The 227178-nt window shown below is 54.4% G+C and carries 223 protein-coding genes, 3 tRNA genes, 3 rRNA genes, 1 other RNA gene, 3 pseudogenes and 1 other annotated feature (2 of these 234 only partly in view); of the genes and pseudogenes, 140 read left to right on the top strand and 93 right to left on the bottom strand.

Going from position 1 to position 227178, the window contains the following annotated elements:
• The 5 genes from accA to GC087_RS18685 form a co-directional block, all read left to right on the top strand.
• Nucleotides 1–328, top strand: partial view of an acetyl-CoA carboxylase carboxyl transferase subunit alpha gene (gene accA / locus GC087_RS18705; RefSeq protein ID WP_033740317.1) — the end only. 629 nt of this gene lie to the left of the window's left edge; only the last 328 of its 957 coding nucleotides appear in the window; its start codon lies beyond the left edge, outside the window; its stop codon occupies nt 326–328.
• A gap of 121 nt (nt 329–449) precedes the next feature.
• Nucleotides 450–2606: a lysine decarboxylase LdcC gene (locus tag GC087_RS18700; RefSeq protein ID WP_058708986.1), complete on the top strand. Its 2157-nt coding sequence runs from the start codon at nt 450–452 to the stop codon at nt 2604–2606.
• A gap of 20 nt (nt 2607–2626) precedes the next feature.
• Nucleotides 2627–3016 carry a VOC family protein gene (locus GC087_RS18695; RefSeq protein ID WP_033740319.1) on the top strand — a complete coding sequence of 130 codons (390 nt, stop codon included), beginning with the start codon at nt 2627–2629 and terminating at the stop codon, nt 3014–3016.
• Between the two features lie 47 nt (nt 3017–3063).
• Entirely contained in the window at nt 3064–4371 is a 1308-nt protein-coding gene (tilS, locus tag GC087_RS18690) for a tRNA lysidine(34) synthetase TilS (protein ID WP_324029011.1), read from the top strand.
• On the top strand, nt 4368–4676 hold the full coding sequence (locus tag GC087_RS18685) for a c-type cytochrome (RefSeq protein ID WP_006117780.1): 309 nt from the start codon (nt 4368–4370) through the stop codon (nt 4674–4676). Before tilS ends, GC087_RS18685 begins: the two co-directional genes overlap by 4 nt.
• Nucleotides 4677–4716: 40 nt before the next feature.
• Here the strand turns inward: GC087_RS18685 and rof are convergent, their stop codons facing one another.
• Nucleotides 4717–4977 (bottom strand): Rho-binding antiterminator, encoded by a 261-nt coding sequence (gene rof / locus GC087_RS18680; RefSeq protein WP_033740322.1) that lies wholly within the window; start codon nt 4975–4977, stop codon nt 4717–4719.
• Complete coding sequence (locus GC087_RS18675; protein ID WP_033740323.1) at nt 4964–5164, bottom strand: YaeP family protein; 201 nt, start codon at nt 5162–5164, stop codon at nt 4964–4966. Before GC087_RS18675 ends, rof begins: the two co-directional genes overlap by 14 nt.
• A 217-nt stretch (nt 5165–5381) precedes the next feature.
• Here GC087_RS18675 and arfB point away from each other — a divergent pair, with 217 nt between their 5' ends.
• The gene (arfB, locus tag GC087_RS18670) at nt 5382–5792 is read left to right on the top strand and encodes an alternative ribosome rescue aminoacyl-tRNA hydrolase ArfB (RefSeq protein WP_006117783.1); all 411 of its coding nucleotides are present in this window, start codon (nt 5382–5384) and stop codon (nt 5790–5792) included.
• Nucleotides 5793–5882: 90 nt separating this feature from the next.
• On the opposite strand, the gene proS is transcribed toward arfB, so the two are convergent.
• The 6 genes from proS to metN all read right to left on the bottom strand — a co-directional run bounded on the left by proS (nt 5883) and on the right by metN (nt 11439).
• A complete protein-coding gene (proS, locus tag GC087_RS18665) occupies nt 5883–7601 on the bottom strand; it encodes a proline--tRNA ligase (RefSeq protein ID WP_033740325.1) in 1719 nt (572 codons plus the stop codon).
• Nucleotides 7602–7690: 89 nt separating this feature from the next.
• Complete coding sequence (gene tsaA, locus GC087_RS18660; protein ID WP_033740326.1) at nt 7691–8395, bottom strand: tRNA (N6-threonylcarbamoyladenosine(37)-N6)-methyltransferase TrmO; 705 nt, start codon at nt 8393–8395, stop codon at nt 7691–7693.
• On the bottom strand, nt 8392–8790 hold the full coding sequence (gene rcsF / locus GC087_RS18655; RefSeq protein WP_006117786.1) for an envelope stress sensor lipoprotein RcsF: 399 nt from the start codon (nt 8788–8790) through the stop codon (nt 8392–8394). Before rcsF ends, tsaA begins: the two co-directional genes overlap by 4 nt.
• Before the next feature lie 126 nt (nt 8791–8916).
• A complete protein-coding gene (locus GC087_RS18650; protein ID WP_033740328.1) occupies nt 8917–9732 on the bottom strand; it encodes a MetQ/NlpA family lipoprotein in 816 nt (271 codons plus the stop codon).
• A gap of 29 nt (nt 9733–9761) precedes the next feature.
• A complete protein-coding gene (locus GC087_RS18645) occupies nt 9762–10415 on the bottom strand; it encodes a methionine ABC transporter permease MetI (protein ID WP_006117788.1) in 654 nt (217 codons plus the stop codon).
• A complete protein-coding gene (metN, locus tag GC087_RS18640; RefSeq protein WP_324029009.1) occupies nt 10408–11439 on the bottom strand; it encodes a methionine ABC transporter ATP-binding protein MetN in 1032 nt (343 codons plus the stop codon). The genes GC087_RS18645 and metN overlap by 8 nt, the downstream gene beginning before the upstream one ends.
• 188 nt (nt 11440–11627) lie before the next feature.
• On the opposite strand from metN, the gene gmhB reads away from it, so the two are divergent.
• From gmhB to GC087_RS18610, 6 genes are all read left to right on the top strand, one after another.
• Entirely contained in the window at nt 11628–12188 is a 561-nt protein-coding gene (gmhB, locus tag GC087_RS18635; protein ID WP_164482980.1) for a D-glycero-beta-D-manno-heptose 1,7-bisphosphate 7-phosphatase, read from the top strand.
• A gap of 407 nt (nt 12189–12595) precedes the next feature.
• Nucleotides 12596–14137: ribosomal RNA gene (locus GC087_RS18630) — 16S ribosomal RNA — on the top strand.
• 92 nt (nt 14138–14229) lie between these two features.
• A tRNA-Glu gene (locus GC087_RS18625) sits at nt 14230–14304 on the top strand.
• Nucleotides 14305–14517: 213 nt separating this feature from the next.
• Nucleotides 14518–17423: ribosomal RNA gene (locus GC087_RS18620) — 23S ribosomal RNA — on the top strand.
• A gap of 103 nt (nt 17424–17526) precedes the next feature.
• Nucleotides 17527–17642 (top strand): 5S ribosomal RNA (rrf, locus tag GC087_RS18615).
• The 16S, 23S and 5S rRNA genes sit together here with 2 tRNA genes alongside, the layout of an rRNA operon.
• Before the next feature lie 237 nt (nt 17643–17879).
• A tRNA-Asp gene (locus GC087_RS18610) sits at nt 17880–17956 on the top strand.
• A 404-nt stretch (nt 17957–18360) separates the two neighbouring features.
• Here the strand turns inward: GC087_RS18610 and yafC are convergent.
• Nucleotides 18361–19293 (bottom strand): DNA-binding transcriptional regulator YafC, encoded by a 933-nt coding sequence (gene yafC, locus GC087_RS18605; protein WP_324029007.1) that lies wholly within the window; start codon nt 19291–19293, stop codon nt 18361–18363.
• 307 nt (nt 19294–19600) lie between these two features.
• Here yafC and GC087_RS18600 point away from each other — a divergent pair, with 307 nt between their 5' ends.
• Nucleotides 19601–20392 (top strand): endonuclease/exonuclease/phosphatase family protein, encoded by a 792-nt coding sequence (locus GC087_RS18600; RefSeq protein WP_006117999.1) that lies wholly within the window; start codon nt 19601–19603, stop codon nt 20390–20392.
• Nucleotides 20393–20492: 100 nt separating this feature from the next.
• Here the strand turns inward: GC087_RS18600 and mltD are convergent, their stop codons facing one another.
• Together mltD and gloB are read right to left on the bottom strand one after the other, a co-directional pair.
• Complete coding sequence (gene mltD, locus GC087_RS18595; RefSeq protein ID WP_058708229.1) at nt 20493–21869, bottom strand: murein transglycosylase D; 1377 nt, start codon at nt 21867–21869, stop codon at nt 20493–20495.
• A gap of 71 nt (nt 21870–21940) precedes the next feature.
• Nucleotides 21941–22696, bottom strand: coding sequence for a hydroxyacylglutathione hydrolase (gloB, locus tag GC087_RS18590; protein ID WP_205952701.1), 756 nt, complete (start codon nt 22694–22696; stop codon nt 21941–21943).
• Between the two features lie 40 nt (nt 22697–22736).
• Between gloB and GC087_RS18585 the strand changes: the two genes are divergently transcribed.
• A complete protein-coding gene (locus tag GC087_RS18585; RefSeq protein ID WP_033738493.1) occupies nt 22737–23471 on the top strand; it encodes a class I SAM-dependent methyltransferase in 735 nt (244 codons plus the stop codon).
• Here the strand turns inward: GC087_RS18585 and rnhA are convergent.
• Complete coding sequence (gene rnhA / locus GC087_RS18580; protein ID WP_006118003.1) at nt 23456–23923, bottom strand: ribonuclease HI; 468 nt, start codon at nt 23921–23923, stop codon at nt 23456–23458. The two genes, GC087_RS18585 and rnhA, sit on opposite strands and share 16 nt — an antisense overlap.
• Before the next feature lie 53 nt (nt 23924–23976).
• Here rnhA and dnaQ point away from each other — a divergent pair, with 53 nt between their 5' ends.
• The gene (gene dnaQ, locus GC087_RS18575; protein WP_006118004.1) at nt 23977–24708 is read left to right on the top strand and encodes a DNA polymerase III subunit epsilon; all 732 of its coding nucleotides are present in this window, start codon (nt 23977–23979) and stop codon (nt 24706–24708) included.
• 134 nt (nt 24709–24842) lie between these two features.
• Nucleotides 24843–24919: transfer RNA gene (locus tag GC087_RS18570), tRNA-Asp, on the top strand.
• 223 nt (nt 24920–25142) lie between these two features.
• On the opposite strand, the gene GC087_RS18565 is transcribed toward GC087_RS18570, so the two are convergent.
• Complete coding sequence (locus GC087_RS18565; RefSeq protein WP_110268560.1) at nt 25143–26642, bottom strand: NCS1 family nucleobase:cation symporter-1; 1500 nt, start codon at nt 26640–26642, stop codon at nt 25143–25145.
• 142 nt (nt 26643–26784) lie between these two features.
• Between GC087_RS18565 and GC087_RS18560 the strand changes: the two genes are divergently transcribed.
• From GC087_RS18560 to puuE, 3 genes are read left to right on the top strand one after another with little or no spacing between them, the layout of a single operon-like run.
• Nucleotides 26785–27507, top strand: coding sequence for a GntR family transcriptional regulator (locus GC087_RS18560; RefSeq protein ID WP_006118006.1), 723 nt, complete (start codon nt 26785–26787; stop codon nt 27505–27507).
• Entirely contained in the window at nt 27504–28235 is a 732-nt protein-coding gene (gene hpxA, locus GC087_RS18555; RefSeq protein ID WP_033738498.1) for an allantoin racemase, read from the top strand. Before GC087_RS18560 ends, hpxA begins: the two co-directional genes overlap by 4 nt.
• Nucleotides 28236–28269: 34 nt before the next feature.
• Nucleotides 28270–29229, top strand: a complete 960-nt coding sequence (puuE, locus tag GC087_RS18550) for an allantoinase PuuE (protein ID WP_039338609.1) — start codon at nt 28270–28272, stop codon at nt 29227–29229.
• A gap of 84 nt (nt 29230–29313) precedes the next feature.
• Here the strand turns inward: puuE and GC087_RS18545 are convergent, their stop codons facing one another.
• From GC087_RS18545 to GC087_RS18530, 4 genes are read right to left on the bottom strand one after another with little or no spacing between them, the layout of a single operon-like run.
• On the bottom strand, nt 29314–30045 hold the full coding sequence (locus GC087_RS18545) for a class II aldolase and adducin N-terminal domain-containing protein (protein WP_324029005.1): 732 nt from the start codon (nt 30043–30045) through the stop codon (nt 29314–29316).
• Between the two features lie 43 nt (nt 30046–30088).
• Nucleotides 30089–30904 carry an ABC transporter substrate-binding protein gene (locus GC087_RS18540; protein WP_033738503.1) on the bottom strand — a complete coding sequence of 272 codons (816 nt, stop codon included), beginning with the start codon at nt 30902–30904 and terminating at the stop codon, nt 30089–30091.
• Nucleotides 30905–30927: 23 nt separating this feature from the next.
• A complete protein-coding gene (locus GC087_RS18535; protein ID WP_205954892.1) occupies nt 30928–31800 on the bottom strand; it encodes a phytanoyl-CoA dioxygenase family protein in 873 nt (290 codons plus the stop codon).
• 27 nt (nt 31801–31827) lie between these two features.
• Nucleotides 31828–33351, bottom strand: coding sequence for an amino acid ABC transporter permease/ATP-binding protein (locus GC087_RS18530; protein ID WP_324029003.1), 1524 nt, complete (start codon nt 33349–33351; stop codon nt 31828–31830).
• A 419-nt stretch (nt 33352–33770) separates the two neighbouring features.
• Here GC087_RS18530 and GC087_RS18525 point away from each other — a divergent pair, with 419 nt between their 5' ends.
• From GC087_RS18525 to argE, 5 genes and pseudogenes are all read left to right on the top strand, one after another.
• On the top strand, nt 33771–34682 hold the full coding sequence (locus GC087_RS18525) for a LysR substrate-binding domain-containing protein (RefSeq protein ID WP_033738508.1): 912 nt from the start codon (nt 33771–33773) through the stop codon (nt 34680–34682).
• Between the two features lie 246 nt (nt 34683–34928).
• Nucleotides 34929–36194 carry a flavin-containing monooxygenase gene (locus tag GC087_RS18520; protein ID WP_324029001.1) on the top strand — a complete coding sequence of 422 codons (1266 nt, stop codon included), beginning with the start codon at nt 34929–34931 and terminating at the stop codon, nt 36192–36194.
• A 17-nt stretch (nt 36195–36211) separates the two neighbouring features.
• Nucleotides 36212–36646, top strand: a complete 435-nt coding sequence (locus tag GC087_RS18515) for a RidA family protein (protein WP_033738510.1) — start codon at nt 36212–36214, stop codon at nt 36644–36646.
• On the top strand, nt 36643–37317 hold the full coding sequence (locus tag GC087_RS18510; RefSeq protein ID WP_324028999.1) for a DUF1028 domain-containing protein: 675 nt from the start codon (nt 36643–36645) through the stop codon (nt 37315–37317). Before GC087_RS18515 ends, GC087_RS18510 begins: the two co-directional genes overlap by 4 nt.
• Nucleotides 37295–38505 (top strand): annotated as a pseudogene (gene argE / locus GC087_RS18505) (acetylornithine deacetylase). Before GC087_RS18510 ends, argE begins: the two are co-directional and overlap by 23 nt.
• A 26-nt stretch (nt 38506–38531) precedes the next feature.
• On the opposite strand, the gene GC087_RS18500 reads toward argE, so the two are convergent.
• Nucleotides 38532–39305 (bottom strand): HalD/BesD family halogenase, encoded by a 774-nt coding sequence (locus GC087_RS18500; protein WP_324028997.1) that lies wholly within the window; start codon nt 39303–39305, stop codon nt 38532–38534.
• A gap of 94 nt (nt 39306–39399) precedes the next feature.
• Between GC087_RS18500 and GC087_RS18495 the strand changes: the two genes are divergently transcribed.
• Nucleotides 39400–40302, top strand: a complete 903-nt coding sequence (locus tag GC087_RS18495) for a LysR substrate-binding domain-containing protein (protein ID WP_324028995.1) — start codon at nt 39400–39402, stop codon at nt 40300–40302.
• Between the two features lie 90 nt (nt 40303–40392).
• Here the strand turns inward: GC087_RS18495 and hpxZ are convergent, their stop codons facing one another.
• From hpxZ to GC087_RS18475, 4 genes are read right to left on the bottom strand one after another with little or no spacing between them, the layout of a single operon-like run.
• A complete protein-coding gene (gene hpxZ / locus GC087_RS18490; RefSeq protein ID WP_006118021.1) occupies nt 40393–40776 on the bottom strand; it encodes an oxalurate catabolism protein HpxZ in 384 nt (127 codons plus the stop codon).
• Nucleotides 40773–42173 (bottom strand): AtzE family amidohydrolase, encoded by a 1401-nt coding sequence (locus GC087_RS18485; protein ID WP_324028993.1) that lies wholly within the window; start codon nt 42171–42173, stop codon nt 40773–40775. The genes hpxZ and GC087_RS18485 overlap by 4 nt, the downstream gene beginning before the upstream one ends.
• A complete protein-coding gene (gene hpxX / locus GC087_RS18480; RefSeq protein WP_033738521.1) occupies nt 42170–42352 on the bottom strand; it encodes an oxalurate catabolism protein HpxX in 183 nt (60 codons plus the stop codon). The genes GC087_RS18485 and hpxX overlap by 4 nt, the downstream gene beginning before the upstream one ends.
• A 12-nt stretch (nt 42353–42364) precedes the next feature.
• Nucleotides 42365–43951 (bottom strand): gamma-glutamyltransferase family protein, encoded by a 1587-nt coding sequence (locus GC087_RS18475; RefSeq protein WP_205951308.1) that lies wholly within the window; start codon nt 43949–43951, stop codon nt 42365–42367.
• A 157-nt stretch (nt 43952–44108) separates the two neighbouring features.
• Between GC087_RS18475 and hpxU the strand changes: the two genes are divergently transcribed.
• From hpxU to katG, 10 genes are all read left to right on the top strand, one after another.
• The gene (hpxU, locus tag GC087_RS18470) at nt 44109–44948 is read left to right on the top strand and encodes a MurR/RpiR family transcriptional regulator HpxU (protein ID WP_033738523.1); all 840 of its coding nucleotides are present in this window, start codon (nt 44109–44111) and stop codon (nt 44946–44948) included.
• 192 nt (nt 44949–45140) lie between these two features.
• The gene (locus GC087_RS18465) at nt 45141–45926 is read left to right on the top strand and encodes a transporter substrate-binding domain-containing protein (protein ID WP_324028991.1); all 786 of its coding nucleotides are present in this window, start codon (nt 45141–45143) and stop codon (nt 45924–45926) included.
• Nucleotides 45927–45936: 10 nt separating this feature from the next.
• Nucleotides 45937–46602, top strand: coding sequence for an amino acid ABC transporter permease (locus GC087_RS18460; protein WP_006118027.1), 666 nt, complete (start codon nt 45937–45939; stop codon nt 46600–46602).
• The gene (locus GC087_RS18455) at nt 46602–47258 is read left to right on the top strand and encodes an amino acid ABC transporter permease (protein WP_033738775.1); all 657 of its coding nucleotides are present in this window, start codon (nt 46602–46604) and stop codon (nt 47256–47258) included. The genes GC087_RS18460 and GC087_RS18455 overlap by 1 nt, the downstream gene beginning before the upstream one ends.
• Nucleotides 47239–47970: an amino acid ABC transporter ATP-binding protein gene (locus GC087_RS18450; protein WP_006118029.1), complete on the top strand. Its 732-nt coding sequence runs from the start codon at nt 47239–47241 to the stop codon at nt 47968–47970. The genes GC087_RS18455 and GC087_RS18450 overlap by 20 nt, the downstream gene beginning before the upstream one ends.
• A gap of 21 nt (nt 47971–47991) precedes the next feature.
• Nucleotides 47992–49227: a (S)-ureidoglycine--glyoxylate transaminase gene (locus GC087_RS18445; RefSeq protein ID WP_006118030.1), complete on the top strand. Its 1236-nt coding sequence runs from the start codon at nt 47992–47994 to the stop codon at nt 49225–49227.
• The gene (hpxK, locus tag GC087_RS18440) at nt 49224–50477 is read left to right on the top strand and encodes an allantoate amidohydrolase (RefSeq protein WP_054632954.1); all 1254 of its coding nucleotides are present in this window, start codon (nt 49224–49226) and stop codon (nt 50475–50477) included. Before GC087_RS18445 ends, hpxK begins: the two co-directional genes overlap by 4 nt.
• A 1-nt stretch (nt 50478) precedes the next feature.
• The gene (gene uraD, locus GC087_RS18435; protein WP_324028989.1) at nt 50479–50973 is read left to right on the top strand and encodes a 2-oxo-4-hydroxy-4-carboxy-5-ureidoimidazoline decarboxylase; all 495 of its coding nucleotides are present in this window, start codon (nt 50479–50481) and stop codon (nt 50971–50973) included.
• Complete coding sequence (gene uraH, locus GC087_RS18430; RefSeq protein ID WP_054632956.1) at nt 50970–51305, top strand: hydroxyisourate hydrolase; 336 nt, start codon at nt 50970–50972, stop codon at nt 51303–51305. The genes uraD and uraH overlap by 4 nt, the downstream gene beginning before the upstream one ends.
• 137 nt (nt 51306–51442) lie before the next feature.
• Nucleotides 51443–53641, top strand: a complete 2199-nt coding sequence (gene katG, locus GC087_RS18425) for a catalase/peroxidase HPI (RefSeq protein ID WP_033738531.1) — start codon at nt 51443–51445, stop codon at nt 53639–53641.
• 34 nt (nt 53642–53675) lie between these two features.
• Here the strand turns inward: katG and GC087_RS18420 are convergent, their stop codons facing one another.
• Both GC087_RS18420 and GC087_RS18415 read right to left on the bottom strand, forming a co-directional pair.
• Nucleotides 53676–54449, bottom strand: coding sequence for an amidohydrolase (locus GC087_RS18420; protein ID WP_054632957.1), 774 nt, complete (start codon nt 54447–54449; stop codon nt 53676–53678).
• Nucleotides 54437–55597 (bottom strand): pyridoxal phosphate-dependent aminotransferase, encoded by a 1161-nt coding sequence (locus tag GC087_RS18415; protein WP_054632958.1) that lies wholly within the window; start codon nt 55595–55597, stop codon nt 54437–54439. The genes GC087_RS18420 and GC087_RS18415 overlap by 13 nt, the downstream gene beginning before the upstream one ends.
• Nucleotides 55598–55712: 115 nt before the next feature.
• On the opposite strand from GC087_RS18415, the gene GC087_RS18410 reads away from it, so the two are divergent.
• From GC087_RS18410 to GC087_RS18400, 3 genes are read left to right on the top strand one after another with little or no spacing between them, the layout of a single operon-like run.
• Nucleotides 55713–56327, top strand: coding sequence for a methylthioribulose 1-phosphate dehydratase (locus GC087_RS18410; protein ID WP_054632959.1), 615 nt, complete (start codon nt 55713–55715; stop codon nt 56325–56327).
• Complete coding sequence (gene mtnC / locus GC087_RS18405) at nt 56324–57007, top strand: acireductone synthase (protein WP_324028987.1); 684 nt, start codon at nt 56324–56326, stop codon at nt 57005–57007. The genes GC087_RS18410 and mtnC overlap by 4 nt, the downstream gene beginning before the upstream one ends.
• A gap of 1 nt (nt 57008) precedes the next feature.
• Nucleotides 57009–57551, top strand: coding sequence for a 1,2-dihydroxy-3-keto-5-methylthiopentene dioxygenase (locus GC087_RS18400; protein ID WP_039338570.1), 543 nt, complete (start codon nt 57009–57011; stop codon nt 57549–57551).
• 47 nt (nt 57552–57598) lie between these two features.
• On the opposite strand, the gene mtnA is transcribed toward GC087_RS18400, so the two are convergent.
• Nucleotides 57599–58621 (bottom strand): S-methyl-5-thioribose-1-phosphate isomerase, encoded by a 1023-nt coding sequence (mtnA, locus tag GC087_RS18395; protein WP_324028985.1) that lies wholly within the window; start codon nt 58619–58621, stop codon nt 57599–57601.
• Nucleotides 58622–58758: 137 nt separating this feature from the next.
• Between mtnA and mtnK the strand changes: the two genes are divergently transcribed.
• The gene (gene mtnK, locus GC087_RS18390; protein ID WP_039338567.1) at nt 58759–59958 is read left to right on the top strand and encodes an S-methyl-5-thioribose kinase; all 1200 of its coding nucleotides are present in this window, start codon (nt 58759–58761) and stop codon (nt 59956–59958) included.
• A 29-nt stretch (nt 59959–59987) separates the two neighbouring features.
• Here the strand turns inward: mtnK and fadE are convergent, their stop codons facing one another.
• Entirely contained in the window at nt 59988–62435 is a 2448-nt protein-coding gene (gene fadE / locus GC087_RS18385) for an acyl-CoA dehydrogenase FadE (protein ID WP_058702742.1), read from the bottom strand.
• A 252-nt stretch (nt 62436–62687) separates the two neighbouring features.
• On the opposite strand from fadE, the gene lpcA reads away from it, so the two are divergent.
• Both lpcA and GC087_RS18375 read left to right on the top strand, forming a co-directional pair.
• On the top strand, nt 62688–63266 hold the full coding sequence (gene lpcA, locus GC087_RS18380; RefSeq protein WP_039338565.1) for a D-sedoheptulose 7-phosphate isomerase: 579 nt from the start codon (nt 62688–62690) through the stop codon (nt 63264–63266).
• A gap of 53 nt (nt 63267–63319) precedes the next feature.
• A complete protein-coding gene (locus GC087_RS18375; RefSeq protein WP_006118044.1) occupies nt 63320–64093 on the top strand; it encodes a class II glutamine amidotransferase in 774 nt (257 codons plus the stop codon).
• Here GC087_RS18375 and dpaA read toward each other — a convergent pair.
• A complete protein-coding gene (gene dpaA / locus GC087_RS18370) occupies nt 64058–64798 on the bottom strand; it encodes a peptidoglycan meso-diaminopimelic acid protein amidase (RefSeq protein WP_033738547.1) in 741 nt (246 codons plus the stop codon). The two genes, GC087_RS18375 and dpaA, sit on opposite strands and share 36 nt — an antisense overlap.
• A 246-nt stretch (nt 64799–65044) precedes the next feature.
• Here dpaA and dinB point away from each other — a divergent pair, with 246 nt between their 5' ends.
• The gene (gene dinB / locus GC087_RS18365; protein WP_006118046.1) at nt 65045–66100 is read left to right on the top strand and encodes a DNA polymerase IV; all 1056 of its coding nucleotides are present in this window, start codon (nt 65045–65047) and stop codon (nt 66098–66100) included.
• 1032 nt (nt 66101–67132) lie between these two features.
• Here dinB and GC087_RS18360 read toward each other — a convergent pair.
• From GC087_RS18360 to pepD, 6 genes are all read right to left on the bottom strand, one after another.
• Nucleotides 67133–68200: a sugar ABC transporter substrate-binding protein gene (locus GC087_RS18360; RefSeq protein WP_039338561.1), complete on the bottom strand. Its 1068-nt coding sequence runs from the start codon at nt 68198–68200 to the stop codon at nt 67133–67135.
• A 29-nt stretch (nt 68201–68229) separates the two neighbouring features.
• Entirely contained in the window at nt 68230–69231 is a 1002-nt protein-coding gene (locus GC087_RS18355; RefSeq protein WP_054634454.1) for an ABC transporter permease, read from the bottom strand.
• A complete protein-coding gene (locus GC087_RS18350) occupies nt 69228–70733 on the bottom strand; it encodes a sugar ABC transporter ATP-binding protein (protein ID WP_058702743.1) in 1506 nt (501 codons plus the stop codon). Before GC087_RS18350 ends, GC087_RS18355 begins: the two co-directional genes overlap by 4 nt.
• Before the next feature lie 312 nt (nt 70734–71045).
• A complete protein-coding gene (locus GC087_RS18345; RefSeq protein WP_324028982.1) occupies nt 71046–72017 on the bottom strand; it encodes a threonine/serine dehydratase family protein in 972 nt (323 codons plus the stop codon).
• 27 nt (nt 72018–72044) lie between these two features.
• Nucleotides 72045–73037, bottom strand: coding sequence for an ornithine cyclodeaminase family protein (locus GC087_RS18340; protein WP_054688091.1), 993 nt, complete (start codon nt 73035–73037; stop codon nt 72045–72047).
• 264 nt (nt 73038–73301) lie between these two features.
• Nucleotides 73302–74759: a beta-Ala-His dipeptidase gene (gene pepD, locus GC087_RS18335; protein ID WP_324028980.1), complete on the bottom strand. Its 1458-nt coding sequence runs from the start codon at nt 74757–74759 to the stop codon at nt 73302–73304.
• 252 nt (nt 74760–75011) lie between these two features.
• Between pepD and gpt the strand changes: the two genes are divergently transcribed.
• From gpt to crl, 3 genes are all read left to right on the top strand, one after another.
• A complete protein-coding gene (gene gpt / locus GC087_RS18330; RefSeq protein ID WP_006118053.1) occupies nt 75012–75470 on the top strand; it encodes a xanthine phosphoribosyltransferase in 459 nt (152 codons plus the stop codon).
• A 115-nt stretch (nt 75471–75585) separates the two neighbouring features.
• On the top strand, nt 75586–76839 hold the full coding sequence (gene frsA, locus GC087_RS18325; protein WP_058708251.1) for an esterase FrsA: 1254 nt from the start codon (nt 75586–75588) through the stop codon (nt 76837–76839).
• A gap of 119 nt (nt 76840–76958) precedes the next feature.
• Nucleotides 76959–77360 carry a sigma factor-binding protein Crl gene (crl, locus tag GC087_RS18320; protein ID WP_006118055.1) on the top strand — a complete coding sequence of 134 codons (402 nt, stop codon included), beginning with the start codon at nt 76959–76961 and terminating at the stop codon, nt 77358–77360.
• A 190-nt stretch (nt 77361–77550) separates the two neighbouring features.
• Here crl and ompC read toward each other — a convergent pair whose 3' ends face one another.
• The gene (ompC, locus tag GC087_RS18315; protein ID WP_324028978.1) at nt 77551–78663 is read right to left on the bottom strand and encodes a porin OmpC; all 1113 of its coding nucleotides are present in this window, start codon (nt 78661–78663) and stop codon (nt 77551–77553) included.
• 350 nt (nt 78664–79013) lie between these two features.
• On the opposite strand from ompC, the gene proB reads away from it, so the two are divergent.
• The 9 genes from proB to lpxO all read left to right on the top strand — a co-directional run bounded on the left by proB (nt 79014) and on the right by lpxO (nt 87584).
• On the top strand, nt 79014–80117 hold the full coding sequence (gene proB / locus GC087_RS18310; RefSeq protein WP_033738564.1) for a glutamate 5-kinase: 1104 nt from the start codon (nt 79014–79016) through the stop codon (nt 80115–80117).
• Between the two features lie 9 nt (nt 80118–80126).
• A complete protein-coding gene (proA, locus tag GC087_RS18305) occupies nt 80127–81380 on the top strand; it encodes a glutamate-5-semialdehyde dehydrogenase (protein WP_006118058.1) in 1254 nt (417 codons plus the stop codon).
• Nucleotides 81381–81739: 359 nt separating this feature from the next.
• Nucleotides 81740–82471, top strand: coding sequence for a S24 family peptidase (locus GC087_RS18300; RefSeq protein ID WP_324028975.1), 732 nt, complete (start codon nt 81740–81742; stop codon nt 82469–82471).
• 418 nt (nt 82472–82889) lie between these two features.
• Entirely contained in the window at nt 82890–83168 is a 279-nt protein-coding gene (locus GC087_RS18295) for a transcriptional antitermination N peptide (RefSeq protein ID WP_072193621.1), read from the top strand.
• A gap of 187 nt (nt 83169–83355) precedes the next feature.
• A complete protein-coding gene (locus GC087_RS18290; RefSeq protein WP_033738569.1) occupies nt 83356–83823 on the top strand; it encodes a lysozyme family protein in 468 nt (155 codons plus the stop codon).
• Nucleotides 83820–84167 carry a DUF7940 domain-containing protein gene (locus GC087_RS18285; protein WP_006118062.1) on the top strand — a complete coding sequence of 116 codons (348 nt, stop codon included), beginning with the start codon at nt 83820–83822 and terminating at the stop codon, nt 84165–84167. The genes GC087_RS18290 and GC087_RS18285 overlap by 4 nt, the downstream gene beginning before the upstream one ends.
• A complete protein-coding gene (locus GC087_RS18280) occupies nt 84164–84457 on the top strand; it encodes a hypothetical protein (protein ID WP_033738571.1) in 294 nt (97 codons plus the stop codon). The genes GC087_RS18285 and GC087_RS18280 overlap by 4 nt, the downstream gene beginning before the upstream one ends.
• A 199-nt stretch (nt 84458–84656) precedes the next feature.
• Nucleotides 84657–86405, top strand: coding sequence for a putative phage tail protein (locus GC087_RS18275; RefSeq protein WP_058708254.1), 1749 nt, complete (start codon nt 84657–84659; stop codon nt 86403–86405).
• Between the two features lie 270 nt (nt 86406–86675).
• Nucleotides 86676–87584, top strand: a complete 909-nt coding sequence (gene lpxO / locus GC087_RS18270; RefSeq protein WP_033738574.1) for a lipid A hydroxylase LpxO — start codon at nt 86676–86678, stop codon at nt 87582–87584.
• 66 nt (nt 87585–87650) lie between these two features.
• Here the strand turns inward: lpxO and dhaR are convergent, their stop codons facing one another.
• On the bottom strand, nt 87651–89567 hold the full coding sequence (dhaR, locus tag GC087_RS18265; protein ID WP_058708255.1) for a dihydroxyacetone kinase operon transcriptional regulator DhaR: 1917 nt from the start codon (nt 89565–89567) through the stop codon (nt 87651–87653).
• Nucleotides 89568–89668: 101 nt separating this feature from the next.
• Nucleotides 89669–90766, bottom strand: coding sequence for a glycerol dehydrogenase (locus GC087_RS18260; RefSeq protein WP_033738579.1), 1098 nt, complete (start codon nt 90764–90766; stop codon nt 89669–89671).
• Nucleotides 90767–91352: 586 nt separating this feature from the next.
• Here GC087_RS18260 and dhaK point away from each other — a divergent pair.
• From dhaK to dhaM, 3 genes are read left to right on the top strand one after another with little or no spacing between them, the layout of a single operon-like run.
• Entirely contained in the window at nt 91353–92423 is a 1071-nt protein-coding gene (gene dhaK / locus GC087_RS18255; protein ID WP_058708256.1) for a dihydroxyacetone kinase subunit DhaK, read from the top strand.
• Nucleotides 92424–92433: 10 nt separating this feature from the next.
• Complete coding sequence (gene dhaL, locus GC087_RS18250) at nt 92434–93066, top strand: dihydroxyacetone kinase subunit DhaL (RefSeq protein WP_006118067.1); 633 nt, start codon at nt 92434–92436, stop codon at nt 93064–93066.
• A 10-nt stretch (nt 93067–93076) separates the two neighbouring features.
• On the top strand, nt 93077–94498 hold the full coding sequence (dhaM, locus tag GC087_RS18245; protein WP_058708257.1) for a dihydroxyacetone kinase phosphoryl donor subunit DhaM: 1422 nt from the start codon (nt 93077–93079) through the stop codon (nt 94496–94498).
• Between the two features lie 506 nt (nt 94499–95004).
• Here the strand turns inward: dhaM and GC087_RS18240 are convergent.
• Nucleotides 95005–95211 carry a hypothetical protein gene (locus GC087_RS18240; RefSeq protein WP_324028972.1) on the bottom strand — a complete coding sequence of 69 codons (207 nt, stop codon included), beginning with the start codon at nt 95209–95211 and terminating at the stop codon, nt 95005–95007.
• Between the two features lie 70 nt (nt 95212–95281).
• Nucleotides 95282–95383 (bottom strand): annotated as a pseudogene (locus GC087_RS18235) (RstR family transcriptional regulator); the annotation flags it as partial.
• A 38-nt stretch (nt 95384–95421) separates the two neighbouring features.
• Between GC087_RS18235 and GC087_RS18230 the strand changes: the two are divergent.
• The 11 genes from GC087_RS18230 (at nt 95422) to GC087_RS18180 (ending at nt 100658) form a co-directional block, all read left to right on the top strand.
• Nucleotides 95422–96027 carry a VENN motif pre-toxin domain-containing protein gene (locus tag GC087_RS18230; RefSeq protein WP_324028970.1) on the top strand — a complete coding sequence of 202 codons (606 nt, stop codon included), beginning with the start codon at nt 95422–95424 and terminating at the stop codon, nt 96025–96027.
• A gap of 12 nt (nt 96028–96039) precedes the next feature.
• Entirely contained in the window at nt 96040–96453 is a 414-nt protein-coding gene (locus GC087_RS18225; RefSeq protein WP_324028968.1) for a ParB N-terminal domain-containing protein, read from the top strand.
• Complete coding sequence (locus GC087_RS18220) at nt 96454–96582, top strand: ParB N-terminal domain-containing protein (RefSeq protein WP_269751055.1); 129 nt, start codon at nt 96454–96456, stop codon at nt 96580–96582.
• A gap of 14 nt (nt 96583–96596) precedes the next feature.
• A complete protein-coding gene (locus tag GC087_RS18215; RefSeq protein ID WP_054688081.1) occupies nt 96597–96923 on the top strand; it encodes a hypothetical protein in 327 nt (108 codons plus the stop codon).
• A 304-nt stretch (nt 96924–97227) separates the two neighbouring features.
• Entirely contained in the window at nt 97228–97548 is a 321-nt protein-coding gene (locus tag GC087_RS18210; RefSeq protein WP_324028966.1) for a DUF6862 domain-containing protein, read from the top strand.
• 9 nt (nt 97549–97557) lie between these two features.
• Nucleotides 97558–97701, top strand: a complete 144-nt coding sequence (locus GC087_RS18205; RefSeq protein WP_324028964.1) for a hypothetical protein — start codon at nt 97558–97560, stop codon at nt 97699–97701.
• A 313-nt stretch (nt 97702–98014) separates the two neighbouring features.
• Nucleotides 98015–98206 carry a hypothetical protein gene (locus tag GC087_RS18200; RefSeq protein ID WP_324028962.1) on the top strand — a complete coding sequence of 64 codons (192 nt, stop codon included), beginning with the start codon at nt 98015–98017 and terminating at the stop codon, nt 98204–98206.
• 40 nt (nt 98207–98246) lie between these two features.
• Complete coding sequence (locus GC087_RS18195) at nt 98247–98564, top strand: immunity 8 family protein (RefSeq protein WP_233255796.1); 318 nt, start codon at nt 98247–98249, stop codon at nt 98562–98564.
• Nucleotides 98565–99034: 470 nt separating this feature from the next.
• Nucleotides 99035–99664 (top strand): CdiA C-terminal domain-containing protein, encoded by a 630-nt coding sequence (locus GC087_RS18190; protein ID WP_324028960.1) that lies wholly within the window; start codon nt 99035–99037, stop codon nt 99662–99664.
• Between the two features lie 71 nt (nt 99665–99735).
• Nucleotides 99736–100098: a CDI system immunity component gene (locus tag GC087_RS18185; RefSeq protein ID WP_172913476.1), complete on the top strand. Its 363-nt coding sequence runs from the start codon at nt 99736–99738 to the stop codon at nt 100096–100098.
• A 227-nt stretch (nt 100099–100325) separates the two neighbouring features.
• Nucleotides 100326–100658, top strand: coding sequence for a DUF6572 domain-containing protein (locus GC087_RS18180; RefSeq protein WP_172913475.1), 333 nt, complete (start codon nt 100326–100328; stop codon nt 100656–100658).
• 380 nt (nt 100659–101038) lie between these two features.
• Here the strand turns inward: GC087_RS18180 and GC087_RS18175 are convergent, their stop codons facing one another.
• Entirely contained in the window at nt 101039–101953 is a 915-nt protein-coding gene (locus tag GC087_RS18175; protein WP_324028958.1) for a LysR family transcriptional regulator, read from the bottom strand.
• A 100-nt stretch (nt 101954–102053) separates the two neighbouring features.
• Here GC087_RS18175 and GC087_RS18170 point away from each other — a divergent pair, with 100 nt between their 5' ends.
• The 3 genes from GC087_RS18170 (at nt 102054) to GC087_RS18160 (ending at nt 103491) form a co-directional block, all read left to right on the top strand.
• A complete protein-coding gene (locus GC087_RS18170; RefSeq protein WP_324028957.1) occupies nt 102054–102836 on the top strand; it encodes an NAD(P)H-dependent oxidoreductase in 783 nt (260 codons plus the stop codon).
• Nucleotides 102837–103101: 265 nt separating this feature from the next.
• Nucleotides 103102–103314, top strand: coding sequence for a transcription antiterminator/RNA stability regulator CspE (gene cspA, locus GC087_RS18165; RefSeq protein ID WP_006118073.1), 213 nt, complete (start codon nt 103102–103104; stop codon nt 103312–103314).
• A gap of 3 nt (nt 103315–103317) precedes the next feature.
• On the top strand, nt 103318–103491 hold the full coding sequence (locus tag GC087_RS18160) for a cold shock small protein YmcF (protein ID WP_110268586.1): 174 nt from the start codon (nt 103318–103320) through the stop codon (nt 103489–103491).
• A 114-nt stretch (nt 103492–103605) separates the two neighbouring features.
• On the opposite strand, the gene GC087_RS18155 is transcribed toward GC087_RS18160, so the two are convergent.
• On the bottom strand, nt 103606–103740 hold the full coding sequence (locus GC087_RS18155) for a hypothetical protein (protein WP_255421330.1): 135 nt from the start codon (nt 103738–103740) through the stop codon (nt 103606–103608).
• A 58-nt stretch (nt 103741–103798) separates the two neighbouring features.
• Nucleotides 103799–104761 (bottom strand): chemotaxis protein, encoded by a 963-nt coding sequence (locus GC087_RS18150; RefSeq protein ID WP_006118075.1) that lies wholly within the window; start codon nt 104759–104761, stop codon nt 103799–103801.
• 161 nt (nt 104762–104922) lie between these two features.
• Here GC087_RS18150 and GC087_RS18145 point away from each other — a divergent pair, with 161 nt between their 5' ends.
• Nucleotides 104923–105315 carry a YgiW/YdeI family stress tolerance OB fold protein gene (locus tag GC087_RS18145; protein ID WP_006118076.1) on the top strand — a complete coding sequence of 131 codons (393 nt, stop codon included), beginning with the start codon at nt 104923–104925 and terminating at the stop codon, nt 105313–105315.
• A 33-nt stretch (nt 105316–105348) separates the two neighbouring features.
• On the opposite strand, the gene dbpA is transcribed toward GC087_RS18145, so the two are convergent.
• A complete protein-coding gene (dbpA, locus tag GC087_RS18140) occupies nt 105349–106728 on the bottom strand; it encodes an ATP-dependent RNA helicase DbpA (protein ID WP_058701180.1) in 1380 nt (459 codons plus the stop codon).
• 734 nt (nt 106729–107462) lie between these two features.
• Complete coding sequence (locus GC087_RS18135; RefSeq protein ID WP_324030662.1) at nt 107463–108323, bottom strand: LysR family transcriptional regulator; 861 nt, start codon at nt 108321–108323, stop codon at nt 107463–107465.
• 86 nt (nt 108324–108409) lie between these two features.
• On the opposite strand from GC087_RS18135, the gene GC087_RS18130 reads away from it, so the two are divergent.
• The 5 genes from GC087_RS18130 to GC087_RS18110 all read left to right on the top strand — a co-directional run bounded on the left by GC087_RS18130 (nt 108410) and on the right by GC087_RS18110 (nt 113876).
• Nucleotides 108410–109573, top strand: a complete 1164-nt coding sequence (locus GC087_RS18130; protein WP_324028955.1) for a cyanate transporter — start codon at nt 108410–108412, stop codon at nt 109571–109573.
• A gap of 219 nt (nt 109574–109792) precedes the next feature.
• Nucleotides 109793–111448, top strand: a complete 1656-nt coding sequence (lldP, locus tag GC087_RS18125) for an L-lactate permease (protein WP_324030661.1) — start codon at nt 109793–109795, stop codon at nt 111446–111448.
• On the top strand, nt 111445–112215 hold the full coding sequence (gene lldR / locus GC087_RS18120; RefSeq protein WP_033738599.1) for a transcriptional regulator LldR: 771 nt from the start codon (nt 111445–111447) through the stop codon (nt 112213–112215). The genes lldP and lldR overlap by 4 nt, the downstream gene beginning before the upstream one ends.
• Complete coding sequence (gene lldD / locus GC087_RS18115; protein ID WP_058701167.1) at nt 112215–113402, top strand: FMN-dependent L-lactate dehydrogenase LldD; 1188 nt, start codon at nt 112215–112217, stop codon at nt 113400–113402. Before lldR ends, lldD begins: the two co-directional genes overlap by 1 nt.
• Before the next feature lie 45 nt (nt 113403–113447).
• Entirely contained in the window at nt 113448–113876 is a 429-nt protein-coding gene (locus GC087_RS18110; RefSeq protein WP_006118083.1) for an OsmC family protein, read from the top strand.
• Between the two features lie 304 nt (nt 113877–114180).
• On the opposite strand, the gene GC087_RS18105 is transcribed toward GC087_RS18110, so the two are convergent.
• A complete protein-coding gene (locus GC087_RS18105) occupies nt 114181–114411 on the bottom strand; it encodes a hypothetical protein (RefSeq protein WP_006118085.1) in 231 nt (76 codons plus the stop codon).
• Between the two features lie 107 nt (nt 114412–114518).
• Nucleotides 114519–114689: a hypothetical protein gene (locus GC087_RS18100; RefSeq protein ID WP_006118086.1), complete on the bottom strand. Its 171-nt coding sequence runs from the start codon at nt 114687–114689 to the stop codon at nt 114519–114521.
• A gap of 401 nt (nt 114690–115090) precedes the next feature.
• On the opposite strand from GC087_RS18100, the gene GC087_RS18095 reads away from it, so the two are divergent.
• The 4 genes from GC087_RS18095 to GC087_RS18080 all read left to right on the top strand — a co-directional run bounded on the left by GC087_RS18095 (nt 115091) and on the right by GC087_RS18080 (nt 118556).
• Complete coding sequence (locus GC087_RS18095) at nt 115091–115399, top strand: PTS sugar transporter subunit IIB (RefSeq protein WP_006118087.1); 309 nt, start codon at nt 115091–115093, stop codon at nt 115397–115399.
• 85 nt (nt 115400–115484) lie between these two features.
• A complete protein-coding gene (locus tag GC087_RS18090) occupies nt 115485–116795 on the top strand; it encodes a PTS sugar transporter subunit IIC (protein ID WP_058701166.1) in 1311 nt (436 codons plus the stop codon).
• Nucleotides 116796–116798: 3 nt separating this feature from the next.
• The gene (locus GC087_RS18085; RefSeq protein ID WP_006118134.1) at nt 116799–117113 is read left to right on the top strand and encodes a PTS lactose/cellobiose transporter subunit IIA; all 315 of its coding nucleotides are present in this window, start codon (nt 116799–116801) and stop codon (nt 117111–117113) included.
• A 12-nt stretch (nt 117114–117125) separates the two neighbouring features.
• On the top strand, nt 117126–118556 hold the full coding sequence (locus tag GC087_RS18080; RefSeq protein ID WP_033738603.1) for a glycoside hydrolase family 1 protein: 1431 nt from the start codon (nt 117126–117128) through the stop codon (nt 118554–118556).
• Nucleotides 118557–118581: 25 nt separating this feature from the next.
• Here the strand turns inward: GC087_RS18080 and GC087_RS18075 are convergent, their stop codons facing one another.
• Complete coding sequence (locus GC087_RS18075; RefSeq protein ID WP_033738604.1) at nt 118582–119595, bottom strand: LacI family DNA-binding transcriptional regulator; 1014 nt, start codon at nt 119593–119595, stop codon at nt 118582–118584.
• 90 nt (nt 119596–119685) lie between these two features.
• A complete protein-coding gene (locus GC087_RS18070) occupies nt 119686–120333 on the bottom strand; it encodes a CPBP family intramembrane glutamic endopeptidase (protein WP_033738779.1) in 648 nt (215 codons plus the stop codon).
• A 481-nt stretch (nt 120334–120814) separates the two neighbouring features.
• Between GC087_RS18070 and GC087_RS18065 the strand changes: the two genes are divergently transcribed.
• Both GC087_RS18065 and GC087_RS18060 read left to right on the top strand, forming a co-directional pair.
• A complete protein-coding gene (locus tag GC087_RS18065) occupies nt 120815–121111 on the top strand; it encodes an I78 family peptidase inhibitor (RefSeq protein WP_058701165.1) in 297 nt (98 codons plus the stop codon).
• 208 nt (nt 121112–121319) lie between these two features.
• Nucleotides 121320–121640, top strand: coding sequence for a hypothetical protein (locus GC087_RS18060; RefSeq protein ID WP_006118139.1), 321 nt, complete (start codon nt 121320–121322; stop codon nt 121638–121640).
• Between the two features lie 12 nt (nt 121641–121652).
• Here the strand turns inward: GC087_RS18060 and GC087_RS18055 are convergent, their stop codons facing one another.
• Nucleotides 121653–121904: a biofilm development regulator YmgB/AriR family protein gene (locus tag GC087_RS18055; RefSeq protein WP_006118140.1), complete on the bottom strand. Its 252-nt coding sequence runs from the start codon at nt 121902–121904 to the stop codon at nt 121653–121655.
• A gap of 700 nt (nt 121905–122604) precedes the next feature.
• On the opposite strand from GC087_RS18055, the gene iraP reads away from it, so the two are divergent.
• From iraP to GC087_RS18040, 3 genes are all read left to right on the top strand, one after another.
• Nucleotides 122605–122859, top strand: a complete 255-nt coding sequence (iraP, locus tag GC087_RS18050) for an anti-adapter protein IraP (protein ID WP_054634421.1) — start codon at nt 122605–122607, stop codon at nt 122857–122859.
• A gap of 115 nt (nt 122860–122974) precedes the next feature.
• Nucleotides 122975–123277, top strand: coding sequence for a PsiF family protein (locus GC087_RS18045; RefSeq protein WP_006117589.1), 303 nt, complete (start codon nt 122975–122977; stop codon nt 123275–123277).
• 223 nt (nt 123278–123500) lie between these two features.
• Entirely contained in the window at nt 123501–125033 is a 1533-nt protein-coding gene (locus GC087_RS18040) for an FAD-dependent oxidoreductase (RefSeq protein ID WP_324028953.1), read from the top strand.
• Nucleotides 125034–125080: 47 nt separating this feature from the next.
• Here the strand turns inward: GC087_RS18040 and proC are convergent, their stop codons facing one another.
• On the bottom strand, nt 125081–125893 hold the full coding sequence (proC, locus tag GC087_RS18035) for a pyrroline-5-carboxylate reductase (protein WP_033738612.1): 813 nt from the start codon (nt 125891–125893) through the stop codon (nt 125081–125083).
• A 280-nt stretch (nt 125894–126173) separates the two neighbouring features.
• Here proC and GC087_RS18030 point away from each other — a divergent pair, with 280 nt between their 5' ends.
• Entirely contained in the window at nt 126174–126623 is a 450-nt protein-coding gene (locus tag GC087_RS18030; protein WP_006117586.1) for a YaiI/YqxD family protein, read from the top strand.
• 1 nt (nt 126624) lies between these two features.
• Here GC087_RS18030 and GC087_RS18025 read toward each other — a convergent pair whose 3' ends face one another.
• Nucleotides 126625–127332 carry a DUF2076 domain-containing protein gene (locus GC087_RS18025; protein ID WP_006117585.1) on the bottom strand — a complete coding sequence of 236 codons (708 nt, stop codon included), beginning with the start codon at nt 127330–127332 and terminating at the stop codon, nt 126625–126627.
• 282 nt (nt 127333–127614) lie between these two features.
• Here GC087_RS18025 and aroL point away from each other — a divergent pair, with 282 nt between their 5' ends.
• From aroL to ppnP, 3 genes are all read left to right on the top strand, one after another.
• Nucleotides 127615–128139, top strand: a complete 525-nt coding sequence (gene aroL / locus GC087_RS18020; RefSeq protein ID WP_006117584.1) for a shikimate kinase AroL — start codon at nt 127615–127617, stop codon at nt 128137–128139.
• 111 nt (nt 128140–128250) lie between these two features.
• Complete coding sequence (locus tag GC087_RS18015; protein WP_006117583.1) at nt 128251–128442, top strand: YaiA family protein; 192 nt, start codon at nt 128251–128253, stop codon at nt 128440–128442.
• 154 nt (nt 128443–128596) lie between these two features.
• Nucleotides 128597–128887, top strand: coding sequence for a pyrimidine/purine nucleoside phosphorylase (gene ppnP, locus GC087_RS18010; RefSeq protein ID WP_006117582.1), 291 nt, complete (start codon nt 128597–128599; stop codon nt 128885–128887).
• Between the two features lie 33 nt (nt 128888–128920).
• Here the strand turns inward: ppnP and rdgC are convergent, their stop codons facing one another.
• Nucleotides 128921–129832 carry a recombination-associated protein RdgC gene (gene rdgC, locus GC087_RS18005; RefSeq protein WP_058701163.1) on the bottom strand — a complete coding sequence of 304 codons (912 nt, stop codon included), beginning with the start codon at nt 129830–129832 and terminating at the stop codon, nt 128921–128923.
• 143 nt (nt 129833–129975) lie between these two features.
• Here rdgC and mak point away from each other — a divergent pair, with 143 nt between their 5' ends.
• Nucleotides 129976–130881 (top strand): fructokinase, encoded by a 906-nt coding sequence (mak, locus tag GC087_RS18000; protein ID WP_033738617.1) that lies wholly within the window; start codon nt 129976–129978, stop codon nt 130879–130881.
• A 132-nt stretch (nt 130882–131013) separates the two neighbouring features.
• Here mak and GC087_RS17995 read toward each other — a convergent pair whose 3' ends face one another.
• Genes GC087_RS17995 through sbcD form a run of 3 tightly spaced genes read right to left on the bottom strand, consistent with a single transcriptional unit; the run spans nt 131014 to nt 136257 of the window.
• Entirely contained in the window at nt 131014–131379 is a 366-nt protein-coding gene (locus GC087_RS17995) for a cell envelope integrity TolA family protein (protein ID WP_033738618.1), read from the bottom strand.
• A 10-nt stretch (nt 131380–131389) separates the two neighbouring features.
• Nucleotides 131390–135064 carry an SbcC/MukB-like Walker B domain-containing protein gene (locus tag GC087_RS17990; RefSeq protein WP_324028951.1) on the bottom strand — a complete coding sequence of 1225 codons (3675 nt, stop codon included), beginning with the start codon at nt 135062–135064 and terminating at the stop codon, nt 131390–131392.
• Complete coding sequence (gene sbcD, locus GC087_RS17985; RefSeq protein WP_324028949.1) at nt 135061–136257, bottom strand: exonuclease subunit SbcD; 1197 nt, start codon at nt 136255–136257, stop codon at nt 135061–135063. The genes GC087_RS17990 and sbcD overlap by 4 nt, the downstream gene beginning before the upstream one ends.
• 197 nt (nt 136258–136454) lie before the next feature.
• Between sbcD and phoB the strand changes: the two genes are divergently transcribed.
• From phoB to proY, 6 genes are all read left to right on the top strand, one after another.
• Nucleotides 136455–137144 carry a phosphate response regulator transcription factor PhoB gene (gene phoB, locus GC087_RS17980; RefSeq protein ID WP_014606457.1) on the top strand — a complete coding sequence of 230 codons (690 nt, stop codon included), beginning with the start codon at nt 136455–136457 and terminating at the stop codon, nt 137142–137144.
• 14 nt (nt 137145–137158) lie between these two features.
• Nucleotides 137159–138478, top strand: a complete 1320-nt coding sequence (gene phoR / locus GC087_RS17975) for a phosphate regulon sensor histidine kinase PhoR (protein WP_033738623.1) — start codon at nt 137159–137161, stop codon at nt 138476–138478.
• Nucleotides 138479–138491: 13 nt separating this feature from the next.
• Nucleotides 138492–139412, top strand: coding sequence for a PstS family phosphate ABC transporter substrate-binding protein (locus GC087_RS17970; RefSeq protein WP_324028947.1), 921 nt, complete (start codon nt 138492–138494; stop codon nt 139410–139412).
• A gap of 279 nt (nt 139413–139691) precedes the next feature.
• Nucleotides 139692–140795, top strand: a complete 1104-nt coding sequence (locus tag GC087_RS17965) for a cobalamin-independent methionine synthase II family protein (RefSeq protein WP_324028945.1) — start codon at nt 139692–139694, stop codon at nt 140793–140795.
• A 390-nt stretch (nt 140796–141185) separates the two neighbouring features.
• Nucleotides 141186–142505, top strand: coding sequence for a branched-chain amino acid transport system II carrier protein (gene brnQ / locus GC087_RS17960; protein WP_006117572.1), 1320 nt, complete (start codon nt 141186–141188; stop codon nt 142503–142505).
• A 70-nt stretch (nt 142506–142575) separates the two neighbouring features.
• Entirely contained in the window at nt 142576–143928 is a 1353-nt protein-coding gene (proY, locus tag GC087_RS17955) for a proline-specific permease ProY (RefSeq protein ID WP_324028944.1), read from the top strand.
• A gap of 167 nt (nt 143929–144095) precedes the next feature.
• Here proY and GC087_RS17950 read toward each other — a convergent pair whose 3' ends face one another.
• The 3 genes from GC087_RS17950 to GC087_RS17940 all read right to left on the bottom strand — a co-directional run bounded on the left by GC087_RS17950 (nt 144096) and on the right by GC087_RS17940 (nt 146981).
• Nucleotides 144096–145382, bottom strand: a complete 1287-nt coding sequence (locus tag GC087_RS17950; RefSeq protein ID WP_324028942.1) for a histidine-type phosphatase — start codon at nt 145380–145382, stop codon at nt 144096–144098.
• Nucleotides 145382–146197 (bottom strand): inositol monophosphatase family protein, encoded by an 816-nt coding sequence (locus tag GC087_RS17945; RefSeq protein ID WP_133745046.1) that lies wholly within the window; start codon nt 146195–146197, stop codon nt 145382–145384. Before GC087_RS17945 ends, GC087_RS17950 begins: the two co-directional genes overlap by 1 nt.
• Nucleotides 146198–146399: 202 nt before the next feature.
• Complete coding sequence (locus GC087_RS17940; protein WP_324028941.1) at nt 146400–146981, bottom strand: acyl carrier protein phosphodiesterase; 582 nt, start codon at nt 146979–146981, stop codon at nt 146400–146402.
• 101 nt (nt 146982–147082) lie between these two features.
• Here GC087_RS17940 and queA point away from each other — a divergent pair, with 101 nt between their 5' ends.
• The 5 genes from queA to secF are packed head-to-tail and all read left to right on the top strand — an operon-like array spanning nt 147083 to nt 152530.
• Nucleotides 147083–148153, top strand: coding sequence for a tRNA preQ1(34) S-adenosylmethionine ribosyltransferase-isomerase QueA (gene queA / locus GC087_RS17935; protein WP_006117567.1), 1071 nt, complete (start codon nt 147083–147085; stop codon nt 148151–148153).
• A 44-nt stretch (nt 148154–148197) separates the two neighbouring features.
• On the top strand, nt 148198–149346 hold the full coding sequence (gene tgt / locus GC087_RS17930) for a tRNA guanosine(34) transglycosylase Tgt (RefSeq protein WP_006117994.1): 1149 nt from the start codon (nt 148198–148200) through the stop codon (nt 149344–149346).
• Nucleotides 149346–149678: a preprotein translocase subunit YajC gene (gene yajC / locus GC087_RS17925; RefSeq protein ID WP_006117993.1), complete on the top strand. Its 333-nt coding sequence runs from the start codon at nt 149346–149348 to the stop codon at nt 149676–149678. The genes tgt and yajC overlap by 1 nt, the downstream gene beginning before the upstream one ends.
• Nucleotides 149679–149703: 25 nt before the next feature.
• The gene (secD, locus tag GC087_RS17920; protein WP_072021736.1) at nt 149704–151551 is read left to right on the top strand and encodes a protein translocase subunit SecD; all 1848 of its coding nucleotides are present in this window, start codon (nt 149704–149706) and stop codon (nt 151549–151551) included.
• A gap of 10 nt (nt 151552–151561) precedes the next feature.
• Complete coding sequence (gene secF / locus GC087_RS17915; RefSeq protein ID WP_006117989.1) at nt 151562–152530, top strand: protein translocase subunit SecF; 969 nt, start codon at nt 151562–151564, stop codon at nt 152528–152530.
• Between the two features lie 51 nt (nt 152531–152581).
• On the opposite strand, the gene GC087_RS17910 is transcribed toward secF, so the two are convergent.
• A complete protein-coding gene (locus tag GC087_RS17910) occupies nt 152582–153130 on the bottom strand; it encodes a SadB/YajI family lipoprotein (RefSeq protein WP_033738787.1) in 549 nt (182 codons plus the stop codon).
• Nucleotides 153131–153588: 458 nt separating this feature from the next.
• On the opposite strand from GC087_RS17910, the gene nrdR reads away from it, so the two are divergent.
• From nrdR to pgpA, 6 genes are all read left to right on the top strand, one after another.
• Nucleotides 153589–154038: a transcriptional regulator NrdR gene (nrdR, locus tag GC087_RS17905; RefSeq protein ID WP_006117986.1), complete on the top strand. Its 450-nt coding sequence runs from the start codon at nt 153589–153591 to the stop codon at nt 154036–154038.
• 3 nt (nt 154039–154041) lie between these two features.
• On the top strand, nt 154042–155145 hold the full coding sequence (ribD, locus tag GC087_RS17900; protein ID WP_058701155.1) for a bifunctional diaminohydroxyphosphoribosylaminopyrimidine deaminase/5-amino-6-(5-phosphoribosylamino)uracil reductase RibD: 1104 nt from the start codon (nt 154042–154044) through the stop codon (nt 155143–155145).
• A gap of 90 nt (nt 155146–155235) precedes the next feature.
• Nucleotides 155236–155706, top strand: a complete 471-nt coding sequence (gene ribE / locus GC087_RS17895; RefSeq protein ID WP_006117984.1) for a 6,7-dimethyl-8-ribityllumazine synthase — start codon at nt 155236–155238, stop codon at nt 155704–155706.
• 19 nt (nt 155707–155725) lie between these two features.
• Entirely contained in the window at nt 155726–156145 is a 420-nt protein-coding gene (nusB, locus tag GC087_RS17890) for a transcription antitermination factor NusB (protein ID WP_006117983.1), read from the top strand.
• Nucleotides 156146–156199: 54 nt separating this feature from the next.
• Nucleotides 156200–157177: a thiamine-phosphate kinase gene (thiL, locus tag GC087_RS17885; RefSeq protein ID WP_058701154.1), complete on the top strand. Its 978-nt coding sequence runs from the start codon at nt 156200–156202 to the stop codon at nt 157175–157177.
• A 25-nt stretch (nt 157178–157202) separates the two neighbouring features.
• Nucleotides 157203–157661 (top strand): phosphatidylglycerophosphatase A, encoded by a 459-nt coding sequence (gene pgpA / locus GC087_RS17880; protein ID WP_375093900.1) that lies wholly within the window; start codon nt 157203–157205, stop codon nt 157659–157661.
• A 134-nt stretch (nt 157662–157795) separates the two neighbouring features.
• On the opposite strand, the gene GC087_RS17875 is transcribed toward pgpA, so the two are convergent.
• The 4 genes from GC087_RS17875 to xseB all read right to left on the bottom strand — a co-directional run bounded on the left by GC087_RS17875 (nt 157796) and on the right by xseB (nt 161875).
• The gene (locus GC087_RS17875; RefSeq protein ID WP_033738643.1) at nt 157796–158770 is read right to left on the bottom strand and encodes an aldo/keto reductase; all 975 of its coding nucleotides are present in this window, start codon (nt 158768–158770) and stop codon (nt 157796–157798) included.
• 78 nt (nt 158771–158848) lie between these two features.
• Nucleotides 158849–160714 carry a 1-deoxy-D-xylulose-5-phosphate synthase gene (dxs, locus tag GC087_RS17870; RefSeq protein WP_039338477.1) on the bottom strand — a complete coding sequence of 622 codons (1866 nt, stop codon included), beginning with the start codon at nt 160712–160714 and terminating at the stop codon, nt 158849–158851.
• Nucleotides 160715–160733: 19 nt separating this feature from the next.
• Entirely contained in the window at nt 160734–161633 is a 900-nt protein-coding gene (gene ispA, locus GC087_RS17865; protein ID WP_033738647.1) for a (2E,6E)-farnesyl diphosphate synthase, read from the bottom strand.
• Nucleotides 161633–161875 carry an exodeoxyribonuclease VII small subunit gene (xseB, locus tag GC087_RS17860; protein WP_054634405.1) on the bottom strand — a complete coding sequence of 81 codons (243 nt, stop codon included), beginning with the start codon at nt 161873–161875 and terminating at the stop codon, nt 161633–161635. Before xseB ends, ispA begins: the two co-directional genes overlap by 1 nt.
• Before the next feature lie 232 nt (nt 161876–162107).
• On the opposite strand from xseB, the gene thiI reads away from it, so the two are divergent.
• The gene (gene thiI / locus GC087_RS17855; RefSeq protein ID WP_039338476.1) at nt 162108–163556 is read left to right on the top strand and encodes a tRNA uracil 4-sulfurtransferase ThiI; all 1449 of its coding nucleotides are present in this window, start codon (nt 162108–162110) and stop codon (nt 163554–163556) included.
• A gap of 96 nt (nt 163557–163652) precedes the next feature.
• Here thiI and yajL read toward each other — a convergent pair whose 3' ends face one another.
• On the bottom strand, nt 163653–164252 hold the full coding sequence (gene yajL, locus GC087_RS17850) for a protein deglycase YajL (protein WP_006117973.1): 600 nt from the start codon (nt 164250–164252) through the stop codon (nt 163653–163655).
• Nucleotides 164206–165126 carry a 2-dehydropantoate 2-reductase gene (panE, locus tag GC087_RS17845; RefSeq protein ID WP_033738652.1) on the bottom strand — a complete coding sequence of 307 codons (921 nt, stop codon included), beginning with the start codon at nt 165124–165126 and terminating at the stop codon, nt 164206–164208. Before panE ends, yajL begins: the two co-directional genes overlap by 47 nt.
• 133 nt (nt 165127–165259) lie before the next feature.
• Here panE and GC087_RS17840 point away from each other — a divergent pair, with 133 nt between their 5' ends.
• Nucleotides 165260–165751, top strand: a complete 492-nt coding sequence (locus GC087_RS17840; RefSeq protein WP_006117971.1) for a YajQ family cyclic di-GMP-binding protein — start codon at nt 165260–165262, stop codon at nt 165749–165751.
• 236 nt (nt 165752–165987) lie between these two features.
• On the opposite strand, the gene GC087_RS17835 is transcribed toward GC087_RS17840, so the two are convergent.
• From GC087_RS17835 to GC087_RS17800, 8 genes are all read right to left on the bottom strand, one after another.
• Entirely contained in the window at nt 165988–167352 is a 1365-nt protein-coding gene (locus tag GC087_RS17835; RefSeq protein ID WP_058701153.1) for an MFS transporter, read from the bottom strand.
• Nucleotides 167353–167484: 132 nt separating this feature from the next.
• Nucleotides 167485–168372, bottom strand: coding sequence for a heme o synthase (gene cyoE, locus GC087_RS17830; RefSeq protein WP_006117969.1), 888 nt, complete (start codon nt 168370–168372; stop codon nt 167485–167487).
• A 12-nt stretch (nt 168373–168384) separates the two neighbouring features.
• Nucleotides 168385–168714: a cytochrome o ubiquinol oxidase subunit IV gene (locus GC087_RS17825; protein ID WP_006117967.1), complete on the bottom strand. Its 330-nt coding sequence runs from the start codon at nt 168712–168714 to the stop codon at nt 168385–168387.
• Nucleotides 168714–169325, bottom strand: a complete 612-nt coding sequence (locus GC087_RS17820; RefSeq protein ID WP_006117966.1) for a cytochrome o ubiquinol oxidase subunit III — start codon at nt 169323–169325, stop codon at nt 168714–168716. Before GC087_RS17820 ends, GC087_RS17825 begins: the two co-directional genes overlap by 1 nt.
• Nucleotides 169325–171307: a cytochrome o ubiquinol oxidase subunit I gene (gene cyoB / locus GC087_RS17815; protein WP_033738655.1), complete on the bottom strand. Its 1983-nt coding sequence runs from the start codon at nt 171305–171307 to the stop codon at nt 169325–169327. The genes GC087_RS17820 and cyoB overlap by 1 nt, the downstream gene beginning before the upstream one ends.
• Before the next feature lie 4 nt (nt 171308–171311).
• Nucleotides 171312–172238: a cytochrome o ubiquinol oxidase subunit II gene (gene cyoA / locus GC087_RS17810; protein ID WP_033738657.1), complete on the bottom strand. Its 927-nt coding sequence runs from the start codon at nt 172236–172238 to the stop codon at nt 171312–171314.
• A gap of 446 nt (nt 172239–172684) precedes the next feature.
• The gene (gene ampG, locus GC087_RS17805) at nt 172685–174157 is read right to left on the bottom strand and encodes a muropeptide MFS transporter AmpG (RefSeq protein WP_324028939.1); all 1473 of its coding nucleotides are present in this window, start codon (nt 174155–174157) and stop codon (nt 172685–172687) included.
• A gap of 46 nt (nt 174158–174203) precedes the next feature.
• A complete protein-coding gene (locus GC087_RS17800) occupies nt 174204–174782 on the bottom strand; it encodes a lipoprotein (RefSeq protein ID WP_324028937.1) in 579 nt (192 codons plus the stop codon).
• Nucleotides 174783–175048: 266 nt separating this feature from the next.
• On the opposite strand from GC087_RS17800, the gene bolA reads away from it, so the two are divergent.
• The 9 genes from bolA to GC087_RS17755 all read left to right on the top strand — a co-directional run bounded on the left by bolA (nt 175049) and on the right by GC087_RS17755 (nt 185436).
• Nucleotides 175049–175363 (top strand): transcriptional regulator BolA, encoded by a 315-nt coding sequence (gene bolA, locus GC087_RS17795; RefSeq protein WP_006117961.1) that lies wholly within the window; start codon nt 175049–175051, stop codon nt 175361–175363.
• A gap of 294 nt (nt 175364–175657) precedes the next feature.
• On the top strand, nt 175658–176962 hold the full coding sequence (tig, locus tag GC087_RS17790) for a trigger factor (protein WP_033738663.1): 1305 nt from the start codon (nt 175658–175660) through the stop codon (nt 176960–176962).
• Between the two features lie 335 nt (nt 176963–177297).
• On the top strand, nt 177298–177921 hold the full coding sequence (gene clpP / locus GC087_RS17785) for an ATP-dependent Clp endopeptidase proteolytic subunit ClpP (RefSeq protein WP_006117959.1): 624 nt from the start codon (nt 177298–177300) through the stop codon (nt 177919–177921).
• 132 nt (nt 177922–178053) lie between these two features.
• Nucleotides 178054–179325, top strand: coding sequence for an ATP-dependent protease ATP-binding subunit ClpX (gene clpX / locus GC087_RS17780; RefSeq protein ID WP_033738665.1), 1272 nt, complete (start codon nt 178054–178056; stop codon nt 179323–179325).
• Between the two features lie 186 nt (nt 179326–179511).
• The gene (lon, locus tag GC087_RS17775; RefSeq protein WP_033738666.1) at nt 179512–181866 is read left to right on the top strand and encodes an endopeptidase La; all 2355 of its coding nucleotides are present in this window, start codon (nt 179512–179514) and stop codon (nt 181864–181866) included.
• 215 nt (nt 181867–182081) lie between these two features.
• The gene (gene hupB / locus GC087_RS17770; RefSeq protein ID WP_006117956.1) at nt 182082–182354 is read left to right on the top strand and encodes a nucleoid-associated protein HU-beta; all 273 of its coding nucleotides are present in this window, start codon (nt 182082–182084) and stop codon (nt 182352–182354) included.
• A gap of 250 nt (nt 182355–182604) precedes the next feature.
• Nucleotides 182605–184473, top strand: a complete 1869-nt coding sequence (ppiD, locus tag GC087_RS17765) for a peptidylprolyl isomerase (RefSeq protein ID WP_039338626.1) — start codon at nt 182605–182607, stop codon at nt 184471–184473.
• Between the two features lie 139 nt (nt 184474–184612).
• Nucleotides 184613–184936 (top strand): helix-hairpin-helix domain-containing protein, encoded by a 324-nt coding sequence (locus GC087_RS17760; RefSeq protein ID WP_033738667.1) that lies wholly within the window; start codon nt 184613–184615, stop codon nt 184934–184936.
• A gap of 95 nt (nt 184937–185031) precedes the next feature.
• Nucleotides 185032–185436 (top strand): YbgC/FadM family acyl-CoA thioesterase, encoded by a 405-nt coding sequence (locus GC087_RS17755; RefSeq protein WP_324028935.1) that lies wholly within the window; start codon nt 185032–185034, stop codon nt 185434–185436.
• A gap of 36 nt (nt 185437–185472) precedes the next feature.
• Here GC087_RS17755 and queC read toward each other — a convergent pair whose 3' ends face one another.
• Both queC and GC087_RS17745 read right to left on the bottom strand, forming a co-directional pair.
• A complete protein-coding gene (queC, locus tag GC087_RS17750) occupies nt 185473–186168 on the bottom strand; it encodes a 7-cyano-7-deazaguanine synthase QueC (protein ID WP_006117951.1) in 696 nt (231 codons plus the stop codon).
• Nucleotides 186169–186276: 108 nt separating this feature from the next.
• Nucleotides 186277–187311, bottom strand: coding sequence for a PLP-dependent cysteine synthase family protein (locus GC087_RS17745; RefSeq protein WP_324028933.1), 1035 nt, complete (start codon nt 187309–187311; stop codon nt 186277–186279).
• Nucleotides 187312–187427: 116 nt separating this feature from the next.
• On the opposite strand from GC087_RS17745, the gene GC087_RS17740 reads away from it, so the two are divergent.
• The 5 genes from GC087_RS17740 (at nt 187428) to amtB (ending at nt 193367) form a co-directional block, all read left to right on the top strand.
• Nucleotides 187428–187889, top strand: coding sequence for an Lrp/AsnC family transcriptional regulator (locus tag GC087_RS17740; RefSeq protein ID WP_033738670.1), 462 nt, complete (start codon nt 187428–187430; stop codon nt 187887–187889).
• Between the two features lie 24 nt (nt 187890–187913).
• On the top strand, nt 187914–189662 hold the full coding sequence (locus tag GC087_RS17735) for a SmdA family multidrug ABC transporter permease/ATP-binding protein (protein WP_324028931.1): 1749 nt from the start codon (nt 187914–187916) through the stop codon (nt 189660–189662).
• A gap of 13 nt (nt 189663–189675) precedes the next feature.
• A complete protein-coding gene (locus GC087_RS17730) occupies nt 189676–191451 on the top strand; it encodes a SmdB family multidrug efflux ABC transporter permease/ATP-binding protein (protein ID WP_324028929.1) in 1776 nt (591 codons plus the stop codon).
• 257 nt (nt 191452–191708) lie between these two features.
• The gene (glnK, locus tag GC087_RS17725) at nt 191709–192047 is read left to right on the top strand and encodes a P-II family nitrogen regulator (RefSeq protein ID WP_003850469.1); all 339 of its coding nucleotides are present in this window, start codon (nt 191709–191711) and stop codon (nt 192045–192047) included.
• A gap of 33 nt (nt 192048–192080) precedes the next feature.
• Nucleotides 192081–193367: an ammonium transporter AmtB gene (gene amtB, locus GC087_RS17720; RefSeq protein WP_033738675.1), complete on the top strand. Its 1287-nt coding sequence runs from the start codon at nt 192081–192083 to the stop codon at nt 193365–193367.
• 48 nt (nt 193368–193415) lie between these two features.
• On the opposite strand, the gene tesB is transcribed toward amtB, so the two are convergent.
• Nucleotides 193416–194279, bottom strand: a complete 864-nt coding sequence (tesB, locus tag GC087_RS17715; protein ID WP_006117944.1) for an acyl-CoA thioesterase II — start codon at nt 194277–194279, stop codon at nt 193416–193418.
• 192 nt (nt 194280–194471) lie between these two features.
• Between tesB and GC087_RS17710 the strand changes: the two genes are divergently transcribed.
• Nucleotides 194472–195029 (top strand): YbaY family lipoprotein, encoded by a 558-nt coding sequence (locus tag GC087_RS17710; protein WP_006117943.1) that lies wholly within the window; start codon nt 194472–194474, stop codon nt 195027–195029.
• Nucleotides 195030–195073: 44 nt separating this feature from the next.
• On the opposite strand, the pseudogene GC087_RS17705 reads toward GC087_RS17710, so the two are convergent.
• A pseudogene (locus tag GC087_RS17705) lies at nt 195074–195412 on the bottom strand (MGMT family protein); the annotation flags it as partial.
• Between the two features lie 134 nt (nt 195413–195546).
• On the opposite strand from GC087_RS17705, the gene ffs reads away from it, so the two are divergent.
• Nucleotides 195547–195643: signal recognition particle sRNA small type (gene ffs / locus GC087_RS17700), an RNA gene on the top strand.
• Nucleotides 195644–195810: 167 nt separating this feature from the next.
• On the opposite strand, the gene GC087_RS17695 is transcribed toward ffs, so the two are convergent.
• The 3 genes from GC087_RS17695 to GC087_RS17685 all read right to left on the bottom strand — a co-directional run bounded on the left by GC087_RS17695 (nt 195811) and on the right by GC087_RS17685 (nt 196928).
• Nucleotides 195811–196026, bottom strand: coding sequence for a hemolysin expression-modulating protein Hha (locus GC087_RS17695; protein ID WP_006117940.1), 216 nt, complete (start codon nt 196024–196026; stop codon nt 195811–195813).
• Nucleotides 196027–196050: 24 nt separating this feature from the next.
• Nucleotides 196051–196428 (bottom strand): Hha toxicity modulator TomB, encoded by a 378-nt coding sequence (gene tomB, locus GC087_RS17690; RefSeq protein WP_039338473.1) that lies wholly within the window; start codon nt 196426–196428, stop codon nt 196051–196053.
• Between the two features lie 146 nt (nt 196429–196574).
• Entirely contained in the window at nt 196575–196928 is a 354-nt protein-coding gene (locus GC087_RS17685) for a hypothetical protein (RefSeq protein WP_058701148.1), read from the bottom strand.
• A gap of 349 nt (nt 196929–197277) precedes the next feature.
• Here GC087_RS17685 and GC087_RS17680 point away from each other — a divergent pair, with 349 nt between their 5' ends.
• Genes GC087_RS17680 through GC087_RS17670 form a run of 3 tightly spaced genes read left to right on the top strand, consistent with a single transcriptional unit; the run spans nt 197278 to nt 199673 of the window.
• Nucleotides 197278–197946: a metal ABC transporter ATP-binding protein gene (locus GC087_RS17680; protein WP_033738793.1), complete on the top strand. Its 669-nt coding sequence runs from the start codon at nt 197278–197280 to the stop codon at nt 197944–197946.
• A complete protein-coding gene (locus tag GC087_RS17675) occupies nt 197943–198782 on the top strand; it encodes a metal ABC transporter permease (protein WP_058701147.1) in 840 nt (279 codons plus the stop codon). Before GC087_RS17680 ends, GC087_RS17675 begins: the two co-directional genes overlap by 4 nt.
• Before the next feature lie 12 nt (nt 198783–198794).
• Nucleotides 198795–199673 (top strand): metal ABC transporter substrate-binding protein, encoded by an 879-nt coding sequence (locus GC087_RS17670; RefSeq protein ID WP_033738684.1) that lies wholly within the window; start codon nt 198795–198797, stop codon nt 199671–199673.
• Nucleotides 199674–199730: 57 nt separating this feature from the next.
• Here GC087_RS17670 and ykgO read toward each other — a convergent pair whose 3' ends face one another.
• The 4 genes from ykgO to GC087_RS17650 form a co-directional block, all read right to left on the bottom strand.
• Complete coding sequence (gene ykgO, locus GC087_RS17665) at nt 199731–199871, bottom strand: type B 50S ribosomal protein L36 (RefSeq protein WP_006117931.1); 141 nt, start codon at nt 199869–199871, stop codon at nt 199731–199733.
• Nucleotides 199872–199882: 11 nt separating this feature from the next.
• Nucleotides 199883–200137: a type B 50S ribosomal protein L31 gene (locus tag GC087_RS17660; RefSeq protein ID WP_033738687.1), complete on the bottom strand. Its 255-nt coding sequence runs from the start codon at nt 200135–200137 to the stop codon at nt 199883–199885.
• Nucleotides 200138–200696: 559 nt separating this feature from the next.
• A complete protein-coding gene (locus GC087_RS17655; protein ID WP_033738689.1) occupies nt 200697–203855 on the bottom strand; it encodes a multidrug efflux RND transporter permease subunit AcrB in 3159 nt (1052 codons plus the stop codon).
• Between the two features lie 16 nt (nt 203856–203871).
• A complete protein-coding gene (locus GC087_RS17650; RefSeq protein WP_006117928.1) occupies nt 203872–205074 on the bottom strand; it encodes an efflux RND transporter periplasmic adaptor subunit in 1203 nt (400 codons plus the stop codon).
• Nucleotides 205075–205216: 142 nt separating this feature from the next.
• Between GC087_RS17650 and acrR the strand changes: the two genes are divergently transcribed.
• The gene (gene acrR, locus GC087_RS17645; protein WP_039338471.1) at nt 205217–205855 is read left to right on the top strand and encodes a multidrug efflux transporter transcriptional repressor AcrR; all 639 of its coding nucleotides are present in this window, start codon (nt 205217–205219) and stop codon (nt 205853–205855) included.
• Here the strand turns inward: acrR and rsmS are convergent.
• Both rsmS and priC read right to left on the bottom strand, forming a co-directional pair.
• Nucleotides 205852–206007 (bottom strand): pleiotropic regulatory protein RsmS, encoded by a 156-nt coding sequence (rsmS, locus tag GC087_RS17640; RefSeq protein WP_006117926.1) that lies wholly within the window; start codon nt 206005–206007, stop codon nt 205852–205854. The genes acrR and rsmS overlap by 4 nt on opposite strands.
• A 76-nt stretch (nt 206008–206083) precedes the next feature.
• A complete protein-coding gene (gene priC, locus GC087_RS17635) occupies nt 206084–206614 on the bottom strand; it encodes a primosomal replication protein PriC (RefSeq protein ID WP_039338470.1) in 531 nt (176 codons plus the stop codon).
• 57 nt (nt 206615–206671) lie between these two features.
• Here priC and GC087_RS17630 point away from each other — a divergent pair, with 57 nt between their 5' ends.
• From GC087_RS17630 to GC087_RS17595, 8 genes are all read left to right on the top strand, one after another.
• Nucleotides 206672–207061, top strand: coding sequence for a DUF454 family protein (locus GC087_RS17630; RefSeq protein ID WP_039338624.1), 390 nt, complete (start codon nt 206672–206674; stop codon nt 207059–207061).
• A gap of 145 nt (nt 207062–207206) precedes the next feature.
• Entirely contained in the window at nt 207207–207758 is a 552-nt protein-coding gene (gene apt, locus GC087_RS17625; RefSeq protein WP_006117923.1) for an adenine phosphoribosyltransferase, read from the top strand.
• A 158-nt stretch (nt 207759–207916) separates the two neighbouring features.
• Nucleotides 207917–209893, top strand: coding sequence for a DNA polymerase III subunit gamma/tau (dnaX, locus tag GC087_RS17620; RefSeq protein WP_324028927.1), 1977 nt, complete (start codon nt 207917–207919; stop codon nt 209891–209893).
• Nucleotides 209235–209296: a sequence feature (DnaX frameshifting element), on the top strand. Its footprint overlaps the gene before it by 62 nt.
• A gap of 56 nt (nt 209894–209949) precedes the next feature.
• Entirely contained in the window at nt 209950–210279 is a 330-nt protein-coding gene (locus tag GC087_RS17615) for a YbaB/EbfC family nucleoid-associated protein (RefSeq protein WP_033738698.1), read from the top strand.
• The gene (recR, locus tag GC087_RS17610; RefSeq protein ID WP_006117920.1) at nt 210279–210884 is read left to right on the top strand and encodes a recombination mediator RecR; all 606 of its coding nucleotides are present in this window, start codon (nt 210279–210281) and stop codon (nt 210882–210884) included. Before GC087_RS17615 ends, recR begins: the two co-directional genes overlap by 1 nt.
• Nucleotides 210885–210982: 98 nt before the next feature.
• A complete protein-coding gene (gene htpG / locus GC087_RS17605) occupies nt 210983–212857 on the top strand; it encodes a molecular chaperone HtpG (RefSeq protein WP_033738700.1) in 1875 nt (624 codons plus the stop codon).
• A 278-nt stretch (nt 212858–213135) separates the two neighbouring features.
• Nucleotides 213136–213780: an adenylate kinase gene (gene adk, locus GC087_RS17600; protein ID WP_033738701.1), complete on the top strand. Its 645-nt coding sequence runs from the start codon at nt 213136–213138 to the stop codon at nt 213778–213780.
• A gap of 354 nt (nt 213781–214134) precedes the next feature.
• The gene (locus tag GC087_RS17595; RefSeq protein ID WP_033738797.1) at nt 214135–215436 is read left to right on the top strand and encodes an inosine/guanosine kinase; all 1302 of its coding nucleotides are present in this window, start codon (nt 214135–214137) and stop codon (nt 215434–215436) included.
• Nucleotides 215437–215503: 67 nt separating this feature from the next.
• Here the strand turns inward: GC087_RS17595 and ybaL are convergent, their stop codons facing one another.
• A complete protein-coding gene (gene ybaL, locus GC087_RS17590; protein ID WP_033738703.1) occupies nt 215504–217198 on the bottom strand; it encodes a YbaL family putative K(+) efflux transporter in 1695 nt (564 codons plus the stop codon).
• Nucleotides 217199–217956: 758 nt separating this feature from the next.
• On the opposite strand from ybaL, the gene ushA reads away from it, so the two are divergent.
• Nucleotides 217957–219681, top strand: coding sequence for a bifunctional UDP-sugar hydrolase/5'-nucleotidase UshA (ushA, locus tag GC087_RS17585; protein ID WP_416383441.1), 1725 nt, complete (start codon nt 217957–217959; stop codon nt 219679–219681).
• A gap of 36 nt (nt 219682–219717) precedes the next feature.
• Here ushA and GC087_RS17580 read toward each other — a convergent pair whose 3' ends face one another.
• Entirely contained in the window at nt 219718–220149 is a 432-nt protein-coding gene (locus GC087_RS17580) for a multidrug/biocide efflux PACE transporter (protein ID WP_039338466.1), read from the bottom strand.
• Nucleotides 220150–220235: 86 nt separating this feature from the next.
• Here GC087_RS17580 and GC087_RS17575 point away from each other — a divergent pair, with 86 nt between their 5' ends.
• On the top strand, nt 220236–221105 hold the full coding sequence (locus GC087_RS17575) for a LysR family transcriptional regulator (RefSeq protein WP_033738707.1): 870 nt from the start codon (nt 220236–220238) through the stop codon (nt 221103–221105).
• On the opposite strand, the gene ybaK is transcribed toward GC087_RS17575, so the two are convergent.
• The 6 genes from ybaK to GC087_RS17545 form a co-directional block, all read right to left on the bottom strand.
• The gene (ybaK, locus tag GC087_RS17570) at nt 221102–221581 is read right to left on the bottom strand and encodes a Cys-tRNA(Pro)/Cys-tRNA(Cys) deacylase YbaK (protein WP_205952768.1); all 480 of its coding nucleotides are present in this window, start codon (nt 221579–221581) and stop codon (nt 221102–221104) included. The two genes, GC087_RS17575 and ybaK, sit on opposite strands and share 4 nt — an antisense overlap.
• 184 nt (nt 221582–221765) lie before the next feature.
• On the bottom strand, nt 221766–222569 hold the full coding sequence (locus GC087_RS17565; RefSeq protein WP_324028923.1) for a TraB/GumN family protein: 804 nt from the start codon (nt 222567–222569) through the stop codon (nt 221766–221768).
• 67 nt (nt 222570–222636) lie between these two features.
• On the bottom strand, nt 222637–225153 hold the full coding sequence (gene copA / locus GC087_RS17560) for a copper-exporting P-type ATPase CopA (RefSeq protein ID WP_324028921.1): 2517 nt from the start codon (nt 225151–225153) through the stop codon (nt 222637–222639).
• A 220-nt stretch (nt 225154–225373) separates the two neighbouring features.
• Nucleotides 225374–225670 carry a TM2 domain-containing protein gene (locus GC087_RS17555; protein ID WP_324028919.1) on the bottom strand — a complete coding sequence of 99 codons (297 nt, stop codon included), beginning with the start codon at nt 225668–225670 and terminating at the stop codon, nt 225374–225376.
• A gap of 127 nt (nt 225671–225797) precedes the next feature.
• Nucleotides 225798–226046: an ogr/Delta-like zinc finger family protein gene (locus tag GC087_RS17550; RefSeq protein WP_324030660.1), complete on the bottom strand. Its 249-nt coding sequence runs from the start codon at nt 226044–226046 to the stop codon at nt 225798–225800.
• Between the two features lie 39 nt (nt 226047–226085).
• On the bottom strand, nt 226086–227178 hold the 3' portion of the coding sequence (locus GC087_RS17545) for a phage late control D family tail protein (RefSeq protein ID WP_324028917.1). 44 nt of this gene lie beyond the right edge of the window; only the last 1093 of its 1137 coding nucleotides appear in the window; its start codon lies off the right edge, out of view; the stop codon is at nt 226086–226088.

Raw genomic sequence — 227178 nt, 5'->3', positions numbered from 1 at the left:
CGGCGTGGGCGACAAAGTGAACATGCTGCAGTACAGCACCTATTCGGTCATTTCACCAGAAGGCTGTGCCTCTATTCTGTGGAAAAGCGCCGATAAAGCGCCGCTGGCCGCAGAAGCGATGGGCATTACCGCGCCGCGTCTGAAAGAGCTTAAGCTGATTGATTCGGTCATCCCTGAGCCACTGGGCGGCGCGCATCGCCATCCGGTAGAAATGGCGCAGACGCTAAAACAGCAATTGCTGGCCGATCTGGCTGACCTGGAAGGGTTAAGCACCGAAGAATTATTAGATCGCCGTTATCAGCGTCTGATGAGTTATGGCTACGCCTGATTCAGTGCTGTGACGTAAAAGCGGACTCCGGTCCGCTTTTTTTATGCCACGAATCTGACTGCGGTTTCGTGGCGTAATTCGCTATGCTTACTTAATGCCTCAACAATCAGGGAGATGTGCATTGAATATTCTGGCGATCATGGGCGCGCATGGCGTGTTTTACAAAGATGAACCGTTACGCGAGTTGGATGTAGCACTGAGTCAGCAAGGTTTTCAGCTCATACGGCCTAAAAACACAGATGATCTTCTCAAACTGATTGAACACAATCCCCGTATCAGCGGTGTGATTTTTGACTGGGATGAGCACAACAGCCCTGAGCTGTGCGGTGAAATTAATCAGCTCAATGAATACCTGCCCCTGTATGCCTTTATTAATACCCACTCGCAAATGGATATCAGCATCAATGAGATGCGGCTACCGCTGCATTTTTTTGAGTACGCGCTGAATGCGGCCGACGATATCGCCTTACATATCCGCCAGTACACGGATGATTACCTCGACCACATTACACCACCGTTAACCAAAGCATTGTTCACCTATGTGAAAGAGGGAAAGTACACGTTCTGCACTCCGGGCCATATGGCCGGGACGGCCTTCCAGAAAAGTCCGGTGGGCTGTTTGTTCTATGACTTCTTTGGCGCGAATACGCTTAAGTCGGATATTTCGATTTCGGTGACTGAGCTGGGCTCGCTGCTGGATCATACCGGACCACATCTTGAGGCCGAAGAGTACATCGCCCGCACGTTCGGTGCGGAACAGAGCTATATGGTGACTAACGGCACCTCGACTTCGAACAAGATCGTGGGCATGTATGCCGCGCCGGCAGGCAGCACGATTCTGGTTGACCGCAACTGCCACAAGTCGCTTACCCACTTGCTGATGATGAGCGATCTGATTCCTGTCTGGCTAAAACCCACACGCAATGCCTTAGGCATTCTGGGCGGCATTCCGCAAAAAGAATTTACCCGTGCCAGCATTGAACAGAAAGTGGCTGCCACGCCGCGCGCCAGCTGGCCCGTTCATGCAGTAATTACTAACTCGACCTACGACGGTTTGCTTTATAACACGCAGTACATCAAGCAAACGCTCGACGTCCCTTCGATTCACTTTGATTCGGCCTGGGTGCCTTACACCAATTTTCACCCTATCTATGAGGGGAAAAGCGGCATGAGCGGTGAGCGGATACCAGGCAAGGTGATTTATGAAACCCAGTCCACGCATAAACTGCTGGCTGCCTTTTCGCAGGCCTCATTAATTCACATCAAAGGCGAGTACGACGAACAAACCTTTAATGAAGCCTACATGATGCACACCACCACATCGCCCAATTACGCGATTGTTTCCTCTATTGAAACAGCCGCCGCCATGCTGCGGGGGAATCCGGGGAAAAGGCTCATCAATCGGTCAGTCGAGCGCGCGTTACATTTTCGTCGTGAAATACAGCGGTTGCGCGAAGAGTCGGACAGCTGGTTCTTTGATATCTGGCAACCAGAGCATGTGGATGAAGCGCAGTGCTGGCCGATCCAGCCGGGAGACGAAGCGTGGCATGGTTTCACCCAGGCCGATCGCGATCATATGTATCTCGATCCGATCAAAGTCACCATTCTTACACCGGGCATGAGCGAGTTAGGTGAAATGGCCGAAGAGGGGATCCCCGCTGCGCTGGTGGCGAAATTCCTTGATGAGCGTGGGATTGTGGTGGAAAAGACCGGTCCGTATAACCTGTTGTTCCTGTTCAGTATTGGCATCGACAAGACCAAGGCGATGAGCGTGCTGCGTGGATTAACCGAATTTAAGCGCGCCTACGACCTGAATCTGCGCGTAAAAAACATGCTGCCGGATCTGTATGCGGAAGATCCCGACTTTTACCGCACGATGCGCATCCAGACGCTGGCGCAGGGGATTCATCGCCTGATTCAGCAACATGACCTGCCGCGTCTGATGCTGAAAGCCTTTGATGTCTTACCTGAGATGAAAATGACGCCGCATCAGGCGTTTCAGCAGCAGGTGAAAGGCAATATTGAGACCGTAAACATGAATGAGCTGGTGGGGCGTATCTCTGCCAACATGATATTGCCTTATCCTCCCGGTGTACCGCTGGTGATGCCTGGCGAAATGATCACAGAACAAAGCCGCGCCGTGCTCGACTTCCTGCTCATGCTGTGTAGCATTGGGCGCCACTATCCTGGCTTTGAGACAGATATTCACGGCGCGACGCTAACCGATGAAGGTGAATATCGGGTACGTGTACTGAAACAGAGCGGGGAACAGGAATGAAGGACCAACAGGGAGCAAACATGCTACAGCTAACGCACATTCACCATATCGCCATCATTGCGTCAGATTATCATCGCAGTAAAGCCTTTTACTGCGACATACTGGGATTTGAACTGCAAAGTGAGCACTACCGCGAAGCGCGCGATTCGTGGAAAGGCGATCTGGCGTTAAACGGTCAGTACACCATTGAGCTGTTTTCCTTTCCACACCCGCCCGCCCGGGTCAGTCAGCCGGAAGCCTGTGGCCTTCGCCATCTGGCTTTCAGCGTGCCGGACGTGGAAGCCGCGGTGCGCTATCTGGACACGCAGGGCGTGACATGTGAACCCATTCGCATTGACGCGCTTACCGGGAAACCCTGTACCTTTTTTGCTGACCCGGATGGTTTGCCGCTTGAGTTGTATCAGGCGTAAACTGGCGGCTTTATGGCTCGTCCCACAGCCTGAGTTATGGAATTATCATGTCTGATTTTGACGCACTGCTGAATGAAAACGACGCGCTGGTAGTGGCGTTTAGCGGTGGCCTGGATTCTACCGTCCTGCTGCATAAGCTGAGGGACTGGCAACAGCACCATCCGGCCTCGCGGTTGCGTGCGCTGCATGTCCATCATGGCCTCAGTGCTAATGCCGACCACTGGGCGGTGCACTGCCAGACCCTGTGCGCAACATGGCAGATCCCCTGCGAGATCCTGCGCGTGCAGGTTACCGATCAGGGCGACGGCATTGAAGCGGCGGCGCGGCAGGCGCGTTATCGGGCATTGCACCAGGCGCTCCATGCGGATGAGAAACTCCTTACCGCACAGCACCTGGACGATCAGTGTGAAACCGTCCTGCTGGCCCTGAAACGCGGCAGTGGCCCGGCCGGTCTGGCGGCCATGCCGGTGACGGGCTCTCTGGGTAAAAACCCTCTGCTTCGCCCGCTGTTAAGCTGTTCCCGGCAGTCATTAGAGCTGTATGCCCAAACGCATCAGTTGCAATGGGTTGAAGATGAGAGCAATCAGGATGTGCGTTACGACCGCAATTTTCTTCGTCAGCAACTCTTACCGGCCGTCGTGGCACGCTGGCCTCATTTCGCCAGTGCGACGGCGCGCAGTGCGGCACTCTGTGCTGAGCAGGAGCAACTGCTGGATGAGTTGCTGGCGGAACAACTCGCTGCGCTCATTCAGCCGGACGGTAGCCTGTGTTTCTCCGCGTTACTGACGATGAGTGAAGTGCGCAGCAATGCTTTGCTGCGTCGCTGGCTGGCCGGACAGGGCGCGCAAATGCCCTCGCGCGATGCGTTGCGCCGCATTCGTCAGGAAGTGATGCTGAGTCGTGAAGATGCCCAGCCACGGCTACGGTTAGGCCACAGCGAAATTCGCCGTTATCGCCAGCGGCTTTATATTTTGCCGATCAGAGAATCGTTACGCGACTGCGAAATCGTCTGGAAGAATCTCAACCAGACATTGCCCCTTCCGCAGCATATCGGCACGCTGCAGCCCGATTATACAATGCCTTCACTACGACGACCGACGCCGGAGGAACAGGTATTTGTGCGTTTTCACGCGACAGGGTACGTGCATATTGTGGATCGCGCGGGCGGGCGCGAGATGAAGAAAATCTGGCAGGGGTTGAATATCCCGTCATGGCAGCGGGAACGTATTCCGCTCATTTATTACAATCAAACGCTTATTTGCGCGCCCGGCCTGTTCGTGACCCGTGAAGGCGCAGCAGGGGAGGCACAGGGCTGGCAGATTCACTGGCACAAACCTACAGGAGTATCGTTGTGAAACAATGGATAGTGGCATTAACGTTTTTTACGTTGTTTCCGGCCTGTGCCGCAGGCGATATTCACGCGGGCGAACAGCGTTCGGCGGCCTGTACGGCGTGCCATGGTCCGAAAGGCATTGCGACGGTTCCCCTTTATCCCAGCCTGGCGGGCCAAAACGCCGCTTATCTCGCGCACGCGCTACAGGCCTATAAGAAGGGAGAGCGCAACGGTGGTCAGGCAGAGGTGATGAAAGCGTTTGTTGCGGGGCTCAGCGATGAGGAGATAACAGATTTAGCGGCGTACTACAGTTCGTTAAAGCCCTGATGAGATGGGCGGGAATTCATCCCGCCCGACGGGAAGTGAATTACTCTTCGCTGACCACGACGGTGCCGAGTTCAGGATGGCTAAAACTGGCAATATGATCGAGACGTAACTCGCGTGTTTCACCGGACAGTTCAATGGCCAGATACTCCACGTTTTTACGTGAAAGGATGTCCCTGGCCTTTGCCTTTAGCTGCTCGCCATCTTTTAACGCCAGCGACAGCATCCAGTTTTTTTGGCAGGCGAGTTCCAGATTATCGTAGTCATCGCAATTGATGGGTTTATAAGCTTCATTCATCAACATAGTCGCTCACCAATAAGTTTGCGGCGGCATAAGCCGCCTGTTCCCTGAGAGAAGAGTTTAGCGCAGCATTCGCGGCAATAGCATCAAGCGCGTTAAGCGCGCAGCCGATGGCATCGGGAATATAGCCCAGATCTCCGCTGCCAATTTCGGCATATTTTTGGCGAACTAACTCACAATATTTTTGCACGGGCACCTCCTCAGCAGAGCATAAATACTCTGGTTGATTTGCGACTATATCACAGGCATTTCAAGAAAATCAGCCAGGCGAAAGCAGGAACAGCGAGCAAATCACTGCTAAAGTAGCGGACTACGCCGTATCAGACGTTTCAGGATAAAGCACGAAAGGTTAAGTTGATGAACAGATCAGAGCGAAAAAACGGGAACCGGACAAAGGCGGGTGGATGATGATTGCGCTGTCACGGAATGTCGAGCTGCCAGACAATGAAATTGAACTGACGGCCATTCGGGCGCAGGGGGCAGGGGGCCAGCACGTCAACAAAACCAGCACCGCTATTCATCTGCGTTTTGATATCGCCGCGTCTTCCCTGCCGCCATTTTATAAAGAGCGGTTGCTCAGTGCCAGCCATCATTTAATTACGGGCGACGGGACGATTATCATCAAGGCGCAGGAATACCGCAGCCAGGAGATGAACCGCGAAGCGGCGCTGCAACGGCTGGTGAATTTGATTCAGGAGCTCACGAAGGTAGAGAAAGTACGGCGCTCAACACGACCGACACGCGCGTCGAAAGCGCGCAGGCTGGAAGGGAAATCACGGCGCAGCCAGACCAAAGCATTGCGCGGTAAAGTGCTGTAAGACGTGGCCAGAGAATTACCTGTGGTCGTCAGGAGAACGGAGTCGACCATGCGTAAAAAAAACGCCCCATGAAGGGGCGTTATGGCAGGCTTACTTGTTCAGTGCCTTGAGCAGGAAATCGACAATCTCATCCTGCTTAATCATCTGCTTTTCACCGGCACGACGGGCTTTGTATTCGATCTCCTGGTTATCAAGATTGCGATCGCCAATCACGATGGTATGCGGGACGCCAATCAGTTCCATATCGGCGAACATAACGCCTGGACGTTCTTTACGGTCATCCAGAATCACCTCGACGCCTTTCGCGCGCAGCGTGTTATACAGTTCTTCCGCTAACTCTTTTACGCGGAATGATTTCTGCATGTTCATTGGCAGAATCGCTACATCGAACGGGGCAAGTGCCGCAGGCCAGATGATACCGCGATCGTCATGGTTCTGCTCGATCGCCGCCGCCACTACACGGGTAATACCGATGCCGTAGCACCCCATCGTCATGACCTGATTACGACCATCTTCACCCTGAACGGCCGCTTTCATCGCTTCGGAGTATTTGGTGCCCAACTGGAAAATATGGCCTACTTCGATACCACGTTTGATCTGCAATGTGCCTTTGCCGTCCGGGCTCAGATCGCCTTCTACCACATTACGGATATCAGCAACCTCGGCCATGGGCAGATCGCGTTCCCAGTTAATGCCAACGTAGTGTTTACCGTCCACATTTGCACCGGCGCAGAAATCACTCATCTTCGCCACGGTACGGTCTGCGATAATCGGCATCGTCAACCCGACCGGCCCCAGCGAACCAAAGCCAGCACCCACCACGGCACGAATCTCTTCTTCGGTCGCGAAAACCAGCGGTGACGCAACCAGCGGCGATTTTTCAGCCTTAATTTCGTTCAGTTCGTGATCGCCGCGGACCAGGAAGGCAACCAGAGCATGACCGCTTCCCTCTGCACCCTTGACCATCAGCGTCTTCACGGTTTTCTCAATTGGCATCTGGAACTGATTCACCAGATCGGCGATGGTTTTGGCATTCGGTGTATCGATCTGACGCATCGTTTCCTGAGGCGCAGGGCGTTCGCCCGCCGGTGCCACGGCTTCGGCCAGTTCAATGTTCGCCGCATAGTCAGAGTCGGTTGAGAAGATCACATCATCTTCGCCGCTCTGTGCCAGCACCTGGAACTCATGTGAGGCACTGCCACCAATCGAGCCGGTGTCCGCCTGCACGGCACGGAAATCCAGACCCATACGGCTGAAGATCTGACTATAAGCGCGGTACATCGCGTCATAGGTTTCCTGCAGTGATTCCTGCGTGGTATGGAAGGAGTAGGCGTCTTTCATGATGAACTCGCGCGAACGCATCACGCCAAAACGTGGGCGCACTTCATCACGGAATTTGGTCTGAATTTGATACAGATTCAGCGGCAGCTGTTTATAAGAGCTCAGCTCATTACGAATCAGATCGGTAATCACTTCTTCATGCGTTGGGCCGAGCACAAACGGACGTTCATGACGATCGGCAACACGCAGTAATTCTGGACCGTACTGCTCCCAGCGGCCGCTCTCCTGCCACAGGTCTGCGGGTTGGACCACAGGCATTGAAATCTCAATGGCACCGGCGTTGTTCATTTCTTCGCGAACGATGTTTTCGACTTTTTTTAATACGCGCAGTCCGGTTGGCAGCCAGGTATATAACCCTGAGGCCAGTTTACGGATCATGCCAGCACGCAGCATCAGCTGATGGCTGATCACTTCCGCGTCAGACGGTGTCTCTTTCTGAGTAGAGAGCAGATATTGAGTAGTACGCATTGATTACAATTCCAGTTGATTGGAAATTCACGGACAAAAATAGGCTGGCGGCTAGTGTACCAGTGAGATCACCGGCTAAAAAGCGGGTTTTAACGCGGATCGATGGCCACGACTTCCGTGCCTGCGTGATCAACGCGCCAGCGCACAGTAAACTCAAGCAGCGAGGCGGCATAAATGCGATCCTTTTCCTCACCTTTACGGTAAGCGGGGCGCGGATCCTGCGCAAGAACCTCACGGATAAAGCGGGCAAGATAGGGATAGCGCGCATACTGCTGCAACTGCTGCCCGGCCAGCGGCGAAAACCGCACAGGCATGCTGCTTTCCGGCGCGGACTGCGCAAAACCCGCTCTCGCCTCAGGCAGGGCTTCGGCGAAAGGCAGATAGGGCTTGATATCGACCACCGGCGTGCCGTCCACCAGATCCAGACTGCCCAGCTCCAGAATCACCTGTTGCTTCGCGCAGCGGATGCCTTTGAGCTCAATCAGCGACATCCCAATCGGATTAGGGCGAAAGGTTGATCGCGTAGCAAAAACGCCCATGCGCGCGTTACCGCCCAGGCGGGGTGGGCGAACGGTCGGACGCCAGCCGCCTTCCAGGGTCTGATGAAAAACAAACAGCACCCAGAGATGGCTGAAGTCTTCCAGGCCGCGCACGGCCTCTGCCTGATTATAAGGCGGCAAAAGATGCAGTTCGCCACCGCCGTCCTGAACCAGACCAGGCTGACGCGGGACAGCGAACTTCTCTTTCCACGGCGAACGGATTACGCCGATCTGCGCAAAGGCAAAATCACTCATTGACTGGTGACTTTCAGCGCCGAACCCTGGCAGACAGCCTGACGGTAGCAGCCCGGGGTGCTGCTCACGATTTCACATTTGTGAAGCAGTACCGCATTAGCTTTCATCTGCGCGGCTTTAATCTGCATACGTTTACGCGCGGTAGCGATGTTGGGCGGTGAACTCTGATTGCTCATCTGGCAATCCTCTGCGGAGACTTCACCCAGATCGCGGAAGGGCTTGCTCACCAGATCGGCAGCATCGGTGTACACCTTAACGGGGGCGGGACGATACGTTGGCTTACGTGTCGGTTCGCTGGATTGCTGCGGATGAGAAGGTGCGCTGCTTATTGGGTGATACTCCCGAACACACCCTGTCAGCATCAATGCTAACAAGCAGAGCGGTAAAAAACGCATAGCAACATCCTCAAGTGTCAAAAAGTGGCGTTATTGAAACAAGGACACGGATAAATAACAAGTCAGCAAATGGCAATAACAGAAAGGGCGGCTAAAAGCCGCCCTGAGGGAAGAGATCAGACGACCTTACCAGCCTTTAACGGCACCACCGTTAAACACTTTATTGGCCGCGTCAGCCACTTCGTCAGACTGATAAGCCTGCACGAATTTCTTCACATTTTCCGCGTCTTTGTTGTCTTCACGCGCCACAATCAGGTTCACGTAAGGGGAGTCTTTATCTTCCACAAAGATGCCATCTTTCGCCGGCGTCAGGCCAATCTGGCTGGCGTAAGTGGTGTTGATCACGGCCAGGGCGATTTGCTGATCGTCCAGTGAACGTGGCAGCTGTGGCGCCTCCAGCTCAACAATCTTCAGGTGTTTTGGATTCTCAACGATATCCAGCGAGGTTGGCAGCAGGCCCACACCGTCTTTCAGCTTGATCAGGCCCACTTTCTGCAGCAGCAGCAGCGAACGGCCCAGGTTGGTTGGGTCGTTAGGAATGGCAACCTGTGCGCCATCCTGCAGTTGATCCAGCGATTTGATTTTTTTCGAATAGCCCGCAATCGGATAAACAAAAGAGTTACCTACAGAAACCAGCTTGTAACCGCGATCTTTGATCTGTTGATCCAGATACGGTTTGTGCTGGAACGCATTCACATCGATATCGCCTTTGCTCAGTGCTTCGTTCGGCAGCACATAGTCATTAAAGGTCACCAGCTCAACATCCAGACCGTACTTATCTTTCGCCACTTTGGCCGCCGCTTCGGCAACCTGCTGTTCAGCGCCGACGATCACGCCCACTTTGATATGGTTGGGATCTTTGGCTTTTTGATCGCATCCTGCCAGCGCAATCGCGCCAATTAATGCACCCACAGCGGCAATGTTTTTAAATTTGAAAGACATATCCTTTCCTTAATAGTGATATTGCTTGCTTATTTATGGGACACAGCACGCACGATGCGGTCGCCACAGAATTGTATGAGATACACCAAAACGACTAATAACACTAATACCGTATTCATCACCGTCGCGTTATATCCGATATAACCATACTGGTAGCCAATTTGTCCGAGGCCGCCCGCGCCGACTGCGCCGCCCATCGCCGAGTAACCTACCAGGGTAATCAACGTAATGGTGGCCGCGTTAACAAGACCGGGCAGGGCTTCAGGCAGCAGGACTTTGCGTACGATTTGCATCGGCGTGGCACCCATCGCGCGTGATGCTTCAATTAACCCGGTCGGGAGTTCCAGCAGGGCATTTTCAACCATGCGGGCAATAAACGGTGCCGCACCGACAGTCAGGGGCACGATGGCCGCCTGTAAGCCAATAGAGGTTCCAACGATGACGCGGGTAAACGGAATCATCCACACAAGGAGGATAATGAAAGGGATCGAGCGGAAAATGTTAACCAGGGCGGACAGCACACGGTACAGCCCTTTGTTTTCAAGAATCTGTCCCGGACGGGTGACATACAGCAGTACGCCGACCGGTAAACCCAGAACGAAGCCGAAAAAGCCAGAGACAAAGGTCATCATCAACGTTTCCCAGACGCCGCGCCCCAGCAGCGCAATCATCGCTTCAGACATAACCTAATACCTCGACTTTGACATGATGTTCCTGCAGCCACTGAATGGCGGCTTGTGTATCGCTTTCGCTACCGTGAATTTCCGCCAGCATGATGCCAAACTTCACACCGCCGGCGTAATCCATCTGCGCACTGATAATGTTGTTATTGATAGTGAAACGCCGCGCTGCTTCAGACAGCAATGGAGCATCGACGGACTGGCCGGTAAATTCCATACGCAGTAATGGCATGCTGTCAGGGCCCGCTTCGGGCGACAGGCGCTGCTGGTAGTCGTCTGGAATATCCAGATGCAGGGTTGACTGGATGAACTGTTGCGCCAGCGGGGTTTTGGGGTGCGAGAAGACTTCACTTACGCTGTCTTTCTCGATCAGCTCACCCTGGCTGATGACCGCAACCTGATCGCAGATGCGTTTCACCACATCCATCTCATGGGTAATTAACAGAATAGTCAGGCCCAGACGGCGGTTAATATCTTTCAGTAATTCCAGAATTGAGCGCGTGGTCGCTGGATCTAAAGCGCTGGTGGCTTCATCACACAGCAGAACTTTCGGGTTACTGGCCAGAGCGCGGGCAATGGCAACACGCTGTTTTTGCCCGCCGGAGAGATTGGCAGGCCAGGCATCGTGCTTATCCGCCAGGCCGACCAGCTCCAGGAGCTCAGAGACGCGCTTTTTAATTTCATCACGAGAAAGGCTACCCAACTCTAATGGCAGCGCAACATTGCCGGCGACGGTGCGGGAGTTCATCAGGTTGAAGTGCTGAAAAATCATACCAATCTGACGGCGGGCCTGCGTCAGCTGTCGTTCGCTCAGCGCCGTTAAATCCGCGCCATCAACCAACACGCGGCCTGAAGAAGGGCGTTCGAGCAGATTCACGCAACGAATCAGCGTACTTTTTCCGGCACCGGATGCGCCGATGACGCCATAGATCTGTCCGGCCGGGACATGCAGGCTGACGTTAGATAACGCCTTTATCGTTCGCGAACCTTGCTGGAACACTTTGGTTATATTTTCTAATTTAATCATTACGTTATTTATTGCCGTCTTGCATTATCCGTGGTCTGGTGTGCTGCCATAAAGGACAGCATGCATAAGCTGGATGGATGTTAAGGCATCCAGACGTCTAAATCAATCGAAGTCATGTAAACGGGCATTCTCCCTTTTATGACAATCGTGCGATACTGAGCGGCAATTTTTATAGCAGGAGTTTCTACGTGGCGAATAAAGTCCCGGCCATTTTTCTCGATCGCGATGGCACCCTCAATGTTGATCACGGCTATGTCCACGAAATCGATCATTTCCAGTTTATCGATGGTGTAATTGAAGCGTTGCAGCAACTCAAAAAGATGGGCTTTGCGCTGGTTATCGTGACAAACCAGTCTGGCATCGCACGTGGCATGTTTAGTGAAGATCAGTTTATGCAGCTTACCGAGTGGATGGACTGGTCGCTGGCCGATCGCGATGTCGACCTTGATGGGATCTATTTCTGTCCACATCACCCGGATGCAACGGTAGAAGCGTATCGCCAGCAGTGCGACTGCCGTAAACCGCAACCCGGCATGCTGCTGGCGGCGCAAGAAGAGCTGCATATCGATATGGCTGCGTCTTATATGGTAGGGGATAAGCTGGAAGATATGCAGGCCGCCCAGGCCGCCGGTGTCGGTAAGAAAGTGTTAGTGCGCAGTGGTAAGCCGGTTACGCCGGAAGGCGAGGCATTGGCTGACTGGGTAATAGAGAGTCTTGCGGCGCTCCCTTCCCGTATTAAAAAGGGTTAAAACAGCGCTTTTGTGCAAATTTCAGACGAACAGCAAAAAAGTTTAAATTTGCACTTGCGCTCTGCGAAAGCTTCCCTATAATGCGCCTCCACTGACACGGTACAACGGCTTACGTAACGCGGTGTTCAGCAGAGAGCTCCCCGGAGTTTTCGCCGGAGAAAAACTTCTGAAAAAGAAGTTGACTCTGAAGGAGGAAAGCGTAATATACGCCACCTCGCAACAGACGGTTAACCCGCTGGTTGCACTGCTCTTTAACAATTTATCAGACAATCTGTGTGGGCACTCGCAGGATTGATATCCGCGTCTCCGGACGTAAAAATATCAAGTCTTAAGAGTGAACACGTATTGAAATTCATTACGACGTTTTCCTTGAGCATCGCTGCACTGGTTGCAGCAAATCAAACTTTAAATTGAAGAGTTTGATCATGGCTCAGATTGAACGCTGGCGGCAGGCCTAACACATGCAAGTCGGACGGTAGCACAGAGGAGCTTGCTCCTCGGGTGACGAGTGGCGGACGGGTGAGTAATGTCTGGGAAACTGCCCGATGGAGGGGGATAACTACTGGAAACGGTAGCTAATACCGCATAACGTCGCAAGACCAAAGTGGGGGACCTCCGGGCCTCACACCATCGGATGTGCCCAGATGGGATTAGCTGGTAGGCGGGGTAACGGCCCACCTAGGCGACGATCCCTAGCTGGTCTGAGAGGATGACCAGCCACACTGGAACTGAGACACGGTCCAGACTCCTACGGGAGGCAGCAGTGGGGAATATTGCACAATGGGCGCAAGCCTGATGCAGCCATGCCGCGTGTATGAAGAAGGCCTTCGGGTTGTAAAGTACTTTCAGCGGGGAGGAAGGTGGTGAGGTTAATAACCTCATCAATTGACGTTACCCGCAGAAGAAGCACCGGCTAACTCCGTGCCAGCAGCCGCGGTAATACGGAGGGTGCAAGCGTTAATCGGAATTACTGGGCGTAAAGCGCACGCAGGCGGTCTGTTAAGTCAGATGTGAAATCCCCGGGCTTAACCTGGGAACTGCATTTGAAACTGGCAGGCTTGAGTCTCGTAGAGGGGGGTAGAATTCCAGGTGTAGCGGTGAAATGCGTAGAGATCTGGAGGAATACCGGTGGCGAAGGCGGCCCCCTGGACGAAGACTGACGCTCAGGTGCGAAAGCGTGGGGAGCAAACAGGATTAGATACCCTGGTAGTCCACGCCGTAAACGATGTCGACTTGGAGGTTGTTCCCTTGAGGAGTGGCTTCCGGAGCTAACGCGTTAAGTCGACCGCCTGGGGAGTACGGCCGCAAGGTTAAAACTCAAATGAATTGACGGGGGCCCGCACAAGCGGTGGAGCATGTGGTTTAATTCGATGCAACGCGAAGAACCTTACCTACTCTTGACATCCAGCGAACTTGGCAGAGATGCCTTGGTGCCTTCGGGAACGCTGAGACAGGTGCTGCATGGCTGTCGTCAGCTCGTGTTGTGAAATGTTGGGTTAAGTCCCGCAACGAGCGCAACCCTTATCCTTTGTTGCCAGCGATTCGGTCGGGAACTCAAAGGAGACTGCCGGTGATAAACCGGAGGAAGGTGGGGATGACGTCAAGTCATCATGGCCCTTACGAGTAGGGCTACACACGTGCTACAATGGCGCATACAAAGAGAAGCGACCTCGCGAGAGCAAGCGGACCTCATAAAGTGCGTCGTAGTCCGGATCGGAGTCTGCAACTCGACTCCGTGAAGTCGGAATCGCTAGTAATCGTGGATCAGAATGCCACGGTGAATACGTTCCCGGGCCTTGTACACACCGCCCGTCACACCATGGGAGTGGGTTGCAAAAGAAGTAGGTAGCTTAACCCTCGGGAGGGCGCTTACCACTTTGTGATTCATGACTGGGGTGAAGTCGTAACAAGGTAACCGTAGGGGAACCTGCGGTTGGATCACCTCCTTACCTGAAGATACCTTCGTGCGAAGTGCTCACACAGATTGTCTGATAGAAAGCTGAAGAAGCAAGACGGCTGCGAAGCCGAGACACACGTACGTGTCCCCTTCGTCTAGCGGTTAGGACTCCGCCCTTTCACGGCGGCAACAGGGGTTCGAATCCCCTAGGGGACGCCACTTGCTTGGTGACAGGTGAAAGGTGTCTCCACGAAGTATCTCAAAACTGGCCTCAGGGTCACGTTTGAGATATTTGCTCTTTAACAATCCGGAACAAGCTGAAAATTTGAAACGACGCACGTCGTGTTCCTCCGTAATAAGGAACACAGCACGATGCGTTCGGGTCTCTCAAAAGCTCACGACACGCAAGCGCAAAACGCCTGTGGGTTGTGAGGTTAAGCGACCAAGCGTACACGGTGGATGCCCTGGCAGTCAGAGGCGATGAAGGGCGTGCTAATCTGCGATAAGCGCCGGTAAGGTGATATGAACCGCTACAACCGGCGATACCCGAATGGGGAAACCCAGTGTGACTCGTCACACTATCATGCAGTGAATCCATAGCGGCATGAGGCGAACCGGGGGAACTGAAACATCTAAGTACCCCGAGGAAAAGAAATCAACCGAGATTCCCCCAGTAGCGGCGAGCGAACGGGGAGGAGCCCAGAACCTGCATCAGCTTGTGCATCAGTGGAAGCGTCTGGAAAGTCGCAGGGTACAGGGTGATACTCCCGTACACAAAGGTGCACAGGTTGTGAGTTCGATGAGTAAGGCGGGACACGTGGTATCCTGTCTGAATATGGGGGGACCATCCTCCAAGGCTAAATACTCCTGACTGACCGATAGTGAACCAGTACCGTGAGGGAAAGGCGAAAAGAACCCCGGCGAGGGGAGTGAAACAGAACCTGAAACCGTGTACGTACAAGCAGTGGGAGCACCTTCGTGGTGTGACTGCGTACCTTTTGTATAATGGGTCAGCGACTTATATTCTGTAGCAAGGTTAACCGTATAGGGGAGCCGCAGGGAAACCGAGTCTTAACTGGGCGTTAAGTTGCAGGGTATAGACCCGAAACCCGGTGATCTAGCCATGGGCAGGTTGAAGGTTGGGTAACACTAACTGGAGGACCGAACCGACTAATGTTGAAAAATTAGCGGATGACCTGTGGCTGGGGGTGAAAGGCCAATCAAACCGGGAGATAGCTGGTTCTCCCCGAAAGCTATTTAGGTAGCGCCTCGTGAACTCATCTCCGGGGGTAGAGCACTGTTTCGGCTAGGGGGCCATCCCGGCTTACCAACCCGATGCAAACTGCGAATACCGGAGAATGTTATCACGGGAGACACACGGCGGGTGCTAACGTCCGTCGTGAAGAGGGAAACAACCCAGACCGCCAGCTAAGGTCCCAAAGTCATGGTTAAGTGGGAAACGATGTGGGAAGGCACAGACAGCCAGGATGTTGGCTTAGAAGCAGCCATCATTTAAAGAAAGCGTAATAGCTCACTGGTCGAGTCGGCCTGCGCGGAAGATGTAACGGGGCTAAACCATGCACCGAAGCTGCGGCAGCGACGCGTAAGCGTTGTTGGGTAGGGGAGCGTTCTGTAAGCCGTTGAAGGTGTGCTGTGAGGCATGCTGGAGGTATCAGAAGTGCGAATGCTGACATAAGTAACGATAAACAAGGTGAAAAACCTTGTCGCCGGAAGACCAAGGGTTCCTGTTCAACGTTAATCGGAGCAGGGTGAGTCGACCCCTAAGGCGAGGCCGAAAGGCGTAGTCGATGGGAAACAGGTTAATATTCCTGTACTTGGTGTTACTGCGAAGGGGGGACGGAGAAGGCTATATCGGCCGGGCGACGGTTGTCCCGGTTTAAGCGTGTAGGTGTGTGCGCCAGGCAAATCCGGTGCACTTTACACTGAGGCGTGACGACGAGGCACTACGGTGCTGAAGTGATAAATGCCCTGCTTCCAGGAAAAGCCTCTAAGCATCAGGTAACACGAAATCGTACCCCAAACCGACACAGGTGGTCAGGTAGAGAATACCCAGGCGCTTGAGAGAACTCGGGTGAAGGAACTAGGCAAAATGGTGCCGTAACTTCGGGAGAAGGCACGCTGGCGCGTAGGTGAAGGGACTTGCTCCCGGAGCCGAGGCCAGTCGAAGATACCAGCTGGCTGCAACTGTTTATTAAAAACACAGCACTGTGCAAACACGAAAGTGGACGTATACGGTGTGACGCCTGCCCGGTGCCGGAAGGTTAATTGATGGGGTTATCCGTAAGGAGAAGCTCTTGATCGAAGCCCCGGTAAACGGCGGCCGTAACTATAACGGTCCTAAGGTAGCGAAATTCCTTGTCGGGTAAGTTCCGACCTGCACGAATGGCGTAATGATGGCCAGGCTGTCTCCACCCGAGACTCAGTGAAATTGAAATCGCTGTGAAGATGCAGTGTACCCGCGGCAAGACGGAAAGACCCCGTGAACCTTTACTACAGCTTGACACTGAACACTGAGCCTTGATGTGTAGGATAGGTGGGAGGCTTTGAAGCGTGGACGCCAGTCTGCGTGGAGCCGTCCTTGAAATACCACCCTTTAATGTTTGGTGTTCTAACGTGGGCCCGTGATCCGGGCTGCGGACAGTGTCTGGTGGGTAGTTTGACTGGGGCGGTCTCCTCCCAAAGCGTAACGGAGGAGCACGAAGGTTGGCTAATCCTGGTCGGACATCAGGAGGTTAGTGCAATGGCATAAGCCAGCTTGACTGCGAGAGTGACGGCTCGAGCAGGTGCGAAAGCAGGTCATAGTGATCCGGTGGTTCTGAATGGAAGGGCCATCGCTCAACGGATAAAAGGTACTCCGGGGATAACAGGCTGATACCGCCCAAGAGTTCATATCGACGGCGGTGTTTGGCACCTCGATGTCGGCTCATCACATCCTGGGGCTGAAGTAGGTCCCAAGGGTACGGCTGTTCGCCGTTTAAAGTGGTACGCGAGCTGGGTTTAGAACGTCGTGAGACAGTTCGGTCCCTATCTGCCGTGGGCGCTGGAGAATTGAGGGGGGTTGCTCCTAGTACGAGAGGACCGGAGTGAACGCACCGCTGGTGTCCGGGTTGTCACGCCAGTGGCACTGCCCGGTAGCTAAGTGCGGAAAAGATAAGTGCTGAAAGCATCTAAGCACGAAACTTGCCCCGAGATGAGTTCTCCCTGAGGCTCCGAGCCTCCTGAAGGGACGTTGAAGACGACGACGTTGATAGGCCGGGTGTGTAAGCGCAGCGATGCGTTGAGCTTACCGGTACTAATGACCCGTGAGGCTTAACCTTACAACGCCAGAGGCGTTTTGGTTGAGAGACAGAAAGAATTTTCAGCCTTGTTTACCGGATAACGCCGTGCGGCCCGAGAGGGCGGTGCGGCAGACAGAATCTGCCTGGCGGCTGTAGCGCGGTGGTCCCACCTGACCCCATGCCGAACTCAGAAGTGAAACGCCGTAGCGCCGATGGTAGTGTGGGGTCTCCCCATGCGAGAGTAGGGAACTGCCAGGCATTAAATTAAAAAACCTGCACGTAACTTCGGGCAGTTCGCTACTCGACAGAGAGTAGGACAAAAGCGAACGCTTTTGAACGCTGCAACGCAGCGGCACGAAGGGTGAATCACAGCGTGATTCATAAACTGCCAGGCATTAATTTAAGACCAGCACGCTGGTCATGACCTTACCGGTGACGCGGAAGGGCGAAACACCTGACAGCAGAACGTTTTTCTGCGATCAGTACAGAATCGGTGGAGCGGTAGTTCAGTTGGTTAGAATACCTGCCTGTCACGCAGGGGGTCGCGGGTTCGAGCCCCGTCCGTTCCGCCACTTAATTGGAAAGCCCTGACTTAACGGTCAGGGCTTTTTCCATTTCTACGGCAACCAGCCCAGGGCAATCACTTCACAGCTTATTGATCGCGCATTGGCGTGCTACTCAGTCCTTTCCTTAATATAAAAGACATTACCTCCGCGCACTCTCCCGGCTGCATAATCTTCCTGCTGACATTCCGGTCTGTCCTCGACTAACGCTCAAAACAGGCGTATTGAAGGTCCGGCTTCACCTCACCCTCTTTGCACTACACCATCAGGCGGTCATTCTCACGACGCCGTATTCGCTTACGCCCTCCTGCGCTTTCAGGGACGCAGAACGGCTGCAAACGCGGCTGGATTTGCGCTGTAAACGTCATCAGAAGATGATGTTTAAACAGTCTGGGGGAGGGAAGTTACTGCTTTCAGGTGTGGGTGTACGGCTGTAACTGAGCCTGTATATGCCAGGGTTGCTCTACTACCCATTCGCTTAAAAAATCAATAAAGGCACGCACGCGCTGGCTTACGCCAAGATCGCTGTAATAGACAGCATTGAACGGCATCTCTACCGGTAAACGTTGATCGGCCAGGATCTCAACCAGACTTCCGTCAGCGATCTCTTTATGCACCATATAATCAGAAAGGCAGGCAATCCCATTACCGTCCAGACAAAGCTGCTTGATGGTTTCTCCGCTGTTAGAATCCAGTTCCGAACGGATGGTATAAAGTTCCCCATCGTCACAGGCGATTGGCCAGCGGTTAAGACGTGGCGCATCAATAAAACCGAGACACTGATGATTATCCAGATCGGCTGTGCACACAGGAATACCATATTTCTCCAGATACCCGGGAGAGGCAATAAAGCGGCGATAGCTGGTGAACAGCAGTCGTGCCCGCAGGCCTGAATCGGTAAGGCTGCCTGCCCGAATCGCCACATCGACTTTACGCTCGATGAGATTAATGAAGTTTTCAGATGAAATCAGTGAAAGGGCAATCTCGGGATAGCGCTCCCGAAAAGCTTTTATCATGGGCATCAGGAGATGCAGTATGACCGGAGTGGCGGCATCAATACGTAACAATCCCTTGGGCGCATAACGGCTCTCTATCAACGCGTCTTCTGCGGCCGTCATCACCTGAAGAAAATGCTGAACCTGCTGGAAATAACGTTCTCCTTCCTGCGTTAACGCAAGATTGCGTGTGGTGCGCGTCAGTAAAGCCAGTCCGAGTTTATTTTCCAGTTTTTTGATCGTGCGGCTGACGGCGGAATTGGCCATCTGCAAGGCGTCCGCCGCGCGGCTGAAGCTCCCGTTTTCAACCACGCTGACAAATACTTTGAGTTCTTCAGAAGATGCCTTCATTGTTTCCTTCACGTGAAATAGCGCCTGAGGCCATATACCGCTAATTAAAGCACAGCCTGCCGTTTACCCCCTTGGCGCGGATGGCTTTTTGGTAAAGCGAGCTAAAGAAGACGAAAGCGCCTTTCCGTCAGGCCGGTTATCTTTTTAGTGGAAGAAACGGTCTGCACAGGCCGGATTACGCCATTCGTGACGACAATAAAGTGGGAGGGCGGTCTCGAACAATCGTCGGCATCGATTGAAACTGCGTACTAAAATCCCTATAACAGATAAGTGACATGAATTTCTGAATGATTAGCCAGGCGGGACAGTGCGCAAAAAAACCTATGCGATGAGATATGTAGCCGGACAGCCAGCGGAAAGGATCTTTCCTCCGGGTGCCATGTTTCATCTCGGCCAGGCACTGCCACCGGGTGAGCCACTCCCCGCCGATCCCACTTTGAAAGTATTAGTATGGAATATCTTTAAGCAGCAGCGCGCTGACTGGATGTCCGTGCTGGAAGGGTTTGGTAAGGATGCCCATCTGGTTCTGCTTCAGGAAGCGCAGACGACGCCCGAGCTAATCCGCTTTGCGACCAGTAACTATCTGGCGGCCGATCAGGTTCCGGCTTTAGTGCTGCCTCAGCACCCCTCTGGCGTCATGACGTTAGCTTCTGCTCACCCTGTTTATTGTTGCCCCCTGCGCGAGCGAGAACCCCTGTTAAGGCTCTCAAAATCCGCCTTAGTCACGGCGTATCCGCTTCCCACGGGCGAGATGCTGATGGTGGTGAACATCCACGCGGTAAATTTTAGCCTGGGCGTGGATGTTTACAGCAAGCAGCTCGGCCCCATTGGCGAACAGATTATCCATCATCGCGGGCCTGTCATTATGGCGGGCGACTTCAATGCCTGGAGCCGCCAGCGCATTAACGCCCTCTATCGCTTTGCGCATCAGATGAAACTGGAAGAGGTGATGTTTACCGCCGATCACCGGCGTAAAGCCTTTGGCAGACCTTTAGATTTCGTTTTTTATCGCGATATACACGTCAGTGAAGCCTCGGTTCTGGTGACGCAGGCATCCGACCATAACCCGCTTTTGGTTGAGTTCAGTACCAGACGATAAAGGTGACATCAGGCAGGAAAGGGCAGAGAGAACGTGGTCACGGGCAGGATGTAGAATCAAACAAGAAAAAAGGCTGACAAATGTCAGCCTTTTCAACGTATCAGGTATCTGGTGTTGCATTATTCTTAACGAACAACGTGAGCTCGTCACCAGGCTGAATATCTTTTGCGTTACTCACAACACTGTTCCAGCGCATCACGTCTTTGATGTTAACGCCGTGACGACGGGCGATACTGTCAAGAGAATCACCCTTACGAACGCGATAGGTGATGCTGTTGCTATTATCCGCCAGGCTCGTGCCATTCGAACCCACAGTCAGTAACTGACCGGGACGAATACTGGCACTGCGCAGGTTATTTTGCTGCTTCAGTGTGGCCACGCTGACGCCTAACTTATTCGCAATACCGGATAAGGTATCGCCGCTTCGCACTTTGTAGCCCCCCTCATTGCTGGCTTTCGCCAGTTGTGTGGGCTGCACGGCAGAGATATCACCGGAAGCCAGTGAATCACGCAGCTTTGCGACGTTAGACTTCGGCACCAGAATGTAATGTGGCCCATTGGGTGCTGTTGCGCCGCCTTTATAACCGGTATTGAAGCTCTTTAACTTGGTGAGCGACATCCCCGCCATTTCTGCGGCCTGCGTCAGTTTTATCTGCTGACCCACTTCAACGCGTGCCAGAGCACGGTTTTCGTCAGGCGTCGGCAGTTTGATACCGTAACGCTTGTTGTGCTTAAGCAACTCGCTCAAGGCCAACATTTTTGGTACATAAACCGTGGTTTCACGTGGAAGCGAAAGATGCCAGAAGTCGGTAGGCTTACCGCGCGCCTTGTTCTGTTTAATCGCTTTGAGTACCCGTCCTTCTCCGCTGTTGTAAGCCGCCACTGTCAAAAGCCAGTCACCACCAAACATCGTATTAAGACGCTGCATCATATCCAGTGCTACTTTCGTTGAGGCGACAACATCGCGACGACCATCGTAGTAACGGTTCTGTTTTAAACCATAGTTTCGACCCGTACTCCCAACGATCTGCCAGATGCCAGCGGCATTTGCAGATGACGTTGCGTGAGGATCAAAAGCGCTCTCCACTATGGGTAGCAGTACCAGTTCCATCGGCATATTACGTTTCTTAATCTGCTCGACTATCCAGTACATGTACGGCTCTGCCCGTAATGTTACATCGTGGAGATAGCTCTTATTTTTTAAAAACTTTAATTTCTGTTCGCGGATCCGGGCGTTTTCCGGAATCCCCATCTTCAACTCGTCACTAATGAAACGCCAGAGATCATTATCTTCTGCGAGGCCAGTTCCATCTTCCTGCCATCGCGGCGATAAAAGTCGATCACCGTATTTTCCATTTTCACTTTGACCAGCTGAAGACAGACTCTGGGCATGCTGTTCGGGGATATTGGCGTCATTCCGTGATGCCTGACATCCTACCAGCAAGACCGAGGCGAATAATATCGCTTTAGCCTTCATGTGTGTGTCAATAGTTCGCTTAAAAGACGAGCAACTATACGTGACGGTCCTTCACAACACAACCCGAAAAATCAAAAAGCGTCTTTCTTCTCGCGTAGAACAGCAAATGTTTGCCATACGGGCCCAACCCCAGTATCAACGTTTAAAGCGCGTTGTAAATCAGCATCTTGCGTTCGGAGAAATAAATTTATCACACGCTCATGGGCCAGTTTTGTAGGTAAAGTAATGCGGTTTTCGGCCCGTAAGTCCTTAATTTTATGGTATTCAGCCGTTATTTGCGGATCGTGGGGTAAAATTGCGGCAGCAAACTTCAAATTGGATAAAGTATATTCATGCGCACAGCACACCAATGTGTCTTCCGGGAGCGAGTTAAGCTTTTGAAAGGATTGGTACATTTGCTCAGGGGTGCCTTCGAAAAGCCGTCCGCAACCACCTGAGAACATCGTATCTCCACAAAAAAGATAAGGTGCACTGTAATATGAGATATGTCCTAAAGTGTGCCCCGGCGTAGCGATGACCGCGAATGACAGGCCCAAAACGTCAACGTTATCTCCTTCACGCACGCATGTTTTTGCCCCTTTATCTGCCGTTTCCTGCGGACCGTAAACGGCAATCTCGGGAAAATGTTCACAGAGCGTTTTCACGCCACCGACATGATCGTTGTGATGATGCGTCAGCAAAATGGCGACAGGCTGCCAGCCATTGGCCTGAATTTTCTCCAGAACCGGCTGGGCTTCACCCGGGTCAACAATCAGGCATTTTCCTTCGTCATCTGTTAACGTCCAGATGTAGTTATCTTGCAGTGCAGGAATGCTGGTAAGATTCATAAATACCTCTCGCTGGTCGTTAAAAGGAAAATGGTAAAGCATGAAGCCCGCCAAGACACGCCAAATCCTGAACGCCCCACGCTCATGGCACGATATGCCATGGGGCATTTACTTTCGCGATGCCCTGACGCAGCAACTTCAGCCTTACCTCGGAAAGCTTTATGGCTTTCATATGCTTAAGCTTGGCAACCTCAGCGCAGAAATCAATACGGAACAGTGCGCGATTTCCCATCAGGTCAGCGTAGGTGTCGAAGGTGAAGGCTTACAGGTCCTGGCGCATCCCACCCAGCTCCCGTTCGAAGCCAAATCTGTCGATGCCTGTTTACTGGCCCATACGTTATCCTGGAGTCAGGATCCCCACCGGGTATTGCGGGAAGTGGACCGGGTATTGATCGATGATGGCTGGATGATAATCAGCGGCTTCAATCCGTTCAGTCTGCTGGGTATCAGTAAAATACTACCCGGAATACAGCGTAAAGCGCCCTGGAGCGGGCGCATGTTCAGCCAGATGCGATTACTGGACTGGCTGGGATTGCTGAATTATGAAGTGGTCTTTCGTACGCGTTTTCAGGTGTTGCCCTGGCACCGGCAGGGCGGCAGAATGATCAGCGCTCACTTACCTGCTTTGGGGTGCCTGAATATCGTCGTTGCGCGTAAGCGCAGTTTCCCCCTCACGCCGACCAAGGCAAGAATGAGTCTGAGCAAAAGGCCCCTGCCGCAGCCTGTGAATGCGACACGGCAGTTCAGACACGTCAACGATCAGGATTCTGGTTGATAGCCGATATCATCAAAAGCCGGATGGTTTGCGGCATGGCGTGCCAGTTCATCGCAGCGTTCATTCTCCGGGTGGCCCGCATGGCCTTTAACCCACTCCCATTGAATCTGATGGGTGCTGAGCGCAGTATCAAGCCGTTGCCACAGATCGACGTTCTTAACCGGCTTCTTATCAGCTGTTTTCCAGCCGCGTTTTTTCCAGTTATGAATCCATTGCGTAATGCCCTGGCGCACATACTGACTGTCGGTACTCAATACCACGTCACAGGGTTGTTTCAGGGCTTCCAGCGAGACGATAGCCGCCATCAGTTCCATGCGATTATTGGTCGTCAGGCGGTAACCGGCGCTAAATGTTTTTTCATGTTGCCCATAACGCAAAATTGCGCCATACCCCCCCGGGCCCGGGTTGCCGAGGCAGGAACCATCGGTATAAATTTCTACCTGTTTGCGCATCTCTGGTAGACTTCCTTCTGACAAAACGCCAAGTCTGACATAAAACGAGCCCTATGAGCACTGCAAATAACCGCCAAATCGTTCTCGATACTGAAACCACCGGTATGAATATGATCGGGGTGCATTATGAAGGTCACCGCATCATTGAGATCGGTGCCGTTGAAGTGGTGAACCGTCGCCTGACAGGGAACAACTTCCACATGTATCTCAAGCCCGATCGGCTGGTCGACCCGGAAGCGTTTGGCGTTCACGGTATTGCCGATGAGTTTCTGCTGGATAAACCGACCTTCAGTGAGATTGCCGATGAGTTTCTTGACTACATCCGTGGTGCAGAACTTGTTATTCATAATGCCTCGTTTGATATCGGCTTTATGGATTATGAGTTCAGCAAGCTTGAGCGCGGCATCGAAAAAACGGAAACCTTCTGCAAGATTACTGACAGCCTGGCGATGGCGCGCCGTATGTTCCCCGGTAAGCGCAACAGCCTCGACGCGCTGTGTTCACGTTATGAGATAGACAACAGTAAGCGTACGTTGCACGGCGCACTGCTCGATGCCGAGATCCTGGCCGAAGTCTTTTTAACCATGACGGGCGGACAAACGTCCTTGTCTTTCTCGTCGGAAGAGGATCGCTCGCGTCAGCAGCAGAGCGAAGGCATTCAGCGCATCGTTCGGCCCACATCAGGATTGCGCGTGGTCACCGCCAGTGATGAGGAAATCAGTCATCACGAATCACGGCTGGATCTGATCATGAAGAAGGGGGGCAGTTGCCTCTGGCGCGCCTGAGTCGCAAAGATTTGTGTGTAAAATCAACATCGGGGCGAAAATAGCAGCAAACGGAAGCGGGCAGGGGGAAAACCGTTGACGGCGAGTAATGATGTGATTAATATGCGCCTCGTTCCCGACGGGGAACAAAGCGCGGAGCGGTAGTTCAGTTGGTTAGAATACCTGCCTGTCACGCAGGGGGTCGCGGGTTCGAGCCCCGTCCGTTCCGCCAAATTTTGACGCCATGCTGGTTATCAGCATGGCGTTTTTGCTTTCTGGCTCTGGACGTTTCTCGTCTTCCTCTCAACAGCCGGTTTGCCCGTCACGCTCAGTGCTATCCCGTATTTTCGACCTGATGCCCGTCGCACCCAATAAATGCCCCATAAAGGCAGGGTAAGAACGACGTTCCCACAGCCAGTCCTCACAGAAACGGACTGACTGACAGTAAGGGTGAATCAGTCTTTCTGCATCGCGACGGCACCCGACGGGATTGTCGTATGTTTTTCTGCAACCTGTTTTTCCCGCGCCACCAGCCAGTAGCAGCTCGCCGCCAGCGCCACGCCGATAAACCAGCTAAAGTTGGCGACCTGATGCAGAGAAGGGATAAAGCTAATCACCAGACAAATAGCGACCGAGGGCAGCAGGGCAACAATGGCTTTCGGGTTAAATCCACCGCGATACCAGTAGCGCCCCTGCGGTGTGGCATCGAACAGATCGTCCACAGAAATACGGCCGCCTTTGATCAGGTAAAAATCGGCTAACAGGATGCCAAACAAAGGCCCGATAAACGAACCCAGTACGTCCAGCGTATAGTGAATCAGTTCAGGCGACTGGAACAAATTCCACGGCGTGAGCAGGACCGAACCCACCGCTGCAATCATCCCCCCGGTACGAAAACTGATTTTCTGAGGCGAGCAGTTAGAAAAATCGAAAGCAGGAGACACGAAGTTCGCCACGATGTTGATGCCAATCGTCGCGGTGATCATGGTCAGTAAGCCAATTGCCACGGCTAAATCGCTGCCAACCATGCTCACGGTTTCGATAGGATCGGTGATCATTTTACCAAACAAGGACTGCGTACCCGATACAATCACAACGGTCACGATGGAGAACAGCAGGAAATTGAACGGCAGTCCCCAGCGGTTACCCCGGCGAACCTCACTCATGCTTTTGCCGTAGCGAGAAAAGTCACCAAAGTTCAGCAGCGGGCCTGAGAAGTAAGACACGACCAGTGCCGTTGCCGTAATCATCTGCCAGGTTTGTTCACCGACGGACAGCGATTTGCTGGCCAGCGTAAACGAAATACCGTCGAATCCGGTTTTGTATACAATCCAGCCCGCCAGTGCCAGCATGACGACGTAAACGGCGGGACCAGCGATATCAATAAAGCGCTTAATCGCACTCATGCCGTGCCAGAACACCATCGCCTGCAGAACCCACATCACGCCAAAGCAGTACCAGCCCAGTTGCGATAAGCCAAGCCAGTGGCTGTGCGTCAGGCTTTCCAGCGACGGATAAAACTTCAGCAGCACCAGCATCAGCGCATTCGCCGCCAGCCAGGTCTGAATACCGTACCAGGCAAACGCAATCAGGCCGCGGATCACCGCCGGAATATTGGCGCCAAAGACACCGAATGCCTGGCGGCAAATGACCGCATAAGGCACGCCGGCCATCTGGCTGGGTTTAGCGACCAGGTTGGCGCAGAGCTGAACAATACAGATCCCTGCCAGCAAACACAGCAGCACCTGCCAGCTGGCCAGCCCTAATGTGAAGAAGCTTGCCGCGACCACGTAGCCGCCCATGCTGTGCACATCCGACATCCAGAAGGAAAAGATGTTGTACCACGACCAGTTTTGATGGCGGGTAGGCGCCAGGTCAGCATTACATAGCTTCGGACTGTATGCTTTTCCGGCTTCAGAGGCCGATGTGTTACCCACCGTTGAATGATTTGGCATGAAACCTGCTCCTCTCAAAGACATGAATAAAATAACCTTGTGAAATCACATTGCAGGATCCAGGCCAGATTTGTTTTTTGTATACAAAATTTATTTTTCACGTATACGATAAGTGATGCAATGATGTTTACCGGAGCGGGTGATGAAGAGTGAAACAGGCCAGAGAACGGCGGCCGAGCTGCATGATAAAGATGAACCTATCTATCAGGCGTTAATGAACGCCATTGTCGAACATCAACTGCCGCCCGGCAGCAAATTGCCGGAAGAAGCGCTTTCAGAGGTCTTTGGCGTGAGCCGCACGGGCATCCGTAAGGTCTTGCAGCGCCTTGCTGCGGTGCAAATGATCACGCTCACGCCCAAACGTGGTGCACATGTCGCCACACCGGGCGTGGAGGAAGCGCGGGATATTTTCCGCACCCGAAGCCTGCTTGAGTGCGGCAATCTTTCTGCGGTGCTGGAACATCTGCAGGCACCGCACCTGGCCGGGCTCACGGCCCTGGTTGAGCAGGAAAAAGAGGCGATTGCCCGGCATGACGGTCCGGCGGCGATTCGTCTGTCCGCGGCCTTTCATATCCAGTTGCAGGCGATTTCGGGCAATCAGGTATTAACGGATTTGGTGACGCAACTGGCCCAGCGATCGTCGCTGGTGATTGCCACCTGGGGCGCGCCCTGGCAGCGCGGTTGTCGCTGTGACGATCACGGCCAGTTACTCCAGCGACTCCGGGAAAAAGACCTGGTGTCACTGACCGCCTCGCTGCAGCATCATTTTGAACACATCGTTGCCAGCCTCCATTTTGAGCGCGGAGGCGAAACACTACCGGATTTTTCCCGACTGTTTGCCGGGCATAAAGGAGCCGTATCATGAGCCTGATTCAGGTTATCAATCCCAATACCAGCCAGGCGATGACCGAAACCATCGGTCAGGCGGCCCGCGCGGTGGCCGCACCTGGAACGGACATTATTGCCGTTTGCCCTTCGCAGGGCGTGCCGTCGATTGAAGGGCATTTTGATGAGGCGATAGCGGCGATCGGCGTGCTGGAACAGGTGAAGCTCGGCAAAGCGCAGGGCGTCAGTGGCCATGTGATTGCCTGTTTTGGCGATCCTGGCTTGCTGGCGGCACGCGAACTGGCCAGCGGGCCGGTCATCGGTATCGCGGAGGCGGCCATGCATACCGCCACATTGGTGGCAACGCGTTTTTCAATTGTCACGACGTTGCCCCGCACGCTGGTCATCGCACGCCATTTACTTCAGCAGTACGGTTTTACGCACCATTGTGCCGCTTTACATGCTATTGATTTACCCGTGCTGGCGCTGGAAGACGGCAGCGGCGTGGCGCAGGAGAAAGTGCGCCAGCGCTGTATCCAGGCAAAGCGGGAAGATGGCTGTGGCGCCATTGTTTTAGGCTGTGGGGGCATGGCAACGCTGGCCGCGTCGCTGACAAAAGAGCTGGAGATGCCGGTGATTGATGGCGTCAGCGCCGCCGTCAAGATGGTGGAATCGCTGGTGGCGCTGGGTTTTGGCACCAGTAAACAAGGCGATTTAGCTTATCCGCTACATAAACCGCTCTCAGGTGTCTTTCAGCACCTAAACTAAGCAGATGTTCCCGTTCAACGACAGGATGCAAGTGATGACTGAAAGCCAGGATAAAAAAACCTACAGCTTCAATAAGAATTACCCGCGTGACCTGATCGGTTACGGTGGAAAGCCTCCACATGCGCGCTGGCCAAAGAAAGCGCGCGTCGCGGTGCAGTTTGTACTCAACTATGAGGAAGGGGCAGAAAACAACGTTTTGCACGGCGACACGGGTTCAGAACAGTTCCTGTCTGACATCATTGGGGCGGCCAGTTATCCGGATCGGCATATGTCGATGGAATCCCTGTACGAGTATGGATCCCGCGCCGGTTTCTGGCGCATTCACAATGAGTTTCAGAAGCGCGGACTGCCCCTGACCGTGTTTGGCGTCGCGATGGCGTTGGCGCGCCACCCGGACATCGTGGACGCCATCAAACAGGCGCAGTATGACGTGGTCAGCCACGGCTGGCGCTGGATTCACTATCAGGGCATTGATGCTAAAACCGAACGTCAGCACATGCAGCAGGCGGTGGATGTGTTAACGGACCTGTTTGGCAAAGCGCCCACAGGCTGGTACACCGGACGCGACAGCCCCAATACGCGGCGGCTGGTGGTGGAACAGGGCGGCTTCAGTTATGACAGCGACTATTATGGTGATGATTTGCCATTCTGGACTCAGGTCACCTGTCAGGACGGTACGGTAAAACCCCATCTGATCATTCCTTACACGCTGGAATGCAACGATATGCGCTTTGCCTCGCCCCAGGGTTTCAATACCGCAGAGCAGTTCTTTACCTATCTGCGCGATACGTTCGACGTGCTGTATGAAGAAGGCGAAGCCGCGCCCAAAATGATGTCGGTGGGGATGCACTGCCGCCTGTTAGGTCGCCCGGGAAAATTCCGCGCCTTGCAAAATTTCCTCGACCACATTCAGCAGCATAAAGATGTGTGGATTTGCACCCGGCAGCAGATTGCCGATCACTGGATAAAAACTTACCCCGCGCCAGAGGCGTAATCTCCCGGCGGCAAGCGCGTGACGGCAAAAGGATGTCGCCACGCGCTGCCCCGGTTTCCGGCATTGTCGTCCGCACGGCCCCACTCAGTCACATAACGTGGGATCGGCCTCAATCATCAACTGCTTCATCTCTTCGAAATGCCGCAGAGAGAAGTCGGGGATGCCTTCCCAGTCACGGGCCGTTTTTTCCGCGACCTCGTCGCTCAGCACCTTCAACGGTTGCCCGGTAGACCAGGCGGTGACCAGAATCTGGCAGGCCCGCTCCAGTGTCCAGATATCATCATAGGCCTCGCCCACCGTCTGGGCGGTAACCATAACGCCGTGATTACCCATCAACAGACGACGCTTATCGGTCAGCAGGCTGGCCAGTCGGGCGCCTTCCTCCTGAGTGTCTGCCATGCCCCCGTACAGGGTATCCACCGCGATACGGTTGAAGTAGCGCGCACTGTTTTGATCGCCAGGCGGAATGTGTGGCTGTGCCAGACAGGCGACGCTGGTGGTATAAACCGGATGCAGATGCATCACGACCCGGGTTTCTGGCAGCCGCTGATGAAGTTGCCCATGGATCGACCAGGCGGTGGCGTCTACATCGTCCCGCTCTCCACAGGCGGTATCGTCTGCATTGAGCAGCAGCAGGTCGCTGGCGCGAAGCCGTGAAAAGTGTTTCCACTTTGGGTTCATCAGAAACTGCTTACCATCCGGTGAAACTGCGGCACTGAAATGGTTCGCTACCGCCTCATGCATGCCCAGGTGGGCAATAATGCGAAAGGCCGCCGCCAGATCGATACGGGTCTGCTCTTCAAAAGAAAGCGCCATATTCCCTCCTGAAAATGAACGCGTGACGGGCACGCGTTTGAGATTAAGGTTTTGGCATCAGGGTGTTGAGATCGTCGGCTGTTGGCGCTTCAAAATGGTATTTTTTGAGCAGCGCGGCATATTCGGGCGTTTTACTGAAGGTAGCCAGCGCAGCGACCAGGGCTTTTTTCACCTCCGTATTGTCCTTCTTCACGCCAAAACCGTTTAACACCGGATAGATAAGTGTCGTGGAGGAAATCTGAATACGGTCGCCCAGCTTTTGCACCACGCCACGCGCCACGGCGGCATCGGTAATCTGTGCTTCGACCGCATGGGAGAGCATCGCCTGCGTTGTCTGCGGATCGGTCGAATATTCGCTAATCGCGATGGGGGGTTTACCGTTTTTCACACAGTAGTCGTCAGACAGTTTGTGTAACTGCTGCAACCACGACGTGGCGCCCATCGAACCGATTTTATGGCCGCAGAAATCTTCAGGCGTTTTGGGTTGGTAATCGCTTCCCTTCAACGACAGGATAGCTTCGCCGCTTTTCAGATAGGGAATCATGTCGATCACTTTCATGCGATCGGCGGTGATGTACATCGACGAATTAGTCATATCAAACCGGTTACTCTGCAAGCCGGTAATCAGGTTAGGGAAACGGGTATCAATGTTAACGGCCTGACGGCCCATCACTTTGGCCAGACCATCAAGAAACTCAATGTCAAAGCCGGCGGGTTTATTATCCTTCATGTACTCATACGGAAAGAAGGTCATATCCGATCCGGCGATAATTTTGCCGGGTTGTAAAAAGGCTGAGGCGTTAAAGGACGCCAGTACAGCGCCTGCGGCAAGCAGACTTAACACGTAGGTTTTCATCATTATTCTCTCTCTGAAAAATGCCATCAGACGTTGGCAAGATCTTTACCGGCCTGTTGAACAAAAAACGAAGCACCGCGCGGTTTCTGCGGCAGGCGGAAGGCGTTTGCGGTGCTGCGGATCATGCCGCTCTCCTCACCGTAAACCAGCGTGCCCGCATCCGGGCTGGGTAACGGGTTTTCACCGAACGGCAGTGCATCTTCAGCGGCGTACACGGCGATAAACAGTGTGCGCGGCCATTCGGTTTCATTGGGACTGGAGGCGTGCAGCAGTCGGGTATGCATAAAGCACACAGAACCCGAGGGACCAAAACAGGCGGTAGGTTGCTGGCACTGTTCTTTCACCACTGCGGGATCAACGGCACCGGTAAAGCGGCCACCCTGCCAGTGTGAATAAAGCGGCCCCTGATGGCTGCCCGGCACCACGTTCAGCGGACCATTTTCCGGTGTGACCTCACTGACCATCAGCAGCGCGGTCACGATATCGTCGTTGCTGTGCGGGGTGAACAGGAAATCCTGGTGCCACTCCACTTTCGTTGCGGTATGGGGCAGTTTCGAGTTGATCTTACTGTGATGATAGCGTGCACCGCTGCCCCCGATTAACTGTCCGGCAATCTGCGCCATACGTGAATGCAGTGCCGCATGGCGATAGGCGGCAGAGATATCGTTCGGTGAGCTGACGCGGCGCAAAGAAGGATGATCGGCACGGTGATCGCTCTCAATATCGAAACGCGGACGCCCATCCTGCGTATCGCCCCAGGGCGCATTCTGGCTGCGGCTTTCCTCAACCCACTGGTCAAAGTCGTGTTGTAGCGCTGCGATTTCATCGCTTGTCAGGACATTTTCAACTACCAGAAATCCCTGCTGGTGATACTGATCTACCTGCCACTGTTCAATCATGGTCGTGCCCTCGTGATTAATACATCGTTACGCCAGCGAGACATCCTTCAGAAAAGCTTCCACGCGCGGATGCTGGCCATCGCGTAGAGCCTGCGGCGCGTCGTCACAGACCACGCGTCCTTTTTCCATAAAGACAATCCGGTCAGACACCTTGAAGGCAAAGTTCATCTCATGGGTCACGATCACCATGGTGATGCCCTCGCTTGCCAGTGCTTCAATGACCTGAAGCACTTCATTCACTTTTTCGGGATCCAGTGCAGAGGTGGGTTCATCGAACAGCATGATTTGCGGACGCATCATCAAGGCACGTGCGATAGCCACGCGTTGCTGCTGACCGCCGGAGAGCTGATGAGGGTACTTCCACGCATGGTCGAGCATGCCGACTTTAAAAAGCAGCGCAGCAGCCTGCTGTTTTAATACCGCGGCAGGCGCGAGCTTGTGATAGCGAGGCGCCAGCAACAGGTTGTCCATAACGCTGAGATGACTGAACAAATTAAAGCTCTGAAAGACCATCCCGATATTGAGACGATGCTCTGAATACTCAACGAAGCGTGGCTTGCGTTGCTCTCCCTGCTGACTGAGATGAATAAAGGGCTTTCCGTTAATACGAATTTCACCGTTATCGATCTGCTCCAGACCATTAAGCAGGCGAATCAGCGTAGTTTTTCCTGAACCTGAAGGCCCGATTACGGAAACCACTTCGCCAGGATGGATCTGCAGGTTAACGGCACCCAGCACTTCAACATTGTTGTAAGCCTTGTGCAGACGCAGGGCCTGCAACGCTGGTCCGCTGGCGTGAAACGCCTGACGGACAGGATTCACCGCTGCGCGTTGTGCGAGTTCGAAAAGATGTGCATCAGGTTTGCCGGACGGTTGGCGTTGTGTCACGTCCAGATAGCGCTCCAGCTGTTTCAGCAGGAAGTCAAAGACGGTAACGATCAGCACGTAATAGAAGGCGACCGCCGCCATGGTTTCCATGACCAGAAAGTTTTGCGAGTAGAGTCGCTGGCCGACCATCAAAATTTCGGTAAGCGAGATAACAGAGACCAGTGACGTCAGCTTCACGATCGCGATGTATTCATTCGCCAGTGCCGGTAAGGCCACACGCAGTGCCTGCGGGATAATGATGCGCCACTGAATGCCTGCATAGCGTAATCCCAGTGCCCGGGCAGCCTCGCTCTGGCCTTTGGGAATCGCCAGCAGCCCGCCACGGTGAATCTCTGCGATATAGGCGCTTTCACACATGGTCAGCGCAATAAATCCTGCCCAGAATGGATCGCTCAGTACCGTCGACGTGGCGGGCAATGCCTGAGGCAGGTTATAAACAAAGATCAGCAGCACCAGCAAAGGCAGGCTACGAAAGAGCCAGATATAAAACCGGGCCGGCAGCGTCAATAAGGGATGGCGCGACTGCTTGGCCAGCGCCAGGATAAATCCCGCAATAATGCTCGTTCCCCAGGTCAGCAGGCTCAGTTTGATGACAGTCCATGTCGCCAGCCAAAAATTAGCGTCGCTAAACAGACTGAACATATAGTTCCAGTTAAATGTCATGGGCTTGCTCACATTAAACAGAAGGGGTGAATAATTCTGTAATTCACTATGGCGGCAGGACGGGAACGATAGCAATTAGTAATTTGCTGGCTTCTGATTTTAAAAAAACTATCCAACTGTTATATCCCTTTTTAAACGGTGTCTTTTTAACAGTGCAGGGCAATAATTAACGTATTCTTTCCCTTTTTGCGCTTATTTAGGGCAGCACGCTGATCATTGCGACGCAGGGTGAGAGTTATTGGTGCAATTTCTTTTTGATGATTACGTTTCTGCCAGACGTAAAAAAACAGGTGGAATGGCGTTAATACATAAACGGCGTTCAGGTGGAACGGGCAGGTAAGTGGCACAGCATTTGCAGTGCTGCTTAGGCCGGAACGAAGCAAGGTGTCTTGCTGACTATAAAAAACAGAGGTAACGCCATGAGTCGCTTTACACTTAAACAGCTCAGATATTTCGTCGCCGTGGTGGAGACGGAAAGCATTGCGGAAGCCTCGCGTCAGTTGCATATCGCCCAGCCCTCCATTTCCGTTTCCATCAAAAACCTGGAGGACGCCTTCGATCAGCAACTGCTCATCCGCCATCACGCACAGGGTGTTTCGCTGACGCCTGGCGGCCGCCGTTTTTACGAAAAGGCGCAGGAGCTGCTACGTCTGACACACGAGTTTGAGCAAAACTCACGTGCAGATAACACCCTGATTTCAGGCACGATTGCGGTGGGATGTTTTGAATCTGCGGCGCCGCTGTATATGCCCAAACTGATAGCCGGGTTTAAAAAACACTATCCGGATATTACCATTGAACTGTACGACGGCGAGCAGCATGAACTGATGCATGGACTCCATCGCGGACGTTTTGATCTGGCTTTTCTCTACGATCTCGAGCTGGATAACACCATTCAAAAAACCACGTTAAACGCCCCGCATAAACCTTACGCGCTCCTGCCGGTAAACCATCCACTGGCACAAAAATCCCTGGTCACGCTGCGTGAGCTGAGTCAGGAACCTATGATTTTGCTGGATGCGGTACCCAGCAGGAATTACTTCATCAATATTTTCAAAAGCAAAGGGTACCACCCGCAGGTAGCCTACAGTTCGCCCTCCATTGAAATGGTGCGTTGCATGGTAGGACAGGGGCTGGGGTTTTCAGTTCTGGTCACCCGCCCCTGTACTGATGTGACTTATGACGGTGAAAAGCTGGCGCAGATTGATATTGAAGATGATATGGAAGCCTCGACGTTAATCATGGCCTGGTTAAGTCATAATGAACCAACGCGACCGACAAAACTTTTTATGGACTATTGCCAGAATAGTGCGTTGGGGCCCACCGTGTAAAAAGTGCCGCGCAATTACCGTGCTGTTTGGTAAGAAAAAGAAATGTATTTGCGGTAAATCACATCGGCTAATTTCGCGCTTTATTCGCTGAGTGGCTTTAATAACCGGGCACGTATCTTCTGCTTATTAATTTCTTATTCAGATATTAGCTTTATAATATTTTACCCATTCATCTGCCTCAAATAATCTTGGCGCTGGCGCGTGTCAGGAACACGTCATTAAAACGTCGGGCTTGAGGATGATGGAATGACAATATCAGAGCAAGAAACAGATACCCTGGTGATTGGGGCAGGGCAGGCCGGCATCGCCATGAGCGAGCATCTGGGGCGGCTCGGCATTCCGCATTGCGTGCTGGAAAAAAATCGTATTGCCGAAGCGTGGCGGACCCGGCGCTGGGACTCGCTGGTCGCCAACGGCCCGGCCTGGCACGATCGGTTTCCCGGCATGACTTTTCCGGGGCAGGATCCTGACAGCTTTGTGCCTAAAGAACAGATTGCTGACTATTTTGAAGCGTATGTGCAGCAGATCGAGGCGCCTGTCAAAACGGGCGTCGAAGTCATCAGCGTGGTACCGCGTGTCGGGCGCAGCGGGTTCGACGTCTCAACCTCCGCTGGTCCGATCGTTGCCCGGCGCGTAGTCGTCGCCACAGGGCCTTTTCAGAAGCCTGTGATTCCGGCCATTGCGCCCACGGATACACGGTTCACCCAGTTACATTCGGCGGACTACCGTAACCCGCAACAACTGCCTGAAGGTGGTGTGCTGGTTATCGGCGCGGGCTCGTCAGGGGTGCAGATTGCCGATGAGCTTCAGCGTGCAGGAAAAGACGTGTGGCTCTCCGTTGGTCCCCACGATCGTCCGCCTCGCCGCTATCGCAACCGGGACTTTTGCTGGTGGTTAGGGGTCCTTGGCCTGTGGGATGCGGCAGCCAGCCAACCGGGGAAAGAACACGTCACCATCGCGGTCAGCGGCGCGCGCGGCGGGCATACCGTCGACTTTCGCAAACTGGCGGAGCAGGGCATCAACCTGGTCGGATTGACGGAGCGCTTTTCCGGCGAGGTCGTGACCTTTAAGCCCGATCTGGCGCAAAACATTGCCGCAGGCGATGAAAACTATTTATCCCTGCTGGATGCGGCCGATGCCTGGGTTGAACGCCATGGCCTGAATTTACCCGAGGATCCGGCCGCACGCGCCTTTCTGTCCGATCCGGAAAGCGTCTCGCATCCTGTGCAGTCGCTCAATCTGGTCCGCGCAGGGATCACGACGCTCATCTGGGCGACAGGCTATGCCACGGATTATACCTGGCTGAAGGTTAACGCCTTTGACGAGAAAAACAGACCTCTCCATCAACGCGGCGTCTCCCCGGAGTCCGGACTCTATTTCCTCGGGCTGCCCTGGCAGTCGCGCCGCGGCTCCTCGTTTATCTGGGGCGTGTGGCATGACGCAAAGTATGTTGCCGACCATATTGCTATCCAGCGCCAGTATCAGGATTACCGTGCCGCGTCAGAAAACTGAACCAGGAGACTGCTGTTATGCCAACCCATACTCGTATTCGGATGTTTAACACCAAAGAAACGTACCCTAATCAAACGCTGGACAACGATCTCTGCCAGGCCGTACGTGCAGGTAACACAGTGTACCTGCGCGGCCAGGTCGGCACTGACTTCGACGGTAATCTGATTGGCCTGGGCGATCCGGCCGCGCAGGCGGCGCAGGCGATGAAAAATGTGAAGCAACTGCTGGAAGAGGCGGGGAGCGATCTGTCGCATATTGTCAAAACCACCACGTATATAGTCGACCCGCGTTATCGCGAACCGGTTTACCGTGAAGTCGGAAAGTGGCTAAAAGGTGTTTTCCCCGTCTCAACAGGGCTGGTGATTTCGGCTCTGGCACAGCCGCAATGGCTGATGGAAATTGATGTCATTGCGGTGATTCCGGATGACTGGAAACGTGGAGCAGACCAATGACCTTATCAGTGACGGCACGGTGTGAAGAAACCGGTCAGCTCGGCATCGCTATCAGTTCATCCAGCATTGCGGTAGGCGCGCGCTGTCCCTGGCTCCAGGCCGGCGTGGGTGCCATATCCAGCCAGAATATTACGTTGCCCTCTCTGGGGCAGCAGATTCTGTTGCATCTGGATCAGGGCAGCGATCTGAACGTGGCGCTAAAGCGGGCGCTGGCTGGCGACAGATTCAGTGATTACCGCCAGGTCGCCGCGATTGATATTCAGGGTAACACGGCGTTTTTCAGTGGCAGCAAGACGCTGGGTATCTGGAGCATGGCCGAAGGAAAAAACTGTATCGCCGCAGGCAATATGCTGGCGAACAAGGGCGTAACGGCATCCATGTGCGCGGCCTTTGAAGCGGCCTCCGGTGAACTGGCCAGTCGGCTGCTTGCCGCCCTTCAGGCCGGCGTGGCGGCAGGCGGAGAAGCGGGGCCGTTACATTCAGCTGCGCTCAAACTTGTGGATGATTATCCCTGGCCGCTGGTGGATCTGCGCATCGACTGGACCGTGCACGACCCTGTCGGGCAGTTGACACAACTGTGGCTTGCCTATGAACCCCAGATGGAAGCCTATGTCACGCGCGCGCTGGATCCGCGTGAGGCACCGGCCTATGGTGTGCCCGGCGATGAATGAGACGTTACGGGCGCTTCTGGCCTCCCTGCTGGCCTTTGACACAACCAGTCGGGTGTCAAACCTGGCCCTGATCCAGTTTATTGACGACTACCTGACTGACAGAGGCATAACGACGCAGTGGCTGTATGACGACAGCGGTAAAAAAGCCAATCTGTATGCGCGTCTGGGGCCGGAGGGCGAAGGCGGCGTTATGCTGTCAGGGCATACGGACGTGGTGCCGGTTGAGGGGCAAAACTGGTCCGTGCCGCCTTTCGCCCTGACGGAACGTGACGGACGATATTACGGTCGGGGAAGCGCCGATATGAAAGGCTTTATTGCCTGCGTGCTGGCCATGCTGGATGCGTTTCTTCAGCAGCCTCTGCGCATGCCTTTGCATCTGGCGTTTTCCTGTGACGAAGAGGTGGGGTGCCTGGGCGTGCGCTCGCTGGTGGCGATGCTCAATGCCTCACCGGCAAAACCGGCGATGTGTATTGTGGGTGAGCCGACCGCCATGCAGCCGGTTTACGGACATAAGGGAAAACGGGCGGTGCGCTGTCGGGTGCAGGGCCACGCCTGCCACTCTGCCTATACGCATCAGGGCGTGAATGCGGTTCACTACGCCGCCCGGTTAATTGCGCATCTTTTGCAGCAGGAAGAAGCGTTAAAGCAGCAACGTGACGAAGGTTTGAACCGCCTTACAGCACGCTGCAGATTGGCACGATTCAGGGCGGGACAGCACTGAATATTGTTCCTGAGACCTGCCAGTTTGATATGGAGTGGCGAACGCTGCCTGGTACGGATGCTCAGGCGCTGTATGACAGCGTACGCCACTTCGCCGAAGCAGAACTGGTGCCTGAAATGCAGCGCACTGAACCGTTGTGCAACATTACCTTTCAACCACTGAGCGGCTACCCCGGTTTATTGACCGATCCGCAGACCGACTTTGCCCGCTGGCTGGCGCAGTGGAGCGGGCATAACGAGTTCGCCACGGTCGTCTTTGGCACCGAAGGGGGATTATTTGACGAAATTGGGGTAGCCACGTTGGTCTGCGGGCCGGGAAGCATGGAACAGGGACACAAAGCAGATGAGTTTGTCAGTCTTGAACAGCTTGAACGCTGTATGGCAATGCTACAAAACCTGCGTCAGTGGATGGCGGTAACGTCCACCAATAAAGCCACGCAGGGTGGAGCGTGCCGCGCGGCCAGATGATCGGCAAAAACGTTTGCGGGTGCGGTTTACAACCGGCCGTAAAACGTCAGGCGGGCCGTTTCCGACAGGGCGATGCCGGGCGCGGTATTGTAGGCCAGCACCGCCAGCATGCGCGTGATGTCGCCTTCTGTGGGCGTCACGCGATGCAGTGAATTTCGCCCACGAAACAGTACCAGGTCACCGGCATCCATAGCCAGTTCATCGACGGCGTGCTGTTCATCGAGCACGGCGGCCACGCCCGCGTAATTCATTTCGCCTGCATCAGCATCCCGCAGGTCTTTCACATACTGAAACCGTCCACCGCCCAGCGGTTTCTGCACCAGCAACGTGATGGCAAACGAGGAGTTGTCAAAATGCCATCCCAGCTCTTTACCCTGTGGCGCATAGTGCAGGTTAATCGAAGACAACGGGTCGGCGTAGGGATACAGCGCCTCTTCGTCCAGCACTTCGCATAAGAAAGACTGAAACAGCGCATCGTCATACAGCTGACGCAGCGGGGAATCCGCTGCAATCATATCGTCCGTAATGCACCCTTTGGTGCTGTTTACTTCGCGGTTGCGTGGATGGCTGTCGCTGAAGCCGGCATCCGTTTTCATCAGGTAAACGTTGTGCTGACTGACAGTGTAATAAGCCCGATCGCGCTGCGCATTGCCTTCTGCGACGATGGCCTGCAGGGCGGCAGGCTGCAAAAAATGCCGCAACACCAGCGCGCCGTGTTGATTAAGTTGCCTGCGACAGTCTTGACGCCAGGCGTGGTCGGTCAGAGGATGTAAGTCAGTACGTACCAGGGCTTTGGGCATCGTCGCGGTCTCATAATGAATGAATTGTCACACTAGCCTGCCCGGCATCAGCTGAATACCAATAAATCGTTAATACCCTGATAAGGAATGCTTAATGCCCAACCCGTCATCGCGCTTGCCTAAAATCAACGTGATTCAGTCATTTAAAGTGGCTGCGGAAACCGGCAGCCTGACCAGGGCCGCGGCACAGCTGGCCTTAACCCCTGCGGCGGTGAGCCAGCAAATTCGCCAGCTTGAAGATCATCTTGGCTGCGTCCTGTTTTTACGTACGCAACAGGGCGTGATGCTGACGGAGACGGGCAAGCAGTATCTTCGCTATGTCACGGAAGCCTTTGCGGTTCTCCAGCTTGGTCAGCGTAACATAGGACGCACTGAGACCGCCGCACAGCTTACGCTTTACACGCTGCCGGCGCTGGCGTCGAAATGGCTGTTGCCGCATCTGTGCCGCTGGCGTGAACGCTGTCCGGATATCAGTCTTTCCTTACATGGCACGCACGCGGAGGTGGATTTTGCTCAAACGCCGGCCGACTTTGTGATGTGCTTCGGCGAGGAAGCGTATCCCAGACTGAATAAAGCGTATCTGTTTCATGATGAGGTGCTCCCGGTCGCCAGCCCGCGGCTGATCGACGCCTTTTCCCGCGAGGATCTGTTACGGCATGCGCCGCTGATTCATCTCGACTGGGGCAAAGAAGGGCGCTTTTTGCCAGACTGGTCGGGCTGGTTTGAGGCGAAAGGAATGGCTGTGCCAGCAGCTCGTCCAGCCATGACCTTTAACCTGACCTCGCTGGCGATTGATGCCGCCGTGGCCGGCGCTGGTGTGCTGCTGGGACAGCGCCGGATGATCGCCCAGGCGCTGGACCGGGACGAACTGGTCATTGTAGATGCACTCGCGTTGCCGCTCAGCAAGCCCTATTATCTGGCCTGGCCGAATCGCACGCTGAACCAGCCTGGCGCAGAGGCAATGATCGCCTGGTTAGGCGAGCTCGCCGCCCTGTAGGGCGGCGTAGGGGTTGCAGTTGAGCGCTTTCGCGGCGTGAAGCGTTAGACTCAGGCCTCCCGGCCTTAACATATGACTGCTCCGCCGGGCTTAGCTCATCAGACTGACCTGCGCTGCTACGATGCGCCAGCCCTGCGGAAACTTCACCCAGGTCTGTTGCTGACGGCCAATTTTCTCCGTGCCCGCCCGGGTAAATTCGGTGCTGCACACCGCATACGCGTCACCAAACGTGGTGATCACCGTATTGCGCAGCGTGCGGTCCAGCCCCGCCGACGGTCTTGCCGCGCGAAACGCGCGGATTTCATCAATGCCGTACAGGTTCTCGCCAGCGCCTAAGCGCACGGTCCGCGGATCGTGCCAGAACAGCTCATCCAGGACGGCAATGTCGTTGCCCGTCAGCGCCTTTTCATAACGGTAGAACGCGGCGGTAACGGCGTTCAGCACCTCGGGAAGATTAATCGCGTCAGTATTCATTGTGCTCCTGCCCTGCGGGTGGGCGAAAATGTCAGTCCTTGTTGTTCAAGGGCACAGGCTGCGCGTAAGACAGCCTGTTCGTTAAAGGGGGCGCCAATTAACTGTACGCCAATCGGTAAACCGCTCGCCGTCGTCATCGGCACAGTACAGACGGGAAGTCCAAGGAAGGATATCGGCTGCGTCAGCATGCCCATGCTGGCCTTCGTCGGCAGATTCTGCCCGTTAATGGCAATCGTTTCCTGACCAATTAACGGCGCGCTACATGGCGTGGCAGGGGCGATAAGCACATCGTACTGCGCAAACAGCGGGACGACCTGCTGCTGAAAGTGGCGGCGGAAGCGCTGGGCCTGAACATACCATGCCGCGGGCAGCATCGCACCAGCCAGCAGGCGTTCACGCGAATGGGGCTCAAACAGGTCGGGCTGCTGACGCAGCGCAGGCAGGTAATGATTGCCGCCTTCAGAGGCGGTCATAATAAAGGCGGCCGAGCGCGCTAACTCAGCCTCCGCGATTACCACGTCGTCCTGAGCCTGTAACGCCTGCGCCACCTGTAATTGCGCCGCGCGGGCATCATCATTACACCAGGTCGAAAAGAAGCCGCACAGTACGGCGCAGCGCAAATCCTGTGCACCGTTTTTCAGCTGCGGTAAGGTGGCTGCCAGCGGGCGATCGGCCTGGAAGGCATCCGTGCTGTCGTGCCCTTGCAGCAGATCGTAAACCAGAGCCAGATCGTCCACCCGACGGGCAAAGGGACCGATATGATCCAGACTGGCGACAAACGGATGGCTGCCGCTGCGGGATAAGCGGCCAAAAGTCGGTTTCAGGCCAAAAATCCCACACAGGGAAGCCGGGACGCGGATTGAGCCGTTGGTGTCCGTCCCCAGCGAGAAAGGCACCAGTCCCGCTGCCACGGCGGCGGCCGAACCGCCGGATGAGCCGCCAGCAATGCGCGCCAGATCATGCGGGTTGTGCGTCGCCCCGTAGTGGGTATTTTCGGTGGTAAAACCGTAGGCATAGGCATCCATGTTGACCATGCCGGAAAGCAGGGCACCGGCCTGCTGAAGTTGGGTGATGGCAAAGGCATCCCGGGTTGCGGCCGGACGCTGACGAAACAGTCTGGCCCCCGCCAGGGTAGTGTACCCCTGCACGTCAAACAGGTTTTTTACCGCATAGGGAATGCCCGCCAGCGGCGGCAAGGTCTCGCCGCGCAGGCGTTGCTTGTCTATCGCATCCGCTTCCTGCACCATCCGCGTTGCGGTGATATCCGTCCAGGCATTAAGCTGCGGATTCTGTTTCTCAATCGCGGTCAGTGTCTGCTCCGCCACTTCACGGGCGCTGATATCACCGTGCTGAATCGCCTGCTGAAGTGCCTGAATGGAAACCTCGTCTGGTCTCATGCTTTGTACACTCCTGCGACTTCGAGCCGGTCGTCCAGCGGATAAGCCATCAACGGGGCCGCCATATCGGCAATGCGCGTCATCTGTTGTAGCAGGGCGACACGGCGATCCTCGTCCAGTTCCACGTTCAGGATTTGCTCCATTTGGGCAATATAGGCTGCCCAGTCACTCTGATTCATGATTTACTCCTGTCAGAAACCGGCGGCGCTGCCGTTGCTGCGCGGATCGCTTGCGCCTTCAAACATACCGTTATTGTGACGAACAATGGCACCTGCATGGCCGACGGCCTCACTGTAGGCCGGCAGCGACTCCACGTCATGTCCTAACGCACGTAGCGCCTCCAGGGTGTCGGGCGCGAAGCGACTTTCCAGTTTGAGCGAGTCCGACAGCTGGCCCCAGGTCCGCCCCAGCAGCCAGCGAGGTGCGCTAACGGCCTGCTGCAGCGGCAGGCGCTGAATAACATGGCGGGTAAAAATGGCTGCCTGAGTTTGCGGCTGGCCATCGCCGCCCATGGAGCCGTATACCATGGTGCGACCATCCTTCAGGCGTGCGGCGGCAGGATTCAGCGTATGGAAGGGTTGTTTACCGGGCGCCAGCGCCAGCATATGGTCGGGATCGAGGCTAAAAGCCGCGCCCCGGTTTTGCCAGACAAGTCCGGTGCCGGGCACCACTACACCGCTGCCAAACTCATGATAAATACTTTGGATAAAGGAAACGGAAAGCCCGCTGCTGTCCATCACGCCCATCCAGACGGTATCGCCAGGCCCGCGACCGGTTCCCCAGGGCGCGGCGCGATCATCCTGAATCTGGCTGGCGAGGGTGGCGAGGGTTTCGCCGTCAAGCAGTGCCTGCAGATCCTCAACCACATGGCGGGGATCGGTAATATGCTGATCCCGAAGGGCAAACGCTTTTTTGGTGGCTTCGACGATACGGTGGATCGTTTGCACCTCATCTGCGTTCGCCATGTCCAGATGATCCGTGATGCCCAGTATGGCCAGCGACACCATACCTTGTGTCGGTGGCGTGATATTCCAGATATCGCCTTCGCTGTGGCGAATATGGAGCGGCGTGACGCGGCGAGCCCGTTGCTGCTGTAAATCCGCCAGGGTGATGGGAATGCCCAGATTGACCATTTCTTCCGCAAGGTGCTGTGCCAGCGTGCCGCGATAAAAACTGTCCAGACCTTCTTCGCTCAGCAGGCTCAATGTACGGGCTAAATCAGGCTGGGTGAAACGGCTGCCTTCCGCTGGCACATCGCCGTCCGGTAAAAACGTGGCGGCAAAGCCAGGCAGATGCTGTAGCTCGTCGCGCTTCGTCCGCGTCGCAGCGGCTTGTGAGGCGGTGACGGGAATGCCATCGGCAGCATAGCGAACAGCATCGCGGAGTAAGCGCGGTAAAGGCAGGGTGGTTCCCCCCTGTTCTGCGGACAGGTCCAGGGCCGCCTGCCAGCCGCTCACCGTGCCCGCCACCGTCAGGGCCGCTTTAGGCCCACGATGAGGGATATGGGTTTCCCCCTTATAGAAGTCAAAATTTGCCAGCGAACCCGCTCTGCCACTGCCATCAATGCCAACCGGATCGCCTTTGCCTGGCATGATCAGCCAGAATCCGTCACCGCCCAGCCCATTCATGTGCGGATAGACCACCGCAATCGTCGCCGCGGCGGCCACCATGGCCTCAATCGCGTTCCCCCCTTCCCGCAGTACCGCCAGCGCACTTTCACTGGCCAGATGATGCGGCGTCACGGCCATGCCTAACGGGGCCAAATTGCTCTGAATCATGCTCTTCTCATTCTGTTTTTCAGGGTACAAAGCAAAAGGTTAAGCAAGAGCCGTTCCAGTTTTTAAGAAGACAACGTCTCTGGACAGGTTTATCTGGCCCAAATTATGCTAGCTTCTGTGGCAATCCCGCGATTGAAACAAAAGTTACAGGACCTGAATGAAACAGCTTGATGAGCGACTCAGAACGCATTACCCCCAGCTTTCGCCGCAGGAGCAGCGTATAGCCGACTTTATTTTTGACCACTTTGATGACCTGATTAGCTATAACAGTGCCGAGCTGGCACGCCTGAGCGGTGTCTCAAAAGCCACGGTGAGCCGACTGTTTAAGCGCCTGGGCTATGACAAATATAAAGACATGCGCGATGAGCTTCGTACCCTGCGCCAGAGCGGTATGCCGTTAACGGATAACCGGGATGCGGTACAGGGAAATACCCTGCTGTCGCGGCATTACAAGCAGGAAATGGCCAATCTGACACAATGGGTTAACAGCATTGATCCCCAGCAATTCGCCGATGTGATCGCCCAACTGGCGCAGGCAAAGCGTATCTATATTGTTGGCATGCGTAATGCCTATCCGGTGGCGCTGCATCTGCGTCAGCAACTCATTCAGACGCGTGCTCAGGTGCATATTCTGCCCCAGCCGGGCCAGACGCTGGCAGAGGATTTGGTGGACATCACGCCGGAGGACATGGTGGTCGTGATTGCGTTTCGCCGCCGCACCCGCATTATTCAGCCGTTAATGCAGCAGCTGCAAAGCGCAAGGATTCCGGTACTGGCGCTGTGTGAGCCTCAGGCGCAGAGCGTGATTTCACTGGCGCGCTGGCAGTTTTGCGCCCCGCTGGACAGCGTCTCCGCCTTCGACAGCTACGCTTCGGCCATGAGCCTGGTGAACCTGCTCGCCAACGCCCTGCTGCATGAATTACTGGCGCTGGGGCGGCCGCGTATTCATCAGATTGCCGATCTTTATCAGCACCTTGATGAGCTGGAGCACCGTTAGCAGGCACTATTTTGGTGCTTTGCCCCTTTTTGGACCGTCTCCCGGGGTGACTCGGGAATCGCATCACGCTTAGTAAAAGCCGCCATTTCAGCGTTAATCCGCATTTGTCCCCCACCCGTTGCGTTGGCACATTAGTTGCAGAATGCCAATCATAAGAATCTTTTGTTTCACATAATCTCACCGGGGTGCATAATGAAAAAAGTATTAATGGCCGTTGTCGCGGCAGCCGTACTGATGGCACAGGCAGGCAGCGTGCTGGCGGATCAACTGCAGGACATCCAGAAACGCGGCGTACTGCGGGTGGCAGTGCCGCAGGATTTCCCACCGTTTGGCTCCGTGGGGACCGATCTGCAACCGCAGGGCTATGACATCGACATGGCAAAGTATCTGGCCAAACAGATGAAAATTAAGTTGCAACTGGTGCCGGTCAGCAGTGCCAACCGTGTGCCTTATCTGCAGACGGACAAGGTGGATCTGGTGATCTCCAGCATGGGGAAAAATCCTGAGCGTGAAAAGGTAATTGATTTCAGCCGGGCTTACGCGCCGTTCTTTCTGGGCGTTTTTGGACCTAAAGGCGATCATCTGAAAGATCCCGCGGCGCTGAGCGGCAAGTCGGTGGGTGTCACCCGTGGTGCGGTGGAAGATATGGTGCTGAGCGAGGTGGCGCCGAAAGACGCGCAGGTGAAACGTTATGAAGATAACAACACCACGTTATCAGCCTACCTCTCCGGACAGGTGCAGTATGTCGCTACCGGCAACCTGGTCGTCGCAGCCATTACGCGTCAGAACCCGGCTAAAGCCCCTGTTGCGCAGTTCATGCTGAAAGACTCGCCGTGCTATATCGGACTGAAAAAAGACGAGCCGGCACTGAAAGAGAAAGTGAATGCGCTGATCGACCAGGGCATTAAAGACGGCACGCTGAACAAAATGTCCGAAGAGTGGCTGAAAGCGCCGCTGCCAGCCAACCTGGGCGCATAAGGACGGGGCAATGACCGGGCAACTTAATTTCCCTGCATTATTGCCGTACTGGCCGGAGTTGCTCTCCGGCCTGTGGGTAACGATCCAGTTAACGGTGCTGGCGACGGTCGGCGGCGTCAGTATCGGCATTATCGGCGCGGCGCTGCGCAGCGGTAAACCCAGTTGGTTAAGCCGCCTGTGGGGCATCTATGTCGAACTGATTCGTAATACGCCGTTTGTGGTGCAGCTGTTCTTTATTGTGTTCGGTTTACCCAACCTGGGGCTGAAACTCACCGCAGGGGAAGCCGCACTGCTGGCGATGCTGGTTAATCTGGGTGCCTACAGCACGGAAATTATCCGGGCGGGCATTCAGGTCACGCCAAAAGGGCAGTGGGAAGCCGGTCGGGTGCTGGGATTAACGCGCAGCCAGACCTTTCTGCGCGTGGTGTTGCCACCGTCGCTGCAACGGATTTATCCGGCGCTGGTGAGTCAGTGCATCATTGTGATGCTGGGATCGTCGGTCGTCTCGCAGGTCTCCTACGAGGAGCTGACCTTTGCCGCCAACCTGATTCAGTCACGCACGTTTTTGAGTTTCGAAGTCTACTCGGTGACCACGTTGATCTACCTGGCGTTGTCGATAGTAATGCGTCAGCTGCTGCTGGCGATTGGCCGCAAGTGGCTGGGGGTGCAGGCATGATGACAACCTTTACCGACTGGGACATCGTGCGCAACCTGCTGCTGGCCGCGCGCTGGACGATTGCCCTGTCGCTGGTGGCCTTTTTAGGCGGTACGCTCGTGACGTTACCTCTGCTGTTTTTACGTCTGTTAAAGCGTAAATGGCTGACGCGAATCATTCGCGCGTACACCGAGCTGTTCCAGGGCACACCGCTGCTGATGCAGCTGTTTCTGGCTTTCTTTGGCGTCGGGCTGTTTGGCATCGACGTTGCGCCCTGGACCGCTGCGTCGCTGGCGCTGACCTTTTATACCAGCGCCTATTTGCTGGATATCTGGCACGGCAGTATTCAGGCGCTGCCAAAAGGGCAGTGGGAAGCGTCACGCTGCCTCGGCCTGAACTTTGGTCAGACGCTCACGCGGGTGATTGCGCCTCAGGCGATCCGCATTGCGATTGCCCCGACAGTGGGGTTTGCCGTGCAGGTGATTAAAGGCACCGCGCTGGCCTCCATTATCGGATTTGTCGAGCTGACCAAAGCCGGCACCATTTTGAATAACGTGACCTACCAGCCGTTTAAAGTCTTTGGGCTGGTGGCACTGGGCTACTTCCTGATGTGTTATCCGCTGTCGCGTTACAGCCAGTATCTGGAGAAAAAATTCAATGCCGCTCATCACCATTAATCAGGTCCAGAAGTATTACGGCACCAACCATGTTTTGAAGGGCGTGGATCTGGATATCGATATGGGAGAAGTGATCTCGATTATCGGTCGCAGCGGTTCCGGCAAAAGTACACTGTTGCGCTGCATGAACGGGCTGGAAGGCTATCAGGATGGAAGCATTAAACTCGGCGGCATGACCATCACCGACCGCGACTCACAGGCGCGCGAAATCAGCCGCTCCGTAGGGATGGTATTTCAGAACTTCAACCTGTTCCCACATATGACGGCGCTGGAAAACGTCATGCTGGCACCGCGTCGGGTTCTGAAAAAAAGTCAGGCCGAGTGCCGCGAACTGGCAGCCCGTATGCTGGAAAAAGTGGGGCTGGGCGAGCGGCTGGATTATTACCCGTCCAGCCTGTCAGGCGGACAGCAACAGCGCGTAGCCATTGCCCGCGCACTGGCCATGGAACCCCGGGTATTACTGTGTGATGAGATCACCTCAGCCCTGGACCCGGAGCTGGTCGGCGAAGTGCTGAAAGTGCTGGAGCAACTTGCCGCCGAAGGCATGACGTTAATTCTCGTCACCCATGAAATGAACTTCGCCCGCGATGTGGGCGATCGTGTGGTCTTTATGCATCAGGGGCGCGTCTGGGAACAGGGGGACAGCAAAACACTGTTTGCCCATCCGCAGACGGCGGAGCTAAAGCAGTTTATTTCCTCTGTGCGTCTGTGAGTGCTTAACAAGGAATTCACTATGGATATCTCTCAATTTTCGCAAATTAATCCGCCTCAGCGCCTGTTAATGGGCCCCGGTCCGATCAATGCCGATCCGCGTGTGCTGCGCGCGATGTCGAGCCAGTTGCTCGGACAATATGATCCGGCGATGACCCATTACATGAATGAAGTGATGGCGCTCTATCGCGGCGTGTTCCGCACCGAAAACCGCTGGACGCTGCTGATCGACGGTACCTCACGCGCCGGTATTGAAGCGATCCTGCTGTCGGCGATTCGCCCTGGCGATAAGGTGCTGGTGCCAGTCTATGGCCGTTTTGGTCATCTGCTGTGTGAAATCGCCCGTCGCTGCCGGGCCGATGTGCACACCATTGCGGTGCCGTGGGGAGAGGTGTTTACGCCCGATCAGATCGAAGATGCGATTAAAAAAGTAAAACCGCGTTTGCTGTTGACCGTACAGGGCGATACCTCAACCACTATGCTGCAGCCGCTGGCGGAGCTGGGGGCGATCTGCAAAAAATATGGTGTGCTGTTTTACACCGATGCCACGGCATCGCTGGCGGGCAATGCGCTGGAAACCGATGCATGGGGCCTGGACGCGGTGTCCGCCGGCATGCAGAAATGCCTGGGTGGCCCGTCCGGAACTTCGCCGATCACGCTGAGCGATGAGATGGCAGCGGTGATCCGCCAGCGCAAATGCGTAGAGCAGGGGATCCGCACGGATGCGCACCAGGATGGCGATGACGAGATGATCTACTCCAACTATTTCGATCTCGGCATGATCATGGATTACTGGGGCCCGGAACGCCTCAATCACCACACTGAAGCGACCAGCGCCCTGTTCGGCGCGCGTGAATGCGCGCGTCTGATTCTGCAGGAAGGGCTGGATAACGGGATTGCGCGCCACAAGCTGCACGGCGAAGCGATGTTAAAAGGCATTCAGGGGATGGGGCTGGAAACCTTTGGCGATCTCAGCAACAAAATGAGTAACGTGCTGGGCGTAGTGATCCCTCAGGGCGTCAATGGCGATGAGGTCCGTAAGCTGATGCTGGAAGATTTCGGCATTGAAATCGGCACGTCGTTTGGTCCGCTGCATGGCAAAGTCTGGCGCATCGGCACGATGGGTTACAACGCGCGCAAAGACTGCGTGATGCAAACCCTGGCCGCGCTGGAAATGGTGTTGTCGCATGTCGGTTACCGCACGCCACAGGGCGCGGGCTCGCAGGCGGCATGGAACCACTACGGGAGCCATGCATGATGATGAATGCCAGCGAGGCTCAGGTTGCCGCCCGGCGCGTGATGGCGCGCTGTGATGCGCTGGCTGAGATCAGTGAAAGCGAACAAGGGCTGACACGGGTTTATCTGTCGCCGGAACACCTTCGTGCCAACGCGCGCGTCGGTGAGTGGATGCAGGCCGCCGGTATGACGGTCTGGCAGGATGAAGTCGGCAATATCTGCGGCCGCTACGACGCGGCCCAGCCTGGCGCACCTGCGCTGCTGCTGGGCTCGCATCTGGACACGGTTCGTAATGCGGGCCGCTATGACGGCATGCTGGGCGTGCTGAGCGCGATTGAAACCGTGCAGTGGCTCCACGATCGCCAGCGTCGCCTGCCCCTGGCCATTGAAATCATCGGCTTTGGTGATGAAGAAGGCACGCGTTTTGGCATTACCCTGCTGGGCAGTCGCGGCATTACCGGCACCTGGCCTGACAGCTGGCCGACCCATCCTGACGGCAATGGCATTACGGTGGCACAGGCGATGCAGGATGTCGGCCTGGACGCCAGCCAGATCTCACGCGCCGCTCGTAACGTCAGCGACATCGTGGCCTATCTTGAACTGCACATAGAGCAGGGGCCTTGCCTGGAGCAGGAAGATCTCGCGTTGGGTGTGGTTACCGCGATCAACGGTGCCCGTCGCCTCAATTGCTGTTTCACCGGTGAGGCCGGTCATGCCGGAACCGTACCGATGGCGCATCGTAAAGACGCGCTGGCCGCTGCCGCAGAGTGGATGGTATTCATCGAGCATACCACGCGCGAGCAGACTTCACCGCTTGTCGCTACGGTGGGCACGCTGAACTGCGCGCCGGGCGCGGTGAACGTCATTCCGGGGGAGGTGCATCTGTCTCTGGATGTGCGTGGACCCGAGGACGCGCCGCTTGAATCGTTGCTGTCCTCGTTGCTGACCCAGGCGGAAGCCATTGCACTGCGTCGCGGTTTAACCTTTAGCGCGCAGGAGTATTACCGTATCGCGGCAACGGCCTGCGATGCCGGATTGCAACAGGCGCTGAGCCACGCGGTAGAAACCGTTCAGGGACGCTGCCTGGCGCTGCCCAGCGGGGCGGGTCATGATGCTATTGCCATTGCAGAGCGCTGGCCGGTGGGGATGCTGTTCGTGCGTAACCACCGCGGCATCAGCCACCATCCGGCAGAATCGGTGAATGAAGCCGATGTCGCGCCAGCGGTTCAGGCCTATTTGCAGACGATTTGCCTCCTTGCGGAGCAGCATTAATATGGATCTGGATACCTTTAACCAGTTACCGGAAGCCGCTGCACAGCTTGCCCTGTCCCACTGCGTTGCGCTGCCGCACTGGCAGCTGGCGCTGGTGGCGGCCCGCCCGTTTCACAGTCTTGATGCCCTGCTGACTGAAGCACAACGGCTGACACAGGACTGGCAGGAGGACGATCTGAATCAGGCGCTCTCCGCTCATCCACGTATCGGGGAAAAGGCGCAGGGCAATGAGAAGGAAAAACAGTTGTCGCGTAGCGAACAGGTGGCCATGCAACACGCAGACGACGCGTTACATCAGGCCATGGTGCGGGGCAATCAGGCATATGAGGCGCGCTTTAACCGGGTATTTTTGATTCGGGCCAAAGGACGCAGCGCACAGACGCTGCTTGATGAACTCACGCGGCGGCTGGACAACAGCCCGGAAACCGAGCAACAGGAAGCCCTGGCGCAGTTGCGGGAAATCACCCTGCTGCGCTTAAAGGAGAGTTTTTCATGAGCACCATCAGCACTCACATTCTGGATACGGCGCTGGGAAAACCCGCGCCGGGCGTTGCCATGTTGCTGGAACAGCACACGGCACAAGGCTGGACTCCCTGTGCACAAGGCGTCACAGATAACGATGGTCGTCTGAAGGATCTGACACCTGAGCCACTTGCGTCTGGGCAGTATCGCCTCACGGCAGATATTGGCGCCTACTTTCGCGCGGACGGACGGGAAACCTTATACGTCAGCGCACAAATTGATTTTGTCCTCACGGAAAGCGGCAGCCATTACCACTTGCCCTTTTTGATATCCCCCTGGAGCTGGTCCACCTATCGCGGCAGCTGACGGGTCTATCGGGCGCAGCTTTTTTTTCGCTGCGCTTGAAAGCTAATGGCTATCAATACCTTCGGCCCATCCGACTATATTCCTGCTAACGCCAGGGTTATCTTAGCGATGACAATGTGAAGGCAACGGAGCCGATAATGAGCACGCCAAAAGATAATGATGTAGCCGCTTCAGGTAAATGTCCCTTTCATCACGGTAAATCGGAAGAAGAAAGCGTTCTGGCTCGTGGAGCCGGTAGTGGTACCAGCAATCGCGACTGGTGGCCAAATATGCTGCGCGTGGATCTGCTGAACCAGCACTCCAACCGCTCTAATCCCCTCGGCGAGAACTTCAACTACCGCGAAGAGTTCAGCAAACTGGACTATTCCGCACTGAAAGCCGATATCCGGGCGTTGCTCACCGACTCCCAGTCATGGTGGCCTGCCGACTGGGGCAGCTACATTGGTCTGTTCATCCGCATGGCGTGGCACAGTGCCGGCACATACCGCACTATCGATGGCCGTGGCGGCTCCGGTCGTGGTCAGCAGCGTTTCGCGCCGCTGAACTCCTGGCCTGACAACGTCAGCCTGGACAAAGCCCGTCGCCTGCTGTGGCCGGTCAAACAGAAATACGGCCAGAAAATTTCCTGGGCCGACCTCTATATTCTCGCGGGTAACGTTTCGCTGGAAAACTCAGGTTTCCGTACCTTTGGTTTTGGTGCCGGTCGTGAAGACGTCTGGGAACCGGATATGGACGTGGACTGGGGTAACGAAACCGAGTGGCTGGCCCACCGTCATCCCGAAAGTCTGGCTAACGCCCCACTGGGCGCAACCGAAATGGGGCTGATCTACGTGAACCCAGAGGGGCCTGAAGCCAGCGGCGATCCGGCATCTGCCGCGCCAGCGATTCGCGCCACCTTTGGCAACATGGGCATGAACGATGAAGAGATCGTCGCGTTGATCGCAGGCGGGCATACGCTGGGTAAAACCCACGGTGCGGCGGCGGCCAGCCATGTTGGCGTCGATCCGGAAGCGTCACCCATCGAAGCTCAGGGCTTTGGCTGGAACAACAGCTACGGCAGCGGTGTCGGTGCCGATGCGATTACGTCGGGTCTGGAAGTCGTCTGGACGCAGACGCCAACTCAGTGGAGTAACTACTTCTTTGAGAACCTGTTTAAATATGAGTGGGTGAAAACCCATAGCCCGGCAGGGGCCATTCAGTATGAAGCCGTTAACGCAGAAGCCATTATTCCGGACCCGTTCGATCCTGAGAAAAAGCGTAAACCCACCATGCTGGTTACGGACCTGACGCTGCGTTTTGATCCGGAGTTCGAGAAAATCTCTCGCCGTTTCCTTAACGATCCGCAGGCCTTTAACGAAGCCTTCGCCCGCGCCTGGTTTAAACTGACGCACCGCGATATGGGGCCAAAAGCACGTTACATCGGGCCAGAAGTACCGAAAGAAGATTTACTGTGGCAGGATCCGTTACCGCAGCCGACTCATCAGCCCACGCCAGCGGATATCAGTGAGCTGAAGGCGAAAATCGCGGCGTCAGGTCTGAGCGTGAGCCAGCTGGTTTCAGCGGCCTGGGCGTCGGCATCAACCTTCCGGGGTGGCGACAAACGTGGCGGAGCGAACGGTGCCCGTCTGGCCCTGGCACCGCAGAATAGCTGGGCTGTGAACGCCAGCGTGATTAACGACGTGTTACCGAAACTGCAGCAGATTCAGCAGGAATCCGGCAAGGCCTCGCTGGCTGACGTCATCGTCCTTGCGGGCAGCGTCGGTATCGAAATGGCCGCCGCCGCTGCGGGCGTGGCCGCGCAGGTCCCCTTTACGCCAGGTCGTGTGGATGCTCGTCAGGATCAAACCGATGTCGAATCCTTTAACGTGCTTCAGCCGCTGGCGGACGGGTTCCGTAACTACCGTCGCGTGAAAGGCGGCTCGTCAACCGAAACCCTGCTGCTGGACAAAGCACAGCAGCTGACGCTGAGCGCGCCGGAACTGACGGTGTTACTGGGTGGTCTGCGTGTGCTGGGGACCAACTTTGACGGCAGCCATCATGGCGTCTTTACTGACCGCGTCGGCGTCCTGAGTAACGACTTCTTCGTAAACTTGCTGGATATGCGCACCGCCTGGCGTGCGACCGACAGCAGTGAAGAGATCTTTGAAGGCCGTGACCGTCAGAGTGGCGAAGTCAGGTTCAGCGCCACGCGTGCCGATCTGGTGTTCGGTTCCAACGCCATCCTGCGCGCCCTGGCGGAAGTCTATGCCAGCAGCGATGCGAAACAGAAGTTTGTTACTGACTTCGTGGCGGCCTGGACAAAAGTAATGAATCTGGACCGTTTCGACCTGCAATAACTGACTGAAGCGCCCCGGCCTGGCCGGGGCGCTTTTATTCTGCCAGCGTAAAGCCATCCGCATCCCGCCACGCCGGAAACCGCTCGCGATAAGCCTGCAGATCGGCAAGCGACAGCGACGTCTCAACCTTACCTGCCGTAAAGGGCTCACCTGCAGCCAGCACCTCGCCTTGCGGTGAAATAATTCGGCTGTCCCCACTGTACTGATGTTGGTTGCCATCGCTGCCCACGCGATTGCAGCCCGCGACAAACGCCTGATTCTCAATCGCCCGGGCCAGCAGTAGCGCCTGCCAGTGCAGCGCGCGCGGCGCAGGCCAGTTGGCCACATACAACGCCAGATCGTAGTCATTTTGGTTGCGCGAAAAGACCGGAAAGCGCAGGTCGTAACAGATTTGCGGCAAAATGCGCCAGCCGCGCCACTGAATCACCGTGCGCGCCGTGCCCGCGACGTAATGCTGCTGTTCATCCGCCATGCGAAACAGGTGTCGCTTGTCATAGTGATGCAGCGTGCCATTCGGCTCAACCAGCAAAAAACGGTTCACGGCACCCGCTGGCGTTTGTATCGCGGCACTGCCGCCCACCAGCGCATTCGTGCGCTTCGCATGACGGTGTAGCCATGTCACGACCTGCTGTTGCGGCAGGGCCTGCTGTGCAGCCTCCATCGCAAAACCGGTGGTGAACATCTCCGGCAGAATAATCACATCCCGGTCTGTCATGTCAGCCAGCAGATTATCGAAATGGCGCAGGTTAGCCTCGCCATCCATCCACGTCAGCGGCGCTTGCAACAACGTAATGGCTAAAGACGACATAAGCGCTCCGCTGCGGCGTCGAGCGTCGCTTCCTGTTTTGCAAAGCACAGCCGGATCAGTTTGTGTGGGAAAGGCGCTTCACAGAAGACCGACAGCGGGATCGCGGCCACGCCCACTTCGCGCGTCAGCCACTGGCAAAACTGCACGTCATCCAGCGCCGATATAGCGCTGTAGTCCGCCAGCAGGAAGTAGGTGCCTTCGCACGGTAAAATGCGGAAACGGCTACGGCTCAGTGCCTGTATCAGTCGGTCACGGCGCGCGCGATAGAAGTCGGGCAGCTCACGATAATGTTCAGGATGCTGGCGCAGCATATCGGCAATCGCCAGCTGAGCGGGTGTGTTGACGGAAAAAGTGAGGTACTGATGGATCTTGCGGATTTCTGCGCTGATCGCCGCGGGGGCGACGCAGTAACCCACTTTCCAGCCGGTCATGTGAAAGGTTTTGCCAAACGAGGAAACCGCCACCGCACGTTGACGCAGTTCGGGGTGCGCCAGCACGCTGGCATGACCGTCTTGGGCAAAACAGATGTGCTCATAAACCTCATCGCTCAGCACATAGATTTCCCGGTCAGCAATCGACTGCCATAAGGCCGCATAGTCCGCCTGGTGCCAGACGCTGGCCGAGGGATTATGTGGCGTATTTAAGATAACCAGTCGGGTTTTATCGCTTAACAGCGCGGAGAACGCCGGCCAGTCAACTGCAAACGTGGGCGGCTGCAGGGTGAGGCGTTTCAGTACGCCGCCCGCCAGTTGCACCGCGGGCGCATAGCTGTCGTAACTGGGATCGAAGCAGATCACCTCGTCACCCGGGCGAACCAGGGCAGTGATCGCGGCATACAGCGCTTCGGTTGCGCCTGCGGTCACGGTGATATCGCTGTTCACATCGGGACGATAGTCGTACAACGCAGCGGTCTTTTCGGCAATGGCTTCGCGTAACGGTTGTGCGCCGGTCATGGGGGCATACTGATTGGCACCCTGACTGACATGATAAGCCAGCCTGTCCTGCAGGTAGCGCGGACCATCAAAATCCGGAAAACCCTGGGAAAGATTGATGGCGTTATGCTGCTGTGCCAGCGCGCTCATCTGCGTGAATATCGTGGTGCCGAGGGCGGGTAACTTGCTCTCAGGCGTGAGGATGGATTGCGTCATGATTAGGTTGCCTTACGCGCAAAAACGGTTACGGAGAAACGCTGAGTTGCTGCCACTATAAACAGGATGCTAGTATTTGGCAATCAAGACGCTTAGACGGCTAAAAGGAAGAGTAATGTCCGATTCTCATGCTTTAGATCAGCTGGTTGCCGCCTGTCACTGGATAGGTGCGAAGGGCTGGGCGCCCGCCACCGGCGGCAATATGTCGGTGCGCCAGGATGCGCATTTCTGCCTGCTCAGCGAGTCAGGCAAAGATAAAGGCAGCCTGACGCGGGATGACTTTATTCAGGTCGACATTGCCACCAGCCAGGCCCCCTCGGGTCGCAGGCCTTCTGCCGAGACCGCACTGCACACGCTGATCTACCGCCTGTTTCCGGAGGCGGGCGCAGTACTGCATACGCACACGGTCAATTCCACCGTTCTGTCGCGCGTAGAGCAGGGCGCGGCGCTACTGCTGTACGGCTATGAGATGCAAAAGTCGCTGAGCGGTCAGTCCACGCATGAGGATACCGTGGCGATTCCGGTGTTTGATAACCGCCAGGATGTTGCCGAGCTGGCGTCAGAAATTGAAGATTATGCAGCCCGTTTTCCGCTGCGTTACGGCTTTCTGCTGCGTGGTCATGGCCTGACCTGCTGGGGCAACGATGTGGCAGAAGCGCGCCGCCATCTGGAAGGGCTGGAGTTTTTATTTGAATGCGAACGTCAACGTCGCTTGCTGGAGAAGGCATGATTAAGGCCATTGTTACCGATATTGAAGGCACCACCAGCGATATCCGTTTTGTACATAACGTCCTGTTTCCCTATGCCCGTGCCCATCTGGCCGACTATGTGCGCCAGCATAAGGCGCAGCCCACCGTTCAGGACGCGCTCCATGCCGTGCGTGCGGAGGCCGGAAAGCCCGATGCCGACGTCGACAGCGTGATCGCCATCCTGTTTTCTTATATGGATGAGGACCGCAAATCGACCGGCCTGAAAGCGCTGCAGGGGATGATTTGGCGCGAGGGCTATCTGAGCGGGCGTTTTACAGGGCACCTTTATCCGGATGTCCTGCCTGCGCTCACGGCCTGGCACGCGCAAGGCATTAAACTTTATATATATTCCTCTGGCTCGGTCGCCGCGCAGAAATTGTTATTTGGCTACAGCGACGAAGGTGATATTACTGGTTTGTTTAGCGGTTACTTTGATACCCACGTGGGCGCCAAGCGCGAGGTAACGTCGTATCAAAACATCGCGGCGCAAACGGGCTTGCCGGCCGGACAATTGCTGTTCCTCTCTGATATTCATCAGGAGCTGGACGCCGCCAGACAGGCTGGCTGGCACACGTTGCAGCTGATTCGTGACGCGGCGGATGATGACAGCCATCATCGTCAGGTCGCTGATTTTTCTCAGATTAACCCGGAGTCGATTTGAAATGAGTGCACTGACCATTTTTAGCGATAGCGATCCGAGCCAGCCGTTGTGGCACAGCACCGATCCCGAGGCGATCCGTGAGCGTCTGAACGCCAAAGACGTTCGCTTCGAGCGCTGGCAGGCAGACCGCGATCTGGGCGAGAATCCCGATGCGGAAACGGTGATCAACGCCTATCAGCACGCCATTGACCGCCTGGTCGCCGAAAAAGGCTATCAGAGCTGGGACGTCATCAGTATGCGGGCAGACAATCCGCAAAAAGACGTGCTGCGCCAGAAATTCCTCTCAGAACATACGCACGGTGAAGACGAAGTGCGGTTCTTTGTCGAAGGCGCCGGGCTGTTCTGCCTGCATCTGGACGGTGAAATTCTGCAGATCCTGTGCGAAAAGAACGATCTGATTTCGGTGCCCGCAGGCACGCCGCACTGGTTTGATATGGGATCATCCCCGCATTTCACGGCGATTCGTATTTTTGATAATCAGGAAGGCTGGATCGCCAACTTCACAGGCGACAGGATCGCCGATGCCTACCCGCGCCTGGCGTAATTATGACGGTGCCTTCTGCGGGCGGCTGACTCAGCCGCCCGTTTTGTTTACTGTGGCTGAAAAACGCCAGCAGCCACCTGTGCCGGTGTGATCACGCCGGTATCCAGTACCCAACCACTGATGAGCGCCGCAGGCGTGACATCAAAGGCCGGATTAGAAACCTGCGCATCCGCGGGCGCCCACTGCACGCTGCCGAAGCTTCCCGACACACCGGTAACTTCACTGGCGGCACGCTGCTCAATCGGGATGGCATCCCCCGTCGGGCATTGACGATCCAGCGTGGTATGCGGCGCGGCAACATAAAACGGAATACCATGATAGTGCGCCAGTACCGCCAGGCTGTAGGTGCCGATTTTATTCGCCACGTCACCATTGGCGGCAATGCGATCCGCGCCGACCCAGACAGCATCAACCTTGCCCGCCGCCATCAGGCTGGCGGCCATCGAATCCGTGATCAACTGGTAAGGCACACCCAGCTCGCCCAGTTCCCAGGCGGTTAAGCGTCCCCCCTGCAACAGCGGGCGCGTTTCATCAACCCAGACATTGTGAACGTGGCCTTGTTGATGCGCACGCGCGATAACGCCCAGTGCCGTACCCACACCCGCAGTCGCCAGACCGCCGGTGTTGCAGTGGGTTAACAACTGACTGCCGGGTTTGACCAGCGCGCTGCCGGCATCGGCGATGCGATCGCACAGCTGTTTATCTTCATGCACCAGACGCAACGCTTCTTCCATCAGGCTCGTTGCCATTTCTGGCTGCGCCAGCGCCTGTTTCATACGATCAAGGTTATTCATCAGGTTTACGGCAGTAGGGCGGGCGGCCCGCAGGGTGTCCAGCGATTGCGCCAGTTGCTCGCGTGATTCCCCCTGTTCTGCCAGCAGGGCCAGCAGCAGTGATGCAGATAAACCAATTAACGGCGCGCCGCGCACCCGCAGGGCATGAATATGGTCAACCAACTGCGCCACAGTATGGGCGGGCAGCCAGTTCTTTTGCTGAGGCAGGGCCTGCTGATCCAGTATCCAGAGCTGGTTGTTGAGAACCTGTAAGCTTGTGGTTTGGAATGTCTGCATTGTCGGTGAAATCCATGTTGCGTTGATGACGGATATTGTGCCAACATGCGTAACGGATGTATAGACGTCTGAACGGCTTGTTACGAAAGATTAATCAGCTCCGGCGCACACCGGCGTTTGTTGATGAGGAAAGGTCAATGTCGCAATACCGTACGTTCACCGCTGCTGATGCGGTTGAATATGCCAAACAGTTTGGTGGGCTGGAAGATCCCTCGGTTTTACGCAGTGCGGAAGAGATTGGTGATGGTAACCTCAACCTGGTGTTCAAAATTTACGACGACCAGGGCAACAGCCGCATTGTGGTCAAGCAGGCGTTGCCCTATGTGCGCTGTGTGGGCGAATCCTGGCCGTTAACTCTTGATCGTGCGCGTATTGAAGCGCAGACGCTGGTCGAGCATTACAAATATTGCCCGCAGCACACGGTCAACGTCACGCATTACGATGCAGACCTGGCGGTGATGATCATGGAAGATCTGTCCAGTCACCGTATCTGGCGCAGCGAGCTGGTGAAGGGCGCTTACTATCCGGAGGCGCCGCGTCAGCTTGGCGAATATCTGGCCCAGACGTTGTTCCATACCTCAGATTTCATTCTGCATCCGCATGTGAAAAAAGCCGAAGTGGCGCGCTTTATCAATCCTGAACTGTGTGAAATCACAGAAGATCTTTTTTTCAACGATCCCTATACCGACCATGTGCGTAACAGCTATCCCGAGGCGCTGGAACCCCTGGTGGCATCGCTTCGTACCGATGAGGCGCTGCGCATTGCTGTCGCCGGGCTGAAGCACCGTTTCTTCAGTCATGCAGAAGCCTTACTGCATGGCGATATCCACAGCGGCTCCATTTTTGTGGCTGACGGTAGCTTAAAAGCGATCGACGCAGAGTTTGGCTATTTTGGACCGATGGGATTTGATGTCGGTACGGCACTGGGCAATCTGCTGATTAACTACTGTGGCTTACCAGGCCTGCTGCCGCCCCGTGAAGCCGCGGATGCGCGCGAGCAGCGCCTGAGCGACGTGCATGATGTCTGGCAGACCTTTGAAACGCGTTTTCTGGCGCTGGCGGAGAGCAAGACGCAGGATGTGGCCATGGCTTATCCCGGCTATGCGCAGGCGTTTCTGCGTAAAGTGTGGGCAGATACCATTGGCTATTGTGGCACCGAACTGATTCGCAGAACCGTTGGCATGTCGCATGTGGCGGACATGAAACTGATTCGGGATGAGGAGATGCGGACTGACTGCATTCGCAATGCGATTACCCTGGGCCGCACCCTGATTCTGGCGGCCGGGCATGTGGACGATGTGGATGCACTGATTGCCCGCATCCGCCAGGCGGGATAAAAAGGCCGACGTGATGTCGGCCTGATGGGTTATGCCGCCTCGCTGGGGCGCGCGGGCTTAGTCACATCCTGTCTGACCGGCACGGCCAGCGCATCGGCCTCAAACTCGTCCACGTTGATTGAACGCAGACGGCTCTCTTCGGCACGCTTCAGCACCTCTGCCTCTTTCTGATCGATCCAGCCCTGTTCCAGCGCCTGTTTAGCCAGCGCATCCAGGCGCGTAAACGAGAGGTGTTTTTTCTGCTGTTTGCACAGGCGATCGTGAATCACCTCAGCCGCCATCACATCCTGTAGCGCCTGTTCTAACTGGCCCGCCGGATTATGCTGGCTGGGAGCCAGATACTGACCACGACCTAAGCGCGTACGCGTCGCCGACGGCACCTGCAGCATTTTTGCCAGCTTGTGATCCAGGCGATCGGACGGTGCCGGGCAGTGCTGACCACCGGCAAAGACCACCAGGCGCATGACGCCAGCGACCAGACGGTTCGGGAAGTTGCTCAGCAGATCGTCCATAGCTTTCTCGGCTTTGTGCAAGGCATCCTGCACGCCCCAGTGCACCAGCGGCAGATCGGCTTCATGACGGCCTTCATCCTCATAACGTTTCAGCGTCGCCGAGGCCAGATACAGCTGGCTCAGCACATCGCCCAGGCGGGCTGACATACGTTCGCGACGTTTCAGGCTACCGCCTAACGCCGCCATGGACACGTCCGACAGTAACGCCAGATTGGCACTGATACGGTTCAGGTGCTGATAATAGCGACGGGTGGCATCACGCGTTGGCGCGGCGCTGGTGCGTCCGCCCAGAAGGCCCAGCCACAGGCTGCGCATCGCATTGCTGCCAACGTGGCCAATATGGCTAAACAGCGCCTTATCAAAGCCCGCCACATCATTGCTGGCGGCGGCCACCATTTCCTGCAACACATACGGATGGCAGCGGATAGCACCCTGGCCAAAGATGATCATACTGCGGGTCAGGATATTCGCGCCTTCCACGGTAATGGCGATAGGCGCGCCCTGATAAGCCCGGGCCAGGAAGTTGCTGTCGCCCAGCATGATACCTTTACCCCCGGCAATATCCATTGCATCGATAATTGACTGTTGGGCGCGGTGGGTACAGTGATATTTCACAATCGCAGACAGCACCGCAGGTTTCTCCCCCTGCATAATGCCGGTGGTAATCAGCGTCGCGGCAGCGTCCATCACGTAGGCATTACCGGCAATGCGCGCCAGAGGTTCTTCAATCCCTTCCATTTTACCGATAGACAGTTTGAACTGACGGCGGATATGCGCATAGGCGCCTGTGGCCAGCGCTACGCTTTTCAGGCTGCCGGTTGAGTTAGACGGCAGGGTGATTCCACGGCCCACCGACAGACATTCCACCAGCATCCGCCAGCCCTGTCCGGCCATTTCCGGGCCACCGATAATGAAATCGATCGGCACGAAAATATCTTTACCGCGGGTTGGGCCATTCTGGAACGGTACGTTAAGCGGGAAATGGCGATGGCCGATTTCCACGCCCGGTGTGCTGGTGGGGATCAGGGCGCAGGTAATGCCCAGTTCGTCTTTGTCGCCCAGCAGATGGTCGGGATCGGAAAGTTTAAACGCCAGGCCCAGCACAGTGGCAATCGGGGCCAGCGTAATATAGCGCTTGTTCCAGGTAAGGCGCATGCCCAGCACCTGCTGGCCCTGCCACTCGCCCATGCACACAACGCCCGTATCCGGAATCGCACCCGCATCTGAACCGGCTTCCGGGCTCGTCAGGGCGAAACAGGGGATTTCATCGCCACGCGCCAGACGCGGCAGATAGTGGTCTTTCTGTTTTTCCGTTCCGTAATGTTGCAGCAGTTCGCCAGGGCCCAGTGAGTTAGGCACGCCCACGGTAATCGCCAGAATGCCTGAGACGCCGGCCAGTTTCTGCAACACGCGCGCCTGTGCATAGGCAGAGAACTCCAGGCCGCCGTACTCTTTCTTGATGATCATGGCAAAGAAGCGATGGGCTTTCAGATGCGCCCACAGTTCTGGCGGCATATCGGCCAGTTCATGGGTAATCTGGAAATCATTTGCCAGACGACAGGCTTCTTCTACCGGCCCGTCAAGAAACGCCTGTTCTTCCGGCGTCAGTCGCGGTTGCGGGTAGTTATGCAGTTTCTGCCAGTCGGGTTTGCCCTGAAACAGGTCGCCTTCCCACCAGGTAGTGCCCGCATCGATCGCCTCTTTTTCCGTACGAGACATCGGCGGCATCACCTGCTGAAAGCGGTGCAGCATTGGTTTGGAAAACAGGCTGCGGCGCAGGCTGGTGAGATTCAGCGGTAACAGGATAATCGCCAGCGGCACAAGCAGCCACGGCGTCCAGAGATGGACCACCGCCATTGCTGCGGTCCACAGCAACAGGATGACGCTGCTGAGCAGCAGCGAGATGCGGTGATAGAACAGTGCGCCAGTCAGCAGCACTGTCGCAAGAATCGAGACAACCATCATAATGAAGTGCTCCGTAAGTAGTAAGAGGTCTGACCTGTTATGATGAAGGTGTAATTCAGATGAGGGCATTTATCAATTTGTTTACATCGCAATTACAACCTGACTCACAAAATCAGCGAAAGCGCGAGCAACGCCCAGGCTGTGGTCGCGAAAAAGCGCGGCGCGAAAAGGATCCGGCGGCGTGATGCTATGCGTGCGTCAGCCATTCCGTTAAACTTGCTGCGATTACCCTCTCCTACAAAGGACAAGTCTATGTATCAGGACATTATTCGTTCAGAGCTCAACGAAGCTGCAGAAACGTTGAATAACTTTCTGAGTGACGACGCGAACATTCATACCATCCAGCGTGCTGCGGTGATGTTGGCGGACAGCTTCAAAGCGGGCGGCAAAGTGCTCTCCTGTGGCAACGGCGGATCACACTGTGATGCGATGCATTTTGCGGAGGAACTGACGGGCCGTTACCGTGAAAATCGTCCGGGCTACCCGGCGATTGCCATTTCAGACGTCAGCCACCTTTCCTGTGTGAGTAATGATTTTGGTTATGACCATGTCTTTTCCCGTTATGTAGAAGCGGTAGGGCGCCCGGGCGACGTGTTGCTGGGGATTTCAACCTCAGGTAACTCGGCTAATATCATCAAAGCCGTTGAAGCGGCGCGCGCCCAGGGGATGAAAGTGATCACGCTGACCGGTAAAGATGGCGGTAAAATGGCCGGCAGCGCGGACATTGAAATTCGTGTGCCCCATTTCGGTTATGCTGACCGTATTCAGGAGATCCACATCAAAGTGATTCATATCCTGATGCTGCTGATTGAAAAAGAGATGGTCAGGTAACAGCGTGTGTCGCCTCCTGACCGACAGGAGGCTTTTACTCTAAGGCGGTTGCTATGTGCGAATTGCTCGGGATGAGCGCTAACGTCCCCACCGATATTTGTTTTAGTTTCACCGGACTGGTGCAGCGCGGCGGCGGAACAGGGCCGCATAAAGACGGCTGGGGCATTACGTTTTATGAAGATAAAGGGTGCCGCACCTTTAAAGATCCCTTGCCGAGTTTTAATTCCCCCATTGCGCGCCTGGTGCAGGAATATCCCATCAAATCCCATTCCGTCGTGGCGCACATTCGCCAGGCGAATCGCGGCCCGGTTTCGCTGGAAAATACGCACCCGTTTACCCGGGAGTTATGGGGACGCAACTGGACCTATGCCCACAACGGACAACTGAAAGGTTACCGGCAACTGGAAACCGGCACGTTTCGGCCAGTGGGCGAAACCGACAGCGAAAAGGCCTTTTGCTGGATTCTGCATAAGCTGGCCACGCGCTATCCGCGCACGCCGGGAAACTGGCCTGCGGTTTTCCGCTACATCGGCGAGCTGGCGAGCGAGCTGCGGCAAAAGGGCGTGTTCAACATGTTGCTGTCGGACGGGCGCTATCTGATGGCCTTCTGCTCGACCAATCTGTTCTGGATCACCCGCCGTGCCCCTTTTGGCCGGGCGCAGTTGCTCGATCAGGATGTGGAAATTGATTTCCAGAAACATACCGGGGCGAACGACGTGGTCACGGTCATTGCCACACAGCCGCTGACGGGGAATGAAACCTGGCACCGGATCGTGCCAGGCGAGTGGGCCTTATTTTACCTTGGAGAGCGCCAGGAACGACTGTGATGCCGCTTCGGGTTGGGTGATGACCGGGCTGCTGTTCATCACATATCTGCCGCTGGCAACATTGACTGTCGGCGGTTGATGATACTTCGCAAAGTAGACGTAACCCGGCTGAAGCTGCTTCCAGAAATCCGCGTAGGTCGAATAACGATGGCGCTGCATGTTGCTGTCCGTCATGCGGAACGGATAAATTGCAATGTTCACTTCCTGCTGACCATTACGCAATGCCGCGTTCACATACGTGAAAATCTGATCCATATAGGCATTGGTCATGGCGTAGCAGCCAATCGACTTACAGTCGCCGTGAATCATCAGGTAGTTGCCGCTGTAGCCCTGGTCACGGTCGTATTGATTCGGAAAGCCAATATTAATCGCGCGATAGAAACGGCTGTCCGGTTTAAGCTGATTCAGTTTTACGCTGTAGAAACCTTCCGGGCTTTTAAAATCGCCTTCACGGCGTTTTGGACCCAGACCGCCCGAAAAATTGCAGATGCGGTAAGTATCCAGCAAGCGGTATTCGTTACCAATCTTGCCGTACAGCTCAAGTGTCCGCTCTTCCTTAAAGATCTGAATATAAACCGGCGTGCCGATTAGCTGTTTCTTTAACTCTTTACTCACAGGGGCCAGTTGCTGAACCGGCTCGGGAGTCATTGCCATGCTGAGGGCTGGCAGTAAAAGCATCGCAAACAGAAGTGCGATTTTGCCCATGCTGTGTATACCTTGAAGTGAAGAAGAACAATGGCGCGTTATGTGCGCCTCTGTTTGCATTATCGGAACTTTCCGCTACCGCAGCGCAACATTAAACATTGTCTGTTTTTTTAGCAATACAGCACGGCGCAAAATGTCCATTTCTTTAGCGGAATGACGCCAAAAATTTGTAAACTTTGTTTGTTATTGCAAGAAATATTGCACAAGCCTTTCCGAACTGTATACTTATCCAGTACTGGAGGGGCGATGCGTAAGATCATTCATGTTGATATGGACTGCTTTTTTGCGGCGGTGGAAATGCGTGACGATCCCTCATTACGCGATATTCCCATGGCCATCGGCGGCAGCCGCGATCGACGTGGCGTTATCAGTACCGCTAATTATCCGGCCCGCAAATATGGCGTACGCAGCGCGATGCCGACCGGTATGGCCTTAAAGCTTTGTCCGCATCTGCGTCTACTGCCCGGACGGTATGACGTCTATAAAGAAGCCTCCAGTCAGATCCGCGCCATCTTTTCGCGTTATACCTCGCTCATTGAGCCACTCTCACTGGACGAAGCCTATCTGGATGTTACCGACAGCCAGCACTGTCAGGGATCGGCCACGCTTATCGCGCAGGACATCCGCGCCACCATTTTTCGCGAAACGCAGCTCACCGCCTCTGCGGGCATCGCGCCCATAAAATTCCTTGCCAAGATCGCCTCCGATTTAAACAAGCCTGATGGTCAGTATGTGATTACACCGGCCCAGATGTCCGATTTCTTGCTGGCCTTACCGCTGGCAAAAATTCCCGGTGTAGGAAAAGTTTCAGCAAAAAAGCTCGAAGAGCTGGGTCTGCACACCTGCGCGGACGTGCAAAAAGCCGATTTGGCGCTGCTGCTTAAGCGTTTTGGCAAGTTCGGCAGAGTGTTATGGGAGCGCAGTCACGGCATTGACGAACGGGGCGTGGTGGTTGAACGCGAACGGAAATCGCTGGGTGTGGAGCGGACGCTGGCTGACGATATCGACAGTTGGGAGCGCTGTCTGGAAATTATTGATTACCTCTATGCCGAGCTTGATCGTCGCCTGACGCAGATTCGACCCGATAAGCACATTGCGCGCCAGGGCGTGAAGCTGAAGTTTAGTGATTTCCAGCAGACCACTCAGGAACATGTCTGGCCCGTGCTCAATAAAGAGGACATGATTGCCGTGGCCCGTAAGACCTGGGACGAGCGCCGCGCCGGACGTGGCGTCCGGCTGGTGGGGTTGCATGTGACGCTGGTGGATCCGCAGCTGGAGAGACAGTTGCTGCTGGGATTATAGAGGGGGCGCTTTCGCGTTGAGTGGGGTGATTACGGTCGTACACCGGGAGTTTTCCGCCCGCCAGGCGACAGGGAGTTTCAGCCTGTCCGTGCAGGCGGCCGGGTTAAGGGGCTTGCGCCAGCCCCTTAACAATCCCGGCGGCCGGCAGCCGTCGCTGTTCCTTCGTCACTCACTGCGGCCTGACGGACCGTCCGGATGCGCCGTCCCTGGCGCAGCCGTCCTCTGCGCGGCATCCCTGCCGCTCCGTCCTGGCCTCCGTTCCCTCCTCAGCGCGCCGGATGCCGGCAGAAAACCCCCCGCCTGTCAGTCCTGTTTTTTTAAAAAAAGCGGGTGTTGTCTGTTTGAATGTGTTCAGTGAGGCTTAAAAAGATAAAACTTGATAAACAGGCATTGATTCAAAACCAGCAGACGGTAGGACTTTCCGGTCACCTACAGCGACAATGGAAGTGGCTTTAACACAGAGATAGTGAAGCGGGGGGTTAGGGGCGGCCTTCCCACCCGCTGAGCGGATGAGGGATTTCCGGATGAGCCGACAGGACGTCGGCGAGAGCCGGGCCGCGCCATGGATGGCGCGTCCTGGCGGTCCGCAGAAATCCTGAAGGAGCGAAGGCACCGCGCAGCGGCGGGTGGGCAGGACGGGAGCCCGGGGTCAAGGGGTCGCGGCGGCTGGCGGCCCCTTGTCGGTCGCCCGCACCGGGCTGGCTGAAACTCCAGGCCGCCTGGCGAGCGAAACCCTCTCAGCGTTTCATAAGCCGTCAGCGACTCAAACCTTCTCAACGCCTGCTCGCGCAAGCATCACTGCAACTCATTATCGGTATCCAAAGCAATAAAAACGCCTGAACAGACGCAAATCTCAAAGTGGGGGAGTTGGGCAGGACGGGAGCCCTTGTTGGTCGCCCGCACCGGGCAGACTGAAACTCCCGGCCGCCTGGCGGGCGAAACCCTCTCAGCGCTTCACAAGCCGTCAGCGACACAAACCAGCCACCTCGCGCAGCGAATTAACCGCCCCGCGTAATCGCCACCAACACCCCATTATTTCTTATATTTCGCTTCCAGTGTCGCAAACCACGGCTGGACAAAATCGTTATTGCTGCCCCAGCCCGGAATGATCTTGTTAAGCGACGCGACATTCACAGCGCCAGGATGACTGTCGAGCGCCTGTTGTGAAATCGACGACGCTTTAAATTCATACGTCGCAGGCGTGGTTTCCCCGGCGATCTTGTTCGCCACCAGGCGCATATTCACGGCACCGATAGTTTTCGGATCGACCGCGACGGTTTGCACCCACGGGCTGCCTTTCTGGCGCATCAGCTGCAAATCCTGATTGGAAACATCAATGCTGTACAGCTTGATCTCGGTGCGGCCATTTTCCTGCAACGCTTTATACGCGCCCTGGCTGAAGGCATCCCATGCGCCCCAGATGGCGTCAATCTTGCCTTTCGGGTATTTCGCCAGAATCGCGCCCACTTTGTTGGCCGTGTCGCCCTGGACATCCGTTGATACGGCACCAATGGACTCTAGCTGATGAATGCCTGGGTTTTCTTTTAATAATTTTTCATACACCACCTGACGGCGTTCCATCGGCGGGAAACCGGCGACCCATAACTTCACGATGTTAGCTTTGCCGTTGAAGTCTTTGATCAACTGCCCCAGGGAGAGCTGCGCCAGCGAGGCGTCATCCTGGGCGGTCACCGTCACGCCGGGAATCGGGTTGTCTACCGGTGTGTCAAATACCGACACTTTAATGCCCGCGTCAGCGATGCGTTTTACCAACGCACTGGCATAGGGCGCTTTGCCGTGTGACAGCACAATACCGTCGTATTTTTGGCTGATCGCCTGATTAACAAAATCCTGAAAACGCGCGTCATCACCGTTGCTGAGGAAGGTGCTGACTTTGAAGCCCAACTGGCGACCCTGCTGAATCGCGCCTGCCACAAACTGGGTCGTGTTGTCGTCGGAACCGAGGTTACGGATGACGGCAATACGAATCGGCCCTTCATGATTGGCGATGGCGGCAGGGACAGGTGTTATGGTGTCGGCAAACGCGGCACTGGCGTTTAACAGGCTCAGGGCCAGCAGCGAGAGTGTTATCTTTTTCATTATTCTTAACTCCAGTAGAAGAACGCGTCTTAACGACGCTGTACATAAGTGATGGCCAGCGCTAAGGCCAGCACTAATCCTTTGATAATGTCCATGGCGTAATAGGGCACGGATAACATTACCAGGCCGTTTTGCAGAACCCCTAAAATGACGGCCCCGACCAGCGTACCCAGCGCATTTGGCTTACCGGAGCCGGCCAGTGAAAAGCCGATCCAGGCGGCAGCCACGGCGTCCATCAGATAACCGCTACCGGCGTTAACCTGGGACGATCCAATGCGTGAGGCCAGCAGAATACCGCCCAGTCCGGCCAGTAGTGAGGCAATCACATAGGCCAGAACGCGATAACGCGTGGTGCGAATACCGGAAAGTCGGGCGGCTTCGGGGTTTCCGCCCAGCGCATACATGCGGCGGCCGTGTTTGGTCAGCGATAGCGCCAGCTGTGCCACCACGGTCACCACCAGCATGATAATCACGATCGTGGGTACCTGACCCAACAGGTTAAAGGCAGCAGGAATGGTGCCTTCCGCCATATCGCCGCTGGGCAGCACCATGTTTTCCGTAATCGAGCCGCCAAAGCTGTAGGTCATGGCAACGCCCTGAATCACAAACAGGGTGGCCAGCGTGGCCAGCATGTCGGGAATGCGCAGCACGACGATCAGAAAGGCGTTAAACAGTCCCACCAGCGTGCACAGCGCCAGAGTGATGGCGATCGCCGCCGTGGTGTCGAAGCCGTACCAGACAAACAGCGAAATGACCAGGGCGTTTGCCAGTGACGCGGTAGAGCCCACCGAAAGATCGAAGCCGCCAACGGTGAGGGATACTGAAACGCCCACGGCAATCACGGTTACGATGGCGATAGACCGCAAAATATTGACGATATTGTTCGGCTCCAGAAAGCTGTCGGAAGCCAGGCCAAAGGCAGCGATCAATATCACCACTGTCAGCAACATGCCCCACTTATAGAGGAAATCGAACAGCTGATGGCGCAGCGATGGCGATGCGGAATTCAGGGCTAACTCTTTACTGCTCACGCAGGGGTTCCTCCGGTGGAATAGAGCAAAAGTGTCTCTTCCGTGGCGCGTTGTCCGTCTAATTCCGCCACAATACGTCCGTCCCAGAGCACACAAATACGGTCGCATAAGCCGACCAGTTCAGAAAATTCGCCAGAGGCGTAAATAATCCCTTTGCCTTCATGGGCAAGGTTGCTGATTAGCGTGAACAGTTCCGTTTTGGCTTTTACGTCCACGCCTTTGGTCGGTTCGTCGAAAATCAGGACATCGGCGTTATTGCGTAACCATTTGCCAATCGCCACCTTTTGTTGATTGCCGCCGGAAAGCCGACGTAACGGTTGGGCGGGGCCAGTCGTACGCACGTTAAGACGACGGATCACCGCTTCCGCCCAGCGCCAGGCCTGACGATGGCCGAACAGGCTCCAGCGGGAAAAACTGTCGTCTGCGCTGATACTGAGGTTCATCGCCACCGATTCGTCAATGAAGATGCCCTCTTTGCGGCGCTCTTCCGGCACCAGTGCCATGCGCTGACTCACGGAATCGTGTGGCGATCGCGGTTTCCAGCGTTTACCGTGCAGTTCACCGCGGGCAACCCGGCTTTTACTGGCACCAAATAACGCTTTGCAGAGTTCGGTTTTGCCAGCCCCGGCCAGCCCGGCAATACCCAGAATCTCGCCCTTGTGTAAACGCAGTGAGATATCCTGAAGCAGGTGTTCATCATGTAATCCTTCCACCGCCATGAGTACGGATGAGGACTGCAATGGCCGGCGCGGAGGATAGATATCGGTCAACGGATGACCCAGCATTTTTTCAACGATTTGCTCACCGCTCAGGGAAGCCATTGGGCTACTTTCCACCAGGCGGCCATCGCGCAGTACCGTCAGGCGATCGCAGATGGCTTTCAGTTCGTGAATACGGTGAGAGATAAATATCACGCCAATACCGCTGGTCTGCAGGCGACGAACTACGGCGAACAGGCGCTCGCTTTCGTGTTGGTCGAGTGGGGCAGTGGGTTCATCAAGAATCAGAAAGCGGCAATGGTGCGACAGGGCTCTGGCCAGCAGGATTTGCTGCTTTTCCGCCAGCGAACAACGTTCGACCGGACGTTTGACATCAATCGTGGCATCCAGCTGCGCCAGCAGGTCTCGCGCCTGACGACGCATATCGCCCCAGCGAAAGCCATGGCCCGGTTCGGCCAGCTGATCCAGCAGAATGTTCTCGGCCACGCTTAACTGGGGCACCAGCGCAACATCCACTTCCTGCTGCACCAGGTGAATGCCGAGCTTTTTGGCGTCACGCGGGCTGCGAATCGACACAGGCTGGCCGTCCAGCAGAATCTCACCGTGATAGTGACTGTGGGCACCGGAGAGTACCGCCATCAGGGTGGATTTACCCGCGCCATTGGCCCCGGTCAGGGCATGAACCGAGTGACCTTCCGTCAGAAAATCCACTGAGGTTAACGCGGCAAATCCGCCGAAATCGATAGAGATGTTACGCATCTCAAGGCGATTGACTGCACGCATCACGGAGCTCTCCATTAAAGTCACTGATCGCATTTTTTCCCGAAGCTACCGGTGCGGCAACTAACGAAAGCGCATAAGTTAGCACAGAAATTTATTAGCCATCCAGACATCTGGACATAATGGCGGCTAAAGCTGACTAAGCGCAGCAAGTTGGTGATTTAACGGTAAGAAGTCGCCTTAACCCAGCGGATTATGCTGCGCCTGGGCGTCAGTCTTTTTTAAACGGATGCGCTTTTATCTCAGGATAGGAAAATGCGACGTGGTTTTGTCGCAGACTTCACCACGTGCAAGAACGTATCGCATCCGTCGCGTTTACTTCACGGCGTAGACCTCGGCGAGGTCAGCCAGATCCCAGTTACCGCCTGTTAACAGTACGCAGACTTTCTCAGCGGGCTTCAGGCTGACCGATCCCGCCAGCAACGCGCCAAGGCCGATGGAGGCCGCGGGCTCGGCAATCAATTTTGCCTCACTGGCCAGCACCCGCATGCCCTGAGTAATATGCTCGTCGTCAACCAGCACAATCTCATCTACGTACTTTTCAATAATCGGGTAGGGATTGCGGCCCGGCACGCTGAGTCTTAAGCCATCCGCAATAGTATTGAGCAGCGGCAGTGACGTTGGCTGTTTGTTGATCCGACTTTGGTAATATTTCGGGGTCAGAGCGGGTTCCGCGCCAATCACTCTGACGGCAGGGCGGCTTTCTTTGATTGCGATCGCCACACCGGAGAGAAGTCCGCCACCGCCCAGCGGCACAATCACGGTATCCACATCCGGCAAATCATGCAGGATTTCGCAGCCGATCGTTCCCTGGCCCGCCATGACCATCGGATCTTCAAAGCCATGCACCACCGCATAATTGTTGAGCTCGGCAATTTCATACACCTTCTTCCAGCGGGACGCATTGTCGCCATCGAAGAGAATCACCTCTGCGCCCAGGGCGCGCGTATTGTCGATTTTGATTTGCGGCGTTGTGACCGGCAGCACCAGAATGACCTTTACGCCCAGCATTCTGCCTGCATAAGACAGGCCCTGGGCATGATTGCCTGATGAACTGGAAATCATGCCGTTGGCAAACGCCTCAACGGGCAGAGAAAGGACCTTATTCAGTGCGCCCCGTATTTTAAACGCGCCGGTAATCTGCAACGTCTCCGGCTTGAGATAAAGCTCACAGCCGACCCGTTTTTCAATTTTTTCAGCGCGGAGTAACGGCGTATGGCGAATGTGGGCAGCGATGCGCTGCTGCGCGTCATGAATGTCCTGCAGGGTGGGGTACGAACGCGTCATATACATTACCTTCGTCTGAACGAAACGTTATTCAAAAAATGCAAATCCGGTTCCGTAGCCTTTTTCAAGGGCCTTGCGGTAAATGCGCCCGGCTGTCGTGTTGTCCTGAATGGCAAGCCCGGTGGAGTCAAAGAAGGTAATTTCCCGATCGTTTTCCCGGCCCGGTTTTGTCCCGGACAAAACTTCCCCGATTTCGGCATGAATCGCGTTTTCACTGATGATATTTCTGTCCAGCGCATGCCAGGTTTCTCCTTTCTGCGTGCACTGGGGCAGGGAATCCACGATCACTTTTGCCCGACTAAAAATCTGCGGGTCAAACTCCTGTTTACCGCGCTGATCGGTGCCAATGGCGATGATATGCGTGCCGGGCGGAATCCAGTCGGCCTCAATCAGCGGTCCTTTGCCCCGGGTGGTGGTGATAAGAATATCGGCTTGCCCGACCGCCGCCTGACAGCTGTCCGCGATAATGACCGGAATACCTGTGGTGCTTTCAATGTCCGCTTTGAAAGCCTGACGGGTGGCTGGCGTTCGGCTCCAGGCATGGATTTCCTCAATATCCATTACCCGGGCGATCGCCTGGATTTGCATTCTCGCCTGATTGCCAGTGCCAATCGCGGCGATTTTTTTGGCATTTTTACGTGCCAGTGCTCTGACGGAAACAGCGCCCGACGCACCGGTTCGCAGACCGGTAATCAGGCTACCGTCCATCACACAGCACAGGGCGCCGCTTTGGGCATCAAACAGGATGATCGTGCCCATACCGCCCGGCAGACCAGGACGGGACGGGTTTTCTGAAAAACCGCCGGAGGAGGCTTTCATCGAAATCAGTTCGTTGGTGCGGTAATAGCAGGTTTTAAAATCAATCTCGCCACGGGGGGCGGGCAGGTGCAGGCCGATATAGTCAGGCTGTTCCACCAGGCCGCCGTTAAAGGCCCTGTAGGCTTCGTCGACGGCTTCAATGACATCATCAATGCTGATGAGCTGTCGGACATCTTCTTTGGTGAGTAATAAGGTCTTCATGCGTCCTCGGGTCGTGTCAGACGAACGATTCCCGACTAGCGCAATGGTGTTAAAACGCGGTCGGGAAAAGAGGGATTCCCGACATTATTACACTGGTGTTGCAACAGAAAATGCCAATCTGCACCCCGGAGAAACGCTTTAAACTGTTTTAGCGACGGGTGACGAAAGCTAATGCTCGGGTAAGTGTGACGGCGGAAAGGCGAGCGAGGCGCAAAAAAAGGGCTTATGCAGAACATAAGCCCTTAATCTTATGGTGTACGGATTTTATTTCTCCGGCACCACATTCAGCAGTGTAGTCAGCAGCTTCCAGTACAGGCCAACGCTTTCGATATGGACCTGCTCATCGGGGGAGTGCGGACCTGTGATGGTTGGGCCGATCGAAACCATATCCATGTTGGGATAGGGCTTTTTAAACAAGCCACATTCCAGACCCGCGTGGATCACCTGAATATTGGGTGTTTTGCCAAACAGGGCGACATAGGTTTCACGCGTCAGGGCCATGATGGGCGAGTCGGCATCGGGCTGCCAGCCAGGATAGCCGCCTTTTGGTTTGGTCTGCGCGCCCGCCAACTGGCCGAGTGAGGTCAGCATCTGCACCACATAATCACGTCCCGTGTCGATCAGCGAACGAATCAGACAGTTAATTTCCGCTTTGTCGGCATCCATCGTCACAACGCCCACATTAAGTGAGGTTTCCACAACGCCTTTGGCGACATCAGAGTTGCGGATCACGCCGTTCGGAGTGCTGTTTAACAAATTCAGGAAGCGATCGCGGCTTTCACGGCTCAGCGCCTCGCCCTGATGGGCAACCGGTTCGCTGACAAAAGCAATATTCTTCTCTTTCACGCCGTGCTCATTCTGTACCGCGGCCAGGAAGCTGGCGGCGGCCGATTTGAGGTTATCCACTTTGCTGCTGTCGACAGAAACGGTTGCAAAGGCTTCGCGAGGAATCGCGTTGCGCAGTGTACCGCCGGTGAACGCAATCAGGCGAAGATCCAGCTCTGCCGCATGCGCGGTCAGGAAACGGGCCAGCAACTTATTGGCATTCCCCAGGCCCATATGAATATCCGCACCTGAGTGACCGCCACGCAGTCCTTTCAGGGTGAACTTCAGGGTTTCAAAACCGGCAGGAACCGCTTCGCGCGTCAGGGGCAGGGTTGTGATGAAATCGATGCCGCCTGCGCAACCCATGTAGATCTCACCTTCTTCTTCCGAATCGGTGTTGATCAAAATGTCAGCCTGCAGCCAGCCTGGCTGTAAACCAAAAGCACCGTCCATACCGGTTTCTTCGGTCATGGTGAGCAGGACTTCCAGCGGGCCATGGGTCAGGCTGTTGTCCGCCAGTACCGCAAGGGCCGAGGCCATACCAATCCCGTTGTCGGCGCCCAGCGTCGTCCCGCGCGCTTTCACCCATTCGCCATCGACATACGGCTGAATAGGATCTTTGGTGAAGTCGTGAACGGTATCGTTATTTTTCTGCGGCACCATATCAAGGTGTGCCTGCAGGGCCACGGGCGTGCGTTTTTCCATACCGGCGGTCGCAGGTTTACGAATCAGGATATTGCCGACCTGATCGCGCTCACACCAGAAGCCTTGTTCTTTGGCCCATTTAACAATGTAGTTAGCCAGCGCTTCTTCATGAAAAGAGGGATGAGGAATCGAGCAGATTTTGGCGAAAAAATCCCACAGCGGCTGTGGATAGAGTTGAGACAATTCAGACACGACAAGTCTCCTGTGTCAGTGCGCCGGCTTTGCCGGACAGTGCGAAGTTCCAGTGAAAGATCGCCGTCAGTGAACTGACGAGATAGGGCGAGAATATCACTGTTTTTCGTTCTGTGTGTCATTCACCGCGCTAAAAAACCGCAACCAGCCGCCAGGTGCTGGTTTTTAGCGCGTCATGTCCTTATAATCTCGCGCAACCTTTTCCCCGTTGCACATTTTTTAAGCCACACTGACTGGCTGGGATTCCTATTTATGAGCGAAAAATACGTCGTTACCTGGGACATGCTGCAGATTCATGCCCGTAAACTGGCTCAACGCCTGCTGCCTGTTGAACAGTGGAAAGGCATTATTGCAGTGAGTCGCGGCGGTCTGGTACCGGCTTCGCTGCTGGCACGTGAACTGGGTATTCGCTATGTCGATACCGTGTGTATTTCCAGCTATGACCACGATCATCAGCGTGAAATGAAAGTCCTGAAACGCGCCGAAGGCGATGGTGAAGGCTTTATCGTGATTGACGACCTGGTGGATACCGGCGGTACCGCACAAGCCATCCGTGAGATGTATCCCAAAGCGCGCTTCTGCACCATCTTTGCAAAGCCTGCCGGGCGGGCGCTGGTTGACGACTATATCGTTGATATTCCGCAGAACACCTGGATCGAACAGCCATGGGACATGGGCGTGGTTTATATTCCACCGATTGTCAAAGGCTGATTGACGCAACACAAACAACGCCCGGTTTTCCGGGCGTTGTGCTTTCTGCGCCTCGCGACTTGCCGTGCAGTACAGTAAACTTAACTGCTGCTGTCTGTGTTGTTAGAGAGGTGATATGTCTGGCAAAAACCTGAGCGTTGAGCTGTTTAAACCTCGCTTTAAACATCCCGAAACGTCGTCGCTGGTACGCCTGCGTCGGCATGCCACGCATGAAGTGCATTCTGCCCTGGATGGCGACAGTCGGCGTGGCTGGTATCGGATGCTTAATAAGCTGATGTGGACATGGCGGGGCGTGCCTGCGCAGGAGATCAGCGAGGTACTGGCGCGTATTGCAATCAGCGATGTTGAGCACACCAACCCTGCGCTACTGGATACGGTAATAGGTTATCGCAACGGTAACTGGAATTACGAGTGGAGCAGACAGGCAGGTCGCTGGCAACAACGTGCGCTGGACGCGAAAGAGGACGCCCACGACCAGGCCGGGCATGACTGGCTGCACGCGTCTCATCTCTACAGTGTGGCCGCGTACCCCTATATTAAAGGCGATGAACTGGCGGATCAGGCGCAGGCTCTGGCCAGCCGCGCTTATGAAGAAGCGACCCGCCGCTTACCCGGGGAACTCAAAACGCTGACCTTCCACATTGAAGAAGGCAGCCCCGTCAGCGGCTTTTTGCATATGCCGCCTGGCGTGGAAGCCCCTTATCCGACCGTGATGTTTTGCGGTGCGCTGGACTCGCTGCAAACTGACCACTATCGTCTCTTCCACGATTATCTTGCGCCGCGCGGCATCGCTATGCTGACGCTGGATATGCCGTCCGTCGGGAACGCCATCAAGTGGAAGCTCAGCCAGGATACCAGCTTTCTGCATCAGCAGGTGCTGCGCGATCTGGCTTCTGTTCCGTGGATCGATCACACGCGCGTAGCGGCGCTGGGTTTTCGCTTCGGTGCCAATGTCGCCGTTCGTCTGGCCTATCTGGAAGTGCCGCGTCTGCGAGCCGTAGCCTGTCTCGGGCCCATTGTACACAGCCTGCTGACACAAAATACCTTGCAAAACAAAGTACCGGATATGTATATGGACATGCTGGCCAGCCGACTTGGCATGGCAGGCAGTACAGACAGCGCCTTGCGGGCGGAACTGCTCAGCTACTCGCTGAAAAATCAGGGGCTACTGGGACGTCGAACTGCCACGCCCATGCTGTCAGCATACTGGTCCAACGATCTCTTCAGCCCTGAGGAGGAAAGCAAACTGATTGCCAGCTCTTCACCACAAGGTAAAGCGTTGTTAATTCCGGTAAAACCGGTAGCGGCCAGTTTCGATAGCGCCCTGAATGAAATCTGCGACTGGCTGGCACAACGTTTAAAAAGATAGCTGGCAAAATTGACAGTGTTTGCTACAACTACTAGCTGGAATCATTCGGATCGTTGCAAGACAATGCAGCATGGCTGCTGCGGTTCGAGATATAAAGCCTGTCCTAATGGAGAATTAGCATGACGTTACCGAGTGGTCATCCCCGCAGTCGCCTGCTTAAACGCTTCACGGAACTGGGACCTTACATACGCGATGGAAAATGTAGTGAAAATCGCTTCTTCTTCGACTGCCTGGCTGCCTGCGTAAATGTTAAACCTGCGCCTGAGCTGCGAGAGTTCTGGGGCTGGTGGATGGAGCTGGAAGCGCAAGCCGATCACGTTACCTATGTGTATCATATTGGCCTGTTTGATAAAGAGGGCGACTGGTCTGTCGCCACGATCAAGGGCAAAGATAATTCAGCCCGCGTGGAAGAAACGCTGCGTAATTTCCATGGCCGTTTAAAAGAGACGTTGAAAGAGTTTGAACTGGATCTGGTGCCCGCCAGTGACTTCGATGAAAAACCGATAAAACTCAGCGCCTGAAACTGAAGCCCCTGCGGGGGCTTTGTTGTCAGGATCGATCCCGCTCAGATTGCCCTACAGGAAAGGGCGAGTGATGGTCACTCGCCCTTTTAACAGACACATTCACATTGAGGGTAAAGCACTAAACCTCTCCATCACGCGGGCCGTCATTCCTTCGACAGCCTCTCTCGTCAGGCGAAGCTCAGATTCATCAGAACTGGTAGGTCAGGCCGACAGCAACGATGTCATCGTTGTTAAGCGCCAGCTTGTTGTCTTTATCCAGTTGGTTAATTTTGTAATCAACAAACGTCGACATGTTTTTGTTGAAGTAGTAGGTGGCGCCCACGTCGATATATTTAACCAGGTCTTCGTTGCCGATACCGTTTTCGATATCTTTGCCCTTGGTCTGCACGTAGCCAATAGAAGGACGCAGGCCGAAGTCAAACTGATACTGCGCAACCAGCTCCAGGTTTTCTGCTTTGTTGGCTGAGCCCGAAACGGAGCCGCCAGCGACACGGTTTGTTCCACTGACAGGCGTCATGTTGCGGGTTTCGGTATAAATCGCGGCCAGATAAATACTGTTGGCATCATATTTCAGGCCCGTGCCCCATGATGTCGCTTTATCGCCATGACCATAGGCACCCGCCTGTTGTGAATTGGTACGGTCAGAAGAAGTGATTGCACCCAGTACGCTCACACCAGAGTCAGCAATCGCATAACCCAGTGAGGCACCATAGCCATCACCATTCTGGCGTGTAATATCGGTACGGCTGTTTGCGGAAGTCGAGTCATTTTTACCCTGATACTGCAGGGCAAACTTCAGACCATCGACCAGACCAAAAAAGTTGGTGTTACGGTAAGTGGCGACGCCAGAAGCGCGCTGCGCCATAAAGTTATCCGTACGGGCTGTACCGTCACCACCAAATTCCGGGAAGACGTCAGTCAGCGATTCAACGTCATACAGTACGCCGTAGTTACGGCCATAGTCGAATGAACCGTACTGAGAGAATTTCAGACCGGCAAAGCCCAGACGAGTTTTATTGCCTGAATTAGCATCGCTGCCTTCAGAGTTGTTAGCATTGTACTGATATTCCCACTGGCCATAACCGGTCATCATATCGTTAATCTGCGTCTGGCCTTTGAAACCGATACGCACATAAGATTTGTCGCCATTTTGACCAGCATTATCGCTCATGTAATGCTCGGCTTTTACCTTACCGTAGAAATCCAGCTTGTTACCGTCTTTGTTATAAACTTCAGCGGCCTGAGCGGCAGAGGTCAGCGCCAGAGCAGAGACAACGATTGCCAGTGTACTTTTCTTCATTTGCTATCAATCCCAATGAGTAAAATGCTTATATCCTCACTATTTTCTTGCTGCAGGCAGGGCTGCCTTATTCTCCGGTCGCTCAGTGAACGCACCAGGGGGCATTCATTTGCCGCCTTGTTACATCAAGAAAACTTTTGAGGCATTAGTGAAAATATTTGTAAAACACCGACTTTTTACCGATGAATGATGAAGTTTTTATGACAACTTTTATGTTTTGTTGTTAAAGGGGAACTTTTGGTCTACTCCGCACTCTGCAAAATTTGCAGCTTTTCCCTTACTGGCTGTTGGCTTCCCTCACCGCACCTGTTAAAAAGTCGGTTCACAGAAATTTTTTACGGCAGGACAACATGAGTGGCAGTCAGACCCTTGTGGTCAAATTGGGTACCAGCGTGCTTACCGGCGGTTCGCGTCGGTTAAACCGGGCACATATGGTGGAATTAGTGCGTCAGTGCGCGCAGCAGCACGCCGCCGGCCATCGTATTGTGATTGTGACCTCCGGCGCGATGGCGGCCGGTCGTGAACATCTGGGTTACCCCGAACTGCCGCCTACCATCGCCTCAAAGCAGCTGTTAGCTGCGGTGGGGCAAAGTCGTCTGATCCAGTTGTGGGAACAGCTGTTTTCCATTTACGGTATTCATATCGGGCAGATGTTACTGACCCGTGCTGATATGGAAGATCGCGAACGCTTCCTCAATGCCCGCGATACCTTACGGGCCTTGCTGGACAACCACATTGTGCCGGTCATCAATGAAAATGACGCCGTTGCCACGGCGGAAATTAAAGTGGGCGATAATGACAATCTCTCTGCGCTGGCGGCAATGCTGGGCGGGGCAGACAAACTGTTGCTACTGACCGATCAGCAGGGATTGTTTACCGCCGATCCGCGCAGTAATCCGGATGCCCAGTTAATCAGCGATGTGCATATCATTGACGACGCACTGCGCGCACTGGCGGGCGGAAGCGTATCCGGGTTGGGCACGGGCGGCATGTCGACGAAGCTGCAGGCTGCCGATGTCGCCTGCCGGGCCGGTATTGATGTCATTATTGCGGCCGGAAGTCGTCATGGCGTGATCAACGATGTGATTGAGGGCAAGCCCGTCGGTACACTGTTTCATGCTCAGCAGACGCCGCTGGAAAACCGTAAACGCTGGATTTTCGGTGCGCCGCCCGCCGGAGAGATCACCGTGGATGACGGTGCGCTTGCTGCGATTGTTGCGCGCGGCAGTTCGCTGCTGCCAAAAGGGATCCGCGAGATTCAGGGGAATTTTTCCCGTGGTGAAGTGATCCGTATCCGCAGTTTGCAGGGGCGCGATATTGCGCACGGCGTCTCGCGCTATAACAGTGATGCGATGCGCATGATTGCGGGTCACCATAGTCAACAGATAAGCGAGATTCTGGGCTACGAATACGGGCCGGTTGCCGTGCATCGCGACGACATGATCGTCAGTTAAGGAGTACACATGCTTGAAGAAATGGGAAAGGCGGCGCGCGCCGCGGCCTGGAAACTGGCGGATCTGTCTGCGGCAGAAAAAAATCAGGTTTTGCTGACTATCGCCGATCGGCTTGAGGCAGAAAGCGAGGGGATCCTGGCGGCAAACGAGCAGGATCTGGCTGAGGCGAGGCAGAACGGCATGAGCGCCGCATTGCTCGATCGCCTGACGTTGACGCCCGCGCGCCTCAGTGCGATTGCCCACGATGTTCGCCAGGTTTGTCGGCTCGCCGATCCGGTAGGGCAGGTGATCGATGGTGGTTTACTGGACAGCGGCTTGCGCATTGAGCGCCGCCGGGTGCCGTTAGGGGTGATCGGCGTCATTTATGAAGCGCGTCCGAACGTCACGGTGGATGTGGCGAGCCTGTGCCTGAAAACCGGCAATGCGGCCATCCTGCGTGGAGGGAAAGAGACATGGCGGACGAACGCGGCTACCGTCCGGGTAATACAAAACGCTTTGCAGCAGCACGGCTTGCCATCAGCTGCCATTCAGGCGATTGAGAATCCGGATCGGGAACTGGTCAATCAACTGCTAAAACTGGACCGCTATGTGGATATGTTGATTCCGCGAGGGGGCGCCGGACTACACAAACTCTGTCGCGAACACTCCACTATTCCGGTGATTACTGGCGGCATTGGCGTTTGCCATATGTATATCGACGACACGATGGATATCGACGCCGCGCTGGATATCATCGTGAATGCCAAGAAGCAGCGTCCGAGTGCCTGTAACTCCCTCGAAACGCTGCTGATCGACGCGGCCATGGCGGCGCGCTTTCTGCCCGCTTTTATGGCCCGCATGGCAGAGGAGAACATTCCGCTGCATGCTGATGCCAGTATCCTGAGTGAACTGCAGCAGGGACCGGCCAGCGTTACCGCCATCCAACAGGGCGATTACGACGATGAATGGCTGTCGCTTGATCTCAACGTTAAACGGGTTGCCGATATGGATGAAGCTATCGCGCATATTCGCGAGCACGGCACGCAGCACTCAGACGCTATCCTGACACGCAGCACACAAAATGCCGCGCGCTTTGTTAAGCAGGTTGACTCGTCTGCTGTTTACGTCAACGCCAGCACGCGCTTTACCGACGGGGCACAGTTTGGTCTGGGCGCGGAAGTCGCGGTCAGTACGCAAAAACTGCATGCCCGTGGTCCAATGGGCCTGGAGGCGCTGACGACCTATAAATGGATTGGCTGGGGAGACGACAGCCTGCGTGCATAACCACATTTTAGTGAATAAAACGGGAGCCTGTGCAGGCTCCCGTTTTTTTTAGATGGCTTTTTTCGCACCACTCAATGGTAGAGTTTTTCGCCCGTTGGCCGCTTTTTAGTCAGTAAGAGGGAGGTTGTTCATCAGAAACGATGAAGGTAGGGCGCAATTTTTTACACAAGATTACTGAAAGGTGAGGTCAGACGCGGCTTAGCGCCTGATTTTATGCTTCGCTTGGCATAATAACGGTTAACAATAATCAAAAATGCCTGGCAATGCCGTTAGGTAGTCAACGGGCGGTAATATAAAATGAACTGGTAGCAATAACGAAAATAACATTCAGCACCTCTTTCATGGTTGATTATTAACTGATGGTTAAAAAAGAGAGTATCAAACAAGCGTTCACTGCCAGGCTGATCGCCGCGTGTGAAAGTGCGGGCATCACCGGTCATGGCCGAAATAAGCAGATCGCCTGTGCGCTGCAACAGCAGGGTTGTCAGATTTCCGCACCCGGCGTGTGGAAATGGTTTAACGCGCAGTCCGTGCCCGATAACGGCAATCTTCTGGCGCTCAGCCAGTTACTGGGTGTCAGAGTAGAATGGTTGCAATATGGCATGGAGCAGACACCGGAACCGTATTTACTGCAGGATATGCCGTGCCAAAAAAGCACGTTTCGCGTTAACAGTTTTGACCTGGGGCAAACGTCAGCAATGGGGGTTCCCGTCGGGGATGACTTCGTTGAAACGATTAAGGCTATCGAATACGGGCAGGAGGAAGCCCGCATCTTGTTCAGCGGCCGCCCGGCCGATCATATTCGGTTAATCGCAATGAACAGCGATGCCATGTCAGACACATTTGCCCCACGGGATCAGCTGTTTGTGGACATTAGCGTGCAGACATTCGACGGAGATGGCATCTACATCTTTACGCTGGACGACAGACTTTACCTCAAACGCCTGCAACTGCAGCATAAAAGAATTGCTGTTATCTCAGATAATAAACGTTACGAGACCTGGTATCTGGACCGGAATGATGCGGGCAGTTTAACCGTTCTTGCAAAGGTGATCATGAGCCAGGCCAGGCAGTATCATATTCTGGGTTAGGCAATTCAGTCAGACTGATGATCCTTAAGTGAAAAAATAATCGGTCTAAATTCAAAAAGTTAACTTATGGTAAAAAATAAATTAACCAGTGGTGTTTGATAAAGCATAAGAACTTGTTAATAATTTGAGCAGGGACGAAAAAAGTTGTTACCTCCAGGATGAAACGCTCTTAAACAATTGAGGCGCTGCACAAGCGCGAATCAACCCCCCAACGCTAATGAGCTTTGGGATGGGGTGGATGCGTACCGTGCAGTGTCATCAGATGCCGCCCGAACCCTTTGCTTACCCTTCCACCTGACTGATTATTCAGCCGGGAGGAGTGCCTGTGAACAGCATTCCGCGACGTTCAGGCGTGTTCAACGGAGCGAAAATGCTTGCCTGCCACCCTATCGCCAAAGACTCATTCACAGGAGGAGTTATGGCGATAATCCAGTATGGCAAAAGCGTTTTTACAGGCAATGCACGAACTCGCCGTCATCAGCGGCGTCAACCTCTTAACCGTCTCAAACACAGTATTGACGAAGCACTTAACTGTCCACCCGAAACCCGCACGCTTCGCCGCGCAGAGCAAATCTGTCAGCGGCAAGTGATATCGGCTGTTGATCGCGCGATTGCCGCACCGCGCCTGAGAAGCCAGGAGATATCAGGATTTGATAATTGCTGCCTGCCCCATGTTCATCTCTATGCGGTCCGTTGAACGAATTTTTCGTCACTGATTTTACGCCTGTCGCAGACATCTCCATCCTTTCTGACCTTTTGTAAATGCTTCAATGCTGCTGCATGTTCACCCGACATCGCCGCTGCGTTTATCCCTGCACTAATCAGTTTGTTTTATGTTTTGTCAGTCCGGTCGGTTATGTCTGCATCGTCTATGAGGAGTTTTTATGAGCCAGATTATTGCAATTCTGAATTTTGAAGAGGGTTACGCAGAAATGCCCTATCTCGATACGCTGGGGTTTCCTACCGTTGCAGGCGGCATCCGTATTGGCCCGAAAGGCGCATCGCTAAGTAACTATGTCATGCGGGTTCCCCGGCGGGTCGGGGATGTCTGGAAGCAATGCATTCTGGAAAACAAGATCACAGATATGCAAAGCCGTGCGCCCATTAAGCTGGCGCTGGAGAAATGTAATGAGGCGCGTACCGATGTTCTGATGAGTATGGCCTATCAGCTTGGCGTAGATGGCATTTTGCAGTTTAAAAACATGCTCAACGCGATTGCCCAGGAAAACTTTGTTGAGGCCGGTGAGGCCATGCTCAACAGCCTGTGGGCGCGGCAGACACCGGGCCGTGTCCGGCGTCATGCCGAAGTGATGCGCAGCGGAAACTATGACGTCTACCGGGGGTTACTATGAGATGGTTACTTTTCATTATCGCGGTGTTAAGCGTCATTATCATTTTGCTGTTAATGCAGCGCTTCACCACGCTTCAGTTTGTTTCTCACGCCAAATTGTTGTTTAAAACCTGGTCTGTATGGCTTGCCTCGCTGGGATCGATGCTCAGTGCCTGGGTTCAGTCGTTTCCGTCTTCTGCGCTCAATGCCTGGCAAACACTGCCGGAGGACGTAAAAAGCATTCTTCCCCACAACTATCTGGGTCTTATCGGTGCCTTCATGGTGGCGATGGGCGTGATTGCGCAGTTTGTTCGCCAGAAAACCCTGCTCAATGAAAAACGGCAAAGTAAGGAGATGGAGTCATGACGTTTTTTTCTCTGTTAACCAACGGTGGCTGGCACTGGTTGGCTGCGCTGGGTGCGCTGATGGCGGCTTTGGGAGCCAGTTACTTCGGTGGCAAAAAAATTGGCAAGGTGCAACAGCAGGCGCAGTCAGAAGCCGAGGGGGCCAGGCAAGAGGCAGACCGCCTGACGAAGATTACTCATCAACAGCAACACAATAGTGAGGAGGCGAAGCGTGTGGCGACTGATAACCTCAATCTTGATGATGCTGCTGCTCGCGACAAGTTGCAGCAGTCCAAATATAACCAGCCCTGAACCCATCATCTCTAACGATTCAGCCTGCATTCTCTTTTCCCCTATTTACACCCATGGCGATGACGCGCAGAAGGCAGACATTCGCACTGTGCGCGCCATCAATGCCCATAACGATCTCTGGGATGCCCTCTGTGGACATCCCTCATCGTCAAAATAGTTAACTAAATGATTTATAAACCCTTATCCTGAGGAGGATATCATGATTGAAGTCAACTCATTTGCTGAGCTGCGTACTACCGTGCCGTCAAAAGCAGGTGAAATTGCCATGTTAAAACGCTACTACGACAAAGACTCCAGTTTCCGGGGCGGCGGTGATTTTGTGGGATTCACCGGCACCACCACGTTAAAAGACGATGGCGGTACAGTCGCCGTTGGCAATAACTTTTACTGGAAGCGTTCGATTAACGATCCACGTGAAGTTAACATCCTGCATTTTGGCGCGAAAGGCGATGGCGTAACCGATGACACCGATGCGTTTAAACGTATTCTTGGCTGGTCACAAACTTACAGCCAAAATATGAAAGGTTTACCGGTCCGTTTTCCCGGCGGACGTTTCCTGATCATGCCAATGGACCTGAGTGATACAGAAATGCCGTTCTTTGGTCTGGCCGGCGATGACCTGGCGCTGGGTTCTCTGCCTGGCACAACCCTTATCTCCGACAAAAGCGCCAATACGCTGTTTAAGGTTAAAGCCCGTAGGACGACGATCCGTGGTATCACCTGGGACGGGCAAGCCAGCGCGGATATTGTTGCCAATAAAGCCACCATCACCCCCGAGATGTGCAGCAACACTCAGCCTTTCTTTGAAAATATTTGTGTGGAAGGGCAAATCGTCAATATTAGCTGTTTTCGCGGCCAGCGCAGTGGCGGCACGATTTTTAAACTGCAGGACACGCTCGACAGTAAGTTTGAGCAAATCTACACCAATACCACCTACTCACGGGTGTTTGATATTGGCTGGTCAAATTCGCCCAATGGCGTGTGGGATCACTCCACGGCGGTTGAATTGTGCAACGCGAATTTCCAGACAGGCTATGGCGATGCCACGCTTTACATGCCGCGCATGACACAGGCGATTATGCGCAACGTGTGGATTGAACATACGCGTAATCCCGGCGATCTGTCTGATGGCGGCTGGACAATTGATACGCTCAACGTCGAAGACTGTAGTGCACCTTTAATCCTCAATAATGCGCGCGTGGTAATGCGCCATATTAACCTGCAGGCGGGCGCAAAGCTCAGTCAGGATCTGGTCACGGGCAAATGGCTTTCTACTTTCGAGTATGGCTATCGCCGCGACGAGAACTACGGCACGTTTATGAGTGGATCGCTACGGGCAGGGTACTTCAGTGGCTATAAAGTCGTGAATAATACTGCGACGGATAACTGGTATCGCCTGGGCCAGGTGTTTTTCCCTTCACCCAATCAGCAATGGGTTATTGAGTTGATTGGCAAAGCGGATAACACCACGCCTTCGGGAACTGCTACGTCACCCGTTAACATGCCGGGTACAGGGAAAACGTGGATCAACCTACAACGGCTGGATACCGTCTGGGCGGATGCCTGCCACATGGGTCAACCTGCTGTTATGGATATTCGCTACAACCGGGTGGGCACCACCTATGCTGGCGTGTGGGTCAAGCTGCGCGCTAACAGCGGTGAGACCATGTTTAACCTGAAAACGACCGGGCCGACGCGCTTTGACACCGGATCCTGCTCACTTTTCCAGAGTGATATGTCTCAGGTTGATGACGTCACAAAAGTCGGGACGCTAAAACCCGCTGCGCGCTTTGGTCTTCACAATGGTGTAGCGGGGCTGGGCGCCAATGAAAAAGGGGTGGTAACCCTGGCGACCGCAGAAGGCTCGCCGACAAATAAAACAACGCCGACCGGATTTGTGCTGATGAATATAAACGGCGTCGATCGGAAGGTGGCGTATTACGATTAGCATGCATACACATTCGCGAGGCTTCGGCCTCGCGACGTTTATTTACATGCTGGCAGATGTTGAAGTGTTATTGCGATGATCTGACGCGCTGTGCGGACAGATCGCTTCCGTTTTATAAACCTTTACTAAACAACCTGCCGTTATTCGCCATGAGTGATAACGCAAAGCGCACTGCATGACAAAAATTTTTACGTTTCAATACTAAAAATTAAAGTCCCAATAACTCTTCGCAAGAAACACTCCATTCTTGCAACACAAGGAACACGTTGTATGGTGGCTGCCATTATCATTGGTATTTTTATTATTAGCGTTATCTATGCGCACTCACGCGGTGTAGAAAAGCAAAAGTTTTCACGTCAGTTATTTGATCACTCGACCTTTATGGCGCCCATCAATATGTTTATGACGGGCTTCTCCAGGTTGCCGGCAAAACAGCCTTATTTCCCGACGGATGATTTTCCTGAACTTCGTCAGCTTACCGATAACTGGGAGGTTATCCGTGAGGAGGCGATACGGCTTCAGGATCACATCAAAGCGGCACAAAGCCATAATGATGCAGGTTTTAACACCTTCTTTAAACGTGGCTGGAAACGTTTTTACCTTAAGTGGTATAGCGATGTGCACCCTTCAGCACAGCAGCTGTGTCCTGTGACCACGGCACTGGTGAGTCAGATCCCGTCCATCAAAGCAGCCATGTTTGCAGAACTGCCTGCAGGCAGTCATTTAGGTAAACACCGCGATCCCTACGCGGGATCGGTGCGTTATCACCTTGGCCTGGTGACGCCCAATGACGACCGTTGTTTCATCGAAGTGGATCGCCAGCGCCATAGCTGGCGCGATGGTCAGGCGGTGATTTTTGACGAAACGTATGTGCACTGGGCGCAGAATGAAAGCGAGCAAACGCGCATTATTCTGTTCTGCGATATTGAGCGGCCGATGAAATGGCGCTGGGCACAGGCGGTTAATCACTGGGTTGGCAATACATTAATGTCGGCAGCCGCCTCGCCCAATGATGAGAATGACAAAACGGGATTCATTAACCGGATTTTTAAATACGTTAATGCTGTTCGCGATGCCGGACAGAAGCTGAAAAAGCGTAACCGGACCCTTTATTACTGGGTAAAACATAGCTTAATTGCCCTGATCTTTTTGGCGATCATTGTCCCGGGTATGATGTAGCAAAATAACAAGGCGGTCAGGCGCAGACTGACCGCCTCATTGGCTGGCGAATATAACCGACAGCCCTTACTTTAGTTTGAACTCACTGGCATCAATCGCATAGTGTTTCATTTTTCGCCATAAGGTGGTGCGTCCAATATTCAGCATCGCCGACATAGCCTGTACCTTGCCGTGCGTCATTCGGGCTGCCTGAAGAATCGCTTCTTTTTCAATGGCGCGAAAAGACAAATCATCCGGCAACAACGCCGTGCCGGCAGTATTATCAGCCTGTTCAGAAAACAGTGATTCAGGCAGGTTGCTTAGCCGGATATGGCCATTTTCACTGCGGATCGCAATATTCTCGATTACGCTGTTGAGCTCAAAGTCATTGCCTGGCCATCCATACTGCATTAACTGCGTGATAACCTCGTCATCCACTTTAAAACGTGATGAAAACCGCTTTTCCAGCCTGCGCAACCGGGTGTTAATGAGACAGGGAATGCTGTGACGGCGCGCCCGCAGAGGCGGTATGGCAATTTCAAAGGAATGTAAGGCGTAATAAAGCTGACGGCTAAAACGATTCTGTTCCACAAGATGGGCCAGATTAGTGGTCGTTGTGGCAATCACTTTGATATCAACAGGAATAAGCCGCCGGGCATCCAGCCGGGTCAGTACGCCCTGTTTGATGACCTGAAGCAGCACAGACTGCTGAGCCGGAGTCAGATATTCAATCTTTTCCAAAAACAACGTGCCGCCGCTGGCCAGCGCCAGTCGGCTTAACCGGCCATCTTCATCCTCGCCGGGCGCACTGCCTGTAAAATCCTCTCCCAGAGAATTGTCGGCATAAAGTTGACAGTTAACCGCAATGTAGGGGCCACTCGCCCGGTCGCTTTCATTATGAATCGCCTGGCTGAGTAGCTCTTTCCCCACGCCTTCTTCCCCACACAGTAAGACCGGAAAGCGGCCTTTTGCGGCCTGACGGCCGAAACAAACCAAACGTCGTGTTTCCGCATCTTCTTCAGGCATTTGTTCAAACGTATGGCTGACTTTGCCTAACTGACTGGTCATCAACTGGCGCATCTGCTCAACCGGATGAAGCAGCAAAATAAAACTGTTGCCCTGGGGTTCAACAATCGGTTTCAACGTAATGACGGCATCCACAAACTGGTGCTGGCTTTCAAACGTGACTTCTACATGCTTCAGCGCCTGAACCTGGGTGATGGCCCGACGCAACAGGGCAGGCAGGGTCACCAAATCCGCCAGCATTTTTCCCTGACTGGTCAACGCATTCAGATGCAACATCCGTGCGGCCCGGGCGTTGAGAAACTGCAACACGCCTTGCTCGTTCCAGGCCATCACGCCGTCATCCATGCTTTCCAGCAGGCCATTGAGTTGATTCAGATGGCGGTTGGACTCGGTAAGCAAAGTGTCCGTCAGTAACGAGTTGCCCACTTCACGGGCAATGACTAACGTCAGAGAAAGATCTGACGATGCCTGCGTCTTGTCCTGGCAGGCCAGAGAAATGGAGCCAAATAAGCGACCATGATTATCAAATATTGGGGTTGAGCAGAAAAACCAGGGATGAAGGGCCCGTTTGAAGTGCTGTTCGCCGTGGGTCTTAATGGGCTGACCTTCAAGCGCCGCCAGCGATAAGGCACAGGTACCGATAATGCTTTCCGCACAATAGCTGCCATCCCGCATGCCTAATGCGTCAAGCTGCATCAGCGTTTCAGGCGCGCCGCAGCGGGTCAGAATACAGGCTGATTCGTCCAGAATGAGCAGCGCACAGGCACGGTTTTCCATGTATTCCCATGCATCCTCCAGCGTCGCCTGACCGAGGGTTATCAACGCGGCTTTACGTCGACATATGGATTCATAGGTCAGGCCCTGCGCCTGGTGTGGCGTCTGCCAGTTATCGCGTTGCATATATTTACTGCAGCGCTGCCATGACTGCGTAATCACCACTGAACCGTCATTATTGCTATGGGGAGGTAAACCCGTCATCACGTTTTCCGCCAGAAAACCATAGAAAATCCCTCTGACAGATCCGGTCAGAGGGACGCCTGGTGCCCGTGATACCCGGGCCAGCGGTTACCGGCAGTCGGCTAACGTGACAGCCACTGCTGCCCCAGCAGATCCGCAGTCACAATGGCTGCGTACACGCTGTCCGGTGTAACCGGGAACGGCATATTGTGGATGGTTTCGCCTTCCACGCAGGCCGCATGGGCAACCGCGCTTATTTTCTCTTCAATGCCGTGTTTCACTCCCATCTGTGCCAGCGTGACAGGCAGGCCCACTTTCTGGCAGAAGTTCAGCACGGTTTCGATCTCATCTGTCGGGCTGTTTTGCAGTACCAACTGCGCGAGCGTACCAAACGCCACTTTTTCGCCATGATAAAGATGATGGCACTCTTCCAGCACGGTAAATGCGTTGTGAATCGCATGAGCGGCAGCCAGACCGCTGCTCTCAAAACCAATACCACTCAGATAGGTGTTGGCTTCCACAATACGTTCCAGGGCTTCCGTGACGACGCCCGCCTGGGCGGCACAGCGCGCTTTTTCGCCCTCAGCCAGAAGCGTCTCGTAGCACAGACGCGCCAGGCTTAACGCGGCCGCGGTCGATTTCCCTCCCGCCATACTGGTTGCGCCCGAGTCATAACAGGCTTTTGCTTCAAACCAGGTCGACAGGGCATCACCCATACCGGCGACCAGTAAGCGAACCGGGGCTTTGGCAATGATTGTAGTATCCATGACCACCATGTCAGGGTTTTTGGGATAGATCAGGTACTCAGCAAACTCACCGGATTCGGTATAAATGACCGACAGCGCGCTGGTGGGCGCATCCGTCGACGCGATGGTCGGGATCACCACCACCGGCAGTTTCAGATACCAGGCGACGGCTTTAGCGGTGTCCAGCGTTTTCCCCCCACCCAGTCCGATCACGCCCCGGCAGCCATGCTGTTCGACAAGGGCCATCAGGCGTTCTATTTCCGTCCGGCAACACTCCCCGTTAAAGCGTTCGGCATGGCAGGTCACACTGTGGCTGGCAAGGCCGGACAGGACCTGATCGCCCGCCAGTTTCATCACAACGTCATCGGCAATCACAAAAAAATGATTTGCCAGGTTTTTGGCATATTCCCCAAAGGACAACAAGGCATCGGGGCCCTGAATATATTTCGCTGGAGACTGAATAATTTTTGGCATTCCTTTCACCCTCAAGTAAGAACATGTTCGCAAGATGAACGCGCGCATCTTTCTGGCTCAGTTGGCGATGTGAGCCGGATGATGACCGGCGTACGCGACTCACTTTACGATCAACGGTGAGGGGAAATATTTTTGACGCCAACGTTCTTATATGGAACGCCATACGGCCAGTTATGTTCCATCCTGAAACAATAAACGCGCTCGAAAAGCCATGTTGCGATCGCGATCGCCTCTTAGCGGTTAAGAGACTACCCGGAACCCATGTGAGAGGAAGGACGCGACTGCGCGCCAGCCTGAGGGGATAAAACGCTTATCGCTCAGACAGATTGATCACGTGCAACGATCCCGATTTCTTGCTTTGCCTCTCATTTTTCGCCGTAAGTGCGATAAAACGTTTCATAACGAAACATAATAACGCAGCAAAACGTTCCCTTATGGAACGCTGAAGAGGGGCATTTTTTTTCCTGTCGACTCCGTAAGAATCACTCCACCGACGCGCTGCTTTTCGCCGTCTCGCTCTCCTGATAATGCTGTCCCTTTTGCTAAGGCAAGAGCGGCGGCAAACCGATGCTAACGGAGCATACCCATGAAAAAGCTGATTAATCGTGTGGAAGATGTATTGAGTGAACAACTTGCAGGCTTCGCTCGTGCCCATCCTGAACTGACGCTGCATCAGGATCCAGTTTGTATGACGCGCGCCGATGCGCCTGTCGCCGGAAAGGTTGCCTTACTGTCGGGCGGCGGAAGCGGCCATGAACCGATGCACTGCGGATTTATTGGTCCGGGCATGCTTTCGGGTGCCTGCCCGGGTGAGATTTTCACCTCGCCAACGCCGGATAAAATGTATGAATGCGCCATGAAAATTGACGGTGGTGAAGGCGTACTGATGATAATCAAAAATTACACCGGTGATATTCTCAACTTCGAAACCGCCACCGAGCTGCTGCACGAAAGCGGTGTAAAAGTCACCACAGTGGTGGTTGACGATGACGTGGCCGTAAAAGACAGTCTCTACACGACAGGACGACGTGGTGTGGCGAATACGGTACTGATTGAAAAACTGCTTGGCGCCGCAGCGGAGCGGGGCGATTCACTGGAAGCCTGTGCGGCGCTGGGACGTAAACTCAATAACCTGGGCCACTCGATCGGTATTGCGTTAGGCGCCTGTACCGTGCCCGCCGCCGGCAAACGCTCGTTCGAACTTCAGGACAACGAAATGGAGTTCGGTGTAGGGATTCATGGCGAACCCGGCATCGACCGCCGTACTTTTACCTCGCTGGACAAGACGGCCGATGAGATGTTCGACACGCTGCTGGAGAATGGCAACTACAGCCGTACCCTACGTCACTGGGATCAAAACAGCGGAAGCTGGCAAGAGGTTAAACACAGTAAGCAGGCATTAACCCGCGGCGATCGTGTGATTGCGCTGGTTAATAATCTGGGCGCTACGCCACTGTCAGAACTGTATGGTGTTTATAACCGCCTGGCTCAGCGTTGCGACGAAAGCGGCATCACTATCGCGCGAAATCTGGTGGGCAGCTACTGCACATCGCTGGATATGGTGGGCTTTTCCATCACGCTGTTAAGCGTGGATGATGAGGCCCTGTCACTGTGGGATGCCCCGGTACACACACCTGCCCTGAACTGGGGCTGTTAAGGAGTTCGACATGTCACTTACCCGCGCCCAAATTGTGAACTGGCTTTACCGCTGTGGTGAAGTTTTTACCCGTGAAAGTGATTTTCTCACCGGCCTGGATCGCGAAATTGGCGATGCCGATCACGGCTTAAATATGCACCGGGGTTTCAGTAAGGTGGTCGAGAAGCTGCCCGCGATTGCCGATAAGGATATTGGCTTTATCCTCAAAAATACCGGCATGACGCTGCTTTCCAATGTGGGCGGTGCCAGCGGGCCGTTGTTTGGCACTTTCTTTATCCGGGCGGCGCAGGTCACACAGGCACATCAGAGCCTGACGCTGGAAGAGCTGTATCAAATGATACGCGAAGGGGCCGAAGGCGTGGTGAATCGAGGAAAAGCGGAACCCGGCGATAAAACGATGTGTGATGTCTGGCTTGCGGTGGTGGCGTCACTGCGGCACGCCAGTGAGCAAAATATGTCGGTCATCGCCGCGCTGGATGCCGCCTGCGAGCAGGCAGAAACGGCCGCTCACGCCACCATTACAATGCAGGCTCGCAAAGGCCGCGCCAGTTACCTGGGAGAGCGCAGTATTGGTCATCAGGATCCGGGGGCAACATCGGTGATGTTTATGATGCAGATGCTGGCTGCCGCCGCCAAAGCTTAAGGAGAAGCACATGGTAAATTTGGTGATCGTGTCACACAGTGCGTTGCTGGGTAACGGCGTGGAGATGCTGGCGCGACAAATGTTAACCGGCGATCGCTGCAAGCTGGCGGTCGCTGCCGGCATTGACGATCCTGATCATCCCATTGGCACGGATCCCGTGAAAGTGATGGCGGCGATCGAATCGGTGGCAGATGCGGATCATGTTCTGGTCATGATGGATATGGGAAGTGCGCTGTTAAGTGCAGAAACGGCGCTTGAGCTGCTTGATCCTGCCATTGCGGCCAAAGTGCGTTTGTGTGCCGCACCGCTGGTGGAAGGTACGCTGGCGGCAACCGTCAGTGCGGCGGCGGGTGCCGATATCGAAAAGGTGATGACGGTGGCCATGAAGGCGCTGGAGGCGAAGCAGGCACAACTGGGTATTGCACCTGATAGTGCCGTTGCCAGCGTCGCCACCGTTAACCCACACGAGGACGCACAATCGGTCACGGTGACCGTAAAAAATCACCATGGCCTGCACGTCCGTCCTGCTTCACGGCTTGTGGCCACGCTGGCTGGCTTTGATGCGGAGTTGGTACTGAAAAAAGATAACCAGTGTGTCACGCCAGACAGTCTCAACCAGATTGCTCTGCTGCAGGTGCGCTGTAACGATCAGATTACCTTGTCGGCACGTGGCCCCGAAGCGGGCGCTGCGCTGGAAGCGTTCACCTCTCTGGCAGCGGAAAATTTTGGCGAGCAACCTGAAACGATGTCGCTCAGGACAACGGTACCGGACACGGGACAGGTGCAGGGTAAAGCGGTGTTTTATCCCTTGCCGCTGGCGCAGCCTGACCGGCGTCCATGTGCCGATGAGCAGCAGGAATGCCGACGGCTGAAGCAGGCAATCGCTGACACTCTCTGTGATCTGGATGCGCTGCATAAACGGGCAGAAGCGAATTATGGCGAGGCGGTAGCCGCTATTTTCGCCGGGCATCACACGTTGCTGGATGATGCAGATATGTTTGATGAAGCCTGCGAGAAGATTCGTGCGGCGCGGTGCTGTGCCGAATCCGCCTGGTATGAGGTACTCATGGCGCTGAGTCAGCAATACCGGCAACTGGATGATGCTTACCTGCAGGCGAGATTTATCGATATTCAAGACATCCTGCACCGCACCCTGTGTCACCTTAGCGGTCGTGAGATTACGCTTCCAACACCGGATGTCCCCGCGATTCTGATTGCCGATGACATCTTTCCCTCTGCGGTCGCCAGTCTGGATGTGAAGCAGATAAAAGGCATTTGCCTGCGGGAGGGCAGTGCGCTCTCTCACGCTGCCATTATTGCCCGCGAAGCCGGTGTTGCCTTTCTCTGTCAGCAGGGTGATATGCTGGATATCATTCAGCCAGAGGACAGGCTGATGATAGATGTCGCCGGGCAACAGATCAGAAGTCTTTAGCGCTTTTCATTCGCCCCTGATGAGGTCTTCGGGGGCTTTATTTCCCTTAAAAGACCGCAATTGTACGTTGATTTTAATATCAATTTCTTATTAACAGGGCGGTGGTTGCGGCTCAGTAGGTCAGTCAAAGGGGCAATAGGAGTTTGGCTGCCAATCAGGTGATGAACGCCGTTTTAACTGGTGTACAGATCTGTCAGCCAGTGAGGGACAGGATGATCCAGCCAACGTCGTTGGCATCAGCATTTCATTCTCAATACAGCAACACAACTCAGAACCAACTTTGCAATCTCATTTAGTCAGCGGCTCAATTAATAACTGAGGCCGGAATCGGATTATCAACGCCACCTGAAAAAGTCATGGGCCCTGCCAACGGAGGCTTAGTTAATTACGGCAGTCAGCTGAAAGGGCGTGGCGATTTAGCATTACCTACGGTAAATAAAATCGCTCTGTCAGGCGCGACATGAAAGAGTCCAGTTATGGCTCATGCGGCAGCTTCACTTTTGTCTCTATAACAAGGTCCGGTTAAATCTCAGGCCGGGGCGGATAAAAACCGTCTGGATACGGGAACGCTGGGTTTTACCGATCTGCATAACGTGGCCGACTACAAAACGGAACATCAGGGCATCGGTATGAGCTCGGGTGCCAGCATGGCGGGCCAGTTCGCCGGGAATATGGCTAACACCATGCTGGCAGGCGCTGACGGAAAAGGGCATGCTGAAGGAACTACCCGGTCAGCGGGTTGTTGGTGTAGCTGCATCTTTAGTCTGCGCTAAATAACGTCTTCTACCCTTCTTTAACCGCCTTCCTTGCAAAGTTCCAGCGGCGGTACTGATACTTACTAATCAGGCTCTCCAGCACTTCACGTACTATCGCCTGCACAGCCTCGACGTGCAAACAGAAGAAAATATGGCACAGGCTTCATAATGCAGATTGCTGCGCAGGCAGTCAGCGGCGTATTCTCAGCGCTTGCAGGTGGAAATGCCAGCGGTGCAGTCGCTGCAGGTGCGGCACCGCTACTTGCTCAAATGTTTAAGCAGGCATCCGGTGACAATGATGCCATGCGCATCCTGCTTCGTACACTGGCCTCCGGTCTTATCGCAGGGCTCAGGGCGGTAGCGTGGCTGGCGCAGCGGCGGGGGGATTCACCGCTGCCGCTCTCTGGGCACCAAGATGTGCTAAGCAGGCTGTTTTTCGGTAAAGAAGCCGCTCTCCTTACAGCCGATGAAAAACATCTGATTGCCAATATCGCTACGCTGGCACGTGCTGAAGTGGGCGGGGCTGTGAGCGGTGGCATGGGGGCAGCAAGCGGTGGCTCGGCGGCGCGGACTGAGGTTGAGAATAACTCGCTGAGTCCTGATCAGTCACTGACGTTCGATAAAGAGCTGTCGAACTGTCGAAAATCCGGTGGTGACTGCCAGGCTGTTATCGAGAAGTGGAAACAGATTAGCGATAAACAGAGTACTGAAACTGAGCAGAAGCTGAAAGATAATCCGCTGGAAGCCCAAGTTGTTGATAAGGAAATCGCTTAGGGCGGCTATGATATGGCAGATCGTCCCGGCTGGTTGAGTGGTGTCGGTGCCGATGTCATGACCAGTGAGGAAGCCAAAGCTTACGTCCACCAGTGGAATGGTCAGGATCTGGCGAAGATAGATCAAAGTAGCCCTGCCTGGACAAAGTTTGCGGCGTTTGTATCTGATCCAGAAAATCAGGCAGCACTAGCTTCCTTCGCGAACACGGGGAAAGACGTAATTCAATTAGCAAAAGCTGCGATAACTTCTCAGTTTTATCCTGTTACGATTAAAAGTTTACAGGTAGGGTTGAGGAACCCTGATTATGTCGATAAGCGCAAAAAAGATATGTTAAATGGTGATTTTAAATTCTCTGCTCCTAAAGGGAAAATAGCTGGTTACATTGATAGTCAGGGACGTTCTTATATAACTGAAGGAAACCATTGAATGGTAGCTGCTCAAGATATATATATACAGACGGGTGATGAAAAATATATTGATCAGTTATTAAAAAATGGTGTTTGGACTCAAGTTAAAAGTGCTCCTGCCGGAACAGTATCTATGCCTAAGCGCTGATAAGGTTGATCATAATGACAAAAACAGAAATATACATCCAGATGCTTAATCTTGTCTTACCTTATGTAAGAAGTATTCAGTCAAAAAATGCTTGGGTAAAGGCAAGAGATATCTCCTGCTATTTTGAAACTGAACTTATACATAACTTACCTAAAAGTATTGCGGAGCGAGATATGATAGAGCATGATGTATGGTTCCTGAATAATCAGGCTAAAAGTTATTTTGAAAAATGTAGCGAAGATATATCACCTAATTATAATCAGCACACCGAATATATTAAGTTATTGTTTAAAATGGTGCCTGATAATTTAAAGCCTAAACTACAATGGCAAGGTCCTTGATAGGATCCCGGCCCCCTGAGTCGGGATCGTTTTACGTTTTAACAGTTCTTACGCAAAATGCCCGTTTCCGCGTCTGTACATTGGCAGATCGCCGGTATCATTAATCGCCCCCGGAAACCCTTCCAGCCAAAGTTTCATCTTAAAATAATTGAGGCAGACTGTATTGGTAGTGGATTAAAACCAGATCCAACTCATAGAGGTGCCAGTTATCTGAGCCGCGAGCAATTAATGGAAGGAAAGGTTTTTACCATTAAGGGTGGTGATGGTATAGAAAGGAAATTGCTACAAGCCGAAGGTTCATTTAATGATAAGACAGGTATATTTGAATATACATGTGATAATACAGGCCGGGAAGGTTACGGTTGAGAATAATTACCTGAGCAGCACGGAGAAGAGCCGCCAGACGGATTTGAACCACAAGCAGAGCCTGACGCCGCAGGAGCAGAAAGAGAAAGACATGCTTAACCGCAAGGATGCGGAAACCAGTAAGGCGGTGGTTGATGCTTGTATGAGTGGCAGCGCAGAGGCCTGTAGCGCCGCCCGGCAGGATATGCTGGAGAAGCAGGGCACCTATCAGAATCTGGGTCACCAGAATCAGAAGGAAGCGCAGGAAGGCTATCAGTAGATACAGCAGTTGCTGAATGGCATCAGTGCGGAGGCGAAGCAGACGCAGGCGCTATTTAACGGCATGGTGGCGGCGTACATACGCACTGGTATGAGTGAAGAGGCGGCCCGGGCTGCGGTGGGCTACCAGCTTGGAGCCATGTATATTGCCTGAGGGATAGCGGGTATTGGTGTTGGTAAAGCTGTTGATGAAGGGCTAACGCCGGGAGTGAAACCCTCGACAACGTCGGCGAAGCCCGGAGCCGGTGGTACCCAGGCAGAAAGTAAGCCATCAAGTGGAGCAGAGAACGCCGCGTCTTCCCCGAAACTAAAAGTCGACCTGGTACAACAGAATCTGACTAATATAGCGAAGCAGGATCCGAGGCTGGAAATAGCTATTAAAGGTGATGGGTCTGGTAAAAAAGATTTTTCAATGGGCTATGGTACTCGTACCGAAGCCGATAGGTTAGGGATGATCTGGGTTGGTGATGGAGCAAGGCAAACCAGTAAAGGCGGATGGATTAGTGCTGATAGTACTAGGGGGGGACAGACCTGCATCTGAAAAACCTAATAGTCCTTATGCAACGACTGGTACTCAATCTAATTTTGAAACATATCCCATTAATTCAAAAGGCGAATCTTTGAAAATCGGAAACGGTCATTTGAATATCACAGATTAGGATGGTGATGGTGAAAGCGATATTAAAAGGTATTGATTGTATGCATAAAGATCCTCGTACCTATGCAGGCGAAGATGATGGAACCATTGCAATTACACTTTCCTTATCTATCGGCTCTGAGCAAGAAAAAGGGAGTGATTATTTTGATGTGTTTATCTGCACCCCGGAATGGCTCTGTAAGCACCACTGGCTGCCAGAGCTGATGCGGCATACGCTTCTGGTACGTAAATACGATCTGGATGAGATCAAAAAGACCATCACCGATTATATCAATCAGTGCGAAGGTAAAGACTGGATGGAGATAGCGCAAAAACTCTCCCGCGTTTTTGCCTGGGAATTTGAAGACTACCAGCCATAAGCGATAAACCCCGTCTTTTATGGGGTCAGTTCAAGCTGTCGGGATCTTTACCCTGATTTCTTCACAACCAGGCAGACAAGATGTGTTTTTGGAGTACCGCCTTACGGCAGGCCTCTAAAACACCCAAGTCAGGGCGATGCCCCGACACCCCAGGGAAGGGATTAGCAGTAAACTATGATTTTTCGTGCGCACGAAAAAAATGCTCCGTAATGTGTTGCTGTAAAAGTTCCAGTCAGGGCAACCACTGACAGAAGGCCAGAAGCAAGAGCGGGCTGGATTACTTAACCAGTATGGTTATGAACTTCAGTCTCTGTACGGATACATCCTGCAACGAGCGGCTGACGCTATTCAGTCTCTGCCTGTAGGCAAGGCGTTTGTTGCCTCAACAGGAGATAGCAAAGCATAAAACGAGGCGCTGAGTTATCTGAAAGGGTATAGCGTGCAATCCGGCCCGGCTGGACTAGGAACCGATGCTTTACTCGCTTTGCCGGGTGCTCCGGGGATTAATTATTGCACCTTCAACGCTGGCAGTTGGTGGGGGCTGTCAAGCCGGTACTGGGGTCGGCCAGGTCATTGATGGTAATTATAGCAACGGGGCATTAAACATAGGTCTCGGTACTGCTGCTATATTTGGTGGTATGGTTGCGCAAAGTGCCATATCTAAGCCGGGCGGAACAATTTTTACTTCTGATGATACGAGATTATCGCGGAAAAGCACTATTGGTAATGCTGAAGCTGATGTTGATAATGTTGGAAATGCTACAACCGGTTCTTTAAGTGGTCAGCCAACTAAGCTACCGCCGAATGCATCAGCAGAAAATATACGTTCACTCCAACGAGAAAACGAGGGAGCTGTGATCCTGTCTCAAAATGGTTATCATGTTGAGCAGAATCCCGTAACTGCAGGGGTTAAAAACCCAGACTATAAAGTTAATGGTGAGGTGTTCGATAATATCGTCCCTAAAACTAACTCGGTTCGCAATATCTATGACCGGGTTTTAGAAAAAGTGAACAGTGGTCAAACAAACAATGTTGTTATCAACTTGGCCGATACAAAAGCAAGCGTTAGTGATTTGCAAAAAAAATTAGTGATTGGCTAATAAAAGGGTTGGATAAGGTTATTGTGATCGACCAGTCAGGAAATCCAATACGAATTAAGTAAGGCGGGTATATGTCAATTGATATAGCGTGTTACACATCAATAAGTATTGATGAGCTGAGGGAAAGATTAAGTGTGGTGAAGGAAAAGTACGACCATCTCTTTGATGGCCCATATCTTCTTTTTGAACCACATATAATCTTAAGTGGCCAGCAGCTTGCGTTGCTTGATGATCGTGTTAAGAAGTACAATCATGAGACTAAGTTATCAATTGCTAAAGAGTTTGGACTAAAAGAGCCAAAATCTTATTTTATGATTGCAGTGAATGACAAATCCTTTCCTGAGTTGAATACTTCTGGAATAGCAGACGTGTTCAGGCAAGAGTTAGGGCAAGGAAATATCATTGTGCTTTTAAATGGTGAAGATCTAATCTAGACCTTGTTGTAAGCACAGCCGTTTTAGCTCCAGGTGCTTTTTGAGGTTTTCGGGGAATGACCTTTCCCCAAAATCAATGCAGTGATAAATCAGAGCTCTTCGCCATTCTGACCCAAAGAAAATGGTTTTATTATAGTAGCGGTAGGCAAACCCGGCTTTGAGAGAGGCACTAAAATTCCGCCAACCCAAGTGATTATTATTAGGCCGGAAAGTAAAAGGGAGTAACTATGTCAATTGAAGAAGTAAATAAGGTCGATTTTATCAATGCATCGGATGAAGATGATGAGCTTGTACTTTTGGGTATTACAGATCATTTATCATGGGAGGATGATATTAATGGGCATTTGCTTTTGCTTCAAGATAAAGTAAATGCTTACTTAAACTTCATTCTTAGTGATCAAATGAGAGAGTTATCTCCCGCTTTATGTGGGAAAAGTAAATTCTGCATTCAGGTTTTTTTTAAATTTTTACCGCCGAAAGAAGTTGATGATTTTGTTTCTAAATTTCAAGTGGCATTAAAAGAGTACAATATTGATTTGATTAGTCACCATGTTGGTTGATTTTTAAAAAAAGATTTTTATAAAATTGCATGCTATAGTTTTTATTTGAAGCTATGGGGTATTAAACCATCTTATAATTTTTTTTGATGCTTAAGTTGAGTTTTTTGATGGAAATGATTAAGAGATTAAAGAGACTTGCTTGCTTTTTAGAATGTTTGTCTGCTTGGCGAATTGATAGCTTTCAGATGTTTTGGATGAAAATATACATAATTATATTTTTTGAATGTTGATTTTGTTATGAATATAATTGTACAGAAGATTTTATATATTTAAGTTGAAATTTTTAGCGACAGAGCAATCTGTTACGTCTTTTATATGCGCCTTTACGAAAGAATGGCAAAGCGGCTTTTTTTAAAGTTCAACACTATATAGGTTCAGCATTATTGCATAACCTCACCATTCCAACGCCCATCCTGAAACCTCCCCACCACCCGCTCCCTTAACCACCTGTGCCCCAAATCCCGGTGCGATCGCGCATGCCACAGCATCACCAGCTCAAAGCCTGGAATCGCCATCGGCGGTAGCACGGTCATTAATCCCGGCATCATCGCCGCCACTCTCTCCGGCATCAACGCCACTAAATCGCTGGTGCTCAGCACGCTGCCCATCAGCAAAAAGTGGGGTACAGAGAGTACCACTTTCCGGCTCAATCCTCTGGCTTCCAGCACCGTATCCGTCACCCCACGAAAGCCGCCGCCGTCTGGCGACACCACCACATGCTCCAGCGCGCAGAGCGCTTCGGCGGTGATAGCAGAATGCAGGGCGGGATGACCCTGACGGCCTGCTACCACATAGCGCTCCTGAAACAGTGGGCGGACATGCAGCCCGTCAGGCACGCCGTCACGCAGATGAAGCACCAGATCGACCGTGCCTTTTTCTAACTGCTGTGCAATCAACGCAGGTTTCATATCCAGAATGGCAAGCCGGGTGCCCGGTGCTTCCTGACGTAAGGTATTCATCAACGGCATCAGCGCGGTCTGCGCACCATAATCCGTGGCGGCAATACGCCAGGTGATGTCTGCCTCGGCGGGCACAAAGGGGCCCGGCTCGGCTACGACTTCATCGATCCTGGCAACCAGTTCTTCAAGCGAAAGACGTAATCCTTCGGCCCGCGCCGTGGGACGCATACCATGGGAAACCGGAATCAGTAGCGGATCGTTAAATAAAGTACGCAGGCGTTCCAGCCGGGCACTGACGGAAGGCTGGGAAAGGTTTAACCGTTCAGCGGCACGGCTGACGCTGTTTTCCTGTAGCAGGACGTTTAACGTGATCAACAAATTCAGATCGGGCTTCATGGTATCAGTCCTGTCTATAGCGACTATCCGTTCCTTTACTTTTACTGATAGCACAATCAGGCGCAGGCTACCTGTCTCTTTTATCAACACGGGATAGTTTATGAATGTGTTAATCGTTGTTGCTCACCCTGAACCCCGCTCGCTTAACGGTGCGCTGGCGCGTTTTTCCGTCAGTCATCTGGAACGGCTGGGCCATCAGGTGCGCGTTTCCGATCTCTATGCCATGAACTGGGAGGCACGCGTATCGCCTGCCGACACACAACATCGCCAACATGTCGAACGGTTTACTCCCTCACTGGAGTCCACTCAGGCTTTTGAAGGCGGTTTTCAAAGCGAAGACATCCAGCAGGAACAGGAAAAACTACGGTGGGCCGATGCGGTGATTTTGCAGTTCCCGTTATGGTGGTTTTCGATGCCCGCCATCTTGAAAGGCTGGATCGATCGTGTTTATGCCTGCGGGTTTGCCTACGGCGTAGGCGAACATTCAGATACGCACTGGGGCGATCGCTACGGTGAAGGTACGCTGGCAGGGAAGCGCGCCATGCTGGTGGTCACGATGGGCGGATGGGCGTCGCATTACGGTCCTCGCGGCATCAATGGGCATATTGATGACATTTTGTTTCCCATTCAGCATGGCATTCTGTTTTACCCCGGCTTTGACGTGCTGCCGCCGTTCACGGTTTACCGTACCGGCCGGATCGATAGCGTACGTTTTGATGCGCTGTGTCAGGAACTGAGTAAGCGGCTCGATAACCTGTTTATTACTTCACCTGTTGGCTATTATCGGCAAAACGGCGGGGATTACGCGATCCCCGAGTTAACCTTGCGTGACGATCTGGCAGCCGGTGAGCAGGGCCACAGAATCCACATTCGCCAAGGCTGAAGGCAGAACAGGGCAGAGGCACGTCGTCTGGCTTATCTGCCCTGTTTGCATCGATTTCAAAATAACCCTTGCATGCAACGCGAGGATGTGACCTAATGAATCGTCGGTTTGATTAACAGACGCTATCAAAGTAAGTATCTACAGCAGTTCTCATCTCTAAGCCTGTCGCGAGACATTCCTTCTTTTTGAGTCTTCTCTTACGTTCTGATTGAAATCTGTTCTCAGGCCATTACGCCGGAAGGCTCAATTATTTAAGGAATTAAACATGTCTAACAAAATCCGCGGTACCGTTAAATGGTTCAACGCTGAGAAAGGCTTCGGTTTCATCTCTCCTCAGGACGGCAGCAAAGATGTATTCGTACACTTCTCTGCAATCCAGGGTACTGATTTCCGTACTTTAGATGAAGGTCAACAAGTTGAATTTACAGTAGAAAATGGTGCTAAAGGCCCAGCTGCTGCAAACGTTGTTGGTCTCTAAGGACTGAAAATTACGCGTTTCAAGTGTCCTCACTGTAATGGCTCGCAGTACCGTACATCACATTTCGATGTGACAAGAGCCAACCCGCATGGAGCAAAATGCATTTTTTGCAAAACGGTCGTTGTTCAGATTAACGCGACAAGGATTGCAACTCAGAGTCAGCCACAGGCGCTCTGAAAAGGCTAAAGAGCGTTATAGCGTTGTGCATTTACCGTAATCAAAAAGGCTGCCAGTGGCAGCCTTTTTTCATTCCCTTTTCGCGAAATGTAGAAGCCGGTTTCCAGGCTGCGCTTATACCATCAGCACAAGAACGCCGGCCCAGAACGCCAGACAGGCTATCACCATTGCAATCCAGCTCAGCTGACGTAAACGCCCGCGGAACAGGGGTTTACGTACGACAGGAAGCGCTTCACTCTGCATTTTCATAGTCTCATGTATTGAACGTTAGGTGACAGCAGGGCAGGGTTGTGCTGCCCGCTACGTTTTAGCTTGCGGCTTCCAGCGCTTTGAAAATGACATCCGACAGTTCGTTTAATTCGAACTTGGCAACATAGCCATCAGCCCCGACTTTGCGAACGTGATCTTCGTTAGCACTGCCCGAAAGTGAGGAGTGGATCACGACGGGAATATGACGCAACGTGGTGTCGCGCTTGATATTGCGCGTGAGCGTAAAGCCGTCCATTTCCGGCATTTCCAGGTCGGTTAACACCAGCGCGATCTTGTCGTGAATGGATTCACCCTGCGACTGAGCCTGCTGGTGGATCGCTTTGATTTTTTCCCACGCTTCCAGGCCGGTGTTACACATGACGGCAGGAATGCCCATGCTCTTCAGGCCCTGCTCCAGCAACTGGCGGGCAACTTTGGAGTCTTCAGCCACAATCGCGACGGAACCGGGCTTCATTTTATACTGACGCTCTTTCGGCGCTTCAGGCTCCACGCCACGAACGGACGGGATGATGTCATAGAGAATCTGTTCGACATCCAGCACCATGGCCAGATTGCTTTTTTGTTCGTCGTCATCCAGGCACGCGATACTGGTGATGTTACGTCCACCGATACCAGCTTCAGCGGTATGAACCTGGCTCCAGTTAAGACGCACGATGTTTTCAACGGATTCGACGGCAAACGCCTGCGTGTTACGCGCGTATTCGGTCACCAGCAGCAGGTTCAGTCCCGTTTCAGGCACGCAACCGGCTACCGCAGGCAGGTCAATAACAGGAATGAACTGTCCGCGAATGCTCGCCATGCCCAGCAACGGCGAACGCATACCCGCAGCTTTCGTAATCGGCGGCATCGGAACAATTTCACGCAGTTTAAATACGTTTATCCCAAACAGCTCTGATTTACCTTTTAACTGGTCAGAGCCAAGGCGAAACAGCAGCAGCTCAAACTTATTCGATAAGGCGAGATTCGCTCTCTCATCGATCTCTTTCTGAAAATTATCCATCGTTGCCTCAGCGTCAGCGCAGCAGGTGAAAAAGGGTGTGATGAAGTTATCGGCAGCCTTCGGAAAAAGGTGAGAGGGGAAAACGCACGTTAAGAGATTATTGTGCCAGGCTTAACAGTGAGAACGCAGCATGGATACTTTTCCCTATAAAGGAGTAAGCGATGAAAAAATTAGTACTGGCGACCTTACTGGCGGTAGCGACCACAGGGGCTTACGCGGAAGAAGGTGGCTTCAAGGCAGGTGATACGCCGCCGCCACAGCATAAACAGGATGCAGGCTACAAAGGGTCAGAAGACACAGGACAGACGCACATCGATCAGATTCGTGACTTTCGGCAGGGCGGTTACGTCACGCTGGAAGGTTATATCGTAAAAAAAGTCGCGGACAATAATTATCAGTTTCGTGACAGCACCGGCACTTTAACCATTATTGCGCCGAAGAAAACGTTCGATGGCAAAACCTATTCCGCTGACGACAAAGTTCGCGTCAGCGGTAAAGTGCACGGGAAAGGTGACAAAACCACGCTGCACGTTATGCGGATCGATGAGCCATAATCGGCAGGGCGAGAATGACTCTCGCCCTTTCTTTTAGTCTTTCAGCAGTACAGCCCGGCAGGTTTTGCCTTTGATTTTGCCCTGCTTAAGTTTGACCAGCGCAGATTTTGCCTGAGCCGCTTCAATCGCTACATAAGCGTGCGTCGGGGTGAGATCAATCTTACCGATCTGATCGGCGCGATAGCCTGCTTCTCCTGTCAGCGCACCCAGAATATCGCCGGGCCGAATCTTGGCCTTACGCCCACCATCAATGCAAATCGTCATCATGGCTGCCGGCAACGGCTTACTACTTTTCCTGAGCGCACTGGCGGCAACCCATGGCAGCTTCTGCTGAAGGAAATCTTCTAACGCATGCGCGCGCGCCATTTCATCGGCCGCGACAAAACTCACGGCAGCGCCTTCTTCGCCCGCCCGCGCGGTACGGCCGATACGATGCAGATGCACTTCGGGATCCCACGCCAGCTGGTAGTTCACCACCAGCGACAGCGACTTGATGTCCAGGCCGCGGGCCGCGACGTCCGTCGCCACCAGCACGCGACCACTGCCGTTAGCAAACCGGATCAGCACGCGTTCGCGATCGCGTTGTTCCAGATCGCCATGCAAGGGCAGGGCGCTGATATCGCGGGCGTTAAGCGCGGCGGCAATATCATCACATTCGCGTTTGGTGTTGCAGAACACCACACAGGACGATGGCTGGCGTTCGCTGAGCAGGCTAATCAGCAGCGACAATTTTTCGCTGTGCGCCGCTTCAATAAATTGTTGTTCGATTGCCGGCAGTTCGCTGACCTCTTCCGTCACGACGCTCAGCGCATCACGTTGAAAGCGCTGGCTCAGTGTTGCAATGCCGTCTGGCCAGGTGGCAGAGAACAGCAGCGTCTGACGCGCGGCGGGCGTGGCGGCGATAATGGTTTCCATATCGTCACGAAAGCCCATTTCCAGCATCCGATCGGCTTCGTCCAGCACCAGCGTGCGCAGACTGTCGAGCTGCAGCGTTTCGCGCTTGAGATGGTCAAGAATACGGCCCGGCGTACCGACCACAATCTGCGGCGGATGCACCAGCGAATCGCGCTGCGCACTCATGGGCTGGCCGCCGCATAAGGTCAGGATTTTGATATTGCGCGTGAAGCGCGCTAACTGCCGCAGAACGTTGCTGACCTGATCGGCCAGTTCTCGCGTCGGACATAAAATCAGCGCCTGAGTCTGAAAACGCGCACTGTCGATATGATGCAACAGGCCAATACCAAATGCGGCCGTTTTGCCGCTGCCGGTTTTTGCCTGCGCACGAACGTCGCGTCCGGCTAAGATAGCGGGCAGCGAAGCGGCCTGGACCGGCGTCATGCGGGTATAGCCCATCTCGCGCAGGTTATCGAGCTGACTATCGGGAAGAGAATTAAGCGAGGAAAAAGCGGTCACGGGTGCGGCCTCTGCGGCTGTAAGTTGGGGCATCATTGCGAGCGCAAGTCTGTCAGAAAGCGTACACAACAGCAATGTTAACCTGCAAACCCTGCGCCGGGCGGCGCTTTTATCTAAGAATAAACTGAAGATGAAAAAGATTAGTTGGGAAATTTTAATCAATTAAAACGTCAGATGTGAAACCGCTTACATGGACTAAGCCATTAAGATTAAGAATGTTTTTTCTAATATTTTCTTTGTAATACACAATTTAAAGTTAATCAGATTATTCCGCATTTGCGACGGAATTAACGCATTAATAATGCAAAAGTATCGCCAGAAGAGAAGATGAAAACGACTTGTAAACGCCTTTATATTGAGGAGGATACATCGATATCACTACTGGCAGAGGATTTTTTCATTGAATAATATCCCGCAGATCTTGCATGAAGACGTACTTAAAATCGTAGGTCGTGCAGTCCTGACATTGCATCTCTATGGGGAAAGCTTATCGGCAGATAAAGTGGCCTCTATGATTGGATGTTATGCCGAAGACGATCCGGTGGCTTCTGATGGCGCCCATCTCTATACGCTTGCGATGGCGTTAATGTCACAGACGAGGGAGGCTCGGGTTTAGCGTCGCCTTCATTCGGCTGTCCGCGCCCCATGCCAGCTCTCTGACAGGGGGCGCGTCCGCATCTGCACGCGGTTTCTGGTTTTACAGAGTCCTTTACCACTGCCTGTCAGTGAAAAACTCACTGCCAGTGCAGATCGGCAAATGTCACCAGTGCCTCTGCCAGCTGGCGCTGAAGCTCCTCATCCGGCTGGCGACAAAACAGCGCCAGCTCAAAAGTGTCAATCACCGGCAAGCCCTGCTGGTCGCCCAGCACACGATGTGCAGGCAGACGACAGCTGGCAGGCAACAGCGTAACGCCCAGGCCCTGGGCACTGGCGGCAGACAGGGCCACAAGGCTGGCACTGCTGTAACCGATGCGCCAGCTGCGGCCCAGCCCATCCAGCGTCTGACAGATCTCCTCGCGATAAAGTCCCTGTTGAGGAAACAGGACCAGCGGCACCGGCGAATGCTCAAAGCAGGGATATGCGGCGCTGTCCAGCCATAACAGCGGCTCGGGTCGGGAAGCCAGCGGGCGTTCACCGTAAGGTTGCTTAATCAGCATGATATCCAGTTCCTCCCGCTGCCAGGCCCGACGTAGTTCTACCTGCATCCCGCTCATCACATCCAGCCGCATATGGGGATGTTCGCGACTGAACTGCGCCAGCAGGGCAGCCGTGGGGGCCGCAAAATCTTCCGGAACGCCAAGCCGCAGCACACCATCGCGCCACTTATCGCTCAACACATCGAGTGCTTCGCCATTCAGGGCAATGATACGGCGGGCATAACCCAGCAGCTTCTCGCCTTCCTCCGTGACGGTTACCTGATGTGATGAGCGGGCCAGCAGTGCTTTTCCCACCCTCTCTTCCAGTCGCCGCACCTGCTGGCTCACTGTTGATTGCGACAGGTGCACGCGATCGGCGGCACGGGTGAAGCTGGCGGTTTCGCAGACCGCAACAAAGCTCAGAAGCTGCTGGGGCGTGAACATAGGCTGGCGATTCATTTTTCCACTGCCTGTCATGATGATATTCCATTTCCAAATAGTAACCACAGCTGTCAGGCTGACAAGGTTTACTTCCAGGATGGCCCATGAAAAAAGAGAATATTGTGATCGTTACCGCCCTGGTGCTGGCGGGACTGAATATGCGTCCACTGATGACCTCCGTCAGTCCGTTGCTGGATCAGTTACGCGAAAGCATTGGACTCTCCGCCTTGGCAGCGTCACTGCTGCCTGCGATTCCCATGATAATGATGGGAGCGATAGCGTTAATCAGCGCACCACTTATGCAGCGTGTTCAACTGCGCGGACTGCTGTGTGGCGGACTGGCGCTGTTAGTGTTGGCGCTCCTCAGCCGCCTTTTTGTGGCGCAAGGCGAATCGCTGGTAGGGAGCACGCTACCGGGCGGCATTGGTATCGGGATAGTGCAAATGGCGATGCCGGGCTTTATCCGCCAACGCTTTCCACAACGCAGTGCGATGATGACCGGGCTGTGGTCTGCGGCCCTGGTGGGCGGGGGCGGACTGGGTGCTGCATTAACACCGTGGTTAAGTGCTCACCTGAGCTGGCAGATGGCCCTCAGCAGCTGGGCCGTGCCTGCGCTGCTGGCCATCCTGCTTTGGGCATGGATGCCCGGGGTGACGTCGCCAGCGCGCGCGTCGGTCGTGATGCCTTCACTATGGCGCAACGCGCGCGCCTGGATGCTGGCGCTCAGCTTTGGTTTAGTGAATGGCGGTTATGCCATTTGCGTGGCCTGGTTGCCTGATTTCTACCATCAGCTCGGCTGGAGCGCGCAAGCGGGTGGAAGCCTGTTGGGCGTGATGATTACCTGCCAGGTCGCCGGAGCGATGGTGTTTCCGCTGTTGACGCGCGGCCCGGATCGACGGCCGCTGTTGCTGTTAACGCTGATTTTTCAGCTAAGCGGTATGCTTGGCCTCCTGTTTGCACCGCTTTACCATCCATGGCTGTGGGTGGGAATGGCGGGCGTGGGGCTGGGTGGTGCCTTTCCCCTGGCGCTGGTGCTGGCGCTGGACCATCTGGCGCATCCGCAGGCGGGCGGACGACTGGTGGCGTTCATGCAAGGGATTGGCTTTATTATTGCCGGCAGTATGCCGTTTATCGCCGGTCAGTTGCATGCACTGACCGGGGATTTCTCCACGATCTGGTGGCTCCAGTGCGGCGTTATGATTGGGCTGGTCGGGTTAAATCTGCGTTTTCATCCGCAAAGTTACAAATATGCCTTTCCACAACCGTGATTGGTCCGACCAAAATAGCTAAACCTTTTCAGTGGTTCACATAACGTTAAAATTAAAGCCGTAACTGTTGCCTTAGGTTAACAGCGGGTTAAGTATCTGTAACGGATAAGCCCTAACTGGCAAAATTGGTAGGACCAATAAGCAGAGCGGGCGTGACAGATGCGCCCTGTGTTTATGCCCGTCGCGCATCGCTCTCATCACCTTTCTGGAGATAACGGCATGCAGGTCTGGCAGCAAAATTATGATCCGCTCAATAACATCTGGCTCTCCAGCCTGATTGCGTTACTGCCTGTTCTGTTTTTCTTTTTTGCGTTGATTAAGCTAAAGATGAAAGGCCATCAGGCTGCCACCATCACTGTCATGCTGGCGCTGGGAGTTGCGCTGCTGCTGTATCATATGCCGTGGCAGCAGGCGCTGGCCTCAGCGGCCTACGGCTTCCTGTACGGTCTGTGGCCCATTGCCTGGATTATCGTGGCCGCGGTCTTTGTCTATAAAATCTCGGTCAGGACCGGGCAGTTCGATATCATTCGCGCGTCCATCTTGTCGATCACGCCGGATCAGCGCTTACAAATGCTGATTGTCGGTTTTTCCTTTGGTGCCTTTTTAGAGGGCGCGGCAGGCTTTGGTGCGCCGGTGGCGATCACGGCTGCGTTGCTGGTAGGGCTGGGTTTTAATCCGCTTTATGCCGCAGGGTTATGCCTGATCGTGAATACTGCGCCGGTGGCGTTTGGTGCGATGGGTATTCCCATTATTGTGGCGGGGCAGGTTACCGGTCTGGACAGCTTTGCCATCGGTCAGATGGCCGGACGCCAGCTGCCTTTTTTAACCGTCATCGTGCTGTTCTGGATCATGGCGATCATGGATGGCTGGCGCGGGGTGAAAGAAACCTGGCCGGCGGTGATGGTTGCGGGTGGGTCGTTCGCGATAGCCCAATTCCTGAGTTCAAATTTCCTGGGCCCGGCGTTACCCGATATTATCTCTTCGCTGGCGTCACTCGTTTCCCTGACTCTGTTTCTGCGCGTCTGGCAGCCGGTTCGCATCTTTCGCTTCAGCGATGCCGAAAATCAGACGGCGACGCAACCCGCACGTCAGCAGACGTATACGACAAAGCAGGTCATTCGCGCCTGGATGCCCTTCCTGTTTCTCACCGCAACGGTAACGCTGTGGAGTATCCCGCCCTTTAAAGCGCTGTTTGCCAAAGGGGGTGCACTGGCCAACTGGGTGATGAGCATTCACGTCCCTGGCCTGCATGACTGGATTACCCGGATACCGCCGGTTGTGGCACAGCCCAGCGCCTGGCCCGCCATTTTTAAACTGGATCTGCTGTCTGCAACCGGCACTGCCATTCTGATTGCGGCAATTGTGGCGATTATCTTTCTGAAAATGAAACCCAGAGCGGCAGTCGGGACATTTGTCGAAACACTGAAATCCCTGATGTTGCCCATCTACTCCATTGGTATGGTGCTGGCCTTTGCCTTTATCTCGAACTACTCGGGTTTATCAGCCACGCTGGCGCTGGCCTTAGCGCACACGGGCCATGCCTTTACCTTTTTCTCCCCCTTTCTGGGCTGGCTTGGCGTGTTTCTTACCGGTTCGGATACCTCCTCCAACGCGCTGTTTGCCGCGTTGCAGGCCACCACGGCGCAGCAGATTGGCGTTTCCGATATCCTGCTGGTGGCAGCGAATACCACGGGTGGCGTCACCGGTAAAATGATCTCTCCCCAGTCGATCGCTATTGCCTGTGCAGCGGTCGGTCTGGTCGGCAAAGAGTCCGATCTGTTCCGCTTCACCGTAAAGCACAGCCTGATCTTTACCGGCCTGGTTGGGGTGATGACCACGCTGCAGGCTTACGTTTTTCCCTGGATGATCCCATGACACCAAACGATCCCTTACCGATGCGGCTTAAGCACTATATCCGCGATCATCAGCTTGAGCCGGGCATGCGTTTGCCCGCCGAGCGTCAGCTGGCGGCCGCGCTGGGCGTTTCCCGTTCGTCGCTGCGTGAAGCTATTCAGCAACTGATCAGCAGCGGCGTTTTGATGAGTCGGCGCGGTGACGGTACCTGGCTGCGTCAGCCGCAGGAGCCCTGGTCTGAGCAGCGCATCGTCGAGCCCATTCGTCAGCTTCTCGCCAACGATCCGGACTACCGTTACGACATTCTTGAAGCGCGCCATGCGATAGAGGGAAGCACGGCCTGGCATGCGGCGCTACGGGCTACCGAGTCAGATAAAGAGCGTCTGCGGTACGCCTTTGATGCCACGCTGGCGATGAAAGAGAGTGACGATCCCCATCTGGCCGGGCAGGCCGATCTGCGCTTTCATCTGGCCATCGCAGAAGCCTCACATAACATCGTGCTGCTGCAAACCATGCGGGGATTATTCGATTTACTGCATTCGTCCATGCTGCACAGTCGTAAGCTGATGTATATCAGACCCGTGATTTTTGACCGCCTGACCGATCAGCACCGGGCGATGCTCGACGCGATTTTACTGGGCGATGCCGAGGCTGCCCGGTCAGCCGCCATGGATCATCTGGGTTTTGTTCACACCACGATGAAAACACTTGATGAAGACGAAGCCAGGCAGGCGCGAATTACGCGTTTGCCGGGTCATGACCTGCACAATCACAAGGAAAACCGCTGATGATCATCTCTGCCGCCAGTGACTATCGCGCCGCCGCGCAGCGCATTTTACCGCCTTTTCTGTTTCATTATCTGGATGGCGGTGCCTATGCAGAGCATACGCTACGGCGGAATGTTGCCGATCTGTCAGACGTGGCGCTGCGCCAGCGCATTCTCCGGAATATGTCGGCGCTCAGCCTGGAAACCACGCTGTTCAGTGAAACGCTGTCCATGCCCGTCGCGCTGGCACCGGTTGGGCTGTGTGGCATGTACGCGCGTCGGGGGGAAGTGCAGGCCGCGCGCGCTGCGGCGGGCAAAGGGATTCCGTTTACCTTATCGACCGTCTCCGTTTGCCCGATTGAGGAAGTGGCACCGCAAATCAGTCGGCCCATGTGGTTTCAGCTGTATGTGCTGCGCGATCGCGGCTTTATGCGTAACGTCCTTGAGCGGGCGAAAGCGGCGGGCTGCACCACGTTAGTGTTTACCGTTGATATGCCAACGCCGGGCGCACGCTATCGCGATGCGCACTCGGGCATGAGCGGCAAGCACGCGGCCCTGCGCCGCTACTGGCAGGCTGTCACGCACCCACGCTGGGCACTGGATGTTGGGCTACAGGGCCGACCACACGATCTGGGCAATATTTCCACCTATCTGGGCAAACCGACCGGGCTGGAAGACTATATTGGCTGGCTGGCAAAGAATTTCGATCCGTCGATTTCCTGGAAAGATCTGGAATGGATCCGTGAGTTCTGGGACGGGCCAATGGTGATTAAAGGCATTCTGGATCCGGAAGATGCCCGCGATGCGGTGCGGTTTGGTGCCGATGGCATTGTGGTCTCAAACCATGGCGGACGCCAGCTGGACGGCGTGTTGTCTTCGGCTCGTGCCTTACCGGCCATCGCGGATGCGGTGAAGGGGGATATGACGATACTTGCCGACAGTGGCATCCGTAATGGGCTTGATGTGGTGCGCATGATTGCGTTGGGCGCAGATACTGTTCTGCTGGGACGGGCCTTTGTTTACGCGCTGGCCACACATGGCCAACGTGGCGTCGAACATCTGCTGACGCTGATTGAAAACGAAATGAAAGTCGCGATGACCTTAACAGGCGCGAAGTGTATAGCCGATATCAACCAGACGTCGCTGGTGCAGGCGAATGCGTTGCTGGGCGAAGTGGCACTGCATCCGGCCTCATGCCCGGCAAACTGAGCGACGTTGTCTATACTTACCTTCTTTACCAACAGGAGGAATGATATGACCATTCATAAGAAAGGTTCGGCGCATTGGGAAGGCGATATCAAAGGCAAAGGCACAGTCAGCACAGAAAGTGGTGTACTGAACCAGCAACCTTACGGCTTTAACACCCGTTTCGAAGGGCAGAAAGGCACCAATCCGGAAGAGCTTATCGGCGCAGCACATGCCGCCTGTTTTTCAATGGCACTGTCGCTCATGTTAGGTAACGCAGGCCATAAACCTGAAAGCATTGATACCAGTGCCGATGTGTCGCTGGACAAAAAAGGTGAAGGCTTCGCGATTACGAAAGTGGCGCTGACCAGCACCATCTCGCTGCCGGGCATTGATAACGACACCTTTGATGAAATCATCAATAAAGCTAAAGCCGGCTGTCCGGTTTCGCAGGTGCTTAATGCAGAAATCACACTCGATTACACGCTGAATAACTGATTGCGTACCTGAGTCGCCTTCTGGCGGCTCCCGCAGCAATCTTGCAGCATCCGGATGCGCCTCAGGGCGCATTTTCGCTTTCTTCAGAGGGACACTGAAATGGCAAAAAAGACGGAAAAGGGGTGCGGGTTTTGCTGAGCATGGGTGGCGGACTGCTGCTGATCCACAGGGCCGCAATGTTATGGGGCTGAAAACCTGGATGTCGCGCCACAAACCCGGCGTGTTGCTGATGGTGGTACTGCTGCTGGAGGTAATCTGTTTCCTTCTTACCGCCTCGTGGCTGCCATGGAATGCATGACAGCAATCAGGCGTAAATCTCTTCACTCCGCTTCACACGTACATCCGTGCGCGCAATACGGTACGCCTTGCCGGGATCGCCCGCGACAAACTCAAACGTAGGTGAGTAGTAAAACGGCAGCCAGCCACCGTATCCGCTTTCCCATTCCCAGCGAACCGGACAGGGCCACAGAATGCCTTCATACAAAATGTAATAAACCCAACGCCCGGTAGGACGGCGGGGACGACTACTTTTCATGGGATTCACGACTGTGTTGGTGTAGAACAGCTTATATTTTGAACGTTAAGCGGCAACCTTGCAATGTCATCGGCTACTTTTTGTGCCATTCGCCCTGTACCGCTTTCTTAACGATGCACTTCGCCACATATCAGCACGACGTTAGGACGCACTTTATGGATACGATTTGCCATGACTTCACAGGCGGTTTTCGTCGGATAAATGCGTTCTGACACCGGTAAAGCTTCACAGGCATCGTGTCCACACGCGCTGACCAATAACACAAAACCAATTAACATAACCGACTCCTTATCCCGGTCCGCCTACTGCGAGAAGGGTGAGTGTTCCTTTATATATCACCAGTATAGCTAATTGCCGCCGGACGCCCGTGTTACGGCAGTCGGTATCGGATTGCTCTGAGCAATTATACGCGTTACCCGCTTATCAGGCAGTGAATTCTTACCCATCACTGCGATGGACAGCGCCGACGATATGGCTGAGTGAACCGCCGTTTTATTGCCTCAGCATGACGAGAAACGGGCTTCCTGATAAGGCTTATTCAGGTGTTTATTCGCCCTCAATCTCTTTAATGCTCGCGTTTTGATACTTCTCACACTTCTGATACGCAAATCTGAAACCGGTTGCAGAAAATTTTCACCCTGTGTATTCGTTAATCATTCACCACAAAGAGGAATACACCATGACGAAGATTTTACTGTGCTGTGCTGCGGGCATGTCCACCAGTATGGTGGTGCAGAAAATGGAAAAGGCGGCGCAACAGCAAGGGCTGGACGTCGAGATAAAAGCTGTGGGGATTGAAGAGTTTAGAGACGATATCGCCGATTACGACTGCTGCCTGCTCGGGCCACAAATCAAATACAAGCTGGCCGATTTTCAACCGATCGCCCAGCAATACAGCAAGCCGGTTGCGGTCATCAACAGTATGGATTACGGCATGATGAATGGTGAAAAAATATTAAGCGACGCACTAAAGCTTATTCATACCTGACACCAGGGAGGTCCGGGATATATCACGCGAAACCCGCACTGCGTCAGGCAGGTTATTCTCTTTTGCCTCAGCAAGGAGTCAGGCAATGAGCCACTTCAGTGAATCTCTATTCGGCGTCATCGAAAACCGTATTAGCCCACTGGCGGGCCGTCTTTCCAGCCAGCGTCATGTCATCGCTATCCGGGACGGATTTATTGCCTCCATGCCGTTTCTGATCGTGGGCTCGTTTATGCTGTTGTTTGCTCATCCGCCTTTTTCGGCAGACAGCAGTTGGGCGTTCGCACAGTGGTGGCTGGGCATGGTAAAGGCGCATGAAGAACAAATCATGATGCCGTACAACATGACGATGGGCATTATGGCGCTCTATATCGCCAGTGCCATCGCCTATAACCTCGCAAACAGTTATAAGATGAATGGCTTTATGGCGGCCAGTCTGTCGCTGATGGCGTTTCTGGTGGTGGCGGCACCGCAGAGCGGCAAAACGTTGCCGGTTGGTTCGCTGGGCGGGGAGGGCATTTTTACCGCCATTCTGGTCGCGCTCTTTGCGACGGAGCTGATGCACGTTCTGCAGAAATACAACATCGGTTTCAAACTGCCCGAGCAGGTGCCGCCGAAGATCCGTCAGTCGTTCGATCTGCTCATCCCGATTATCACGATTTTTATTACGCTGTTTCCCCTGAGCCTGTGGGTACAGGCGCAGTTCGGCATGTTGCTGCCTCAGGCTATCATGGCCATTTTCTCGCCGATCATCTCTGCCTCTGATTCACTGCCTGCCGTGCTGGTGGCGGTACTGCTGTGCCATCTGCTGTGGTTTGCAGGCATTCATGGGGCGGTGATTGTCGGGGGCATATTGCAGGCTTTCTGGCTGACCAATCTCGGTCTGAATCAGCAGGCGCTGAACGCGGGAGAACCCGTCAGCCACGTGTTTATTGAACCCTTCTGGCAGTTTTTTATTGTTATCGGTGGCTCCGGTTCGACGATGGGGTTGGTGTTGCTTTACTTACGCAGTCAGTCAGCACATCTGCGATCGATTGGAAAACTGAGTGTGGTGCCCAGCATGTTCAACATCAACGAACCGGTCATTTTTGGTTCACCGGTCGTGATGAACCCCATTCTGTTTATCCCTTTTATTCTTGCCCCGTTAGTCAACGCCGTCATTGCCTGGATCGCCACCAAAACGAACCTGATTAATCACGTGATCTCACTGGCTCCGTGGACGACGCCCGCCCCCATTGGGGCCGCCTGGTCAACCGGCTGGGACTGGCGCGTCATTGTGTTGATTGCCGTGCTGGTCACTATTGCCACGCTGATCTACTACCCGTTTTTCAAAATGTACGAGCGTCAACTGCTGCAGCAAGAGCAACCCTCTGCCGCAGCGCAACCGGTTAAGGAGTAACCCATGGAAATTGATGAAAGCACGGTAATCGAACTGATTATCCAGGCAGGCGAAGCTCGCTCCTGTTCAATGGAGGCGTTGCGGGCGGCGCGGCAGCAAAACTGGGCGCAGGCGGACAGTATGCTCAGTGCCGCAACCGCGGCGGCCAAAGCAGCCCATCAAACGCAGACGCAGCTCATTGGCGCTGATGAGGGCAGCGGAAAGATTCCGGTCAGTCTGATTATGGTCCATGCTCAGGACCACCTGATGAACGCAATGCTCTGTCGCGAACTGGCTGAGGAGATCATTCAACTGCGCCGGGAGTTAGCCGCACGTTAAACAGGAGGTTATATGCAACATTCGACATTGCCCGCGTTTCCCAGGGACTTTCTCTGGGGCGCGTCCACCTCAGCTTATCAGGTTGAAGGGGCCTGGAATGAAGAGGGCAAAGGGCCTTCCGTCATTGACCAGGCAACCTTCCATCAGGACCTTACCGATTTTACCGTTTGCAGCGATCACTATCATCGTTTCAGAGAGGACATCGCGCTGCTGGCGGAGATGGGATTAAAAACCTACCGCTTTTCCATTGCCTGGAGCCGTCTTTATCCCGAGGGCGATGGTGCGTTGAACCCGGCGGGCGTGGCTTTTTATCAGCAGGTGATCGATGAACTCTGTCGGTACGGCATTACGCCGCTGGTCACCCTTTATCATTTTGATTTGCCCTGGGCGTTGCAGCAGGCGGGCGGCTGGTCTTCACGGCGTACAGTGGCGGCCTTTGAGCGTTTTGCCATCACCTGCTTTGAGCACTATGGTCGTCAGGTTAAGTACTGGCTGACCATCAACGAACAGAACATGATGATCCTCAAGGGCGATGTGATTGGTACGTTGCCACCCGGCACCGCCGATCCGCAGAAAACGCTGTATCAGCAGAATCATCATATGATGCTGGCACAGGCGAAAGCGATGATCGCCTGCCATGAACGGTTGCCGGATGCCAAAATTGGCCCGGCACCCAATATCTCCTGCGTCTATGCCGCCAGTGCGCGGCCGGAAGATGTGCTGGCAGCCGATAATTTCTCTGCAATTCGCAACTGGCTCTATCTGGATCTGGCGGTCCATGGTCGCTATAACGCCGTGGTCTGGGCTTTCCTGAAACAGCGCGGCTGGTTACCGACGATCGAAGACGATGACATGGCTATCATCGCCGCAGGCAAGCCGGATTTTATCGCCTTTAATTATTATGCGTCCGCGACGGTGGGAGCCGAAGGCGAGGGTGAGCAAAGCGAAAATAAACCTCGGCCCGATCAGCAAATGGCGGGCATTGATCGGTCGGTTTATGTGGGATGTGATAATCCGCATCTGCGGCAAAATCAGTTCGGCTGGTATATCGATCCGGTGGGTTTTCGCATTACGGCGCGCCAGATTTATGCCCGCTATGCTTTGCCGCTTATCGTGACCGAAAACGGGTTGGGTGCCTTTGATCGGCTGGAGGCCGATAATAAGGTACATGATGATTACCGTATTGCGTATCTGCGTGAACACATTGCGCAACTGCAGCTGGCACTTGCCGATGGTGTGAAACTGTTTGGCTATTGTCCCTGGTCGGCAATAGATCTGGTAAGTACGCATCAGGGCATCAACAAGCGTTACGGCTTTATTTACGTCAACCGCGATGAAAAAGATTTAAAGGATCTGGCACGTTACCGTAAGAAGAGTTTTTTCTGGTACCAGAAACTGATTCGCAGTAATGGGGCAACGCTGAACGATTCAGTCGACTACTGATGGTGCGCGGCAGGGATGCCGCGCCTTACTGTTTATAAGGCCCGTCAGTGACCGAGGCCCGTTCGATCAGGTGACCGCTAAACGGCGGCAAGGCCGTGACCGCTTCCCCTTCCAGCATCGCCACCAGCTGCGCCAGCGTGTGCTGAATCATCTCTGCGACCGGCACATGTACCGTGGTGAGCGGCGGCAGAAAAAATTCCGCCATACGAATATCATCAAAGCCCAGCAGGGAGACATCCTCCGGCAGCCTTTTGCCCGCAGCGTTTAGCGCCAGCGCGGCCCCAATAGCCATATCGTCATTACTGGCCATCAGTGCACTAAATGGCATGTCCGATTCAAGCAGCGTTTTTGCCGCCGCCATGCCGCTGGCGGGCGTCCATGCACCCTGCACGATCAGCGCACGGTCCGCTAAGCCATGCTCGTCAAGCGCCTGCTGATAACCGGCCAGGCGGGCCGCAGCGGTCGGCGAGCCTGCCAGACCCGTAATGAAAGCGATGTCGTAATGGCCGCGCGTAATCAAATAGCGGGTGGCCTGAAAGGTATTCTGCTGATGGGTGGCCCAGACGCAGTGTGCCGGATGACGCTGCAGCTGACGATTCACCACCATAACGGGAATGGCGTGCTGCTCAATAATGGCATCCAGCGCCGCGGTATCCAGAAAACGGGGATAGATAATGATGGCGTCACAGCGCAGGTCGAGCAGAAACTCAATGGCGGCACGTTCATCGTCAGCGCTGGTTTTACCATCCGCCAGAATAAGCTGCCGGCCATAGTTATTCGTCAACGTAGCAGCCTGAAACAGCAATTCGCTGAAGTAAGGCCCATTGAATAAAGAATGGGTAACGATAAGCCCGATATTCTGGGATTTCTGCGTCGCCAGGCTACGCGCCAGCAGGTTAGGGCGATAACCGGTTTCCGCCACAGCCTGAAAGACCTTCTGTTGCGTACTCTTACTGACGTAGCGATTTCCCGCCAGCACGCGCGAGACGGTGGCTTTAGAGACGCCGGCCTTGCGGGCCACATCCAGCATGGTAATCATGGGCTTTCTGACCATCCTTCCCTGTTAGTAAAAGATACACGCTGATTTTACGCAGGTTAGTGATGACCCGGTAACAAAAGGTCAGCGGGATCAGGCGAAATACCAGGCAGGCAGAATCGCAATCAGATTATTCAGCGTATGCAGAAAGACCGGCAGGGCCAGCGTATTGCTGCGCAGACGGGCGTAGCAAAGCAGCATAGAAAACAGCGTCAGCGCCACCACCGTTTCCCAGTGGACATATTGCGTATGCATGAGCGCGAACAGTAACGAGGTCAGTAATACACAGGCAAAACGGCTGTTAGGTGCCCACAACAGAAATCCCTGTAATAAAAAGCCGCGAAACAACACTTCCTCAAACACAGGAGCCAGTAAGACGGCGGTCAACAGCAGGATAAGCATCGAACTGGGCCCCTGCTGAGTTTGTGCGACCAGCCAGCCTTCCGGCTGCAAATACTGCGTTTGTGCCACCATTAAAATAAACAGCGCGCCAATAAACAGTAAAGTCTGACCGGAACGCAAAAAGCCCAGAGGAATATCGGTACGACGCTGGCAATAAAAGCGATACAGCGGATAGATAACGGCAAATTCAAACAGGCAAAGCACAGGCACCAGTAAACCGTCATTACGCAGAATACCGTAATTAGGAAACAGGGTAATCAACATGGTAACGAGGTAATAAACAACAAAGCTGCCGACATAAAACAGTGTCAACGTCACTCTGTCGGAATTGGTGTTCATAGGCGACCCAGCCAGCGAAGATAAGCGCATAGTAGCAATGCCTCAAATCGCTGTCGAGAGAGCCGATCACACAATGTTAGCTGTTTATTACCTTACGTAAATGAGTCTGGGTTAATCAATTAAAAATCAGTGCCTTGCCTACGATACACTCTGTCGCCTGTCAGGTCGCCCAGCCTGTCAGGCGTGAAACCGCACCCGCGAACGGGTCGCTTATCGCACCCGAACCGCAATCAGTGTCATCACGACGGCAAAGCAGATAAAAATAACAAGTTCCATAGTAGCCTCCTAAGATAATTCTTAGTAAGGTTAGCGCCTTGTATTTGAAATTCTGAACGGTAAGTGCCTTTACACTGGTTATCTGGCAATAAGGCAGCATTTAATGCTTAATAATGTGTGAATCGCTTGATTTTAACGATTCAACCCGGTGGTGGGGCTTGTTACGCTTCAGGTCAGGGTTTAACACGATAACAGGAGAACATACGTGAATCATTACGGAAAAGTGATGGTGGCAACCGGCTTCTTACTGCTGACGGCCTGTCAGTCCACCACGCAGCCTGATACGGCAGCCGTCCCGCCCGGCAAGGAAGCGGACAGCTGCGGTGCCTCTCATTACCAAAACTTTGTCGGCAAACCGCTGTCCGCCCTTGAGCAACAGCGTTTCAGTCAGAAGGTGCGCGCTATTCCGTGGAATTCTGCCGTCACGATGGATTTTAATTTCGCCCGCCTGAACTTTCTGGCAGACAAAAGCGGTACTATCACCCAGGTCTATTGTGGTTAAGCGTTAAATAAACCGCGCATTGTCATTGAGGTGTCATGGGAACAGGGGAAGATAAGGCCGGTATTCTGCTGTCTTCAGCCTGTGGTCGTCTGGTCGCACTGAGCCAGCAGGATCGGGATTTCCTCGTCACATCAATTTGCAATGCTCGTCTTGTTTATTCCCGCTCTGGCGGGAATTTTTTTCTGGCTCAGTCTGGAAGGAGCAACGCATGTACTCTCGTCCACGCCTCTCACTGTCATTACTGTTGCTGATCAGTCCGGTCGCACTGGCTTCCAGCCCGACGGCATGGCAGGAAAACCAGCAGGTCATGCGGCAGGCCTGTATTAATGCCAGTACGCTAAGTAAGGTAAAAATCGTGGGGCAGCCCATCGACTATGATGACAGCGTGGGTTACAGCGCCTTGTTACTTGAGGGGCATTACCCACAGAAGCAAATGAAAAACCGGCGTGGGCGTGAACTCTGCCTGTTTCAACGCAGCAGCGGCCGTGCCAGTGTAAGTGAAGCCCGTCAGCTCCGTTGGGTGAAATAGCATAAAGGCGGCCTACTCACGTGGCCGCGCTTCCATCAACTGGGCCAGTAAACCCCGGTAACGCTGTAGGCGCTGCTCATCCCCTTCAAACTCCAGTTTATTAATGACGCGTGCGATTATTGCCTTATTCGTTGTCGGCTGGCCTGCTTCCATCAGTTCACGCAGGATAACGGCCAGCAGATCGGACTCCGGCAGCACGTTCCAGTCCGGGCTGTTGAAGTAATCAGTGATAGCACGACTGGCACTATTAGATTGGACGCTCATTCCCCGTCTCCGCAAACAGACCCTTTGCCCGGTGCGCAACGGCGCAGCAGGCAGAAGCTACTGAATGATGGGCTCCCGGAAAGAACGGCAAGGGTTTTATCGGGAGCGTTTCGTTGGTCAGAACAGCCAACGTCCCGCCCGTACCTGGCGGTTTTTTAAACATAGGTGGGCCAGAGAGAATTGTCAGTAACAGCCTGAAATATTTTTCAGATGTGATGAGTGAAAATCGAATAGTGCCAATATGCAATAAGGCATTTTTTCAGATTATCTTGATGAAAGACAAGCTGTTGCACTGAATCAGGTGCGTTTTTGGCGCAGCCAAAGGGCTGAGTAGCCCGTCATTATCGGGCCGGGAGGCATCCTGTTGTCCAGGTGGAAGGTTAAGGAACAGGGGGACCGACTGCCCGCAATCGCGGGGAGATTTTTCTCACGTTAACGGGAATGAAAACGGCCGTTATCGCTTGTAAGAAAAGAATCTCTGCTAAAAAAAGCCAGCCGGGAATCTTTATTTTATTTCGACTGAGTGAGTCAGCGTGTTATTTCATTGCGATAACAACGTTTCGTTTTCCGGCAAAATAAATGCAATAAAACCGTAGCGACAAAATGGCCTGAGTCGGGCGCAAAGCGGGCTGAAAAATCACTTTGTTTTTTAATCTGACGAATGCTAATTTTTATTTGTCTTACACGAAGGGGCCCCGGCATGAAAAACCTGATTGCTGAGTTGCTAATCACCCTGGCAGAAAAAGAAGAGGCGTCAAAAGAGCAGGTTGCACAGATCGAAGCGCTGGAAATCGTGGTTACCGCGATGCTGCGTTTGCTTCCACCCGAGCAGCATCACGCTATCGTCAGCAGTATTGAAACCGCCATGATGAATGCCGGTGTAGATCATAATGATAAAAATACGGTCCTGCTAAAACGTTATGTCACGCGCTTACTTAATCGTCCGCGTATCTGAAAGTGCCACCGACAATTCAGATTTGCGATCTCTGCCTTATTCCCTGATAAACGTATTCCGTATAGCGTGTAACGTGCCAGAATTAATCTGTTTTCATCAAGAGGGAGTGAATACAATGAAACGCGGTTTAATGACGCTAGTGTTAGCAGGCTTACTGGTGGGCGGCAGCGCCAGTGCGGCTGAAAAAACGCCACAACAGCAAAAAATGGCCATGTGTAATGAACATGCCACGTCACAAGCGTTGAAAGGCGATGTGCGAAAGAAATTTATGAGCGATTGCCTGAAAAAGGACAGTAAGGTCGCCGACATGTCGCCGCAGCAGGTAAAAATGAAAACCTGTAATCTGCAGGCCGGTGATAAAAAGCTGACGGGGGAAGCACGCAAAACCTTCATGAGTCAGTGTCTGAAGAAAAGTTAACGTTCGGTCGGCCATTTCGGTGGCCGCTTTAGTTTTCTCCTGCCTGCGCTGTCACATCCTAACGTATTTTTAATTTCCGCTTAAACAAACAGTTAGCAAAAAATCCTGACGTTAAAACCGGAGTCTGGCCGATCCTTTGCCACACTTACTGTTTACAGGCATTTGCGCAGAAGCCCTGTTGATCTGCGTGTTCAGCCGTGACAGTCGGAGAAGGAGCTATGTCGTGAACTATCAATTTGTGGTCGCTCTGAAGGATTTACCGCACCGCCAGCCGGTTAAAAAAAAGCTCGGGGAAACAGAGCTGCTGTTAATTCGTGATGGCGACAACGTACACGCTTACCAGGCGAAGTGTCCCCATGCCGGCGCACCCCTTGAGCAGGGTGCCATTTGTGAAAACCGGCTGATCTGTCCCTGGCATAAAGCCACTTTTGAACTGGACAGTGGCAAAATGTGTGAGCCGCTCGCGCTGGCCGATCTCAAACAGTATCCCGTGCGCATTGAAAACGAGGCGGTTCTGGTGAATCCCAAAGCCATGTCGCCTGCGACTGCGATAGGCAGTGGAGCCGCTGCGCCGGTCTTTGTCGTGCTGGGTGGTGGCGCAGCCGGGAGTGCGGCGCTATGGCGGTTACGTCACGAGGGGTTTAAAGGGCGGCTGATCCTGATTGAGCAGGAGCCTGATGCACCCTATGATCGCACGGCGTTAACCAAATTTGTCCCCTCGGGCAAAATGGACATCGATGAGGTGCCCTCACTGCTGGGTGAGGACATCATGGCGCACGTTGAACGCCTGCAAAAGCGCGTGGAGCGGATTGATAACCATCAGCACCGGATAATATTTGCTGACGGTACGACGCTGCAATTCGATAAGCTCCTGATTGCCACAGGTGGCGCGCCCGTCAAACCTGCGCTGGCCGGGCGCGATCTTGCTGGCGTTCATATCCTGCGCAGTAAACAGCACACCGCAGACTTACTGCAGGCGGTCGATGACACTCAACAGATTGTCATTATCGGCAACAGCTTTATCGGCATGGAACTGGCCTCCTCACTGCGTAATCGCGACATTGATGTCACCGTCATTGCGCGTCATCCGCTGCCGTTTGCGAAACAGTTTGGCGAAGCCGTTGGTCGCTATTTTTATCAGCTCCATCAGGCGAACGGCGTAAAGTTTATCGAAGGCGAGATCGATGCCCTGCTGGGCGAAGACCATGTTAACGCGGTACGACTAAAAACGGGCAAGCATATTGCCGCCGATGTGGTGCTGTTTGCGACCGGCGTTAAACCCGCCACACACTTTATTCATGATTTGCCGCTGCTGGAGGATGGCAGTCTGCAAACGGACGAACAACTCCGGGTGGCCGAGAATGTCTGGGTGGCAGGCGATATCGCCACGTATCCTTCTCCCCAGGGGCCGTTGCGAATCGAGCACTTTCGTGTTGCCGAACAACAGGGACAGACAGCGGCCATCAATATGCTGGGCAATATCCGTCACTTTGATCGGGTGCCGTTTTTCTGGACCGCGCACTATGGTACGCGCTATGAATATCTTGGCCATGCGGCGGGCTGGGATGACTACCAGTCGGCGGGCTCGCTGGAAGAAAAGGAATTCATGGCGTTTTATGGCAAAGAAGGGCAACTGGCGGCGATTTTCTCCTGTGGCCTTTACACTCTGACCGCCGCGCTGGTTGACAACATGCAGCAACCCATGACGGTGAAGCAGGCGCTGGCGCTTTATCATGACTACCGTTCCGCCGGCTAGTGGGGAGGCGCCTGGCAACGCGCACTGCCGTTGCCAGACGCCGCGGGTTAACTGCGGCTCAGCTTCTCTGATTTCGCCATGCACTGCTGCATCGCCTCAATCACGGCGGAGCGAAAACCTTTTTCTTCCAGAACTTTGACCGCTTCTATCGTGGTGCCGCCCGGCGAGCAGACCATATCTTTTAACTCGCCCGGGTGTTTGCCGGTCTCCAGTACCATCTGTGCCGAACCTTTTACGGCCTGTGCCGCAAACTGGTAGGCCTGCGCCCGCGGCATGCCACCTGCCACCGCAGCATCGGCCATGGCTTCAATGAACATAAACACGTAAGCCGGTGCCGAACCACTCACGCCCACCACGGAATGAATCAGGTATTCATCCACTACCGCCGCCTGGCCAAAGCTTTTAAACATTGCAACGACCTCATCGAGTTCGCTCTGTTCAACCAGCGCATTGGGCGTGACCGAGGTCATCCCTTCTCCCACCAGAGACGGGGTATTCGGCATGGCCCGAATGATTTTTCGATCGTGTCCCAGTACGGAGGCCAGATTGTCCAGGGTAACGCCTGCTGCAATGGAGACAACCAGCGTCTCTTTTTTCATGCAGGTGGCGAGATCATTCAGAACTCTGAGGATGACATTCGGTTTTACCGCACCAAACAGGACATCAACATGCTGCGCCAGCGCTTCTGCGCTCTCAGCCGCATGGATACCGTATTGTTCGGCCATTTCCTGATTAGTGCTGGCTTTACGGTCATAAATCCAGATCGCTGACGGTGCAACTTGCCCGCTGTTTATCAGGCCGCCAATGATGGCTTTGGCCATGTTGCCTCCGCCAATAAATCCGATTTTCTTTTCCTGCATCACCGTCTCCTTCGCTGTTTACACATATCAACGATGTAGCTTACTGCAGACAGGATTAATAACAAGTTAGCCCTGTGCTGAACGGCCTGCTGTCCCCCCGCTGACCGGAGGCGTTTAACCGTGCCAGGGCATGGCGCGGTGCGCTGCGCATTAAGGCGCATGGGCGGTGCAGCCAGGTCGACTAAAGCAGGTTCTGCGTTAAAGAGGGCTGTGTTTTTCACTCAACCCGATCAGCAAAACAGGTTACCATCGTCACTCTTTTGCAGAACAAGGAATAACGATGGCTATCTGGGTTGATGCTGATGCCTGTCCTAACGTGATTAAGGACGTGCTGTACCGGGCAGCGGACAGAACGCAAACCGTGGTGACCTTTGTGGCTAACCAGTCCCTGCGGGTGCCACCTTCGCCCTGGCTGCGAACACTGCAGGTGCCTGCGGGATTTGATGTGGCGGACAATGAGATTGTTAAGCGCGTAAACGTCGGCGATCTGGTGATTACGGCCGATATTCCGTTGGCCGCGGAAGTGATTGAGAAGGGCGCGGCAGCCTTGAATCCACGCGGGGAACGCTATTCACCAGCAACCATTCGCGAACGACTGACCATGCGCGATTTTATGGACACCATGCGCGCCAGCGGTGTTCAGACAGGCGGCCCCGCCGCATTAAGCCCACGGGACCGCCAGCAGTTTGCCAATGAATTAGACAGCTGGCTCCGACAACGCCAGCGCTAAATCAGACGAAGTTGTCGTCGTCGTCGAAGTCATTGCCGCCAAAATCATTCAGGTCGCCGTTGTCGGCGTAGGAATCACTCCAGCCGTTACTTTGATCCAGGAACGACTGATTATCCGCCCCGTTCTGGTCAAGGAACGACTGATCGTTGCCACCGTTGAAGGTATTCAGACTGTCGTCCACCTGCGGCAACGGCTGCTCGTTGATGATGTTAACGATCTCCTGCGGCTGAGAATGATGGAACATGCTGGTCAGCATATCGGCCATGACCACACCACCTGCCACCCCAACGGCGGTTTGCAGGGCGCCGCCCAGGAAGCCGCTGCCACGTGGCGCCGGGGCGCTGGCATAAGGTTGCTGCGGTTGCGGTGCCTGTTGCGGCGCACTGTTCCACTGCGGCTGAGCTGGCTGCGGTTGGGCGCTGCCGCCGCCAAACAGGCTGGATAAAAATCCACCGCTGCTCTTCGGCTGCTGCTGCGCCTGTTGTTGCGCCAGCTGGTTTTCCAGTTCCTTAATACGTTCATTAAGTTTTTTAAGGGCCGCTTCCTGAATCAGAATGGCCTGCGCCATGTAGTAGGGCGCGCCTGGTTGTTCCTGCAGGTGTTGTTTGATGAGTTGTTCGGCAGCAGCATCGCGCGCCGCTGTCTGACTTTCCGCTTGTTTCAAACGGCTGAACAGATTTTCAATCAGTTGTTGTTCTTCGCGTTGCATGATTACTCTCCCGTTGCGACTGTAAACAGTATATGGGGGCGATGAGCAGCAATGTAAATTCGTGGCGGTAAGCAAATGTTGCAGAGACAAAAATACGGTGTTCATGCACAAAATGTGCATGGTTAATTCATTGTTTATAAAAAGCTTAATGCAATGGGTTGTCTGACTGTGCGTAAAATACGCTCAATGGGTAGAGGCCGCCATCATTTCCCGCTATGATGCGCGTATTATTTAAGCCAGACCTGCAGCTGTTATGGGCTGTACGGCGGAGGAAGTGCCCAGATGTCCTTGTCCATTTTTTTGATTGGTGCGCGCGGCTGCGGAAAAACCACCATCGGTGAAGCCCTGTCTCATGCGCTGGGTTATGCCTTCCGCGATACCGATCACCACCTGCAATTCACGACCCAGCGTACCGTGGCTGAAATTGTCGCGGCGGAAGGCTGGGAAAGCTTTCGTGCGCGGGAGACCGAGTCGCTGAAAGCCGTGACGGCGCCCTCAACCATCATCGCGACCGGTGGTGGCATGGTGCTGGCAGAGGTCAACCGCCGCTATATGCGCGAGCATGGTCAGGTTATCTGGTTAAGTGCGCCTTCTGAGGTGCTTGCCCGACGTCTGGAAAGCCAGCCTGAAGCTGCGCAGCGCCCGACGCTGACCGGACGGCCCATTGCAGAAGAGATGACAGAGGTCCTGCGCGCCCGTGCCCACCTTTATCGTATGGCCGCTCACCATGAAGTGGACGCGATGCAGCCGCCGGAACGCGTTGTTGAGCAAATTCTGCAGTCGTTATCGCTGGCACGCGCCAGCTAACCGTCAGATTTATCTCCTTCCCGCCGCGATTTACGCCTTTTTGACTATACTTATTCCATGACGGGCAACCGCCTGTCGTGTGGAATGTCATTCAGCCAAGAGGGACAAATGATGCCGTCAAGACCTCCTTACCCCAGAGAAGCGCGCGTTGTGACCGTGGAAAAAGGCCCCGAAGGTAAAAAAGTCACGTCCTGGCAACTGCGAGCCGATCATCCGAAGCCGGATTCACTCATCAGTGAGCACGATTCAGAGCAGGAAGCGCATGATGCGAAACAACGTTACGAAGATGTAGAAAAAGAGTAAGCCGTCGCGCTGGCAAGGATGCCGTCGATGCGCGCCCGTCTTATCCCCGCCCCTTGTCACCGCCAGCGATCACATTCGCTCATTATTTCGCGTGACAGATCAGCAAGTTCGCTTCTACACTGCCAGTCACCCTAATGTGCTGTGAGGAAGATTTATGCTCAACGTAAGTGAGTATTTTGACGGAAAAGTTAAATCCATCGGTTTTGACAGTGCGAGCACCGGTCGTGCCAGCGTTGGTGTGATGGCAGAAGGCGAATACACCTTTGGCACTGCCCAGCCGGAAGAGATGACCGTGGTCAGTGGATCAATGAAAGTGTTGCTGCCGGGGGAAACAGAGTGGAAATGGTTCGAGGCGGGATCGGTATTTAACGTGCCGGGTCACAGCGAGTTTCATCTGCAGGTAGGCGAGCCCAGCTCTTATCTTTGCCGCTATCTGAAAGACTGAAAAAAACGGCCGCATCTTTTGCGGCCGCCTGTTTTACCGCTGAGCCTCACCACCCAACGCTTCAATCAGATTACTGGTCAGGGCGGCCAGTTCGCTGGTCATCAGGATAAAGTCGGCATCGAAGCGCTGAGCAAAATCCTCCCGATCGATATCGTCGTTCTGATCACGCAGCGTATCGCTGAATTTCAGGCGCTTCACGGAACCATCATCCGACAGGACGAACTGAATCCGTTCCTGCCAGTCGAGCGCCAGTTTTGTCACCAGCTTGCCAGCCTCGATATGGTTGGCGATTTCGTCGCATACCAGATCCTGTTTTTTACAGCGAATCACGCCGCCGTCTTCCAGAATCGCTTTCAGCTCGGCTTCATCCATCAGGGCAAAGCCTGCGGGCAGATCGCCGGAACGTACCCACTCGGTCAGCGTCAGTTCAATCGGGCTTTCCAGCGTCAGAGGTACGACCGGCAGTGAACCCAGGCTTTTACGCAGCAGGGCCAGCGTATCTTCGGCTTTTTTCGCGCTGGCGCAGTCCATCATGATCAGATTATTAACGGTATCGATCCACATAAACGTCTGGCTGAAACGGCTGAAGGCACGCGGCAACAGGCTGTGCAGCACTTCATCCTTAAGCGAATCTTTCTCGGTTTTTTTCAGCTTACGGCTCTGTTCTGCCTCAAGCTTGTCAATTTTGGCTTCCAGCGCCTGCTTCACCACCGGTGAAGGCAAAATTTTCTCTTCTTTGCGCGCGCAGATGACAATCTGACCGTTATTCACATGGGTCAGCGCATCGCTGCGGTTTCCCATCGGTGACACCCAACCGGTCTTGCTCATGTCCTGGCTGCCACAAGGCGAGAAGGTGAATGCCTCAAGCTGTTTTTCCATGTCGTCTGCGGACAACGGAATGTCACGATTCAGACGATAAACCATCATATTTTTAAACCACAACATCAGGATTCCTTACCGTGGCGCGATCGGGCGCACAAATCTCACTAAGTGTGCGCATGATAGCGAAACATCGATGCGGTTTCATTGCCTTTAAAGGCATCGCCTTTTAGTGTAAGAATCCCCTAACGAATAATGAGGAATAAACCGTGCGCATCGGCATTGATTTGGGCGGCACCAAAACAGAAGTGATTGCGTTGTCCAGCGAGGGAAGCGAGCTGTTTCGCCATCGTGTTTCCACGCCCCGAAACGACTATGCCGCTACGGTACAGGCTATTGTCGATCTGGTGCGTCTGGCGGAAGAAAAGACCGGACAGACGGGCACGGTAGGCCTCGGTATTCCCGGCACGCTTTCGCCCTACACGCAGCGGGTAAAAAACGCGAACTCAACCTGGCTTAACGGACAGCCGCTGGACAAGGATCTGGCGCACGCGCTGAATCGTGACGTCCGCATTGCCAACGACGCGAACTGTCTGGCCGTATCCGAAGCCGTTGACGGCGCGGGTGCCGGTAAGCCGCTGGTCTTTGGAGTGATTATTGGCACCGGTTCGGGGGCGGGCGTGGCGATAAACGGCGAATCCCGTATCGGTGGCAATGGTAATGCGGGCGAATGGGGCCACAATCCGCTGCCGTGGATGGACGAAGATGAACTGCGCTATCGCGCTGAAGTGCCCTGTTATTGCGGGCTACAGGGCTGTATTGAAACCTTTGTCTCGGGCACCGGCTTTGCCACTGATTATCAGCGTTTGAGCGGCGTTGCACGCAAAGGTGCCGAGATTGTTCACCTGCTGGCACAGCAGGATCCGGTGGCGGAACTGGCTATGAGCCGCTACGAAATGCGCCTGGCCAAATCGCTGGCCCAGGTGGTTAACCTGATCGATCCGGATGTGATTGTTCTGGGCGGCGGCATGAGCAACGTGGATCGTCTGTACCAGACCGTCCCCACACTGATGAAAAAATGGGTATTTGGCGGCGAATGTGAAACGCCGGTACTGAAAGCCGTACACGGGGATTCGAGCGGTGTTCGCGGAGCCGCCTGGCTCTGGCCTGAGTAATCCGTTGTGGACGGTGAACCGCCAGTTTTCAGGCTTGATCACCGTCAGGCTGCACCGCCGGTTCAGGACTTTCCGAAAGGGCGCATCTGCATTTACGTTCAGGCCGCGATGGCGCGAGCTGCCGCGTTATGGTTACGGGGCAAAAGCAAATACCCATTGCCGGGGCGCGCCCTGAGGCGGAAGGGGCATATCACGCGCGCTACTCACGCTCTGCCAGGCGCTCAGGCATAACGATTCATTTCCTTCTGTGCGCATGACGTTATAGCGGCCGTCCGCGCGGCGTTGTGCCGTCACCAGGCAGCGCTGGCCTGCGTAACGTTGCGCGTGATGAAAATTGCGCATCACCACGGCATTCACCTGCGCGATATAGTGGTCGACGGCCTGGCACTGAGTCTGCGTCATGTTCGGCGCGCAGTGCCTGGCATCAGCGCCGTGCGGCTGGCTGCAGCCTGCTAAAAGCAGCAGGGCAACCGCGAAAATACCGGTCCATCTCAACATGGTTAACCTCTTACTGGCCGGGGATGTCAAGGGTGCTGTAACCCAGGCCATTCATTTTGCGTACCTTAATCTGAACGGGAATGCGCTCTTTCATGGCTTCAACATGGCTGATGACGCCAATGGTTTTGCCACTGGCGTTAAGCGCATCCAGGGCATCCAGAGCGGTGTCCAGCGTTTCGGCATCCAGCGTACCAAAGCCCTCATCCAGAAATAACGACTCAATGCGGGTTTTATGGCTGACGAGGTCAGACAGTGCCAGCGCCAGCGCCAGGCTCACCAGGAAACTTTCTCCGCCGGACAGCGTGCGCGTATCGCGGGCGCTGTCGGCCTGCCAGGTATCCACCACATCCAGTTCCAGCACATCGCTGGCACGTCGCTGTAAAAGGTAGCGACCGTGCAGGCGATCTAACTGACGGTTGGCCAGGGCCACCAGGTGATCGAGCGTAAGTCCCTGGGCAAAGCGCCGGAATTTATCGCCCGTTGCCGAGCCAATAAGATCGTTAAGCAAGGTCCATTGCGCTAACGCCGTCTCATCCTGCGCAATACGCGCCAGCAGCGTTTGCTGCTGGTTTCGCAGGCTGGCATCGCTGTCTAACTGCTGCTGTACCTGGCCCTGCTGGTTTGCATTTTCACGCAGGGACTGCTGTAAGCGCGCCAGTTCTGCCGCCAGCACGTCCGGTGAATCCGGCATCAAAGCCGGTTTTTGCTGCTGATGTGCCGCCAGCCGCTGCTGCAGTTCTGCCAGGCGTGCCTGCTGGTGCAGACGGTGCTGGTCAATCTGCTGAAGCTGCTGACGCAGTTGCTGCGCCGCCTGTTCATCCAGCAATGCCGCGCGCAGGTGCGTTTCATCAGCGAATTCGGCCGCCGCCAGCGCGGCGCTGAAGCGTTGTTCTGCTTCCGTGACGCGCCCGGACAGGCTCTGCAGTTGGCTTTCCAGCAGCGTCAACTGGCCATTAAGACGGCTGACCTCTGCCTGTGACTGATGCAGTGCGTTGCGCTGCTGCGTAAGTTGCGCCTCGTGCTGATCGACGAGCGCCTGCATCTGCTGGCGCGCCTGAGCCACATCGCGATCGCCAAACAGGGCCTGACGCTGCTGCTGTTTTTCACGCGCCTGCTGCTGTAACGCGGTGAGCTGCTGCCGCTGCTGATCCAGGCGTTGCTGCTCAAGCTGTAACTGCTGTTGCAGCGCGTCAGCCTGTGTTTCCGCCCGTGCAAGTTGCGGCTGCAGCTTAGCAAGCAACCGCTCACTCTCTTGCCAGCGCTGCCAGCGCTCTTGTTGGGTTGCCAGCCAGCTGTCGCGCGCCGTACGTTCAGGTAAAGATAACGCCACGTCGCTGAACTGCTGTGCCAGCGCGGCTTCAAGCTGCTGGCCGTTTTCTGCGGCCTGACGCTGCTGTTGCTGTAACGCCTGAAGCGCCTGGTGCTGGCTTTCCAGTTGCTGCTGAGTCAACAGTAGCGTTTGCTGATGCTGTTGTAATGTCTGGTGCTGCCGCAGGTGGTGATCTTTGGCCGCCAGCACCGCGCGCTCGGCTTGCTCCAGTGCGTCAAGCCGGGCCGTAAGCGTCTGCTCGTGGCGATTTTGCGCCTGCTGCCACGCGATTCTTGCATCCGTATCTGTCAGCGGGAAGGTGAGCGCCAGCTCACTGCTCAGTTCCTGCCATTGTTGAGAAAGGGCATCAAGTTGTTGGGTCAGACCCGTGATTTCTTCACGCAGGGATTGCTGTTGAGCCTGTAGCTGCTTTATCTGCTCCTTCTTTGCCGTCCCGGTTTCACTCAACGCGTCTACCTGTTTTTGCAGCTCGGCTTTACGTTGTTGGTTAGCACTAACTTCCAGAGCACGATAGGTTTCGACCGCAGGATGCTCGCAGGCACCGCACAACGGGCAGGGCTGCCCGGCTTCAAGCCGGGCGCGGTACTGTTCCAGGTCAGCAATCTGGCTTTCGAGCTGGCAAATTTTCTCTACGTCGCTGAGCTGCTGTTTTTCCCGTCGCCAGGCTTCTCTTAACGTCAGCAGTGCGCTTTCAGCCTGCTGCTGAGCCGTCTCAAGTTCATGCAGGCGTTTTTCGTACTGCGTGCGCTGCTGATGCAGGGGTTGCCACTGCGCGGCCACTATCGTCAGCGCATGGCGCGCCTCGCGCTGTTGCTGATGCTGGCTCAGTGCCTGACGTAAGGCTTCAGGTGGATGCGCGTTCTGAAGGGAAGTTAGTGCTTGCTCAGCCTGAGATAAGGACTGCTGCGCCTGCTGTGCGGCCTGATCCAGTGGCGTGAGTTGCTGTGCCAGCTGCTCAATATCCCCCTGGCGCTGATGAATGTGGCGCTGTTGCTGCTGTATCTGCTGATCCAGCTCAGCCTGTGCCGCTTCATAGCGGGTCAGTTGGGCAAAACGCTCTTTCCAGATCGGAAGGTGTTCACCCCATTGCGGCATGTCAGCTAACTGCTCACGTAGGGCATGCTGTTGGGCAATCGTCTCTTGCAGGTGGCGCACCTGGCGGGCTTCGCTGTGTAACGCGGCTTCGCGCTGAGCGCAGTGTTGCTGTTGCCGTTCGGCATTCTGCTGTAGCTGCTGAATGTGCTCGTATAAGGCAGAGAGAGACTGATCAAGCGGAATGACCTGCCCGGTCAACAGCGTTTCCTGCTGCTGCTGTTGCTGTCGGCACTGTTCGTGCGCCGTGTCCGTTTCCGCATAGCGTTGTTGCAACACATGATGCGCCTGTGTGGCCGTGTGCATCTGTTGGCTGAGCTGCTGCTGACGTTCCCGCATCGCGTTGCGTTCGGCCAGCAGACTGTCACGTTGCTGCAACGGACCGCGCAGTTTCTCCGCCGGTTCACTGCGCGCCAGATGTTGACGATCCGGCTCTGCAGCCTGACTGGTGTGCTCTGCCGCAGCGAGGGCCGCGGTTGCCTGCTCTGTATCCGCAATAGCCTGCTGATGCTGTTGCTGCCACTGTTGCTGCGCCTGCGCCACGGCAAGCGCGGCAGTCAGCTGTTGTTCAGCGTCGCTGAGGGCCTTTTTTTGCTGGTGCAGTGCAGTACGGGTTGCCTCATCAAGCAGCGCCATGCCGCCTGCCCGACTGCGTAACAGTTCCAGCGCCGTTTTGGCCGCTTTGTGGCGTTCGAACACGGCCATGGACAGACGACCATAAATTTCGGTTCCGGTCAGTTCTTCCAGCAGTTCTGCCCGCTCATTGGCTTTGGCGTTAAGAAACGCCGCAAACTGGCCTTGCGACAGCATCATTGAGCGGGTGAAGCGCGCAAAATCCAGCCCGCTCAGCGTTTCCGTAAGTTTGAGCTTATCGCTCACTTTATCTGCCACAATCTGATTATCGGCGCAGCGTGCCAGCTCAACGCGGGGAGCCTGCAGTTTACCGTCAGCGGTGCCGCGCGCGCGGTTCTGACTCCAGAATGCCCGCCAGGCCTCTCCTTTAATTTCAAACTCGACCTCCGCCAGGCACTCGGCACAGTCGCGTGTCATCAGGGGGTTATGCCCCTGAGAGATGCCGCCCAGGCGCGGCGTCTGGTGATACAGTGCCAGACAGATGGCGTCCAGCAGCGTGGTTTTACCGGCGCCCGTCGCGCCGGTAATCGCAAACAGCCCGTTGCTGGCAAACGGCTCGGTGCGGAAATCGATAAACCACTCACCTTTGAGCGCGTTAAGATTTTTGAAGCGCAGCGTCAGAATTTTCATGGCTGTTCCTCCAGATCCGCCAGCGTCTGTTTAAACCGCAGGGTGGTCTGGGCAATCTGATCTGCGTCCAGCGCGTCATCCAGCGCCAGTCGTCGGGCAAACACTTCTTCCACATTCAGTTCGCTCAGGGTTTCTTTATCCAGCTGTGCCAGACTGTGCTGGCGCTGTTCACGGCTGCGGCGCAGCAGCAAAACGTCTACGGGCAGGGAAGCTGTCAGCGCTTCTACCTGACGCTGCAAATCACTTAAATATTCCTGCGTGGTCACTTCAATATCCAGCCAGACAGGTTTGGTCCCGTCGGGCGCAGAAAACTGGCTGAGCTGCCGGGTGATTTGCGCCAGCGAGCCTTTCAGGACCTGCATCGGCTGGAACAGGGGAATGGTCAGGGGCGTGACCGCCAGGCCCGTCGGGCTGAAATCCAGCAGGAACACACTTTTTTCGCTACCCAGTTCATCGAAGCTGAGCGGAATCGGCGAACCGCTGTAGCGAATATGATCGCTGTCGGCCACGCGCTGCGCACGATGAATATGCCCCAGCGCGATATAATCCGCAGGCGGAAAGGCCGAGGCCGGAAAGGCATCCAGTGTACCAATATAGATATCGCGCACTGAGTCGCTTTTGCTGACGCCGAGGGCGGTGAGGTGGCCGGTCGCGACGATGGGAAGCGCCAGATTCAGCGCCTGCGCGGCAGCAAAACTGCGCTGATAATGGGCGGTAATGGCCTCCAGCAGGCTGCGCTGTTTATCGCGTCCTGACTGGCCGGCCTGGCTGCGCACAATATCGCGTGGCCGCAGATAAGGAATGGCGCACAGCAGCGCGCCCGGTTCGCCCTGACGCGTCGTTAACATCAGCACATCGTCCCCGTCCTGCGGCGTGGTAATCACGCGGGTATTCAGGCAGGCGAGCAGTTCACGCGACTCGTTCAGCGTCGCCACCGAATCGTGATTCCCGGCCAGCACCACCAGCTGACAGCCGCTGGGTTGTAACGCCACCACAAAGCGGTTGAACATTTCACGTGCATAGCTGGGCGGTGTGCCGGTATCAAATAAATCACCCGCCACAATCAGCGCATCCACCTGATGCTCTTCAATCCGGGCCAGCAGCCAGTCCAGAAAGGCCTGATGCTCAGCGGCCCGGCTTTTGTTGTAAAAGAACTGCCCCAGGTGCCAGTCCGCGGTATGGATAATGCGCATAACACTCCCTGCCATAACAAATCGCCCGGCGATTATACTGGCTCCATCACTAAAGCCACAAAACATGTCGTCATGTTGTCATAAATGGTTGTTGCAGGCCGGTTTTTATGGCTAACTTTTTCATAAAAGTGTCACAAAACTGACGCATAATGGCGCCGCAAATATCAGTGAAAGCCGTCCTACCTGCAGGAGTCATAATGGCTAAGCGCATTTTAGTTGTGGAAGATGAAGCTCCAATCCGTGAGATGTTATGTTTCGTTCTGGAACAAAATGATTATCAGCCGATTGAGGCAGAAGATTATGACAGCGCCGTCAGTAAGCTGATTGAACCCTGGCCTGATCTTATCCTGCTGGACTGGATGTTACCTGGCGGCAGCGGCATTCAGTTTATCAAACACCTTAAACGTGAAGCGATGACGCGTGATATTCCGGTCATGATGCTGACCGCACGTGGCGAAGAGGAAGATCGCGTGCGTGGACTGGAAGTCGGGGCCGACGACTACATTACCAAACCGTTTTCCCCGAAAGAGCTGATGGCCCGTATCAAAGCTGTGATGCGTCGCATTTCGCCGATGGCGGTCGAAGATGTAATTGAAATGCAGGGCCTGAGCCTGGATCCCTCCTCGCACCGGGTGATGTCGGAAACCACGCCGCTGGAGATGGGGCCGACAGAGTACAAGCTGCTCCACTTCTTTATGACCCATCCTGAACGTGTTTACAGCCGTGAACAGCTACTGAATCACGTCTGGGGCACCAACGTCTATGTTGAAGATCGTACAGTTGACGTGCATATTCGCCGTCTGCGCAAAGCGCTGGAACTGACCGGTCACGATCGCATGGTACAAACCGTCCGCGGAACAGGTTATCGTTTCTCTGCCCGCTTTTAAACGGAGCTTTAACCGTGCTGGAGCGCCTCTCCTGGAAGCGATTATTGTCCGAACTGGTGCTGGCGTGTTTGCCTGCGCTGGTACTCGGCCTGTTGTTCGGCTATCTGCCGTGGCTGTTGTTACTCAGCGTAGTCGGTATTTTACTGTGGCATTTTTATAACCTGATGCGGCTGTCGCACTGGCTGTGGCTGGATCGCACGATGACCCCGCCTTCCGGTCAGGCAAGCTGGGAACCGCTGTTTTACGGTCTGTATCAAATGCAGCTGCGCAACCGACGTCGGCGGCGTGAGCTGGGTCATCTGATCAAACGGTTTCGCAGTGGTGCAGAGTCGCTGCCGGATGCCGTTATCCTGACAACGGAAGAGGGCACCATCTTCTGGTGCAATGGCCTGGCACAGCAGCACCTCGGGCTGCGCTGGCCCGAAGATAACGGGCAAAATATCCTTAATCTGCTGCGCTATCCTGAATTTTCACGTTATCTGCGCCAGCGCGATTTCGACAAGCCGCTGACGCTGGTGCTGAATAACCAGCATCACATGGAATTTCGTGTTATGCCCTACAGCGAAGGCCAGTGGTTGATGGTGGCCCGCGACGTAACGCAAATGCACCAGCTGGAAGGTGCACGACGCAACTTCTTCGCCAACGTCAGTCACGAACTTCGCACGCCGCTGACGGTGCTTCAGGGTTATCTGGAGATGATGAATGACTCGGTCATGAATCAACGTTCGCGTGACAAAGCGTTGCACACCATGTCAGAACAAACCCGCCGAATGGACAGCCTGGTGAAGCAGCTTCTGACGCTGTCGCGTATTGAGGCGGCCCCGGTCATCAATATGAAAGAAAAAGTTGATGTGCCGGTCATGTTGAAACTGCTGCAACATGAAGCGGAAACGCTGAGCGGCGGGCGACATCAAATCCATTTTCACACCGATCCGCATCTGAAAGTGTTTGGCAATGACGAGCAATTGCGCAGTGCCATCTCCAACCTGGTCTACAACGCGGTCAACCATACGCCAGACGGCACACGAATTGATATCAGTTGGTTACGCAGCAAGCAGGGCGCGGTATTTAAGGTCTGCGATAACGGTCCCGGTATTCCCGCTGAGCATATTCCGCGCCTGACCGAACGCTTTTATCGTGTAGACAAAGCACGTTCACGTGCGACCGGCGGCAGCGGGCTGGGGCTGGCTATCGTCAAACATGCGTTGAGTCACCATAATGCCCGGCTGGAGATCACCAGCATCCCGCATCAGGAAACCTGTTTTACATTTACCCTGGCGCCAAGGTTGATTGTCAGTAACGGGATGCAGGAGAATGCCGTTCATCAATCGTGAACGGACCGGAACGATGCGCGCTTTTCTCTTGGTGTTCTTTTCGCTGTTGCCAGCCCTCGGGCAGGCGCAGCCCGTCATGCTGTCCGGAAATCTCAGTAGCGCCGGCTCCGACACGCTCGGCTACCTGATGACGTTATGGGGAGATGACTTTAGCCGTCAGGCGCCTGGCGTGAACGTTCAGGTTCAGGCTTCGGGGTCGTCTACTGCGCCCACTGCGTTGACCGCCGGGGCCGTTCAACTGGGCGCGATGAGTCGTCCGATGCAGGCTGATGAGCGCCAGGCCTTTGAGGCGCGCTATGGCTATCCGCCGCTGGCCGTGCCGGTGGCAATGGATGCGCTGGTCGTGGTGGTCAATCAACGTAACCCGCTGCGTGAAATCGATCCGCGTCAGCTCGATGCGGTTTTTTCCATCACCCGGCTTTGCGGCGCGCATCAGGTTCCACAACGCTGGGGTGACCTGGGACTGCGCCAGACAGAATGGCAGCAGCGTCCCATCCTGCGCTATGGCCGTAACTCCGCCTCGGGAACATGGGGCTTTTTCAAACAGCAGGCGCTGTGTCAGGGCGATTTCCGCAATGACGTGGCCGAGTTTCCCGGTTCTGCCGCCGTGGTACAGGCCGTAGCCGGTAATCCCCGCAGCATCGGCTATGCCAGTTTTGGTTTCCATCTGAGCGGCGTCAGGTTGCTGCCTGTGGTGACCAAAAACGGCGACGCGGTGGCACCGGATCCAGAGACTATCCGTACCGGCCGCTATCCATGGTCGCGTCCGCTTTATCTCTATGTGAATAAAGCGCCAGGTAAACCTTTACCGCCACTGGTCGATGCCTTTTTACGACAGGTGCTTTCCAGTCAGGGTCAACAGCGCGTCAGCGAGGCCGGGTATTTGCCGCTCTCTGCGGCGCAGATTGCTCAGGCTCGCGCTTCGCTCGAATAACGTCCACCTGCCCGTCAACAGACGCCGGTAGCGTCACCGTGAAACAGCCTGCCTCCGGACCCGTAAGCCCGATCAGGCTGTCTGTCCTGCGGCCGCTGACAGAAAAGCCGACGGCGAAAATGCAACATGAATTTTTTTCAGGCGACGTGAATTTTATTCGTTTGCCGCTGAGAGAACAGCATGTCACTCTGCATTTAGACGTTTAGCCATCCAGAAGGCTAAAATAACATTATGTAACTATTCCCGGCCGAAATTATCTGGCCGTGACAAGGAGTGATCATGCAAAGACAAACCGTCCCGTTTCGTGCCGACACCGTTGGCAGCTTTCTTCGTCCTGCCGCGATCAAACAGGCTCGCGAAAAATACCAGGCGGGGGAAATGAGCGCTGACGAGTTGCGTGAGGTTGAAAACGAAGCCATCCGTGATGTGGTGGCAAAACAGCGTGAAAACGGCCTCAAAGTGGTCACGGATGGGGAATTCCGTCGCGGCTGGTGGCATTTTGACTTTTTCTACGGCCTGAAAGGCGTGGAACATTTTGAAGCCGATCAGGGCATTCAGTTCAACGGCGTACAGACCAAAGCGCACGGTGTCAAAGTGACCGGCAAACTGGGGTTTGACGGGCATCCGATGCTGGATCATTTCCGCTTTTTGCAAGGCATTGCAGGGGATGCCGTGGCGAAAATGACGATTCCCAGTCCCAGCGTGCTGCATTTCCGTGGCGGACGTAAAGTGATCGACGCGGAGGTGTATCCCGATCTAGATGTGTACTTTGACGATCTGGCACAGACTTACAAAGACGCAATCGCCGCCTTTTATGCGGCAGGCTGCCGCTATCTGCAACTGGATGATACGGTGTGGGCGTACCTGTGCTCGGACGAGCAAAAGCGTGAGATCCGCGAGCGCGGTGACGATCCCGAGCAGCTGGCCCGAACCTACGCCCGCGTGCTGAATAAAGCGCTGGAGGATAAACCGGCCGATCTGACCGTCGGTCTGCATGTCTGCCGCGGCAATTTCCGTTCGACCTGGATTTCAGAAGGCGGCTATGAACCTGTGGCCGAAATCCTGTTTGGCACTGTTAATGTCGATGCGTTTTTCCTGGAATATGATAACCACCGTTCCGGCGGTTTCGAACCGCTGCGTTTTATCCGGCCGGGTCATCAGCAGGCGGTGCTTGGTTTAATTACCACCAAGGTCGGCGAACTCGAAGACGTGGATCAGGTAAAAGCACGTTTACAGGAGGCGACGCAGTACCTCAGCCTTGACCAGATCTGCCTTAGTCCACAGTGTGGCTTTGCCTCAACGGAAGAGGGGAACAGCCTGACCGAAGCGGAACAGTGGCAGAAGATTCGTCTGGTTGTGGATGTGGCGAATCAGGTCTGGTAAGCGTCAAAAGTGCGCAGTGTGGCGCAATGTATGCGCCACTTGTGCATAAAAAGACGTCAGCATGCTGGTATTTCCCATGGCCTGTTTATTATTAAGGCACATCATCTGATGTGCTTGCTGCTAATATTGATGTGATCCACTAATTTTGACTTAAATCACGAAATAAGCCTCTGGTTTTCCGATCTCGTATTGCCTTTCTTCGCTATAAACGTTTTACTTACGGCCGTTGTCGATTTATCCCTCTGTGAACAGAAAAAAAGCAGCTCAAATCACCTGCGCTAAACCGGACGCTGCGCATAATGCGCTGCTGTCGTCTGATCAGCCGTTGTCATAGCGCAGCGAGGGGGCAACGCAAACTTATCTTTCATCGCAACATCAGTGACAGGCCGTATGACACATCGTTTAACCGTTAAAGACATTCTCGCGCTGGGCTTTATGACGTTTGCCCTGTTTGTTGGTGCGGGTAACATTATCTTTCCTCCTATGGTCGGTATTCAGTCAGGCGAACATGTCTGGGTGGCCGCTTTAGGGTTTCTGCTTACCGCTGTGGGATTACCCGTCATCACCGTCATTGCGCTGGCGCGCGTCGGCGGCGGGATTGACGCGCTGAGCACACCGATTGGTAAAATTGCCGGGGTGGTTCTGGCCACTGTCTGCTATCTGGCGGTGGGGCCACTCTTTGCCACGCCGCGCACCGCCACGGTGTCGTTTGAAGTCGGGATCGCGCCGATCACCGGCGACGGTGCATTGCCGTTGTTTATCTACAGCCTGATCTACTTTGTGCTGGTGATGGGCATTTCGCTCTATCCCGGCAAACTGCTGGATACGGTCGGGCATATTCTGGCACCGCTGAAAATTGCCGCCCTGACGCTGCTCGGCGTTGCCGCCCTGCTGTGGCCCGCAGGCGGCACCATTCCGGCCACCGCCGACTACCAGCGCGCTGCGTTTTCCAGCGGTTTCGTGAACGGCTATCTCACGATGGATACGCTGGGTGCCCTGGTATTCGGGATTGTGATTGTGAATGCGGCCCGTTCACGCGGTATTGATAACGCGGCACTGTTAACCCGTTATACGGTACTGGCGGGGATTATCGCGGGTGTAGGGCTGACGCTGGTCTACCTGAGCCTGTTTAAACTGGGCGCAGGAAGCGGGGCGCTGGTCGATCAAAATGCTAACGGCGCCGCGATTCTGCATGCCTACGTACAGCACACCTTTGGCGATATGGGCAGCTTCTTCCTTGCCGCGCTGATTTTTATTGCCTGTATGGTGACAGCCGTGGGCCTGACCTGTGCCTGCGCCGAGTTTTTTGCCCAGTATCTGCCGTTGTCATACAAAACGCTGGTGTTTGTGCTGGGGCTGTTCTCCATGGTGGTTTCCAACCTGGGGCTGAGTCATCTGATCCAGATCTCGATTCCGGTGCTGACCGCCATTTATCCGCCGTGCATCGTACTGGTTGTGCTGAGTTTTACCCAGAATATCTGGAACAAAAGCAGCCGAATCATTGCTCCGACTATGCTTGTCAGCCTGCTGTTTGGTATCCTTGACGCAATCAAAACCACCGGGTTTAAAGAGGCGTTACCCGCATTCAGCCAGCATCTGCCATTAGCCGACCAGGGGCTTGCCTGGTTGCCGCCCTCACTGGTGATGTTGCTGCTTGTGGCGTTGGTTGATCGGTTAAAAGGGCCGGAACAGGTGACAGTTCACTCGTAACGGCTAAGATTGATTCTTCTTTAACCACGGGCTTGCCCGTGGTTTTTTCATTTCACAGGTACAGGTTGTTATGCAAAAAACCAACAAGCTCAAACGCGGACTGAGCACGCGCCACATCCGTTTTATGGCGCTGGGATCGGCGATTGGCACCGGGCTGTTTTATGGCTCGGCGGACGCCATCAGGATGGCAGGACCGAGCGTTCTGCTCGCCTATATTATCGGCGGCGCGGTGGCGTACATTATCATGCGCGCGCTGGGAGAAATGTCCGTTAATAATCCCCAGGCCAGCTCGTTTTCTCGTTACGCGCAGGATTATCTTGGACCAATGGCTGGGTATATCACCGGCTGGACGTACTGCTTTGAAATTCTGATTGTGGCCATCGCCGACGTCACGGCATTTGGTATTTATATGGGTGTCTGGTTCCCGGAGGTGCCGCACTGGATCTGGGTACTGAGCGTCGTGCTGATCATCGGTGCGGTCAATCTGATGAGCGTGAAGGTGTTCGGCGAAGTGGAGTTCTGGTTCTCCTTCTTCAAAGTCGCCACCATTATTGTGATGATTCTGGCCGGATTTGGCATGATCATCTGGGGCATCGGTAACGGTGGCCAGCCGACCGGCATTCACAACCTGTGGACCAACGGCGGCTTTTTTGCCCACGGGATCGTTGGCATGCTGCTGTCACTTCAGATGGTGATGTTTGCTTACGGCGGGATAGAAATTATTGGCATCACGGCCGGTGAAGCTAAGGATCCGGCGACCTCTATCCCACGCGCCATTAATTCCGTGCCGATGCGTATTCTGGTGTTTTACGTTGGTACGCTGTTTGTCATCATGTCCCTCTATCCATGGAATCAGGTGGGCACCAACGGTAGCCCGTTTGTGCTGACCTTCCAGCATCTGGGTATTGCCGCTGCCGCTTCTATCCTCAACTTTGTGGTACTGACGGCCTCCCTGTCCGCGATTAACAGCGATGTGTTCGGTGTCGGGCGTATGCTGCACGGTATGGCGCAGCAGGGCCATGCGCCTAAAGTGTTTACGAAGGTGTCAGCACGCGGGATTCCGTGGGTCACGGTGGTAGTTATGATGTTTGCCATGCTGATTGCGGTCTGGCTCAACTACCTGATGCCCGAGAAAGTGTTCCTGGTCATTGCCTCTCTGGCCACCTTTGCCACCGTCTGGGTCTGGATTATGATTCTGCTGTCCCAGATTGCGTTTCGCCGCAAAATTGGTAAAGCGGCAGCCCGTCAGCTGACATTTGCCCTCCCGGGCGGAAGCTGGACAGCCGGTTTCGGCGTAGCCTTTTTATGCTTTATCATCGGCCTGATCGGCTACTTTCCGGATACGCGCATCTCACTTTACGTGGGCATGGTGTGGATTGTGCTGTTGCTGCTGGGTTATAAGCTGGTGCGCAAGCCGTCCTGATTCCCGGCCGCGAAGGCGACTGACACGACGAAATAAAATCGGCGAAAGGATTCGCCGAAAACGTCACATAGCAAATGAAACAAACAGAGGGATGATTGACGAAACGATGCTAATGCAAAAGCGTACGTCGTTAAATAAGTTGCCGAAAAATAAGAGAAAGCCCACCGTTAACCCGACACGGGCGCTAATGCGTTCTGCGCGGGTAATATAAGGGATTCCGGAACGATCGCGCTGCGGTCCAGCTGTTGACCCAACGCGGCAATCGCATCCTGTAACGGGCACAGTGTACCCACGTCGGTGATATGGCAGCCGGCTTGCTGCCACTCCTGACGCAACAAAGGATGACGGTCATTAATGGGTTGTAACTGACGTAGCCCGTCCAGACTTTGTGCCTGAAAATAGACGCGCAGGTAGCGCTGATTGCTTTCCGTATCCCGCCAGCGCTCCATCACCAGGCTGCTTCCCGGCGGAATATTACCGCGCGTATAACCCGGCAGTTGCCATTCAAATCCCATCAGGCGGCGAACCATCGCGATATTCGTGTCATGGGCCACCAGCAGTACCCATCGTACATCGGGATCGTTCCCCTGAATGGCGTCGAGCACCCGCTGTAACAGAAGCGAGCCACGACGTTGCGCCATATAGAGCACATCATTGCTGAGATCATAACTGGCCGTCAGCAGGGGGAGCAGGGCGGTGATCTGTTGAGCGGAAGTGATGTGGCCCCACGCCAGCCTCGCGAACGGTAAGTTTTCGCTGTAGCCCAGGCGCAACGTCTCGACCATGGCGGCCAGCGTGCTTAAGCCTTCAACATAGACGCTGCCGCTTTTAGTCTGCTTTAACTGCCAGGGGCGATCAAAAAACGGGCACGCGCGGTTAGCCGGACAGACCGCCTGTTTAAGCGCCTGAATGGCGGGCTGGAGCTGCTGCTGTCGCTGTGCTAAATCGCCCGCCACACGCCGCTTTTCTTCCATCTCTCGCTGCGGATCGATGCGGGCAAAGGGCAGTTTTTCCGTCTGAAAAAGCGGATCGACGTCGCCCGTGACGGTATGCACCGCCACGCCGCAGCCGGGAAATGCGCCATCCACCAACGCTTCGGCAGTGGCGCGCGTTCGCTGAAGAGGGCTGGCGCGTACGTAGAGTGCTGTCGCGTCCGGACAACCCGCGGGAAGTAATCCCAACTGGCGATAGTGATCGCCTTCCCAGCGCGCTTTATTCACCACCGCACTGTAGCCATGGCCCGTCAGCTCGCCGTCCGCTGTACTCCACCGGGGCCAGGGCTGTCCGGTTGCTGCCTCGGTCTCCTGGCGGTTGCCCGGCGTCGGCGGGCGCACCCCGTGTCGGCTGAGTTCGACCACTTTCTCTAACTGGTATTCTGGCGCCGCGTAAAGCGACCCCGCCGCGAACCATAACGCACAGAGCGCGACTACGCGCAGGGGGCTACAGGCAGACATTATTCATCCTCCAGTTCCTGGGGCGCGAGAAGGGCTTTAATCTGTGGATAGATTACGGCATTCGCCAGCAAAACGGGATTGCCGTTTTTCAGGCCATCATTGCGCATGTAATCATTAGTGACGCCGCCCGCTTCCCGCATTAACACGATGCCCGGCAGGCTGTCCCAGGGATGCATATGGGCTTCGTAATAGCCAATCAGGCGACCGGCAGCGGCCCAGGCGCTGGTTAAGGCACCGGAGCCGATGCGAATGAACATCCCGCCTTGTTTGAGTAGCCCATCGATAAGCTGCGTAACCTTTTCTCCCGGCACCCGGCTGGAATTACTGATGCCCAACAGCCCTTCGTTGAGGTGACGGGCCTGATGAACCTCAAGCCGGGTCTCATTAAGCCAGGCGCCCTGGCCTTTGCGGGCGTGAAACAGCTCCTGATGATTGGGATCGCAAACCACGCCCACCACCGGTTCACCTTCGCAGACGATGGCCAGCGAAACGCACCAGTTATGCAGACCATTGACGAAGCAGGCGGTGCCATCAATCGGATCGATGACCCATAAAATGCGGGCCTCGCCTGTTTCTCCACCGCTCTCTTCACCTAATACCGCATCCTCGGGATAGCGTTCTGCAATCAGTGATTTAATTAATTCTTCAACGTTACGGTCAGCTTCACTGACCACGTCCTGAAGGTCCCTTTTATGTTCCACCACCAGTTTTTGACGCTGTTGATACCATGACAAGGCGCGGCTTGCGGCGGCACGGGCGATTTCGCAGGCGTAGCGATAGCGCGCGTCAATTTCAGAATGCGAAGCGGATGACATGTTTCCCTCTTATGATTTTAAAACACATCGAATACAGGAAGCGCCTGAACAGGCGGTCTGACAGTGAGAGTAGCGCAAAGCATAGTTAAGCAAGGCTTATTAAGCCGTAGTGCGCCAGTAATGGCAATATCGTCGGTGTACTGTTTGCGTGCTTTTTCAGCGTTATCAGGTAAGCCGCGTCTTACCTGATAAAGAGGGTGAATCACAGCTGCCGGCTGGCGGCCAACTGCATCAGGCGGGGATAAAACTGAAAGAAACAGGCTTCAAAGACCGGATAATGGGCGGTGAAGTCCTGGTAAGAGTCGCTGAGTGCCGCCAGCCTTGGCCGACGTCGGGCCATGCCATTCAGCACGCGTTCAAGGCGCAGGGGATCGGCGTAGTGTTCGAACCAGCGTTCTCGCCACATCACCGCGTTCAGTTCTTTAAATTCCTCGGGCGTGGCGGCCAGTTGCGGAACGATTTCACGCTCGGCACGGGCCGTAAACGCTTGCAGCGTTTGTGACGGATGAACGCGATCCCAGTGGCGCGCCAGAAAATGGTCCCAGATGACATCCAGCGTGATGGGGGCGACGCGATAGGTCTCTGCCCGGAAAAGCTGGCGTGCCGCGCGCACTTCCGGCAGGGCATCGGTCATTACGTCCAGGCGACGATGCATCAGAATGCCGTCGGCCACCGGTTCAGGCCAGTGTTGGTGCGGCGCGCCGCGAACGAAATCTGCCATCAGATTGCCCAGCAAAGAGCTGTTGGCAAGATGGGCTAAGTGAAGATGCGCAAGAAAATTCATGCGGCATTATAAGCGCAACTCCGTTTACGCAGCCAGTTGTTCAGAATTGTTCGGTTTTCCGCTAAACTGTGCCGCCTGTTTTTCTGAGTAAGAAGTCTGTCATGCGTGTCGCCGATTTTGCTTTTGATTTGCCTGAATCTCTTATCGCCCATTATCCCCAGGCGCAACGAAGTGGTTGCCGCCTGCTGTCGCTGGATGGCCCAACCGGCGCGCTCACTCACGGCGTGTTTACGGATGTGCTGGATAAGCTCCAGCCCGGAGATCTGCTGGTGTTTAACAACACGCGCGTTATCCCGGCCAGGGTGTTCGGACGTAAGGCAAGCGGCGGCAAAATTGAGATGCTGGTCGAGCGCATGCTTGATGACAAGCGCGTGCTGGCGCATGTTCGCGCATCGAAAGCGCCGAAGCCTGGCGCAGCGCTGCTGCTGGGTGACGACGAGAGCGTGAAAGCCACTATGGTGGCGCGGCACGATGCGTTGTTCGAGATCGCCTTTGATGATGACCGTGACGTACTGGACATTCTTAACCGCGTCGGCCATATGCCGCTGCCGCCGTACATTGACCGCCCGGATGAAGAGGCGGATCGTGAGCTTTATCAAACGGTTTACAGCGCCCGACCCGGTGCCGTCGCCGCGCCCACGGCGGGGCTGCATTTTGATGAGCCGCTGTTGCAGGCGCTCAAAGATAAAGGCGTGGAAATGGCCTTTGTCACGTTGCACGTTGGGGCGGGCACCTTCCAACCGGTGCGCGTCGAGACGATTGAAGATCACCACATGCACGCGGAGTACGCGGAAGTCCCGCAGGATGTGGTAGACGCGGTGCTGGCCTGTAAGGCGCGGGGGAATAAAGTGGTCGCCGTTGGCACCACCTCGGTACGTTCGCTGGAAAGCGCCGCCAAAGCCAGTCAGGATGCCCTGATTGCGCCGTTCTTCGACGATACCCAAATTTTTATCTATCCGGGCTACGAGTACCAGGTGATCGATGCATTAATCACCAACTTCCATTTGCCGGAATCAACCCTGATTATGCTGGTCTCGGCCTTCGCCGGTTACCAGCACACCATGGCTGCTTATCGCGCTGCGGTGGCAGAAGAATACCGTTTCTTCAGCTACGGCGACGCGATGTTTATCAGCAAAAACCCCCAGGCGCCGCTGGAAAAAGTGGGCGCCTGATCTGTTTACTTTGAACATCGGACTGTTTCTCCGATGGAGGTCTTGTGAAATTTGAGCTTGATACCACAGACGGTCGCGCGCGTCGCGGGCGTCTGATTTTTGATCGTGGCGTGGTCGAAACCCCGGCGTTTATGCCCGTGGGCACCTATGGCACCGTAAAAGGCATGACGCCGGAAGAAGTGCAGGATACCGGCGCGCAAATTATTCTGGGCAATACTTTCCACCTCTGGCTTCGTCCCGGTCAGGAAATCATGAAGCTGCATGGCGATCTGCATGATTTTATGCAGTGGAAAGGCCCTATCCTGACGGACTCCGGCGGTTTCCAGGTCTTCAGCCTGGGCGACATTCGTAAAATCACCGAAGCGGGCGTTCACTTCCGTAACCCGATCAATGGCGATCAGATTTTCCTCGATCCAGAAAAATCCATGGAAATTCAGTACGATCTGGGCTCCGATATCGTCATGATCTTCGATGAGTGCACGCCGTACCCGGCCGACTGGGATTATGCGAAACGCTCAATGGAGATGTCGTTACGCTGGGCGCAGCGCAGCCGTGACCGCTTTGACAGCCTGGGCAACAAGAACGCGCTGTTCGGTATTATTCAGGGCTCGGTTTACGAAGATTTACGTGATGTGTCTGTGAAAGGTCTGGTAGAGATTGGCTTTGATGGGTACGCTGTGGGCGGCCTGGCGGTCGGTGAGCCGAAAGAGGACATGCACCGCATCCTGGAGCATGTTTGTCCACAGATCCCTGAGGACAAACCGCGTTATTTAATGGGCGTGGGCAAACCAGAAGATCTGGTCGAAGGCGTGCGTCGCGGCGTGGACATGTTTGACTGTGTGATGCCAACGCGTAATGCACGTAATGGTCACTTATTTGTGACGGACGGCGTGGTAAAAATCCGCAATGCGAAGCATAAAGACGATGTGTCGCCGCTGGATGCCGAGTGTGATTGTTACACCTGTCGCAATTACAGCCGTGCTTACTTGCATCATCTTGATCGCTGTAACGAAATACTGGGCGCGCGTCTGAACACGATTCATAACCTGCGCTACTACCAGCGCCTGATGGCAGGTTTACGCCAGGCTATTGAAGAGGGTAAATTAGAGCGCTTTGTTACCGAGTTCTACCAACGGACGGGCAAAGCGGTTCCGCCTTTAACGTCTGATAATTCATCAATGAGGGAAATTTAATGAGTTTTTTCATTTCTGACGCTGTGGCTGCAGCAGGCGCACCGTCTCAGGGAAGTCCGTATTCTCTGGTGATCATGCTGGTCGTCTTTGGCCTGATTTTTTACTTCATGATCCTGCGCCCTCAGCAGAAACGCGCAAAAGAGCACAAGAAGCTGATGGATTCTATCTCCAAAGGTGATGAAGTGCTGACGAATGGTGGCCTGGTGGGGCGCGTAACCAAAGTGGCAGAAACCGGCTACATTGCGATTGCGCTAAACGACACTACCGAAGTGGTTATTAAACGTGATTTCGTGGCTGCCGTCCTGCCGAAAGGTTCTATGAAGGCGCTGTAATTTTTACTTCCCTAAGGGAACTGCCGTGTTAAATCGTTATCCTTTGTGGAAGTACATAATGCTGGTCGTGGTGCTTGTCATTGGCCTGGTATATGCACTTCCCAACCTTTATGGTGAGGATCCGGCTGTTCAAATCACTGGCGCGCGCGGAAGCGCCGCCAGTGAGCAAACGTTGGATCAAATTCAGAACGTATTAAAACAAGATAATATTCAGGCGAAGTCTGTTGCCCTGGAAAACGGGGCGATTACGGCGCGTTTTTCTAACACGGATGTGCAGTTGCGCGCCCGTGAAGCGATCATGAAAGCGCTGGGCGAAAACTATGTTGTGGCGCTGAATCTGGCTCCCGCAACGCCGCGCTGGCTTACCCTGCTGGCGGCGCAGCCAATGAAACTTGGCCTCGATCTGCGCGGTGGCGTGCACTTCCTGATGGAAGTGGATATGGACACTGCCCTGAGCAAACTGCAAGAGCAGAATGCGGACAGCCTGCGCAGCGACCTGCGCGAAAAGAATATCCCTTATACCAACGTCAGCAAGATTGCTAACTACGGCGTGGAAATCCGTTTCCGTGACGCAGCCAGCCGTGACGCTGCCGTGAAGTGGCTGTCATCCCGTCATCAGGATCTGGTGATCAGCAACAGCGGTAACGATGCTCTGCGAGCCACCATGACCGATGCTCGCCTCAGCGAAGCGCGCGAATATGCCGTTCAGCAGAACATCACTATCCTGCGTAATCGTGTGAACCAACTGGGTGTCGCGGAGCCGCTGGTGCAACGTCAGGGTTCTGACCGCATCGTGGTAGAACTGCCAGGTATTCAGGACACGGCGCGCGCCAAAGAAATTCTGGGCGCAACCGCGACGCTGGAGTTCCGTCTGGTCAATACCAGCGTTGATCCGACCGCCGCCGCCAATGGTCGCGTGCCGGGGGATTCCGAGGTCAAAGACATGCGTGACGGCCAGCCTGTCGTGCTGTACAAACGCGTGATTCTGACCGGTGACCACATTACCGATTCGACCTCCAGCATGGACGAATACAACCAGCCTCAGGTGAATATTTCACTCGATGGCGCGGGCGGTAATATCATGTCGAACTTCACCAAGGACAACATCGGTAAACCGATGGCGACCCTGTTTGTGGAGTACAAAGACAGCGGTAAGAAAGATGCGAATGGTCGCGCCATTCTGGTGAAACAGGAAGAGGTGATTAACGTCGCCAACATCCAGTCACGCCTGGGCAACAGCTTCCGCATCACCGGTATCAGCAACCCGAACGAAGCACGTCAGCTGTCACTGCTGCTGCGCGCCGGGGCCTTGATTGCGCCTATCCAGATTGTGGAAGAGCGGACAATCGGTCCGACAATGGGTCAGCAGAACATTACTCAGGGGCTGGAAGCCTGCCTGTGGGGCCTGGTCGCCTCCATCCTGTTTATGGTGCTGTACTACAAGAAAGTGGGCCTGATTGCGACCAGCGCACTGCTGGCAAACCTGGTGCTGATTGTCGGCATTATGTCGCTGTTACCGGGGGCCACGCTGACCATGCCAGGCATCGCCGGTATTGTGCTGACGCTGGCGGTGGCAGTCGATGCAAACGTCCTGATCAATGAACGTATCAAAGAAGAACTGCGCAACGGGCGTTCCGTACAGCAGGCAATTCATGAGGGCTACAAAGGTGCCTTCTCCAGTATTGTCGATGCGAACGTGACGACCCTGATTAAGGTGGTGATTCTGTATGCAATTGGTACGGGCTCCATTAAGGGCTTTGCGATTACAACGGCTATCGGTATTGCGACCTCCATGTTCACATCGATCGTCGGAACCCGCGCCATTATCAACCTGATGTACGGTGGCAAGCGCGTTAAGAAGCTGTCTATCTGAGGAGTGCGTTGTGGCACAGGAATATAACATTGAGCAGTTAAACCACGGCCGTAAAGTCGTTGACTTTATGCGCTGGGATACGCTGGCATTCATCATTTCGGGACTGTTAATCATCATCTCGATTGCCATTGTTGGCGTACGCGGTTTTAACTGGGGGCTCGATTTCACCGGCGGTACGGTCATTGAGATCAATCTGGAGAAACCGGCCGATCTCGACGCCATCCGCGGTGCGCTGGTGAAGTCCGGGTTCCAGGAACCGTTGATCCAGAATTTCGGTAGCAGCCGCGATGTGATGGTGCGCATGCCGCCGGTCACCGGGCCTGCGGGAACCGAGCTGGGTAATAAAGTGGTAACGGTTATCAACCAGACGACGCAGCAAAACGCGACGGTCAAACGTATCGAGTTTGTCGGACCGAGCGTGGGCAGCGATCTGGCGCAGGCCGGGGCGTTAGCCCTGCTGTCGGCACTGATTGCGATTCTGATTTATATCGGTATTCGCTTTGAGTGGCGTCTGGCACTGGGTACGGTTTTGGCGCTGGCGCATGACGTCATTATCACCTGTGGACTGCTGTCGCTGTTCCGGGTCGAGATTGACCTTACGATTGTGGCCTCGCTGATGTCGGTCATCGGTTACTCGCTGAACGATAAAATCGTGGTCTCGGACCGTATTCGTGAGAACTTCCGCAAGATCCGTCGCGGCTCCTCTTATGACATTACGAACGTGTCCCTGACGCAGACGTTAAGCCGTACCCTGATCACCTCGCTGACTACGCTGGCGATGATCCTGATCCTCTTCATCTTTGGTGGTGCGCTGCTGAAAGGCTTCTCACTGACCATGCTGATTGGTGTCACCATCGGTACCGTTTCGTCGATCTACGTTTCTTCAGCGCTGGCGCTGAAGCTGGGCATGAAACGCGAACATATGCTGGTACAGAAAGTGGAGAAAGAGGGCGCCGATCAGCCTTCGATCCTGCCGTAGTATTGGTACGATAAAAAAAGCCGCCAGCGTAATCTGGCGGCTTTTTTGTTTTCAGGGCCTGGACGTATCCGCGATCACCTGGTGAATTCGAACATAACCCAGTTGCTCCGGCGTCACATCCTTTAACCGTAATGGTACGGTGACCGAACTGCGTGGCGTCAGTGAAGCGGGAACGCTGAGGGTTTGCGTCAGGCTGTCGGCCTCAAGTGGCTTACCGGTTGCGGGATCGAGCTGGCCCCAGACTACTGTCACATGCAGTCCGGGCAGCGGTGAATTGTCTTGTGTGCGAAGCGTCAGGTCAGCATGCGTACCGCCGGCCTCGGCCTCAATGCGTGCGAGCGACAGGCGCAGCGTGCCAACCTGCGTTTGAAGTGCCACGGGCGTGTTTGCCTGCGGCAACAGCCATGCGCCCTGCTGTGAATGGGCGTTCAGCTGTCCCTGAATTTCAACCGCACTTGCCTGGCTGGTGAGTTGCTGCATCTGCTGATTAAGCTGACTGACTTCCCGGTGCAGTTGTTTCACCTGCGGCTGGGCTGGGGTGCTGCAACCACTTAGCAGAACCAGTGACAGGGCCGCGGGTGCCCAAACCATCCTGTTCATCATGTTTTTTTATCCTTTATTCAAATGACGTAATAATTGCCCCTTGTCGCGGGACCCATCAGCATCCGCTTATGGCGTTGAAGCCTGAACTGAAATCACGCCGATTACCTTAAGTGTGCTCTGAAATTGCCTTTCCCTGAGCGATAAAATGCCGTAGCCGCTGGCGTGCCGATTTCACCTCGCGTTACGCGTAATGATGCAAGGTGAAACAGGTTGATATCGGGCATCCGGCCAGCGCGGTGGCGCAGGTATCCGGTGATGCAGTACCCCGGATCGGCACGAACGTGGCTACGTTCTCCGCTTTTTGCCCTGAGCGCTTTAAGCGTAGCGGGTTTTACGCGGGCGGGCATTTCCCATCCGGTCTGTGAAGCGGATGGGGTAAAACACGGGAATCGATTTTGTTGACTTGCAGTTCGCGCTACACTGTACGGCCCATTTATCTCGTGTCAGGAAACGTCATGCATTGCCCATTCTGCTCCGCTGTAGACACAAAAGTGATTGATTCTCGTCTGGTCAGTGAGGGTTCGTCAGTGCGGCGCCGTCGTCAGTGTCTGGTGTGCCATGAGCGATTTACTACGTTTGAAGTCGCTGAGCTGGTCATGCCACGCGTGGTGAAAAGCAACGATGTGCGTGAACCTTTCAATGAAGACAAACTTGCCAGCGGCATGATGAAAGCGCTGGAGAAACGTCCGGTCAGTGCGGATGCCGTAGAGAGTGCGGTAAGCCATATCAAAACACAGTTGCGTGCGACGGGTGAACGTGAAATTCCCAGCAAGCTGATCGGTAACCTGGTCATGGACGAGCTAAAAAAACTCGATAAAGTGGCCTATATTCGCTTTGCATCTGTTTATCGCAGCTTTGAGGACGTGCGTGATTTTGGCGAAGAGATTGCCAGATTACAGGATTAAATCATGACCGATGAACGTTATATGGCGCGCGCGCTGGAACTGGCGCGGCGCGGACGTTTTACTACCATGCCAAACCCCAATGTCGGTTGCGTCATTGTACGCGATGGTGACATTGTTGGCGAAGGCTGGCACCAGCGCGCCGGAGAACCGCATGCGGAAGTGCATGCCCTGCGCATGGCCGGTGCGCGTGCGCGTGGGGCGACAGCCTATGTGACGCTGGAGCCATGCAGTCATCACGGGCGCACGCCGCCGTGTTGCGACGCGCTTATTGAGGCCGGTGTAAAACGCGTCGTGGCCGCGATGCAGGACCCCAATCCGCAGGTCGCCGGACGAGGATTACATCGACTGCAGCAGGCGGGCATTGAAGTCAGCCACGGACTGATGATGCAGGAAGCGGAAGCCCTGAACAGGGGATTCCTGAAACGCATGCGGACCGGCTTCCCCTGGATACAGCTTAAACTGGGGGCATCACTGGATGGCCGCACCGCCATGGCGAGTGGCGAAAGCCAGTGGATCACCTCGCCGGCTGCCCGACGCGATGTCCAGCGTTTGCGAGCGCAGAGCGCCGCCATTCTCAGCAGCAGCGCAACGGTGCTGGCCGACGATCCTTCCCTGACCGTACGCTGGGCTGAACTGGACAGCGACAGTCAGCGCCTGGTTGATGCGCAGACCTTACGCCAGCCGGTACGCGTCATCGTCGACAGCCAGAATCGCGTAACACCGCAGCACAAACTTATAGAACAATTGGGCGAAACCTGGCTGATGCGACAGCAGGCCGACACTCAGCGCTGGCCTGACTCGGTGACGCAAATTCCGGTTCCTTTACGCGACACCCAACTGGATTTAGTGGCGCTGATGATGGTGCTGGGCCAGCGCCAGATTAACAGCGTCTGGGTTGAAGCCGGTGCCACGCTGGCAGGGGCACTGCTTCAGGCCGGTCTGGTTGACGAACTCATTGTGTATGTGGCACCGAAATTACTGGGTAATGACGCGCGCGGTTTGTGTCAGCTTACGGGTCTGACGCAGTTGGCTGACGCGCCGGTTTTTGCCTTCAGCGACGTGCGTCAGGTCGGCAGCGATCTCCGTCTGACCCTGATACCGCAATAACAGAGGCGGAAAAGCGAGAGCACGCCGCCAAAGAGTATGTTAGAATTCGCCCCCCTGCGCGGGGCTAAACAAACCCCTGAAAGGATATGTATGAAAGTTATCGAAGCTGCCGTTGCAACGCCAGAGGCAAAAATTGCCATCGTTATCGCGCGTTTTAACAACTTTATCAACGAGAGCCTGTTAGACGGCGCTGTGGATGCCCTGAAGCGTATCGGCCAGGTCAACGATGACAATATCACTGTCGTCTGGGTACCGGGTGCTTACGAACTGCCGCTGGCCGCGCGTGCGCTGGCTAAAACCGGCAAGCACGATGCCGTGATTGCGCTGGGTACCGTGATTCGTGGTGGCACGGCGCACTTCGAATACGTCGCGGGTGAAGCCAGCTCGGGCATTGCCAGTGTTGCCATGGACAGCGATATTCCTGTGGCATTCGGCGTACTGACAACCGAAAATATCGAGCAGGCCATTGAGCGTGCTGGAACCAAAGCGGGTAACAAAGGTGCCGAAGCGGCCCTGACCGCACTTGAAATGATCAACGTATTGAAAGCCATTAAAGCCTGATTTTTGTAAGGGGAATTTTGTGAAACCTGCTGCTCGTCGTCGCGCCCGTGAGTGCGCTGTCCAGGCGCTTTACTCCTGGCAGTTGTCTAACAACGACATTGCCGATGTGGAATACCAGTTTCTGGCGGAACAGGACGTTAAAGACGTCGATATTACTTATTTCCGCGAACTGCTGGCCGGTGTGGCGACCAACAGCGCGTACCTGGATGGATTGATGCAACCCTATCTGTCGCGCCAGTTAGAAGAACTGGGGCAGGTGGAAAAAGCCATTCTGCGTGTGTCGCTGTATGAACTGAGCAAGCGTTCTGATGTGCCTTATAAAGTGGCCATCAACGAAGGTATCGAACTGGCGAAAGTATTTGGCGCTGAAGACAGCCATAAATTTGTCAACGGTGTGCTGGATAAAGCCGGTCCGCAAATTCGACCCCAACGCAAATAATCAATAAGGCCGGCTTGCCGGCCTTTTTCATTAATGGTTAAGCGGAACGCAATTATGTCATGTGGTGAATTTGAACTCATCGCACGCTACTTCAATCGCAGAACGCGTAGCCGCCGTGATGTCGAACTCGGCATCGGCGACGATTGCGCGCTGCTGAGCGTGCCCGAAAAGCAAACGCTGGCGGTCAGCACCGATACGCTGGTTTCCGGTATCCACTTCCTGCCCACGATCCATCCTGCAGATTTAGCCTATAAATCACTGGCGGTGAATCTGAGCGACTTGGCCGCGATGGGTGCCGATCCTGCCTGGCTAACCCTGGCGCTGACCTTGCCGGATGTGAATGAAAGCTGGTTGAGCAGCTTCAGCGAAAGCCTGTTTGACCTGCTGGAATATTACGATATGCAGCTGGTGGGGGGAGACACGACGCGGGGGCCTCTCAGCCTGACGCTGGGTATTCATGGGCTGATTCCTCACGGCAAAGCGTTAAAGCGTTCGGGCGCAAAACCCGGCGACTGGATCTATGTCACCGGTACATTGGGCGACAGCGCGGCCGGGCTGGCGTTGCTGCAGCATCACTGCCGCATTGACGATCCGGCCATTCATGAAGCCCTGATTAAACGTCACCTGCGGCCCATGCCGCGCGTGTTACAGGGGCAGTCACTGCGTTCGCTGGCCTCTTCCGCTATCGATATCTCAGACGGGCTGATTTCTGATATATGTCATGTGCTGAAAGCCAGCGGCTGCGGGGCACGTATCAACCTTGACGCGCTTCCGCTGTCCCCGGCACTGCGTGACAATTTTGATGCGTCACAGGTGCTGCGCTGGGCGCTCAGCGGCGGCGAAGACTATGAACTGTGCTTCAGTGTGCCGGAAGTGAATCGGGGTGCACTGGACGTGGCGCTGGGACATCTTGGCGTGCCTTATACCTGTATTGGGCAGATGGCGCCCGAGTCAGAAGGACTGTCACTGCTCGAAAACGGCAAACCGACAGATATGCGTTTTAAAGGATTCGACCATTTTGACATCAGATAAACATATCGCCAAAGGTCGTCTGCGGATGCGTAATCCCTGGCATTTACTGGCGACCGGTTTTGGCAGTGGGCTCAGCCCGGTTATGCCCGGTACAGTGGGATCGCTGGCCGCCATTCCTTTTTGGTGTCTGCTGACCTTGCTTCCGCACGATCTGTATTCGCTGGTCGTGCTGCTAGGCATCAGCGTGGGCGTGTACCTTTGCCATCGCACCGCCAAAGACATGGGCGTTCACGATCACGGCAGCATTGTCTGGGATGAGTTTATCGGGATGTGGATTACGCTGATGGCCATTCCGGTGAACAGCTGGCAGTGGGTGGTGGCCGGTTTTGTGCTGTTCCGCGTGCTGGATATCTGGAAGCCCTGGCCGATTCGCTGGTTCGACCGTAACGTGCATGGCGGCATGGGCATTATGGTCGATGACATTATTGCGGGCATTATTGCTGCAGCCATCCTTTATGGTGCCGGGGTTTATCTCGCCGGTTAAGCGTTCGTACTGCGGCCCTTATCATCACCGTTTTGCAACCGTAGCCGAAATACGGCGTACGGTTGTCTCATCCTTATCTCTCTCCCGGCCGGGCCGAATGAGCGCGTCACGCCTGTGAACACGCTGCGTTGGTATCACTGATAGCCGGTTGCCGGGTGAGGCTGATATTCACTTTCCAGGGCCGCAATATCCTGCGTTGTCAGGTCAACGTTCACGGCTTCCACCAGCTCAGCAAACTGCTCTGCACGGGAGGCGCCAATGATGGGCGCTGTCACCACCGGTTTGCTCAGTAACCACGCCAGTGCGACCTGCGCTCGCGTTACGCCTTTGTCAGCTGCAACCTGCGCCAGGCGCGCCGCAATCGCCGCATCGTTTTCCTCCGTTGAAGCATAGAGCGTGCTCATCACCTCATCAGAAACGGAGCGGGCGGTGGTTTCGCCCCATGGCCGGGTGAGCTTACCGCGTGCCAGTGGACTCCATGGCAGGACCGCAACATTTTCACGCTGGCACAGCGGGTGCATCTCACGTTCTTCTTCGCGCTGAATCAGGTTGTACTGATCCTGCATGCTGACGAAGCGTGCCCAGCCCTGTTCTGCCTGCATGGTTAAGGCCTGTGCAAACTGACTGGCGTGCATGGATGAGGCGCCGATATAACGTGCTTTGCCGGATTTCACCACCTCATCAAGTGCCGACAGGGTTTCTTCGAGCGGCGTGTCATAGTCCCAGCGGTGAATCTGCAGCAGATCGACATACTCCATGCCCAGCCGTTGCAGGCTGTCGTCAATGGATTGCAGAATGTTTTTACGGGACAGGCCTTGTGACAGATTACTCAGCGGGAAATAGACTTTGGTGGCGACCACGACCTCCTCGCGGCGGGCGAAATCCCTGAGCGCTCGCCCCAGAATCTCTTCACTACTGCCGTCTGAATAGCTGTTAGCGGTGTCGAAGAAATTAATCCCGGCCTCCAGCGCCTGCCTGATAAGCGGTCGGCTGCTCTCTTCGGGCAGTGTCCAGGCATGTTTACCGCGGGTGGGCTCACCAAATGTCATACAGCCCAGGCAGAGCTGGGAAACTTTTAAATCAGTATTCGCGAGTGGAACGGTTTTCATCATGACTCCTGCTATGTCCTTCCAGGGGAATTAAGCATAGCAGGAATACCGCTCTCCGCAGAGAGCGGGGGAGGGGAACTACTGCGCCAGCCAGTGACTGATTTGCTGCTGAATACCGTCTGCGTCCAGGTGGTAGTCGTGACGCATCTCTTCCTGCGTGCCCGGGGGAATGAACTCATCAGGCAGGCCAATATTGAGAACGGGAATGCCCAGACGTTTCGCCATCACGAACTCGTTGACGCCGCTGCCTGCGCCGCCCTTAATCGCGCCTTCTTCCAGCGTAATCAACGACTCATGCTGTGCGGCCAGTTCGGTAATTAACGCTTCATCCAGCGGTTTAACAAAACGCATATCCACCAGGGTGGCGTTCAGCGCTTCGGCAACGTGGCTGGCTTCAGGCAGCAGTGTACCGAAGTTAAGGATCGCCAGCTTTTCGCCCCGACGTTTAACCACACCTTTGCCCAGCGGCAGGCTTTGCAGTGGCGTCAGAGCAACGCCAGTGCCGGTTCCGCGTGGATAACGCACGGCAGCCGGACCCGCCTGATAGTGATAGCCGGTATAAAGCATCTGGCGGCATTCGTCCTCATCGCTCGGCGTCATGATGACCATATCCGGAATGCAGCGCAGATAGGCGAGATCAAAGGCCCCCTGATGCGTCTGGCCGTCGGCCCCAACGATGCCGCCACGGTCAATCGCGAACAGGACCGGAAGCTTCTGAATCGCGACATCGTGAATAACCTGATCGTAGGCGCGCTGCAGGAAGGTCGAGTAAATCGCAACAACCGGTTTATAGCCCCCAATGGCCAGGCCCGCCGCAAAGGTCACGGCGTGCTGTTCGGCAATGGCAACGTCAAAATACTGGTTGGGATACTTGCGGGAGAATCCTACCATACCCGACCCTTCGCGCATGGCGGGCGTAATCGCCATCAGCTTCGCGTCGTCAGCCGCCGTTTCGCACAGCCAGTTACCGAATATCTTCGAATAACTCGGCAATCCTTCGGCGCTCTTAGGCAGTTCGCCGCTGGCGACATCAAATTTGGGCACCGCATGCCAGGCGATCGGATCCTGCTCTGCCGGGGCATAACCTTTACCCTTTTTCGTCATAATATGCAGGAACTGCGGGCCTTTCAGGCTACGCATATTCGTCAGCGTATTCACCAGCGTCAGGACATCATGACCATCGACCGGCCCGATATAATTGAACCCCAGTTCTTCAAACAGGGTGCCCGGCACCACCATGCCTTTCAGGTGTTCTTCGGTGCGTTTTACCAACTCTTTAATCGGCGGCAGGCCGGTCAGTACGCGCTTGCCTCCTTCGCGCAGACGCGCGTAGGTCTTACCCGATAAAATCTGTGCCAGGCGGTTATTCAGCGCCCCGACGTTTTCAGAAATCGACATTTCGTTGTCGTTCAGGATAACCAGCATATCAGGTTTAATATCGCCCGCGTGGTTCATGGCCTCAAAGGCCATGCCTGCGGTGATGGCACCGTCGCCGATAATACAGGCGGTACGGCGCCCTTTACCTTCCCGTTCGGCCGCAGCAGCCATGCCCAGCCCGGCACTGATGGAGGTTGAGGAGTGACCGACGCTCAGGACGTCGTATTCACTTTCTCCCCGCCACGGAAAGGGGTGCACGCCATTCTTTTGCCGAATCGATCCAATGCGATCGCGGCGGCCGGTTAAAATTTTATGCGGATAAGCCTGATGACCGACGTCCCACACGAGGTGGTCGAACGGTGTGTTATAGACGTAATGCAGCGCCACCGTCAGCTCGACCACGCCCAGGCCCGACGCAAAATGGCCGCTTGAGCGGCTCACGCTGTCTAATAAATACTGGCGCAGCTCATTGCAGAGCGCAGGCAATTTTTCTTTAGGCAGGGCACGCAGTGCCTGTACCGTTTCTGCCTGCGCCAGTGTCGGGTATTTTGTAGTATCAAAACTCATCAGTGACTCATCATGGAAGTTATTTATCGCGTTCAATTACGAAGCTCGCCAGCGCCTTCAGGGCAGAGGTATCATAGGATTTTGCAGAGAGCATGTGCAAAGCATCCACGGCTTCCTGGTATAAATCCAGTGCCTTAATCCGGGCATTATCCAGACCCATCAATGAAGGATAGGTGCTTTTTCCAAGATCTTGATCGGCACCTTGACGTTTTCCGATAACGGCTGTGTCGCCCGTCACATCCAGGATGTCATCCTGCACCTGAAAGGCCAGGCCGATGGCATCCGCATAGCGGTCAAGATACGGCAGCGCTTCACGGCCCGCGTCGCCGGCAGCAAAGGCACCGAGTCGCACGGCTGAGCGAATCAACGCCCCCGTTTTGTGACGATGGATCTGTTCCAGTTGATGAAGATCGACAGACTGACCTTCTGCCGCCAGATCCAGCGCCTGCCCGCCGCACATACCCGCTACGCCGCTGGCCCTGGCCAGCTCTGACAGCATAGCGAGGCGGTATTCCGCACTCACGCCCGGCATGGGCTGGTCGGCCAGAATAGAAAAGGCCAGCGTTTGTAGCGCATCACCGGCAAGAATGGCGGTATCTTCACCATATTTGATGTGGCAGGTCGGTTGCCCACGACGTAACGCATCATCGTCCATTGCCGGCAAATCGTCATGAATCAGTGAATAGGCGTGAATACATTCGACAGCCGCTGCAGGCACATCGAGACTGGCTTTATTCGCATTGAGCATGGTGCCGGTTGCGTAAACCAGAAACGGGCGCATGCGTTTGCCACCTAATAGTGCCCCATACTGCATGGCATTCACCAGAGGAGAACTCTGAAAAGGGAGGGCATCCAGGTAGCCCATCAACGCGTGGTTCACCTGCTGGTGATACGCATTGAGCAGTTCAGGAAAATCCATTAGCTGTTTTCCGGCGTGAAAGAGGAGAGATCGGCATCGTTATCGTCGCTGAGGAGAATGCGCACGCGCTGCTCGGCTTGCTGCAACGTTTGCTGGCCATTGCGCGCTAACTGCACGCCGCGCTCAAATTCATTCAGGGCGTCTTCCAACGGCAGTTCACCACTTTCCAGACGATTAACAATCTGCTCCAGCTGCTGCAATGACGTTTCAAAGCTGGCTGGCTGTTCGGCTTTTTTCGGCATATTTCGTGTCGACTCACGGTTGGAACGTTATCTTGCAATCGGTCATGGTAGCTGAGAGAGAATGATTAGCAAAATAATCAATGTGCATGCTGTTGCAGAAGCAGTCACCGGGTAAAGGTGATATACTCTCGCGCCTCGGATGCGGATGCGCCTGTCACCCCGCAATTTTATGATCTTACCAGCTAAGTGCAGCCTGTTTTAGCACTTATTTGCCCAACGAAGCTGTATTGCCATGAAGTTTATCGTCAAGTTATTTCCTGAAATCACCATCAAGAGTCAGTCGGTGCGTCTGCGCTTTATTAAGATTCTTGCCAGTAATATCCGCAACGTGCTCAAAACGGTCAGCGATGAGATCGCGGTGGTGCGTTTTTGGGATCATATTGAAGTGCGCTGCAAAGATGAAGCCATGCGGCAGATTATTCCCGATGAGCTGATGCGCATCCCGGGTATTCATCATGTCCTTGCGGTTGAAGAGCGCGAATATACCGACATCCACGATATTTTCGAACAGACGCTGGCACAGTATCGCGACAGCCTGGAAAACAAAACCTTTTGCGTGCGGGTTAAGCGCCGTGGCAAACACAGCTTCAGTTCGCAGGACGTCGAGCGCTATGTTGGCGGCGGGCTAAATCAGCACATCGCCAGCGCCACCGTTCAGCTTAAGAAACCTGAGGTGACGGTTAACCTCGAAGTGGAAGAAAACCGCTTAACGCTGGTCACCGCACGCTATGAAGGGCTGGGCGGCTTCCCGATTGGTACCCAGGAAGATGTGCTGTCGCTGATCTCAGGTGGATTTGACTCCGGCGTTTCCAGCTACATGCTGATGCGTCGTGGCAGCCGCGTTCACTACTGCTTCTTTAACCTGGGCGGCGCGGCACATGAAATCGGCGTACGTCAGGTCGCCCATTATCTGTGGAACCGCTTTGGCCGTTCGCACCGTGTACGTTTTGTGGCAATCAACTTTGAGCCAGTTGTCGGCGAAATTTTAGAAAAAATCGACGACGGTCAAATGGGCGTGGTGCTGAAACGTATGATGGTCCGTGCAGCCTCAATGGTGGCGGAACGTTATGGCGTACAGGCCCTGGTCACAGGCGAAGCGGTGGGGCAGGTCTCCAGCCAGACGCTGACCAATCTGCGACTGATCGACAATGCCTCCGATACGTTGATTTTGCGTCCGCTGATTTCTCACGACAAAGAGCACATTATTAAAGTGGCGCGTGAAATCGGCACCGAAGACTTTGCCAGCACCATGCCGGAATATTGTGGCGTGATTTCGAAAAGCCCGACGGTCAAAGCGGTAAAAGGCAAAATCGAAGCCGAAGAAAGCCAGTTTGATTTCGCGATTCTGGAACGTATGGTGGCCGAGGCGACCAATGTGGATATTCGCGAAATCGCGGAGCAGACGCAGGAAGAGGTGGTTGAGGTTGAGACGGTCGGCTTGCTGAACGAAAACGACAGTGTGCTGGATATCCGCTCGGTGGATGAGCAGGAAGACAAACCGCTACAGCTGGCGGGAACGGAGGTGAAGTCGATGCCTTTCTACAAACTCAGTACGCAGTTTGGCGACCTTGATCAGAACAAAACCTGGCTGTTGTACTGCGATCGCGGTGTGATGAGTAAATTACAGGCGCTCTATCTGCATGAGCAGGGATTTAAAAACGTGAAGGTATATCGTCCGTAATCCGCATAGCGGTCACTGACCGCTTCTCCCTGTGCTCGCCTTGCATACCAGGGCAAGACGAGCACAGAGCGTCCGGCAGGCGTCTGAACCGGCGACTTAACTGGCCTGATAGTCGTAAATACCCGGCGCCAGCACCAGTTGTGCCGCGACCTCACGTGCTTTATCACTGCCTGCTAGCAAATCAATTAATTTCAGCGCAAAATCCATCGCCGTGCCCGGTCCCTGACTGGTGAGCAAATTGACTCGCGGATCCCAGACGACACGACGTTCCATCCATTTCTCTTCCGGTATGGTGGACTTTAAACCGGGGAACCCTGTCATATTGCCGACCGGAAACAGGTTATGCGGCACCAGTACCGTGCCAGCGGCTGCGCAGATGGCCGCAACAATACGTCCTGACAAATGAAACTGGCGTACGGTTTCAACCAACAGCGGACTGTCACGAAATGTCTCGGCTCCTTTTAGTCCGCCGGGCAGGACAATGGCATCGTAGGCGTTGTCCGCCACCTCGACCAGCGGGACGTCGGCCAGCAGGCGAACGCCGCGCGAACAGACGATTTCACGGCAGCCATCGCTTTCCACGCTGGCGGTCACCGTCTTTATCCCGCCACGGACCAGCAGATCGAGTGTGGTAACGGCTTCCGTCTCTTCACTGCCATGAGCCAGACAGACCAGTACCGAGGCGTTCGCGCCCATAATAAGACTCCTTGCGTTTAATCATGTCGTACAGCCGGGTGTTTTCAGGTAACACTAAGCCGTGAGTGCGTGCGCGACGCAGCAGAAAGCCGGTGATGTATTCAATTTCCGTCAGTCGCTGAGCGCGTATATCCTGCAGCATTGATGAAGTGTTGGCGGCGGTCGTCTCAATCACATTCAGCACCTGATCCTGCAGGCTCTGGCTGGCCACGGACTGGCCTTCACGCTCCATAACCCAACTGATTTCGTCACATAAGGTGATGATGTCGGCCTGATGCTGACGCAGTGCGCCATTCTGACAGTCGTAAACCACGCTGAGTGGGTTGATCACACAGTTTACCGCCAGCTTACGCCAGCAGGCCGCCCGGATATTGTCATGCCAGGCGACATCGGGCAGCGCTTCGTGCAGCACATCGGCGACCTCACTCCAGTGCTCGCTTTTACGGTTGCCGGGACCAATATGGGTGACGCCCGTGGCGACGTGCTTAATGACCGTGCCATCCCGCATTGCGGCGTGCGTGGTGATACCGCGTAACAGCGGCTGCGTCAGACCTTTTAATTCGCCAAGCGTGCCCATGCCATTGTGCAACAACAAAACCGGGCAGTTTTCTGACATCACGCTTTCCAGATTTTTTACGGCCGTTGATACCTGCGGGGCTTTCAGCGTCACCAACAGCAGCTGGCTCTGCGCCAAAAACAGCGGATCGTTGGCAATGAAGGTCCGGTTCGTCACGCGCCCCAGCGGATCGATTACATTTGCTGAGCAGTAGGGCTGAGGTACGCGTAACCAGCCCTGGACATCGTGCCCGCAATGGGCAAGAGCGGTGAGCCACACCTGGCCCAATGCGCCACATCCTAATACGGTTATTTTCATGCTGCCTCCCGCTCGCGGGCTTATTATTTATGCGCTGTGGCAATGAGTTAAGTATAGCGCTACACAGTGCGATTTTATTTAGTGCCGTAAGACGCGTATTATGCATGCCAGTTTAGCCTCAGGAGAAGAAGAGATGCCATCTTTCGATATCGTTTCAGAAGTCGACATGCAGGAAGTTCGCAACGCAGTAGAGAATGCTAACCGTGAACTGTCGACACGTTTTGATTTTCGCAACGTCACTGCCAGTTACGAACTCAATGAAAAAAATGAAACCATTAAGGTCATCAGTGAATCGGATTTTCAGGTAAAGCAGCTGGTGGATATCCTGCGCGAGAAAATGCTCAAGCGCGGTATTGAAGGCGCGGCGCTGGAAGTACCAGAAGAGATTGAACACAGCGGCAAAAGCTGGAGCGTGGATGCCAAAATGAAAAAAGGCATTGAAAGCGACGTCGCGAAAAAGCTGGTGAAGCTGATTAAAGACAGCAAGCTGAAAGTGCAGACGCAGATTCAGGGCGAATCTCTGCGCGTAACGGGTAAGTCTCGTGATGATTTACAGGGCGCAATGGCGCTGGTGCGTAATGGCAACCTGGGCCAGCCTTTCCAGTTCAAAAACTTCCGCGATTAATCCCTCCACTCAGCACGTGAGCACAGGATGCCCTCTGAGGCATCCTGTCGGGTTGGCAGCCTGACTGTGACACAGTCTGGCTGTCACTGATCCCCTTCCGCGACAGCAACGCTTTTGCCCTGCAAGGTGCTGATGTCCGTGACGTAAATTGCGTGACCAGAGGGACGCATTTTGCGCGGGGATAAACGGGAGGAACCGGGTTTGTCAAAGACAACAAACCCGGTGAGGGCAGGGGATTAGCCACCGCCGATAAGGGCTTCAAGCTCCGGTCGGCTGGTGATCTTACTGTCGATCTTAATGTAAGCGCTTTTTTCTTCCGGTACGATCAGCACCGCGTTCACTCCAGGCTGGGCCTTCAGGCGCTTCTCCAGATTCGGTACTGCCAGCGCCGCATCACTCAGCACAATGCGCAGACTGCTGACGTAGGGCGGTTCCTGCATGGTCATACTGACGAACAGCCAGATTGCCGCCACAATCGCTCCCACCATAAACACAGTTTGCGCATCAAAATGACCTAACACCCAACCGCCCAGGCTTCCGCCGATCGCAACGCCCAGAAACTGGCTGGTGGAGTAAAGCCCCATTGCTGTCCCTTTGTAACCGGCAGGCGATTCCTTACTGACCAGGGAAGGCAGGATGGCTTCCATCAGGTTAAAGGCGAGGAAGAAGAGCTGTACGCCGAGCACCAGCGTCCAGAAATGGCCCTGCGCTCCCCATAAAACAATTTCTGCGATGACCATCATGCCGACACAGCCGACAAAGACGCGCTTCATTTTGCGCTTCACTTCCGCATAAATGATAAAAGGCACGACGCCCGCAAAGGCGATCAGCATGGTCGTTAAATAGACCTTCCAGTGTTCTGATGGCGGTAAGCCCGCCTGTTCAAACTGGTCGGGCAGCGCAACAAAGCTCGACATCAACAGGATATGCAAAAAGAAGATGCCAAGATTCAGTTTTACCAGGCGCGGGTTGGCCAGCACTTTTTTAAAGCTGCCGCGCACCATGCCCGACTCACGGTTCAGGACATGCTGAGTGGAGGAGGGGACCACCCAAAGCGTAATGAGAATACCCAGCGTCGCCAGCGTTGCGATCATCCAGAACAGCGCATGCAGGCCCAGCGCGTGGGTCACAATCGGTCCCACCACCATCGCAATCGCAAAGGTAACGCCAAAACTGATGCCAATAAACGCCATCGCTTTGGTGCGGTTCTGTTCACGCGTTAAATCCGACAGCAGCGCCATCACGGCGGCCGCAATCGCGCCCGAACCCTGCAACGCCCGGCCAAGGATGATGCCCCAAATGGATTCCGTGCTGGCGGCAATCACGCTGCCAAGGACAAACAGCAGCAGGCCGCCCACAATCAGAGGCTTGCGTCCAATACGATCGGACAGCAGGCCAAAGGGGATCTGGAAAATGGCCTGAGCCAGGCCATAAATGCCAATGGCCAGACCGATTAAGGTTTCACTCGCTCCCTGGAGCGCCATGCCATAGGTGGTCAATACCGGCAGGACCATAAACATTCCCAGCATACGCAGGGAAAAGACCGTGCCAAGGCCCCATGTGGCGCGCAGCTCCACCGGAGTCATTTTGTTATCGTTCATTCCTACCTCTGTTGATGTGCTGCATTTATTTTAGGGAGGGAGAGTGGAAGGGTAAAACAATAGTTCTTAAGCAGTCGTAACAAAAAGAAAGGGCGCGAAAATCGCGCCCGTTTCATGCTGTTTTGGTACACATCAGCGCACGTAAGTCAGCAAATCTTTTGACGCAGGCGTCATGAAATCCACTGACATCATCACGCTCAGCGCGGTGATGGCGACGATGGAGAAGACAAACAGCTTACGTGCCCAAACCCGATCGTTTGAGGTTTTATAACCTGACAGCGCCATGCCCAGCCACCAGACGCTGACGGCAGCGGCAACGACCAGATACTTATAGCCTGCATAGCCACCCAGCGTCAGCATCAGCGTGGCAATCATAAACGCCAGGATATAAAGCGTAATATGATTTTTTGCTACGGAGATGCCTTTCACAACCGGTAAGACCGGGATGTTGGCAGCCTGGTAATCCTTAAAGCGGAAGATAGCAATCGCATAGGAGTGCGGCATCTGCCACAGGCTAAAAATCGCCAGCAGGATCAGGGCGCCCGCATCAAACTCATTGGTCACGGCACAGTAGCCAATCACCGGCGGCGCAGCGCCAGACAAGCTACCAATCAGCGTACCGTAAACCGAATGACGCTTCATATACAGGCTGTAAACGCCAACGTATACCACGAAGCCCATCACCGCCAGCCACATGGCCAGCGGGTTAGCACCGAAATACAGCAGTGCAAAGCCAGCAATACCCAACACAGTGGCATACACCAGGCTTACTTTCGCGGAGATAAGGCCTTTAACCAGCACCCGATTCCTGGTTCTCTCCATCTTGATGTCGATATCGCGGTCAATCACGTTGTTGAAGACACAACCTGACGCAACCACCAGCGACACGCCAACCAGTGAGGTGAGAAACAGGGCGTAATCAATGCTGCCCTTAGAGGCCAGCAAAAATCCGCCAATCACAGAAATTAAATTCCCGAAAATAATTCCTGGCTTTGTAACTTGCAGGTATTGCTTAAACATTACACAGACTCTTTAGTGGGGCATCATGTTGTAGTTGAGGTTCCACATGATCCACAGTGAGCCAACCACAACAATCAGGATAATGATTGCTGAGAAGACAATGGCCACCATGTTCCAGCCGCCCTCAGATTTGCTGTCCAGATGCAGGAAGTAAACCAGGTGAACCAGCACCTGAACGACTGCACAGACCAGCACAACGCCGAGGATGGTTCCATGAGAAGCACTACCATCCATTACCATCCAGAACGGGATTGCCGTCAGGATGATAGAGAGGATGAAGCCGATCATGTAAGACTTCACGCTACCGTGTGATGCACCATGTTCGTTAACAGAATGACTCATTACATGGCTCCCATCAGATAAACAACGGTAAACACGCAGATCCAAACCACGTCCAGGAAGTGCCAGAACAGGCTCAGACACATGATACGGGTACGGTTAGTGGCGTTCAGACCGCGTTTCGCGATCTGGAACATCAGCACGGCCATCCAGATCAGACCCGAGGTCACGTGCAGACCGTGCGTACCGACCAGTGTAAAGAAGCCGGACAGGAAGCCACTACGGTTTGGACCGAAGCCTTCAGCAATCAGGTGATGGAATTCATAGATTTCCATCCCGATAAAGCCCGCACCAAACAGGAAGGTCAACGCCAGCCAGCCGATAACGGCGCCTTTGTTTTCCTTGTTCATGGCGATAACAGCCATGCCGTAGGTGATGGAGCTTAATAACAGCAGGGCGGTTTCAACCAGCACGAACGGCAGTTCAAAGATATCTTTGCCTGCCGGGCCGCCGGCGGTGTTGTTAACCATAACTGCATAGGTCGCAAACAGGGTTGCAAAGATAATGCAGTCACTCATCAGGTAGATCCAGAAGCCAAAGACTTTATTGGCTCCTGCATCGTGATGCCCATGCTCCGCATGGGCGTCGTGGTGGTGTTTTACGGTAGTTGACATTATTTCAGACCTGCTTTGCTGATTTCGTCAAAGTGCTGCTTTTCAATCTTCTCTACTTCGGCAACAGGGACGTAGTAGTCCACGTCTTCGTCGAAGCTCTTCACGATCCAGCTTACGATCATGCCGAGGAAAGTAAGACCTGCCAGCCACCAGATATGCCAGATCATCGCAAAACCGAAGATGGTCGCAAACGCGGCAATAACAATCGCAGCACCGCTGTTTTTCGGCATATGAATTTCTTCATATTTAGCCGGCTGCTTGTACGCTTCGCCTTTCTCTTTCATTTCCCAGAAAGCGTCACGCTCATGCACATGCGGGATAACAGCAAAGTTATAGAACGGCGGTGGTGAAGAGGTTGCCCACTCCAGCGTACGGCCACCCCACGGATCGCCAGTCAGGTCACGGTTCTGGTCGCGGTCACGTACAGACACGTAGAACATGATCAGCTGACAAATAATACCGCAGGCAATCAGACCCGCACCTACCGCTGCAACAACCAGCAGAGAGTGGAACTGAGGATCGATATCCTGGCTCAGACGACGGGTCATTCCCATGAAGCCCAGTGCGTACAGCGGCATAAAGGCAACGAAGAAGCCGATGATCCAGAACCAGAAAGCACGTTTGCCCCAGGTTTCGTTCAGGGTAAAGCCGAAGGCTTTCGGGAACCAGTAGGTCACACCCGCCATACAACCGAATACCACACCACCGATAATCACGTTATGGAAGTGCGCAATCAGGAACAGACTGTTGTGCAGGACAAAGTCAGCGCCCGGAACGGCCAGCAGAACACCGGTCATACCACCCACAGAGAAGGTGACCAGGAAGCCTACGGTCCACAGCATCGCAGAGTGCATCTGAATGCGACCCTGATACATGGTGAACAGCCAGTTAAAGATTTTAACCCCGGTCGGAATCGCGATGATCATCGTCATGATACCGAAGAAGGCGTTAACGTTGGCACCGGCACCCATGGTGAAGAAGTGGTGCAGCCAGACGATGAACGACAACACGGTAATGGCGATGGTCGCCCAGACCAGTGAGGTATAACCAAACAGACGTTTTTTCGAGAAGGTGGCCGTAACTTCAGAGAAGACACCAAACACCGGCAGAACAAGAATGTACACCTCTGGGTGACCCCAGACCCAGATCAGGTTGACGTACATCATCATGTTACCGCCCATATCATTAGTAAAGAAATGGAAGTCGAGGTAACGATCAAGTGTCAACAGCGCCAGAGTCACGGTCAGAACCGGGAACGCAGCGATGATCAGGACGTTGGTGCACAGCGCAGCCCAGGTAAAGACGGGCATTTTGAACAGGTCCATGCCCGGCGCACGCATCTTCAGAATGGTCACGAAGAAGTTAATACCGGTCAGGGTTGTACCAATACCGGAAAGCTGGAGACTCCAGATCCAGTAATCCACCCCCACGCCGGGACTGTATTCTGCCCCCGACAGCGGTGGATAGGCCAGCCAGCCAGTTTGCGCGAATTCGCCGACACCCAGAGACAGGTTAACCAGAATTACACCGATTGCGGTAAACCAGAAGCTCAGGTTGTTCAGGAACGGGAAGGCAACGTCACGCGCACCGATTTGCAACGGTACGGCAATGTTCATCAGGCCCACCACGAATGGCATCGCCACGAAGAAGATCATGATTACGCCGTGAGCGGTAAAGATCTGGTCGTAGTGATGAGGGGGCAATATGCCTGCTTCCCCGGAGGAAGCCAGAACCTGTTGGGTACGCATCATCACGGCGTCAGCAAAGCCGCGCAGCAGCATGACGAACGCCATGATGATATACATGATACCCAGTTTTTTATGGTCGATTGACGTCAGCCATTCAGACCACAGATATTTCCACTTACCAAAGTAGGTGATGGCAGAGACGATCGCCAGACCTGCAATGATGATGCCGGCAACCGTAACCATGATAATCGGTTCATGGTAGGGCACTGCATCCAGAGTTAATTTTCCGAACATCGTATTATTCCTCGGCTCCCGCGGTAGCGGTGTGACTCATGTCCATGCCTTTGTGTTCAGACATGTCCATTTTCCCGTGGCTATTCATGAACTTGTTAATGACCTGCAAGAACAGTTCAGGATTAGCTGAAGAGAAATATTCCACCGGGTGATTTTCGCTTGGCACAGCCACTTTCTCGAAATCATCCATCGTCATCAGCGTGTTAGGTGCCGCTTTTACTTTGGCAACCCACTGCTGGAACTCCGCATCGTCTTTGGTTGCAATGGCTTTGAACTTCATGCCAGAGAAACCGCGACCACTGAAGTTGGCGGAAATACCGTCGAAAGTTCCTGGCTCGTTGGCAATCAGGTGCAGTTTGGTCTGCATGCCCGCCATCGCGTAGATCTGGCTACCGAGCGTAGGAATAAAGAAGGAGTTCATGACGGAGTTGGAGGTGATTTTGAAGTTAACCGGAGTGTTTGCCGGGAAGGCAATCTGGTTAACTGTCGCAATACCTTGTTCTGGATAAATGAATAACCATTTCCAGTCCAGAGCAACGACGTCAATTTCAACCGGTTTCACGTCAGAGGCCAGGGGTTTGCTTGGCTCCAGCGCATGGGTTGATTTCCAGGTCAGTACACCAAGGAAAACGATGATCAGGATCGGAATGGTCCAGACCACAGCTTCCACTTTATTGGAGTGTGACCAGTTAGGACTGTACTTAGCATTCGTGTTCGACGCCCGATATTTCCAGGCAAACACGACGGCCATTAAGACTGCAGGAATCACGACGATCATCATCAGACCAAAAGCGGTCAGTATCAGCGAACGTTGCTCCAGCGCAATCTGTCCTTTGGGATTTAACAATGCATTATCGCAGCCACTCATTAATAAAGTGCCTGCGATTAATGACAAAATCCCCAAACTTTTATTGTATTTACTGAGTCTCATTTAACGACCTCAATGACAAAGGGCTCTATTGTCGTTTAAGTGTGCGCGCATTTTACGGGAAGGTTTATGCAGTGTAAACCAGCTTAAGGATGTGTCAGAACCATGTTGACACCTTTTGCTAAGGGTGTCACAGATGTTGTTCTCGGTGACAAATTATTAACGTGGACAAGCAGTTGGCAGTAATATAACAAAAAGAGATGGATGCGGGGTTAAACAAAAGTAGGAAAGGAATAACCCTGACTTTTAATACTCAATTATTTAACAATATTGCATCATTTTTTCTCTAATTTTTAACTTAATTAATTGCGTACCGGATTTAAATATCTTGCCCGAAGCGCGCACATGATAAAAATATTTTTTGTAAATTGACACGCAAAGACAAATTAGGTGCGCTTAACCAATTGGCTGAAATGGCACCTGCGACTGGGCGATTATGAGGCAAAAGGTCAATTCCCGGCCTTTCTCAATGCGCGATAATCCAGCACCACACCGGACAGCACACCGCAAAGCGCCAGCGCCATACCGGCTTCAAACAGCGGAGCCAGCCACGCCGAAAGCGTGAGCATACCCGTTGCATTCAGCGCCAGCGACAGAAGCCATAGCGCCAGTAACCCGCATCCGCCTGCAAACAGCCGTTTCGTCCAGCGGTAGCCTGCGGAAAAATGGCGGCGCGGCAAAAACTGGCCAGTTTTTTGGGTAAAGTCCAGTATACCGCGACAAAAAGCCAGCAGGGCCAGGCCCGGCAGACCGGCGAAAACGGTAAAGGCGTAGAACGTTGGCCAGCCCCAGATCTCGACCAGATAACCGGCTGCAGGTCCCACGTAAACCCGGCCTACCGCTGAAAGCGCAGACAGCAGGGCGAACTGCGTCGCCGAGAAGGACTTATTACACAGCGTCATCAGCAGCGCGACAAACGCAGCGGTTCCCATTCCGCCACACAGGTTCTCAATAAAGACCGCGCTCGCCATGCTCCAGAGGTGTTTGTCGGTGACCGCCAGCAGCCAGTAGCCGAAATTCGACACCGCCTGGAGCAGGCCAAAAATCATTAACGCGCGAAACAGGCTCAGACGCTGCATCAGCATGCCGCCATAAAGCGCGCCAATGATGGTTGCCAGCAAGCCCAGCGTTTTGTTTACCAGCCCGACGTCGCCCGGATTAAATCCCACGCCGCGAATCAAAAAGGTGGTGGTGAGAGAGGCGGCAAATGCATCGCCGAGCTTGTAAAGAATGATGAGCGTGATCAGCAGCCAGGCGTTGTTGCGATTAAAAAAATCGTGCAGAGGATCGACAACCGCCTGACGTAGCGTACGCGGCGCGGCCTGCGCGTTGTCCGGCTCTTTGGCAAGACAGGTTGCGATAAGGCAGGGCAGCAGGAGCAGGGCCATGAGCCAGTAAGTCGCCTCCCAGCCGAGATAGCGATCGGCCAGCCACAGCGCCAGACCGCCCGATATCAACATTGCCAGGCGATAGCCTAACACCGTGATGGCAGCGCCACTTCCGCGTTCTTCCGGCGGCAACACATCCGTTTTCCAGGCATCGAAGACGATATCCTGTGACGCAGAACAGAATGCAATCAGTACCGCCAGTGCCGCCATCAGGGTTAAATCCCGGCTGGGCTGCAAAAAGCCCATTGCCACAATGCTGGCCACCAGTGCCAGTTGCGTAATGAGCAACCAGCCTCTGCGCCGACCGAGAAGCGGCGGCGTGAAGCGATCCATCATGGGGGACCAGAGAAACTTAAACACATAGGCCTGGCCCACCAGTGAAAAGAATCCGATGGTTTTCAAATCGATATTATCAACCGTCATCCACGCCTGCAGCGTCCCGCTGGTTAAGGCCAGAGGCAAACCTGATGCGAATCCCAGAAGGAGTAAAATGGCTGCATTTTTTTGGCGGAAGACACGGAAGTAGTGATTCATACTGACCTTGAAAAGTGCCCGGCCGGGTGCCGGGCAAAAGACCTGATTAACGGGCGTTTTGTTTGATGAAGTCGTTGACGCTGGTGTCCTGCGCCATATCGGCGATCACGTCGCTCAGCGTAGAATTCACCGCATTGGTGATTTTCTGATTGGTGGCGCTGAAAGCCCCTTCTACGCTGTAGGTCTGGCGGTAATTTTTAATCTGTTTATTGCCATTTTTCGCGGTCGCCACGATAGAGATATCCGCCTTGGTGGTAATGCTGTAACGCACATCACCCTGGGTGACGTCGGCATACAGATTATTGACGATGATTTGCAGATCAACCGCGCCATAAGGACCGACCATATAGCCGCGCGCTGTCATTTGTTTCTCCAGCACTTCCTGAAGTAAGAAACGCAGATCGCGCGACGGGGTCAGGCTGACCAGTTGTCCATCGCGATTAACTTTTGCCAGCGCCTGATCGCGACGCTGATCGGCGCCGTTGATACTCACCGTAATGCCCATCAGGCTCGGATCGCGCTGTGGCAGCTGAATCTTAGGTTGAATGGTCAATGTGTTGTTGCTGGAAGCGCAACCGGCCAGGATAAAAGCAGCCAGCAGCGGGAATAACAGTTTTTTCAACATACGCTTTCTCGTTAGTGTCATGGGTTGGTGTGCAAAAACTGCGGCCATCATAGCAAAGCGGTGCAGTGAATAAAGCCCTTTGCCACAAGGTAAACCACGCAAGGCGCTTTTTCTTGCTCTCTACCTTTTCATATTCCCCGCCTGACAAGGCACAAGCGAAGAGGGCGACGGAGTGATAATATTGCGTCCGCTGTCGCGTTGCGCAGCCAAAAACGGACTAATATTTAAACAGATGGGGCACAGCGCTCGCCATTGAGGGTAAAACCATGATTCGAGAACAGATAGAAGAGAAGCTGCGCCTGGCTTTTGAGCCGGCTCATCTGGAAGTGCATGATGAAAGCTACCGACACAATGTGCCTGCCGGTTCCGAAAGCCATTTCAAAGTGGTGATTGTCAGCGACGTTTTTACCGGTCAGCGTTTTCTCGCCCGTCATCGCGCAATTTATGGTGAACTCAGTGCTGAGCTGGCGGGAAGTGTTCACGCACTGGCCTTGCATACTTATACCCTGAAAGAGTGGGAAGGATTGCAGGATACGGTACTCGCTTCGCCGAACTGTCGCGGTGCGGGCACACTCGCATAACACCCTCTCTTTTTAAACGGCCTGCGGGCCGTTTTTGTGTTTTATCCTTGCTAAACGCGTTACCTGGCTCAAAAAAGCAGCAAACTCCCTGAAAAGTGGTGACTTAGCGTCCTCGACTCATCTCAGTGATGCCGCTATAATGCTGCGTCTATTTTTCCGGAATGTCTTCGGGACGCTTCTGGTAACAGGGATCAGGTTCTCTTCACGGAAGCCGTCCCGGTTGTTAGATACGGCGCATTAATTAATGTGTGGTGTCTGAAGTTGACCGAGCACGTGATTTTTTGAGGTAACAAGATGCAAGTTTCTGTAGAAACCACTCAGGGCCTGGGCCGTCGCATTACGATTACTGTCGCAGCTGACAGCATCGAAAGCGCCGTTAAAAAAGAACTGGTGGATGTGGCGAAGAAAGTCCGTATCGATGGTTTCCGTAAAGGCAAAGTGCCCATGAACATCGTCGCGCAGCGCTACGGTGCTTCTGTGCGCCAGGACGTGCTGGGCGATCTGATGACGCGTAACTTTGTTGACGCCATCATCAAAGAGAAGATCAATCCGGCTGGCGCGCCTAACTATGTGCCAGGCGAATACAAAGAAGGTCAGGACTTCACCTATGCGGTTGAGTTCGAAGTGTATCCAGAAGTTGAGCTGAAAGGCCTGGAAAACATCGAAGTTGAAAAGCCTCAGGTCGAAGTGACCGATGCCGATGTCGATACCATGCTGGAAACGCTGCGCAAGCAGCAGGCTAACTGGATTGAAACCGACGCTGCAGCGGGTGCTGAAGACCGCGCTACCCTCGATTTCACCGGTTCTGTTGACGGCGAAGAATTCGAAGGCGGTAAAGCATCTGACTTCGTTCTGGCCATGGGCCAGGGCCGTATGATCCCAGGCTTTGAAGAAGGCGTTGTGGGTCACAAAGCAGGCGAAACCTTCACTATCGACGTGAAATTCCCTGACGACTACCACGCGGAAAACCTGAAAGGGAAAGACGCGAAGTTCGAGATCGTGCTGAAGAAAGTGGAAACGCGCGAACTGCCAGAACTGACCGAAGAATTCATCAAGCGTTTCGGCGTGGAAGATGGTTCGGTTGCGGGCCTGCGTGCGGAAGTGCGTAAGAACATGGAACGTGAGCTGAAAGGCGCGATTCGTAACCGCGTGAAGACACAGGCTATCGACGGTCTGGTTGAAGCGAACCCTATTGATGTGCCTGCTGCGCTGATCGACAGCGAAATCGACGTTCTGCGTCGTCAGGCTGCACAACGCTTTGGTGGTAACGAGAAGCAAGCGCTGGAACTGCCACGCGAACTGTTCGAAGAGCAGGCGAAGCGTCGCGTTGTGGTCGGTCTGCTGCTGGGCGAAGTGATTCGCACGCACGAGCTGAAAGCCGATGAAGATCGCGTTAAAGTGCTGATCGAAGAAATGGCGTCTGCTTACGAAGATCCGCAGGAAGTGATCGAGTTCTACAGCAAAAATAACGAGCTGATGAACAACATGCGCAATGTGGCGCTGGAAGAGCAGGCGGTTGAAGCTGTGCTGGCGAAAGCCAAAGTTTCTGAAAAAGAAACTAACTTCCAGGAACTGATGAATCAGACCGCTCAGGCCTGATCGTCCGTTTAACCCCTTGTGCTAAAGCCCGCGCCTGAAAAGTCGCGGGCTTTTTTCTGTAATACGCTTTCTGACAACGGGCCTGTCGCTATTTGATTAATTTTTAGGCGAATTGTTCACGCATCGCTTTTTCCGGGTTAGCGATTGATGAAAAGGTTGTTATGCTTGAAACAACTGAGCACTATCCCAAGATAGAGGGAGTATGCAAAAAACAGTTCGGCTGACTGATTAACCGTCCTGATGTTGTCGGTAAGAGGCAGAGCATAGTTTTTGTTGCTCGTCTTACGTAAAATCGGTACAGAATGTTGCCAATGAAATTTATCCAGGAGACGGTAATGTCATACAGTGGCGATCGTGAGTTTACTGCACCGCACAATGCGTTGGTGCCAATGGTGGTCGAGCAAACCTCGCGCGGCGAGCGTTCATACGATATCTATTCCCGTCTGCTTAAAGAGCGCGTTATCTTCTTAACCGGCCAGGTAGAAGATCACATGGCTAACCTGATTGTGGCCCAGATGCTGTTTCTGGAAGCGGAGAACCCGGAAAAAGATATTTACCTTTATATCAACTCACCGGGTGGCGTCATTACGGCTGGCATGTCAATTTATGACACCATGAAGTTTATCAAGCCTGACGTCAGCACCATTTGTATGGGCCAGGCCTGCTCAATGGGGGCTTTCCTGCTGACAGCCGGGACGAAAGGCAAGCGTTTCTGCCTGCCAAACTCACGCGTGATGATTCACCAACCGCTGGGTGGCTATCAGGGACAGGCGACCGACATTGAGATTCATGCGCGTGAAATTTTGAAAGTGAAGCAGCGCATGAACGAGCTGATGGCGGAACATACCGGTAAGTCACTGGAAGAAATTGAGCGTGACACTGAGCGTGACCGTTTCCTCTCCGCCAGCGAAGCGGTAGAGTATGGATTGGTCGATTCAATCCTGACGCATCGCCAATAAGCCCTAACTTCACCTTGTCTCTGGTCTATAGTTAACAGGACAAGATAATGACGGGTTGAATGAACATCGGCCGTGTACCCACGGCCAGTGCTGTACGGCTGGTACGGCCTGAGAACAAGAAGAGGTTAACTGATGACAGATAAGCGCAAAGACGGTTCAGGAAAGTTGCTGTACTGCTCTTTTTGCGGCAAAAGCCAGCATGAAGTGCGTAAGCTGATTGCCGGGCCGTCAGTGTATATCTGCGATGAGTGCGTTGATCTGTGTAACGACATTATTCGCGAAGAGATTAAAGAGGTTGCCCCGCATCGCGAACGTAGTGCGCTGCCTACGCCGCATGAGATCCGCCATCACCTCGACGATTACGTTATTGGTCAGGAACGGGCCAAAAAAGTCCTGGCCGTGGCGGTGTACAACCACTACAAACGTTTACGCAACGGGGATACCAGCAACGGTATCGAACTGGGCAAAAGTAACATTCTGCTGATCGGTCCGACCGGTAGCGGTAAAACGTTGCTGGCTGAAACCCTGGCCCGTTTACTGGATGTGCCTTTTACCATGGCGGATGCAACCACGCTGACCGAAGCCGGTTATGTGGGGGAAGACGTCGAAAATATCATCCAGAAGCTACTGCAAAAATGTGACTACGATGTGCAGAAAGCCCAACGTGGTATCGTCTATATCGATGAAATCGATAAAATTTCACGTAAATCAGACAACCCATCGATCACCCGCGACGTATCGGGTGAGGGTGTGCAGCAGGCGTTACTGAAGTTGATTGAAGGCACCGTCGCCGCCGTGCCGCCGCAGGGTGGCCGTAAGCATCCGCAGCAGGAGTTTTTGCAGGTCGATACCTCTAAGATTCTGTTTATCTGTGGTGGCGCCTTCGCCGGTCTGGATAAGGTTATCTCGCAGCGCGTTGAAACCGGTTCAGGCATTGGCTTTGGCGCAACGGTGAAAGGTAAATCACAGAAGGCAACAGAAGGCGAGTTACTGGCGCAATGTGAGCCGGAAGATCTGATCAAATTTGGCCTGATCCCAGAATTCATTGGCCGTCTGCCTGTGGTAGCCACGCTCAATGAACTGAGTGAGGAAGCGCTGATTCAGATTCTGCGTGAGCCGAAAAACGCACTCACCAAGCAGTATCAGGCGTTGTTTAACCTGGAAGGCGTTGAGCTGGAGTTCCGTGACGAAGCCCTGACGGCGATTGCTAAAAAGGCGATGTCACGTAAAACCGGTGCGCGCGGTCTGCGTTCTATCGTGGAAGGCGCGCTGCTCGAAACCATGTACGATCTGCCGTCCATGGAAGATGTCGAGAAAGTGGTGATTGATGAGTCGGTGATTGAAGGTCAGTCTGAACCCATGCTGATTTATGGCAAGCACGAAGCTCAGGCTTCTGGCGAATAAATAAACAAATCGTCCACATTGTGCCATCTATAAAGGGGAAAATCTTTCCCCTTTTGCATTTCTCACCGTTGTGACATTGAATGTCTGACAATCATCCCCATATACTCAGACACCTGTGGGTTTGACCGCACACCTGCCTGATGCGGTACCCATCACCTTGCGGACACTAAACTAAGAGAGAGCTCTATGAATCCTGAGCGTTCTGAACGCATTGAAATCCCCGTCCTGCCGTTGCGCGACGTGGTAGTTTATCCGCACATGGTAATTCCGTTGTTTGTTGGCCGGGAAAAATCAATTCGGTGCCTCGAAGCCGCAATGGATCATGATAAAAAGATCATGCTGGTCGCACAGAAAGAGGCTTCAACGGATGAACCTGGCATAAACGATCTTTTTTCAGTGGGTACCATTGCCTCCGTACTGCAGATGTTAAAACTGCCAGACGGAACGGTAAAAGTGCTGGTTGAAGGTTTACAGCGTGCCAATATCACTACGCTGGCTGACAACGGTGACCATTTTGTCGCCCAGGCGGAATATCTGGTCTCTCCGGAGATTGAAGAGCGCGAGCAGGAAGTGCTGGTGCGCACGGCGATCAATCAGTTTGAAGGCTATATCAAACTGAATAAAAAGATCCCGCCTGAGGTCTTAACGTCACTGAACAATATTGATGATGCGGCGCGCCTGGCGGATACGGTGGCGGCGCACATGCCATTAAAACTCGCGGATAAACAGTCAGTGCTGGAGATGTCAGACGTCAATGAACGTCTGGAATATCTGATGGCCATGATGGAATCTGAAATCGATCTGCTGCAGGTTGAGAAACGCATTCGCAATCGCGTCAAAAAGCAGATGGAAAAGAGCCAGCGTGAGTACTACCTGAATGAGCAGATGAAGGCCATTCAGAAAGAGCTGGGCGAGATGGATGATACGCCTGACGAGTACGAAGCGTTAAAACGTAAAATCGATGCGGCCAAAATGCCGCAGGAAGCGCGTGAGAAAGCTGAAGCAGAACTGCAGAAGCTGAAAATGATGTCGCCGATGTCTGCCGAGGCGACCGTGGTGCGCGGCTATATCGACTGGATGGTTCAGGTTCCGTGGAATGCGCGCAGCAAAGTGAAGAAAGATCTGCGCAAAGCCCAGGAAACGCTGGATACCGACCATTATGGCCTGGAACGCGTCAAAGACCGCATCCTTGAGTACCTTGCGGTGCAAAGTCGCGTCAGCAAAATTAAAGGGCCGATTCTGTGTCTGGTGGGACCGCCGGGCGTGGGTAAAACCTCGCTGGGTCAGTCTATTGCGAAAGCAACCGGGCGTAAGTATGTACGCATGGCCCTCGGCGGCGTGCGGGATGAAGCGGAAATTCGCGGTCATCGCCGTACCTATATTGGCTCTATGCCGGGCAAGTTGATTCAGAAGATGGCGAAAGTCGGCGTGAAAAACCCGCTGTTCCTGTTGGATGAAATCGACAAAATGTCGTCGGATATGCGCGGCGATCCGGCCTCAGCGCTGCTGGAAGTGCTGGATCCTGAACAGAACATCGCCTTTAACGATCACTATCTGGAAGTCGATTACGATCTGTCTGATGTGATGTTTGTGGCGACGTCGAACTCCATGAACATTCCGGCTCCACTGCTGGATCGTATGGAAGTGATTCGTCTTTCTGGCTATACCGAGGACGAAAAACTCAATATCGCCAAGCAGCATCTCCTGCCGAAGCAGATTGAGCGTAACGCCCTGAAGTCGTCTGAGATCACCGTCGAAGACAGCGCTATCATCGGCATCATCCGTTACTACACGCGTGAAGCTGGTGTGCGTAGCCTGGAACGTGAACTGTCCAAGCTGTGCCGTAAAGCAGTGAAAACGCTGCTGATGGACAAAACCAAAAAGCACATCACCATTAATGGTGAAAACCTGAAGGATTTCCTTGGGGTGCAGCGTTTTGACTATGGCCGCGCCGACAGCGAAAACCGCGTGGGTCAGGTAACAGGTCTGGCATGGACGGAAGTGGGTGGCGATTTGCTGACCATTGAAACCGCCTGTGTACCGGGCAAAGGCAAGCTGACTTATACCGGTTCGCTGGGCGAAGTCATGCAGGAATCCATTCAGGCCGCGCTGACTGTCGTCCGCGCCCGGGCGGAAAAACTGGGTATCAATGGCGATTTCTATGAAAAACGCGATATCCATGTGCACGTACCGGAAGGCGCGACGCCGAAAGATGGTCCCAGTGCCGGTATTGCCATGTGTACTGCCCTGGTGTCCTGCCTGACCGGTAACCCGGTGCGTTCAAACGTCGCGATGACCGGCGAGATCACCCTGCGTGGTCAGGTCCTGCCTATCGGCGGGCTGAAAGAGAAGCTGCTGGCGGCACACCGCGGTGGTATTAAAGTGGTGCTGATCCCGGACGAAAACAAACGCGATCTGGAAGAAATTCCTCAGAACGTGATTGCCGATCTGGAAATTCATCCGGTCAAGCGTATTGAGGAAGTGCTGAACCTGGCACTGGAAAACGCGCCTTACGGTATGCAGGTAGCAACCGCAAAATAGTGATTAATGGCATAAAGCGTTAAAAAGCCGCGCTGGCAACACCAATTGGTGCTTGCCAGCTTTTTTTTGTCCCGCTAATTTAGGTGGCTGCTGAAGCGATGTTATAAGAGGATTACCGTTGTTTCGGCATATAAGGCTTGATATAACTTGCTGCGCGTTCGTGCCCGACAGGAAGCGTGGGTACGATGTGAAATAATAAAGAGGGGATGAATAGAGTGAATAAGTCACAACTGATCGATAAAATTGCTGCCGATGCCGACATTTCTAAAGCAGCAGCAGGACGTGTTTTAGATGCATTTATGGGCTCTGTTTCTGACGCGCTGAAAAGCGGAGATGAAGTGGCGCTGGTAGGTTTCGGCACTTTCTCAGTACGTGAGCGTGCAGCGCGCACCGGCCGTAACCCACAAACCGGTAAAGAGATTACTATCCCGGCAGGTAAAGTACCGGGTTTCCGTGCAGGTAAGGCACTGAAAGACGCTGTCAACTAATGACAACGCCACCACTCAATAACACATTTTCTTGAGTGGATTAGAGGACGGTTAACGCGTTCTCATGTAACATACGGGCACATCAATAAGATGTGCCTTTTTTACATCCGGAGAGGCGGTTTAAGGTTGCGAGACTTGTCTCAACAGGATGCATGCTGCCAGCCAGACTTGCAGCGGAGTAATGCGTCGGGAAGATGGCGTTATTGCGGCAGGGCTTTACATTCACACTACAGCGGAGTGTTGTCATACCATGATGGACAATTTACGCGCGGCGTCGAACCATGTCGTGCTCAAGATTATTTTGGGGTTGATCATTCTCTCCTTTGTGCTGACCGGCGTTGGCAACTATCTGATTGGCGGTAACAACGATTATGCGGCCAAAGTTAATGGCCAGGAGATCAGCCGTGCGCAGTTAGAGCAGGCGTTCAACAACGAGCGCAATCGTCAGCAGCAGATGCTGGGTGATCAGTTCTCGCAGCTTGCGGGCAACGAAGGTTACATGCAGCAGATGCGCCAGCAGGCGCTGTCTCAGCTGATTGACCAGGCATTACTGGATACCTACATAAAAGATCTGCATATTGCCATCAGTGACGATCAGGTCAAACAGGCTATCTTCAGCCAGTCTGCGTTTCAGACCAACGGCAAGTTCGATAATGCTAAATACAATGCGATGATCCGCAATATGGGATTCACGCCGGATCAGTATGCCGAAGCGTTGCGTAAACAACTGGCCACCCAACAGCTGATCAATGCGGTCGCGAATACCGATTTTATGCTGAAAAATGAAACCACTAAGCTGGTGGATTTGGTGGCGCAAAAGCGTGATATTCAGACGGCTACCCTCGATGTGAATGCTCTGGCTGCAAAGCAAACCGTCAATGACGACGAAATCAACCAGTATTATCAGCAGCATAAAAGCAGCTTTATGGCCCCTGAGCAGTTCCGCGTAAGCTATATCAAACTGGATGCCGCCAGCATGCAGGAAAATGCCAGCGATGCGGATATTCAGGCCTGGTACGATCAACATAAAGCGGACTACACGCAGCCCCAGCGCGATCGTTACAGCGTGATTCAGACCAAAACCGAAGCCGATGCCGACGCTATTCTGGCGCAGCTGAAAGGCGGCGCGGATTTCGCGGAACTGGCAAAAACCAAATCCATTGACCCAATCTCTTCCCGTAAAGGCGGCGATATGGGCTGGCTTGAGCCGTCAACGACGCCAGACGAGCTGAAAAATGCGGGACTGAAAGAAAAGGGTCAGCTTTCCGGTGTAATCAAGTCTTCTGTGGGTTTCCTGATTGCCCGTCTTGACGACATCAAGCCTGAGCAGGTTAAACCGCTGGCGGAAGTACGTGATGAGATCGCGGACGCGGTCAAACAGGATAAAGCACAGGCGGAATTCTACAAACTGCAGCAGAAAGTCAGTGAAGCCGCGAGCAATGATAATGAGTCGCTGGCTGGTGCAGAGCAGGCGTCAGGTATGAAGGCCACAGAAACAGGCTGGTTCAGCCGTGACGATGTGCCTAAAGATCTCGACTTTGATGCCGTTAAGCAGGCCATCTTCAATGGTGGGTTAGTGGGACAAAACGGTGCGCCCGGAAATAACTCTGACATCATCAATGTCGATGGCGATCGTGCCTTTGTGCTGCGTATCAGTGCGCATAAACCCGAAGCGGTGGAACCCCTCGACAAGGTAAAAGCGCAAATCACCGAGACGATCAAGCATGATAAAGCGACGCAACAGGCAAAAGCCCAGGCTGATAAACTGTTAGCCGAGCTGAAAGCCGGTAAACCGGATGTGCTGAAAGCCGCAGGTCTGACGTTAAGCGCCAGCAAAACGGTTGACCGTAACACGCAGGATCCCGTTGCTCAGGCTGCCTTCAACCTGCCAGAGCCAGCGGATAACAAACCGTCATGGGGCGTGGGTGAGGACATGCAAGGCAATGTGGTGCTGATCGCGGTGAATAAGGTTACGACCGGTAGCCTGCCTCAGGCGCAGATTGACGAGATGGTCAAAGGCGTCACGCAAAACAACGCGCAACTGACCTTTGAAGCCTTACTGCAAAACCTGCGTAAAGCGGCCAAAATCAAATACGGTGCCGCTGCTCAAATGCAGTAATCCTCGCAAATTTCAGGTAACAGCTGAAATGACTAAAGGCCGCTTATGCGGCCTTTTCCATTTTAGAACGTTGCCCTTTGAGTCTGTTTAGCGGACATGACACGCTGAGCCTGCTGTTTAACACAAGGAGAAACACAGCATGGCTAAAACCCACTTACATGCTTTTTATCTTTCCCTCGCCCTGTGTGGCGCCCTCGTTCAAACGCCACTGGCAGCGGCGGAAACCCCCAGTGAGACACAGGCTGCACAGGTTTCAATGCCGCATCAGGAGCAGGTCAGTATCAATGAAGCCACGGCGGAGCAACTCTCGGCGGTGATGAATGGCGTTGGTCTGAAAAAGGCGCAGTCTATCGTCAGCTATCGTGAAGAATACGGGCCGTTCACGGCGGTGGATCAACTGAAAGACGTGCCTGGCTTTGGTCACGCGCTGGTGGAGCGAAATGCCTCACGGTTAAAATTGTGAAGTGAAGCGCAACTCTGATGCTTAACCTGCTGTCAGGGCGGGACTCTGCTAGAGTGAACAGGTCCAACCAGTCAATAAGCAGCAGGAGAAGGATCATGCAGACCAAGATAAAAGTGCGCGGCTATCATCTGGATGTTTACCAGCATGTTAACAATGCGCGTTATCTGGAGTTTTTAGAGGAAGCGCGCTGGCAATGGCTGGAAGAAGCAGAGGCCTTTACCTGGCTGCTTGAGCAAAAACTGGCTTTTGTGGTGGTAAACATCAATATCAATTATCGTCGCCCGGCCGTATTGGGCGACGTACTGGAGGTCAGCAGTGATATTAAGCAACTCAATGGGAAAAGTGGCATCATCACTCAACACATTTTGTTAGCGGGCAGTGAAACGGTGGTCGCGGATGCTGCACTGACGTTTGTGTGCATTGATCTTCGCACGCAAAAAGCCGTTTTGCTCGAAGGAGAACTGCGGCAGCGACTGGAAAGATTAATGAAGCCGGCCTGATTGAGGCGGCGACACGCCATCGTCGCCGCAAAAGTATTATTCCAGACCGGTTTTGGCCTTCATGGCGGCCATAATACCAGCGCGATCCTGCTGATAGGCCTTCAGGCCATTGGCCCGCAGATGGCAGGCGGCACAGTCGCCGCAACCATCGCCTTTAATGCCGTTGTAGCAGGTGAGGGTGTCTTCGCGGATTAAGGTGAGCTGCTGCCAGTAATCGGCCAGCGCCCAGGTTTCGGCTTTATTAAGCCACATCAGCGGTGTTTCAAAACGAATGTTACGCGCCATGCCCAGGCTGACGGCATGGTTGAGCGCCTTGACAAACTCATCGCGGCAGTCGGGGTAGCCCGAGAAGTCGGTCTCGCAAACGCCTGTGATGACCGCTTCCGCTTCAACCTGATAGGCATAAACTGATGCCAGGGTCAGAAACAGGATATTGCGGCCGGGGACAAAGGTGCTGGGCAGGCCGGTTGCAGTCGGGTCATACGATGGCACCGGGATGCTGTCACGCGTCAGGCTGCTCACCGCCAGCGCATTCAGCATCGTCACATCCAGCACTTTATGAGCACGGGCACCCAGCTTCAGGGCCAGGTCGCGGGCAACGTCAATCTCTTCACGATGACGCTGACCGTAATCAAAGGTCACACAGTGCACTTCATCATAACGTTGCAAAGCCTGAACCAGACAGGTGGTGGAGTCTTGCCCACCGCTAAACACCACAACAGCGCGTTTCATGAGATATCCCAGTTTAAACATTTGCGCTTATGGTAATACCTGAGTGCGCCGCTGAACAGCTGCAGGCGGCGATCACATCAGGTTATATCTGCCTGGCGGGGTGAAATATTATTCCAGTTCGCGCTGCCAGGGCGTGATATCACCAATATGTTGTGCGACCCAGTCAGGCTGGTAGTAAGTGTCAGGATAGCGCTCGCCGCTGTCGCACAGCAGGGTAACCAGTGAACCCTGTTGATCATTGTCGCGCAGGCGTTTGGCCACCTGCATCATGCCCCAGAAGTTTGTGCCGGTAGACGGGCCCGGTTTACGCCCCAGCAGGGTTTCCAGCTTAAGCATGGCGGCAATCGAGGCTGCATCCGGGACTTTGATCATTTCATCAATAACGTCGGGCATAAACGACGGCTCCACGCGCGGACGTCCAATGCCTTCAATCATGCTGCCGCGCTGACCGGTGAGCGAGGCATCACGGTTTCGCCAGTAGTCGTAAAACACGGAATGCTCCGGATCAACAACCAGCAAACGGGTATCGCATCCCTGATAGCGAATGTAGCGGCCAAGCGTGGCGGAGGTCCCACCGGTTCCCGCACTCATAATCAGCGTATGAGGAACAGGAAAAGGCTCATTCGCCATCTGGCGGAAAATACTCTCGGCAATGTTGTTATTGCCGCGCCAGTCAGTTGCCCGCTCTGCATAGGTGAACTGATCCATGAAGTGGCCATTCAGTTCCCGCGCCAGCCGTTCTGATTCGGCATAAAGCTGACAGGGATCGCTCACAAAATGACACTGTCCACCATAGAACGTGATTTGTTCGATTTTACGTCGGGCGGTACTGGTTGGCATCACGGCGATAAAGGGCAGGCCCAGCAGGCGGGCAAAATACGCCTCTGAGACGGCGGTGCTGCCCGATGACGCTTCAATCACGGGTGTACCCTGTTTGATCCAGCCATTAGCGAGAGCATAAAGAAACAATGACCGCGCCAGACGATGTTTCAGGCTGCCGCTGGGATGCGTACTTTCGTCTTTCAGATAGAACCCGATTCCCGGGAAATCGGGCAATGCAAAGCGGATCAGATGCGTATCCGCAGAGCGTTGAAAGTCAGCATTGATTTCGTTTATCGCGTGGCGTATCCAGCATGAAGACATAAGGGTTATTTCTGACCGGGTGAAAGCCCCTATTTTAAGGCACGTGCAGGAAAAAGAGCTTGCAGCTTTTGCAGTAAGATCGGCGTAATGGAGAAAAAATTTCTACCGGAGTGCGCATGTTAGATAAAATCGACCTTAAACTGCTGGCGATGCTGCAGCAGGATTGCACAGTTTCGCTCCAGGTACTGGCGGATGCGGTTAACCTCACCACCACGCCCTGCTGGAAGCGCCTGAAAAAGCTGGAAGAAGATGGCTTCATCCGCGCACGCGTTGCCCTACTTGATAATGAAAAACTCGGCCTGTCACTTACCGCCTTTATGTTTGTGAAAACCACCCAGCACAGCAAAGACTGGTATCAGGAATTTGTGTCGGTAGTGCAAAGCATGCCTGAAGTGATGGGCTTCTATCGCATGGCCGGGGAGTATGATTATCTGCTGCGTATTCAGGTTGCCGACATGAAAAGTTATGATGCCTTCTATAAGCGTTTAGTTAATGGTGTAACAGGCCTGATCGATGTGACCTCCAGCTTTGCGATGGAAGAGATCAAATACACTACAGCCCTGCCGGTTGCCCCCTGATTACCTGAGATTGAGAGCTGCCTTGTGCGATTATTCAGCCAGTTAAGTTGGTATTTTATCCGTGAGTGGCGGCGTTATCTGGGCGCCGTCACTTTATTAATCATCATTGCCGTGCTGCAACTTCTGCCGCCGTGGGTGGTTGGCGTGGTGGTTGACGGCGTAACGCATCACAGCATGAGCGCCAGCCGCATTATGATGTGGATTGGGGTGATGCTGCTGACTGCCGTCGTGGTTTATCTGCTGCGTTATGTCTGGCGCGTGCTGTTGTTTGGCGCGTCCTATCAACTCGCCGTCGAATTACGCGAGGACTTTTACCGTCAGCTCAGCCGACAGCAGCCCGCCTTTTACCTGCGCCATCGCACCGGCGATCTCATTGCCCGTGCCACGAACGATGTGGATCGCGTGGTTTTTGCTGCCGGGGAAGGCGTGCTCACGCTGGTGGATTCGCTGGTGATGGGATGTGTTGTGCTGATTGCCATGAGTACCCAAATCAGCTGGCAGTTAACGCTGATTTCGCTTATTCCGATGCCGTTTATGGCACTGGTGATTCACCGCTATGGCGAGCAACTCCATAACCGTTTCAAACTGGCTCAGGCTGCCTTTTCCAGCCTGAACGATCAAACGCAGGAGAGCCTGACCAGTATCCGTATGATCAAAGCATTTGGACTTGAGCAGCATCAGTCCCAGCAGTTTGCCGATATTGCACGCGATACCGGCGAAAAAAATCTGCGCGTCGCCCGGGTGGATGCGCGTTTCGATCCCACCATCTATATTGCCATTGGTTTTGCCAACCTGCTGGCGATAGGCGGCGGAAGCTGGCTGGTGTGGCACGGAGACATGACGCTGGGCCAGCTCACCAGCTTTGTAATGTATCTTGGCCTGATGATTTGGCCGATGCTGGCGCTGGCATGGATGTTTAACATCGTTGAACGAGGCAGCGCAGCCTGGAGCCGCATCCGCGCATTATTATCCGAAGCGCCAGTGGTGGAAGACGGTGATCACACCTTGCCTGAGCCAGCGGGAACGCTGCAGGTGGCTATCCGCGAGTTTCATTATCCCGCCAGTGCCGGTGCGGTATTAAGCAATGTCACGTTCCAGTTAAAACCGGGCGATATGCTGGGGCTGTGTGGCCCGACCGGCAGTGGTAAAACCACGTTACTGAGTCTGATTCAGCGTCATTTCGACATTCAGCAAGGTGATATTCGCTACCATGCCATCCCGCTGCCGTCGCTGCGTCTGGACAGCTGGCGCAGTCGCCTGGCCGTGGTGAGCCAAACTCCGTTCCTGTTCTCGGACAGCGTGGCCCGTAATATTGCGTTGGGTAAGCCCAACGCCACGCAGGACGAAATTGAGCAGGCGGCGAAAATGGCCTGCGTGCACGAGGATATTCTGCGTCTGCCGCAGGGCTATGAAACCGAGGTGGGCGAGCGCGGCGTCATGCTGTCGGGTGGTCAAAAACAACGTATTTCCATCGCCCGTGCCTTGCTGATGAATGCGGAAATTTTGGTGCTTGATGATGCACTCTCGGCGGTTGATGGTCGCACTGAACACGACATCCTGCATAATCTGCGGCAGTGGGGCAGAGGGCGAACGATCATTATCAGTGCGCATCGTTTGTCGGCGCTGACAGAGGCCAGCGAAATTCTGGTGCTGCAAAAAGGCACGGTGGCACAGCGTGGCGATCATGCCGGGCTGGCGAATATGCCTGGCTGGTATCGCGATATGTACCGTTACCAACAGCTGGAAGCGGCACTGGACGACGATGAGAGGTAAGAAGAGGTGGCACATGGTTAAATCACAACGTATGTGGCCAACGCTCAAACGCCTGCTCAGTTATGGCAGCCCGTGGCGCAAGTCATTGTCTCTGGCCGTGTTGATGCTGTGGATTGCGGCCGCGGCAGAAGTGACCGGTCCGGTTCTGGTGAGCTATTTTATTGATAATCTGGTCGCGAAGCATCAGATGCCGTGGGGCACGGTAGCGGGACTGGTCGTAAGTTTTATCCTGTTGCAGCTTCTGGCTGCCGCTTTGCATTACTGGCAGGCCTTACTGTTTAACCGGGCCGCCATTGGTGTGGTACAGCGCCTGCGTACCGACGCCATGAATGCGGCACTGCGCCAGCCGCTCGGCGCCTTTGATACGCAGCCGGTCGGGCAAATTATTTCCCGGGTCACGAATGATACCGAAGTTGTTCGGGATCTGTACGTCACGGTGGTGGCAACGGTGCTGCGTAGCGCCGCGCTGGTCGGTGCCATGATGGTGGCGATGTTTAGTCTGGACTGGCGCATGGCGCTGGTGGCGATGTTAATTTTCCCGATGGTGCTCATTGTGATGCTGATTTATCAGCGCTACAGCACGCCGATAGCCCGTCGTGTACGCAGCTACCTGGCAGACATTAATAATGGCTTCAATGAAGTCATCAGCGGAATGAGCGTGATACAACAGTTTCGCCAGCAGGCGCGCTTTGGTGAACGCATGCTGGAGGCCAGCCGTTCACATTATCTGGCGCGCATGGAAACGCTCAGGCTGGATGGTTTCCTGCTACGACCGCTGCTGAGCCTGTTCTCCGCGCTGATACTCTGCGGATTACTGTTGCTGTTCAGCTTTTCGGTGCCGGGTGTGTTTGAAGTTGGGGTACTTTACGCCTTTATTACCTATCTGGGGCGCCTCAATGAACCGCTGATCGAACTGACCACCCAGCAGTCGATGCTGCAACAGGCGGTCGTGGCGGGCGAACGTATTTTTGAACTCATGGATGCGCCACAGCAGCATTACGGTCATGACGATCGGCCTCTGCAATCGGGACGCATTACGCTGGAGAACCTGAGCTTTGCCTACCGGGACGATCGTGAGGTGCTGAGTAATATTGATCTCGACGTGCCTTCGCGGGGCTTTGTCGCCCTGGTGGGACATACCGGCAGCGGCAAGAGCACCCTGGCAAATTTGCTGATGGGCTATTACCCCGCCACGCGCGGCGAGGTGCGCCTGGACGATCGTCCGCTTAACCAGTATTCCCATGAGGCACTGCGTCGCGGTATCGCGATGGTACAGCAGGATCCGGTGGTGCTGGCCGACACGCTGTTAGCGAATGTACGGCTGGGTCGGGATATCAGTGAAGAGGCGGTCTGGTCGGTACTTGAACAGGTACAGCTGGCCCCGCTGGCGCGCGCCTTGCCTGACGGTATCCATACCCGACTGGGAGAGCAGGGTAATAATCTCTCGGTAGGGCAGAAACAGTTACTGGCCCTGGCTCGGGTGCTGGTGCAACTGCCGCAGATTTTAATACTGGATGAAGCTACCGCGAATATTGACTCCGGCACGGAGCAGGCGATCCAACACACGCTGCGCACCTTACGTCAATATACGACCCTGGTAGTGATTGCTCACCGCCTTTCCACTATCACCGAGGCCGATACGATTCTGGTTTTGCACCGTGGCCGCGTTGTCGAGCAGGGGAATCATCAGCAGCTGCTGGCCTTGCAGGGCCGTTACTGGCAAATGTACCAGCTGCAGCAGGCAGGTGATCGGCTCGAATCGGATGAGGTGCTGACCAGTGCCGGATGATTTGCACCTTTTTTGCGCATTTTTTCCTTGTTGACCCGTTTGGATGCACGTCTTTGTGCTTAACAGCACCAAAAGCGTGCATCCGCTTCGCTTAGTCATCCCATCACTGCGCCCTGCTTATTTATTCTGCGTTTCCTAACCCTGATTCCATCGCAGCCTGAAAAGTGATTTTGCCCATTAATTATATCTGGCACAGGCTTTGCTTAACTCTCTCCGTGTCCATGAGACCGACCTATTTTAATCCTTAAGGAGAGGCTATGAAGCTGGTTACCGTCGTGATTAAGCCGTTCAAGCTGGAAGATGTGCGAGAAGCATTGTCTTCAATTGGTATTCAGGGACTGACCGTCTCCGAAGTTAAAGGTTTTGGGCGTCAGAAAGGACATGCTGAACTCTATCGCGGGGCGGAATACAGCGTAAATTTTCTGCCGAAAGTAAAAATTGATATCGCCATTGCCGATGACCAACTGGACGAAGTAGTGGACGTAATCAGTAAAGCGGCTTACACCGGAAAAATTGGCGACGGCAAGATTTTCGTTGCTGAACTGCAGCGCGTGATTCGCATACGTACCGGCGAAACCGACGAAGCCGCACTGTAAACAAGACTCAGTAATGTGATGGGATGGAAAAAAATGAATAAAATGCTGACCAAGTTGGGCCTGACCAGCCTGGCACTGTTACCGTCGCTGGCGATGGCGGCACCTGCCGTAGCGGACAAAGCCGACAACGCCTTTATGATGATTTGCACCGCACTGGTGCTGTTTATGTCAATTCCTGGGATTGCACTGTTTTACGGCGGCCTGATCCGCAGTAAAAACGTGCTGTCGATGCTCACACAGGTTGCGGTGACCTTCTCGCTGGTGTGCGTACTGTGGGTGGTTTATGGCTATTCACTGGCCTTCAGCGAAGGCAATGCCTTCTTTGGCAGCTTCAACTGGGCCATGCTGAAAAACATTGCACTGACCGCCGTCATGGGCACCTTTTATCAGTATATTCACGTCGCGTTCCAGGCATCCTTTGCCTGTATCACGGTCGGTCTGGTCGTCGGTGCGCTGGCGGAACGTATCCGTTTCTCCGCGGTGCTGATTTTTGTCGGTGTCTGGCTGACCCTGGCTTATCTTCCCATTGCGCATATGGTCTGGGCGGGCGGCTTACTGGCTCAGGATGGCGCCCTGGACTTCGCAGGCGGCACGGTGGTGCACATTAACGCTGCGGTAGCCGGTCTGGTTGGTGCTTACCTGGTGGGCAAACGTGCCGGTTTTGGCAAAGAAGCATTCAAACCACACAACCTGCCGATGGTATTCACCGGTACTGCGATTCTGTATGTTGGCTGGTTTGGTTTTAACGCCGGTTCAGCTTCCGCTGCGAATGAAATTGCTGCTCTGGCCTTCCTGAATACCGTGGTTGCGACGGCGGGTGCGGTGCTGGCCTGGACTTTTGGCGAGTGGGCGCTGCGTGGTAAACCGTCTTTGTTAGGTGCCTGTTCTGGATTTATTGCTGGTCTGGTTGCCATCACGCCGGCTTGTGGTTATGTCGGTGTTGGCGGCGCGCTGATCATCGGTATCGTGGGTGGTCTGGCAGGTATCTGGGGCGTGACAACGCTGAAAAAATGGCTGCGCGTTGACGATCCCTGCGATGTGTTTGGTGTCCACGGTGTCTGTGGCATCATCGGTTGTATCCTGACCGGCGTGTTTGCTTCATCTTCACTGGGCGGCGTGGGTTATGCGCCTGGCGTGACCATGGGCCATCAGGTTGCGATTCAGTTGCTGAGCGTGGGCGTTACCATTGTCTGGTCTGCCGTCGTTGCCTTTATTGGCTTTAAACTGGCCGATATGATCGTCGGTCTGCGCGTACCGGAAGAGCAGGAGCGCGAAGGTCTGGACGTCAACAGCCATGGCGAGAACGCTTACAACCAGTAACTTGTCAGTCTGAATAAATAAAAAGGGGCGATGATTCGCCCCTTTTTGCTATTCGCTGCGCTGACGCATAACGCCTTCCTGCACAGTAGACGCGACCAGCTCACCCTGTTGATTGTAAAACTCCCCGCGAACAAAGCCGCGTGCACCCGATGCTGAGGTGCTTTCAACGCTGTAAAGCAGCCAGTCATTGAAGTTCAGTGGCCGATGGAACCACATAGAGTGATCAATGGTCGCCACCTGCATATCGGCTTCAAGAAAACCTTTACCATGCGGTTGTAAGGCCACAGGCAGAAAGTTGAGATCGGACGCATAGCCAAGGAGGTACTGATGGATACGCACATCGTCGGGCAGGGTGCCATTGGCCCGAATCCACACCTGACGCTGCGGTTTATCGACATGGCCTCTTAACGGGTTGTGGATCTGTACCGGGCGGATTTCCAGCGGGCGTTCAGCGACAAATTTTTCGCGTAATTTTTCCGGCAGCATATGCGCCATTTTTTGCGCCATTTGCTGCTCATTGGCCAGGTTTTCCGGTCCTTTAACCTGCGGCATCGGTTTTTGATGTTCAAACCCGCTTTCCGGAGACTGGAAGGATGCCGTCATATAAAAGATCGGCTGACCATTTTGGATGGCACTGACGCGGCGCGCGCTGAAACTTTTGCCGTCGCGCAGACTTTCAACATCGTAAATAATCGCCTTTTGGCTGTCGCCGGGGCGAAGAAAATAGCTGTGAAAGGAGTGAACGCCCCGATCCTCGGGAACGGTCTGTTTGGCCGCAAAGAGAGCCTGTCCAACGACCTGACCACCAAATACCTGACGCAGGCCCAAATCTTCGCTCTGGCCGCGAAATAACCCCTCGTCGAGTTTTTCCAGATGAATAAGATTAAGCAGATTTTCGAGTGCCTGACTCATGGCGCTATCCTGAGAAAATGTATTTTGTTAAGTGTGAAAGATCCGACCAGTTTCCGTCAACCACACTTTTGGACTTTCATCCAACCAGGCAAACTTTTGATTTTGTGCCAACATTAAAGCTATACGGCGAGTGAAACGCTGTAATAAAGATTCACTGCTAAAAATCATTCTGATCAAAAGGAGACGACATCGATGAAATTCTGGCATGTGTTAAGTGGCGTCGCGATGGCAATGGCTCTCGCAGGTTGTGCCCATAAAGGAAAACCGGTACCGACACCGACATTGGGTTCTGCGGTCGCAGGACAAACGGCGACCATCGCTCAGCCTAATGTAAGCGGGGCGGTTTATATTCGTCAGCGTATCGCGTTACCGCCTGATGCAGCCCTGACAGTGACCCTGTCTGATGCATCGGTGGCAGATGCACCGTCCAAAGTGTTGGCACAGCGCGTGGTTCGCACCGACGGGAAACAGGCGCCGTTCCATTTCATACTGCCGTTTAACCCAGCGGATGTTCAGCCAAATGCACGCATTCTGTTGAGCGCAGCTATTACGGTTAATGGCAAGCTGGCCTTTGTCACGGAAGAAGTGAAACCGGTCGTGAATCAGGGCGGCACCAAAGCCGATCTGGTGCTAGTGCCCGTGCCTTCTGTACCGATGAAGACTCAGCCTGGCGCCGTCACCACTGTGCCACCGACATCGCCCACGCAGGTTACGCCGTCCGCCGCCGTGCCGGCACCGACAACGATGTAAGGCTCTGAGGCAGGGCGGCGCGCTGTGCCGCCCTGCAGTATTAAAAACTGCCAGCGAAACTTAGCCAGATCGATCTGACCTGCCTCCGTAACTTCCACGCCTTCCGCTTCCAGCGCTTCACGCTGACGAAAAAAACGTTCGCCCTGGAGCGAAAGCGTACCGTGACGGTTAATCACCCGATGCCAGGGAAGCGTACTGCCTTCCGGTAAGCGGCTCAGAACGCCGCCCACCTGGCGCGCCGCGCGGGGCGAGCCTGCCAGTAATGCCACATCGCCATAGGTGGTAACCTTGCCGGGCGGAATGGCGGCCACAATTTGCCAGATACGTTGTTTAAAGCCGTCAGTGGTTGAGTTCATAGGCTTACCTGCCAGTAAAAGAACCATAATGCTAACATAAAGGGGGTAATTTACAGGGATCGTACAAGAAACCAACGGTCATCCGTGCCAGGCTTGCAATTGCCATAGGCTTCCCCGATAATGCCTGCGCTCTCGATATGAGGGCTTGTCAATGGGGGCCCTGTTGGTTCTCCCGCAATGCTAGCTTGTGAACTCGGTCAGGTCCGGAAGGAAGCAGCCGCAGCAGGTGACGCGTGTGCCGGGATGTAGCTGGCAGGGCCTCCACCATTTTGTCTCCACCCGATTCCTCTCTTGTCACTCGCTTTTTTTGACACGCCTCTTTCTTCGCAGGCAGGCAAAGCTCGCCTGGGCCGATCCATTGCCGGCAGGCGAGTCGAACAGAAACGGGCGGGTTAAATCAGATTAAACGTAACGCAAAAATTAACTTAGCGTACAAATTTCCATACTGACACGGGGACTTTGTCATACAGTTTGTTCATCGTCAGTTCAGCCAGGCGGTGATCGGCTGCGGAGTAAAATACGGCTAATTCATCATCGGACAATTCATACTTATTTTTCTCAATCACTCTTTCGAGCGTGTCAATTGAGCGACAACGTCTCAGTCGCATCAAATAATCAGTTTTAGTCAGGGTTTTGTTCATAAATAAACCGTTCTCACGTCAGTACTATAATGAATGGCTTGGCTGTTGAAGATAAGCGCACTCTTCTTGAAACAGATTAAATAAACGTTTTGCTGAACGTTGCCAGCGCTGCAGATCCTGAGTGTTAACGCTATAGTTGCTAAATAGCATAAAAGTATCATCAAGATATTCATCGATTTGGGTAATCAGCGCTTCGTCTTCTGCATGCTTAATTTTGTAATTCATGGTGAAAGAGGCGATATGCTCTATCAGATCGTTCAGCTGTAAATTACCATCGGCAGTAGGGTCATTTACCCAGCCATGATGGCTGTCGGTTAATGTTGCCATACTGGCGTCAAACAAACTCTCACACACGTATTTAAGCTGGGCAATATCATGCCGTTTCGGTGAGTATTCGTCCATCTTTTTCCCCTCCGTAGCTAGCAAAGTTACCGCAATGCGGCCAGGTTCGGTGAAGCGGCCAGGAAGTGGTGGTTGGGCTTATAATTAACGGACTGCATTAAGGATAGTGTAAAATCATTAGTTCTGCTCACCTCCATTACTAAATATTACAATTCATCTCCGGGTGAGGGGCGGTGATTCTCAATGGGCTCAAACACAAGCGCGGCAGGGCCGATATGAAAACTGACTTGTTCATTTTGCGTAATGGTTTCATTTAAATCCAGACAAGGATTAAATAAATTCCACTGGAAATCGTAAAGTAACTTAAATCTATTCGGTCCGGTCATCTGAACATCAATAACTTTTAAACTGTCTGGTACTAACTGAGCGTTTGCGGAATACCATTGCAAATCGCCAAACAGAGATTCTGTTATTTTGAGAATATTCCGTTCAATGATTGTAGCTAATTTTACGCAATCCGTTTCATTCTGCGCAACATCACATTCAATGCTTACTGACATAGCGTACTCATAATAAATGTCTTCAGACCCATCATTGATGTTCTTTTGTCGCTTTGCAAGTCCCCCTCTTCAGCAATATTGCGCTGTGATGCTCTCATTTAAGCAAGTGATTGATTCACTGCTGCTTCTTATTGGGCCTTATACGGGCAATTTGTGCCCTGGTTTATTTTTTGAAACACATTGCCGTGCCAGCGGGCGGACAACATCGGGTATGATGGTTGTTATGTTATAACATTTTTGGTGTAGTGATGAATCAAAGTGGACTGTTGATGTCACTCGGTGGACGGCTGTTGGTGGCATTGATGTTAATCGCCGTACTGGCGCTGGCGATGTGGTGGGGAATGCAGCCGTGATAACGTTCAGGCATTTGCAGGCAGGTTATCAGGGACGCGCGGTCACGCCCGTTGTGACAACAGAACTGGCGCAGGGCAGTATGACCGCCTTAATCGGTGCCAACGGCAGCGGTAAATCTACCCTGATAAAGACGATCGCCGGATTATTACCCCCGGTAAGCGGGCAGTGTGATGTGCGGATCTCGCGCCGTGAAGTGGGCTGGTTGCCGCAACGTAGCGAACTGGAAACGCGTTTCCCTCTCACCGTGTTTGAGCTGGTTTCTATTGGCTGCTGGCCGCGCTGTGGCTGGTTTGGCGGCATTAACCGGGCACTGCGCAATGAGATAAACGCCGCGCTGGATGCGGTGCAGATGCGTGATTATGCGGATGCTCAGCCCGCGACATTGTCTGGCGGCCAGCTACAGCGTGTCCTGTTTGCCCGGCTCATGCTGCAACGTAGTCGCTTGTGGCTGCTGGATGAGCCTTTTAACGGCATTGACAGCAAAACGGTGGCGTTACTGATGTCAATTTTGCAGCAGCAGCAGCAGGCGGGCACGACGCTGCTGGTCGTGTTGCATGACCGTCCGTTAGTTGAACGTTATTTTACGGATGTGCTGTCAATGGATGAGGGATCGCATCAGCGCAGTGCGGTTGCTATGACGCCGTTACGGAGCATTGCCCCGTGACGCTTATTCAACCTTTTATTGAATTCAGCTTTATGCGCAGGGCGCTGGTGGCCTGTATTGCTCTGGCATTCAGTGCCACCCCGCTGGGCGTCTTTCTCTCCTTACGGCGTATGAGCCTGATCGGTGATGCGTTATCCCATGCCGTACTGCCCGGTGCCGCCATTGGCTATTTAATCTCAGGCTTATCCCTTGTTGCGATGGGCGTGGGTGGGCTGATAGCGGGGCTGGCGGTGGCGTTATTGTCCGGTGCGGTCAGCCGTTATACGCCACTGAAAGAAGATGCGAGTTTTGCCGGCTTCTATCTGGGTTCGCTGGCGCTGGGCGTGACGTTAGTGTCACTGCGTGGCTCCAGCGTGGATCTGCTTCACGTCCTGTTCGGTTCATTGCTGGCGGTGGACAACCCGGCCCTGATCGTGGTGGGCAGCATCGCCGCGTTTACCCTCTTGATGCTGGCGGTAATCTATCGCCCTCTGGTCATTGACGCTTTTGATGCGGATTTCCTGCGTGCGCAAGGTAAATGGAGCGCACCGCTGGTGCACGGTATTTTCCTGACGCTGGTGGTGCTTAACCTGGTGGCGGGTTTTCAGGTGCTGGGCACGCTGATGTCGGTCGGGCTGATGATGTTGCCTGCCGCCAGCGCGCGATTCTGGAGCCGTCATCTGGTACTGATGCTGGGCGCGGCCATGTTGATGGCTGTCCTGTCGGCATTTACGGGGTTAATCCTTTCCTGGCACTTTTCACTGCCGGCCGGACCGGCGGTGGTGTTGAGTGCCGCAATGTTGTTTTTTCTCTCCATCTTAACAGGGCCGTGCGGTGGCATTCTGCGCCGCCATTAATCAGAGGTAGCGATGAAGATATTACCCATTAGTCTGGCAATCGGTGCATTAGTCGTCAGCCCCTTCACCATGGCGAAAACGATCGATGCGGTGGCGAGTTTTACCGTGCTGGCCGATATCGTCAAACAAATTGGCGGCGATCATGTTCATGTTAAAAGCCTGGTCGGGCCCAATGGCGATCCCCATACTTTTGAACCGACGCCGCAGGACAGCGAAGCGCTGGCAAAAGCCGATGTGGTGTTTGTCAGCGGACTTGGTCTGGAGGGCTGGATGAACCGTCTGGTGACGGCCTCAGGTTATAAAGGGGAGCCGGTAGTGGCCTCGACAGGGATTGAAACCCGCACGATGGAAGAGGATGGCAAAACCATTACCGATCCCCATGCGTGGAACAGCATGTATAACGGCACCATTTATGCCAAAAACGTAATGAATGCGTTAATCAAGGCCGATCCCCAGGACGCTGAAGATATCCGTCAGCGCGGCGAAAAGTATATTCAGCAACTGCAAAAGCTGGACGCCTGGGCCAAAACCTCTTTTGCCGCCATTCCGCAGCAAAAACGTAAGGTGCTGACCAGCCATGATGCTTTCGGTTACTTTGGGCAACGCTATGGCGTCACGTTCCTTGCGCCGGTTGGTTTCTCCACCGAAGCGGAAGCCAGCGCCAGCGATGTAGCCAGTTTGATCACCCAACTTAAGCAGGAGCATATCAAAACCTACTTTATGGAAAATCAGACCGATCCCCGTCTGGTGAAACAGATTGCCAGCGCGACAGGCGCGAAGCCGGGTGGTGAGCTTTATCCGGAAGCGCTGTCCACCGCGTCCGGCCCGGCGCCGACCTATGAAGCCGCGTTTAAACACAACGTTGACGTGATGCTCAAGAGCATGCGCTAAGCATAAAAAAAGCCGGAATGGCTCGAAAGAGACAGTCCGGCTAAGGTTCACGACACATCAACGTTTTTTCTTTCTTCCCTGCACGGCTTTAAAGCGCGGATTCGTTTTGCAGATGACATAGATACGGCCTTTACGCCGAACGACTTTGCAATCCCGATGGCGACGCTTTGCGCAACGGAGTGAGCTGAGTACCTGCATGTTGCCCTCGCTTATTTCCGACCCAGAAAACGCCCAAAACGCTGATTAAAGCGCGCGGTACTGCCTTCTTTGGCAAAGTCTTTCTGCTTACCGGTGTAAAACACATGAGAGGCCGAGGAGACATCAAGCGTCACATACGGCAGGGTTTCGCCTTCAAACTCAACGGTACGGTCGGTTTTGATTGTTGAACCGATTTTGAAAAAGACATCAGCCGAGGTGTCATGGAACACCACGGCACGATAGGAGGGATGAATATTCGCTTTCATACTTCTCACCAATGTAATGTTATAATATAACAATATTATGCGCCGTGGCCGATATGAATGCAACCCTGTAAAACCCAGGGGAAACAGCGGGGCGGCGATGGCGGGCAAACCGTGCAACGGATAGCACGCTGTCGCTGACTGAGAACAGGCGCACGGCAGACCGTGCTTCAGGCAGACAGGAAAGAACAGATTTGCGCTGCCACAAAGACAAAGTGGCTTCAGACACGCTTGTCAGCCGCGTGACACGTCAGCGCAGTCTGACGAGAGGGTAAGAAGCCGGGCAGAGACAAGAGAAAGAAGCGGGTGTGAAATCAGCGTGAACCGGTTAAGACCGAAAAGAAACAAAGTGACTCGTCAGGTCATCCGGGAGCGCGCCGGGCGTGACCAACCTGAATGTAAAAGAGGGTGAGGAAGGCAGCGTTCACCCCGAGTGAACAGGAAGTTATCGCGATAATACAAGCCAGCGTCATCATGGCAGCGGTTAATCCCTGCGGCTGTCAAAAAAGAGACGGCGTGAGGCATTAAAAAAGGCCGCTGATGCGGCCTTTTAGTTTACAGATTAATGCGAGTGGTCAGGATGATCGACGGGATGACCCTTTTCGATCTCGGCTTTGTTTTTACCAAAGCGACGACGCACCACCACAAAGAATACCGGTACGAAGAAGATGGCCAGCGCGGTCGCGGTCACCATCCCGCCCATGACGCCCGTACCGACCGCATTCTGTGCACCAGAGCCGGCACCGGTACTGATGGCCAGCGGCAGTACGCCCAGAATAAACGCCAGTGAGGTCATCAGGATAGGACGCAGACGCATACGGCAGGCTTCAAGCGTGGCTTCCACCAGCCCTTTGCCTTCTTTCTCCATCAGGTCCTTCGCAAATTCCACGATCAGGATGGCGTTCTTCGCCGAGAGGCCAATAGTGGTCAGTAACCCCACGACAAAGTAAACGTCATTGCTCAGTCCGCGCAAGGTCGTAAAGATCAATGCACCGACCACGCCCAGCGGAACCACCAGCATGACCGAGAACGGAATGGACCAGCTCTCATACAGGGCCGCGAGGCACAGGAACACGACGATCAGTGAAATGGCATACAAGGCAGGTGCCTGGTTACCCGACAGACGTTCCTGATAGGACATCCCGGTCCAGTCAAAGCCAATGCCCGACGGCAGTTTCGAAGCCAGTTCTTCCATCAGGTTCATGGCATCACCGGAGCTCTTGCCAGGGGCTGCCTGCCCCAGGATTTCCATAGACGGTAAACCGTTGTAACGTTCCAGACGCGGTGAACCATACTGCCAGCGTGCTGATGAGAAGGCAGAGAAGGGCACCATCTCGCCGTTGCTGTTTCGGACATACCACTTATTGATGTCGTCAGGCAGCATACGCGCATCAGCTTTACCCATCACGTAGACTTTCTTCACACGACCGCGGTCAATGAAGTCATTAACGTAAGAGCCGCCCCAGGATGCGCCCAGCGTGGTATTGATATCACTGAGTGAGACACCCAGTGCCTGGGCTTTCTCCTGATCGATATCCAGTTTGAACTGCGGCGTATCTTCCAGACCGTTGGGACGCACACCGACCAGCGTATCCGGATGTTGTGCGATCATGCCAAACAGCTGGTTACGCGCCTGCGTCAGCTTTTCATGCCCCAGGTTACCCTGATCGATAAGTTCAAAGTCAAAGCCGGTCGCGTTACCTAACTCGATAATGGCCGGCAGGTTAAACGCAAAGACCATACCGTCTTTAATTTGCGCCAGCGCTTGCATTGCACGTCCCTGGATCGCAGGCACTTTCATGTCGCTGCTGGTACGCTCATCCCACGGCTTGAGGCTGACGAAGGCAATACCGGTATTCTGTCCACGGCCCGCAAAGCCAAAGCCCGCAACGGTAAAGACAGATTTCACCGAGTCTTTTTCTTTCGTCAGGAAGTAATCAGAAACCTGATCCAGCACTTTCTGCGTGCGCTCTTGTGTAGCACCGGCAGGGAGCTGAGCCTGAGCCAGTAACAGGCCCTGATCTTCTTCCGGCAGGAACGATGAAGGCAGACGCAGGAACAGAAACGCCATTCCCAGCACAATCAGCAGATAAAGCAGCAGATAGCGACCCGTACCGCGAACGATGTGACCTACGCTGTCAACATAGTGATGCGTACTCTTGTCAAACAGGCGGTTGAACCAGCCAAAGAAGCCTTTGGTGGCACCGTGATCGCCTTTTTTCACCGGCTTGAGCATAGTGGCGCAGAGTGCGGGCGTCAGAATCAACGCAACCAGTACTGACAGCGCCATGGCCGACACGATGGTGATGGAGAACTGACGATAAATCACGCCGGTCGATCCACCAAAGAAAGCCATGGGAATAAAGACCGCTGACAGCACCAGGGCAATACCGACCAGTGCGCCCTGAATCTGCTCCATCGAGCGCTTGGTCGCTTCTTTCGGTGGCAGTCCTTCCTCCACCATGACGCGCTCGACGTTCTCGACCACCACGATGGCGTCATCCACCAACAGGCCGATGGCCAGCACCATCCCGAACATCGTCAGGGTGTTTATCGAGTAACCAAAGGCGCCGATTATGGCGAAGGTCCCCAGCAACACAACCGGGACGGCAATAGTCGGAATCAGCGTGGCTCGGAAGTTTTGCAGGAACAGATACATCACCAGGAACACCAACAGAATCGCTTCCATCAGTGTTTTCACCACTTCGAAAATAGAAATTTTAACGAACGGTGTGGTGTCGTAAGGATAAACGACCTTCATTCCCGCCGGGAACGTAGGCTGCAGCTTAGCCAGCTCGGCTTTAACGGCTTCGGCGGTATTCAGGGCGTTAGCGCCGGTCGCCAGTTTGATACCGATACCGGACGCAGGCTTACCGTTATAGCGCGCAATGATCTCGTAGTTTTCACCACCCAGTTCGATCTGTGCCACATCGCGCAGACGCACCTGAGAGCCATCGTTATTCACTTTCAGCAGAATGTTGCCGAACTCTTTGGTGGAGGTCAGACGCGTTTGCGCAATAATTGAGGCGTTCAGCTGCTGTCCCGGTACCGGCGGTGTTCCGCCTAACTGACCGGCAGCCACCTGGGCGTTCTGGGTTTTAAGCGCATTGATCACATCAACCGGCGTCAGCTGATAGTTATTTAACTTACTCGGATCCATCCAGATGCGCATCGCGTACTGCGCACCAAAGACCTGGGTATCACCCACGCCAGGCGTACGGCTGATAGGATCTTTGATGTTAGAGGCAACATAGTCAGCAATATCGTTCTGCGTCATGCTGCCATCATCGCTGATGAAACCCGCTACCATCAGGAAGCTACTGGAGGATTTTTTAACCTGAATCCCCTGTTGTTGCACTTCCTGAGGCAGCAGTGGCATTGCCAGCTGCAGTTTGTTCTGCACCTGAACCTGCGCAATATCCGCATCAGTCCCTGACTGGAAGGAGATAGTCAGCGTCAGCGCACCCGAGGAATCACTGCTTGATGACATATACATCAGGCCATCAATGCCGTTCATGTTTTGTTCGATGACCTGCGTCACCGAGTCTTGCAACGTTTTCGCGTCAGCACCAGGGTAGTTGGCCTGAATCTCAATGGCCGGTGGCGCAACATTGGGATATTGCTCAATCGGTAATTTAATAATCGATAACGCGCCCGCCAGCATGACGATAATAGCCAGCACCCACGCAAAGATTGGGCGATCGATAAAGAACTTAGCCATGTATCAACGGCTCCTGTTAGGACGATGTTTTAGCAGACTGGGCCTGAGAGGGATCACCTTTTGCGGCTTTTGCATCGTCTGTGACTTCTTTAGGTGTAACTTGTGCACCCGGTTTTGCACGCTGCAGACCTGTAAAGATCACACGCTCGCCCGCTTTCAGACCTTCTGTTACCAGCCATTTATCGCCAATAGCCTGGGCTGCTTTGATCTTACGTGCTTCAACTTTATTGTCCGCGCCGACCACCATGACAGAGGCGTCACCGGTTGGTGTGCGCGTTACCGCCTGCTGAGGAACGAGCAGGGCGTTTGGATTGGTGCCTTCATCCAGACGGGCACGTACAAACATCCCTGGCAGCAAGGCTTTATCAGGGTTAGGGAAGATCGCGCGCAGGGTGATCGAGCCGGTGGTTTGATCAACGGTCACATCCGAGAACTCCAGCGTACCCGGCTGAGCATAGTTTTTACCATTCTGCATCAGCAGGGTAACGTTGGCTTTGCCATCGTTCTGTTTCAGCTGACCGGACTCCAGTTCTGAACGCAGACGCAGGAAATCTTCACTCGACTGGGTAACATCGACATACATCGGATCCAACTGCTGCACCGTGGCCAGCGCTGTGGTTTGCCCGCTTTGTACCAGCGCACCTTCTGTAACGGATGACTTACCAATGCGGCCACTGATAGGCGAAGAGACTTTTGTGTACGCCAGGTTAATGCGTGCGGTTTCTACGTTAGCCTTCGCGGCCTGAACGGCCGCATTGTTTTGTGCCGCGGTGGCGACGGCATTATCGTAGTCCTGCTGACTGATATATTTGGTGCCAAGCAGCGGCTTATAACGATTGACCGTCAGTTGCGCTATACGTGCATTGGCCTCTGCTTTCGCTAAATCGGCTTTGGCGCTGTCATAGGACGCCTGATAGGTCGCGGGATCGATCTGATAGAGCGATTCACCGGCTTTAATCTCACTGCCTTCAATAAAGTTACGCTTCAGAATGATACCGGAAACCTGCGGACGCACTTCGGCAATACGGTAAGCCAGGGTACGGCCAGGCAGTTCGGTCGAAATTTTTAGGGGTTCACTTTTAACGGTGACAACACCGACTTCCGGCGGCTGTTGTTGGGCGGCCTGGTCGGATTTATTTCCGTCACATCCTGTTAACACAAAGCTGCCTGAGAGCATCAGGACGGCCGCCAGAGGCGTTAACCCTCTGAATTTGTTCATAAATAAACCTCTAGAGTCCGATATCAAATGATCAATGGATCACAAAGCCATGAACCCATTGCTGCGTATTATTTTAGCTCGTGCTATGGTACATACATTCACAAATGTATGTAAACTTACCTGTTTGTAAAAAAAGTCCCCTATGGCACGAAAAACCAAAGCGCAAGCTCTTGAAACCCGGCATCAAATTCTGGACGCCGCCCTTGCTCTGTTTTCGAAAGAGGGGGTTTCAGCCACCTCCCTGGCGGACATCGCTTCTGCAGCCAGCGTAACCCGTGGCGCTATCTACTGGCATTTCAAAAACAAAGCCGATTTGTTGAACGAAATATGGCTTCGCTGCGATGCCGGGCTTAATGAAGTGAAACTTGAGTATCAAACAAAATACCCTGGTGATCCACTCTCCATTTTACGGGCGATGCTGGTCTATATCTTTCAGGCGACTGCGCGCGATCCGCAGCGCCGTGCGTTGATGGAAATCATCTTTCATAAATGCGAATTTGTCGGGGAAATGGCTGCCGTAAAAAGTATCCAGCAAAGTCTGTTGCTTGAGCGTTACAACGAAATTGAAGACGTACTGCGTCAGTGCATTGATGCCGGGCAACTTCCAGAAACGTTCCAGACCCGACAGGCGGCGTTAATCATGCGCAGCTATGTCAATGGCATGATGGAAAGCTGGCTTTTTACGCCTGGCAAATTCGATCTGGTTGCCGATGCGCCCGAACTGGTGGATGCCCTGATTGATATGTTGCGCTTAAGTCCGACGCTGGCAAAAAAGGCTTAGTCTTTGCGCTGTTCGTCGCGTTTCTTTTCGTAATCGCGCTGAACAATGGCCAGGGCGGACAACACCGTTTCCACCGACAGTTGGTGTTCTTCAAACAGCTGAATCAAATCTACCGCCAGTTTGACCTCTTCGGGGGCCGTTTCCAGGGACATCATTCCTCCTGCGACGTTGTATCATGGGCCTGATAAGCGTGCCATCCTGCGATGGCGGTCTTGCAAAGATAGCGCATTAACTGCTAAACGGGCTGTCTGACAGTGACATTGCCCACTCCACCGAGCGGATCGCCTGCCGGCAGCGTGCCATACGGCCTTCCAGTACCTCCAGGTCTTTTTTCAACTGCTGCTGAACGGCAAAGGTTTCTGCCAGCGCCAGCCGTTGCTCCCGCTGGTCGATCATCGCCTGTAGTCGACGCTCATATTCCCGGTATTCCAGATATTTTTGCTGACGGGCGGAAGGCCGGGCACGTTCTGCGCGGCTACGAAGTTGCTGGGTACTGGCTTCACGCTGCAGGGCGGCGATTTGGTCCACCAGATGACCCGCCAGCCACTGGCTACGTTCCACATCCTCGCCGGCCTGACAAAGGCGCTGATAGTTGTGCTCAATTTCCTGCAGATAATCGGCCAGTCGGGTCCCTTTCGTCGTAAAGAGTTGGTTGTCAAAACGCGGCGAGCGACACTCGCCGTCGGGATGGCTGTGGATGGCCTGGCGCAAGGTGAGAAGGCAGTGATGCAGCCTTTGCCGCGTCGGATGCTTACTCATTGCGCCCAACGCAGGTATGCTAAAGTCATGCAACGGAAAACGCACTGGGTGGCAGGTATGCAACGCATTGTCTTATTAACCCTGGGTTGGCTGGCGATAGTGCTTGGCATACTGGGCATTGTATTACCTTTATTACCTACAACGCCATTCATGCTGCTGGCAGCATGGTGTTTTGCCCGTTCTTCACCACGTTTTCATCACTGGCTGCTCTGGAAATCGCCCTTTGGTCGCTATATTCGTCACTGGCAACAGCATCGTGGCATGCCGCCAGGGGCAAAAAGCCGCGCCATCGTACTGATTGTGGCGACATTTGCGTTATCCTTGTGGCTGGTGCCTGTGCTGTGGGTACGGATCATGCTGGGCATCATGTTGTGCCTTCTGTTGCTGTTTATGTGGCGGATGCCGGTGGTGGCAGAAACACCAGACGACAGTTTACCTCCGCGATAAAGTTGCAATTAGCCGGCCATTTGCTTAGATTTGGGCCTCTTCGTGTGCGGCTTCCCATTATGAATGTATTTCCGCTGAACCTTTAATCAGGTATTGGCGCTATTGAAGCTGCGCAAAACAGAATTTTTTTACCAGGCTTAAGATTATGACCGACACTGCGCAGCAGCTTGAACTGATTAAAAACAGTATCAAAAGTATTCCTGATTACCCGAAGCCGGGTATTCTTTTCCGTGACGTCACCAGCCTGTTGGAAGACCCGAACGCCTATGCAGCGTCTATCGCCCTGCTGGTTGAGCGCTACCGTAATAAAGGCATCACCAAAGTTGTCGGCACAGAAGCGCGTGGCTTCCTCTTTGGTGCGCCGGTTGCCCTGGGGCTGGGGCTGGGTTTTGTCCCGGTGCGTAAACCGGGCAAACTGCCACGTGAAACTTACAGCGAATCCTACGAGCTGGAATACGGTACCGACCAACTGGAATTGCACAAAGATGCGATCCAGCCGGGCGACGTCGTGCTGGTGGTCGACGATCTGCTGGCGACCGGCGGAACGCTGGAAGCCACGATCAAACTGATCCGTCGTGCAGGCGGTGAAGTGAAAGATGCTGCTTTTATTATTAACCTGTTCGATTTGGCAGGGGAAGCCCGCCTCAAGGCGCTGGGCGTTGACAGCTACAGCCTGGTCAATTTCCCCGGCCACTAAGCCTCGCTTCTGGCCTCGCGCACCTGTGGGGCCATTCCGCTTTACCGCTTCAAGATAACGAGTGATAGGTGAAAGCGTAGCTGTTAGACTACTGCAATCATATACAGGGGTTGCAGTGCGTCTGCGCTCACATTTCCATCCAAATTCGTCGAAACCACATGAGCTATCAGGTACTTGCCCGAAAATGGCGTCCACAGGCGTTTGCTGATGTTGTCGGTCAGGAACATGTTCTGACGGCGCTGGCGAATGGATTGTCTCTGGGACGCATCCATCATGCTTATCTCTTCTCCGGCACACGGGGCGTAGGGAAAACCACGATTGCCCGTCTGCTGGCAAAAGGCCTTAACTGCGAAACCGGGATCACCGCCACGCCCTGTGGTCAGTGCGATAACTGCCGTGAGATCGAACACGGCCGTTTTGTCGATCTCATCGAAATTGATGCCGCCTCGCGCACCAAAGTGGAAGACACGCGCGATCTGCTTGATAACGTGCAGTATGCGCCCGCCCGCGGCCGCTTTAAAGTTTACCTTATTGATGAAGTGCACATGCTGTCGCGTCACAGCTTCAATGCGCTGCTGAAAACGCTTGAAGAACCGCCTTCACACGTTAAATTCCTGCTGGCGACGACCGATCCGCAGAAGCTGCCGGTGACAATCCTGTCCCGTTGTCTGCAGTTTCACCTTAAAGCGCTGGATGTTGACCAGATCCGTCAGCAGCTTGACAACGTATTAGAACAGGAGCAGATCGCCCGGGAACCGCGGGCGCTGCAACTGCTGGCCCGTGCTGCCGATGGCAGTATGCGCGATGCGCTGAGCCTTACCGATCAGGCCATTGCGATGGGCGAGGGCAGCGTGACCAGCGCGACCGTCGGGGCGATGCTCGGGACGCTTGACGATGAGCAACCCCTGGGGCTGCTTGAAGCCGTAGTCGACGGCAACGGAGAACAGGTGATGGCGTTGCTGGCGCAGGCAGCTTCGCGCGGGGTTGACTGGGAGGCATTGCTCGTTGAGATGCTGCGCCTGCTGCACCGCATTGCCATGGTACAGTTACTGCCTGCCTCTCTTAACGACGATGAAGAAAGCAATGCGTTGCGCCTGCGGGAACTGGCGCGCGTCGTGCCGCCTGCCGATCTGCAGCTTTATTATCAAACCCTGCTGATGGGGCGCAAAGATTTACCCCTTGCGCCCGATCGTCGTATGGGCATTGAGATGGCCTTATTGCGCGCGCTGGCGTTTCATCCCAAAGCGGCCGTCGCGGAGCCGATCGCGCGGCCCACGCTGACCGCGCAGTCAGCGCCGGTGCCGGTACAGAACGTACCGCCGTCGCCAACCGAATCGGCGCCCGCTGCCCGGCCACAAATGGCGGCACCCGAACCCGCTTCGGCACCAACCGCGCAGTCTGTCTCGCCTGCGGCACCCGAACCGTCACTGTCCAGTTCAACCAGCCAGCTCCTGCAGGCGCGCACCCAACTGCTGCGCCAGGGAGCAAACAAAGCAAAAAAGAGTGAGCCGGCAGCGCCAGGTGCGCGGCCGGCCAGTTCTGCCCTTGAGCGACTGGCCTCGGTGACCGAGCGCAGTCAGCAGCGTGTGCGTGAGCGCGCCCCTGAAGCGCCGGTAAAAAAAGAGGCGTACCGCTGGAAAGCGCTGACGCCCGTAACCGAAGCGGCCGCGCCCGTCGCCACGCCAAAAGCCTTGCGTTCTGCGCTGGAGCATGAGAAAAATCCTGAGCTGGCCGCACGGCTGGCTGAAGAAGCCCAGCAGCGTGATGCCTGGGCGGCTGAAGTGGCCGGTTTGCCGCTGCCTAAACTGGTTCAACAGCTGGCGTTGAATGCCTGGAAAGAGACCACCGATCAGGGTATTTGCCTGCATTTACGTTCCAGCAAGCGCCACCTGAATTCGGCCTCCGCGCAGCAGGCCCTGACCGCCGCATTGAGTCAGGTTGCCGGACATCAGGTTGAACTGTCGGTTATTGAAGACGATAATCCTACGGTATTGACGCCACTGGAGTGGCGTCAGGCCATTTATGAAGAGAAGCTGGCGCAGGCGCGTCAGTCCATCTTGAGTGACAGCCACATTCAAACCCTTCGTCGCTTTTTCGATGCCGATTTGGATGAGGAAAGCATTCGACCCGTTTGAACACGCTGCAACGTTATGAATAAACCGCGTTGTAGCCTCAGCAGAGAGAGAAAACTATGTTTGGTAAAGGCGGATTGGGCAACCTGATGAAACAGGCCCAGCAGATGCAAGACAAAATGGCCCAGGTTCAGGAAGAAATTGCCGCCCTGGAAGTCACGGGTGAATCAGGCGCAGGCATGGTCAAAGTGACCATCAATGGTGCCCACAACTGCCGCCGTGTGGAAGTCGATCCCAGCCTGCTGGAAGATGACAAAGACATGCTGGAAGATTTGATCGCTGCCGCCTTCAACGACGCGGCGCGTCGCATTGATGAAGCGCAGAAAGAGAAAATGGCGTCTGTCTCTTCAGGCATGCAGTTGCCACCAGGCTTCAAGATGCCGTTCTGATGCAAACCAGCCCACTGCTAGAATCCTTAATGGAATCATTGCGCTGTTTGCCGGGCGTTGGGCCGAAGTCGGCGCAACGGATGGCGTTCCAACTGCTACAGCGCGATCGTAGTGGGGGAATGCGGCTGGCACAGGCGCTGACCCGGGCAATGTCGGAAATCGGTCACTGTGCCGATTGCCGCACCTTCACCGAGCAGGAAATCTGCACTATCTGCGCCAATCCCCGGCGTCAGCAAAACGGTCAGATCTGCGTGGTGGAAAGTCCGGCAGATATCCATGCTATTGAGCAAACCGGGCAATTTGCCGGCCGTTATTTCGTTCTGATGGGCCATCTTTCACCCCTGGATGGCATTGGCCCGGCAGATATCGGTCTCGATCGGCTGGAACAGCGTCTGGAGAAGGAAGCGATTCAGGAAGTGATCCTGGCGACCAACCCCACCGTGGAAGGCGAAGCGACCGCGAACTACATTGCAGAATTATGTGGCCAGTATGGCGTTGAAGCCAGCCGCATTGCGCATGGCGTTCCGATGGGCGGCGAACTGGAAATGGTGGATGGCACCACGCTATCCCACTCACTGGCAGGCCGCCAGAAGATTAAATTTTAAACGCTTGCCGGCGTTGTGAAAAACGCCGGCTTGAAAATCCTGCATGTACCCCCACATCCTCCTCAACGTTCGTTAAATCTGATTCTGTTGAGGTAGCAATGACCATGAAAGGACAAGAGACTCGTGGCTTTCAGTCAGAGGTAAAACAACTTCTGCACCTGATGATCCATTCTCTCTATTCAAACAAAGAGATTTTCCTGCGTGAACTGATTTCCAACGCCTCGGATGCGGCGGATAAACTGCGCTTCCGCGCGCTGTCTGATGCCAGCCTGTACGAAGGCGATGGTGACCTGCGCGTGCGTCTCTCTGTCGATAAGGATAACCGCACCATCACGCTGAGCGATAACGGTATCGGCATGCGCCGTGATGAAGTGATTGAAAACCTTGGCACTATTGCGAAATCCGGCACCAAAGCCTTTCTGGAATCCCTGGGCTCCGATCAGGCCAAAGACAGTCAGCTGATCGGTCAGTTCGGTGTGGGTTTCTACTCGGCCTTTATCGTTGCCGACAAAGTCTCGGTGCGCACGCGCGCAGCGGGTGCCGCCGAAGACGAAGGCGTGTTCTGGGAATCGGCAGGTGAAGGTGAGTATACCATCGCTGACATCAGCAAAGCCGATCGCGGTACGGAAATCACCTTGCACCTGCGTGAAGGCGAAGATGAATTCCTCGACAGCTGGCGCGTCCGCAACATCATTGGTAAATACTCCGATCACATTGCGTTGCCGGTTGAAATCGAAACCAAAGATGAAGAAAGCGGCACTACGACCTGGGAGAAAATCAACAAAGCTCAGGCGCTGTGGACCCGCAGCAAGTCAGAGATCAGCGACGAAGAGTACAAAGAGTTCTACAAACATATTGCCCATGATTTCAGCGATCCGGCGACATGGAGCCACAACCGCGTAGAAGGGAAACAGGAGTACACCAGCCTGCTATATATCCCGGCTCGCGCACCGTTCGACATGTGGAACCGCGACCATAAACATGGTCTGAAGCTCTACGTGCAGCGCGTGTTTATCATGGATGACGCCGAGCAGTTTATGCCGAACTACCTGCGCTTTGTGCGCGGCCTGATTGACTCTAACGATCTGCCGCTCAACGTATCGCGTGAGATTCTGCAGGACAGCCGTGTTACCCAGAATCTACGCGGCGCGTTGACCAAACGTGTTCTGCAGATGCTGGAGAAGCTGGCGAAAGAGGACAGCGAAAAGTACCAGACCTTCTGGAAAGAGTTTGGTCTGGTCCTGAAAGAGGGCCCCGCTGAAGATCACGCCAACAAAGAGACGATTGCCAAACTGCTGCGTTTTGCCACCACACAAAGCGAGAGCGCGGCGCAAACCGTGTCGCTGGAAGATTACGTCAGCCGTATGGTCGAGGGTCAGGAGAAGATCTACTACATTACCGCCGACAGCTATGCTGCAGCGAAAAGCAGTCCGCATCTGGAGCTGTTCCGTAAAAAAGGCATTGAGGTCCTGCTGCTGTCCGATCGTATCGATGAATGGATGATGAGCTATCTGACCGAGTTCGACGGTAAGGCCTTCCAGTCCGTCAGCAAAGCGGATGAAGCGCTGGATAAGCTGGCTGACGAAGAAACGGAAGCGCAGAAAGAAGCGGAAAAAGCGCTGGAACCTTTTGTTGAGCGCGTGAAAACGCTGCTGGGCGAACGTGTGAAAGAAGTCCGTCTGACGCACCGTCTGACCGATACGCCTGCGATTGTGACCACCGATGCAAACGAGATGACCACGCAAATGGCCAAACTGTTCGCGGCGGCAGGACAGGACGTACCGGAAGTGAAATATATCTTCGAGATCAACCCCGATCACCAACTGGTGAAGCGCGTGGCAGATACCCAGGATGAAGCCCGCTTCGGTGAGTGGATTGAGCTGTTACTGGATCAGGCCCTGCTGGCAGAGCGCGGCACGCTGGACGATCCTAACCAGTTTATCCGTCGGATGAACCAACTGCTGACGGCGTAAGACGACGAAACCGGTGAGATCCTCACCGGTTTTTTTGGCTGCAGCCTTCCTGCCTGCTTTCCGGCACCCATATTTGTTGCGCAACCGCCTTAAAAGCCGCATTGTACCCGCCACCAGTCCGAAAATGCCTTTTCACTGACATCGCGCACTGCGATCGCTGGCTAAAGTCAGTACACTGATCTGCGTTGATCCGCCCCTTCCTTGTGGTGCGCGGATCATAATGGTATGTTCTTCCGCTTCTCAGATTCATCAATGCGATTCGCAAGGGGATTTACGCAATGCGTATTATTCTGCTCGGAGCTCCGGGCGCAGGTAAGGGGACTCAAGCCCAATTCATCATGGAGAAATACGGCATTCCGCAGATCTCCACTGGCGACATGTTGCGTGCAGCGGTTAAAGCGGGCACCGAACTGGGCAACCAGGCGAAAGCCATTATGGATGCCGGCAAGCTGGTTACTGATGAGCTGGTGATTGCGCTGGTTAAAGAGCGCATCGCCCAGGAAGATTGCAAAAACGGTTTCCTGCTTGATGGTTTCCCACGCACCATTCCTCAGGCTGACGCAATGAAAGAAGCCGGTATCAAAGTGGACTATGTGCTGGAGTTCGCTGTGCCGGATGAACTGATCGTTGAACGCATCGTCGGTCGCCGTGTTCATGCGCCATCAGGCCGTGTTTACCATGTCAAATTCAATCCACCGAAGGTGGAAGGCAAGGATGACGTGACCGGTGAAGAGCTGACCACGCGTAAAGACGATCAGGAAGAAACGGTGCGCAAACGTCTGGTGGAATACCACCAGCTAACCGCACCGCTGATTGCTTACTACAGCAAAGAAGCCGAAGCGGGTAACACTGAGTACCACAAAATCGACGGCACACGTAACGTGTCCGACGTGAGTGCAGAGCTGGCTAAAATTCTGGGCTAAGCAGAGAGGGGCCGGCACGACTGGCCCCTTTTGCTGTAGTGAATCTACCCATACTTTCCTGCGTTTTCCTTCTTCGTTGTCCTCTGAACGCCAGCCGCGCTTGTCGCAGACCATTTTCTGGCCCTTGCTGCCTGACAGGTACGGAACCGCATTGCTGTCGTGCTGCATCCTCCTACAGGCTGTCATGAACCTGCAGGCGCCACGTCCCGGCGTTCATCAGATGGCCTGCCAGGAATATACGCTGATACGTCAGATGCGGGCGGGATGGGCGAGCTACGGATTCGCGCGCAGCGTTAAAGTCGTCGCAGAGAATATGATATGCTTCTCTGCCTGTTTTTCCTCACGGCAGTCACCATGAAATTTCCCGGCAAACGTAAATCCAAACACTATTTTCCCGTCAGCGCGCGCGATCCCCTTCTCCAGTCCTCGTCATTCGATAATGAAGACGGCAGTTGGGTAGTAGGCATCGATCAGACGTTGGTCGATATCGAAGCGAAAGTCGATGACGCCTTTCTGGTCCGCTATGGTCTGAGTGCCGGCCATTCGCTGGTCATTGACGATGCCGTGGCAGAAGCGCTGTACGCTGAACTGATGCGTGACGAACTGATTACTCACCAGTTCGCAGGCGGCACGATTGGCAACACGCTGCACAATTTCTCCGTGCTGGCGGACGACCGTTCCGTATTGCTGGGCGTGATGTGCAATAACATTCAGATTGGCGGTTATGCGTATCGTTACCTTTGTAATACTTCGAGCCGCATGGATCTTAACTATCTTCAGGGTGTGGACGGAGCGATTGGCCGCTGTTTCACCCTGATCGGCGATCAGGGCGATCGGACCTTTGCGATTAGCCCTGGCCAGATGAACCAGCTCAAAGCGGAAAGTGTGCCTGAGGACGTAATTGCGGGCGCTTCCGCGCTGGTTCTGACCTCGTATCTGGTGCGTTGCAAAGACGGTGAACCGATGCCACAGGCGACGCTGCAGGCTATCGAGTATGCAAAGCGCCACAACGTGCCGGTGGTGCTGACGTTAGGCACGAAACACGTGATAGGTGACAATCCTCAGTTCTGGCGTGATTTCCTGCGTGACCACGTGTCGATTGTGGCGATGAACGAAGAAGAGGCGCTGGCGCTGACGGGCGAGGCCGACCCGCTACTGGCCTCGGACAGGGCGCTGGAGTGGGTGGATCTGGTGCTGTGCACGGCAGGGCCGACCGGTTTATATATGGCGGGCTATACCGAAGACGAATTTAAGCGTAAAACCAACCATCCTTTGTTACCGGGCGCGATTGCTGAATTCAACCAGTACGAATTCAGTCGCGCAATGCGTAAACAGGATTGTCAGCAGCCGTTACGCATTTTCTCGCACATCGCGCCCTACATGGGCGGCCCGGAGAAGATCATGAATACCAATGGAGCAGGGGACGGCGCGCTGGCAGCGTTGCTGCATGACATTACGGCGAATAACTACCATCGCCGCAACGTACCTAACTCCAGTAAACATGCGCGTGCTTATCTGACCTATTCGTCGCTGGCGCAGGTCTGCAAATATGCTAACCGGGTCAGCTATCAGGTCCTGAATCAGCATTCGCCCCGACTGACGCGCGGTTTGCCTGAGCGTGAAGACAGCCTGGAAGAGTCCTACTGGGATCGTTAAGGCCGACAAGTCAGACGCCCCGCTGAATCTCTGAGAGTTCAGCGGGGCGACAGCCGTTTGGGATGGATTAGTGCTGACCTTCGCTGACGGTTTTTTCTTCCTGCAGCGTTAGCTTTTCCTGTAACTTCTGAATAATACTGGCGGCAATTTCCCGCTCACCCATAACGACGTGGTTTGCACCGCGCTCCAGAATATACTCCACTTCATCGTCATAATGGGCATGCACGATAATATCGATATCAGCCTGCTTCTGTCGTGCTGCCGTCACAATTTCGCCTACCTCGTAGCCGTTAGGGATAGTGACTAACAGCCAGCTGGCACAGTCCACCCGGGCCAGCGCCAGGGTATTGGCGCGGGCGGCATTCGCCAGCACCGCTCTGATCCCCTGATCCCGTAAGGCTTTTACGCGCGGGATGGAGCTTTCTACCACCACCACCGGAATATTCAGTTTGATCAGTTGCTCACACAGCAGGTTGCCGACGCGACCATAGCCAACGATGACGGCATGGTTGCAGACATCCACAGGAATCTCTTGTTCTTCTTCCAGCGCTTCTTCCAGCGTCTGCTGCTCCATCGTTTCATTTTTGGCGAGGTAACGCCCCAGCAGCGTAAACAGAACCGGATTGAGCATGATAGAAAGGATAGCGGCCGCCAGGACCAGATTTCGGCCTTCTTCATCAAGCAGGCCAAGTGAAATGCCCAGACCGGCAAGAATAAAGGCAAACTCGCCGATTTGCGCCAGACTCACCGAGATGGTCATCGCTGTCCGACGCGAATGACCCAGCAGCGAAACCAACAGCCAAGCGGCGGCGGATTTGCCGATGACGACAATCACCAACGCACCCAGCACGGCCAGCGGCTCTTTCACCAGGATCATGGGATCAAATAACATGCCGACAGAGACAAAGAACAGCACTGCAAAAGCATCCCGTAACGGCAACGTGTCACGGGCAGCGCGCTGACTTAACTCCGATTCATTCAGCACCATTCCGGCAAAGAACGCACCCAGCGCAAAAGACACGTCGAAGAACTCGACGGCGCCAAATGCGATGCCCAGCGCCAGCGCCAGGACAGACAGCGTAAACAGCTCGCGTGAACCCGTGGCCGCACTTTTCGCCAGAATCCAGGGGACCGCACGGCGGCCTACCACCATCATCAGCACCATAAAGGCGGCAACTTTGCCGATGGTCCAGAGCAGATCCCAGATCACCAGGCTGGCGCTGGCGTTGCCCTGTTCCATCATGCCCGCAATGGCGGGCAGCAAGACCAGCGTAAGCACCATCACCAGGTCTTCGACAATTAACCAGCCGATAGCAATTTGACCGCGCTGGCTTTCAATCAGCTGCCGTTCTTCTAACGCACGCAGCAACACCACGGTACTGGCGGTAGAAAGACACAAGCCAAACACCAGGCCGGTCATCCACGACCAACCCATCGCCCACGACATCAGCATTCCCAGCAATGTGGCTACCGCGATCTGTGCAATCGCGCCGGGAATGGCTATCCGCTTTACCGACATCAGGTCCTTCAGTGAAAAGTGCAGACCGACGCCAAACATCAACAGAATCACGCCCAGTTCGGCCAGTTCCGGTGCCAGATTCGTGTCTGCCACAAAGCCGGGTGTAAAAGGGCCGGCCATAACGCCAGCAACAAGGTAACCCACCAGCGGAGAAATTCGTAACCGGTTAGCCAGCATACCAAGGAGGAAAGCCAGAACCAGTGCCCCGACAATAGTGGTGATCAGCGGTGTGGTGTGATGCATGCCTGTCTCCTTGGATGTAAATGTATCCGGTTGTAACAAATGAGTTTAATGCATATCAGGCGGCATCGCTGAATAATTTGTGGGATTATCAAAAGAAATTAGGGAAATACGCGAAAAGTGCAAGATGAAGGCTGTTTTTCTCACTTATCGCAGTTATGGGTCGATACAACGGTCTGTTGCGTACGGTCAGGAAGGAGTTTATTCATTCTAAATGACACAAGCGTGACGATAATGAGGTGAAAATGTGTTGGTAACAGCCTACAACCGCACTCAGGCAGCGATTTGCCTGCTCCCTTTGCTTCGTTGGCCTCTGTGTGTCGGGGCGGCCGGATAGGCGGCTGACCTGATGGCATGAAAGCGGATGATAAAACAGCAAACAAAACAGGCTGTTATTTAGCATTGGCTCAGCCAGCCTTGTTTGCGCGCGCGAAGGCCGTCTTGACGAAATGCACTGTTAAAAACAGAGTAATATATAAATTTAACACAGGGCGAATCACACCAGCGAAAGTATCTAAAAATTAACAAGCTGATCGTTCCTTCTGCTTAACATTGCGCCTTCATGCATAACAATGATGACAAAATCAGACCCTGTCCTGCGCTGAACAACCTGCGATAATGACCGGACGACGCGCGGTAAACTTGAGTTAGCACAGGGAATGTGCGACACAGAAGGGCGCTGACGATCGGCAAGAATCATTATTCAAAGGAGAGAGGCTGTGGTGTTATCTCGATGGGCGGGGGCGGGTCTGACCGGAGCGATGTTGCTCTCATCACTGTTTACTCAGGCCGCCGTGCCTGACCGGAGTTACCGTTTCAGCATTTTGCACACCAACGATCTGCACGGCCATTTCTGGTTTGATGAGCAGGGCGAGTACGGTCTGGCGGCACAAAAAACATTAATAGATACCGCACGCTACGATATTCAGGCCAAAGGCGGTGGTGCACTGATTTTGTCGGCCGGAGATGTCAACACTGGCGTGCCGGAATCGGATGCCCTGGATGCCGAACCTGATATTCGTGGCATGAACCTGATTGGTTACGATGCCATGACGCTGGGCAACCATGAATTCGATAAACCCCTCGCCGTGCTGCGGAAACAGGAAAAATGGGCCAAATTCCCTTTTCTGGCCGCGAATGTTTATCAAAAAAGCACAGGTAAACGTCTGTTTAAGCCCTGGGCGATGTTCCGGCGCATGGGGCTGAAGATTGCGGTTATCGGGTTAATCACGCCGGATACCGCCCGCCTGACCAACCCTGAACAGTTAACGGATATCGAATTCCGTGACCCGGTAGCCGAAGCCGTAAAGGTTGTGTCTGAACTACGCGCCAAAGAAAAACCGGATGTGATCGTGGCGCTGACCCATCTTGGTCATTATGACGACGGCAAACACGGCAGTAACGGGATTGATGATGTGACGCTGGCGCGCAGGTTGCCTGCGGGCACCCTCAATATGATCGTAGGGGGGCATTCGCATGACGCGGTCTGTATGGAAAAAGAGAATGTGAGCCGCAAAGATTACCAGCCGGGTCAGCCCTGTCAGCCTGACCGGCAAAATGGCGTCTGGATTATGCAGGCGGAAAAGTGGGGAAAATATGTCGGACGTGGCGATTTTACCTACCGCAATGGCGAGGTTACCCTGGCGTCGTATCAGCTCATCCCGGTTAACCTCAAACATAAAATCAAAAATCTCGATGGCAGCGAATCCTGGCTGACCTGGCAGGAAGAGATCCCCAAAAACACGGCTATGATGAAATTACTGACGCCGTTTCAAAAACGCGCTGAAGCGACGTTGCAGGTGAATGTCGGGCGCGTCAACGGGGTGTTTTCCGGCGAAAAAGAAACCGTGCGCGTTCAGCAAAGCAGCCTCGGGCAGCTTATCCTGCGGGCGCAGATGGCCGCGACCCAGGCCGACTTCGCCGTGATGAGCGGCGGCGGAATTCGGGCCTCGCTCAAACCAGGGCCCGTGGCATGGCGCGATTTGCTCCAGGTCCAACCCTTTGCCAATCAGGTCGTTTCCGTCACGCTGAGTGGGGCGGAAATTAAACGCTATCTGGCGGTGGTGGCGAATATCGAACCGGGTTCAGGCGGTTATGCCCAGTTTGCAAATGTCAGTCTGACCGCGAATGGCAGCGGCGTGAGTAAAGTCACGATCAACGGACAGCCGCTGGATGACACCAAAACTTATCGGATGGCGACTAACAGCTTCAATGCGGCGGGCGGCGATGGCTATCCCCGTATTGATTCACATCCGGGTTATGTCAACAGTGGCAACGTTGACGCCGTGGTGCTGCGTGACTGGGTCAGTAAACATTCGCCGCTGAATGCCAGCGACTACGTGCCTCGCGATAAGGTGATTTACCAGACGGCAACGGCCCAGGATACATTGAAAGACGCGAAAGAAACGGTGCCCGCGCGTCGTTATCCCAAAATGATTTTGGCATGGATACAACACTGGAACGGGGAACGTGCAGCACCGCGTTAAATCACCGGGGAGGCGCTTCGTCTCCCCGGTGCCTTGTCAGGCGCGGCAGGCCTTACGGTTGAACCAGTGCGACCGCAGTTTATCCCACACCAGGTTATAGACGAAGGTGTAGGGCAGAAAGAACAGAAAAAACGCCACTTCGATCATAAAGGCCTGCCATAACGAAATCTCCAGCATCCAGGCGGCCAGCGGAAGCCCTATCAGGATAAAGCCGCCCTCAAATCCCAGAGCATGCAGCACACGAACCCATGCACTGCGTTTCTGACGAGGCGGATACCAGCGATCAAACACGCTGTTGTACATCATATTCCAGAGCATCGCGACCGTGGACAACATGATGGCCAGTGCGCCCATCTGAAACAGCGGTTTATCCATCATCCAGGCTGCCAGCGGGGCAATGGTGAGGATGGCCAGACCTTCAAACAGGCTGGCATGTAAGATGCGCTCGGTGAGTGAACGGGTTTGCATGTCAGTCTCCTTAGTTCAGGTGCCTATTTTCCCATGGCATCATGCTAAGATAAAATGATCATCTATCGATAAAAGCGATGGTTAACATGCGTTACTCTCCTGAATCCCTGGAAGCCTTTGTGCAAACGGTAGCCAGTGGCTCGTTTTCTGCCGCCGCGCGCGCCTTAAACAAAAGCCAGTCCACCATCAGCGTGGCTGTGGTTAACCTGGAAGACGATCTGGGTTTTGCCTTATTTGACCGGCGCGGTCGTCAGCCGCAACTGACCGAACAAGGGCGACGCGTCTTACCGCAGGTTCAGCAGATTCTTGCCGCCAGTGAGCGACTGGATGCGCTGGCAACGCGCCTGTCCGAGGGAATCGAACCACGGCTCAGCGTGGCGGTATCTGACTTCTGGCAAACGCACTACCATCAGCGCCTGCTCAGGCAATTTGACAGGCGCTATCCGGAGGTGGAGCTGGAAGGCATTGCCGCAGAAGATGACGATGTCGTCGAACTGTTGCAAACCGGGCGCGCGCAGATCGGCGTGATTCGTGCCCAGCCGACGCTCCCGGCTGACATCGCGGTCGCCCGCCTGCAGGTCGATGCTGAGTTAGGGATTTACCTGCACCGGGATCATCCTCTGGCGCAGGAAGCGACGGTGAATGAAAGCCAGCTTGAACCCCTTCGTCACCTTCGTCTCAATACCTGGACCGAACGCCGCGCCCCCACTTTTCAGGGCAGGGCCTGGTCTGCTCAGACATATTATGTGCTGCTTGAGATGGCGGAACAGGGCTTTGGCTGGAGCATTTTGCCGCGCTGGCTGGTGAAACAGTTTGGACATGGTGTCTTAAAGGAATTGCCTGTTGCCGGGTGGCCGCAGCGCATCGCCGTAGAAGTGGTCTGGTCGCGCCGCCATCCGCCCGGCCCGGCCGGACGCTGGATGATTGATGAACTCTGCGCTCTGCAACCGGCTTAATCGCGTCGGGCAATGTCTGCCAGCGGGGCATTCAGAAGACGGGACAAATCCTGCGGGCTGAGTTCAATATCCAGTCCGCGTTTACCGCCAGAAATGAACAGCGTGGCAAAGTCGTTGGCTGAGTGGTCAATCACCGTCGGCAGACGCTTTTTTTGCCCCAGCGGACTGATGCCGCCGATCAGATAACCCGTAATCCGCTGCGCCAGCAGGGGATCGGCCATCTCCGCTTTTTTTACCCCGAGAGCCTTAGCCACCTTTTTGAGATCAAGCTGCGTTGCCACGGGCGTCACCGCCACGGCCAGCTGCTTTGCATCGCCGTTCAGCGCTACAAGCAACGTTTTATAGACCTGGCGGGCGTCCAGGTTAAGCTTACGCACCGCTTCATCGCCAAAATGCGTTTCGCTTGCGTCATGCTCATAAGGGTGCAGTGTGAAGCTGACTTTTTGTTTTTCCAACAGTTTTACCGCAGGCGTCATAATGGCCTCTGATTCAGAAAAATCTTATTACGTTTTATTGAAAGATAAATGTGGCGAAATAATGTGCTTTAGGCGAGAATTGCCACGCGCCAGCAACTGGGTTGTTGAGCGATAACTAAAATCATTAACACATTCCTCTTTGAAGAGCCGATATGACTGTCGGCTCTCTTTTTTTTATCCCTGATTACTCCGCCCGTAGCAGGGCTGGCAGATTGTTCTCACCATATAAATGCAGTGCGCCGACGGCCACCACATAACGTCCCGCGGGCAACGTTTGTAATCGCCCGCGCCACTCACGGTTGCGCTGGCTAATCAGCGTGTCATTGAGCGTCTGACTGAACGTCGCCGGTAAGGCGATTTGCGGTTCGCGGGGCGGGCTTTCCAGCCACCAGCTCACCATCGTCTGCAACATGCGCGCGTTGGTGTGCCAGTGCGTCAGCGTATCCTGCAGCAGCGCCATACCGTTATCGGGCAGCGACTTTAACAGGGTGATTTGCGCGTCTGCGCCCTCCAGCTCAATCACGGGTTTTTGCAGTGAACGTGCCGCCTGAAGCAACTGATAATCAATGCCGTAATCCGGGCGCAATCCCAGCCGCTGGGCCTGACGGGCCTGCAGCATCAACGCAATTTGCCAGGCTGGTGACGTATCAAACTGCGTCAGGGACAAACCGGTCTCATTGCATAACGCGTCCAGCTTCGCCAGCGTGCCTTCATCCATACGCACCGGCAGCGGCGGGCATACTTCGGTGTCATCAAATGGCGAACCGCCCTGAGTAATATCCGCTTCCACTACCAGGGCATCGGCATTTTGCAACTGTTGTAGCAGCCGCACTGGCAGAGGCTGCATATCGCGCGTGCCCATATGAATGCTTCCCACCAGATGAAACTGGCATGCTCCCGACCGGATATCGACGGCCGGCCACCGGTAGCTGGTGGGAAAAAGGGGCGCCATCCAGTTACGCAAACGTTGCCAAAGGCTCGCAGTCATTCCCTGTCCTTACTGTGTTAAAGACACCATGCTAGCGGGATCCGGCGGCGAAAAACAGAGGCGGCCGTTAAGGCTTCTTGCGCGGTGTGAAGCGCAGTAGCCGGTTAGCATTGCTGACGACGGTAATCGATGAGAGTGCCATCGCCGCGCCGGCAACAATCGGGCTGAGTAACAACCCCGTGAAGGGATAGAGCACGCCCGCAGCCAGCGGAATACCGATAATGTTGTAGATAAAGGCACCAAACAGGTTCTGACGGATATTCCTGAGTGTGGCGGATGCAATCGCTAAGGCATCTGCCACGCCATGCAGGTCGTCACGTAGCAACGTTATCGATGCGCTTTCCACCGCCACATCACTGCCGCCGCCCATGGCTATGCCGACATCCGCCTGGGCCAGCGCGGGTGCATCATTAATCCCATCGCCGATCATGGCGACCTGACGGCCTTGCTGCTGCAACTGGCTGATCGCATCGGCTTTACCTTCCGGCAAAACACCCGCAATCACTTCATCCATGCCCACGTCATCAGCAATAGCGCGGGCGGTATTCTCATGGTCCCCGGTCAGCATAATCAACCGGTAACCTGCCTGATGCAGCCGTTGCAGCGCTTCACCCGCCTCCGGCCGCAGAGTATCACGCAGGCTAATCAGGCCAGTAAGCTTCCCGTCTTCAGCCAGTAAAACCGGCGTTGCGCCCTGGCGGGTTAGTCTCTCCGTTTCTTCCTGTGCCGCCTGGCAATCCACACCGTGCTCGCTTAACAGGCTGACATTACCCAGGACAAGTTGTCTGCCGTTAAGAATGCCACTCACCCCTTTGCCGCGTATTGTACGAAATTGCGAAATATCAGGCTTCTCGCCAGCGCCGGCCTCTGCCACGATAGCTTTCGCCAGTGGATGCCCTGACGCCTGTTCCAGTGCCGCAGCGGCAGAGAGCACGGCATCGCGGGTGCTGCCCTGCCAGGTGATAACCTCGGTGACCTGCGGGGCACCTTGGGTAAGCGTGCCCGTTTTATCAAACACCAGCGTGTCGATATGACTTGCGCGTTGCAATGCATCGGCATCCCGCACCAGCACACCGTATTCAGCAGCGCGTCCGGTGCCCGCGATAATCGACATCGGTGTTGCCAGACCCAGCGCACAGGGACAGGCAATGATCATGACGGTGGTGGCCACAACCAGCGCATAGGCCAGTTGGGGCTGTGGACCCACCAGGTACCAAATCAGCGCACTCAGCAAGGCAATAATCACGACCACCGGTACGAAGACCGCAGAGATACGATCCGCCAGACGGCCAACCTCAGGTTTGCTGCTCTGCGCTTTACGTACCAGCTGAATAATTCGTGCCAGCGCGGTATTGCCGCCAGTCGCCTGCGCAATAAAGCGAACGGTCCCGTCCTGCACCAGCGTACCGGCAAACAGGCGATCGCCCTGTGTTTTGGATTGGGGAACCGCTTCGCCAGTCAGCATTGCTTCGTCACACCAGGCTTCGCCTGACTGTACCTCGCCGTCTACGGGGATACGATCGCCTGCGACCAGTCGCAGGATCATACCGGGCTCTACCGCGCTGACGGGCATAAGCGTCTCACCTTGTTCCGTGATGACATTGGCCTGTGCGGGCGTAAGATCCAGCAGCCGCTCCAGGGCGCGTGAGGCACGCTGGCGCGCGCGTTGTTCAAGCGCATGGCCCAGATTGATCAGGCCCAGAATCATCACGCTGGCTTCAAAATAGAGATGACGCGCCTGCGGCGGGAAAAAGTCAGGCCAGACGACCACGCTGAAGGAGTAACTCCAGGCGGCCGCTGTTCCCAGCGCCACCAGCGTATCCATGGTGGCGCTGCGGTTAAGGAGACTGCGCCAGGCGCTGCGGTAGAAATGGCCACCCGCCCCGATCATTACCAGCAGGGTGAGCATCCCGAGGACCAGCCAGGTGGTTCTGTTCGCGGCAGTGAGCATCATATTGTCGCCCATCATGCCCCATACCATCAGCGGCACGCCCAGCAGCAGCGCGACGCCCGCCTGCCAGCTAAAGCGACGCAGGGCGCGACGGGCGCTGATTTGCTGCTTTTCACGCCGTTGCTGCTCGTCGTCAACCACTTCCGCACCGTAACCGGCCGCATCCACGGCAGCGACCAGCTGCTGTGGCTCAACATGGCCCATGACCAGCGCGCTTCGCTCGGCAAGATTAACGCGTGCCTGCTGTACACCGGCAACCTGTTCAAGGGCTTTTTCAACCCGGCTGACGCAACTGGCACAGCTCATGCCGTCAATAAGCAGGACGTGAGCAGGCAATGCTTCGGTTGCCGGCAGAGAAGAGGACTCCGTTGTCAGCGCCTCCGGCGGCGGCTCTGATGCTGTCAACGGCTCAGGCTTTGGGCGCGCGCCTTCAGGTTTCAGCGTTGCATGATAGCCCGCCTGTTCGACAGTGGCGATGAGCGAAGTGACCTCGGCGCTGCCAGAAATGCTGGCTTCCTGTTGGGTGACCTCGGCCTGTTCAACATCGTCGCGCTGCTCAAGCGCCTCTTTTACGCGTTTAACGCAATGGCCGCAGGATAATCCTTCCAGTGCCAGGATAACCGTATTTGACATCGTTGACTCCTTGGTTGGTGTGGCGGAGTGAGTAGTCAGAAGTGACTGTGACTAAGGATAAACCTTCCATCAAGGGGAAGGTCAAGTGTTTAACTAGCTGATAAAAATGGATTTTTAAAATCAGCGTCCACATAGCGTCCACACTTCGAATAAAGTGTGAAAAATCTAAAGAAAAAAGCCCCGCGACTGAGCGGGGCTTTGTTTAATCTTGTGATTAAAATCATCCATACTTTCGTGCAAAATCTTCGTCTGATGTGCAGAGGTAAATTATAAATTCAATGAAAGCCACAACAGATGGAATGAAAGTCCAGCAAAAAATCAGATAAAGGAAACCTTGCCCAACCTTACCCAAGTAAAATTTATGTGCGCCAAAACCACCCAAAAAGAAAGCAAGCAGTGCAGCAGCAATTTTACTTTTAGAGCCAGTAGTTCTTTGTGGCGCTCCACAATTAGGACAGGCTGCAGCTTCTTTGTGTATTTCCTTTCCGCAGCCGCGGCAAAATGCCATGTCACTCATTATATCTCCTGTATTTATTCTATTAACTAAACGTGAGTATTTTATAGCGAATCACATTTTAGGGGAAACGAATAATGCTTCTTAGACTATTGCAGTGAAGCCTTTGCACAATTTTATGGACCTGTTTTTATATCTCCAGATTCAATTGATTTCTTCCGTAATGGGACGCCGGGAAGGCATCGCGGGGGATGAAATCAGGCGGTAACGGTGCAACGCCTGCACGCTTTGTAACCTCCCTTTCCACGCTGTTAAGCGTGGTGAATGATCGGCTACATTCCAGATTCTGACACTGGTGATATTGCCGGATTGTCATATCAGTTATTTTACGGCTGGTACGGGTGCGGGCCATAGCGCCGCAAAATGGACATCTGAACATAATGATGGCTCCCCTGTGGGAGTTGAACTCCATTTCATTTTATTCAGTTTCCGCGATCCAGTCAGGTATTTTTGCTTCCAGCTCCAGCCTGGTGGTAAAACCGCTGTCGTCTATAACGTGCTCAGCACGCGCAATGATCCAGTCCTGATTATCTATTTCATCCTTAAAACCGCTAACCGTGACGTGCATTTCAGGGTATAGCTCGGCACGGCCACGCGCCAGGGTGATCGTGAACTCTGCCGCACCACGCTGAAGCTGTTGCCACTTTGCCGCCGCTGCACGTTTCGCCGTATCTTCATTCTGGTAGGTCTTGCGCAGCACATAGACGTTACCGTCTGCGCCCTCCATGTAATCGCCCTCACGGCTGCTGCTCTTCTCTTTTTTGGGCTTTGCAGGCTTGCGACGCTTAACGCTGACCTTTTTCTTTTTGCCAAAATTAAGATCCAGCCAGTAAGCCCTGACGCCGGTATACGCATCCCGATCGGCAATACGAAAGCGGTGACGGTCGCCGCTCGTGCGGTCAATGCTGGCAGAAGGAAGCGCCTTCCCGTTAGCGGTAACACCACCACCCGGCAGGATAAACAGCAGACTGCCGTTCTTAACGGTGGCAATTGCGCCCAGCATGTCCGCCATGCGGGTAAGGAACGACATATCGCTTTCCTGCGTCTGGTCGGCATGATCAATCTCAATGTCCATGAGCATTCGACTTATCTGCGCCTTCAGTCCGTAGCGGTGCGCAATTGCCGACACAACGCGCTCAACGGTCACGTCATGCCATGAGACTTCGCGCTTTACGTTAAACTCTTCACGAAAATCAGCGCTGCGGGCAGTAACGCCAATGGTATCTGCCGGGCCTTCGTGGGAAACCTCGTCAACCGTATACAGCCCCTTGTAAATAAGCGGTTCACCCAGCCACCCAAATGATACGGCAAGCTCAGCCCCGCGCGGCGGCAGTGCAACCATACCGTCACTGTCATCAATGGAAATTGATAACTGGTCGGCATCAAAGCCCCGGTTGTCCGTCAGTGACAACGACATGATCCGATCATCAAGCTGCGTCAGTACCTTGCCGCCCATCGTAATGCTGAATCCCGGACTTTTTACCACCTCGGTCAGTGAATCGTTATAACTG

It is taken from the genome of Pantoea sp. JZ2 (assembly GCF_035191405.1).
GTDB lineage: Bacteria > Pseudomonadota > Gammaproteobacteria > Enterobacterales > Enterobacteriaceae > Pantoea > Pantoea stewartii.
This window is presented reverse-complemented; position numbering and strand designations above follow the sequence as displayed.

Excerpts from the sequence above, each read along its gene's own strand:
- sbcD (WP_324028949.1), bottom strand. The coding sequence starts at position 136,257 with ATGCGCATTATCCATACCGCGGACTGGCACCTGGGGCAGTTCTTTTAC.
- GC087_RS18285 (WP_006118062.1), top strand. The coding sequence starts at position 83,820 with ATGAGATGGTTACTTTTCATTATCGCGGTGTTAAGCGTCATTATCATT.
- GC087_RS17580 (WP_039338466.1), bottom strand. The coding sequence starts at position 220,149 with ATGCAAACCCGTTCACTCACCGAGCGCATCTTACATGCCAGCCTGTTT.
- GC087_RS18415 (WP_054632958.1), bottom strand. The coding sequence starts at position 55,597 with ATGACGCAATCCATCCTCACGCCTGAGAGCAAGTTACCCGCCCTCGGC.
- dnaQ (WP_006118004.1), top strand. The coding sequence starts at position 23,977 with ATGAGCACTGCAAATAACCGCCAAATCGTTCTCGATACTGAAACCACC.
- frsA (WP_058708251.1), top strand. The coding sequence starts at position 75,586 with ATGTCTGGCAAAAACCTGAGCGTTGAGCTGTTTAAACCTCGCTTTAAA.
- GC087_RS18030 (WP_006117586.1), top strand. The coding sequence starts at position 126,174 with ATGGCTATCTGGGTTGATGCTGATGCCTGTCCTAACGTGATTAAGGAC.
- GC087_RS18195 (WP_233255796.1), top strand. The coding sequence starts at position 98,247 with ATGCATAAAGATCCTCGTACCTATGCAGGCGAAGATGATGGAACCATT.
- GC087_RS17835 (WP_058701153.1), bottom strand. The coding sequence starts at position 167,352 with ATGAACGATAACAAAATGACTCCGGTGGAGCTGCGCGCCACATGGGGC.
- GC087_RS18400 (WP_039338570.1), top strand. The coding sequence starts at position 57,009 with ATGAGTGCACTGACCATTTTTAGCGATAGCGATCCGAGCCAGCCGTTG.
- lldP (WP_324030661.1), top strand. The coding sequence starts at position 109,793 with ATGCAGGTCTGGCAGCAAAATTATGATCCGCTCAATAACATCTGGCTC.
- GC087_RS18085 (WP_006118134.1), top strand. The coding sequence starts at position 116,799 with ATGGAAATTGATGAAAGCACGGTAATCGAACTGATTATCCAGGCAGGC.
- panE (WP_033738652.1), bottom strand. The coding sequence starts at position 165,126 with ATGAAAATAACCGTATTAGGATGTGGCGCATTGGGCCAGGTGTGGCTC.
- dinB (WP_006118046.1), top strand. The coding sequence starts at position 65,045 with ATGCGTAAGATCATTCATGTTGATATGGACTGCTTTTTTGCGGCGGTG.
- GC087_RS18345 (WP_324028982.1), bottom strand. The coding sequence starts at position 72,017 with ATGACGCGTTCGTACCCCACCCTGCAGGACATTCATGACGCGCAGCAG.
- lldD (WP_058701167.1), top strand. The coding sequence starts at position 112,215 with ATGATCATCTCTGCCGCCAGTGACTATCGCGCCGCCGCGCAGCGCATT.
- GC087_RS18520 (WP_324029001.1), top strand. The coding sequence starts at position 34,929 with ATGACAATATCAGAGCAAGAAACAGATACCCTGGTGATTGGGGCAGGG.
- GC087_RS18510 (WP_324028999.1), top strand. The coding sequence starts at position 36,643 with ATGACCTTATCAGTGACGGCACGGTGTGAAGAAACCGGTCAGCTCGGC.
- GC087_RS18170 (WP_324028957.1), top strand. The coding sequence starts at position 102,054 with ATGAATGTGTTAATCGTTGTTGCTCACCCTGAACCCCGCTCGCTTAAC.
- ybaK (WP_205952768.1), bottom strand. The coding sequence starts at position 221,581 with ATGACGCCTGCGGTAAAACTGTTGGAAAAACAAAAAGTCAGCTTCACA.
- GC087_RS17670 (WP_033738684.1), top strand. The coding sequence starts at position 198,795 with ATGAAGATATTACCCATTAGTCTGGCAATCGGTGCATTAGTCGTCAGC.
- GC087_RS18455 (WP_033738775.1), top strand. The coding sequence starts at position 46,602 with ATGACAACCTTTACCGACTGGGACATCGTGCGCAACCTGCTGCTGGCC.
- GC087_RS18535 (WP_205954892.1), bottom strand. The coding sequence starts at position 31,800 with ATGATTGAACAGTGGCAGGTAGATCAGTATCACCAGCAGGGATTTCTG.
- GC087_RS17970 (WP_324028947.1), top strand. The coding sequence starts at position 138,492 with ATGCGCGCTTTTCTCTTGGTGTTCTTTTCGCTGTTGCCAGCCCTCGGG.
- htpG (WP_033738700.1), top strand. The coding sequence starts at position 210,983 with ATGACCATGAAAGGACAAGAGACTCGTGGCTTTCAGTCAGAGGTAAAA.
- recR (WP_006117920.1), top strand. The coding sequence starts at position 210,279 with ATGCAAACCAGCCCACTGCTAGAATCCTTAATGGAATCATTGCGCTGT.
- GC087_RS17755 (WP_324028935.1), top strand. The coding sequence starts at position 185,032 with ATGCAGACCAAGATAAAAGTGCGCGGCTATCATCTGGATGTTTACCAG.
- hpxZ (WP_006118021.1), bottom strand. The coding sequence starts at position 40,776 with ATGAATACTGACGCGATTAATCTTCCCGAGGTGCTGAACGCCGTTACC.
- GC087_RS17990 (WP_324028951.1), bottom strand. The coding sequence starts at position 135,064 with ATGAAAATTCTGACGCTGCGCTTCAAAAATCTTAACGCGCTCAAAGGT.
- metN (WP_324029009.1), bottom strand. The coding sequence starts at position 11,439 with ATGATTAAATTAGAAAATATAACCAAAGTGTTCCAGCAAGGTTCGCGA.
- tomB (WP_039338473.1), bottom strand. The coding sequence starts at position 196,428 with ATGGACGAATACTCACCGAAACGGCATGATATTGCCCAGCTTAAATAC.
- copA (WP_324028921.1), bottom strand. The coding sequence starts at position 225,153 with ATGTCAAATACGGTTATCCTGGCACTGGAAGGATTATCCTGCGGCCAT.
- GC087_RS18565 (WP_110268560.1), bottom strand. The coding sequence starts at position 26,642 with ATGCCAAATCATTCAACGGTGGGTAACACATCGGCCTCTGAAGCCGGA.
- dhaK (WP_058708256.1), top strand. The coding sequence starts at position 91,353 with ATGAAAAAGCTGATTAATCGTGTGGAAGATGTATTGAGTGAACAACTT.
- clpX (WP_033738665.1), top strand. The coding sequence starts at position 178,054 with ATGACAGATAAGCGCAAAGACGGTTCAGGAAAGTTGCTGTACTGCTCT.
- GC087_RS18485 (WP_324028993.1), bottom strand. The coding sequence starts at position 42,173 with ATGAGACCAGACGAGGTTTCCATTCAGGCACTTCAGCAGGCGATTCAG.
- GC087_RS18155 (WP_255421330.1), bottom strand. The coding sequence starts at position 103,740 with ATGAAAATGCAGAGTGAAGCGCTTCCTGTCGTACGTAAACCCCTGTTC.
- GC087_RS18145 (WP_006118076.1), top strand. The coding sequence starts at position 104,923 with ATGAAAAAATTAGTACTGGCGACCTTACTGGCGGTAGCGACCACAGGG.
- mtnK (WP_039338567.1), top strand. The coding sequence starts at position 58,759 with ATGTCGCAATACCGTACGTTCACCGCTGCTGATGCGGTTGAATATGCC.
- GC087_RS18060 (WP_006118139.1), top strand. The coding sequence starts at position 121,320 with ATGTACTCTCGTCCACGCCTCTCACTGTCATTACTGTTGCTGATCAGT.
- GC087_RS17695 (WP_006117940.1), bottom strand. The coding sequence starts at position 196,026 with ATGAACAAAACCCTGACTAAAACTGATTATTTGATGCGACTGAGACGT.
- lon (WP_033738666.1), top strand. The coding sequence starts at position 179,512 with ATGAATCCTGAGCGTTCTGAACGCATTGAAATCCCCGTCCTGCCGTTG.
- GC087_RS17575 (WP_033738707.1), top strand. The coding sequence starts at position 220,236 with ATGCGTTACTCTCCTGAATCCCTGGAAGCCTTTGTGCAAACGGTAGCC.
- GC087_RS18230 (WP_324028970.1), top strand. The coding sequence starts at position 95,422 with ATGCAGATTGCTGCGCAGGCAGTCAGCGGCGTATTCTCAGCGCTTGCA.
- proY (WP_324028944.1), top strand. The coding sequence starts at position 142,576 with ATGCAAAAAACCAACAAGCTCAAACGCGGACTGAGCACGCGCCACATC.
- arfB (WP_006117783.1), top strand. The coding sequence starts at position 5,382 with ATGATTGCGCTGTCACGGAATGTCGAGCTGCCAGACAATGAAATTGAA.
- GC087_RS17710 (WP_006117943.1), top strand. The coding sequence starts at position 194,472 with ATGAAATTCTGGCATGTGTTAAGTGGCGTCGCGATGGCAATGGCTCTC.
- GC087_RS17730 (WP_324028929.1), top strand. The coding sequence starts at position 189,676 with ATGGTTAAATCACAACGTATGTGGCCAACGCTCAAACGCCTGCTCAGT.
- ppnP (WP_006117582.1), top strand. The coding sequence starts at position 128,597 with ATGCTCAACGTAAGTGAGTATTTTGACGGAAAAGTTAAATCCATCGGT.
- GC087_RS18295 (WP_072193621.1), top strand. The coding sequence starts at position 82,890 with ATGGCGATAATCCAGTATGGCAAAAGCGTTTTTACAGGCAATGCACGA.
- priC (WP_039338470.1), bottom strand. The coding sequence starts at position 206,614 with ATGAGTAAGCATCCGACGCGGCAAAGGCTGCATCACTGCCTTCTCACC.
- gloB (WP_205952701.1), bottom strand. The coding sequence starts at position 22,696 with ATGAATCTTACCAGCATTCCTGCACTGCAAGATAACTACATCTGGACG.
- dhaL (WP_006118067.1), top strand. The coding sequence starts at position 92,434 with ATGTCACTTACCCGCGCCCAAATTGTGAACTGGCTTTACCGCTGTGGT.
- proA (WP_006118058.1), top strand. The coding sequence starts at position 80,127 with ATGCTTGAAGAAATGGGAAAGGCGGCGCGCGCCGCGGCCTGGAAACTG.
- GC087_RS18350 (WP_058702743.1), bottom strand. The coding sequence starts at position 70,733 with ATGCGTGCAGTCAATCGCCTTGAGATGCGTAACATCTCTATCGATTTC.
- GC087_RS18410 (WP_054632959.1), top strand. The coding sequence starts at position 55,713 with ATGTCCGATTCTCATGCTTTAGATCAGCTGGTTGCCGCCTGTCACTGG.
- ribE (WP_006117984.1), top strand. The coding sequence starts at position 155,236 with ATGAAAGTTATCGAAGCTGCCGTTGCAACGCCAGAGGCAAAAATTGCC.
- cyoE (WP_006117969.1), bottom strand. The coding sequence starts at position 168,372 with ATGTTTAAGCAATACCTGCAAGTTACAAAGCCAGGAATTATTTTCGGG.
- ushA (WP_416383441.1), top strand. The coding sequence starts at position 217,957 with ATGTTGCTCTCATCACTGTTTACTCAGGCCGCCGTGCCTGACCGGAGT.
- GC087_RS18525 (WP_033738508.1), top strand. The coding sequence starts at position 33,771 with ATGAGTCGCTTTACACTTAAACAGCTCAGATATTTCGTCGCCGTGGTG.
- dxs (WP_039338477.1), bottom strand. The coding sequence starts at position 160,714 with ATGAGTTTTGATACTACAAAATACCCGACACTGGCGCAGGCAGAAACG.
- GC087_RS18515 (WP_033738510.1), top strand. The coding sequence starts at position 36,212 with ATGCCAACCCATACTCGTATTCGGATGTTTAACACCAAAGAAACGTAC.
- lpxO (WP_033738574.1), top strand. The coding sequence starts at position 86,676 with ATGGTGGCTGCCATTATCATTGGTATTTTTATTATTAGCGTTATCTAT.
- GC087_RS18560 (WP_006118006.1), top strand. The coding sequence starts at position 26,785 with ATGAAGAGTGAAACAGGCCAGAGAACGGCGGCCGAGCTGCATGATAAA.
- GC087_RS17965 (WP_324028945.1), top strand. The coding sequence starts at position 139,692 with ATGCAAAGACAAACCGTCCCGTTTCGTGCCGACACCGTTGGCAGCTTT.
- GC087_RS18280 (WP_033738571.1), top strand. The coding sequence starts at position 84,164 with ATGACGTTTTTTTCTCTGTTAACCAACGGTGGCTGGCACTGGTTGGCT.
- GC087_RS17650 (WP_006117928.1), bottom strand. The coding sequence starts at position 205,074 with ATGAACAAATTCAGAGGGTTAACGCCTCTGGCGGCCGTCCTGATGCTC.
- GC087_RS18055 (WP_006118140.1), bottom strand. The coding sequence starts at position 121,904 with ATGAGCGTCCAATCTAATAGTGCCAGTCGTGCTATCACTGATTACTTC.
- fadE (WP_058702742.1), bottom strand. The coding sequence starts at position 62,435 with ATGATGGTTGTCTCGATTCTTGCGACAGTGCTGCTGACTGGCGCACTG.
- GC087_RS18200 (WP_324028962.1), top strand. The coding sequence starts at position 98,015 with ATGGAGCAAGGCAAACCAGTAAAGGCGGATGGATTAGTGCTGATAGTA.
- GC087_RS18465 (WP_324028991.1), top strand. The coding sequence starts at position 45,141 with ATGAAAAAAGTATTAATGGCCGTTGTCGCGGCAGCCGTACTGATGGCA.
- dpaA (WP_033738547.1), bottom strand. The coding sequence starts at position 64,798 with ATGGGCAAAATCGCACTTCTGTTTGCGATGCTTTTACTGCCAGCCCTC.
- thiI (WP_039338476.1), top strand. The coding sequence starts at position 162,108 with ATGAAGTTTATCGTCAAGTTATTTCCTGAAATCACCATCAAGAGTCAG.
- cspA (WP_006118073.1), top strand. The coding sequence starts at position 103,102 with ATGTCTAACAAAATCCGCGGTACCGTTAAATGGTTCAACGCTGAGAAA.
- GC087_RS18095 (WP_006118087.1), top strand. The coding sequence starts at position 115,091 with ATGACGAAGATTTTACTGTGCTGTGCTGCGGGCATGTCCACCAGTATG.
- GC087_RS17820 (WP_006117966.1), bottom strand. The coding sequence starts at position 169,325 with ATGTCAACTACCGTAAAACACCACCACGACGCCCATGCGGAGCATGGG.
- ppiD (WP_039338626.1), top strand. The coding sequence starts at position 182,605 with ATGATGGACAATTTACGCGCGGCGTCGAACCATGTCGTGCTCAAGATT.
- GC087_RS18340 (WP_054688091.1), bottom strand. The coding sequence starts at position 73,037 with ATGAAGACCTTATTACTCACCAAAGAAGATGTCCGACAGCTCATCAGC.
- GC087_RS18650 (WP_033740328.1), bottom strand. The coding sequence starts at position 9,732 with ATGTCTTTCAAATTTAAAAACATTGCCGCTGTGGGTGCATTAATTGGC.
- GC087_RS18180 (WP_172913475.1), top strand. The coding sequence starts at position 100,326 with ATGTCAATTGAAGAAGTAAATAAGGTCGATTTTATCAATGCATCGGAT.
- tig (WP_033738663.1), top strand. The coding sequence starts at position 175,658 with ATGCAAGTTTCTGTAGAAACCACTCAGGGCCTGGGCCGTCGCATTACG.
- amtB (WP_033738675.1), top strand. The coding sequence starts at position 192,081 with ATGAATAAAATGCTGACCAAGTTGGGCCTGACCAGCCTGGCACTGTTA.
- acrR (WP_039338471.1), top strand. The coding sequence starts at position 205,217 with ATGGCACGAAAAACCAAAGCGCAAGCTCTTGAAACCCGGCATCAAATT.
- phoB (WP_014606457.1), top strand. The coding sequence starts at position 136,455 with ATGGCTAAGCGCATTTTAGTTGTGGAAGATGAAGCTCCAATCCGTGAG.
- GC087_RS18240 (WP_324028972.1), bottom strand. The coding sequence starts at position 95,211 with ATGCCCTTTTCCGTCAGCGCCTGCCAGCATGGTGTTAGCCATATTCCC.
- brnQ (WP_006117572.1), top strand. The coding sequence starts at position 141,186 with ATGACACATCGTTTAACCGTTAAAGACATTCTCGCGCTGGGCTTTATG.
- proB (WP_033738564.1), top strand. The coding sequence starts at position 79,014 with ATGAGTGGCAGTCAGACCCTTGTGGTCAAATTGGGTACCAGCGTGCTT.
- GC087_RS18225 (WP_324028968.1), top strand. The coding sequence starts at position 96,040 with ATGGCAGATCGTCCCGGCTGGTTGAGTGGTGTCGGTGCCGATGTCATG.
- GC087_RS18695 (WP_033740319.1), top strand. The coding sequence starts at position 2,627 with ATGCTACAGCTAACGCACATTCACCATATCGCCATCATTGCGTCAGAT.
- GC087_RS18500 (WP_324028997.1), bottom strand. The coding sequence starts at position 39,305 with ATGCCCAAAGCCCTGGTACGTACTGACTTACATCCTCTGACCGACCAC.
- queA (WP_006117567.1), top strand. The coding sequence starts at position 147,083 with ATGCGTGTCGCCGATTTTGCTTTTGATTTGCCTGAATCTCTTATCGCC.
- uraH (WP_054632956.1), top strand. The coding sequence starts at position 50,970 with ATGAGCACCATCAGCACTCACATTCTGGATACGGCGCTGGGAAAACCC.
- cyoA (WP_033738657.1), bottom strand. The coding sequence starts at position 172,238 with ATGAGACTCAGTAAATACAATAAAAGTTTGGGGATTTTGTCATTAATC.
- adk (WP_033738701.1), top strand. The coding sequence starts at position 213,136 with ATGCGTATTATTCTGCTCGGAGCTCCGGGCGCAGGTAAGGGGACTCAA.
- GC087_RS17945 (WP_133745046.1), bottom strand. The coding sequence starts at position 146,197 with ATGTCATCCGCTTCGCATTCTGAAATTGACGCGCGCTATCGCTACGCC.
- mltD (WP_058708229.1), bottom strand. The coding sequence starts at position 21,869 with ATGAAGGCTAAAGCGATATTATTCGCCTCGGTCTTGCTGGTAGGATGT.
- GC087_RS18475 (WP_205951308.1), bottom strand. The coding sequence starts at position 43,951 with ATGATTCAGAGCAATTTGGCCCCGTTAGGCATGGCCGTGACGCCGCAT.
- GC087_RS18360 (WP_039338561.1), bottom strand. The coding sequence starts at position 68,200 with ATGAAAAAGATAACACTCTCGCTGCTGGCCCTGAGCCTGTTAAACGCC.
- mtnA (WP_324028985.1), bottom strand. The coding sequence starts at position 58,621 with ATGCAGACATTCCAAACCACAAGCTTACAGGTTCTCAACAACCAGCTC.
- uraD (WP_324028989.1), top strand. The coding sequence starts at position 50,479 with ATGGATCTGGATACCTTTAACCAGTTACCGGAAGCCGCTGCACAGCTT.
- GC087_RS18260 (WP_033738579.1), bottom strand. The coding sequence starts at position 90,766 with ATGCCAAAAATTATTCAGTCTCCAGCGAAATATATTCAGGGCCCCGAT.
- GC087_RS18275 (WP_058708254.1), top strand. The coding sequence starts at position 84,657 with ATGATTGAAGTCAACTCATTTGCTGAGCTGCGTACTACCGTGCCGTCA.
- katG (WP_033738531.1), top strand. The coding sequence starts at position 51,443 with ATGAGCACGCCAAAAGATAATGATGTAGCCGCTTCAGGTAAATGTCCC.
- dnaX (WP_324028927.1), top strand. The coding sequence starts at position 207,917 with ATGAGCTATCAGGTACTTGCCCGAAAATGGCGTCCACAGGCGTTTGCT.
- rdgC (WP_058701163.1), bottom strand. The coding sequence starts at position 129,832 with ATGTTGTGGTTTAAAAATATGATGGTTTATCGTCTGAATCGTGACATT.
- GC087_RS18150 (WP_006118075.1), bottom strand. The coding sequence starts at position 104,761 with ATGGATAATTTTCAGAAAGAGATCGATGAGAGAGCGAATCTCGCCTTA.
- GC087_RS18025 (WP_006117585.1), bottom strand. The coding sequence starts at position 127,332 with ATGCAACGCGAAGAACAACAACTGATTGAAAATCTGTTCAGCCGTTTG.
- GC087_RS17840 (WP_006117971.1), top strand. The coding sequence starts at position 165,260 with ATGCCATCTTTCGATATCGTTTCAGAAGTCGACATGCAGGAAGTTCGC.
- GC087_RS18540 (WP_033738503.1), bottom strand. The coding sequence starts at position 30,904 with ATGATGAAAACCTACGTGTTAAGTCTGCTTGCCGCAGGCGCTGTACTG.
- GC087_RS17745 (WP_324028933.1), bottom strand. The coding sequence starts at position 187,311 with ATGTCTTCATGCTGGATACGCCACGCGATAAACGAAATCAATGCTGAC.
- GC087_RS17550 (WP_324030660.1), bottom strand. The coding sequence starts at position 226,046 with ATGTTCAGATGTCCATTTTGCGGCGCTATGGCCCGCACCCGTACCAGC.
- hpxA (WP_033738498.1), top strand. The coding sequence starts at position 27,504 with ATGAGCCTGATTCAGGTTATCAATCCCAATACCAGCCAGGCGATGACC.
- GC087_RS17660 (WP_033738687.1), bottom strand. The coding sequence starts at position 200,137 with ATGAAAGCGAATATTCATCCCTCCTATCGTGCCGTGGTGTTCCATGAC.
- yajL (WP_006117973.1), bottom strand. The coding sequence starts at position 164,252 with ATGGGCGCGAACGCCTCGGTACTGGTCTGTCTGGCTCATGGCAGTGAA.
- gpt (WP_006118053.1), top strand. The coding sequence starts at position 75,012 with ATGAGCGAAAAATACGTCGTTACCTGGGACATGCTGCAGATTCATGCC.
- bolA (WP_006117961.1), top strand. The coding sequence starts at position 175,049 with ATGATTCGAGAACAGATAGAAGAGAAGCTGCGCCTGGCTTTTGAGCCG.
- xseB (WP_054634405.1), bottom strand. The coding sequence starts at position 161,875 with ATGCCGAAAAAAGCCGAACAGCCAGCCAGCTTTGAAACGTCATTGCAG.
- GC087_RS18460 (WP_006118027.1), top strand. The coding sequence starts at position 45,937 with ATGACCGGGCAACTTAATTTCCCTGCATTATTGCCGTACTGGCCGGAG.
- rsmS (WP_006117926.1), bottom strand. The coding sequence starts at position 206,007 with ATGTCCCTGGAAACGGCCCCCGAAGAGGTCAAACTGGCGGTAGATTTG.
- GC087_RS17740 (WP_033738670.1), top strand. The coding sequence starts at position 187,428 with ATGTTAGATAAAATCGACCTTAAACTGCTGGCGATGCTGCAGCAGGAT.
- yafC (WP_324029007.1), bottom strand. The coding sequence starts at position 19,293 with ATGAAGGCATCTTCTGAAGAACTCAAAGTATTTGTCAGCGTGGTTGAA.
- hpxU (WP_033738523.1), top strand. The coding sequence starts at position 44,109 with ATGAAACAGCTTGATGAGCGACTCAGAACGCATTACCCCCAGCTTTCG.
- GC087_RS18215 (WP_054688081.1), top strand. The coding sequence starts at position 96,597 with ATGACAAAAACAGAAATATACATCCAGATGCTTAATCTTGTCTTACCT.
- GC087_RS18420 (WP_054632957.1), bottom strand. The coding sequence starts at position 54,449 with ATGTCGTCTTTAGCCATTACGTTGTTGCAAGCGCCGCTGACGTGGATG.
- GC087_RS18645 (WP_006117788.1), bottom strand. The coding sequence starts at position 10,415 with ATGTCTGAAGCGATGATTGCGCTGCTGGGGCGCGGCGTCTGGGAAACG.
- glnK (WP_003850469.1), top strand. The coding sequence starts at position 191,709 with ATGAAGCTGGTTACCGTCGTGATTAAGCCGTTCAAGCTGGAAGATGTG.
- ispA (WP_033738647.1), bottom strand. The coding sequence starts at position 161,633 with ATGGATTTTCCTGAACTGCTCAATGCGTATCACCAGCAGGTGAACCAC.
- cyoB (WP_033738655.1), bottom strand. The coding sequence starts at position 171,307 with ATGTTCGGAAAATTAACTCTGGATGCAGTGCCCTACCATGAACCGATT.
- GC087_RS17995 (WP_033738618.1), bottom strand. The coding sequence starts at position 131,379 with ATGTTGAGATGGACCGGTATTTTCGCGGTTGCCCTGCTGCTTTTAGCA.
- GC087_RS18445 (WP_006118030.1), top strand. The coding sequence starts at position 47,992 with ATGGATATCTCTCAATTTTCGCAAATTAATCCGCCTCAGCGCCTGTTA.
- proS (WP_033740325.1), bottom strand. The coding sequence starts at position 7,601 with ATGCGTACTACTCAATATCTGCTCTCTACTCAGAAAGAGACACCGTCT.
- GC087_RS18300 (WP_324028975.1), top strand. The coding sequence starts at position 81,740 with ATGGTTAAAAAAGAGAGTATCAAACAAGCGTTCACTGCCAGGCTGATC.
- GC087_RS17685 (WP_058701148.1), bottom strand. The coding sequence starts at position 196,928 with ATGTCAGTAAGCATTGAATGTGATGTTGCGCAGAATGAAACGGATTGC.
- GC087_RS17800 (WP_324028937.1), bottom strand. The coding sequence starts at position 174,782 with ATGTTGAAAAAACTGTTATTCCCGCTGCTGGCTGCTTTTATCCTGGCC.
- GC087_RS18290 (WP_033738569.1), top strand. The coding sequence starts at position 83,356 with ATGAGCCAGATTATTGCAATTCTGAATTTTGAAGAGGGTTACGCAGAA.
- ybaL (WP_033738703.1), bottom strand. The coding sequence starts at position 217,198 with ATGCATCACACCACACCGCTGATCACCACTATTGTCGGGGCACTGGTT.
- lldR (WP_033738599.1), top strand. The coding sequence starts at position 111,445 with ATGACACCAAACGATCCCTTACCGATGCGGCTTAAGCACTATATCCGC.
- GC087_RS17655 (WP_033738689.1), bottom strand. The coding sequence starts at position 203,855 with ATGGCTAAGTTCTTTATCGATCGCCCAATCTTTGCGTGGGTGCTGGCT.
- GC087_RS18585 (WP_033738493.1), top strand. The coding sequence starts at position 22,737 with ATGAAGCCCGCCAAGACACGCCAAATCCTGAACGCCCCACGCTCATGG.
- GC087_RS18105 (WP_006118085.1), bottom strand. The coding sequence starts at position 114,411 with ATGAAAAGTAGTCGTCCCCGCCGTCCTACCGGGCGTTGGGTTTATTAC.
- apt (WP_006117923.1), top strand. The coding sequence starts at position 207,207 with ATGACCGACACTGCGCAGCAGCTTGAACTGATTAAAAACAGTATCAAA.
- puuE (WP_039338609.1), top strand. The coding sequence starts at position 28,270 with ATGACTGAAAGCCAGGATAAAAAAACCTACAGCTTCAATAAGAATTAC.
- tilS (WP_324029011.1), top strand. The coding sequence starts at position 3,064 with ATGTCTGATTTTGACGCACTGCTGAATGAAAACGACGCGCTGGTAGTG.
- GC087_RS17940 (WP_324028941.1), bottom strand. The coding sequence starts at position 146,981 with ATGAATTTTCTTGCGCATCTTCACTTAGCCCATCTTGCCAACAGCTCT.
- proC (WP_033738612.1), bottom strand. The coding sequence starts at position 125,893 with ATGCAGGAAAAGAAAATCGGATTTATTGGCGGAGGCAACATGGCCAAA.
- GC087_RS18135 (WP_324030662.1), bottom strand. The coding sequence starts at position 108,323 with ATGAATCGCCAGCCTATGTTCACGCCCCAGCAGCTTCTGAGCTTTGTT.
- ompC (WP_324028978.1), bottom strand. The coding sequence starts at position 78,663 with ATGAAGAAAAGTACACTGGCAATCGTTGTCTCTGCTCTGGCGCTGACC.
- nrdR (WP_006117986.1), top strand. The coding sequence starts at position 153,589 with ATGCATTGCCCATTCTGCTCCGCTGTAGACACAAAAGTGATTGATTCT.
- GC087_RS17615 (WP_033738698.1), top strand. The coding sequence starts at position 209,950 with ATGTTTGGTAAAGGCGGATTGGGCAACCTGATGAAACAGGCCCAGCAG.
- thiL (WP_058701154.1), top strand. The coding sequence starts at position 156,200 with ATGTCATGTGGTGAATTTGAACTCATCGCACGCTACTTCAATCGCAGA.
- ykgO (WP_006117931.1), bottom strand. The coding sequence starts at position 199,871 with ATGCAGGTACTCAGCTCACTCCGTTGCGCAAAGCGTCGCCATCGGGAT.
- crl (WP_006118055.1), top strand. The coding sequence starts at position 76,959 with ATGACGTTACCGAGTGGTCATCCCCGCAGTCGCCTGCTTAAACGCTTC.
- GC087_RS18450 (WP_006118029.1), top strand. The coding sequence starts at position 47,239 with ATGCCGCTCATCACCATTAATCAGGTCCAGAAGTATTACGGCACCAAC.
- aroL (WP_006117584.1), top strand. The coding sequence starts at position 127,615 with ATGTCCTTGTCCATTTTTTTGATTGGTGCGCGCGGCTGCGGAAAAACC.
- GC087_RS17565 (WP_324028923.1), bottom strand. The coding sequence starts at position 222,569 with ATGACTGCGAGCCTTTGGCAACGTTTGCGTAACTGGATGGCGCCCCTT.
- GC087_RS18070 (WP_033738779.1), bottom strand. The coding sequence starts at position 120,333 with ATGAACACCAATTCCGACAGAGTGACGTTGACACTGTTTTATGTCGGC.
- GC087_RS18110 (WP_006118083.1), top strand. The coding sequence starts at position 113,448 with ATGACCATTCATAAGAAAGGTTCGGCGCATTGGGAAGGCGATATCAAA.
- GC087_RS17555 (WP_324028919.1), bottom strand. The coding sequence starts at position 225,670 with ATGAGTGACATGGCATTTTGCCGCGGCTGCGGAAAGGAAATACACAAA.
- GC087_RS17875 (WP_033738643.1), bottom strand. The coding sequence starts at position 158,770 with ATGAAAACCGTTCCACTCGCGAATACTGATTTAAAAGTTTCCCAGCTC.
- GC087_RS18015 (WP_006117583.1), top strand. The coding sequence starts at position 128,251 with ATGCCGTCAAGACCTCCTTACCCCAGAGAAGCGCGCGTTGTGACCGTG.
- GC087_RS18495 (WP_324028995.1), top strand. The coding sequence starts at position 39,400 with ATGCCCAACCCGTCATCGCGCTTGCCTAAAATCAACGTGATTCAGTCA.
- GC087_RS17595 (WP_033738797.1), top strand. The coding sequence starts at position 214,135 with ATGAAATTTCCCGGCAAACGTAAATCCAAACACTATTTTCCCGTCAGC.
- yajC (WP_006117993.1), top strand. The coding sequence starts at position 149,346 with ATGAGTTTTTTCATTTCTGACGCTGTGGCTGCAGCAGGCGCACCGTCT.
- GC087_RS18045 (WP_006117589.1), top strand. The coding sequence starts at position 122,975 with ATGAAACGCGGTTTAATGACGCTAGTGTTAGCAGGCTTACTGGTGGGC.
- dhaM (WP_058708257.1), top strand. The coding sequence starts at position 93,077 with ATGGTAAATTTGGTGATCGTGTCACACAGTGCGTTGCTGGGTAACGGC.
- GC087_RS18130 (WP_324028955.1), top strand. The coding sequence starts at position 108,410 with ATGAAAAAAGAGAATATTGTGATCGTTACCGCCCTGGTGCTGGCGGGA.
- GC087_RS18075 (WP_033738604.1), bottom strand. The coding sequence starts at position 119,595 with ATGATTACCATGCTGGATGTGGCCCGCAAGGCCGGCGTCTCTAAAGCC.
- clpP (WP_006117959.1), top strand. The coding sequence starts at position 177,298 with ATGTCATACAGTGGCGATCGTGAGTTTACTGCACCGCACAATGCGTTG.
- GC087_RS17910 (WP_033738787.1), bottom strand. The coding sequence starts at position 153,130 with ATGAACAGGATGGTTTGGGCACCCGCGGCCCTGTCACTGGTTCTGCTA.
- GC087_RS17825 (WP_006117967.1), bottom strand. The coding sequence starts at position 168,714 with ATGAGTCATTCTGTTAACGAACATGGTGCATCACACGGTAGCGTGAAG.
- pgpA (WP_375093900.1), top strand. The coding sequence starts at position 157,203 with ATGCGTAATCCCTGGCATTTACTGGCGACCGGTTTTGGCAGTGGGCTC.
- queC (WP_006117951.1), bottom strand. The coding sequence starts at position 186,168 with ATGAAACGCGCTGTTGTGGTGTTTAGCGGTGGGCAAGACTCCACCACC.
- GC087_RS18545 (WP_324029005.1), bottom strand. The coding sequence starts at position 30,045 with ATGGCGCTTTCTTTTGAAGAGCAGACCCGTATCGATCTGGCGGCGGCC.
- GC087_RS18210 (WP_324028966.1), top strand. The coding sequence starts at position 97,228 with ATGATAAGACAGGTATATTTGAATATACATGTGATAATACAGGCCGGG.
- ribD (WP_058701155.1), top strand. The coding sequence starts at position 154,042 with ATGACCGATGAACGTTATATGGCGCGCGCGCTGGAACTGGCGCGGCGC.
- GC087_RS18190 (WP_324028960.1), top strand. The coding sequence starts at position 99,035 with ATGCTTTACTCGCTTTGCCGGGTGCTCCGGGGATTAATTATTGCACCT.
- GC087_RS18100 (WP_006118086.1), bottom strand. The coding sequence starts at position 114,689 with ATGTTAATTGGTTTTGTGTTATTGGTCAGCGCGTGTGGACACGATGCC.
- GC087_RS18080 (WP_033738603.1), top strand. The coding sequence starts at position 117,126 with ATGCAACATTCGACATTGCCCGCGTTTCCCAGGGACTTTCTCTGGGGC.
- rcsF (WP_006117786.1), bottom strand. The coding sequence starts at position 8,790 with ATGCGTTTTTTACCGCTCTGCTTGTTAGCATTGATGCTGACAGGGTGT.
- mtnC (WP_324028987.1), top strand. The coding sequence starts at position 56,324 with ATGATTAAGGCCATTGTTACCGATATTGAAGGCACCACCAGCGATATC.
- GC087_RS18530 (WP_324029003.1), bottom strand. The coding sequence starts at position 33,351 with ATGACATTTAACTGGAACTATATGTTCAGTCTGTTTAGCGACGCTAAT.
- hpxK (WP_054632954.1), top strand. The coding sequence starts at position 49,224 with ATGATGATGAATGCCAGCGAGGCTCAGGTTGCCGCCCGGCGCGTGATG.
- rof (WP_033740322.1), bottom strand. The coding sequence starts at position 4,977 with ATGTTGATGAATGAAGCTTATAAACCCATCAATTGCGATGACTACGAT.
- tesB (WP_006117944.1), bottom strand. The coding sequence starts at position 194,279 with ATGAGTCAGGCACTCGAAAATCTGCTTAATCTTATTCATCTGGAAAAA.
- dhaR (WP_058708255.1), bottom strand. The coding sequence starts at position 89,567 with ATGACGGGTTTACCTCCCCATAGCAATAATGACGGTTCAGTGGTGATT.
- GC087_RS18175 (WP_324028958.1), bottom strand. The coding sequence starts at position 101,953 with ATGAAGCCCGATCTGAATTTGTTGATCACGTTAAACGTCCTGCTACAG.
- GC087_RS18220 (WP_269751055.1), top strand. The coding sequence starts at position 96,454 with ATGGTAGCTGCTCAAGATATATATATACAGACGGGTGATGAAAAATAT.
- tsaA (WP_033740326.1), bottom strand. The coding sequence starts at position 8,395 with ATGAGTGATTTTGCCTTTGCGCAGATCGGCGTAATCCGTTCGCCGTGG.
- GC087_RS17950 (WP_324028942.1), bottom strand. The coding sequence starts at position 145,382 with ATGTCTGCCTGTAGCCCCCTGCGCGTAGTCGCGCTCTGTGCGTTATGG.
- GC087_RS18090 (WP_058701166.1), top strand. The coding sequence starts at position 115,485 with ATGAGCCACTTCAGTGAATCTCTATTCGGCGTCATCGAAAACCGTATT.
- iraP (WP_054634421.1), top strand. The coding sequence starts at position 122,605 with ATGAAAAACCTGATTGCTGAGTTGCTAATCACCCTGGCAGAAAAAGAA.
- GC087_RS17760 (WP_033738667.1), top strand. The coding sequence starts at position 184,613 with ATGGCTAAAACCCACTTACATGCTTTTTATCTTTCCCTCGCCCTGTGT.
- hpxX (WP_033738521.1), bottom strand. The coding sequence starts at position 42,352 with ATGAATCAGAGTGACTGGGCAGCCTATATTGCCCAAATGGAGCAAATC.
- lpcA (WP_039338565.1), top strand. The coding sequence starts at position 62,688 with ATGTATCAGGACATTATTCGTTCAGAGCTCAACGAAGCTGCAGAAACG.
- GC087_RS18185 (WP_172913476.1), top strand. The coding sequence starts at position 99,736 with ATGTCAATTGATATAGCGTGTTACACATCAATAAGTATTGATGAGCTG.
- ampG (WP_324028939.1), bottom strand. The coding sequence starts at position 174,157 with ATGAATCACTACTTCCGTGTCTTCCGCCAAAAAAATGCAGCCATTTTA.
- GC087_RS17630 (WP_039338624.1), top strand. The coding sequence starts at position 206,672 with ATGCAACGCATTGTCTTATTAACCCTGGGTTGGCTGGCGATAGTGCTT.
- GC087_RS18375 (WP_006118044.1), top strand. The coding sequence starts at position 63,320 with ATGTGCGAATTGCTCGGGATGAGCGCTAACGTCCCCACCGATATTTGT.
- rnhA (WP_006118003.1), bottom strand. The coding sequence starts at position 23,923 with ATGCGCAAACAGGTAGAAATTTATACCGATGGTTCCTGCCTCGGCAAC.